This window comes from Chitinophaga sp. (genome assembly GCF_039596155.1).
In the GTDB taxonomy this organism is placed as follows: domain Bacteria; phylum Bacteroidota; class Bacteroidia; order Chitinophagales; family Chitinophagaceae; genus Chitinophaga.
The window spans coordinates 115,344-301,377 of sequence record NZ_JBCNKF010000005.1 but is presented as its reverse complement, the minus strand read 5'-3'; the positions used below and the strand labels follow the sequence as shown (position 1 = coordinate 301,377).

Annotated in this window: 141 protein-coding genes and 1 tRNA gene (1 of these 142 running past the window's edge); 70 read left to right on the top strand and 72 right to left on the bottom strand. The window is 44.5% G+C overall.

What is annotated here, in order from left to right:
* Positions 1–419 precede the first annotated feature (419 nt).
* The 8 genes from ABDW33_RS07335 to treZ form a co-directional block, all read right to left on the bottom strand.
* On the bottom strand, positions 420–2,057 hold the full coding sequence (locus ABDW33_RS07335; RefSeq protein WP_343689419.1) for an ATP-dependent helicase: 1,638 nt from the start codon (positions 2,055–2,057) through the stop codon (positions 420–422).
* Positions 2,054–3,796, bottom strand: a complete 1,743-nt coding sequence (locus tag ABDW33_RS07330) for an AAA family ATPase (protein ID WP_343689418.1) — start codon at positions 3,794–3,796, stop codon at positions 2,054–2,056. Before ABDW33_RS07330 ends, ABDW33_RS07335 begins: the two co-directional genes overlap by 4 nt.
* A 90-nt stretch (positions 3,797–3,886) precedes the next feature.
* Positions 3,887–5,824, bottom strand: a complete 1,938-nt coding sequence (locus tag ABDW33_RS07325; RefSeq protein ID WP_343689417.1) for an AAA family ATPase — start codon at positions 5,822–5,824, stop codon at positions 3,887–3,889.
* 23 nt (positions 5,825–5,847) lie between these two features.
* The gene (locus ABDW33_RS07320; RefSeq protein ID WP_343689416.1) at positions 5,848–9,579 is read right to left on the bottom strand and encodes an SbcC/MukB-like Walker B domain-containing protein; all 3,732 of its coding nucleotides are present in this window, start codon (positions 9,577–9,579) and stop codon (positions 5,848–5,850) included.
* Between the two features lie 5 nt (positions 9,580–9,584).
* A complete protein-coding gene (locus ABDW33_RS07315; RefSeq protein ID WP_343689415.1) occupies positions 9,585–10,826 on the bottom strand; it encodes an exonuclease SbcCD subunit D C-terminal domain-containing protein in 1,242 nt (413 codons plus the stop codon).
* Positions 10,827–12,621: 1,795 nt separating this feature from the next.
* Positions 12,622–12,705, bottom strand: a tRNA-Leu gene (locus ABDW33_RS07310).
* A 62-nt stretch (positions 12,706–12,767) separates the two neighbouring features.
* Positions 12,768–15,335: a malto-oligosyltrehalose synthase gene (gene treY / locus ABDW33_RS07305; RefSeq protein WP_343689414.1), complete on the bottom strand. Its 2,568-nt coding sequence runs from the start codon at positions 15,333–15,335 to the stop codon at positions 12,768–12,770.
* Positions 15,322–17,142, bottom strand: a complete 1,821-nt coding sequence (treZ, locus tag ABDW33_RS07300) for a malto-oligosyltrehalose trehalohydrolase (protein WP_343689413.1) — start codon at positions 17,140–17,142, stop codon at positions 15,322–15,324. Before treZ ends, treY begins: the two co-directional genes overlap by 14 nt.
* A 107-nt stretch (positions 17,143–17,249) precedes the next feature.
* Between treZ and ABDW33_RS07295 the strand changes: the two genes are divergently transcribed.
* On the top strand, positions 17,250–19,001 hold the full coding sequence (locus ABDW33_RS07295; RefSeq protein WP_343689412.1) for an alpha-glucosidase: 1,752 nt from the start codon (positions 17,250–17,252) through the stop codon (positions 18,999–19,001).
* Here the strand turns inward: ABDW33_RS07295 and ABDW33_RS07290 are convergent.
* Positions 18,994–19,494, bottom strand: a complete 501-nt coding sequence (locus ABDW33_RS07290; protein ID WP_343689411.1) for a GNAT family N-acetyltransferase — start codon at positions 19,492–19,494, stop codon at positions 18,994–18,996. The two genes, ABDW33_RS07295 and ABDW33_RS07290, sit on opposite strands and share 8 nt — an antisense overlap.
* Positions 19,495–19,611: 117 nt before the next feature.
* Between ABDW33_RS07290 and ABDW33_RS07285 the strand changes: the two genes are divergently transcribed.
* Together ABDW33_RS07285 and ABDW33_RS07280 are read left to right on the top strand one after the other, a co-directional pair.
* Complete coding sequence (locus tag ABDW33_RS07285) at positions 19,612–21,864, top strand: GH92 family glycosyl hydrolase (protein WP_343689410.1); 2,253 nt, start codon at positions 19,612–19,614, stop codon at positions 21,862–21,864.
* A gap of 167 nt (positions 21,865–22,031) precedes the next feature.
* Positions 22,032–22,541: a YdeI/OmpD-associated family protein gene (locus ABDW33_RS07280; RefSeq protein ID WP_343689409.1), complete on the top strand. Its 510-nt coding sequence runs from the start codon at positions 22,032–22,034 to the stop codon at positions 22,539–22,541.
* Here the strand turns inward: ABDW33_RS07280 and ABDW33_RS07275 are convergent.
* Positions 22,534–23,514, bottom strand: a complete 981-nt coding sequence (locus ABDW33_RS07275; protein ID WP_343689408.1) for an ion channel — start codon at positions 23,512–23,514, stop codon at positions 22,534–22,536. The two genes, ABDW33_RS07280 and ABDW33_RS07275, sit on opposite strands and share 8 nt — an antisense overlap.
* Positions 23,515–23,572: 58 nt before the next feature.
* Between ABDW33_RS07275 and ABDW33_RS07270 the strand changes: the two genes are divergently transcribed.
* From ABDW33_RS07270 to ABDW33_RS07255, 4 genes are all read left to right on the top strand, one after another.
* Positions 23,573–24,406 (top strand): S1-like domain-containing RNA-binding protein, encoded by an 834-nt coding sequence (locus ABDW33_RS07270; protein ID WP_343689407.1) that lies wholly within the window; start codon positions 23,573–23,575, stop codon positions 24,404–24,406.
* A gap of 151 nt (positions 24,407–24,557) precedes the next feature.
* Positions 24,558–26,969 (top strand): cellulase family glycosylhydrolase, encoded by a 2,412-nt coding sequence (locus ABDW33_RS07265; protein ID WP_343689406.1) that lies wholly within the window; start codon positions 24,558–24,560, stop codon positions 26,967–26,969.
* A gap of 20 nt (positions 26,970–26,989) precedes the next feature.
* Positions 26,990–28,597: a glycosyl hydrolase family 18 protein gene (locus ABDW33_RS07260; RefSeq protein WP_343689405.1), complete on the top strand. Its 1,608-nt coding sequence runs from the start codon at positions 26,990–26,992 to the stop codon at positions 28,595–28,597.
* Positions 28,598–28,685: 88 nt separating this feature from the next.
* Positions 28,686–30,098, top strand: a complete 1,413-nt coding sequence (locus ABDW33_RS07255) for a T9SS type A sorting domain-containing protein (RefSeq protein ID WP_343689404.1) — start codon at positions 28,686–28,688, stop codon at positions 30,096–30,098.
* A gap of 430 nt (positions 30,099–30,528) precedes the next feature.
* On the opposite strand, the gene ABDW33_RS07250 is transcribed toward ABDW33_RS07255, so the two are convergent.
* The 10 genes from ABDW33_RS07250 to ABDW33_RS07205 form a co-directional block, all read right to left on the bottom strand.
* Positions 30,529–31,662: an efflux RND transporter periplasmic adaptor subunit gene (locus ABDW33_RS07250; RefSeq protein ID WP_343689403.1), complete on the bottom strand. Its 1,134-nt coding sequence runs from the start codon at positions 31,660–31,662 to the stop codon at positions 30,529–30,531.
* 4 nt (positions 31,663–31,666) lie between these two features.
* Entirely contained in the window at positions 31,667–34,906 is a 3,240-nt protein-coding gene (locus ABDW33_RS07245; protein WP_343689402.1) for an efflux RND transporter permease subunit, read from the bottom strand.
* 4 nt (positions 34,907–34,910) lie between these two features.
* A complete protein-coding gene (locus ABDW33_RS07240; RefSeq protein ID WP_343689401.1) occupies positions 34,911–36,299 on the bottom strand; it encodes a TolC family protein in 1,389 nt (462 codons plus the stop codon).
* 27 nt (positions 36,300–36,326) lie between these two features.
* Positions 36,327–37,664, bottom strand: coding sequence for a histidine kinase dimerization/phospho-acceptor domain-containing protein (locus tag ABDW33_RS07235; RefSeq protein ID WP_343689400.1), 1,338 nt, complete (start codon positions 37,662–37,664; stop codon positions 36,327–36,329).
* A gap of 23 nt (positions 37,665–37,687) precedes the next feature.
* The gene (locus ABDW33_RS07230) at positions 37,688–38,371 is read right to left on the bottom strand and encodes a response regulator transcription factor (RefSeq protein ID WP_343689399.1); all 684 of its coding nucleotides are present in this window, start codon (positions 38,369–38,371) and stop codon (positions 37,688–37,690) included.
* A gap of 390 nt (positions 38,372–38,761) precedes the next feature.
* Entirely contained in the window at positions 38,762–39,805 is a 1,044-nt protein-coding gene (locus ABDW33_RS07225) for an NAD(P)-dependent alcohol dehydrogenase (RefSeq protein WP_343689398.1), read from the bottom strand.
* A gap of 221 nt (positions 39,806–40,026) precedes the next feature.
* Positions 40,027–41,976: a gliding motility-associated C-terminal domain-containing protein gene (locus tag ABDW33_RS07220; RefSeq protein WP_343689397.1), complete on the bottom strand. Its 1,950-nt coding sequence runs from the start codon at positions 41,974–41,976 to the stop codon at positions 40,027–40,029.
* A gap of 31 nt (positions 41,977–42,007) precedes the next feature.
* The gene (locus ABDW33_RS07215) at positions 42,008–44,455 is read right to left on the bottom strand and encodes a PKD domain-containing protein (RefSeq protein ID WP_343689396.1); all 2,448 of its coding nucleotides are present in this window, start codon (positions 44,453–44,455) and stop codon (positions 42,008–42,010) included.
* A gap of 134 nt (positions 44,456–44,589) precedes the next feature.
* Entirely contained in the window at positions 44,590–44,895 is a 306-nt protein-coding gene (locus ABDW33_RS07210) for a protease inhibitor I42 family protein (protein ID WP_343689395.1), read from the bottom strand.
* A 60-nt stretch (positions 44,896–44,955) separates the two neighbouring features.
* Positions 44,956–46,626, bottom strand: a complete 1,671-nt coding sequence (locus ABDW33_RS07205; protein ID WP_343689394.1) for a C1 family peptidase — start codon at positions 46,624–46,626, stop codon at positions 44,956–44,958.
* A 425-nt stretch (positions 46,627–47,051) separates the two neighbouring features.
* Between ABDW33_RS07205 and ABDW33_RS07200 the strand changes: the two genes are divergently transcribed.
* From ABDW33_RS07200 to ABDW33_RS07170, 7 genes are all read left to right on the top strand, one after another.
* On the top strand, positions 47,052–47,627 hold the full coding sequence (locus tag ABDW33_RS07200; RefSeq protein WP_343689393.1) for a sigma-70 family RNA polymerase sigma factor: 576 nt from the start codon (positions 47,052–47,054) through the stop codon (positions 47,625–47,627).
* 92 nt (positions 47,628–47,719) lie between these two features.
* On the top strand, positions 47,720–48,715 hold the full coding sequence (locus ABDW33_RS07195; RefSeq protein WP_343689392.1) for a FecR domain-containing protein: 996 nt from the start codon (positions 47,720–47,722) through the stop codon (positions 48,713–48,715).
* 85 nt (positions 48,716–48,800) lie between these two features.
* A complete protein-coding gene (locus ABDW33_RS07190; RefSeq protein WP_343689391.1) occupies positions 48,801–52,436 on the top strand; it encodes a SusC/RagA family TonB-linked outer membrane protein in 3,636 nt (1,211 codons plus the stop codon).
* 18 nt (positions 52,437–52,454) lie between these two features.
* Entirely contained in the window at positions 52,455–53,834 is a 1,380-nt protein-coding gene (locus ABDW33_RS07185; RefSeq protein ID WP_343689390.1) for a RagB/SusD family nutrient uptake outer membrane protein, read from the top strand.
* A gap of 6 nt (positions 53,835–53,840) precedes the next feature.
* Positions 53,841–55,802, top strand: a complete 1,962-nt coding sequence (locus ABDW33_RS07180; RefSeq protein WP_343689389.1) for a TlpA disulfide reductase family protein — start codon at positions 53,841–53,843, stop codon at positions 55,800–55,802.
* A 94-nt stretch (positions 55,803–55,896) separates the two neighbouring features.
* On the top strand, positions 55,897–56,976 hold the full coding sequence (locus tag ABDW33_RS07175) for an alpha/beta hydrolase (RefSeq protein WP_343689388.1): 1,080 nt from the start codon (positions 55,897–55,899) through the stop codon (positions 56,974–56,976).
* An 8-nt stretch (positions 56,977–56,984) separates the two neighbouring features.
* Positions 56,985–57,500 carry a hypothetical protein gene (locus ABDW33_RS07170; protein ID WP_343689387.1) on the top strand — a complete coding sequence of 172 codons (516 nt, stop codon included), beginning with the start codon at positions 56,985–56,987 and terminating at the stop codon, positions 57,498–57,500.
* Positions 57,501–58,051: 551 nt separating this feature from the next.
* Here ABDW33_RS07170 and ABDW33_RS07165 read toward each other — a convergent pair.
* On the bottom strand, positions 58,052–58,690 hold the full coding sequence (locus ABDW33_RS07165) for an RloB family protein (protein WP_343689386.1): 639 nt from the start codon (positions 58,688–58,690) through the stop codon (positions 58,052–58,054).
* A 4-nt stretch (positions 58,691–58,694) separates the two neighbouring features.
* On the bottom strand, positions 58,695–59,888 hold the full coding sequence (locus ABDW33_RS07160; RefSeq protein WP_343689385.1) for an AAA family ATPase: 1,194 nt from the start codon (positions 59,886–59,888) through the stop codon (positions 58,695–58,697).
* Between the two features lie 165 nt (positions 59,889–60,053).
* Here ABDW33_RS07160 and ABDW33_RS07155 point away from each other — a divergent pair, with 165 nt between their 5' ends.
* Positions 60,054–62,423, top strand: coding sequence for an ABC transporter permease (locus tag ABDW33_RS07155; RefSeq protein ID WP_343689384.1), 2,370 nt, complete (start codon positions 60,054–60,056; stop codon positions 62,421–62,423).
* 21 nt (positions 62,424–62,444) lie between these two features.
* Here ABDW33_RS07155 and ABDW33_RS07150 read toward each other — a convergent pair whose 3' ends face one another.
* From ABDW33_RS07150 to ABDW33_RS07110, 9 genes are all read right to left on the bottom strand, one after another.
* On the bottom strand, positions 62,445–63,392 hold the full coding sequence (locus ABDW33_RS07150; protein ID WP_343689383.1) for a zinc-binding alcohol dehydrogenase family protein: 948 nt from the start codon (positions 63,390–63,392) through the stop codon (positions 62,445–62,447).
* 71 nt (positions 63,393–63,463) lie between these two features.
* Positions 63,464–64,048, bottom strand: coding sequence for a Crp/Fnr family transcriptional regulator (locus tag ABDW33_RS07145; protein ID WP_343689382.1), 585 nt, complete (start codon positions 64,046–64,048; stop codon positions 63,464–63,466).
* Between the two features lie 711 nt (positions 64,049–64,759).
* A complete protein-coding gene (locus ABDW33_RS07140; RefSeq protein ID WP_343689381.1) occupies positions 64,760–66,709 on the bottom strand; it encodes an FAD-dependent oxidoreductase in 1,950 nt (649 codons plus the stop codon).
* Entirely contained in the window at positions 66,709–68,157 is a 1,449-nt protein-coding gene (locus ABDW33_RS07135) for a RagB/SusD family nutrient uptake outer membrane protein (protein WP_343689380.1), read from the bottom strand. The genes ABDW33_RS07140 and ABDW33_RS07135 overlap by 1 nt, the downstream gene beginning before the upstream one ends.
* 20 nt (positions 68,158–68,177) lie before the next feature.
* Positions 68,178–71,432 (bottom strand): TonB-dependent receptor, encoded by a 3,255-nt coding sequence (locus tag ABDW33_RS07130; protein ID WP_343689379.1) that lies wholly within the window; start codon positions 71,430–71,432, stop codon positions 68,178–68,180.
* A gap of 244 nt (positions 71,433–71,676) precedes the next feature.
* On the bottom strand, positions 71,677–72,801 hold the full coding sequence (locus tag ABDW33_RS07125) for a FecR domain-containing protein (protein ID WP_343689378.1): 1,125 nt from the start codon (positions 72,799–72,801) through the stop codon (positions 71,677–71,679).
* A 93-nt stretch (positions 72,802–72,894) separates the two neighbouring features.
* On the bottom strand, positions 72,895–73,491 hold the full coding sequence (locus ABDW33_RS07120; protein WP_343689377.1) for an RNA polymerase sigma-70 factor: 597 nt from the start codon (positions 73,489–73,491) through the stop codon (positions 72,895–72,897).
* Positions 73,492–73,881: 390 nt separating this feature from the next.
* Positions 73,882–74,118, bottom strand: a complete 237-nt coding sequence (locus tag ABDW33_RS07115; RefSeq protein WP_343689376.1) for a hypothetical protein — start codon at positions 74,116–74,118, stop codon at positions 73,882–73,884.
* A 239-nt stretch (positions 74,119–74,357) separates the two neighbouring features.
* Entirely contained in the window at positions 74,358–75,008 is a 651-nt protein-coding gene (locus tag ABDW33_RS07110) for a hypothetical protein (RefSeq protein WP_343689375.1), read from the bottom strand.
* Between the two features lie 290 nt (positions 75,009–75,298).
* Between ABDW33_RS07110 and ABDW33_RS07105 the strand changes: the two genes are divergently transcribed.
* Complete coding sequence (locus ABDW33_RS07105) at positions 75,299–76,306, top strand: DUF2157 domain-containing protein (protein ID WP_343689374.1); 1,008 nt, start codon at positions 75,299–75,301, stop codon at positions 76,304–76,306.
* The gene (locus ABDW33_RS07100) at positions 76,290–77,429 is read left to right on the top strand and encodes a hypothetical protein (protein ID WP_343689373.1); all 1,140 of its coding nucleotides are present in this window, start codon (positions 76,290–76,292) and stop codon (positions 77,427–77,429) included. Before ABDW33_RS07105 ends, ABDW33_RS07100 begins: the two co-directional genes overlap by 17 nt.
* Positions 77,430–77,666: 237 nt before the next feature.
* Here ABDW33_RS07100 and ABDW33_RS07095 read toward each other — a convergent pair whose 3' ends face one another.
* Entirely contained in the window at positions 77,667–78,065 is a 399-nt protein-coding gene (locus ABDW33_RS07095; RefSeq protein ID WP_343689372.1) for a GNAT family N-acetyltransferase, read from the bottom strand.
* Positions 78,066–78,145: 80 nt separating this feature from the next.
* On the opposite strand from ABDW33_RS07095, the gene ABDW33_RS07090 reads away from it, so the two are divergent.
* From ABDW33_RS07090 to ABDW33_RS07050, 9 genes are all read left to right on the top strand, one after another.
* A complete protein-coding gene (locus ABDW33_RS07090; RefSeq protein WP_343689371.1) occupies positions 78,146–79,594 on the top strand; it encodes a PLP-dependent aminotransferase family protein in 1,449 nt (482 codons plus the stop codon).
* A 61-nt stretch (positions 79,595–79,655) separates the two neighbouring features.
* Positions 79,656–80,999, top strand: a complete 1,344-nt coding sequence (locus ABDW33_RS07085; protein WP_343689370.1) for an alpha-L-fucosidase — start codon at positions 79,656–79,658, stop codon at positions 80,997–80,999.
* A 77-nt stretch (positions 81,000–81,076) separates the two neighbouring features.
* On the top strand, positions 81,077–82,039 hold the full coding sequence (locus ABDW33_RS07080) for a polyprenyl synthetase family protein (protein ID WP_343689369.1): 963 nt from the start codon (positions 81,077–81,079) through the stop codon (positions 82,037–82,039).
* A 63-nt stretch (positions 82,040–82,102) separates the two neighbouring features.
* On the top strand, positions 82,103–82,636 hold the full coding sequence (locus tag ABDW33_RS07075) for a sigma-70 family RNA polymerase sigma factor (protein WP_343689368.1): 534 nt from the start codon (positions 82,103–82,105) through the stop codon (positions 82,634–82,636).
* Between the two features lie 60 nt (positions 82,637–82,696).
* Complete coding sequence (locus tag ABDW33_RS07070; protein ID WP_343689367.1) at positions 82,697–83,644, top strand: FecR domain-containing protein; 948 nt, start codon at positions 82,697–82,699, stop codon at positions 83,642–83,644.
* 83 nt (positions 83,645–83,727) lie between these two features.
* Positions 83,728–87,081: a SusC/RagA family TonB-linked outer membrane protein gene (locus ABDW33_RS07065; protein ID WP_343689366.1), complete on the top strand. Its 3,354-nt coding sequence runs from the start codon at positions 83,728–83,730 to the stop codon at positions 87,079–87,081.
* A gap of 20 nt (positions 87,082–87,101) precedes the next feature.
* The gene (locus ABDW33_RS07060) at positions 87,102–88,655 is read left to right on the top strand and encodes a SusD/RagB family nutrient-binding outer membrane lipoprotein (RefSeq protein ID WP_343689365.1); all 1,554 of its coding nucleotides are present in this window, start codon (positions 87,102–87,104) and stop codon (positions 88,653–88,655) included.
* Between the two features lie 4 nt (positions 88,656–88,659).
* Positions 88,660–89,547 carry a glycerophosphodiester phosphodiesterase gene (locus tag ABDW33_RS07055; protein ID WP_343689364.1) on the top strand — a complete coding sequence of 296 codons (888 nt, stop codon included), beginning with the start codon at positions 88,660–88,662 and terminating at the stop codon, positions 89,545–89,547.
* Positions 89,548–89,582: 35 nt separating this feature from the next.
* The gene (locus ABDW33_RS07050; RefSeq protein ID WP_343689363.1) at positions 89,583–90,920 is read left to right on the top strand and encodes a DEAD/DEAH box helicase; all 1,338 of its coding nucleotides are present in this window, start codon (positions 89,583–89,585) and stop codon (positions 90,918–90,920) included.
* A 34-nt stretch (positions 90,921–90,954) separates the two neighbouring features.
* On the opposite strand, the gene ABDW33_RS07045 is transcribed toward ABDW33_RS07050, so the two are convergent.
* Positions 90,955–93,201: a sugar-binding domain-containing protein gene (locus tag ABDW33_RS07045; RefSeq protein WP_343689362.1), complete on the bottom strand. Its 2,247-nt coding sequence runs from the start codon at positions 93,199–93,201 to the stop codon at positions 90,955–90,957.
* 339 nt (positions 93,202–93,540) lie between these two features.
* Here ABDW33_RS07045 and ABDW33_RS07040 point away from each other — a divergent pair, with 339 nt between their 5' ends.
* Complete coding sequence (locus tag ABDW33_RS07040) at positions 93,541–93,966, top strand: 6-carboxytetrahydropterin synthase (RefSeq protein ID WP_343689361.1); 426 nt, start codon at positions 93,541–93,543, stop codon at positions 93,964–93,966.
* Positions 93,967–94,145: 179 nt separating this feature from the next.
* Here the strand turns inward: ABDW33_RS07040 and ABDW33_RS07035 are convergent, their stop codons facing one another.
* Positions 94,146–96,377, bottom strand: coding sequence for a hypothetical protein (locus ABDW33_RS07035; RefSeq protein WP_343689360.1), 2,232 nt, complete (start codon positions 96,375–96,377; stop codon positions 94,146–94,148).
* 337 nt (positions 96,378–96,714) lie between these two features.
* Here ABDW33_RS07035 and ABDW33_RS07030 point away from each other — a divergent pair, with 337 nt between their 5' ends.
* From ABDW33_RS07030 to ABDW33_RS06985, 10 genes are all read left to right on the top strand, one after another.
* A complete protein-coding gene (locus ABDW33_RS07030) occupies positions 96,715–97,587 on the top strand; it encodes a histidine kinase (protein ID WP_343689359.1) in 873 nt (290 codons plus the stop codon).
* Positions 97,563–98,327, top strand: coding sequence for a LytTR family DNA-binding domain-containing protein (locus ABDW33_RS07025; protein WP_343689358.1), 765 nt, complete (start codon positions 97,563–97,565; stop codon positions 98,325–98,327). Before ABDW33_RS07030 ends, ABDW33_RS07025 begins: the two co-directional genes overlap by 25 nt.
* Positions 98,328–98,414: 87 nt before the next feature.
* Positions 98,415–99,722 (top strand): TolC family protein, encoded by a 1,308-nt coding sequence (locus ABDW33_RS07020; RefSeq protein WP_343689357.1) that lies wholly within the window; start codon positions 98,415–98,417, stop codon positions 99,720–99,722.
* Positions 99,719–100,813 (top strand): HlyD family efflux transporter periplasmic adaptor subunit, encoded by a 1,095-nt coding sequence (locus ABDW33_RS07015; protein ID WP_343689356.1) that lies wholly within the window; start codon positions 99,719–99,721, stop codon positions 100,811–100,813. The genes ABDW33_RS07020 and ABDW33_RS07015 overlap by 4 nt, the downstream gene beginning before the upstream one ends.
* 3 nt (positions 100,814–100,816) lie before the next feature.
* Positions 100,817–102,055, top strand: a complete 1,239-nt coding sequence (locus ABDW33_RS07010; RefSeq protein WP_343689355.1) for an FtsX-like permease family protein — start codon at positions 100,817–100,819, stop codon at positions 102,053–102,055.
* 11 nt (positions 102,056–102,066) lie between these two features.
* Positions 102,067–102,768 carry an ABC transporter ATP-binding protein gene (locus tag ABDW33_RS07005; protein ID WP_343689354.1) on the top strand — a complete coding sequence of 234 codons (702 nt, stop codon included), beginning with the start codon at positions 102,067–102,069 and terminating at the stop codon, positions 102,766–102,768.
* Positions 102,769–102,848: 80 nt separating this feature from the next.
* Positions 102,849–105,170, top strand: coding sequence for a TonB-dependent receptor (locus tag ABDW33_RS07000; protein ID WP_343689353.1), 2,322 nt, complete (start codon positions 102,849–102,851; stop codon positions 105,168–105,170).
* A 5-nt stretch (positions 105,171–105,175) separates the two neighbouring features.
* Positions 105,176–105,982 carry a DUF4249 family protein gene (locus tag ABDW33_RS06995; protein WP_343689352.1) on the top strand — a complete coding sequence of 269 codons (807 nt, stop codon included), beginning with the start codon at positions 105,176–105,178 and terminating at the stop codon, positions 105,980–105,982.
* A gap of 119 nt (positions 105,983–106,101) precedes the next feature.
* Complete coding sequence (locus ABDW33_RS06990; protein WP_343689351.1) at positions 106,102–107,424, top strand: cytochrome ubiquinol oxidase subunit I; 1,323 nt, start codon at positions 106,102–106,104, stop codon at positions 107,422–107,424.
* Positions 107,421–108,437, top strand: a complete 1,017-nt coding sequence (locus tag ABDW33_RS06985) for a cytochrome d ubiquinol oxidase subunit II (RefSeq protein WP_343689350.1) — start codon at positions 107,421–107,423, stop codon at positions 108,435–108,437. Before ABDW33_RS06990 ends, ABDW33_RS06985 begins: the two co-directional genes overlap by 4 nt.
* A gap of 129 nt (positions 108,438–108,566) precedes the next feature.
* Here ABDW33_RS06985 and ABDW33_RS06980 read toward each other — a convergent pair whose 3' ends face one another.
* Positions 108,567–109,328, bottom strand: a complete 762-nt coding sequence (locus ABDW33_RS06980) for an SDR family oxidoreductase (RefSeq protein ID WP_343689349.1) — start codon at positions 109,326–109,328, stop codon at positions 108,567–108,569.
* A gap of 55 nt (positions 109,329–109,383) precedes the next feature.
* Positions 109,384–109,767 (bottom strand): helix-turn-helix domain-containing protein, encoded by a 384-nt coding sequence (locus tag ABDW33_RS06975; protein ID WP_343689348.1) that lies wholly within the window; start codon positions 109,765–109,767, stop codon positions 109,384–109,386.
* A 42-nt stretch (positions 109,768–109,809) separates the two neighbouring features.
* Between ABDW33_RS06975 and ABDW33_RS06970 the strand changes: the two genes are divergently transcribed.
* Both ABDW33_RS06970 and ABDW33_RS06965 read left to right on the top strand, forming a co-directional pair.
* Positions 109,810–110,013 (top strand): hypothetical protein, encoded by a 204-nt coding sequence (locus tag ABDW33_RS06970; RefSeq protein WP_343689347.1) that lies wholly within the window; start codon positions 109,810–109,812, stop codon positions 110,011–110,013.
* On the top strand, positions 110,010–110,537 hold the full coding sequence (locus ABDW33_RS06965; protein ID WP_343689346.1) for a TlpA disulfide reductase family protein: 528 nt from the start codon (positions 110,010–110,012) through the stop codon (positions 110,535–110,537). Before ABDW33_RS06970 ends, ABDW33_RS06965 begins: the two co-directional genes overlap by 4 nt.
* On the opposite strand, the gene ABDW33_RS06960 is transcribed toward ABDW33_RS06965, so the two are convergent.
* The 5 genes from ABDW33_RS06960 to ABDW33_RS06940 all read right to left on the bottom strand — a co-directional run bounded on the left by ABDW33_RS06960 (position 110,532) and on the right by ABDW33_RS06940 (position 123,153).
* Positions 110,532–111,692 carry a threonine synthase gene (locus tag ABDW33_RS06960; RefSeq protein WP_343689345.1) on the bottom strand — a complete coding sequence of 387 codons (1,161 nt, stop codon included), beginning with the start codon at positions 111,690–111,692 and terminating at the stop codon, positions 110,532–110,534. The two genes, ABDW33_RS06965 and ABDW33_RS06960, sit on opposite strands and share 6 nt — an antisense overlap.
* Before the next feature lie 145 nt (positions 111,693–111,837).
* The gene (locus ABDW33_RS06955; protein WP_343689344.1) at positions 111,838–116,292 is read right to left on the bottom strand and encodes a TonB-dependent receptor plug domain-containing protein; all 4,455 of its coding nucleotides are present in this window, start codon (positions 116,290–116,292) and stop codon (positions 111,838–111,840) included.
* 4 nt (positions 116,293–116,296) lie between these two features.
* Positions 116,297–118,648, bottom strand: a complete 2,352-nt coding sequence (locus ABDW33_RS06950) for a hypothetical protein (protein ID WP_343689343.1) — start codon at positions 118,646–118,648, stop codon at positions 116,297–116,299.
* Positions 118,649–118,862: 214 nt separating this feature from the next.
* The gene (locus ABDW33_RS06945) at positions 118,863–120,461 is read right to left on the bottom strand and encodes a hypothetical protein (RefSeq protein WP_343689342.1); all 1,599 of its coding nucleotides are present in this window, start codon (positions 120,459–120,461) and stop codon (positions 118,863–118,865) included.
* 124 nt (positions 120,462–120,585) lie between these two features.
* Positions 120,586–123,153, bottom strand: coding sequence for a carbohydrate binding domain-containing protein (locus ABDW33_RS06940; RefSeq protein ID WP_343689341.1), 2,568 nt, complete (start codon positions 123,151–123,153; stop codon positions 120,586–120,588).
* A 74-nt stretch (positions 123,154–123,227) separates the two neighbouring features.
* Between ABDW33_RS06940 and ABDW33_RS06935 the strand changes: the two genes are divergently transcribed.
* The 3 genes from ABDW33_RS06935 (at position 123,228) to ABDW33_RS06925 (ending at position 126,056) form a co-directional block, all read left to right on the top strand.
* Entirely contained in the window at positions 123,228–124,067 is an 840-nt protein-coding gene (locus tag ABDW33_RS06935; protein ID WP_343689340.1) for a hypothetical protein, read from the top strand.
* Positions 124,068–124,216: 149 nt separating this feature from the next.
* A complete protein-coding gene (locus tag ABDW33_RS06930; protein WP_343689339.1) occupies positions 124,217–125,575 on the top strand; it encodes a sigma 54-interacting transcriptional regulator in 1,359 nt (452 codons plus the stop codon).
* An 82-nt stretch (positions 125,576–125,657) separates the two neighbouring features.
* The gene (locus ABDW33_RS06925) at positions 125,658–126,056 is read left to right on the top strand and encodes a helix-turn-helix transcriptional regulator (protein ID WP_343689338.1); all 399 of its coding nucleotides are present in this window, start codon (positions 125,658–125,660) and stop codon (positions 126,054–126,056) included.
* On the opposite strand, the gene ABDW33_RS06920 is transcribed toward ABDW33_RS06925, so the two are convergent.
* Together ABDW33_RS06920 and glk are read right to left on the bottom strand one after the other, a co-directional pair.
* On the bottom strand, positions 126,046–127,272 hold the full coding sequence (locus ABDW33_RS06920; RefSeq protein WP_343689337.1) for a WG repeat-containing protein: 1,227 nt from the start codon (positions 127,270–127,272) through the stop codon (positions 126,046–126,048). The genes ABDW33_RS06925 and ABDW33_RS06920 overlap by 11 nt on opposite strands.
* A gap of 53 nt (positions 127,273–127,325) precedes the next feature.
* Positions 127,326–128,348 (bottom strand): glucokinase, encoded by a 1,023-nt coding sequence (gene glk, locus ABDW33_RS06915; RefSeq protein ID WP_343689336.1) that lies wholly within the window; start codon positions 128,346–128,348, stop codon positions 127,326–127,328.
* 66 nt (positions 128,349–128,414) lie between these two features.
* Between glk and ABDW33_RS06910 the strand changes: the two genes are divergently transcribed.
* Positions 128,415–129,026 carry a family 16 glycoside hydrolase gene (locus tag ABDW33_RS06910; protein WP_343689335.1) on the top strand — a complete coding sequence of 204 codons (612 nt, stop codon included), beginning with the start codon at positions 128,415–128,417 and terminating at the stop codon, positions 129,024–129,026.
* A 121-nt stretch (positions 129,027–129,147) separates the two neighbouring features.
* Here the strand turns inward: ABDW33_RS06910 and ABDW33_RS06905 are convergent, their stop codons facing one another.
* The 4 genes from ABDW33_RS06905 to ABDW33_RS06890 form a co-directional block, all read right to left on the bottom strand.
* Complete coding sequence (locus tag ABDW33_RS06905; protein ID WP_343689334.1) at positions 129,148–129,915, bottom strand: hypothetical protein; 768 nt, start codon at positions 129,913–129,915, stop codon at positions 129,148–129,150.
* 8 nt (positions 129,916–129,923) lie between these two features.
* The gene (locus tag ABDW33_RS06900; protein ID WP_343689333.1) at positions 129,924–130,655 is read right to left on the bottom strand and encodes an MIP/aquaporin family protein; all 732 of its coding nucleotides are present in this window, start codon (positions 130,653–130,655) and stop codon (positions 129,924–129,926) included.
* Between the two features lie 166 nt (positions 130,656–130,821).
* Entirely contained in the window at positions 130,822–132,324 is a 1,503-nt protein-coding gene (gene glpK, locus ABDW33_RS06895) for a glycerol kinase GlpK (protein WP_343689332.1), read from the bottom strand.
* A 113-nt stretch (positions 132,325–132,437) separates the two neighbouring features.
* Entirely contained in the window at positions 132,438–134,000 is a 1,563-nt protein-coding gene (locus tag ABDW33_RS06890; RefSeq protein ID WP_343689331.1) for a glycerol-3-phosphate dehydrogenase/oxidase, read from the bottom strand.
* 179 nt (positions 134,001–134,179) lie between these two features.
* Here ABDW33_RS06890 and ABDW33_RS06885 point away from each other — a divergent pair, with 179 nt between their 5' ends.
* On the top strand, positions 134,180–134,950 hold the full coding sequence (locus tag ABDW33_RS06885) for a DeoR/GlpR family DNA-binding transcription regulator (RefSeq protein WP_343689330.1): 771 nt from the start codon (positions 134,180–134,182) through the stop codon (positions 134,948–134,950).
* An 83-nt stretch (positions 134,951–135,033) separates the two neighbouring features.
* A complete protein-coding gene (locus ABDW33_RS06880; protein ID WP_343689329.1) occupies positions 135,034–135,426 on the top strand; it encodes a hypothetical protein in 393 nt (130 codons plus the stop codon).
* A gap of 342 nt (positions 135,427–135,768) precedes the next feature.
* On the opposite strand, the gene ABDW33_RS06875 is transcribed toward ABDW33_RS06880, so the two are convergent.
* Both ABDW33_RS06875 and ABDW33_RS06870 read right to left on the bottom strand, forming a co-directional pair.
* Positions 135,769–136,884 carry a FecR domain-containing protein gene (locus ABDW33_RS06875; protein WP_343689328.1) on the bottom strand — a complete coding sequence of 372 codons (1,116 nt, stop codon included), beginning with the start codon at positions 136,882–136,884 and terminating at the stop codon, positions 135,769–135,771.
* A 57-nt stretch (positions 136,885–136,941) separates the two neighbouring features.
* Entirely contained in the window at positions 136,942–137,475 is a 534-nt protein-coding gene (locus ABDW33_RS06870; protein ID WP_343689327.1) for a sigma-70 family RNA polymerase sigma factor, read from the bottom strand.
* Between the two features lie 256 nt (positions 137,476–137,731).
* Here ABDW33_RS06870 and ABDW33_RS06865 point away from each other — a divergent pair, with 256 nt between their 5' ends.
* Positions 137,732–141,091, top strand: coding sequence for a SusC/RagA family TonB-linked outer membrane protein (locus tag ABDW33_RS06865; protein ID WP_343689326.1), 3,360 nt, complete (start codon positions 137,732–137,734; stop codon positions 141,089–141,091).
* A gap of 13 nt (positions 141,092–141,104) precedes the next feature.
* Positions 141,105–142,493, top strand: a complete 1,389-nt coding sequence (locus ABDW33_RS06860; RefSeq protein ID WP_343689325.1) for a RagB/SusD family nutrient uptake outer membrane protein — start codon at positions 141,105–141,107, stop codon at positions 142,491–142,493.
* A 48-nt stretch (positions 142,494–142,541) separates the two neighbouring features.
* On the opposite strand, the gene ABDW33_RS06855 is transcribed toward ABDW33_RS06860, so the two are convergent.
* The 3 genes from ABDW33_RS06855 to ABDW33_RS06845 form a co-directional block, all read right to left on the bottom strand.
* A complete protein-coding gene (locus ABDW33_RS06855) occupies positions 142,542–142,778 on the bottom strand; it encodes a hypothetical protein (RefSeq protein WP_343689324.1) in 237 nt (78 codons plus the stop codon).
* A 562-nt stretch (positions 142,779–143,340) separates the two neighbouring features.
* The gene (locus ABDW33_RS06850) at positions 143,341–144,666 is read right to left on the bottom strand and encodes a protein kinase (protein WP_343689323.1); all 1,326 of its coding nucleotides are present in this window, start codon (positions 144,664–144,666) and stop codon (positions 143,341–143,343) included.
* Between the two features lie 649 nt (positions 144,667–145,315).
* Positions 145,316–145,564, bottom strand: coding sequence for a hypothetical protein (locus tag ABDW33_RS06845; RefSeq protein ID WP_343689322.1), 249 nt, complete (start codon positions 145,562–145,564; stop codon positions 145,316–145,318).
* 86 nt (positions 145,565–145,650) lie between these two features.
* On the opposite strand from ABDW33_RS06845, the gene ABDW33_RS06840 reads away from it, so the two are divergent.
* The 3 genes from ABDW33_RS06840 (at position 145,651) to ABDW33_RS06830 (ending at position 148,622) form a co-directional block, all read left to right on the top strand.
* A complete protein-coding gene (locus tag ABDW33_RS06840; RefSeq protein WP_343689321.1) occupies positions 145,651–146,184 on the top strand; it encodes a DUF4142 domain-containing protein in 534 nt (177 codons plus the stop codon).
* Positions 146,185–146,733: 549 nt separating this feature from the next.
* Positions 146,734–147,924, top strand: a complete 1,191-nt coding sequence (locus ABDW33_RS06835) for a hypothetical protein (RefSeq protein ID WP_343689320.1) — start codon at positions 146,734–146,736, stop codon at positions 147,922–147,924.
* Between the two features lie 143 nt (positions 147,925–148,067).
* The gene (locus ABDW33_RS06830) at positions 148,068–148,622 is read left to right on the top strand and encodes a hypothetical protein (RefSeq protein WP_343689319.1); all 555 of its coding nucleotides are present in this window, start codon (positions 148,068–148,070) and stop codon (positions 148,620–148,622) included.
* Between the two features lie 11 nt (positions 148,623–148,633).
* On the opposite strand, the gene ABDW33_RS06825 is transcribed toward ABDW33_RS06830, so the two are convergent.
* Genes ABDW33_RS06825 through ABDW33_RS06810 form a run of 4 tightly spaced genes read right to left on the bottom strand, consistent with a single transcriptional unit; the run spans position 148,634 to position 152,675 of the window.
* On the bottom strand, positions 148,634–149,083 hold the full coding sequence (locus ABDW33_RS06825) for a hydrogenase maturation protease (protein ID WP_343689318.1): 450 nt from the start codon (positions 149,081–149,083) through the stop codon (positions 148,634–148,636).
* On the bottom strand, positions 149,070–149,813 hold the full coding sequence (cybH, locus tag ABDW33_RS06820) for a Ni/Fe-hydrogenase, b-type cytochrome subunit (RefSeq protein WP_343689317.1): 744 nt from the start codon (positions 149,811–149,813) through the stop codon (positions 149,070–149,072). Before cybH ends, ABDW33_RS06825 begins: the two co-directional genes overlap by 14 nt.
* Before the next feature lie 10 nt (positions 149,814–149,823).
* Positions 149,824–151,548, bottom strand: coding sequence for a nickel-dependent hydrogenase large subunit (locus tag ABDW33_RS06815; protein ID WP_343689316.1), 1,725 nt, complete (start codon positions 151,546–151,548; stop codon positions 149,824–149,826).
* Between the two features lie 14 nt (positions 151,549–151,562).
* Positions 151,563–152,675, bottom strand: coding sequence for a hydrogenase small subunit (locus ABDW33_RS06810; protein WP_343689315.1), 1,113 nt, complete (start codon positions 152,673–152,675; stop codon positions 151,563–151,565).
* A 134-nt stretch (positions 152,676–152,809) separates the two neighbouring features.
* On the opposite strand from ABDW33_RS06810, the gene ABDW33_RS06805 reads away from it, so the two are divergent.
* Genes ABDW33_RS06805 through hypE form a run of 7 tightly spaced genes read left to right on the top strand, consistent with a single transcriptional unit; the run spans position 152,810 to position 158,622 of the window.
* Positions 152,810–153,001 carry a hypothetical protein gene (locus ABDW33_RS06805; RefSeq protein WP_343689314.1) on the top strand — a complete coding sequence of 64 codons (192 nt, stop codon included), beginning with the start codon at positions 152,810–152,812 and terminating at the stop codon, positions 152,999–153,001.
* Complete coding sequence (locus ABDW33_RS06800) at positions 152,994–153,326, top strand: hydrogenase maturation nickel metallochaperone HypA (RefSeq protein ID WP_343689313.1); 333 nt, start codon at positions 152,994–152,996, stop codon at positions 153,324–153,326. Before ABDW33_RS06805 ends, ABDW33_RS06800 begins: the two co-directional genes overlap by 8 nt.
* A 10-nt stretch (positions 153,327–153,336) precedes the next feature.
* Positions 153,337–154,047, top strand: coding sequence for a hydrogenase nickel incorporation protein HypB (hypB, locus tag ABDW33_RS06795; protein WP_343689312.1), 711 nt, complete (start codon positions 153,337–153,339; stop codon positions 154,045–154,047).
* Positions 154,023–156,200, top strand: coding sequence for a carbamoyltransferase HypF (gene hypF, locus ABDW33_RS06790; protein ID WP_343689311.1), 2,178 nt, complete (start codon positions 154,023–154,025; stop codon positions 156,198–156,200). The genes hypB and hypF overlap by 25 nt, the downstream gene beginning before the upstream one ends.
* Positions 156,201–156,202: 2 nt before the next feature.
* The gene (locus tag ABDW33_RS06785) at positions 156,203–156,448 is read left to right on the top strand and encodes a HypC/HybG/HupF family hydrogenase formation chaperone (protein WP_343689310.1); all 246 of its coding nucleotides are present in this window, start codon (positions 156,203–156,205) and stop codon (positions 156,446–156,448) included.
* A gap of 48 nt (positions 156,449–156,496) precedes the next feature.
* Entirely contained in the window at positions 156,497–157,585 is a 1,089-nt protein-coding gene (gene hypD / locus ABDW33_RS06780) for a hydrogenase formation protein HypD (protein WP_343689309.1), read from the top strand.
* Entirely contained in the window at positions 157,582–158,622 is a 1,041-nt protein-coding gene (gene hypE, locus ABDW33_RS06775; protein ID WP_343689308.1) for a hydrogenase expression/formation protein HypE, read from the top strand. The genes hypD and hypE overlap by 4 nt, the downstream gene beginning before the upstream one ends.
* Positions 158,623–158,627: 5 nt before the next feature.
* Here hypE and ABDW33_RS06770 read toward each other — a convergent pair whose 3' ends face one another.
* Entirely contained in the window at positions 158,628–159,557 is a 930-nt protein-coding gene (locus tag ABDW33_RS06770) for a helix-turn-helix transcriptional regulator (protein WP_343689307.1), read from the bottom strand.
* An 89-nt stretch (positions 159,558–159,646) separates the two neighbouring features.
* Between ABDW33_RS06770 and ABDW33_RS06765 the strand changes: the two genes are divergently transcribed.
* Positions 159,647–160,750, top strand: a complete 1,104-nt coding sequence (locus ABDW33_RS06765; protein ID WP_343689306.1) for an NAD(P)/FAD-dependent oxidoreductase — start codon at positions 159,647–159,649, stop codon at positions 160,748–160,750.
* A 53-nt stretch (positions 160,751–160,803) separates the two neighbouring features.
* Here ABDW33_RS06765 and ABDW33_RS06760 read toward each other — a convergent pair whose 3' ends face one another.
* From ABDW33_RS06760 to ABDW33_RS06730, 7 genes are all read right to left on the bottom strand, one after another.
* Positions 160,804–161,256: an SUKH-4 family immunity protein gene (locus tag ABDW33_RS06760; RefSeq protein ID WP_343689305.1), complete on the bottom strand. Its 453-nt coding sequence runs from the start codon at positions 161,254–161,256 to the stop codon at positions 160,804–160,806.
* A gap of 44 nt (positions 161,257–161,300) precedes the next feature.
* Entirely contained in the window at positions 161,301–161,777 is a 477-nt protein-coding gene (locus ABDW33_RS06755) for a hypothetical protein (RefSeq protein ID WP_343689304.1), read from the bottom strand.
* A 130-nt stretch (positions 161,778–161,907) separates the two neighbouring features.
* Positions 161,908–162,081, bottom strand: a complete 174-nt coding sequence (locus tag ABDW33_RS06750) for a hypothetical protein (protein ID WP_343689303.1) — start codon at positions 162,079–162,081, stop codon at positions 161,908–161,910.
* Positions 162,082–162,092: 11 nt separating this feature from the next.
* Complete coding sequence (locus ABDW33_RS06745) at positions 162,093–162,560, bottom strand: hypothetical protein (RefSeq protein WP_343689302.1); 468 nt, start codon at positions 162,558–162,560, stop codon at positions 162,093–162,095.
* A 140-nt stretch (positions 162,561–162,700) separates the two neighbouring features.
* Positions 162,701–163,618: a hypothetical protein gene (locus ABDW33_RS06740; RefSeq protein ID WP_343689301.1), complete on the bottom strand. Its 918-nt coding sequence runs from the start codon at positions 163,616–163,618 to the stop codon at positions 162,701–162,703.
* Between the two features lie 7 nt (positions 163,619–163,625).
* Positions 163,626–164,591 carry a hypothetical protein gene (locus tag ABDW33_RS06735; protein ID WP_343689300.1) on the bottom strand — a complete coding sequence of 322 codons (966 nt, stop codon included), beginning with the start codon at positions 164,589–164,591 and terminating at the stop codon, positions 163,626–163,628.
* A gap of 1 nt (position 164,592) precedes the next feature.
* Positions 164,593–166,017 carry a hypothetical protein gene (locus tag ABDW33_RS06730; RefSeq protein ID WP_343689299.1) on the bottom strand — a complete coding sequence of 475 codons (1,425 nt, stop codon included), beginning with the start codon at positions 166,015–166,017 and terminating at the stop codon, positions 164,593–164,595.
* A 157-nt stretch (positions 166,018–166,174) separates the two neighbouring features.
* Here ABDW33_RS06730 and ABDW33_RS06725 point away from each other — a divergent pair, with 157 nt between their 5' ends.
* Together ABDW33_RS06725 and ABDW33_RS06720 are read left to right on the top strand one after the other, a co-directional pair.
* Positions 166,175–168,124, top strand: a complete 1,950-nt coding sequence (locus tag ABDW33_RS06725) for a sensor histidine kinase (RefSeq protein WP_343689298.1) — start codon at positions 166,175–166,177, stop codon at positions 168,122–168,124.
* A 1-nt stretch (position 168,125) separates the two neighbouring features.
* Positions 168,126–168,743 (top strand): response regulator transcription factor, encoded by a 618-nt coding sequence (locus ABDW33_RS06720; protein WP_343689297.1) that lies wholly within the window; start codon positions 168,126–168,128, stop codon positions 168,741–168,743.
* 45 nt (positions 168,744–168,788) lie between these two features.
* Here the strand turns inward: ABDW33_RS06720 and ABDW33_RS06715 are convergent, their stop codons facing one another.
* Together ABDW33_RS06715 and ABDW33_RS06710 are read right to left on the bottom strand one after the other, a co-directional pair.
* Positions 168,789–169,967, bottom strand: coding sequence for a hypothetical protein (locus ABDW33_RS06715; protein WP_343689296.1), 1,179 nt, complete (start codon positions 169,965–169,967; stop codon positions 168,789–168,791).
* The gene (locus ABDW33_RS06710; protein ID WP_343689295.1) at positions 169,960–170,550 is read right to left on the bottom strand and encodes a Crp/Fnr family transcriptional regulator; all 591 of its coding nucleotides are present in this window, start codon (positions 170,548–170,550) and stop codon (positions 169,960–169,962) included. Before ABDW33_RS06710 ends, ABDW33_RS06715 begins: the two co-directional genes overlap by 8 nt.
* Before the next feature lie 177 nt (positions 170,551–170,727).
* Between ABDW33_RS06710 and ABDW33_RS06705 the strand changes: the two genes are divergently transcribed.
* From ABDW33_RS06705 to ABDW33_RS06665, 9 genes are all read left to right on the top strand, one after another.
* Positions 170,728–171,219 (top strand): cytochrome c, encoded by a 492-nt coding sequence (locus ABDW33_RS06705; protein ID WP_343689294.1) that lies wholly within the window; start codon positions 170,728–170,730, stop codon positions 171,217–171,219.
* Positions 171,220–171,226: 7 nt separating this feature from the next.
* Positions 171,227–173,188, top strand: coding sequence for a Sec-dependent nitrous-oxide reductase (gene nosZ, locus ABDW33_RS06700; protein ID WP_343689293.1), 1,962 nt, complete (start codon positions 171,227–171,229; stop codon positions 173,186–173,188).
* A gap of 10 nt (positions 173,189–173,198) precedes the next feature.
* Positions 173,199–174,158 (top strand): hypothetical protein, encoded by a 960-nt coding sequence (locus ABDW33_RS06695; protein WP_343689292.1) that lies wholly within the window; start codon positions 173,199–173,201, stop codon positions 174,156–174,158.
* On the top strand, positions 174,137–175,357 hold the full coding sequence (locus ABDW33_RS06690; RefSeq protein ID WP_343689291.1) for a nitrous oxide reductase family maturation protein NosD: 1,221 nt from the start codon (positions 174,137–174,139) through the stop codon (positions 175,355–175,357). The genes ABDW33_RS06695 and ABDW33_RS06690 overlap by 22 nt, the downstream gene beginning before the upstream one ends.
* Positions 175,354–176,061, top strand: coding sequence for an ABC transporter ATP-binding protein (locus ABDW33_RS06685; RefSeq protein WP_343689290.1), 708 nt, complete (start codon positions 175,354–175,356; stop codon positions 176,059–176,061). The genes ABDW33_RS06690 and ABDW33_RS06685 overlap by 4 nt, the downstream gene beginning before the upstream one ends.
* Complete coding sequence (locus tag ABDW33_RS06680) at positions 176,058–176,825, top strand: ABC transporter permease subunit (protein ID WP_343689289.1); 768 nt, start codon at positions 176,058–176,060, stop codon at positions 176,823–176,825. Before ABDW33_RS06685 ends, ABDW33_RS06680 begins: the two co-directional genes overlap by 4 nt.
* 21 nt (positions 176,826–176,846) lie before the next feature.
* Positions 176,847–177,542 carry an iron-sulfur cluster repair di-iron protein gene (ric, locus tag ABDW33_RS06675; protein WP_343689288.1) on the top strand — a complete coding sequence of 232 codons (696 nt, stop codon included), beginning with the start codon at positions 176,847–176,849 and terminating at the stop codon, positions 177,540–177,542.
* Between the two features lie 146 nt (positions 177,543–177,688).
* Complete coding sequence (locus tag ABDW33_RS06670; protein WP_343689287.1) at positions 177,689–178,258, top strand: hypothetical protein; 570 nt, start codon at positions 177,689–177,691, stop codon at positions 178,256–178,258.
* Between the two features lie 9 nt (positions 178,259–178,267).
* Positions 178,268–178,756, top strand: coding sequence for a hypothetical protein (locus ABDW33_RS06665; RefSeq protein WP_343689286.1), 489 nt, complete (start codon positions 178,268–178,270; stop codon positions 178,754–178,756).
* A 184-nt stretch (positions 178,757–178,940) separates the two neighbouring features.
* On the opposite strand, the gene ABDW33_RS06660 is transcribed toward ABDW33_RS06665, so the two are convergent.
* A complete protein-coding gene (locus ABDW33_RS06660; RefSeq protein WP_343689285.1) occupies positions 178,941–179,270 on the bottom strand; it encodes a gamma-glutamylcyclotransferase family protein in 330 nt (109 codons plus the stop codon).
* Positions 179,271–179,304: 34 nt separating this feature from the next.
* A complete protein-coding gene (locus tag ABDW33_RS06655) occupies positions 179,305–180,039 on the bottom strand; it encodes a lysophospholipid acyltransferase family protein (protein WP_343689284.1) in 735 nt (244 codons plus the stop codon).
* 132 nt (positions 180,040–180,171) lie between these two features.
* Here ABDW33_RS06655 and ABDW33_RS06650 point away from each other — a divergent pair, with 132 nt between their 5' ends.
* On the top strand, positions 180,172–180,606 hold the full coding sequence (locus ABDW33_RS06650) for a hypothetical protein (protein ID WP_343689283.1): 435 nt from the start codon (positions 180,172–180,174) through the stop codon (positions 180,604–180,606).
* Between the two features lie 166 nt (positions 180,607–180,772).
* Here ABDW33_RS06650 and ABDW33_RS06645 read toward each other — a convergent pair whose 3' ends face one another.
* The 4 genes from ABDW33_RS06645 to ABDW33_RS06630 all read right to left on the bottom strand — a co-directional run.
* On the bottom strand, positions 180,773–181,312 hold the full coding sequence (locus ABDW33_RS06645) for a YbaK/EbsC family protein (protein ID WP_343689282.1): 540 nt from the start codon (positions 181,310–181,312) through the stop codon (positions 180,773–180,775).
* A 217-nt stretch (positions 181,313–181,529) separates the two neighbouring features.
* Positions 181,530–182,123 (bottom strand): hypothetical protein, encoded by a 594-nt coding sequence (locus tag ABDW33_RS06640; RefSeq protein ID WP_343689281.1) that lies wholly within the window; start codon positions 182,121–182,123, stop codon positions 181,530–181,532.
* A 455-nt stretch (positions 182,124–182,578) separates the two neighbouring features.
* Entirely contained in the window at positions 182,579–183,430 is an 852-nt protein-coding gene (locus tag ABDW33_RS06635) for a hypothetical protein (protein ID WP_343689280.1), read from the bottom strand.
* Positions 183,431–183,654: 224 nt separating this feature from the next.
* Positions 183,655–186,034, bottom strand: the 3' portion of a protein-coding gene (locus ABDW33_RS06630; protein WP_343689279.1) for a reprolysin-like metallopeptidase. The gene runs 809 nt beyond the window's last position; 2,380 of the gene's 3,189 nt are visible here — the last part of the coding sequence; its start codon lies off the right edge, out of view; the stop codon is at positions 183,655–183,657.

Sequence of the window (186,034 nt, the reverse complement as noted above, 5' to 3'; positions counted from 1 at the left end):
TTGCAGATAGCTGTAAATCCTGAAGGTACGATGATGAGAGGATGTTCTTCAGAGAATTTCGGGTGCGGAATTGCTAGAGAAGTACCACAAATTTTGTGTGTCATTCTGTGTGTCAATTATGTGTCAATAATAGTGGTAGAATGCGTTAAAACCTGTGAATTATTGATAAGCATAAATTAAAAATGGCCCTGTAAATCAATTGATTACGGAGCTATTTTGTGCCCAGAACAGGAATACTATCTGTCTGGTTATTAATATCTTACAGTCGCGGGATGTCAAATTGGTGACGCTGTTTTTTAGACAGTGTAAAAGTGTGCCTGTTGTTCACACTTCTTAACTCTTTTTCACCTGTCTGGGCAAATATAGTAACTTATTATAGAATACACTGTATAAGACTTTTTAGTTCTTATTGATTTCAACTAAAATGGTGATGGATTTCGTTTCTTTTGCAAGTATTCTACTTTCAAAAACTCGGATGGATTGCCAGGCTTATTTTCAAATTTATGGTTCGTTCTCCTATTACTATAACATAGTACACAACACTTTTTTGCTCTAGTAATTCCTACATAATGGAGATTTATATCTTGAACTAGATCAGAAAAAAAGCCCTTGTTATCTTTCAATTCTTTTTTAGGGAGTATCCATTCATACAAATCCAAATGAAAAACTATGTCAAACTCTAATCCTTTAGATTTATGTAATGACATAATCTGTATTTCATTGTCAGCGGCAGGTTTGTATGATTCTAATAATCTTGCATCAGATAATACTTCTTTCAAAAGGATAATGGATTTTGAATTTCTACCCGATGGATGAAGATTTGTTGCAATGCGCTCTGACAAATCGGCAATAGAAAGTAGGTCAAAATTGGGGGAAGCGAATTTCTCTCCTAGCTCTTTAATTTGTTTTAATATGCTTATTACTTTGGTTCTATTTATATCAGTGCTGATGTAATTTTCAACAAAAGTTGTCCTAGATTGGGCTTTATCAAATATAATAGATAGTAAATCACGGAAAAGGCCAGACCATATTGTAAAGTCCTCATCTAATGGAGTAGCTTCAAAATACTTATGAGGTAATCCTATATTATTATGTATTATTGTTCCTGTTCTACCATTTCTTACAAGCACTCCGACTTTGCTCTCTTTGTTAACCTTATATCTATTAGTATATTGTATAATTGCTTTTGATAGCCATTGGGCAATTTGAACTTCATTACCCTGTACTTGCTTCTCAAAAACATGAATATTATCACACGGTAGCAAATCGGAATTTTTGTTCAATAATAGGAGAGAGTAATTAATAATAGACGCATCACATCTATGATTAAAATCAAGTGGAAAAAGTGTAAATCCATCTTTTTGTTTGGCTAAATCAATCAGATAATCTGAACTTTTTCCTGAAAACTTAAAGATTGATTGATTGGTGTCTCCTACTGCAATTGCAGTCAGTCCAAGTTCTTTAATTTTTAAAAATAGAAGGTGTTGTTCTTTACCAGTGTCTTGGTATTCATCAATTATTATATGCGTATACCTTGATTTAATATATTTACGGCAAGCTTTGCTTTTATTAAATACATAAATGGAGAATAAACCTACGGACTCCAATACAATTCTACCTTGTAAAAATAGTTTTTTTAAAAGATCTATATGTTTTTGAGGCAAATTATCTAGGTCAATTTTATCATCAAGCCAGTTAAGTTCCTCTTTAGTACTTTCTTCTAAGTCACTTCTTCTTACTATATCAATTTCAACTTTCGGAATACCAAAAAGTTGCTTAGCAAATGGAACTACTATTTCTGATAGATAAAATTTGTCCATAGTACCAAAAAATGATCCTTTGGGAGCTAAACCATCTTTTAAGCATCTGCTTTTCAGTTCATGAGATGCTTTGTTGGTATATGATATTGCAATTACGCCTTTGATTTCAACTGTATCCGGTAATATATTTTTTATTTTTTCCGCTAGAACAAATGTTTTTCCACTACCTGGATTAGCAACTATAATCAAATTTCCAGGTGCATCAATAATTTTTTTTTGTTGCGCTGTTGGTGTCATACATTATTTTCAATACGTTTTTTACAAGCAAAAAGTGGAATAGCTAATTTTGATTTTTGTAGAATTTTTAATAGATGTGATTTTTTTCGTAAAAAATCAAACATAAATGTTGCCTTTTTCTTCTGCATTATACTCAATGCCTCTTGCTTATCATCAGCTCCTAGGTGTTCCACGATATCTATTTCTAGACCTTGATTAAGTAAGTCGTTTTCAAGATCTATATCAGAAGTGAAAATGTCATAATCTTCTAATTTCTCCCTGAACTCATTTGAAGCATCCTTGCTTGCTTGTGGGGGCGTTTCCGTTGAGAATCCAGTTAAAAGATTGCCTTTAGCAACAATAAGAGCTTCAATGTCAATATCCTTCTTACAATTGTTCTTATAAATAGACAATGCTCGCTGCACACCAGCAAGTCTATATTCTTTTTTCTTTGGTATCTTAAAAACGTCATTATCAGTCCTAACGACCCAATCAATTTCTAGTGCATGTAATATTTTTACAAATGTTTCGAACCCTACGCCATCCGCCATTAAAATGCTAATATTAAATTTGTCTAAATCTATCCCTAATTCACGGGCTAATATTTTGTAAAAGAGCACCTCAGAAGGTCCCTCGACCAAAAGCACGGTATTGGCGAAAAAAGCTTCCGCTGCAATAATATTTAATCTGTAACCAAAGTTATAAACCGCATCTTCAATAATTTTGCTGCATCCGTTACTAGCTGCTTTTGTGCATTTACCTTTTTGTAATAACCTTACAATTGAATTAGCTGAAAACTCAGACGCAATTTGTGGTGAGTGGGAAGTAATAAAAACCTGTCCTCTCAGTTTTTTAACGAGATATTCGGCTAATTTTCTTTGCTGATGTGGATGTAGATGGGCTTCAGGTTCTTCAATACAATAAAACGTAACTTCTAGGGGGTTATCTTCTTTAATTTCGTTTCTGGCTGCCCATAATGCTAAGAAAATCTGGTTGTTTCGGCCATCTCCTCCTATTGCTAAATTGGAATTATTAACTTTTGATGCCAAGTGCAGATTTTCCACAAAGGAATTTACATCGGAACTCCCTACATCAAAAACGACTTCCTGACCTACGTGATGGAATGATAATTCCTGTAGTTCTGTATTTATAGCCTCAGTTGCCTTGTTTACATATGAGAGTTTGGAAATCTTATCATTAGTTGATAGTAGCTCCTTCTCTATATCTAATAGACTTTCGTCGTCTATCTTTACCTCAGCTTCAGATCTTTTTTCTTGAGCATCCTTTATAAGGTTTCTCTTCTCTTTTTTTATATATCCCTGTAAGTCTCTATTACTGCTTATGTATTTCAAATGGAGCACTTTTCGATAAAACCGCTCGGTAATTTCCTCTAATTGATCTTCTCTAAATCCAGCATAGAAAATGTATGCACGGGATTCTTTCCAAGCTTTGTATGATAAGTATAATACACCATCATCACTGATTTTTCCAGGAAGTTTTGCCAAAACACAATCTTCTGTTACTTCTTCTAGTTTTATAGTGATGCTAAGCTCTTTTGTATCCTCATAACAATAAAAATCTGAATCTTTTGGCTCTATATCCCATTCAGACAAAGTTCTGTCTAGTAATATACGCATTGCGTATAACATGTTGGACTTGCCAACATCATTTGTACCAATTATTAATGTCTTTTCTGACACGTTTATTGTCGCATCCTTAAAATTTCTATAACCTTTAAGCTTAAGTTCTGTTATTTTCATATGCTAGTAATTGTATAGTGCAATTGAAAAATTATCAATATTTTTTGTAGTTTTTTTCAGTTAGCGTGTTTTGATTCTGGGGTTCAATTATTAATTATGATTTAGTCTTTCGAATGCTTCAATAATTCGTGGATTAATCATATTGCGATCTGTCAAATAATTCAAGATCATCTCGCCGGAATCACTTCCTTTGTCTGATAATAAATTATATGTAACTGATTCTCTAATATGTTCACTAACTTTTTCCTTTAAGAGTCTTTGTAGCTTTGGATAGAATTTCTCTGCATTATTAGCAAAACGATCATTTGGAATAGAGTTCTTGATAGCCTCTATTTCTTCTATCGAAATGGTAATTTCCCATTCATTAAGCCTGTCGTTACAAATGTTCAACCATACATTTGAATCTATGCTATCTTCTATATCTTGTATTCCTATAAAAAACATATTTTCACTAATCGCTTCCTGGCCTATTTTATATGATGCATCGTTATCAAATAAGAAAACTAGGCTGTCGGTGTCTTTACGGAAATGACGAAAGATGTTTTCAAGAATTTGCTTTGCTTCAATCCATTTATCTTTTCCCTTGATATTTATAATTTGAATATTATCCTCTTCATGTGAGCACCTTTTCCATATTTTATATAATCGAGGAACAAGATAGGCTTCTGTATCGCCTTCAATAATCAGGAATTTATTAAAGAATAAAAAATCACTATTTCTGACCTCCAGATTTTCAAAAATGGCATTAATGTTATCTATACCATATAGTTCAGTATATCCAACATCATTTTGTATTACTCCAATTATTGAGTTTAGTTTCGTTCTGTCGATAAATATAGTTGAATGAGTACTCAGAATTGTTTGTACGTTTCCTAATGAAATACTTCTCATTATTTCAAATAACTGTCTTTGTGCTGTAGGGTATAGATGTGTTTCTGGTTCGTCGAATGCCCATATAAACTTATTATAATTATGACCTTGTTCATGTGCTGCAACTGCGGCAGCCTTAATCATAGCAAACCAAATTTGTCTTTTTATACCTTCACCCTGAGCATCTAAATGTATATCGCCATCTGCATTAGTTTTATTTATAACTATGTCTGTTATAGATTCCTTTATGTCTATGTAAACCTTTGTTTTAATAGCTGTTATACTAGGGGAATCTAAGCCAATAATTGACTGTATATCTTTAAGTTTTTCATTAATTCCTTCGGTAACAGTGTTTGCAGTTTCTTTTGCTTGTACTTTAAGTGGAGTTAAATGTTCTTCAACTAATCCATGCATTGCATCAGCAGCAAGTGATTTTATTTCGTCTAAAGAATAATTCCAATCTAAATAACGAAAAGTCGGCAATAGATTTTTATCACCTTTCTCAAATTTAAACTCGCACCATATTGGGGAAGGCCGACGTACTTGATATACAGCTCTTATTTTTTCAATAATTGAAAGAGGCCCAGCATTATTTTCGTTTTGGCGTAACTCTTGAGGAATTGCTAAATCTGTAACTAATCTATTTAATTGAGTACTTGTTAGCGAATATGCCGCTAGATTATTACCATCTTCCAGAAAATCATTAAGTATCACATAAGACTTCGACGCATTATTACTTGTGTCGAAGACTTTTGCAATCCAAATAAAATTGGAGTTATTAGATTCTAAAGCCCACCTTGCTGTAGGAGATAAAGAAGAGAGTATCTCTTGTGTTAATTCATTATCTCCGATATTTAATTTTCCGATCACATAACACTGTCTCCTATTATATATCAAATTGGGCAGTCCATTTTGCTCTATTACTTGTGTAAATTGCTCGGGTGTTAGTGTTGTATTTGACAAATCATTTTTTGCACTGTTATCTTTTATAAAATTAAACAATGGCTTATCGTTAAATAAAAGGTCCGCCGCTTTTAAGATTGAAGACTTTCCGCTATCATTAATTCCAATTAGGATATTCGGCTGCCGATCATTAAAATTAATCTGTACGTTTTGGCAACTTCTATAATTTAAGATTATTAGTTTGGTTAAGTGCATTTGTAGTATTTTATATGTTTTTCTTACATACTTGTCACCTCCACCTTACTCTTCGCACTCTGCTGCTTACTAACCCTTATCTGCACCGGTATCCGTTCTGTCATTTCCTGTACATGGGAAATAACACCAACTTTGCGCCCCTGATTTTGCAGGCGCTCTAATGCATCCATTGCTATATTTAGTGTTGCAGGGTCTAGTGATCCAAACCCCTCATCAATAAACAGGGATTCCACTTTCATACGGCTGGAAGAAAGTGATGCCAGCCCCAACGCAAGTGCCAGCGATACAAGAAAAGATTCTCCACCGGAAAGAGAATACACAGTACGTATTTCATCACCCATATCCTGATCTAACACCTGTAAACTTAGCGAATTGGGTATGCGTTGTAAGACGTAGCGCTTACTTAAAATAGCTAAATGAACATTCGCATAACTGAGCAATACATCCAGTGTATATTCCTGGGCGATCTGGCGGAATTTCTTCCCGTCCGCAGAACCAATAACCTCATTCAGCTTTGCCCAATTATCTACTACCAGTGATTGTGTTTCTATAGATTGTAAGAGCGCACTTATGCGTTGTTTATTAGTGGCATCTTCCCTTAGTCGAAAGGTTATTTCGTTACTGGTCTGATTATTTTGCTCCTGATGTAGTTTGGCCTCTGTTTGTAATGTTATCAGTTCTTCAGCCGTGCGTTCTGACATCCTCTCTTGTCGATGCTTATTTAGATTTAGTTCCCGCTCTGCTAATATTGATTTCGCCTGGGTTACGGCATCATCTATCGCACGTAGTGTCAAACGCTCTTTTTCTATCCAATCCGGCGTGAAAGACAATAAGCGATCTAATTCATTTTTTGATAGACTGGCTGAATGTTGTTGATTGTAGGAATTGAGCCAGTCTTGAATTTGCTGTTTAAAGAATGTTTCCTGTTTTGAATATACAGATAGTTCTTTTTCTGTTTCTTCACACTGAGTTGTGTTACGGGTGAGACTAGCCAGCAGAATTTCTTTTTCTGATTTTTGTTGATCTAATACCTGCCGGACTTTAATAATTGCGTCCTTAAAACCTTTTTCTATAACTGATATAGACTCACCATTAAAAATAGCTTTCCTTTTACCGGAAAGGTCGTTCCATTGTTCCCGTATTTTTAATAACGCTTGCTCTTTTTGACTTGTTTCTTCTGATAGATGAACTAGTTGTTCCTGTATACCTTTCAACGTGGCAGCTAGTACTTCCTTTTGCTTTAAGCCTTCTTCTAATTGTTGGATGTTGTGTACCCATTGTGCTGCAAACTCTTGGATCTGTAGTACAAATTTATCAGGTTCTTTTTTCCAGTGTTGGAACCATTGTTCAGAGGTAAAATAGACAGCAAGATTTTGCTGAAGATCTTCAATACCAGTCTCTGCTTTTTCTCTTTCTACTTTATGATTATCTCGTTGTTCCTCTAGAGATTTCAGTGTTCTTTCAGTATCCTTTAACGCATTTGCAATGTTGATAAGCTGCTTGTCAGATTCATCAAGCATGCCTTTTTGCTTTTCCAGCTGCTCTTTCTTATTATTATAAGACAATATTGTATCCCGTAACTCACGTTGCTGGTCTTTTTCTTGTTGTAGTTTTTGGTGTAGCCATGTTGCTCTTTCGTCAAAGGCTATTGATGAAGCCGAAGCATGTATTTTAAACCGACCCCATACTTCTTCTAACTGCTTAACAGATTTTTGCTTTAATGAAAGATCTTTCTCCTGAGTAGCTATCGTTTTATTTAATAGATCGCATATCTGTGTCAGGCGGCTATGTGTAGTAAGACTGTCTGTATAGGCCGTTTCTATTTTCTCATGGCTTATTTCCAACTCTTTAAACACATGATCCAGTTGGGTATTATGCCCGGCATAAGGATGAGAAGTACTGCCACAAACAGGACAAGGCTCATCAGCTACCAGTTTTGTACGCAAACTTTCAACGTTTTCTGCCGCGGCCAGGCGGGCTTTCTCCAGCATACTTAATGAAGTATTTCGCTGTATTACGTTAGTTTCAAGTAATGCTTTCGTATTGCCAAGTTGTTCAAGATCTGCTCTTAGTTGTTTCCTGTTTTCTTCAAGTTGTTCTGTAATCGTAGTTTGTTCTGTAATAGCGCTGCTTAGTATTTTCCAGTGTGCTTCTGCTGCAATAATGTCTTCAATTGTTTCATCAAGGGCGCTTCTTTGCTGGTCTAAACTGGCAATAGGAATTACAGAAAATTCTTCTTTCTGACTTTCATATTCTTGTCTGGCCTGCTGTAATGATGTCTGAAGGGTTGCAAATTCATTGCTCAATCTCTGCCGCTCCTGCTCTTGCACCTTGATTTCTTCCTCCGCGGCCAGCACGAGAGAAAAACGTTTTTTTTGAGTTTCAAGCAGAATACCTGCATCATTCAGCTTAGATATAATAAGACTATGTTGTTCTGCAATGGGCTGGCGGGCAGTGTTGCTTTCTTTCCATTGTTGTAATTCTTTAACCTTGCTTTCTAACTGTTCCGCATCCAGTTGTTTCTGCGTAAGTTGTTGCTGCTGCTGTTGCAACTTTTGGCTCGCAGTATTAAACGTTGTTTGGGCCTGGGATGTCTGGAGTTCTTTTTCTGCCAATTGTACATCTAGTGTCTTTGCCTCATTTAAAAGTGGCAAAGCTGCCTCTTCTTCCGCTATTCTTGCTGTGAGGTTATCCTCTGTTTGTTGTAGCGTAATATCGAGCGCATCTTTTTTTTGCTGTAATGCATTTAGCTGAACCCTAATTTGTTCCAGGCTGACTCTCTTCGCATTGATTTGACCTTGAACGGTATTTAATTGGGCAACTACCGGTCTTACTGATTGTACACTTACAATCTGCTGTAGTTGCTGTTCGCGGGGAATGGCTTCCTGCTTAACTGCAAAGGCCTGTTCACTGGCAAGTTTTGCAGCGTCTAATCTGGATTGCAGGTTATTTAATTGTTCATGCCAGGAAATCTCTTTGCTTAATTCAAGTAGTAACTTTTCCTGGGCTTGTATGTCTTTTTCAACTGTGTCCTTTTGTTCTTGCAGGGAAGTTAACTCTTCACTGGTCATTGTTTGGATCCCTTCCCGTTGTGAATTGAGATCCCGTAGTTGCTGCGCCTGCTCCCTGTGCTTTTCATAAATGCGCCTGGATATTTCAGAATAGATGTGCGTACCTGTGAGTTTTTCTAAGAGGGCTGATTTTTCGTCCTTTCCTGCCTTTAAAAAGGCTGTAAAGTCACCCTGTGCCAGCAATACAGAACGGGTAAATTGTTCAAAGCTTAATCCCACCAGGCGCTCAATTTCTGTCAGCAGCTCAGTTTTTCTTCCCGGAACAGGTGAATTTGTACTGATGTTTTTAAGCGCCACGTCAAAGGCCTGCAAGTTTCCATCCGCCCTGTTTCGGGCTCGTCTTACCATCCAGGTCGCGCGATAAGGCTGGTTATCTACTCCAACAAAATCTACTTCGGCAAATCCTTCTGCAGTACCATCCCGCAAAATACCCCGCACATCATTCTGACTGATGGAAGCACCCTGTACATCGTATATGTCAACGCCACTTTCAGCTTGCTTGTATCTCGGCGTTTTGGCATAGAGTGCCAGGCACAATGCATCTAATATAGTAGACTTACCTGCCCCGGTAGGACCAGTAATAGAAAAGATACCGGCAGAACAAAGTGGTTCCTGTGTGAAGTCAATTTCAGTAATACCTTCCAGTGAAGCAAGGTTTTTTATGCGTATGGCAAGTATTTTCATCTCGTTTAATCGGTTAGGGTTGCTTCCTGAGCGATTGCATTGAACATTTGAAGCAATTCTGGTGGTACAGTATTGTTATATTTTGACTGGTATACTTTGGAGAAAACTTCCAGCGGTTGTAAGTCATTCAAATTTTGATCTGCCACCATTTCTGGTTGAGTATCATTAGCTGTTGAACTGGCGTATCTGACATCTATTTTTGCTAAACGCACATGTTTCCCGGTCAAAGACATTTCTATTTTATGCCGGAGAGCTGGCTCAGGACCATCTAGCAGTACTCTTACTTCAAGGTAAGGTGCTGGTGCTGCCTGACTGTTGCTGTTGGGCAACTGCTCTAATGCAGTAAGTACTTCAGTAAGTTTGCTATGCACAGCCGGGGAACGTAATAATGGGATTGCTACTGGTACGTCAATGGGGGTTAGTGCAGTAATGCTTTCGTCGTTTAGCTCAAAAACAATTACCTGGTGTTTATAATTAATTTCAGAGAAGGACATGGGAAGTGGGCTACCGCAATAACGAACATGTTCTTTCCCTCCAATTCGCTGTGCTTTGTGAATATGCCCTAATGCTACATATTTAATATCCTCATGGAAGGCAGAAGCGGAAATACATTCCACGCCACCCATTATCAGTCTTTCCGTTTTATCCTGCTCCGTTATTTCCGCCTGTTGCGCATGTAAATGCCCCATCGCAATAATTGCTTGTCCGGGCTGTTTATTTTCAAGTGCGTATTCATAAGCGGCTTTATATAAGGCCGTAACACCTTCTGTATATGGATTTTCACAATCTGAAATTACCGGGTAATCTCCCATCCGCAGAAAAGGTATTGCCAGGCACCATGCCTTTATATTACCTTGCTTGTCTTTTAGAGGTATAGTCAATTTTTCGTATACAAAGTTTCCTTCTGTATCTTTCTCTATTAGTCCTATGATATGTATGTTGGAGGATTCCAGCAATGGGGTGGGAGATTCTAAACGGGATGCAGAATCATGGTTCCCGGCTGTAACTACGATTTGCAATCCTGGATTGCTCTTCACAGCGCGATTTAAAAATGTATAAAACATTTTTAGCGCATTGGCAGAAGGGTTAGAGAGATCAAATACGTCCCCACTGATAAGCAATACGTCTATTTGCTCATTGGTCAGGGTTTCTACCAGCCAATTTAAAAATTGTTGATGCTCGTAGGTTCGATCATACTCATGTAATAATTGGCCGATATGCCAATCGGCGGTATGCAGGAATTTCATAACATAAAAATCACTTGAATGTTTTAAATTAGTTTACCTGGTGTAACGGTTCTAAGTTGTTCAATGACAATATCACATTTGCCGATTAGCGTCCTATTATTTAAACTTTAAGGATAGGTTGAATTTTTTAATGTTAGTTTCTATCTTAAAATTTAACTGTAGCCACTTCGATAAATGCAGGTGTGATAATAACGTTAAGGAATGTTTATCGAATTTCTTAACTATTTTTATTTTCACTCTTTGGTAACTGTATGCAAGTTATTATAATTGACAATCAATAAAAACAGGATTTTTCCCCTTCTTTGCTTTTATCATATCATCAATTCAAAATCTAAGTTTGGGGAAAACTTCTGATTTGTAGGATCAAGTAGTGGTGTTCCAGCTTAATAAGCTGCATTTCCACTAACTACCTCATCAAACTGTGCATGCCGGTTTACAGCAGACGTTTACCCTATTAATCTTCTTCATCGGTTTATTTGATTTTCATTCCTGGTCATGCTTTCAATAAGGCACTTCAATATCTGAGTATGCAAGGTATATATACCATAGTACTTTTGTAATCCACTTATTTCAGCCATATCTTTTTCTTCCAGCACTTCGGGTCACGTGTCTGCACATCTTTTTATTACGCCGTTATTCATGTTGTTAAAAGTCTTTCCTGAGTTTTCTATTCTGAAGTAGTTCAGTAATCCTCTTAGTACTGGAATGATGAGTTTCAAAATCTTGTATAGCGTTGGGACTTAAATTATATAAAAATTGCTCTAATTTTATTGCATATGGCTTTTATTGCTTTAGGCTGTCCCCAGAGACTAGCTTTGCCATTACGTCATAGGTTCCTGAAAGTGAGGTCAGGAATTTAATGCACTCTACCTTACCCAAATAAATATAATAAGTTTTTATCCTCATTGATCTTGACATCTAACAAGGCAAATTCTCCCGTAATCTTAGATTTACTTTTTCCCCCGACGTATCTACATCAGCGTGTGAACTAAGCTGGATTATCAAATCATCAGCCCAATGTGTATATTTCAGATTTGTATACGCCGCATTTGTTTTACTGACTTCTTTTACATTTCCAATGCACTTTATCTACTTTTTAATGACCAACAATTGCAATGGATATCAAGGAAGTGTCTATACAATAGGTGAAAAAAATAATGTAGAAGGAAAAGATAATAAAGCAGAAGTAGCGGAAGATTAATAAATGAAATCACAGCATTATGCTAATACTTTATTTATTAATCTATTATTACCGGCTCCACAAATAGACAGAATTTGTCATGGTCTTCCTTGTTATATGGTCGTTTGCATGATTTACAGGCAATGCCTTTTTTAAAAAATGCAATGTAGTGGATAATAGTTCATGTTGCAATTTTTTGAGTTTAATGATTTGTAAATTTAAGTAATAGTAATATTCAAAAAAATACCTACTAGTTTGTATTTTATAAATGAAATCTATAGATATGGTTCAGTGTTTATAATCCCCAACGATCGACAAATATTATTAACTGTAAAGCAATTAATCAGTTTTAACTGCTGATGATTACAGAACGTAAATTCCATAAAATGTTACCAATTCAATTAGGTGCTATCAATATTACGGGAATCCTTAAATCGTTTAGAAATGCGATGAGAGGGGTGAGAGATGTAGAATTTTTCCTGTTTAGGTTATCCAAAATTTATGCTTAACAGTATCAATCCCCCAAGAATTCAACTTGATCCAAAAACGCGATATGAAAATGACAATCACAAAAGAAAAAAGGTTGATAATCTATTGATTATCAACCTTTCCAAGTGCCCAGAACTGGATTCGAACCAGCACACCCTTGCGAGCGCTGCGACCTGAACACAGTGCGTCTACCAATTTCGCCATCTGGGCAACTGATACCGTGTTAAGGGGATGCAAATGTACACACTTTTTCCATTCCACCAAATTTTTCCTTAAATATTTTCCGGTACCAACACCCCCACCGGAAACCTCCCCAACACCAACCCCACTTCCAATACCTCTTTCCCCGCTATCACCTCCCCCGAAAAAATATTCCTCCACCGCTCCGGCGCACCCGCCGGCAATAATATCGATGCCGTCACCGGCTCCCGATCGGGTAGGGGAACCACTACCAACACCCACTCCTGCCTGTATACCCGCGCAAACGCCAATACATTCTCCCCACTACGCTGAAAAGGCAAATAATCCCCCTCCAAAAACAAATTCCGTAACTCCCGCCGGCTATGCAACATCTTCCACACCAAATACAACTTCTCCGCTCCCTGCTTCCGATGACTCGCCAGATAATCAAATAACCCCGCTCCAGACAATCCCGACATCTCCTGCAACATCGCCCTCCGCAACTCATAATCCACCGGTCTTCTGTTATCCGGATCCACATAGCTATAATCCCACAGCTCTGTCCCCTGGTACGTATCCGGCACACCCGGTGCCGTCATCTTCAATAGCGTCTGCGCCAGCGAACTGGTATAAGCAAAACTGTCCAGCTTTTCTATAAACGGAACCAGGCTATCTAAAAATGGCTTTGACTGTAACACCCGTGATACAAAATCCGTCGCTTTTTTCTCATACTCCTCATCCGGCGATGACCAGCTCGAATTTACTTTTCCCTCCCTCAGCGCCTTTACCACATACTGCTGCAACCGCTCAATGATAGACACCCCATCCTCATACCCACTCACGATGCTCTGGTAAATAAAATACTCATCATTCAGTAAAATCTCCGACTCATTCAGCTCCCGCCACGTCTCCACCAACTGCTTCCACTCCTCCACGAACAACGATAACATATTCAATCGTATCCTCCCATCTTCCCCCCGCTTTGTATCATGCGTCGCCGTCGTATTCAACGCATGCGGCGTCTGCTGCTGTCTCACTACCATCAACTGATGAAAATTCCCAGGTTCCGCCACCGGACTATCACCCACCTCATTATGCGACAACAACGCGTTATACACATAAAACACCGTATCCTCCACACCCTTCGCCATTAATGGCCCGGTAAACTGCATCAGCCGTAAGAAGAACGGCAACTTATCCTCCTCCCACCACTGTTCCAGCAACAATATCGCCGGCTCTGCCGACCTGTTCAAAGAACGCATCCGTGCAAAGGTCCCCGCTACTTCCTCCTTCAACAACGCATCCCCCGCCACCGGGTACAGCCTATACACCGGCAGGCAAATCATGAACAACCCGATCGCCTCCTTTAACAATTCCCTGCTAACCCGTGCATCCGCCAGTTTAAGCGTATAACACAACCGAACCATATTCTCCCATTCACCGCCCATATATCGCTCCAGGATCAGCCTCTTTTTCTCTAATACAAGCTCTTCATACACCGGAGACCCTGTTAACGATGTATAATAAGCATGCAATCCCTGTACGCCCCGCTCATGACTCAGCAAGTGATTCACAAACGACAAAAATTCATACCCACTCGTTCCCTGCAGATCCCAGCTATGCGGCAAACTCTCCTGGTCCTCCAGGATCTTCTCCGCTATGATGTAACACTGATTACCGAACAACTGCCTCAACCTTTCTATATACCCACCCGGATCCTGCAATCCATCTATGTGATCAATTCTCAACCCCTGTATCAGGTTTTCCCGGTATAAACTATGCAGGAACGTATGGTACTCATTAAACACCTCCTGTGTCTCCATCTTCAAAGTGATCAACTCGTTCACCGTAAAGAACCTTCTGTAATTGATCGACCGGTCCGCATCACTCCAATATGCCAGCTGGTAATATTGCTTTGATACAACCTTTGCCAGCAATGCCAGGTTATTATTCACCTTATCTACCACGCCCTGCACTATCTCCAGGTTCATTACCCCGGCCATCAACTGCCCTTTCTGATGGGTCCAGTCTTCCAGCGATGTTCCCGCCGTTGCCCGTTGATACAATGCGGAGAGTAACTTCACCACCGGCAATGCGTCACTATCAGAAAGCTGCTCACTGATCAGGTCATACGCTGTCACCGACAGCGGAAATACCTGCTGGAAATAATTCACGGTAAACCCTCCCGGCGTTACCGCCAGCTTGATCTCACCATCTGCGATACAGGAATCCAGGGGTTTACCTAAAAACGGTGTCATCAGCTTACCTGCAAAATCAGGATGATGCCAGTCAATATCAAAATAAGCGTAGTAAGGAGACAGTGGCCCCCGCTCCATCACATCATACAACCTGGTGTTCTCCGCATGATAGGCCATATGATTCGGCACAATGTCCTGCAGCCAGGTCATATCATGGCGCTGTAGCAGCTGATGTATTTCCCGGAGCTCATCGATGGTGCCTATCGCCGGGTTGATCATGTGAGGGTCTGTTACATCATACCCATGCATACTACCCGGCGCTGCTTTAAAAATGGGCGATGCATAAATAGTCGATACACCCAGCTGATGTAAATAGGGAATGATGTCTTTCAGATGTTTAAATGTAAATCCCGCATGGAACTGTATGCGATAAGTAGCGGTCGGCGGATTATACGATCTCATATATAATAGCTGAGTATGGTTGTAAAGTAATGGAAGTACCCTCTGTCACTTCATCCGGGGCAGTTGGACCCGGCCCCTGCCAGATAGCTACTGATGAATCAAACTTTTTATGTAAAAAATGAGGACGGTTATGTGTAAACACCGCCTGGCCATCACTGCAGTTAAACAGTAATAACAAACGATCATCATGCCCTGCCCGCTCTACTGATAGTATAACATCATCCGGTTGCGGCATGTTCACCCAGATATTATCTCTTTCTGAATTCAGCAATGCTCTCCTCGTCTTCCGCAACGCTATCAGGTAACGATAATATTCCAGCAACGGCCCCGGTGCCGGCCAAGAAAGCATGGACTGCTCAAACGTCTTGTCTGACTGTGGATCAGGTACATCTCCTACCCAGGAAAAGGCCTTAAATTCATTCCGGCGACCTTCACTCACCGCTTTTGACAAGTCTTCGTCTCCATGGCTCGTGAAGTACAAAAATGGCCTGGTCTCTCCATATTCTTCGCCCATAAACAACATGGGGGTATGCGGAGATAATAACAACATCGCCGCTGCCAGCTTATTCGCCTCCAGTGGCAACTGCGCCATCAGCCGGTCGCCCAGCATTCTGTTGCCTATCTGGTCATGATTCTGTGTGAATACTATAAACCTGTCGTAAGGTACATTGTGCGGAACCACACCAAATTTCCGCTTCCTGTGCTGCGAATATTGCCCGGTATACACATAACTATCCCTCCACGCTTTCGCCAGCGATGGCAAACCGTCAAAGTCCTCATAGTATCCATCCCGTTCCTTCGTCAGCACCACATGCAGTGCATGATGGAATTCATCTACCCATTGCCCGTGCATGCCATAACCTCCCTTGTCAGGTTGCGTGATATATCTTGGATTATTAAAATCTATCTCTGCGATCAGGATCTTTTTTTTACCGGTAGCATGCGATAGCTCATTCACCACCTCAGCCAGTTCCTCCGTAAAGTGCTTCGCACTACTATCCCAAATGGCATGCACCGCATCCAACCGTAATCCATCAATATGAAACTCCTCCAGCCACATCAGGGCATTCCGGATATAATAGGCTCTCACCGCATCAGAATGTGCATCGTCAAAATTGATCGCCGATCCCCAAGGAGTTTTGTACTTATCCGTATACCAGGGGCCAAAGTCAGCAAAATATGCCCCCTCCGGTCCCAGGTGATTATATACCACATCCAGTATCACGGCAATCCCGTATTGATGTGCAGCGTTCACCAGTGCCTTCAGTTCATTGGTAGTCCCATATGTATTGTGCACGGCGAATGGATATACCCCATCATATCCCCAGTTACGGTTGCCGGGAAACTGAGCAATGGGCATGATCTCAATAGCATTTATTCCCAACGAACGCAGATAACTCAGCTTGGATAAAATACCTTTGAAATTCTGCAACGGTGTGAAAGTGCCTGTATGAATTTCATAAATGATCATCTCCTTCAGGTCAAGTCCTTTCCAGCCTTCATCTGACCATTTGAAATCATTGGCTACCAATGCAGATGGTCCATGCACCCCTTCCGGTTGATAGCGGGAGGCAGGGTCAGGGCGTTCCAGGCTATCATCGAGTAAATAGTTGTAAGTCGTACCCGGCAATGCATTCGGAACAGTCACCTGCCAGTAACCATCGTGGATTTTATGCATAGGATACGTAGCGGGCTCCGGTGTTTTTACTAACAATGCAACAGATTCTCTGAAGGGTGCCCAAACAGTAAATAATCCGGTACCATTTTCAAGAATAGTAGACCCGGTAAATGTATATGCTGTTCTCAATGAAATCAGTTTTTAATATTTAACCGATAATATTATGCCAGCGGGTTTTCAATCTTTTTCGATGTTTTATTTCTACAGTATGGCCGGCTTAAAAATTGCTTCTTATAATGGAAAAAATTATACCCATGTGGTGGAAAGAAAGTATCATTTATCAAATATATCCGCGCAGCTTCAAAGACAGCAATGGCGATGGAATCGGCGATCTGTCGGGCATCATATCGAAACTGGACTACCTGCAGAGCCTTGGTATTGATACCATATGGCTCAATCCCATCTTCGGCTCTCCCAATGACGACAATGGTTACGACATCAGCAACTATTATGATATCATGACAGAGTATGGCACCATGAAAGAGTTCGATATGCTCATAAAAGGCCTGCATGATCGTCAGATAAAACTCCTTTTGGATCTGGTCGTGAACCACACCAGTGATGAACATCCCTGGTTCAAAGAAGGCCGCCTGTCAAGGGATAATCCGTATTACAATTATTATCACTGGTGGCCTGCCGAAAAAGGGAAACCTCCATTCCGGTTTAGTCACTTCGATCCATCAGGCGAAGCCTGGACCTACAATAAAGCCACTGATAGCTACTATCTCCATTACTTCTCTTCGAAAATGCCTGACCTGAACTGGGAAAATCCACAAGTGCGAAAAGAAGTATACGATATCATGCGTTTCTGGATGAAAAAGGGGGTAGACGGATTCAGATTGGATGCCATTTGCTATATCAGTAAAGACACAACCTGGCCGGAAATTGAAACACACGACTGGGGTGCGTATTACGCACATGGACCACACCTGCACGATTACCTGCAGGAAATGAACAGGGAAGTGCTGGAAAATACAAATATCACCACCCTCGCCGAAGCAGCGGGAATCACCATCGATGAAGCTTTACACTTTGTAGCAGAAAACCGGAAGGAACTACACATGCTTTATCACTTTGAAGGCATGCATCTCGGTTATCTCAAAGATGCATACAAACGTCCCGACCCTAAAGGGATCGACCTGGTTGAACTAAAAAGGCTCTATACGGCCTGGGATCAGATCTATCAGACCGGTGGCTGGGGCACTATCTACCTCACCAATCATGATCAGCCCAGAATGGTGAGCCGCTGGGGCAGCGATATCGAAACATACCGGGAAATCTCTGCGAAGATGCTGATCACCTTTTTACTCACCATGCGGGCTACACCCATCTTCTACAACGGCGATGAGATCGGCATGACTAATATCAGGTTCGAAAAGATTGATGATTACAAAGACATCGATACGATCAACATGTACAAATACCTCGAGCGTAAAGGCGAAGACACCGCCCGTTTTCTCTTGGATCAGCAAATGGCAGCCAGGGATAACAGCCGCACGCCTTTTCAGTGGGATGATACCCCTCACGCCGGCTTTACTGAAGGTACTCCATGGATCAAGGTCAACGACAACCATGCCTTCATCAACAAAGCGGCACAGGAAAAAGATGAACGCTCCATCCTCCGGTTTTTCAGGCAGGTAGTGTTGCTCCGCAAACACCAGCCCGCATTGGTCTATGGTAAATACCAGTTGTACGATCCTGCACACCCGCAGGTCTATACGTATACACGCACACTGGATAATACCGTGTTCCTGATGGTACTTAATTTTTCAAAGGAAACCGTAGTATACCAGCTCCCATTAGCGCTGGAAGCCGACGCGGAACCTTTGGTAAATAATATGCTGACATTTGAGATGGAAGGTGGCAATATCACACTCGCTCCTTATCAGGCGCTCATATTCGGTCCTTTGCCACCAGTCATGCCAACTGCCGCCGCGGCCACAGAAGAAAAAGCCGCAGCACTACCACTGGAAGAAGAAACTATTTAAACAGACTCAGATCGTGATCGATACCTGCCAACCTGATGGTGTCAGCGAATTTTAGTCCTAACTTTTCCAGCAGCGTAAGCGAATGTTTGTTGTCAGCCCGTGCGATAGCCACGATATGTGGCAGGTGCAAAGTATTGTATCCATAATCCAGTACGGCTTTCGTAGCTTCATATGCGTACCCCTGCCCGGTATATTCCGGCAGCAGGGCAAATCCTACATCTACATGTTCCAATCCCTCCCGCTTAATCAATCCACTCATCCCGATGGGGGTATTCGATTCTTTCAGTGCCACCAGGAAAAGCCCGAAACCACGTAGCGCGTAACTTGCCAGCGGACCATTGGTCAGGTACAGCTGTGCATCTGCTTCTGTGTGGATATTCCTGTCACCAAGAAACTCAATCCAGGTGGGAGAATTAAGCAATGCTATGATAAATGGGGCATCATCAAGGGTAAACCGGCGCACAATCAGGCGCGCTGTTTCGCAGATTAACATATTTTGCTGATTATTTTGTTACTTTTGGCAATTGTCACGTTTTTGAATGCCAACTTAACTTTTATTTATATCACAGGTCTAAATTTATGTGAATTGAAGAAGAATTGCATAGTTTCAATGTTATTTTCAACTATCATGCTGACATCCAGTCTGTTGCCACAGATGGTACACGGACAGGAAAAACCACTCACACAATTTGTTCATCCATACATTGGTTCGAAGGGCCATGGACACGTATTTGTCGGCGCTAACGTACCGTATGGTGCAGTGCAGCTGGGACCCAGTCAAACCATGCAGAGCTGGGATCAGTTCAATGGATGGGATTGGTGTAGCGGCTATAATTACATAAGCGATGATATTCTCGGTTTTACACATACACACCTGAGTGGTACCGGTATCGGGGATCTGAATGACCTGATGATCGTACCAGCCACCGGCCACCTGGAATTGCAGCCCGCTCACCGCCTGGATATGAACACCGGCTACGGTTCTAATTTCAAAAAAGCGAACGAAGTCGTAAAACCCGGCTATTATGCCACTTACCTCGACAAATATAAGGTCAGGGCTGAACTGACCGCCACCACCAGGGTCGGGTTCCATCACTATCACTTCGACATCGCTGATAGCGCGCACCTGCTGGTAGACCTGGAATTCAACATGTGCTGGGATTCGCCCGTGGAGACGACCATCAAAAAGATAAATGATACCACTTTTGTAGGGTACCGTTTTTCTAAAGGATGGGCCAATGATCAACGCCTGTTTTTCGCAATCAAAACTTCCCTGCCTGTTACACAACTGCAGCTCTTCAATAGCAATGAGGCCTTAGCTGGTACCGAAGCAAAAGGTAAAGGCATCAAGGCGGCCATGTATTTTGATGCAGCCAGGCATCCGGATATCTTCCTGAAAGTGGGCATCTCCCCGGTGAGTGAAGAAAATGCACTGGGCAACATCACTGCCGAACTACCAGGATGGAATTTCGAACAGGTAAAAACCAATGCTGACCTGGCATGGAATAAAGAATTGAACAAAATCGATTTCTCCGCTGACGAGGCTACAAAGACGACTTTCTATACTGCACTTTACCATAGCCACTTCTTCCCATCTGTGTTCAATGACCACAATGGCGATTACCGTGGTACCGATAAAAAAGTGTACACCCATCAAAAGTTCACCAACTATACCGTAATGTCCCTCTGGGATACCTACCGTGGTCTGCATCCGTTGATGACCGTGATAGATCCTGCCCTTGTAAAGGACATGGTGCACTCTATGCTGATGATCTACAAACAACAGGGCCGCCTGCCTGTATGGCCGCTGGAAGGTTGTGAAACAGATTGTATGATCGGAAATCCTGCTATCCCTGTGATTGCAGATGCCTATATGAAAGGGCTGATCGATCCTGCTGATATAGCATTGGCCTACGAAGCAGTGAAAAATACGGCCATGAGAAAGGCAAATGGTTTACAGTTCGTACAGGAATTAAAATACATCCCTGCAGATAGCATGACCATCGAGTCTGTCGCCTGGGGCCTGGAATATGCCATCGCTGATTACGGTGTAGCACAAATGGCAAAGAAACTTGGGAAAACTAAAGATGCTGCTTACTTCAACAAGAGAGCAGGTCTCTATAAACAATACTGGGATGCTTCCAGGGGCCATTTTGTAGGCCGGCTGGCAGATGGTAGTTTCAGAAAAGAATTTGATCCGCTGGAAGCTAAACACCGCTCTAACGATTATTGCGAAGGGAACGGCTGGCAGTATACCTGGTTAGTACCACAGGATGCAAAAGGACTGGTAAACCTGTTCGGCGAAAAGAAATTCCAGACTTCACTGGATTCTTTCTTTAACATGTCTTCTTCTCTGGGCCAGGGTAGCTCTCCTGACATCTCCGGTATGGTGGGCCAGTATGCACAGGGCAATGAACCAAGCCATCACGTGGCATACCTGTATGCCGTGATTGGCCAGCCATGGAAAACTGCTGATATCGTGAGAGAAGTCATGGAAAAATACTACACTAACACCGCTGATGGATTGTGTGGTAACGAAGATGCAGGACAAATGAGTGCATGGTATGTATTGTCTGCTATGGGTTTCTACCCGATGAATCCAATGAACGGTACCTTCGTATTTGGTTCTCCGCTCATGAACCAGGCTGTGATCAGATTAGCGGGTAACAAGCAATTTGATATCATTGTAAAGAACAACAGCAAAGAAAATAAATACATCCAGAAAGTTGTGCTGAACGGTGCGAACTACACGAAATCTTTCTTCCTGTACAAAGACGTGATGAAAGGTGGGAAAATGGAAATCTATATGGGGAACAAACCTTCTGCTACTTTTGGCGTGAAGCAGGCTGACAGACCTATCTGATAGTTGCTGATCACTCCTTTTATCTCCTCCCGGCCGGTCGGCTGTGCATGTGAGAGAATAACATAAAATACCCTTTAAAAACGCCTTGCGTCATGGTCTGCTCCCGGAAAGTGTTTAACTTTCAGGTGCAGATCACACAGCAAAGGCGTTTTTTTTATATTTATGCCATGATAAAATTCAAAGCCACTATCAAAAAGTTTGAGAAGATGGGAGAGAAGACGGGCTGGTCGTATATCGAGATCCCTATTGAACTCTCCCAACAACTAAAGCCCGGATTCAGGCAATCCTTCCGGGTCAAAGGCAAGCTCGATCAATTTGAAATAGCAGGTGTTGCACTTACGCCAATGGGTGAAGGGCATTTTATCATGTCGTTGAATGCCGAACTCAGAAAAGGAATTGGTAAGCGCGCAGGGGCTACACTCCAGGTGCAGATACAGGTCGATGATAATCCCGATCCTGTCAGTTCCCCTGAATTGATGGAATGCCTGGCCGATGAACCGGCTGCGCTGGCCTTCTTTAATACGCTGCCCAAAGGACACCGGAATTATTTCATGAAATGGGTCGAAAGCGCCAAAACAGCGCCTACCAAGGCAAAAAGAATCGCCATGGCGGTAAGCGGATTAGCAAAGAAATGGGATTACCCCACTATGATAAGGGCGAATAAAAAGGTCAGCTAACCGCACTTACTGTCATCATGGCCGCTTCCACTTCCACGGTATCATGTATCTTCTGCATTTCCAATACAGTACCACTGGCTGTTTCCCGGTACATGGGTACAAATTTATGATTGAATGCAACTTCCTGGAAGGTATAGGAAGTTCGTTGCTGTACCACGTTTGAATAAATATCATCAAACCCTTTGATCAATACATACAATTCCAGGTCCGCCACCTGTATGTCTTCTGCCGTTAAGCCAAGCAGGGGACTTTGCTCATCGATTACATGTACCACTGTCCAGTTCATCGGCAGACTCTGGATCTTATGTCTCTCCAGCGGTAATTCATAATAACGATAGGTTTGTTTCCCCTCTTCATGTACCCGCATTGCGGCATTCACCTGCACCGTCACATCCGTAAGGGTATGACCGTGCTTATAACAGGCAAAGCGGAACATCAGGGCATTGCGTCCCTTAAATGGGGTAATAAGCGCCTGGTTGCTAAATGCCAGGTGTGCCCTGGGCCGCGCAAAACGACCATAAATAAGCCCCGTGACCACCGCGAAGGAGAGAAACCCGCTCATGGCCTCAATAGACGCCAGGAAGTTAGCCCCGTCGCCTACCGGGTTGACACGGCCATAACCTACTGTTGTAAAGGTTTCGGTGCTGAAATAATAAACTTCTTTAAAAATACCCCAGGCAGAATGGGAACTGATCCCCTGTAATTCCGCCGCCCCGATCATCAGGTAGATGCTGGTGTAAATGAGATTGACAAAAATAAAGGCGCCCACTATCGCCATCACGAAAGCCCAGACGGGCAGGTTAAGCATAATATGGAAAAGACTATACCTGTCCCAGATATGATTACCTTCTTTGCGGAGGTTGAAACTACCGTCTTTATTGATAAACCGGTCCCCGTAACTACTGATCGTAGTGCTGAACCCGGTATCTTCATTTGTTTTCGAAAAAGGGTTGATATGTTTGAGTAAGGCCATAAACCTGCGTTTGACCACAAATCTACTTACCTTTGCGATTATCCAAATATTATATTACATGTATAAGGTAGGTGAATTTAACCTTTTAAGAGTGAAGAAGGAGAGCGAGTACGGCCTGTTCCTGGACGGCGTGGAACAGGAAATACTGATGCCAAAACGTTTTGTCCCGGCAGGAGCAAAGCGGGGAGATGAGCTCAGGGTGTTTATTTATCATGACTCGGAAAATCGCCTGACCGCGACGAACCAGGAGCCTTATGGTGTAGTGGGAGATATTGTCAACCTGAAATGTACAGGAGTGACCGAACAGGGTGCTTTCCTGGATTGGGGATTGATGAAGGACCTGTTTGTGCCGGCGAGTAAGCAGATGACAAAGATGGTAAAGGGACAGGACTACCTGGTGAAGATTTATCTGGATGAAAGAACGGGCAGAGTAGCTGCTACAGAAAAACTGGACCCGTTCCTGAGCAATGAAGAACTGACGGTGAAAGAACAGGATCCGGTAGAACTGATCATCTATAGAAGAACTGATTTAGGCTTTGTGTGTATTGTAAACCAGAAACATACGGGTTTATTGCATTATGGAGATGTGTTTGGCACGGTGGATATCGGCGATAAGCTGAAGGGATTTGTAAAGGCGGTGAAAGACGAAAATAAACTGGATGTATCTGCCGGGGAAATGGGATATAAACGGGTGGAAAATGAAGGGGAAAAGATCCTGCGGTTACTGCGGGAGAACGATGGGTACTTACCTTATCATGATAAATCTGATCCGGAGGAGATCTACTCATTTTTTAGTATGAGTAAAAAGACGTTTAAGATGACCACTGGTAGTCTTTACAAAGCCAGAAAAATTGAGTTTACTCAAACAGGTATCAAACTAATCGAAGAATAAATACAGAGGGCCGGGTCGCGAAACGATCCGGCCTTTTTTTATATTAAAAAAAAATCGCTCCTGACTGGTACTATTTTACACCCCAAACGACTTCCTTTTTTTACTAAGCGCTGTACCATTTTTATTCAAAAAACCATTTAACAAACCCTCTATGATGATCCATTACACAAACCGGTTGTACGGGCTCCTTCGCCGCGTACAGCATTCCCTTCTCATGATTGGCTGTCTGTTAGCATGTCTGAAGCTAACCCCGGCCTCCGCACAGCTCTCACGGCTCCACGCCGATGGAAAACGCATCGTCAATGCCTCCGGGCAGGAAGTGATCCTCAAAGGTGTTGGTCTCGGTGCCTGGCTCCTCCAGGAAGGATATATGATGAAAGAAGGCGGTGATGGTCCCCAGTGGTCCGTCAAAAAATACCTCTACGACCAGGGCCAGACCGATGCGCAGGTAGAAGCATTTTACCAAAGCTGGCGTAACAACTTCATCACCAAAGCCGACATCGACTACATCGCCTCCCTCGGTTTTAACTGCGTACGCCTGCCCATGCACTATGAACTCTTTCTGACCACTGCCCAAAGAGCAGAAAGACTGAAAGTGATCCGTGCAAACGCCAGCGCCAGTGCTGTATCCACTTATATCAGCGCACTTACAAACTGGTATAACAGCAATACCCTGTTCACCGACACGAACACAGAAGGTTTCCGGTTGGCTGACAGTCTGCTGAAGTGGACCGCTGCCAACAGGATGTACGTGATCCTCGACCTTCACGCCGCTCCCGGTTCACAAGGTCTTGACCACAACATCAACGACGGCTTTGTGGGCAATGACCTGTACAATCAGGCGATCTATGGCAATATGACGGTGCGCTTATGGCAGGCGCTTTCCAGGAAGTATAGTAGCAATGATGGGGTTGCTTTTTATGACCTGATCAACGAACCCCACAAGGTGCCAAGTAACAGCACAATACACGATATGTTTGAAAGGCTGATCAATGCCGTCCGTGCCGAAGGAGATACCCACCTCCTCATGGTAGAAGGCAACGGTTATGGTAACAACTATGGTAGTATGCAACCATATACCTTTACCAACCCTGCTAACCTTGTGTATAACTCACACCGATACTGGAATTCTACAGACGTTACCGCAGGTAACAGTGATCCTAACCAGATCTCTGACCTGGCTAACATTGTAGCCTGGAGAAATACCTACAACGTACCGGTATGGGTAGGTGAAACCGGCGAAAACAACAACGACTGGCTGGCTGCTAATATCGCAGCTATGAACAGCATTGGTGTAGGCTGGTGTCACTGGACGTACAAAAGATTTACAGCAGGTGAAAGTGCTGCACTGTTGCGCATTACCGGCCCTTCAGTGCTGGATGGTGCCGGTAATATGAGTGCGGTGCTGAACAATATCAAATTTGCGAACAATATTAAAAATACAAACACGATTGCTGCAGTAGCACCCGGACAGGCTGCCAACGGACCTGTTGGCAAAACGATCTGGCTGAAAGGTTTTAATGGCAAATATGTCAGCTCCCGGGGTGGTAGCGGGGCTATGTGGTGTGATAGTAACTCAGTGGGTACCTACAATAAATTTTATGTAGTAGATGCCGGGAATGGCAAAATAGCGTTGAGGAACAGCGCCCTGTTTGTCTCTTCCGAAAATGGTACCCAGGCGATCACCTGCAGCCGCAATGTTTACCAGGGTTGGGAGAAGTTCGACTGGATCGTGAATGCAGATGGAACAATCTTCCTGAAAGGGAGCAATGGGGCATATGTGTCTTCTGAAAACGGTACACAGGCCATGACCTGCAACAGGACCAGCGGGAGTGGCTGGGAAGCTTTCTCCTGGGGAGAAGTGAGCAGTGCAGCACCGATCGGTCAGACCATCTGGTTACAGGGGAATAACGGCCAGTACGTCAGCTCAAAAGGGAATGTCAATCCGATGTATTGTAATGCCACCGCTGTGCAAAACTGGAATCAGTTTGTAGTCGGCGACGGAGGGAATGGTAAGATCACCCTTAGTAATGGCGGCTTCTTTGTATCGTCTGAAAACGGCACGGCGTCAATGAACTGTAACCGTACTACCGCACAGGACTGGGAGAAATTTGACTGGATCTTAAATGATAACGGTACAGTATCATTAAGAAGCAGTAATGCGTTGTTTGTTTCTTCTGAAAATGGCGCGGCAGAGATGACCTGTAGCAGAACCTATCCGCAGGGGTGGGAGCAGTTCAGGTTTGGAATTGTACCTGCTGCCGCCGCCAGAAAAATTGCAGCGGAAGAAACTGTCACAGCAGATGCCCATACAACAGCCGAATTGCAGGTATATCCCAATCCTGTTGCAAAAGGAAGCCCCCTGCATATATCTTTAAAGAGTTATGATGGGAAAGCGCCTGTACAGGTGACCCTGGTGGATGTAAACAGAAAGGTGATTTATTCCCGTAAAGAAAGTGCCGGGAAGACAACTATCCCCACGGGCAATATAGCTGCCGGATTTTACCTGGTAATGATCACCAGCGGGAACAAAACCTATACGCAAAAAGTACTGATCCAATAATCCTAAACCCTGACGAACACATGCAATCACTATACCGAAGGAGCCTTTGCCTCATGGCAATCCTCCTCACCCTTACCTTACAGGCTGTTTCACAATTCAAGGTGATCGGCTATTTCCCTACCTGGGAAGGCAGTGTAAATGCCATCCAATACAGCAAGTTAACACATATCAATTACGCTTTTCTCATTCCGAATGCTGATGGTAGTCTGCAGGCGCCGGATGATCCGCAAAGGCTCAGGAACCTTGTAACTGCAGCTCATGCCGCAGGTGTGAAGGTCATCATCTCAGTAGGCGGCGGTGGCGGAGATGTCGGCTTCCGCACCTTTTCCCTCACCGCCAGTGGCAGAACCACCTTCGTCAACAATATGGTAAGTTTCTGTAACAGCTACAATCTGGACGGTGTAGACCTTGACTGGGAATACCCCAACGCCGGTACACAGGCGACTGCGTTTGTGACATTAATGTCCCAGCTGGCCACTGCCATGCATGCCAATGGACGTGTCGCGACAGCGGCAGTAATCGGCGACTACGGCGATGACAGTTTTTTAAGTACGTTGTTCCCGGTGGCAGACTGGCTCAATATCATGGCTTATGATGATAACCCGCCGGATCATTCTACTTACAACCTGGCTGTGCAATGCCTGAATTACTGGTTAGGCCGTGGCTTACCGAAAGAAAAAGCAGTACTGGGTGTTCCCTTCTATGGCCGTCGTGACTGGAATGGCGATTACGGCTTTGCTACGCTCCTGAGCATGGGCGCCGATCCTTATGCTGACCGCTATGGAGATATTGGCTATAATGGCATTACAACTATCAGGAACAAAACTTCCTTAGCCCTCAGCCAGGCAGCAGGTGTCATGATCTGGGAAATTGCGCAGGATGCGACCGGCTCCAATTCATTACTGTCAGCTATAAAAGACGTGGTGAACAATGGCAATACTACTACTGCACCTATCGGTAAAACCATCTGGTTAAAAGGGAACAATGGCCAGTACGTGAGTTCAAAAGGAAATGTAAACCCAATGTATTGCAACGCTACAGCGGTGGCGGGCTGGAACCAGTTCCTTGTAGGCGATGGCGGCAACGGAAAGGTGACATTAAGCAATGGAGGCTATTTTGTGTCTTCTGAAAACGGTGAGCAGGCCATGAATTGTAATCGCACTACCGCACAGGACTGGGAGAAATTTGACTGGATACAAAATGCGGATGGAACCATTTCTTTAAGGGGCAACAACGGGTTATATGTATCCTCCGAAAACGGCGCGGCCGCTATGAACTGTAACCGCACCACCATACAGGGTTGGGAAAGTTTCTCATGGGCGCCGGTAGCCGGGGCACGAATGGCGGCCAGTCAGGATAGTGTGGTAAGTATAAAAACGGAAAACGGACTGGTCGTATATCCCAATCCTGTGAGTAAGGGGAGTGAACTGACGATAAATGTAGCCGGATATGACGGAAAGACACCCTTGCAGGTTTTTGTGAAAGACATCTATCAGCGAACTTTATCCTATAAGAAAGCGGGAAGTGCCCGCGTTAGTATTTCCACTGGTCACCTGGTTCCCGGGATGTATGTAGTCGTGATCACCTATGGCAATCAAACTTTTACTAAACAGGTCCTGATACTGTAAAATGTATCCTTACAGGACCGGTCATTGCGCATATGACCGGTCCTGTGTTTCCACGATTTTTTTATCACCCCCTTAATAAAGAATAACCATGAAAAGAAAAGTACTGTATGCGCTATTATTGATGGGCTGCTCCGCCTACAACCGGGTAGAAGCACAGACGCCGCCTGCTACCTGGCAGGAACACTGGTTTGAGCACAATCAATTATTGACGAGGAAATTCTATGACAACGATGTTGCTGTCTACTATGACAATGACGTGAGCACGACTGTTACCTGGCCGTACCAATACATGGGAGATGTATGGCGGTACACTAAAAAGACCTATGGCTGGTTTGGCGCCGACCCGCATCTGTTTGTTGTCATGCACACCAACAAGTACAGTGGTGGTCACCCATCCGGGTATTTCGATGCCAGTCATGACAACCGCGATGTAGCAGATGTAGGACCCGGTCCATGGACAGGAGCTACCGGTGGCGATCATGACCTGCTGACCCACGAAGTTGGGCACATTGTAGAAGGGGATTCCAAGAATGCACACAACTCTCCTGCCTTTGGCATCTGGGGAGACAGCAAGTGGGCAGAGATCTACATCTACGACGTATACCAGGGCCTTGGTATGACCAGCGACGCCGCCAGGGTGTACACCACGTTTACCAATACCACAGACAATTTTCCGGTGGCTGGTACACATTGGTTCCGCGACTGGTTCTACCCGATTTACAGCCAGTATGGTGGCAGTAAAGTATTGAACAGGTATTTTGTATTATTATCTTCTTACTTCCCGAAGAGCGGTAGCAATTATGCCCGTTCACTGAACATGGGAGAGTTTATCCACTTTTGGAGCGCGGCTGCAGGCGTTAACCTGAAATCACAGGCAACTACTGCATTCGGCTGGAATTCCACGTACGAAAGTCAATTCAACCAGGCACAGATTGATTTCCCTATTACATACGCACCAGTTACGATTGCGTCTTATATGTACCAGGATGTCAACTATGGTGGTTATGGTATCTCATTGCCAGTTGGTAGCTACAACCTCACTGCTTTAAAAGCATATGGTGCTATCAATGACGACATTACTTCTGTAAAAGTAACGCCTGGTTATAAGGTGACTTTATATGCAGATGACAATTTCTCCGGTGCCTCACTGGTACTCACTGCTGATGTATCACTGCTGGATGTAAGCACCTGGAATGACAAGGTCAGTTCGGTAAAAGTAGAAGCTGTCACTGCGGCAGCGTCTGAAAAAGAAAACACAGAGCTGACGGTATATCCCAATCCCGTATTGAAAGGCGGTATGCTGACGGTAAACGTTGGTAAATACGATGGAAAGGAACCTGTATATGTATCTGTGGTAGATGTGAACAAGAAAGTAGTTGCTACGCGAAAAGACAATGCGGCCAGGATCTCACTGGAGGTCAAAGACCTGCCTGCCGGGGTGTATATCGTGGTGGTAACGAATGGTAGAAAGAACTATACGAAGAAGATTGTGATTCAATAGTTCCAACTCATTTGTATACAAGGGCGTTCCGATGCCGGAACGCCCTTTTTGTATGATGAATATAGGTGGAGAATAGTTCGAATAGTACATTATAAGGGCACTAAAAGGGCACTTCAATATCACCTCAATATCCAACCGATATACAGGTGCCCTTTTGGTGACGTCTTAGTGCCGATTTAATGACGGGTTAGTCCTATAGTAAGGACGTCGCCGGGTTATAAGGTGGAGGAGCATACAGGGTTGGTTTTTATTGCCCCAAAACGAAAAGAGGGCATCTCACAATGAGACGCCCTCTTTTTTCGATGCTTTGTCCTGTCTGTTGTTACTTACTACCTTACTTGTGATTCCCGATGGTTTCCGTTTAGTGAATTTTTTGCCTGTTGAATAGTTATTCCTTTATAATTATCTTAACCAGTCGGATCCTTTCTAATTATTTATTATCCTTTTGTAATTCTGTTTTCCTGATATCCTGACCATCCCTGTTCTCTTCTGTTGCTGTAGCCATGATGATATCGCCCGGTTTCAGGTCTCCAAACACTTCCGTTTTACCATCCACTTCACGGCCTGTAGATACTGGTACATGTACCGCTTTATTATTCTCTACCTTTACGACAAACACGCCTGTGGTAGAATTTACCACTGCGCTCTTCGGCAGAATAAAAGAGCTATCTGCAGTATTCATCGGGATATTCACTTCTGCAATCATCCCCGGCAGCAGTTTTTTATCATTGTTAATCACATCCATTTCGATGCGCTGGGAACGCAGACGGGCATCCAATGCCCCGGCGAGACGGTTTACCCTGGCGGTGAACTGTCTGCCCTGGAAGGCTTTTACGGTGAAGTTGACTTCACTGTTACTACCCAGGTAGCTGGTATAAGACTCCGGTACAGAAATTACCAGACGCAGTTTGCGCTGTTCCTGCAGGGTCACGATAGGCAATTCGGAACCTTTGCCGGTAGGACCTACGTATGCACCCGCACTGACGTTACGCGCACTGATGATGCCACTGAATGGGGCGCGGATTTCCAGGTAATTCCGGGTGTCGGCTACCTCCCTGTAAGATGATTTCGCTGCTTCCAGGTTCGCCATATCAGAGTTCATCTTTGCCTTTGCATTATCCAGGTCGTTTTTAGCTACGGTACCCGGTGTAAGGCTGGTAGTATATAAACGATCATAGTTCGCCTTGCTCGCCAGGTAGATCGCTTCCTGTGATTTCAATCTGCTTTCTGCTGCATTCAGCTGGGCAGTCAGCTCTGGGGCTTCCATGGTCACCAGCAGGTCGCCGGTATTCACTTCTGATCCCACATCCACATTCAGCTTCTTTACAAAGCTGCTCACCTTTGCATAGATATCTACCTGCTGAAAGGCTATCAGTTCACCCGGCAGTTTCAGGGAAGAGGATAACTTCCCTTTCTGTACGGCAACGACCGGGATAGCCGGTACTTCTGTAGCTGCACTTTCTTTTTCTGATTCACCTTTTGTGTGTCCGCAACTGTTCAACAGCAGCATAGCGGGTAAGCTGCACAGTAATATTGTATTGGATATCAAGTTATTCTTTTTCATATGACTATTCATACAAGGATGGTACATAGTTTTTACTTTCTTTATCTTCCGGATCCAGCGATACGGATTTGGTGCTTGCTTTACCCTGTGCCCATGAGAACACCAGCGGCAGTAAGAAGAGGGTACTAAAAGTGGAGGCAATCAGACCACCGATCACCGCACGTCCCAGGGGAGATGTCTGGTCACCGGTTTCACCCAGGCCGCTCGCCATCGGGATCATACCGGCCACCATCGCAAGACTCGTCATCAGGATCGGACGCAGACGCAATGCAACTGCTTCTTTTGCGGAAAGGATCGCATCACCATTATGACGACGCAGCTGTTCCGCATTTGTTACCATCAACACCGCGTTCGAGATCGATACACCCACCGACATGATGATACCCATATAAGACTGCAGGTTCAGGGTTGAACCTGTCAATAAAAGTAAACTAAGGGAACCTAACAGTACCGCAGGCACCGAAGCCAGAACGACTGCCGATACCTTGAATGACTGGAAGTTCGCCGCCAGCATCAGGAAGATCACTATAATCGCTACTACCAGCCCATTCTGTAAACTGTCCAGTGTATCTGTCAGCGTTGAAGTCAGACCCACCAGTTCCACATTCAGACCGCGTGGCAGTTCTCCCAGCGATTTAATGGCTTTGTTCACTTCTGTTGTAGCAGTACCAAGGTCAATGTTATTGAGATTGGCGGTTACTGACAGGGTCGGCATCGCACCCAGGTTATCTGCTTCACCCAATGTAGTATCAGGTGTAATGGTCGCAACATCGCCCAGTACCGGGCGTGCGCTGTTTGGCAGCAATGGTAATTCCTCGATTGAATGAATATCTGTCATTTTATTCTCCGGGATCTCCACCTGTACGTTGTAGCTCAGGTTTTGCTTTTCATCGACCCACACGTTTTTCTCTGTATAGCGGGAGGATGAGGTAGAAGCGGTGATCGTACGGGAGATGGTGGCCAGATCGATACCCAGCTGCGCAGCTCTTAAACGGTCAATTTCAATTTTCAGCGAAGGATACTTTGTAGATTGTCCCAGCTGCACGTCGCGAAGGAAAGGAATTTCTTTCAGCCGCTCAATCATTTTGTTGGCATATTGTTCCGACTGTTTCCTGTTCCTGCCGGAGAATCTTATCTCGATCGGGGTAGGTGAACCCTGGCTCAGGATCTTTTCAGTCAGTTCAATGGGCTCGAAAGAGGGCCTTACATCAGGTTCTACCTGTTTCAGTTTCTCTCTGATCTTATCTTTCAGTTCATCCATATTTGCCTTGTACTCTTCCTTCAGTGCTACCTGGATAACTGCTTCCTGCGGACCCGCCATGAACAGGTAGATAGGGGAGGTAGAAAAGAGACCGGGGTGCTGACCAATATAAGCGGACGTGATAGATACATTTTCAGGGCCTACCAGGTCCTTGATCATATTGATGGCTTTCAGTGTTTTTGCTTCCGTTACCTCGGCACGTGTACCATCGGGTGCACGCAGGCGAAGCTGGAACTGCCCCCCATTGCTATGTGGCAATACATCGCGGCCAATGTGACTCAGTAATAATACTACCAGGCCCATACCACCGATGAGGTATATGGTTACAATCAGTTTACGTGCCGGCATAATGCGTCCTATAAAGCGCATGAAGCGGTTACGGAACCTGTCAAACCTGGTCAGTGGCTCATCATGACCACCATGTGGATGTTCAACGAGCATTTTCTTTTCATCCCAGGTATCTTCTTCATGACCATCCGGTTTGTAATCCTGCGGCGTACCATGACCATGTTCTTTCATGAGCCAGTTCGCCATCACAGGTACAAAGGTTTGTGCCAGGAAGTAAGAAATGATCATGGCGAAACCAATAGCAAGTGCCAGCGGCAGGAACAATGATCCTGGAATACCACCCATGGTGAATGCCGGCGCAAATACCGCGAGGATACAGAAAAGGATGAGGAGTTTCGGGAAAGCGATCTCTTTACAGGCATCCCAGATGGCAAGACCCTTGGGTTTGCCCATATCCAGGTGCTGGTGGATATTTTCAATCGTCACCGTACTCTCATCCACCAATATACCGATGGCCAGTGCAAGACCACTCAGTGTCATGATATTGATAGTCTGACCGGCCAGCTTGAGACAGAGCACGGCTGCAATGATAGAGGTCGGAATGGTGAGGATCACAATGAGGGCGCCTCTTGGGTCACCCAGGAAGAGTAACACCATCAAACCTGTCAGTACTGCACCAATGGTACCTTCACTGATCAGACTCTTCACCGCATTGATTACATAAACAGACTGGTCAAATTCAAATGACAGCTTCACGTCTTCCGGCAACTGTGCCTGGAATCGTGGAATGGCTGCCTTCAGTTTTTGTACCACATCCCAGGTAGAGGCATCACCATTCTTTGCTACGGACAGGTATATAGAACGACGGCCGTTTACCAGCGCGTAACCCGCAGTGATGTCCGCACCATCTTCTACAGTCGCTACATCGCGCAGGAAAAGTGTTTGTGCCCCGCCTCTGAAGAGCGGGATATCTTCAAAATCTTTTACCGTATGGATAGTGGTATTTACGGGGGTGATATAGTTTTTATCACCAATACGCACGTTACCGGAAGGTGATACCTGGTTGTTGAGACGAAGCGCTTCAACGACCTGGTCAGGTGTCAGGTTGTGAGATCTTAATAATGTCGGATCTACTTTGATCACCACGGTACGGATATTACCACCAAAAGGAGGGGCAGACAACAGACCGGGGATCTGTGTAAAGGACGAACGCACATATGTATTTGCAAGGTCCAGCAGTTCGTTGTTATTGCGCTTGTCGCTGCTCAATACCAGGTTGCCGACAGGCAGGGTAGAGGCGTCAAAGCGCAGGATAAAGGGCGGTTGTGACCCAGGGGGGAATATGGCCTGGGCCCGGTTACAAAAGGCTGAAAGCTCCGCCTGTGCCTGTGCCATGTTAGTACCGGGATAAAAGCTCACTTTCAGGAGTGAGAGACCTTGTATATTTTTCGTCTCTATGGTCTTGATACCATTTACATAGAGTAGGATATTTACATACTGTTTACCAAAGAAGGCCTCCATCTGGGAAGGCGTGTAACCACCGAAAGGATGGGATATATACATCACCGGCAGATCCAGCGAGGGGAAGATATCCACCTTGATGGTCCTGACCGCGCCCACACCAAAAAAGAACATGGCGGCCACGATCACCAGGATGGTAATAGGTTTGCGTAGTGCTGATCTTATCAGGTTCATCTAGTTAGAATTCATTAATGAAAAGAGAAAAATTACCACTGGCGGCTGCTTTCAGGAGCAATGCCTGCCAAACGTTCGTATACGCGATGTCACGGTCTGTTTCTGCACGGTTCAGTGTGTACAACACCTGCGTAACATCTACAATTGTATTCAAACCGTTCTTGTACAATACAGTGCGCTGGTTGTAAGCATCGGATGCTGCGCTGACCTGGATAGGCGCTTCCCTGTAATTGTCCAGTGCATTCTTCATTTTTGCATCAGACAGTTTTAGCTGTGCGGTGAGCTGTTGCCTCACGAGATCGTACTGGTCCTGTATACCTGCTGCCGTGAATTTCTGGGCAGCTACCTGTTTATTGACCCGGAGTATAGAAGTTAAGTTCCATGTTACACCAATTCCCAGCAGATAGTTGCTACGGCTGGGCTTCACACCATCCCAGTAAGCATGTGAATAATCTGACTGATCAGCGGCGTAGTTCGCACCAAATCCTGAACCTCTCGTTTGCATCGTTCCGAAGAAGGAGAAGGTGGGATAGTACTGTCTTTCCAGGTACTTCGCCTGTTCCTGGTTGACCCTGAGCTGTTGTTCGTAGTACTTCAGTGTTGGGTTATTCACAATGTCGGCAGAATCGGCAACTGCGGTCGGGATCTGCTTGATGAACACGGTATCGAGTACAAAGTCCTGTACCGGCACCCCCATTAGTATGGCGAGATTATTGGCCTGTGTCTGTTCATTATCTTTTGCATTGGTATAAGCAATACGTGCATTGGAGACTTCTGCATTCGCAAGAGATGAGTCAACACCGGCGATCAGGCCATTGTTTACGCGGGTGACAACGACAGCACGGAAGGTATCGGCCCTGTCGAGGTTGTTCTTCCAGCTACGTGTGAGGCGCTGGGCAGCGAGTAAGTTGAGGTAAGCAGCGGCTACCCTTACTTCGTGCTGGAATTTTTCCTGGGTCAGGTCAGCAGAATCTCGTTGTACGGTGGCCTGCGCAGTTTTGATCTTTTCCTTAATGCGGCCAAAGCTGAAGAAATCCCAGTTTACATTCGCGAGATACAATCCTCCAAAAGCGGAGTTCCAGTTGTTTTGTGCGAGTGTGGGACCTGCCGAAGCTACGGCAAGACCATTTAAACCATAAGAGGGGCCGAAGATACCATTGATGGTACCGTAATCCTGCTGTCCGGCTACATTCACGTTAGGCAGGTATTCCCGCTTCACTGACTGGGCTGTTGACTGGGACGCTTTTAAATAGTTGGCTTTCGCTTTGATGGTTCCGTAATTGGCCAGGGCGGTCTGCACTGCATCTTTGAGCGTCAATACCTGTGCGTGCGCCATCTTCGCTGGTCCGTACAGGAGCAGCAAAAAGAGACAGACGAGTTTTTTTCTTTGCATGATAATTGAACATTAGACCATGATACCTTAACGTAGCAACTCGCGGCGTGGTGTGAGCACGTCTTCGTTTACTGACTTTAAAGCACCTATTGATTCATCGAATATAATTTGAATGATGTGCCACCCGTCGGCATAGTCGTACTGGATGGTAAAGTGGTTGAGATCGCAGATCTGTTTTACGATGGCGAGTCCGATACCGATGGAATCACTTCTCCTGTTGCCTTTCTTAAAGCGTTGGAAAAGCTCACTGGTTGGGACCTCGGGAGGAAGCCCCGTATTACTGATCACTAATTTTTCCCTGGTGAGGTTGACCTCAATGGCGCCATTAGTGATATTATGCCGGATGGCGTTGCTCAGCAGGTTACCCAGCAGGATGTCTGCCAGGGAGGGATGTAGCTGAAGAGCGAGACCTTTATATATATAAGAGGACAATGAAATGGATTTCATTTCCAGCAATTCTGAAAAACTGTTTAATGTTTCAGTGACAAGACCGGAAAATGAGATGGTCCGTTTATCATTGTATTCATTGTTCTCCATTTTCGCCAGCAGTGTCAGCGAGCTGTTGATCCTCGATAGCTTCTCGATGGCGTTCTGCATATCACTGATCAGCGACATGACGGTGTCTACGTCTTTACCATGCAGGTATGATTCTGTGAGCAGTTCCAGCTTGCTACGGAGTATGGCAAGTGGTGTCTGCAATTCATGGGAGGCGTTTTCCGTAAATTCTTTCAATGCACGGTAGTCATCCAGCGCTTTGTCAGTCATGGTATTGAGGAAGCTGTTGAGCGCTTTTAGTTCCTTTGCGTTCGGCACAGGGAGGGAAAGTCTTTCTTTTTGTTTTAGATTAAAGCGTTGAATTCTTTTCAGCGTTCTGTTGAACGGTGCCAGGATGATACGGGATACGAATCCTGCCGACAGTGCAGTGAGCAGGAACAGGATGGAGAAGATCCAGATAAAGGAGCTTGCCAGTCCTGTCAGAATTTCGTTGGCCTTTGTAATATAATTATAGGAGCAGATACTGTAGTAAGTGCCATTTATATTATAATAAGAGGTAACTGTAAGCCGGCATTCCCTGTGTTTGAGCATGGTGTTGTAGAAGGTATGTTCGTACACTTCATACTGGTTCACAGGTATTTCGTGCTGCTTCAGTATTTTGATTTCTGCGGGTCTGCCACGGAGGTATGTATCCGGACTTACACCGTTGCGCATTGTCCGGGCCATCAGGTCATTGTAGACTTTCAGGCGGCTTATCTCAGCTTCATCTATCTCTGATTTTACTTTATAGTAGGCGATGCCTATACCTGCCAGCATGGCTGCCAGAGAGATACAGAGATACCATAAAGTAAATTTGTTGACGAGTTTCATGACCGGTTCTTTGCAAGCATTAATTAAGAAGCTGTTGTATTGAACTTATAGCCTAATCCATACACCGTATTGATATAATCACCTCCATTCGCTGCATGAATTTTCTTTCGTAAATTTTTCACGTGCTGGTATACAAAATCAAAATTGGAGAGGTTGTCGGTATAGTCGCCCCACAAGTGGGCTGCTATCGATTGCCGGGAGAGCACCCTGTTTTTATTCACGAGGAAATATAGTAACAGGTCAAACTCTTTTGGCGTAACGTCGAGCGCAGTTTCATTGACCAACGCTTCCAGTGTATCTGTATTCAATCGGATCTCATTAAAAGTAACAATGTTGCTGCCCTGTAATTTCTTTCTTCTGTATACGGCTCTAAGTCTTGCGTGTAATTCAGGCAGGTGGAACGGCTTTGTCAGGTAGTCGTCGGCACCTCCTTCCAATCCTGTAATCTTATCATCCAGTGAGTTCTTCGCGGAGATGATCACCACACAGCTTTCAATCTTTTCATGATGTATGAGCTGCAACAAGTCGAGGCCATTTCCATCCGGCAAAGTGATATCGAGCAGGATGCAATCGTATTGAAATGAGATGAGTTTATCGTGCGCGTCGTTGCTGGTATAGCTTACTTCACACAGGTATCCTTCTTTTTCAAGGTAGCTGGTAATGCTGGCGGCCAGTTCTATGTTATCTTCAATGAGCAGTACTTTCATACAGCTGCAAAATTTGTGATCAATTTTGAAGCAATCTTGAAGGCTGGGTAATAAGCAAAAAGGACCCAGTTTAGAAAACGTGGATCCTTTTTGCCTATACTTTATTGAAAATTGCAATCATAACGCAAAGGTGGTAAGAATTCCGGCGGGTTTTATTGTGCTATTCAAACAAAAAATTGTAAAATTCAAAGAATTTGGAAATAGTTAAGTCACTTTGTTAAACTCCTGTGACAATTCGGCCAATATTCATGCTTCCTTAAAAAGCGCTTAAAATTTCGGGAGGGGTTGAGTTGTAAAAATAGAATATATGGGTGGTGGAAATAGGGGATGAATGGTAGGGTGTTTTTGATCGTATTAAAAGCAGGCTTTTGGCCTGCTTTTAATATTTTATTATAGTGTTGCCATATCTATTACGAAGCGGTAACGTACATCGCCTTTCAGCATTCTGTCGTATGCATTTTGGATGTAAGGCATCTCAATCAGTTCGATATCAGACACAATGTTGTGCTCGGCGCAATAGTCCAGCATTTCCTGTGTTTCCTGGATACCACCGATCATAGAGCCTGCAATAGACTTGCGGCCTGCGATCATGGCAAAAGCATGCACGGAAGCGGGTGTTGGAGGCGCACCCACACAAATATGCACACCATTGGTCTTCAGCAAACCTAGGTACATGCCATAGTCATGTTCGGCAGAAACGGTATCGATAATGAAATCGAACTGGCCCCTTGCTGCATGTACCTGTTCCTGGTCGCTGGTGAGCAGGAAGTGATGTGCTCCGAGGCGTTCAGCATCTGCTTTCTTGGATAGAGAGGTGCTCAGCATTGTCACTTCTGCGCCAAAAGACACGGCAAATTTCACCGCCATGTGGCCGAGACCGCCCAGGCCCAGTACACCTACTTTATGCCCTTTGCCTACCTTCCAGTGGCGCAATGGAGACCAGGTAGTGATACCTGCACATAGTAATGGCGCGACAGCAGCCAGGTTCAGTTTCTCTGACACCAGGAGTACGAAGTCTTCATTTACTACGATCTTGTTGGAATAACCACCATAAGTAACCGTTTTCTTGTCCTGTTCGTAGCTGTTGTAAGTACCGGAAGAACCTTTCAGACAATATTGCTCTTCGCCCTGTTTGCAGTTTTCACACTCACGGCAGGAGTCTACCAGGCAACCTACACCTACCAGGTCACCGGCTTTGAATTTCTTTACATGTGCACCTACCGCCGTCACACGGCCTACTATTTCGTGGCCGGGCACCATTGGGTAGATAGAATTTCCCCACTCGTTTTTGATCTGGTGGAGATCGGAGTGACATACACCGCAATATAAGATGTCGAATTGTACGTCGTGAGGTCCCGGTTCCCTTCTTTCAAAATTGAAAGGTCCTAACTGCGCCTGGGCATCGAACGCAGCGTATCCTTTAGCTGGAATCATTTTGTTGTCAATTAAATAATCGTGAGGAAAATATAGTTGTTGCTTCTCTACGAACGCGAAGTTAAGGGGTGTGGCGGGGATTAAAAAACGGAGAAGGACTATTAAATAAAATAGCGAAGGGAAGGGGAAAGGGGGAATAAAAATCACCTCTGCCAAAGGCGGAAGTGATTTTTATCCGGGGCTGATGCATCGTTTTCAGGCGGCTGCCCAAAGACCGTATTTTAACGGAGGAGGTTGATAGCGCCTTTTTTTGTAATGATTGTTTTATCGTTTTGTATCACCCTGATGGTATACATATATACGCCTGTAGGTTGTTGCTTACCCTGGTAGGTGCCATCCCAGCCGGTACCCGGTGTCGTTGTATGGAAGATCAATTCCCCCCACTGATTGAATACCATCATATCCAGCGCAGCAATCGTATTACCTTCCGCCTTAAAGATGTCGTTCAGTCCATCTCCGTTCGGGGTAAATGCATTCGGCACATAGATCGGGTCTGCCTTGAGCTTTACTGTAAAGCTGGCGGCATTGTTTTCACAGTTCAATGTACCCAGCGCTACCACTGTAAGTGTCACGCTATCTATCATCTGTGCAGTAACTGTATGTGTAGTGCCGGTAGATCCTGAGCTGGGGTTCGTGTACGCCCCGCCATTTACAGATATCAGGTAGCCTGTCGCATCAGGTACCGGATCCCAGGTAAAGGTGATCGTACTGCCCGTAGCATTACCTGCCTTGATCTTAGGCGCAGCCACTTTGTCAAACGGCTTCACCGTTACCTGCGTACGTACACTCACACATGAACCATTCACGGCTTCTACAAAGTAGGAGGTAGGCGCTGTTATAGCCGGTGTGGTATAGCTATCACCGGTACCGACAGTGTTACCACCTGCGATCATTGGATACCAGTTGTACGTCAGCGTGTCTACCGGGTTTGTAACCAGCAGTGTGGCGGTACTGTCAGGACACACGGCAGGTGCCGTTGCTGCAGGGGCAGCTGGTTGGGAATTCACTGTAATTTCAACACTATCTTTTACTATACAGCCAAAAACATCTTCGGCAGTCACCGTATACCGGGTAGATGCTGCTGGTGTAATAGTGGTACTTGAATCACTCATTGCACCGGGTTCCCAGGTGTATTTTACAATCTGTCCACCGGTAGGTACTGCATAAATAGTGGTGGCGGTACCGGCACAGATAGCTGCGGGTCTTGCTTTGGCCGCAATCTGTATGGGGGAGTTTTGTGAGAGCGTGGTATCAAATTGTGTGATACAACCATTTCCATCCAGAATGTTGACCGTATAATTACCTGCAGCCAGGCCTGTAGCAGTACTGGTAAACTGGACAGGGTTGGTATTCCATGACAGTGTCAGTGGCGCAGTACCGCCGCTTACCGCTACTGTGATGCTGCCATTTGCATAACCACAGGTAGCAGGAACGGTGGTAGCCGTCGTCGTTAATGGTACAAATGGCACCGCAGAAATAGCTGCTATCACAGCACGTGAATCAGCACTACCACCTACAACATAATCAAAGGTAACTGCCGATAATAACTGAGCCTGTGCATCACAGGGAACAGGAATATCCACGGCATACATGCGGGGATCATTACTTGTCAAACCTTCTACTGTATAAGGGGGGGCCGTAGTTCTGATAATACGGCCTATGGCATTGATCATTGGATTGCTGCCACCAAACCAGTCAGCCACCGTAAATGTACCCACATTGATATCGGGTGCATTTACAAAATGCAGTGTTACATTGAAGGTACTGTTTTGCTCAGTAGACCAGGCAAGTATACTGATCTTGGAATAGGCGGCTGGTGTGAGCAATGTATAGGTACCCGTAGTTGCACTTCCCGGGGCTGTTGCATTGGCTGAAAGAAAGATGGCATTGAGACTATCATAATTTTTTAGCTGATAGGTGCGTTGCCCGTTTACGATGGTCCCATTATCCGGCAACCCGGCAGGAAGGCTATTGGTCGCCGCAAACGCTGCAGAATACAACACCTTCAATTGCAGGTCAAGACCAACAGTGGTCACTGCTGCAGAACTGGTACCTGTTTCTGCAAATGCATCAACGGCATACCCTGTAATTGGTACAGGCGTATACGTTTGCCCATAGGATTTTGACAGGCATATCAGTAAGAGAAGAGCGGCAAAGTAGATTCGTGTCATGGAAATATATTATTATAATTATGGACTAACATCAACGAAGCAGGGTGACCCAACCGGAATACGGTTTTTCTCCGGGGGCGGTCTTTATGAGATAGTAATAGGTACCGAATGGCATGAGTTGTCCTTTCCAGGTACCGTCCCATGGGGAAAATCCAATACCCTTGAATACAATCTGGCCATAACGGTTGAAGATTTCGGTTGTTGCATTGGGGCGGGCTTTGAGGCCGTCTATTTCCCAGCGGTCGTTGATTCCATCCCCGTTCGGACTGAAGGCGTTGGGGATGTCTAGCAGGAGATCTGGTATTACTTTGTAGTAGGCACGGCTGATGCTGTCTGTACAGCCGATATCATTAGTTACATAGAGGGTTACACGAAATTCACCGGTTGCTTCATACTTATGTTCAGGTGAGAAAGCGGTAGAGCTGTTACCATCGCCAAAGTCCCATTCATAACTCACCCCATTTTGTGAATTGTTCGTGAACGTGAAGTTAGCTGCTTTGAATTCCACCGCAATATTTTGACCCGGTGCAGAACTGAACAAGGCAATGGGCATTGGCAAAATACTGATCAGCGATGTTTTTGTAATGGTAGCCGCACACTGACCTTGTGCGGTGGCAGTGAGTGAAACGGTGTATACGCCGGTATTATTATACGTATGTGAAGGATCTTCTATTACACTGCTGGCGCCGTCTCCGAAGGTCCATTGATAGCTGTCTGCATTTTGCGACTTGTTGTCGAATTTAATCACAGCAGGTGCACATCCCTGTGTGAGATCAGGTGTGAATGCAGGCACTGGTAATTGTATTACCTGTACAGTAGCAGGAGTGGCTGTAGCGGTACAGGCGCCATCTGTCACAGTTAGTTGGATATTGCCGGTAGTCGCATATTTTACATCGTACGGACCAAATCCGGTACCCGTCAGCACGGTACCTCCACCCCAGTCCCAGGTAGGCACTGCATCTGCGGTAGCTGTACCTGAGAAGGAAATGGTGGTGGTTTCACCTGCGCACACAGGAGATTTGCTGATTGTAACATTTAACTGCGGTGGCGCTGATACCGTAACCGGTTGCGTGGTCATGGCTGAAGCGCAGCCATCATCAGTAACCTGCAACTGTAAGTTGAAATTACCTGCATTGGGAAACGAGATCTGATATGGACCGCTTCCGGTACCGCTTTGTACGGCAGCACCGGCAAAGTTATTCCAGTTGTAAGTAGCGGCATTTGTAGCAGTACCTTCGAACGTTACGGTTTGGGTACCTCCCAGGCAGATGATACCAGGAGTGACAGTAAATGAAGAAGTAGGTGTAGGTTTGACAGCTACATCTACAGTATCTTTTATAATGCAACCAAAGGCATCTTTGGCCGACACGATATAAGCAGTGGTATCTGTTGGATGATCTGTTACCGTTTGCCCGGCAAGGGTACCTGGTGACCAGGAATAGCCGGTAACAGTACCTGCTGAAGGAGTAGCGGTAAGGGTCACCGGATCGCCGGCACAAACAGCCGTTGCACTGGCACTCGCCGTAATTGTGGCGGAGGATATCAATGATACGGTATCATTCACGGTGAAGATACAACCGTTCGCATCGGTAAGCGTACCTACATATGGCCCGGCAGGCACGTTGGTCGCAGTGGCCGTTGTCTGTGCAGGCGTAGTATTCCACCGGTATGTGTACGGGGTGGAACCGTTTGTTGCCGTGAGTGTAAGGGTGCCGTTGGCACCACCACATATTGCATTGGTATGTGCACTGCTGTAAACGATAGGTGTGTAAGTAACACCTGCAAGCGCGAGAATGAGTGCCCGGGAGGTACCACCGGCGGCAGCCAGCTGTGTAAACGTAACGGAAGCCAGTGTTTTACCCAGTACAGCACAGGGAATGTTGAAATCAAAACCATAGAAGCGGGGATTGGAGGTCAGTCCATCCACGGTCATGGGAGTGTTGGTACGCGTAATACGGCCATAGCCGGTTACTACAGCGGGTGTGCCATTGAACCAGTCTTTGATGGTGATCGTACCGGCATTGGAGGTTGTTCCGTCTGTAAAGGTCAGTAAAACGGATACAGTAGCTGTTCCTTCGGTAGCGAATGCAAGCAGGCTTAATTTGCTGTAGATGCCTGGTGTAGTGAGTGTGAGTGTTCCTGTTCCGACAGTATTGGGTACAGCATTGGAAGGTACCGCCATATACAAGGCATTGTTTGTATTGAAGGCGGCCATCTGCCATGTTTTGGTTCCACTTACAAAGTTGCCGGTAGGTGCAATACCACCGGATAATCCGTTAGCTGTAGCGAAAGCTGTAGTATGAATGACGTGATTGCTACCATCAATGACTGTAGATGTTGCCGCCAGTGCGCTGTTTCCCGCTTCTGCTACAATGTCTGCATTAAAGCCGGAGACAGGGATGGGTGCAAAGGTCTGGGCAAACAGGGGCTGCCAACCTGTTAATACGGTTAACAGTATCAGGGTAAAGAAGTGCTTCATGAATGGTCATTATAGGTTAGCTATAAATGAAAATATGCGACGGTATAGGCCGTAGCAGGAATAGATATAGTGCGTTTAAATAAATACTGCCGGAGTGAGAAAAAGGGTGGGAAGGGGATAATATATTTTTTATTCTAATGATTAACTACAGTTATATCGAGTTGTTTGGAATTGATGGGTGGGTTGTGTTTTTCCCATATTCTTTTTTGTTCGAATAAGATACTTGTGTGGCCGGGAGCTTTGGAGTGGACCATGAAGACAACGTCGAGGCTATTGCCTGCTTCCATGAACATAGTTTCAATGCTATAGTTGTAGCGTACTACTTCTACGCAGTCGGGATTTGACACTGTAAAAAACCATTGAAAGCCGGCGGTGCCGAGGCCGGGAAGTACAACAGGGAGTGAGGTGCCGAGGGTAAGTTGTTTGATTTCTGCTTGCATGGGTTGTGATTTGGGCAAAATCGCTTCTACCCGGAGGCAGAAGCGATTTTTAAAGGTACTTTATACATACCACTTGTGATACATTTGTGAGTCGGTGCCTTCCACGAAGCAATCCAGTCTGCCGGCGGCCCAGGAGGAAACGCCCACGTCAGAAGAGAGGGCCCCACCCAGGTTTTCATCGCCACTCCAGTTGTGACCATCCCACCATTTGTGCATCATGTTATAGGTTTGGCCAGGATAGAATACGTCGATGCGGTTGGGTCCCCATGATACGGCAGCAGGACTACCGAACATATTTGATTGCAGGTCTTCCCAGTTACTCCAGCCATTGTCATACCATTTATGCCAGAGGTGGTTATTCTGACCACGGGCAAAGCAATCGAGCCGGCCGCTTGCCCATGAAGATACGGCTGGTGCGGAGGTGATCACCCCACCCAGGTCTTCCCATCCATGCCATGCGCCATCCCACCAGAGGTGCCACATAGACGAGTTCATACCACGGGCAAATACATCGATACGATTTGGTCCCCAGCTTACACAGGCCGGTTCTGAGGAGAGCATGCCGCCGAGATCTTCCCAGTTGCTCCACCCGCCCTGGTACCATTTATGGTACAGGTGATGGTTGAGGCCTACGGCAAACATATCGAGGCGGCCATTGGCCCAGGAGCAAATAGCAGGCGCTCCCTGGATCTGACCGCCCAGGTTTTCGTAACCATTCCAGGAGGTACCATTCCACCATTTATGATAGACTGCGCTGTCCATACCTCTTACTACTACATCAATACGGTTCGCCGCCCATGATACAGCGTTGGGTCTGGAAGAGAGCAGGCCACCCAGGTTTTCATAGCCATACCAGCCATGGGCGGGCGCAGGAAGTTTTACACCGGAAGCGGTCCAGAACGGAAATTCAGTATCGATACCGGCTTCGCCGTATCCGATCTTGAAGAACCCGCCTTTACCCCAGCCGGCTCCCCAGCTGTTTTTGCAGATCCAGCATTTTTCTGTTTCAGAAAACCCGATGACGGTTACGCAGTGAAGTCCATTGTCAGCTCCACTTACATGTTTGTACACCCCATCTGCATAAGCAAAGAAGTCATCATAGACATGCATGATAGCAGAGCAGGGACCATTGTTGGTTAAATAGTTTTTACGCTCTGTAACGTTTGCGATGGTGGTTGAATTGGTGATTTTAACGGCTCTTGCATCGCGGTTTGGGCCTACGGTGCAATGGGGAGGTTGTTGCCAGATATTATTATTTGGAAAAGCGGTGGCGTATGGAAAGCAGGCTTCATCCGGAATACCCCGTGTTTTGATCTGATTGAAAGCATCGGTAGGCCACCATCCGCCACAATTAGCCCCGTGGGAGGAACAGAAGTGGAGATCTGCTTCAGAAAGATCCAGGAGTTGTCCCTGCTCGATAGAAGCCATGGCTTCGACTACAGAAGTTGTGCAGAAGGAAACGCAGGATCCGCATCCGCCCTGGTCTTTGACAGGGGTAATGTGGTTGCCATTCCTGTTGCGCCAGTCTACCTGCTGTGCAAAATTCGCAACAGGGGCAGCTGCATCGCGTTTGTTCATGATGGCGGCGAGTTCTGCCTGATTTACAACAACGCCGAGGAGGGCTTTCTGCTGGGAAGCAGGCAGTTGTGAAACGGTGGTTTCTCTTGCCTGCCACTGGGTACTTGATTTTTGTAAATCAGTAACCAGGTCGGAAATTTTGATAGTAGACATTTCCTGTGGTGTTTTTTGGGAGTGAACGAAATTTTGCGTCTTACCAGATTACGTGAAATGAAATGGGACAGCAAGCTTACGCTGCAGTGATCAGAACTGCTGTCAGGAAGTAAAAGATATGGAAGTGAATAACGCCTTTGCTAGTGGTTCAATGTTTGGGGTGTAAAGTAAAGATAGTGCCATTCACTGTGACGAATTGTAATATTGCATGCATGCTATTTAAAGGTATAACTATGTTGTAAATCAACAAAATAAATTATGAACGCAATTGATTGCAAGTGGAAAAAAAGGTATTTCTACGTATAATATATTAATTTTGAAGGGGCTGGTTTAAATAGAATTTGGCCTTCGGCAGCAAGTAATAAATTTTTTATGTTTTTTGCCACCAGGTAATCAACATAGCAATCAACAAAAATCTGCTCAGTTTGTCAGGAGAACAATCATTATGGGATGGCATACGGGAAAGTCATGTAAACAGCCTTGAAGCACTATACCTTCAGTACAATGAAGAGCTTTATGGTTACGGCCGGAAATTTACCAGTGATCTACACCTGGTAGAAGATGCTGTGCAGGAAACTTTTATCTCCCTATGGAAATACCGGCAGTCCCTGCAGGTTAAAAGCGGGTATAGCTTCTATCTGCTTAAATCTTTCAGGAATCACCTGTTCCGTTTACTCAAATCCAGAGCGAATACAACTTATACAGATGAGCAGCCGGAGTTTCATTTTGAAATCGGCATGGACAGCCAGCTGATAGCTGGCGAAGAGCGGGCCATTCTTCAGAAGAAAGTGCAGGAAGCCCTGATCCGGCTCACCAGCAAGCAAAGAGAAATTATCTACCTCCGTTTTTTTGAAGGGCTTTCATTCGAGGAGATTGCGGATCTGATGAACATGCAGATCAGGGGAACTTACAAGCTTACCGCCCGTGCCCTGGCTGCCTTAAAAGAGCTGATGGGAGGGGTTGCAGGGACAGCTTTGTTGCTTACTTTCCTGAGAGGATAAAAAAAAATAAAAAAAAGTTAAAGATCGTGGGGCACAATTGCCCCTTTTTTGTCTTTATATATTCAAAGGGCCTTTAAAAACAGCACGAACGGATGAACCACTCCATACATAGTTTTCGCAATTATACCAGCCACCAACTGGCTACAACGCCTTATTTCCTGGAGTGGGTCAAGTTCCCTGACGTAGCTAATACCGCATTCTGGCAATCTTTTGTGACTGCCTATCCGGACAAAGCTGCAGAAGTGGATACTGCTGTTTCGATAGTCCGTAGTCTACACGTGGTGCATGAGCGTCCGACACCCTTGCAGCAACGTGAAATGTGGGATGAGATCTATAATAATATAGGCAATAATAAGATGTATGTGCGCAAAAGCCCGTTGGTATATATAGCCCGTGCTGCTGTTGCCGTAGGTGTTATTGCCGCCGCTTCCTGGCTGATTTTCCGCCCGGGAAACATCGAGGTGAACATAGCCTCCAACTTTGGAGAAATTAAAACAGTATTCCTGCCAGACAGTACTGAAGTGACCCTGAACGGGCACTCTGCCATCAAGTACAATAAGGAATGGGCCAACCGGGAAGTGTGGATTGAGGGAGAAGCTTTTTTCAATGTAAAGAAGAACGTAGACCAGCAGTTTGACGTACACAGCAATGGTGTAGACGTACATGTACTGGGAACTTCTTTCAACATTCGCAACCGTAGAGGGGTTACCGCTGTTGTATTAAATACAGGCAAAATAATGGTAGCTGCTTCTGCAGAAAAAAAGCTCATCCTGTCCCAGCCGGGAGACATGGCCCGCTATGACAGTCAACACAAGGATTTAGTACAAAAGAAAGTACCCGTATCTAAAGTAACGGGTTGGCAGCAGCACAAGCTGCAATTGGACCAGACTCCCGTAGCCGATTTCTTTGGTTTACTGGAAGACGACTGGGGGTACCAGATTCAGGCAACTGATTCTTCGCTGCTGGATAAGAAGATTAGCGGAGAAATCGAGATGACCGACAAAGAAGTTCTTATGAACGCGCTTGCTGTAATATTAGATGCAAAAGTTACACAGCAGGGATCAACCATCATTGTAACACCCAACTAAATTTAAGGACAAGGGACAGCTGAACTGACATTTCGAGACAGGGTACGCTACCATTTATTTTTGTAAATCAAAATTGCTTACAGGCATGATCAATCTGAAAAAGGTTGCGGCCTTCTGTTGCCTGATGCTTGCCATCAGCCTGCAGATGTTTGCTGCCGTAGCCAGCCAAAATCAACCAACACTCACACTGAAAGAAGCTTTGAACAGCGCTTCAAAGCAATTTCATGTTTCCTTTATCTATGAAGATGAGCTGGTCAGCAACAAGCGCGTGAATACGCCTGCTGACGGTAGTTTCAAAAAGGTAGAAGACTACCTGACCACTGTATTGAAGCCATACAACCTGAAGTTCAGAAAGCTGGGCGGATCACAGTATGCTATTTATGGTACTTCTGATAAGGCTAAAGAGAAGGATAAAACCAACCATGTGGCTCCTGACGAAGCTGCCTCTGATCAGGCAGCTTCCCAGCAGCCTGCTGTTCAGATGATACAGGTGCAGATTAACAGATCTGTTGATACCACCGGTACAGATGCGCGTGTGATTATAGGAGTGGTGACAGATGAATCTATGGCGCCTGTTTCTTCTGCGACCATTATGGTACCAGGCACGAAATACATGGCTGTAACAGGAAAAAATGGTGATTTTTCACTGAAGGTGCCTGCGACTGCAAAGAACATCCAGGTGTCCTGTATTGCCTACGAAAGCCAGGTGCTGCCTGTGACAAATGCGATTTACTATAAAGTGGCGCTGAAAGATAAAACAGGTTACCTGAAGCCGGTGGAAGTAGTATCTACTGGTTATGTGAACCTGCCGAAGGAACGTGCGACCGGATCTTTTGGCGTAGTGACTGCCAAGGAGCTGGAAAAGATTCCTACGGCGAATGTGATTAACCGCCTGGAGGGTATGGTACCTGGTTTGCAGATGCAGCTGACTGCGGGTGACAATACTTTTGTTTATGACAACGTAACGCCGGCTGCTGCTAGTAACACCCGTACTATTGGAATGAATAACTACAACTATAACATCCGTGGAACCACGACATTGAAGAGTGAAACGAGTCCACTGGTAGTTGTGGATGGCTTTCCAACGGAGTTCGATCTGAAAACCCTGAACCCTAACGATATTGAACAGATTACTTTCCTCCGCGATGCCGCTGCCGCTTCTATCTGGGGGGCACGTGCTGCCAATGGGGTGATTGTGATTCAAACCAAGAAAGGGCGTTTACGTCAGCCGGCTGTGAATTTTAGTGTAGGCTACAGTACACAGGCCCGCCCGGATGTTGGTTATCTCAAGCTCATGAATAGTGCACAGGTACTGGCATTCGACAAGGAACTGGTAGATAAGGGTATCATCCCCGCCGCATCCTATAATCCCTATACTTCAGGTCTTAAGTATTATGTAGACAAAGGTGTCGATCTGGCGTTTCAGCTCAAATCCGGTCTTATCACACAGAGCCAGTACGACGCACAGGTAGCAGAACTGAGCAAAAGAAATAACTATAGCCAGTTGAGCGATTACCTGATGCAGTCCGCAACCGCACAGAATTACAATTTGTCTGTAAGTGGTGGTACTGATGCGCATACCTACTATCTGTCAGGTTCTTATTCTAAAGAGAATACCAGCACTATTGGTAATTCCGGAGAACGTATTAACCTGGTTGCTAACCAGGAATTTAAGATCCTGAAGAAGATCACCCTGGGAGTGAGTTTGAAAGGCGCATTCTTTAACTATGCCAATAATGGTATTGGTCTGAGCCCTTTGTCCAACGGTGCGAATACCTTTATGCCCTACGACGATATTCACGACAACTTCTATTATACCATCGGCGAGCACTATGCTGATTCATTGCAGAATCTCGGTTACAGGAACTGGTCTACCAACTACCTGAATGAGCTGAAGATGAACAGGAAATATTCACGTGATAATAACTATTCAGGTACGATCACATTGGAAATACCACTGTACAAGGGATTAAGTTTTAACGCAGCTTATATGCAGGAGCGGGACTTCTTTACCCTTCGTAATACGATGGATAAGAACAGTGCTTATGTAAGAGACCTATATAACAAAGGAACTGTGATGTCAGGCACCACCCTTACGAAGAATTTTCCTGACGGTGGTATTCTGCAGGCCAGCAATAACAATATGAATAACTACAGTGCGCGCGGTCAGCTTACATACAACAGGTCTTTAAAAGAAGATCATCAAATCAGTGCACTGGCAGGTATGGAGACGCGGCAGACACTGAATTCTGCAAATGGGTATACCATATATGGATACAATCCCGAGACGGGAATTGGCGTAGTTGTTCCTTACGGTACCTATTATGCGACCATGGATTACTCCGGCGGATACCTGGGTGGTTATCCTACGCAGACAGATTATGTAAAGCGTTACCTTTCTTATTATGGCAATGCGGCATATACATACAGGAACAGATATACATTATCTGGTAGTGTCAGGTATGATGATTATAACAACTTCGGTCTGGAAAAGAAGTATCGTGCCAAGCCGTTCTGGTCTAGTGGTGTAAGCTGGAACGTTGCAAAGGAATCTTTTATGCAGGATGTAACCTGGGTTAACTCTCTGCGTGTACGTGCGACGTTTGGTGTAAATGGTAATATTAACCAGGATCTTCGTCCGTTTACAAATATTTCATTGGGTAGCTCCGACTCTCAGACGGGCTTACCTACTGCTTCAGTTATCTCGCCTGCTAACCCGGCCCTGAAGTGGGAGAATACCTATGTGACGAATTTAGGTATAGACTATGGTTTGTTGAATGGCCGCCTGAGTGGTACGATTGATCTCTATAGTAAGAAAGGTACCGACATTATATACTTACTGGAGGTAAATCCGACCTTACTGGGAAGCAGTAACACCATTAACAGGAATGGCGTGAATATGAGTAACAAAGGTATTGATCTGGGAGTGAATGGCGCAATTATAGATGCGAAGGATTTTGGTTGGAACATGGGCGTGAACTTCTCATACAATACCAACAAGGTAACCAGTAGTGTGTTGAAACCAACTTCTTCTTTCTACTCCAGTTTTTCGGGAATAATATCAGGATACGCGTCTGACGCAGTCTTTGCCTATAAAAATGCAGGTCTCGACAGTTTAGGTTGGACAAAGATCTATGATCAGAATGGTAATAAGGTACGCGCTAATACAGCCGTAACTGATATGGGCGCTATAAAATATGCCGGCCGCAGAACAGCCCCTGTATATGGTTCAATGCAGAATACTTTCCGCTATAAAAACTGGTCAATGTTTGTACTGGCTACCTATAGTTTTGGGTCAGTATTCCGTGCACCGGTTGCTACACAGTATCCTAACTCCCGCAGAATGAATTACAATACTTCAGGAGACATCGCTAACAGATGGCAGAATCCCGGTGATGAAACGAAGACAATTGTACCTGGTGTAGCAGGTGCTTACGCTGCTACTTCAGTATTTCGTTATGCATATTCAGACGTAAATATCCAGTCTGGTGATTACATCCGTCTGCGTGAGATTTCATTGTCTTACCAGGTGCCTTCAGCAATGGCAGGAAAAGTTTTTGCGAAGAATATCAAGGTGAGTGGTGCTGTGCGTAACCTGGGATTAATCTGGAAAAAGAACAAGTTAGGCCTGGATCCAGATTATGTACCAGTACTGTCAAGTACTGTTTTGCATCTGCCAGCTACGCCACAATATAACCTGATGTTAAATGTAGGGTTCTAACCAAAATTTAAAATTACGATGAACAATAAATATCTTTCAATGCTGCTGTTAGGTACTATGGCACTGGCCAGCAGCTGTAGTAAATACACCGATATAAAAACCCAGGGTAGCCTGATACCAAGTGCAATTGACAATTATCGCTATATACTGAATGCTACTTCTACATTCGAAACAGGGGGTAAGATGACGGATCTGGCCGCTGCTGAAGTAGCAATTGTAGATAGTATTCAGCAGGCAACCGTGGAAGGATACAGTTCCAACTTTTTTATCAGGAACGTGTATACCTGGAAAGCGCCTATTTATGAAGTCTCTACAGACCATGATGCAGACTGGGATACTTACTATGGGCGAATTTTCAATTGTAATATCATTACGAACGAAGTACCTACCAGCACCGGGGGAACTGATTCTGCAAAAGCTGAGTTAATTGCAGAAGCGCTCACACACAGAGCCGATGCTTATCTGAATCTGGTGAATGAATATGCAAAGCCTTACAACAGTACTACTGCATCTTCAGATCCGGGCGTGCCGTTGGTACTAACACAGGACCTGGCCCAGAAACTCAGCCGGGTTTCAGTGGCCACGATCTATAATAAGATTGAGGCAGACCTCAAAACAGCTTTGTTATCTTTGCCAACGGCAAGTGCGTACAGTACACTGCCTGATAAGGCGGCAGCTTACTCTCTGCTGGCCCGCTTTTATCTGTTAAAAAGTGATTATACAAATGCAGGGCTTTATGCAGATAGTGCACTGGCATTACAGAATACGTTGAATAACCTGGGTACGATTACATCTTTGCCATACCGTAAAAATGACCCTGAAATTATCTTTGGCAAGGTGGCAAACCAGAGTTTTACTTATTCTCCTTATATAATGCGCCTGAGCGATGATATTCTGAATCTGCTGGGCACCAAAGATATGCGTTACCAGCTATTTACAAGGGATGCTGCCAGCTATTTCGGCAGTGGTTATACAGGCCGCTATTTTTGCCGTGAGCAGATTAACTTTGAGAGCAGGAACATTGGTACCTCCGTACCGGAGATGATGCTGATTAAAGCAGAGGTTTTAGCCCGCGCCGGAAATACAGGTGCAGCAATGGATGAAGTGAATATGCTCAGGCAGAAACGTTTCAAAGCAGCGGATTACGTGGCGCTTACCGCGACGGACCAGAATGATGCCATTGTAAAAGTAATACAGGAACGCAAACGTGAGTTCATGTGCCGCCTGTTACCCTGGATGGATCAGCGTCGTCTGAAAGACGATCCTTTATTTGCAAAGACATATACCAGGACCTGGCAGGGCCAGACCTATACGCTGGAACCATCCAGCAACAGGTACGTGTTCCCGATCGCGACTTACGTGATTGGCCTGAACCCTGAGATTGAACAAAATCCATGATAAATAATGAGAGGAATTAAGCATAGCTGCCTTTTTATCCTTGCCCTGTGTGCCTATACCGGCACGCAGGCGCAGGAGAGAAGACTGAAAATGACACCAGAACGACCTTCCATCGGAGACACCGTTAAGTTGTTGTATCGTCCGGATACAGCCTTATTGAAAACAGGCAAGCCCATACTCGGGGCCGTGTACATTTATGATACCACTTACCACTGGACAGCACAGGACCTGCCGCTGAAAAAGACAGATAGCGGGTACACCGCCACAGTACCCCTCACACCTGACAAAGGGTTATGGGCATTTAAGTTCAGGGCGGGCGATTCGACAGACAACAACAGAGATACCGGCTATATCATCATGGGATCTGTTCCAGGCAGACAATGGAAGGCAGCCTATGCAGGGTATGGTGCACTGCGTGCCCGTGATTATGAAATGGGTATAAGGGGGTATTACAAAAATTTCAGTATTGGTGATTCTGCCATGTTCTTCTGGATGGGGCAGGAAATTGGTTACTGGAAAGCCGGCAGAACATTTATCTGGCCTTATGTAAGGGCAAGGGCAGCAATGGAACGGCAGGCCGGAATGAACCCGGAAAATTCTTCCTCTATTCAGTCAGCCGCCAGCTATATGCTGCATGCACCTAACCTTTCAGAGAAGGATCTCTTTACACTGGCTTTGATCAACGAGCAATATCTGCATAAAAAAGAAAGAGCAGATTCTTTAAGGGCAGCTATAAATGCGCAATACCCCAATGGTATTCTAAAGAAGCTGGCAGACTATAAGGAGCTGATAAAAGAGCGGGATACAGATAAAAAGCTGTCACTATCAGAGCAGTTCATTAAGACATATGCACCTGAAAAAGAACTGGATGATCTGGCAGGCATTGAGTATGACAGGGGGGTATGGAGAAATATCTTTGCTATTTCCATCGCTAAGGGAGACACCGGGGTATTGGCAAAATACATCAATACGACAACCTTAAATCAGCTGGCTTTTGCTTATTACAAAATGGTGGAAATTCCTTATGCAGATTGGAAATCCATGCCGGCGAAGGTAGCTTATCCTTTTTCAAAACGAATAATTGATAAGCTGGCGGATCTGAAAAGCCACAAACCTGAGGAGTATTATTACTATACGCCTGCTGAATTTGCAACTTATGTAGACGGAATTTTCAAAACCGATTATATTACACATATCGCGATTCTCAGTGAAACTGGCAGAGAAAAGGAAGCACTTGCGCTGGCCCTGAGAATGCAGGAAACTTTTCAGTACAGTAACGCCACGTTGAATCAACTGGAAGCATCCCTGTTGGAAAAGGCTGGCGATAAGAAGCGGCTGGACGAAGTACTGCGCAACAGCGTACGCATGAACCAGGCTTCAGCACAAATCATTGACCTGCTGAAGAAAGACTACCTGAAAACACATAAGGATACGGAAGGGTTTGATGCTTACCTGAATGGTATGAAGGATGCCCATACAATGGAGTTGCTGCGGGAACATGTAAAATCAGCCATGATCGACAGAGCGGCCGTACCATTTGAGATGAAGGACCTGGATGGAAACACAGTATCACTGGCCGCACAAAAAGGGAAAGTAGTAGTGATGGATTTCTGGGCTACCTGGTGTGCACCTTGTAAGGCAGCTATGCCGGGTATGCAGATGGCACAGGAACATTTTAAGAACGACAGCAATGTGGTGTTCTACTTTGTAGATACCCAGGAGCGCGATCCTGAGTACAAGGAGAAAGTGAAGAAATTCATTAAAGAAAAGAAGTATCCTTTTAAAGTGCTGTTTGACAATGGAGACGAATTTTATAGCAAGTATGCAAAGCTGATCCAGACGTCAGGAATTCCTTTTAAAGTCGTGATTGATGGAAACGGGAAGATCCGGTTTGCACAGACCGGGTACATGGGCAGTCCGAGCGGATTGGCAGATGAAATAGAGATGATGATCTCTCTCGCAAAGTAAGTGACTAGTTGATTGATAAAATGAACAAAGAGTGATGACCCGGGCATGAGCGCTTCTTCTTAACCGGGGAAGCGTTTTGCCTTTTAAATAACTTATGATGAGAATATTATTCGCATTGCTGTTCATCAGTATGCAGGGAATGGGGCAGTTTGTCTCCAAAGATGTGCAGTATTATAATGCCGATAGCAGTATCCGTTTCGGGGGGACACTGACCATACCTTCTGGCGTTCAGCAATTTCCGGCGGTGGTGATTGTTTCGGGAACAGGCAGGCAGGACCGGGATGGCACGATGGCAGGTCATAAGATGTTCAAAGTGATTGCGGAGTACCTGAGTAGCAATGGAATAGCGGTATTGAGGGTGGATGACAGGGGAACGGGAACAACAACCGGCGACTACGAAAAGGCTACAACGGCCGATTTTGCAGCAGATGCGGTTACCGCAGCAGCATTTTTAAAGGCATATCCGGGCGTAAAACGGGTGGGCCTTATAGGGCATAGCGAAGGTGGCGCAGCGGCCTATATGGCGGCTGTAAAAAGCAAGGACATCCGGTTTGTGATTAGCCTGGCAGGTCTGGCAACGACCGGGTTAAAGGCATTGCAGGCGCAAAACCGGGCAATCGTGACCAGTGCCGGTATTCCTGTATTGAAGCAGAAGCGCTTTAATGAGATCAATGATATCATGTTTGATACGGCTTATGCGTATGCTACCGCTCCTGATATGGAGCAGCATTTGAGGAATGCCTATGTATTATGGGATAACCAGGATATAGCAAAGGGAGAAAAGGATTCTGTGTATAAGAAGAGCCGGGACCATTTCTTTTTCCCTCTTGAGTCTTATCTCAGGCAGGCAACAGGTCCGTGGTACAGGTACAATATCCGGTTTGACCCGGTTCCGTGGTTAAAGCAGGTAAAGGTGCCGTTATTGGCGATCAATGGCGATAAGGATATAATGGTGGCAGCGGATGAAAACCTGGGGAACTACAAAGCTTATGTAAAGAACGCTACGGTTGTAAAGGTCCCTGGATTGAACCATTTATTCCAGCATTGTGTGACCTGTACAATGCAGGAGCCTTCGAAGTTGCAGGAAGATTTTGCCCCGGAAGTGCTGAAAATGATGAGTGCATGGATAAATGGAACGAAAATTGATGTAAACGGCGTTCAGTTTATAAAGTGATCACCAACATGAAAAAATTTTTAGTACTGGCTGCTATGGCGGTGTTGCCAGCTTGTTCGAATCCAACCCCCGAGAATTATTTCGACACGGCCGTGTTGAATACTAATATGATCAATGATTTTGGAAGTGACGCATTGACAAAGATGTTGATCGCCCAGAACGTAAAATACAATGGTACGTTACCAAACGGGCCGAACGCTGCGACCAAAATGATAGATGGGAAGGTGCAGTATATAGAAAAGGAGCTGGTGAAGATCAAAGATCTGAAGGAGACGGATGAGACGAGAACGATGCTGAAGACATCAGTGGCTTTGTTTGAGTATGTGTTGCCGGTATACAAGAATGAATATAAAGCGCTGGCAAAGATGAGTGATGAGGGAGGTACGCAGGAAGATGTGTTGTCGCTGGGAAAGGAAATAGATAAAAAGTATGGAGAGCGGTTTGATAGTTTGTTTGATGTGCTGACAACGGAGGGAAAAAAGTATGCAGCGGCACATGATATTAAAGTGAACTGGGGAAATTAAATTTTTCATCATATAGAGCAGGGGGCACGGTAACGTGCCCTTTTTTTATATTATCAGTTGTTTGTTTTTTGTTAAGTGATGATAAATTGCTATATTTATTATAGCCATAGCAAAACAAAAGTTTTTTACATTTGAAAACCTTTTTTCATGATGGCTATTGGCCCGCAATGGGCAATAGAACCAGTGGAGCTGAATATCATCTCCCGATTTTTAACCTCACCCCACGTGAAGCAAAAGAATGGATAGATTGCTTACACATGATCCTCAATAAAGAAAGAGGAGAAGAAGTTAACCTATACGAATTCTGTACCTATAATGGATTTAATGTCGAAGTGTTAATTCCGTTTTTTTAAGGCGCTCACAGGGTACTAAAAACAAACTCACATGCAGCAAAAATGTGAGCTGTTCACAAAGGTGAACGGCAAAGTCGTCAGTCGTTAAAGGCCAGCTGGTCTTAATGGCGAATGAAATGGTAAATGTACCATTCGCAGCCGGCTGGTAGATGTTTATCTTACCTGGTATGGCTACTTAAGGATAAGCCCGTAAAAGGCTTATCCTTTTTTAGATTGAATCAGTTTCAGGAAGTAGGATTTTCCCATGAGGTTAATCAGCCTGTTAACCAGCATATATACTTTAGTCGTATTTTCAGCAGGAAAGAAATAACCAGCATCCTTCTCTAACAAGGCGGCATTTTTTAAAGCCTTCTCTGTATAGGGTAAGATCTTTTCAGGATGATAACCACCTTGTATGATGGTAGAGAGGATGTGCTTTAGCCGCTGTGGTTTCAAACGGGTGTCCGGAAAGGATTCCTTAAAATGCATATAAGGCCAGACCTCAAAACAAGGGTTGCTTAAGACCAGTCTCCAGTTCTTCTCCTTACAGATTTCATACAATTCTCTAAATTCATTTTCTTCATGATGATCTACGTCCATTACAAGATAGACTTCATCAATTTCTGCAAGGCCCACTTTCTCTGCATGTGCTTCAGCCCGTGCAAGTACCCATTTAGGTGCTGATAACGTAGGGTTCTCCGTATCTTTTCCAGCAATAGTCACTGTCAGTCTGGGAGATGCTGCTTCAAAATGCTTGAAGTAGTTCGGCTCTGTCAGGGCACCTTCACAGGCTATTACTATACGGGACGCATCTCTGTAGGGGGGGCGTTTTGCATACGAGAGGTTTTCAATATTCATAGGATTACCATTTTAATAATTCCAGTGTAGCTGTTGAAGGAATGGCGCCAAAGCGATTGATTAAATATCCTTTACGGGTATCTAGTTGCGTGTTGACAATAAAGTCGTTGAGACTGTAAAGTTCGGTGGCACCGGTTTCTTTGGTTTTGACAGCAAACCAGATTTCATCGTTACGGAATATATCAGTGTCCAGTAAGTTGGAATTGTGGGTAGTGAAGATCAGTTGTCCCTGCGTATTTGTGTGGTGCATTATTTTCTTAATCAATGCATTGATCAGCACAGGGTGAATGCTTTGTTCAATTTCATCTATGATAATAGTAGCGGTATGGTGGATCATTGACCAGCATACCGGTATTAATTCCAGTAATCTTTTTGTGCCCATAGATTCCTCTATTAAATCAAAGGGACAGTGATGGTGGAAGGCCGTGATTTTATTCAGCATGATCCGGCCGTTTTCTTCTGTAGTAAAATACCTGCCTTCTTTGGTAACGAATATTTTTCCCGGATCACTTAGTAACTTCGGATGTTTATTTTCAGGATCGTACGCTGCAAGGAATGAAGTACGATCAGTTTTTTCAAGGGTGAGGTAGTCAATACCTGTGTCCAGTGTTTTTAGCAGTTCATTGCTGAAAGTAAAGAATGCCGGATGGGTGCACAGTTTATGCAGGCATTCAATAATACCTGAATTATGGCGCATGATAATAATCTGGGTCGTGATCCACTGATAGGCTACCTCGATAACAGGTGCATGCTTCTCATCGTACAGGCGGATGGTATTTTCATGATGCCTGAATATTAAGGCAGGTGCTTTATCTATGCCCGATTCATAGAGGTATTCTTCCAGTACATTTTTATCATCAATGGTCAGTCCATATAGATAGCAGGTACCGCCAACCAGGAATTCAAGCAGAAAAGAGGAGGGTTGTTGTTGATTCTCCGATTTTAACCGGAACTTTTGCCGGTTAACAGATGTACTGACTGATCCATTTTTAACCCATTGCCGGATATTTTCGAGTGCATCGATCAGGTTCGATTTTCCGGCGCCGTTTGCGCCGTAAATAGCCGTTGATTTAAGTGCCTTTATCTTACCGTGGTGATAAATGTGGTGGGAGTGCTTAAATGCCTGTCCGGGAAAGGTATTAAACTCGGTAGCTCCATCAAATGACAGGTAGTTGGATATAACAAATCTTAGCAACATAGCGGGATAAGGGTTATATTCAAATATATTTATTTTATATCATATTTGTTCGTTAGCGGACAATTATTGTTGTAAAACCGAACGTTATACCTGTAGAAAGCTATTGATTTTCAATTTATTCATAAAGGGCACTCTTATTGAGGACTTGCCTGCAAAAGCCATCAGATGTTTAAAAATAACCTCCGTATAGCATTCAGGACTCTTTTTTCGAACAAAGCATACGGTCTCCTTAATATCCTGGGACTTACCCTTAGTATGACTTGTGGATGCCTGATCTTTATCCTGATCAAATACCACCTCAGCTTCGATAACTTTCACAAAGATGCCGATCACATTTACCAGTTCGTCACCGAACAACACAGGGAAAGTGTTTCCTACACCAGCAGTGTTCCTCCGGGATTCGCCAGTGCATTCAGGGAAGACTTCGGTGCCAGCGGTACTGTAGCAAAGGCAGCTACTTATAGTGACGCGCTGGTGACCTACGACCAAAAGAAATTTATCGAAGATGCCGGCGTTGCATTTGTAGAACCTACTTATTTTGATATTTTCAATTTCCCTTTACTGAACGGCAAAAATATGCTGGGAGAGCCCAACACGGCCCTTATAACCACATCTATAGCGAAGAAATATTTCGGCAGTGAAAATCCCATCGATAAGGTGATTAAGATAGAAAATAAACTTGAAGCAAGGGTCACCGGTGTGCTGCAAGACCTGCCAACCAATACCGACCAGCCGGCTGGCATCTTTGTATCGTGGAAAAGTGTGAAGGACTTTGATATGTTCTTAGGAAAAGACGATAACTGGAACGGTATTACAACCGTTTTAAAGACTTACGTACGCCTGCAGCCGGGTGTTTCGGCTGCTAACCTGGAGAAACAGTTTCCCCGGTATCGTGAGAAGAGAAAAGGAAGTAAGAATATACACGTATACCATCTGTTGCCTTTGGCTGAGAGACATTTTGATGAAAGATATACCGGCGTGATGGACAAATCCAGCCTCTGGATACTGGGATGTACCGGGGCATTCCTGATCATAGCTGCCTGTCTGAATTTTATTAATCTTTCCACCGCACAGGCATTGAGACGGTCCAAAGAAGTCGGCATCAGAAAGGCCCTGGGAAGTTTCAGGCTACAATTGTTCTGGCAATTCATAATAGAGACAGGAATCATTGTGGTGCTGGCTACGATCATCGCTATTGTACTCAGTATAATACTTCTACCAAATGTAAATGCACTATTTGAAACAAAAATGAGCCTACAGCAGGCGTTTGATATTAAGCTGGTGGCTTTTACCGGGATGATGATTGTGATAGTGACTTTTTTTGCAGGTAGCTATCCAGGTTTGATCCTTTCAGGGTTCCGTCCGGTAATTGCATTAAAAGGAAAGGTGTCTATGCAGCAGGTGGGAAGTTTTAATATCCGGCGTTCGCTGATTGTAACCCAGTTTATGATCACATTCATTCTTCTTATCGGGATGCTCGTCATCACGAGACAATTACAATATACCAGGCAAAAGGATCTTGGTTTTAACAAAGACGCCGTTCTGATAGTGCCAATGGGCGCTGATTCTGTAGATGCAAATGTAACAAGTCTGAAGAACGAGATGATGCGCCAGGCAGGTGTGAAGAGTGTGTCGCTCTGTTTTGAACCACCATCCTCCTATAGCAACTGGAATACAAATTTTCGTTTGCTGGCAGATGTGGAGGACCAACCATTTACAGCAGATGTGCGTGCAGCAGATGACCAGTATCTGCCTACTTTTGGATTACAGCTGATTGCTGGCCGTAATATATTTCCTGACTCTGCCGCAAGAGAATGTATTGTGAACGAGGTAATGGTACATAAGTTGAATATCAGATCTCCTCAGGAATTAGTAGGAAAACAGGTGAGTTTTAACGGAGGAATTCAAGCGACAATTGTTGGGGTGGTAAGGAATTTCCATATGCGCTCCCTGAAAGAGGATATAGGGGCGGTGCTGATAACGCCGTATCGAAAGTTTTACCAGAACTTCGCCATTAAATTGAACCTGGGACAGATGAAAACTGCCCTGCCAGCTATTGAAAAAATGTGGTCCGCACGGTTTCCGGACAAGTTATATACTTTTCAGTTTTTCGATAAGCAGATTGCAGCGTTTTATGCGTCAGAGGAAGCGAACCTGAAGTTGATCCGTGTCTTTTCGATTATTGCCATCTTTATTGGTTGTCTGGGCCTGTATGGTTTAATTTCGTTCATGGTCATGCAGAAGACGAAGGAAATTGGCATCAGGAAAGTACTAGGTAGCAGTGTCGGGGAGATCCTGTGGATCTTTGGCCGGGAGCTTGCCGTATTGATCCTGCTGGCATTCTGCCTGGCAGCACCATTATCGTGGTGGATGATGAACAGATGGCTGGAGGATTTCAAATTTCATGTAACGTTAGGTCCATGGATGTTTGTTAGTGCGATCGTGCTTACGGTAGTGGTAGCTGGATTGACCGTGAGCTTCCAGAGTGTAAAGGCAGCTTTGATGAATCCGGTAAAGAGCCTGAAAATGGATTGATTCCAGGCTCCTTCCGAACGATTATATTGTTACAACGAGGCGTTCCCCGTTACAGACATCTTTATCCCATAGGGTAGAGATGTCTGCTAATTTTACGGCAGTGGTAGATACAATAAGTTTACCACTAGCTGCCAGCCGGAACATTTCAGGAAGGATTTCGGTGAAGAGTAATTCAACCTGTTCTTTCGGCCATGCGCCAAGACCTGAACCGGAGAGCTGCAGGTCTGCGCTGCGAAGAATAGCGGCAGATAATGTGATGGTATCGCCGGCCATACTACCTACAGATATATAGCGGGTGCTGTGTGTAAACCTGCCTTTGCCCTTAAGGGTGCTTAGTATTTTTGCTGCAGTGTGCCCCCACAGATAGTCAATCACTACGTCGAAGGGGCCTTTTAATTGTGTGTGGAAATCATCGGTGAGCGGGATGATCTCATCTGCACCAAGTGTCAGTAACTCCTGTAAGGAAGATAGATTTCTACCTGTCGCTACCACTTTTTTCGCACCATAATATTTTGCAATCTGTACAGCTACGCGGCCAGTGAAACCTGTGGCGCCGTTGATCAGTACTGTATCCCCCGGTTGCATTTTCCCTTTAAATCGAAGCGCCATGGCGGCGCCTATGACGGCATTTGGCAGGGCCGCTGCTGTCACATCGTCCAAAGTATCCGGAACGGGTACAATCATATTCTTTTCAACCGTGGCCTTTTCAGCCAGCATACCACTGGCACCTATCGCATATACCCTTTTCCCGTCAGGAAGAATGCAGATGCCGTCTCCGCCAATTACACGACCGCCTTCCCTGGTAGTATCGCTGGAGTAATGATTACCAGCGGCGATTGATTTGTCAAGATGTTTGATGGCGACTGCCCTTACAGCCACTTCAATTTCGTTTTCGTTCTGAGGGATCGGTGCCGGAAAATCTACGTATTGTGGTAATTCTCCTGCCCGATATAATACTGCTGCTTTCATGCTATGTCGTTTTTGTCAGCACAAAATTAGGCCGGTAGCAGGGCGGTAACGATAACATATGTTATCAAATATCAGAAACGGGATTTCCCCTTTGCAAGCTTTGCTTTGATACGGCTCAGGTGCACCTTGCTTACACCCAGATAAGAGGCGATGTAGTGTTGCGGAACCCGCTGTATGATGTGAGGGCGGTCGTTGACGAGGTGCTGATAGCGCTGTTCCGGTGTATCGCGGATGAAGGAAACAAATTCGTTGATATAGTGTGTCTGCCGTTGAACCGTCATCTGGAGGATCATATTTACAAAACCTGGTTCCTGGCTGAGGTCATCGAGTAACTGGTTCACATGTTCCCTGGCCAGGAGGTAGACGACAGATGGTTCGATCGTTTCGATGGTAATCGCGCTAGGGGTGTTGTTAATAAAACTGTCGAAGGACGAAAGTCCCTCGTTCTCAAAGAAGAACTGTACGGTGATATCTGCCCCGTTTTTATTGAAATAGGTACGGATAAGGCCTTTTTCGATATAAATGTAGTGGTGGGATCTTTTACCTTCTTCAAGAAGGATGGTTTTAGCCGGAATTTCGAGGCGTTGTTGATAGGGAAGGTACTTATCCCAATAGGCGTTTAGTTGAGGAAATTGATGGCGGAAATGGAAAAGCATGCAGTAGTTTGATTTGAGAGATCAAGTTAGTCATTTTAGTTTTTATGAACCGGACGTGTCTTGAAAGTAATCCGAAAGTATGGGAATTATTTATATGGATAGGGTACAGCCAGGTACCTTATTGTTGAAAATACCTTTATTAGTTTCATACTGAGTTGGTCATACAGGGTTGCGTCAGCGTTTGCAACTGTTCCGGCTTAGGTGGATTTTGTTATTTGCATTGGCATCATAACAATAACAAAATTCTCATCGAGGGTTTATGTGATAACTAATCCATGTTTGATATTCTTGTCAGACATCATTTTAGATTTCGCAGCTATCTGATGGTCCGGTATTCTTGCCGGACTACTTTTAAGATATTCATAGTGTTTCAAATTGGAATTCATAGTTGAACAGTGTCCGGTAATCCTGCCGGACTTTTTTTGGGGAGAAGCCAGCTTACATGATACTGTAATTCCAAAGGTGAACATTGCCTCGCATTCTTGCGGGATTTTCCATTCAAAGATATTTCATGAGCTGATCATTTTGAAATTTCATTGGCAAAGTGAGTCTGGCAGGAATGCCAGACTCATTTTATAATTAATTTTTGTTGATATAAAAGTGGGGCAACTGATCGCCATTTGTCAGCTTTGGAAATCGTTTTTATTAAATTTCATTCCTTCAGATAACCCGATGGAACCACGTAAGATTTGTTTTAAGACAAATCCTGCTTTATTGCGGATAGAAAAGAACGGCATCTGCTACTACTTCACCATCCTTTCCCTCATTGATGATTTCTACGTAGGCCTTTCCTCCTTTAGTCAGCCTGAGGGTGCCCAGGTCCACCCATTCGCCGGAGGTCTGTCCTTCAACCTTAACTGCTGCCGGGGTGTACGAAACCTGTCTGGCTGTCTTACCGTCGGCAGAGAGGCGTATAGATGTGCTGGCGGGCAGGTCTGTCCTTTTGGGAACGTAGGTGTAGACCTTGTAGGAACCGCTGCGGGTTACCCCGGGTGTATAGCGAATAGCGGCTTTGCTGTCGGAAATGTACATCGTTGGTCCGTATGCTCCCTTCGTTTCCTTTTGCCAGTTTCCTTTGAGCGTGACGTGTGCGGAATCGTCATTGTCTACCAGGATCTCAGCAGTTGCGTCGGTCGCCAATGGTTTTTGCCGCAGGAAGGCCTGTAGTTTTGGCACATCTACATCCTGTACAGACTGGTGATTATCTATTGCCATAGCTGCTGCTACTGCCGCTGATTGCGCCAGTACCATAAATACCGGTTCCATGCGGATGGAGCCATATGCAATGTGGGATGCCGACATGCAGACAGGTACAAGTACATTACTGCAATCTGACGACTTCGGAATGATGGACCGGTATGCAATAGGGTAAGGGCCAAAGCCACCGATCTGTACGTCGCCCTCATTTTTTACCATGCCATTTTCAACGATGCGCTGGCAATTGTGAGAGTCCATCGTATACGCCGCCATGCCTATGCCATCTTTTACTATTTCCCTGCTTTCGCAATTGGCCTGGGTCATTACATAAGCCCCTACCATTCGTCTGGCTTCGCGTACATACATTTGCGGGGACCAGTTTCCGGTGCTTGGATATTCGTCTTTCGGATAACCCCATTGCAACATTTCTTTGCGAAGATGTTCCGGCATCCGGGGATCATGTCCGATGAAATAAAGCAGTCCTTTATTATATAGTTCATGATCCTTTGTAATCTTTTCCCTGGTTGCATAATCAGCTTCAGGGTAATCGTAGTTCATGCCGATCATATCTGTGGAAAATGGACCATTGTTGTTGATATCGGTTTTATGATTAGGCATGAGGTCGATTTTCAGCATACCCTTCAGATTTTTCGGCTGTAATTTCTGCACTACGCGAAGCAGTAGTTCATACCTGGCCGGATCATAATCATCTGGTTTGGTAATAGGGATCAGATTGCCTGGTTCATTTGTGAGACAAATTCTGAAATTGTATGCCTGTATTTTTTTATTTCCGGTACCCTGTTTCTCAACCTTGTCGGGGCTGATTCCCCAAAGCAGGCCACTGGCCGGATTGCCGGGTTCTTTGTAAGGGTCTATCCCGTCAGGGAACTGGTGTTTTTCGCGCAATTGCGTACCATTGTAGGTTTCACCATATTGGCTGTTGTCTTCACGGCCTACGGTATAGGAGATACCTGCTTTCGCCATCAGATCACCTTCGTAGGAACAGTCAATGAACATCTTTGCCCGGATGATAGTAGATGCCGTTTGAATTTCAGTGACTCTCCTGCCATCTTTCTTAGCGCTGGTGATGGGTTGCTGGTAGAGCACTTCCACTCCTCCTTCTTTGATATATTGCCCGAAAGTGCGCTCTGCTACACCGGGTTCAAAGATCCAGGTTTCAAACTGGCCATAATGCTTCCCCAGGCGCCGGTAGAAATCGCGGGAGAGACCGGTGATGGCATATTTGTTACCTATATCTGTATATCCGAGACCTCCGGAGGTAAGGCCGCCAAGTCTTTTGCCCGGTTCAATTACCAATACGGACTTGTTCATTTTTTTAGAGGTATAACCAGCGATTACGCCAGCGGAAGTACCGCCATAAATGCAGATGTCTACTTCCCGTATGTTTTGTGCAAAGAGTTTTCCTGTCAGGAGCAGGAAAAGTAAGCATGTTAATTTTCTCATCAGTATCCAGGGTTTTGATCAGTAGTTGGGTTGATAGCAGTGTTGTAGTTGTATTCAACTGTGGGAATAGGCCAGAGCATATGACGTGCGGTGACAGTTTTCCCTTTTACGGCGGCAATTACCTGTTGCGCGATGCCGAGGCGTTTCAGGTCAAACCATCTTTTCCCTTCCCCACAGTTTTCATACCCTCTTTCTTTTACAACACGGTCTATGAAGGCTTGTTGGCTGTTATAGTCAGATAGTTTGAAGTCCACAGTTGCATCGGGGATAAGTGGATCTTTGCCGTAAGCTCTGCGATGTACCATGTTCAGTTTTTCCATGGCATCGGCAGACGGTGTGCCTTCGGCTTGAGCCACGGCTTCTGCATAGAATAACAGGATATCTGCATAGCGGTACATAGGATAGTCGTTTCCTCCTGCAGTGACGGCACTTTTATCACTAAATTTCTTAAGCAGGATCGTGTTCGCGCCTAAACCGAATGTCTGTGCATACCAGCAATAGGAATAGCGAAGATCGTTTTTATCCCAGTTTTTTATAAAGCTGTTTTGTTCCGTGTCGCTGTAGAAGGTATAATAACCGCCAGGGGGATAATACCCTGAGTTAGGATAGTGCGCATATTGGGGATACGAAAATCCCTGTCCTGCTGGTGTACGGGCGTATTTCAGGTAGAAAATCTCTTCCGTGGAAGTCTGGATGTCGGGACCGAATAGCTTATCGAAGTCACCGGCGGCAGCTACTTTCACGAGCGCATATTTTGCCGAGTTGATCACTTCCATTGCTTTGTCTCTGGCTTTGTCATACTGGTGGAGGGTCATGTATACATCAGTAAGTACTGATTTAGCAGACCATTTGGAAGGAGCACCCACCAGGCGTGGATTGTCGGGTAAGTTTTGCTCCGCCCATTCAAGATCCGTGATGATATAGTTATAAATGTCTGTAGCAGTAGCCCTGGCGAGGTTGATGGAGTCCATGTTATTTTCTGTACGCAGGGGGACGCCGCTCCAGTTACGCACGAGATAAAAATAGCAGAGGCCACGGAAGAAGCGCGCTTCGCCAAGATATTTTTTCAGATCATTTTCAGTCAGCGATTTACCCAGGGGAGCTTTTTCTATTACGATGTTCGCATCGCGGATAGATTCATAGAAATCCGTCCACATGCTGTTGATACGGGTGATATTCGTGTTGTCCAGACCATTATAGTCATTCAAAGGTGCATGGCTGCCGCGACCATACATGTATTCTGTATATATTTCCTGTTGACAGAGGTAAAGAGCACCAATGGTGCTCACCCGGCGGATGGGAATATACATTGCATTAAGGCCCGCTTCTACTTCGGCGGGCGTGTTATAGAAAACCTCAGCTGCAATGGATTTTGGATGTTCTTCCAGTTTCTTTGAACAGGAAGTCACCAGACATATGATGAATAGAAAGAGAATAGACTGTTTCATTGATGGATATTTTTAATGATTTAGAAGCCGCACCTGATACCGAACGTTACAGATTTGTAGGTTGGATAAACAGAGTAGTCGATGCCCTGACGGATGGAGTTGGAGCCACCGTAAGCATTTACTTCCGGATCATACCATGAATATTTAGTAATGGTGAGCAGGTTTTGGCCGCTGGCATAGATCTGAGCTGACTTCAGCCAGTTCCAGCCTAGTTGTTTTGCTGGCAGGCTATAAGCCAGCTGTATGTTTTTGAGGCGTACATAGGAGCCGTCTTCAACAAACCTGTCAGAGATATTGGCAGAGAGTGTCCGGCTGATCTTTGGATATTTGGCATCCGGTGTGGCAGCTGTCCAATGACTTTGATACACCTCTTCCGGAAGGTTGAGACCCATGCCTAAGTCGAGTGTAACCGCTTTGTTCAGGTTCATGATCTTATTACCCTGAGAACCCTGAATGAAAATGGTGAGTTCAAATCCTTTGTAGCTTAATACAGAGTTCAGTCCATAAATGAAATCAGGATTGGGATTGCCGATATAGGTTTTATCGGCAGCACTGATTGCACCATCCTTATTCGTATCTACATATTGAATATTGCCGGTGGCGGTATAACCATTTTCCTTATAACCGTAGAAGATGCCCAGGGGCTGTCCTTCCCGGAGAATATTGACATAGTCGTTCAGGGAACCGGTATAGATGGCGTCTCCGAAGATATCCTGCCCGTTGTACAGTTTCAGAACTTTGTTGCGGTTAATGGCGATGTTGGCGTTCACATTCCAGCTGAGCGCTCCTTTCAGAATGGCAGCATCTATGCCCAGTTCAAACCCTTTATTTTCTATTTCACCAACATTTTGCAGGGTGGTGGTATATCCCATCGATGCGGGAAGACGCACGGTATTCAGCAGGTTGACTGTTTTCTTTTTGTAATAGTCCAATGTGATGAAAAGGTCATTGTTCAGGAATCCTATATCTGTACCGACGTCCAGCTGGTGAGTAATTTCCCACTTCAGATCGCCGGGCAGTGTGGTACCCGGTGCATAAGCTACATAGGCAGCATCACCGAAAATGGTATTGCCTACGGACAGTTGATTGAGGGTTTGGTAAGGGTTGATAGAGGTATTACCTGAAAGACCATAGCTGGCTCTCACTTTCATATCAGAGATCACTCTCGAGTGTTTAAGGAATTCTTCATTGGCCACTTTCCATGCGATGGCAGCGGACGGGAAGTTGGCCCACTGGTTACTTTTTGAGTAGCGGGAAGAGCCATCTCGGCGGATGCTGGCAGTAAAGAGATATTTGTCGTTGTAGCTATAGTTAGCTCTGCCAAGGTAGGAGAGCAGTGCCCATTTTGAATAACTGCTGCCGGGAATGCCAGGAGTAGCAGCACCACCGATATCACCGGTGCCAGGTACATCGCTCAGAAAACCGGTGCCGGAGGCATTTAACGTGGTGTAGGTGTTGTCCTGGTAGGTGAAGCCACCCATAATGCTGAAGGAATGTTTATCGATCGCATGCTGATAGGTGATTACGTTTTCATTCAGCAGGCCTGTTTGCTGGGTGGTTTCTATATTGGCATATCCTACTGAGTTAACAGTCGGTTCGATATTATTGTATTGATCAACTCTGTCGTTCAGGTTATCGATACCACCGGAAATTTTGATAGTGAGTCCTTTCACCGGTTTGATAGTCAGGGCAGCATTTGATAATACACGATCTCCTTTGATCCGGTCTGACTCTTCGTAAATATGTACGAGTGGATTGACAATCACATTTGAGATAAAAGAATAAGCGGTGTTCAGTCTTCTGTACGAGCCGTCGGGCAGGTAGGGAGAGAGGGAGGGGGGCGCCATCAGCATGCCGGAGATGAGGTCGTTACCTCTGTTACCCAATGAAGAGTTTTTGCGTGAGCTATTCAGTCTGGTGAGGATTGTATTTAAGGATACGCTGACTACTTTGCTGATATCATGTTCAATATTTCCGCGTACATTATACCGTTTGTAATCGCTACCTCTAACTATACCATCCTGCAGGTAGGCAGAGCTGGAGAGGGAGAACCTGGTTTTGTTTGTGCCTCCGTTTACAGTGGCACTCATATTATAGAGTGGCGCTTTATGGAGTACCAGGTCCTGCCAGTCGGTACCGGCGTTCATTCCAAGGCTGTCTATTTTGGCCTGGGTGAAATAGGGGGACAGGCCATCGTTGGCTGCCTGCTCATTGTAGAGTAATGCATATTGCTGTGCATTCATGAGCTTCATTTTTTTCGACACGCTTTGAATAGTATAACCTGCTTCTACTTCGACAGACGTGATCTCTGTTTTTTTGCCGCCTTTGGTGGTGATCATGACCACACCATTGGCACCCCGTGAGCCATAGATGGCTGTGGAGGAGGCATCTTTCAGGACTTCGATGCTTGAGATGTCGGAGTTTTGCAGGAAGGTCGGGTTGCCGTTGTAGGGAAATCCGTCAATCACGTACAGCGGTTCATTGCCTCCGAGAATGGAGTTGGTACCACGAATGCGAAGGCTTACGCTGGCCCCGGGAGCGCCGTTGTTTTGCATAACGCGTACGCCGGCGGCTCTGCCGGTAAGGGCCTGCATGATATTGGTAGAGGGATAAGCAGTGATGTCTTTCGATTTCACCTGACTGAGGGAGCCGGTGAGATCACTTTTCTTTACGGTACCATAGCCGACTACAACGATTTCGTCGGTAAGGGTAGCAGCTTCCGCGAGACTGAAATTTTGTGGCTGGTCGTCGGTAATGGTAGCCTCCTGGCTTTTGTAGCCGATATAGGAAACAATGATAGTCGTGTTGCGTTTGACCTTTATTCTAAAATTCCCTTCCGGATCAGTGACGACGCCATTGGTAGTACCTTTGACAGCGACGGTGGCACCGGGCAGTGGCTGGCCTTTGTCGGATAGTACTTTGCCTTTTATGTTCAGCAGTGTATCCTGTGGTGGTGTTTCGGTGAGTTGTTGTGCAGGTACCTGGCGTTGTTTAATAACGATATTTTTATTTACGATGGACCATGATAAGGGCTGGTCTTTCAGGCAGAGATCCAGTGCTTTTTCGAGTGGCGAATTTTTAAGATCGATAGAAACCCTGGGCGCCTGGTCAAGTAGTCTGTGATCGTAAAAAAATACGAAGCCTGTTTGTTTTTCGATATTGCGGAATACTTTTTCCAGTGGTGCATTCTTTTCAGAAAGCGAAACGAACTGGGCATAGCTTTTAGCATAGAGCTGCATACAGGCTGATAATAGCAAAATGACGGATAACTTCATGACAAGGAATGTTTTGCGGTGGAGTCGCCGTTTAGGATTAAAATGCATACATTTGGTTTGTTAGGGTAAATAATGTCCCCGCCTGGCTTTTGGCCAGGAATGTGGAATAAGAGAAAGCAATTCATCTGGTTTGCCCTTTCGTTTCTGGCCGGAGCAGAGTGCAATCAGCTCCGGTTATTTTTTGGGCCGTGTTCTTATTTTTTCATAACGGTGATGGTGTTTGTTTTTTGTTTTTAGTTTTTAGTTATAACGTGATAATTATCTTCCTGTCTTTGATTTTGTAATGCACATTGCTGAGCTCAAGTATTTTCAGCACATCGTTTAAGCTGCTATTTCGTTCGATTTTCCCCCCAAACTCCCTTTCGGGTATGTCTGTCTCATAAATAACTTCCACATCATACCAGCGGCTTATCTGACGCATTACGCCGGGCAGTGATTCATGATTAAAATGGAAGTACCCGTTTTTCCATGCGACGATCTCGTCGACATCTACATTCTTTTTTACGGTCATGTTATTGCCCTGCAGGTAAGCTTGTTGTCCCGGATGCAGGCGCAGGGCAGTGGCATTGTGTTGTACCTGAACGGCGCCTTCCAGCAGTGTCGTCTGGATGTTGTTTTCGTCGGGATAGCTCATGATATTGAAATGGGTACCTAACACCTTTACTTCCATGTTACTGACTTTAACAATGAAGGGCATCCGGGCGTTGGGTGCTATTTCAAAATAGGCTTCACCGGTAAGTTGTACTTCCCTGGAATTGCCGCTGAAAGCGGTAGGATACCTGAGGGAAGTGGCTGCGTTGAGCCAGACTTTGGAACCATCTGGCAGGATGATCATGAATTGTCCCCCCCTGGGAGTCATCAGACTATTATAATGTAGTTCGTTGCCGGGTGTATTGCTGGTATGATCTGCTTTATAGGAGAGCTGGCCGTTGTTGAGTTTGATGACCTGCACATTACCCTGGTGTGCGATGGCACCGTTATCCGCACTATCGAGGGGAATCTGGCTGCCATCTGCAAGTGTGAGGATGGCTTTGTTCCCGCCGGGGGAAACGGAATGTGTTGTTGCCGTGGCAATAGGTGCGTGTGCAGGTTTATTATTGTGCGTGAAATAGAGGATGCCGGTAGCGAGCAGGGCCAGCAGGGTAGCTGCTACCGCGTAGGCTTTGATGCGGTGGTTAGGGAATGTTTGTGACCTTTCAGAGAGCTCCGGGGTATTGGATTGTGTCGCCAGCATGCCGGCAATGGCTTGTTCCCATTGTTGTCGCATAGCTTCGTCTTCCAGAGAGTCCAGCAGGCTGTTGACTTCGTCCGGGGAGATGTTACCTTTCAGGTATTTATCTAAAAGGATTGAAAAGGTTTTCTGATCCATAACAAGGTAAAGACGCACAACCTGGCAGAAGGGAGGTGGTGATTCTGAAAAAAATAATTGTTCTTAAAGTCCGTGGAATGGAGGGAGGGAAAATTAGGGGAGGAGGGAAAGTGCCCACAGGATAAAAAGAGACCGGGAAGGGTGATTGGCCAAAGCCCTGCGAAGGGTACTGATGGCCTGAACAATGTAGCTTTTGATCGTAACAGGGGAGACACCCATGTTTTGGGCGATTTCTTTATGTTGTAGCCCCTGGAAACGGCTTAGTGTGAAGGCTTTCTGCTGTTGGGGAGAGAGATTGTGAATGGTGCGGAGAATGGTTTGTTCCAGTTCCCGGTATTCGGATTGCTCGTGAGCCCCCGGATCTTGTTGTTCCTGCAGGCAATGTTGGATATATTGCCTGTAGGCTTTATCACTGGCGAGTTTGCGCATGCGGGAGTAGATAATATTCCGGGCAGAGATGAAAAGAAAGCCTTCCAGCTTCCCAATAGCGGGAAGAGTGGTTCGTTTTTCCCAGAGCATGGTGAATACATCTTGTGTGATGTCTTCAGCAAAAGCAGGTGATTTGGTAAGGAGGAGGCATGTGTTGTAAATGGAACCCCAATATTTCTCGAAGATAACCTGGTATGCATGCTGGTCACCCTGGGCGATCAGATTCAACAACTCGTTTTCACTATGTGGAACTTTATGCATAATACAGTTACGGAAAGTTTGGGCTGGTGGTTTAAAAGTAATAATAAAAATACATTTTGCAAATCAATTATTGTTATTGAGCCCGGCAGGATTGCCGGGCTTAAACTTATGCGTGAAAAACTATGGATGTCTGGCAGGAATACCTGACATGTCTGTTAATACATTAACCCCTAATTAATAGCTTGAAGGGTTAGTTAGAGAAAGGGACTTCTCGTTAACCTCTATGCAAAGGAATTGAAAAGATGAATGTGAGAATAGTTGCAGATGGGTGTGTAATCCAAGGTATTGTTTTGATAATCAATTGATTATTTTGATAAAATAAATAAGCCAGGTAAGAATACCCGGCTTGTTTGTTATGGCTGAAAATGTGGCAAAGACAAAAAGAGCTGATTAGTTCAGAGAGGATTTATCGAAAGTGGAGGCGGGATAGTTATTCAGGTGAGAGCAGTTGATGGTGATGTGGAAGTTCGAATATTTTGGAATGTGGCGGTAGTTGAGGATGAGGAGTATGATGAGGCGGATGGTGGACGGTTTGCTGCCTTTGGTAATGATTCTTATGTGCAGGGTTTTGTACCAGGTGCTCTCCTGTTGGAAGAGCGTTAGGGTGAATAGCTTTTGTTTGTTCATGATTATAGGTTTTTGTACAAAGGAAAGGCGTTGTGGGGTGTGAGAGTAGTTGCGGAGGGGTATGTAGTTGGCTGTAAGTAGCTGGGGATGACGGTAATATTTTGTTTCTTAAAATTGTAATTATATATCTATATCCTTAGCTGTAAGGGCCACAAATAAACACCGGTCTCTAACCAGAAAACAGTTGCAAGGGAGTGCACCACCCTTGCTAACTGTCTCATTCTTACACAACACCTGCATTAAAGATCCCTTAACCACTGTGTCATGCCCCTCAGTATCTCAATTGACTTTGCTATGGCGGCTCTTTCAGGCGTCCGATAGTGATTCTGAAAACTTTTGAATGCTATTTCATCCGCCTGTTTTGAGCTGAATAGCTGTATGACAAAACGCATGATCGCCGTTTCCTGTTTAATAGAAACATACTCGCCTGACCGTACAAACGCGGACATCAGCGTGGCAATAACTGATACGGCAATATTCAATTTGAGCTTTTCTCTGGTAGGGGGTGGTTTATCGGGGTCCGTTGTTCCTGAGGTATGGAAGAAGCGGGTATCGATAAAGAGTTTTAATCTTTGGACCGCTGATAATGTGTAGTTTAAAAGTAACACGGTGAAGGAGCCTTCGCCGTTATCTTCGGGAAGGGCCTCTATCAGGCAGTTTTCAAGATGAGATAATACTCTTGAATAGGACGATATGAAGTCATTGTAATGTTGAGGAGACGATAATAATACAGCCTTGTAAAAGATGGCAATCTGAATTTCTTTTTCATACTCTTTAATTTTTGTCTTCTGTTCCTCCAGCTCATCCTGTGTCATCAGCGGCATTCTTTTTATGCTGATCGTACAGACTAGCTCAGACAGAAGGTCCATCGGGCTTTCAGCGGTAGACATATTCTTTAAGGGTTATTCTGAGCGCGCATTATTTATGCTCAGCAAAATAAAATATATCTGGGGTGGTCGCTGGTTTGCGGGGGCAAAGCTACAGGATATTTATAAATGGGTGGCATCTTTCTTTTATCCAATATAGCTTTGAAAGAAGTGGTTGCATAGTAATTATTGATTTTGGGACAGTTATAAAATGAATTATTTCTATGGAAAAGAAAACTTAATACCTGTTGATGATAGTCTCCTGATATTCCCCCGCGCTTTTTTATATGAACTTAATGTTATATTTTTCCCAAATGAATATTCGCATGTTCGGGAAACTGGAGCAGGATGGTTTGATCTCCCCCGGGTCAATGTCCAACATCCATGCAGCCGCCGAGAAAAAATTGTTTAGCCTCCATTGGGAATTGAAAACCATTCTTTATTTAGGGGTACTGTTATTAAGCGGGGGATTAGGTATTCTTGTTTACAAAAATATTGATACCATCGGGCACCAGGTGATATTATTCGCAATTGCATTAGCCTGTGCCGGCTGTTATTATTATTGCTTCCGGCAAAAACTGCCTTTCTCATGGGGGAAGGTGCCGGCTCCGAACCCGTTCTTCGACTATGTTCTGCTGTTAGGATGCCTGTTGTTCATCACGTTCATCACATACCTGCAGGCGGCCTACGGGGTATTCAAATTCCATTACGGCACTGCTACGTTTATACCCCTGGTGGTATTGTTTATCAGTGCTTATTACTTTGATCATCTGGGTGTATTGAGTCTGGCGATTACCAACCTCGCAGCATGGCTGGGGGTGAACGTCTCTCCACTTACCTTCTTTGCAGGCACTATGTTCATCACCCTGCACCTGCTTATAACAGGTCTGCTACTTGGGGGCGCACTGTTGTTGATTGATTACCTGGCCCATTATCTGCGGAAAAAGCCCCACTTCGGTTTTACCTATCGCAACTTTGGCATGCACCTGATGTTGCTGGCATGCGTTACCGCTATGTTTAAATCGACTGATAGCTACACGATGGAATATGAAGCCAGTTACCTGATCTGGTTTGTGATCCAGGTGGGTGTCAGTATTTATATCTATAGAGAGGCATTGAAGCATCAGTCCTTTTATTTTATGCTGATCATGGCATTATATGGCTATGTGGGATTGTCATATGTGGTAGTCAGGCTGCTTGCACTTACCCAGAATGAAGGCGGGATATATATGGGTATCCTGTATTTTATTGCTTCTGCCATCGGGCTGATTATTTTCCTTATTAATACAAATAAAAAGATCAAACATGATAGCCTACAATAAACAACAGCTGGATAACAGGGAGATCGTCCTTGAAGTTGAAAAGGCTTTCAGGAAGAAATTGATCACACCGGAAGAACTGGGTAGTATTAAAGCTGCTCACCCCGTAGATCTCTATACACCCAATATGTATCTTCGGATAGGATTGTTTATCCTGAGTTTAATTATCGGAATATTCTCTTACGGGTTTTTGTGCTTAAGCATGTTGAGCGGTGCATCTGAGAATGCGTTTATAGGCATTAATATCTTTTTTGCCATAGGTTCTTTTATTGTTCTGGAGCTGTTGGTGAAAGAAAAGAAGCACTATAAGTCAGGCGCAGATGCGGCACTTATGTGGATGTGCGGAGGTGCTTTGATAGGTGCTGTTATACTGTTTGCTGAAGGAACGGCGCCTGTCACAACAGGTATATTTGTATTTGTTGTCAGTATGTGGTTCTTCCTGCGCTTTGCAGATCAGGTAATGGGTTGGACAGCACAACTCGCCCTCCTGTTTATTTTGATCGAAATGCTGCAATCATTACGATTAATACTGCCTTTTGTAATCATCGGCGTTTCTTTGGGTATGTACTGGTGTCTGGGGCGTCTGGCCAGGCAGGAGCTATTCAGGCATTATAAAAGTGTCATGAGAGGTATGCAGGCATTGGCTTTGCTAACACTTTATGCAGGCGGGAACTATTTTGTGGTGCGACAGGTCAATGAAGCCTGGTTTGGGTTAAGTGGATTGCCTATGGGGTGGATCTTCTGGGTATTGACGGTGGCGATTCCTTTATTGTATTTGCTCCTGGGACTTAGCAGGAAAGACCAGGTGCTGTTGCGCGTAGGATTGATTTTAGTGGCTGCTATTGTATTTACTGTGAGGTATTATCATAGTGTAGCCCCGTTGGAAGTTGCGATGACCGTTGGTGGATCCGTAATGATCTTATTTGCTTACTTCATTATCAGATATCTGAAAGTGCCGAAGCATGGATTTACTTCTGAGGAGGACGACGAAAAGGGAACATTAGAGGCATTGCAGATAGAGTCTATTGTGATTTCACAATCCTTTAAAACTGTTGCTCCCGGCAAAGACCGCTTTGATTTTGGCGGTGGTGGTGCGAGCGGTGGCGGTGCAAGCGGGCAATTTTGATTAAATAAAGAGACCGACGGTAACTAGCCGTCGGTTTTTGTTGGTGCTGTCAGCAGGTGCATCAACTTTGATGAGAACTAAACTGACGCAAAGATAAATTGGCGGAAGAAGAGAGAGTAGAGGGAAAGTACTGAAAAGGTACCGTAGTTCTACGGAAAGTACTGTTTACGTAGAATGGCTTCCGGCAACAGGAAAACTTTATTTATTAAAATCTGGCACTCGTCGTAGTCGATCGGTTTATGCTTTTCTTGGAAAGTAAAACGCATTATCCAGTTTCGTCATCCCAATCTTCGGATAATAGCTCATCGCCGTGGGCGCCGACAATAATAACAACATGGTTTGCGGACCTATTGACTCCTTTGTCAGCGATACCAGTTGCTTCCCGATCCCTGCTGTCTGATAATCCTTACTAACTGCCAGATCAGACAGGTAGCAACAGAAACAAAAATCAGTCAATGACCTTGCTACACCTACCAGCTTATCTCCATCCCAGGCAGAAATTACCAGGTTTGAGTGGCTATACATCTTTCCAATCCTTTCCGGATCTTCTGTTGGTCTTTTCAATACTGCATTGTCATATAGCTCGATAATATCCTGCGTAGCCGGAATCGTGTCAGTCTTGTAATGAATGTGCATATTTTTCTGGTTTACCTGTCAAAATTACTGTTTGGCAGGACTATCTTTGTGTCCCAGTTTTAAAATAAAAAGTAGTCCAGATGCTGCCATTCCAAACGCTTATTTCCCTGGATAAAACCTTAGCGTTGCCTGTTTACAGACAGATCGCCAACGCCATCACCCATCATATTAAAAACGGGGTACTACAGCCTTGTACGGCCCTGCCGGGTACCCGCGAAATGGCCGAAATACTCGATGTACATCGTAAAACCATCGTTGCCGCCTATAGTGAACTGGAGGTCCAGGGATGGATATGCGTGACACCCAGAAAGGGATGCTATGTGGCTGGCAATCTCCCTGAACTGAAACCCGGGGAATGGGGGCAGGAAGCTCCTGGTGGCTATGGCAAACAAATGTCTGCTCCCTTCAATGTACTTACCAAAGAGCGGCAGGGAAGCATCTATCCACCCAATACCCCTTTCCATCTTATTATCGACGATGGCTGGCCGGATACAAGGTTAGCTCCGCTCGATGTGCTGATGCGGGAATACAGAAGTTTACTGAAGTTTAAATATAAGAACCCGGTTACCGGCACGGTGACGGCCGGATCCCTGACTCTCCGGGAAGCGATGGCAGATTACCTGTCAGAAACGAGGGGTATCAAAGCCGGAGTTCCTCATCTGCTGATTACCCATGGCGCGCAGATGGCGATTTTTATTGCAGCCAGACTCACCATTACACCAGGGGCCAACGTCATTGCCGGTGCGCCCGGGTATGCTACTGCCAGCCAGGTATTCAGGCATCTGGGGGCAAATATGATGACCGTACCTGTTGATGAACAGGGGATAGATACCGATGCTGTGGCCGACATCTGTAGAAAGCATCCTGTCAGTATGCTTTATGTGATCCCTCATCATCACCACCCCACTACTGTGACATTGAGCCCGGCCAGAAGAATGCGTCTGTTGGAACTATCTGCACAATACAACTTCGCTATCATCGAAGACGACTACGACTATGGCTTTCATTACAATTCTTCTCCCTATCTGCCGCTGGCCAGCGGCCAGCATGATGGAAGAGTCATTTATATAGGGTCTTTTTCCAAGTCGCTGGCATCATCTGTACGTATCGGCTTCCTGGTAGGAGCTGAAGATTTTATTCAGCAAGGTATGTACCTCCGGAAATTACTGGATCTGAAAGGTAACCATCTCATGGAAGATGCTTTGGCCGTACTGATCAAAAATGGTGACATTTCCCGTCATCTCAAAAAAGCGAATAAGGTCTATCATACCAGATTACAGCACCTGACCACACTACTGGATACACGACTGCGTGAGGTCGTTGAATACACAGTACCTACCGGTGGCATGGCTGTATGGGCTCAATTTAAAATACCTTTAAAACAATTGTCTGCCCATGCAACAAAGCAGGGATTATACATCAGTGACGGTACAAGCTACATGGCTGAAAATTCCTGTCGTATTGGTTTTGCATCCTTAAATACACAGGAAATGGAACAGGCCATCACGATATTGGCCAGTGGTATTTAATCCCTTGCATTTCGGGGATTTTCTTTGTATTATTAGCGATTGCTTATCAACTGGATCCATTATGCAGAGAAAATTATTGCTGGCTTTAGCCTGTATTGTCATGTCCTTTAGCGTTTCAGCTCAAAAAACAAGTAACGACCCTGATAAAGAGAAATGGTTCATGGACCTTGGCCTTGGTATGTTTATCCACTGGAGCGTGGATGCTCAACTGGGTGCTGTGATCAGTCATAGTATGGCGGGTGCTTCCGATGAATACCTGGAGCGGTTTACCAAAGAACTGCCCAAAACTTTCAATCCTCATAAATTCAATCCTGACGATTGGGCTGTGCTCGCTAAACTTGCAGGAATGAAATATGTAGTATTCACTACCAAGCACCATTCGGGATTCTGTATGTGGGATACGAAAACTACGCCTTTCAATGTGATGAATACGCCCTTCAAAAAGGATGCTACCAAAGCCATCTTTGATGCCTTTCGCAAACAGGGGATCGCAATCGGAATTTATTTTTCGCCCGAAGACTTCAATTATTTATACCAGCATCATGTGCCTGTCGGGAGGATGCAACTGCCACAACACTTCCCTGAAAAGAATCCGGGCCTGATGGCTCTCGACAAAGCACAGCTGAAAGAACTCCTAAGTAATTACGGTAAGATTGACTTCATTTTCTTCGATGGTCCTGCCGAAGGACTGAAAGAATATGCCTGGGAACTGCAACCGAACATTGTAGTAACCCGCGGACAAATGAACACTCCGGAGCAGGAATTACCGGATAGTATATTACCGGGCCCCTGGGAGGCTTGTTTCACGATGGGTACGGACTGGCAATATAAACCTACCAATGACCCTCAGAAGTCCGGTACAGAGATGATCAATATGCTCATTGAAACGAGGGCTAAAGGCGGCAATCTGCTACTGAATGTAGGTCCCAAGCCGGATGGCGAAATTCAGATAGAGCAGGAAGCTTTGCTCCGTGAGCTGGCCCTCTGGCAGTTTGCCAACAACGAAGCGGTGACAGCAGTGCGTCCCTGGCATATAGCCCGGGAGGGTAATATATGGTTCACCCGTGGAGCCGATACATCCACTGTCTATGCTTTTGTACAGGGGGGGAAAGACTGGAAATACGGGGAAAGGAAGGACATGGTGTTCCATACATTGGAAGGGAGTCCCCTGACCAAAGTATCCATTTTAGGGTATGCCAGCCAACTGGTAGAGTACAAAGAAAATTTTGATGCAGGTATTTATTCCCAGAATACCCCTGTCGGACTCTTTATCAGTGCGGTAAACGGGCAGCGGTTTTACACAGATCGTAAGTGGCCCAACCCTGTGGTATTGAAGATTGAGCACGTAAAGTTCAAACCAGTGGTCACCAGTTATCACCAGCGTACTATTGACGGTGCAAAATAATATTAATAGCTGTCAGCTGGTAACCTGACAGGGATTGGCTTACCAGCTGACAGAATTTATTATCTTTGGTGCACTTTATGCAATTAGCGAAGAAGATACTAACACGGGACCTTATACGTTTTGGTCAATATTTGCGCGAATGGATGCAAGGAGATAGTGCGCTTTTTAACAAGATCACGGACTATATTCTATTGCATTCCGGCAAGCAGGTAAGACCAGTATTTGTATTGCTGAGTGCGCACCTGGCAGGGCAGATCACGGAACAGAGTTACAGGGCCGCTGTTTTGGTAGAGCTATTGCATAACGCCTCGCTTGTGCATGACGATATCGTAGACGATGCAGCAGAGCGAAGAGGCCAGGCCTCGGTCAACGCCCTCTGGAAGAGCCGGACGGCTGTATTAGTGGGCGATGTTATGTTTTCTAATGGAATGCTGCAATCCCTCTCGATAGGTGATCATAAGATTCTGAAGATTTTCTCGGACGCCATCGAAGAAACGATCATCGGAGAGCTGGAACAACTCACCCGCTCGAAGAAATTAAATTTAAACGAAGACGTATATTATACTATCATCCGTCAAAAGACGGCGGCGCTGCTAAAGGCAGCCTGCAGGGCAGGAGCAGCTTCGGCTACCAGTGATGATAGCACTATTGAAAAGATCGCATTGTTCGGAGAAAAAGTCGGGATGGCGTTTCAAATCAGGGATGACCTGTTTGACTACGGCACAGAAGATGTCGGTAAGCCGGTAGGGAATGATATACAGGAAAAGAAAGTAACCCTTCCATTGATTTATACAATTGCCAATTGTTCACCTGCACAACGAAAAGAGTTACTCTACATCATCAGGCATCAGAATACCAATAAGGAGCGGATCGCTTACCTTATTTCAGTAGTGAAAGAATGCGGAGGGCTGGATTATGCCACTGAACGCATGTATGCTTTCAGAGACGAAGCACTGGCCATCCTTGATACCTTTGGAAACACTGAAGTACGGAATGCGCTGGAAGAAATAGTGCGCTATACAACTGACAGGAAGTATTAACATTAAGTTAATCCCGCGAGTCAGTAATTATCCCCAACTTGCAACTATCCATACTGTTGCAACATGTTGATCTTACAATTGAAAGACGGCAATGAGACGGTGTTTAAACAGGTTTATGACCTGACACACAAAAAAGTCTACCGCTATTTTCTGAAAAGAAATGCTACACATGATACAGCGAAAGATCTTACCCAGCAAACATTTATCCGATTATGGCAATATCGCCAATCTTTAAGGGAAGACCGCACACTTGATACACAGTTATTTACTGTAACCAACTCCGTGCTGATTGATCACCTGCGCCGGCATGCACACCGGCAACAATTACAGGATTCTTTCAGCGATCTGCAACCTGCCAGTACACAGCAGGCATTACTGGCCTATGAGCAGCAGGATTACCTGCATGCAGCTATCGCACATCTCCCCCCCGTGCGTCAGAAAGTGATTCAATTAAGATTAATCCATGGATTTACCAATAAGGAAATTGCCCTCCATCTATCTATTGGTGTAAAAACCGTTGAAGACCACATTACCAAGGCTTTACGCCAGGTAAGATCTATACAGCTGCTCCTCCTTTTACTACTTTGTATTAAGTAAATGTTAACAGCAGGGGATGAGACTACCGGTGTGCGTAAACAATTTTGAAGTCAACTATACATGCAGATAACTAACACGCAACTAGACAGGTTCCTTAAAGGACTATGTACAGCAGAAGAAGCACAAGGCATAGCGGATTACCTGAAAGAGCACCCGGATGTGTTAGATGTATATCTTCAGTACGATTGGGAAGGGACAGATACAGATACAGCTTTAACAGCTGGTCTGAGCGATTCGATGTACCATCAGATTGAAAGGTACACCGTTCGCAGGCCCGGCGTGAAGAAGTGGATATGGACTGCTGCAGCTGCAGTAGTATCTGTATTGGCAACTTTAGGGCTCTTTCAAAAAAAGGATAGCAAACCTGCTATGATGGCGTCGTTGCAGCCACCCGTAACAAATACAGCGGAATGGAAAGTGTATAAGAATGACCGGCATAAGAAAGATACCCTCTTATTAGATGACGGCACTACCGTGTATTTATTTAAAAGTGGCAGTATCCGTTACAGGGAAAGGGAAGTATACCTGCAGGGCAAAGCTACCTTTCATGTAACAAAGGATCCACATGATCCATTTGTAGTATATGCAGGTGCCGTAACGACAACGGTTTTAGGTACCTGCTTTAATATTGATCAGCACCGGCAACAGGTAATCGTAACATTATATAGCGGTAAAATAGCCGTTCAACAGGCATCAATGAAAAAAGTGGTCATGCAGCCCGGACAACAGTTAGTATACAATGAAAAAAATGATATAACAGCACCTGTAGTTGCCACCAGCGATTCTGTATTCAATAACACACCTGTAGCAGTCGTATTGGACGCATTGTCCAGTAGATATAACACAGTGATCCGGTATGACGCGGGCACGCTCAGGCATAACTATTTTACAGGGTCAGTCATGAGGTCAGATTCCCTGCATACTATACTGCAGGTAATCAGCCAGATGAACGGACTGACAGTGACACAGGTAAATGATACAGTCGTTATCAGGAAATCACAGCACTAAATAGTACATCGCCCTTACAATAACGGGAATGCAGATACACCAATCTGCAAAGGGATTCCTTTTGCATCAAACAAACACTATGTATGAGACCATTACAAACTACTTTGAAATTTGCCACCTGGCTACTATGCCTGTTTCTATGCCAGACCGCCTGGGGACAAACCCTGACAGGTAGTGTGCTAAGCGACAAAGGCGATCTGTTGCCTGGTGTAAGCGTGCAGGCAGAAAACCAGCATACACATCAGAAATATGCCACTTTATCCGATGAACATGGGGTATTTGAATTCAAAAAATTAACCGTAGGAGAAATATATGATCTGAGCTTTACTTTCATGGGATATGCTCCCGGCAGTTACAAAAATTTTGTGCTTAAACAGGAGGGTAAAAACTCTCTCATGATCCGTCTGCACGAAGATGCAAAAGGACTGAATGAAGTAGTGGTGACCGCACTGGGGGTGAAAAAGGAACTTAAAAAAATCGGTTATGCCGTACAGGAGGTAAAAGGTGCTGACCTGGTGAAAGCCAGAGATGCAAATCCTGTGACAGGTCTGACCGGTAAAGTAGCCGGTTTGTCTGTCGCTTCCAATCCTGAATTGATGGGTACACCCTCGCTGGTAATGCGTGGTAACCAGATCACATTGTTTGTTGTCGACGGGGTGCCCATCAGTAGCGATACCTGGAATATCAGTCCTGACGATATCGAATCTTACAGTGTGCTAAAAGGACCAGCGGCTGCAGCTTTGTATGGTAGTCGTGCTCAATATGGAGCTATCCTGATCACGACTAAGAAAGCAAATCCTAAACGTGGTTTTGTCGTTGAAGTGAACTCTACCAATTCCATTGATAAAGGATTTATTGCTGTACCACATGTTCAGCATGAATATGGTGGGGGGATGTATGGACTGTATGCCTATGCTGATGGTTTTGGCGGTGGTTTGCAGGATGCACAGTACCAGCTCTGGGGGCCTCGTTTCCGTGGACAATTGATCCCCCAGTATGATGGAGAATATGATGCAAACACAACCTATACTACTACTTTCGGAAACCAGGTATATAAAGGACATATCAAGCCTGCGCCTTACCTGAACAGGGGGTACGTAAATGGCAAAGGTAACCTGGAGCGCTTTTTAAGAGCGGGTTTCCAGACGACCAATAATATCTCACTGTCTGCTTCAGGAGAGAAGTATGCCATGCGTTTCTCTTTATCACAGTCTCACCAGGAGGGAATTGTGCCCAATACAGGAGTGAATATTGTCAACTTTAATAGCACTGCTTCTTACAAGGCTTCTGACCGTTTGACCTTTAATACCAACTTTAACTTCAGCCGTACCTATACACCGAATATTCCGGATGTAACTTATGGACCTAACAGTCTTGTGTACGATCTGTCTGTTTGGACAGGTGACGAATGGAGTGTTACATCTCCTGATATCAGGGGCAAATGGCAGCCGGGTTATAAGGATGTGAAGATCGTTTTCCCGGAGCACGTACATTATAACAACCCCTGGATGATGGTGGAAGACTGGCTGCGTGGGCATTACAAAACGGATGTGAACGGGTATATCTCGGCGAATTACAAACTGGATAAACACCTGGATGTAACCGGTCGGACGCAGGTGACTACCTACAATTTACTCCGTACGGAGAAAATGCCATGGGGTGCTTATACCTATGCCAGAACACTGGGTCAGGGTGATTACCGTGAAGACAGAAGAAACATGTTTGAAAGCAATACGGACTTACAGTTGAACTATAACTACAATGTTACACCACTTGTCAACCTTTCGGGTCTGGCAGGTGCAAACTGGAGAGAGTTCACTTATAGCTCTAACTTTACGTCTACTGATTATCTCGTTATTCCGAACGTATACAACTTCTCAAATACGCTGAATGCGCTGATGACAAACAATTTCAATTCAGATATGCGCGTGCTGAGTGCATACGCCTCTATGGATGCAACGATTGGCAGGTATGCTACTTTGTCTTTTACAGGGAGGGTAGATAAGTCCTCCGCCCTTCCTAAAGGCAGCAACGTCTACTTTTACCCAAGTGTGGCCCTTGCTTCTGTGGTCTCTGATTACGTGAAACTACCTGGTTTTATTTCATTCCTCAAAGTACGTGGTTCCTATGCCACTGTACATGGTGACGCTACTGCCGCAACTATCGGTGCTACACCCTATAATACTTATACACAGTTGAGTGGCTCTACAGCAGGTACGCTGACCACCAACTTCTCTCAGTATGGTATTAACTACCTGAGCCCTTACAATGGTCCTGACTATTCCCTTCAAGCAGTGTATGCTACCTCCAAACCTTACAATAATGTGACTGCCGCGTCTTCATCCACCAATATTTTTGATCCTAATATTAAGACGTTCAATCGTGTAAACTTTGAAGAAGGATTTGATATCCGCTTCCTTGAAAACAGGTTGGGCTTCAGTGCAACAGCTTTCCAGTATATCGATGGTCCGCAGATCCTTCAGAATGCAGTTTCTCCGGCTTCAGGTTATACCGGCTATTATATCAATGCGCTAAAGACGAGGAAGACAGGTTATGAGCTGACACTGAATGGTACCGCTATCAAAAAGAAAGACTTCGCATGGGATGTACTGGTAAACTGGTCTACCTTCAAAGATGTATATGAAGAACTACCTCCGGGACAGACATATTACAATACCTTCTTTAAGAAAGGAGACAGAACAGACAAATTGTATAACACGGGCTTTGTGAAATCGCCTGATGGACAGATCGTATACGACGCCGGTGGTAAACCATTGAAGAATCCGGTCAACCAGTTCCTGGGTTATATGAACGGTGACTTCCAGTGGGCAATCAATAACTCTTTCCATTATAAACAATTATCCCTGAGCTTCCAGTTTGATGGGAACGTAGGAGGTGTGATCAGTAACAGGCTGTACTCCCTGACTATGCAGGGTGGCGCCAATATTGCCACAGTAGAAGGTGCGATTGGTAAGTCACGTCTGGATGACGATCAGCATGCAGGGGAAAGCAATTACAAAGGTACCTATGTAGGCAAAGGTGTACAGGTGTCCAACGGTGCTGCCATTAAGTATGATAATTTCGGTAAAATCACTAACTACAGTGATTTACAGTTTGCACCTAATACAGCTACCAGTACGGTACAGACCTGGGCGACCCAGTACTATGGCCAGATACAGGAAGGTATGCTGACCAGCAAGACCTATGCGAAGCTGAGAGAAGTAGTAATTGGGTATGCATTGCCAAAGACATGGCTGAAGAAAACTTACATCAGCAATGTGACTGCATCATTGGTAGGCAGAAACCTGTTATACTTCTATAAGGACAATAAGTATAAAGGAATCGATGTAGAGCAGTACAATACTGCCAGCGCAGCTTCCGGCCTGCAGACACCTACTACGAGAAGGTTTGGTTTTAATCTGAATGTAGTGTTTTAAACCTGTAAAAAAATTAAAGGATGAAAAAACTCATCATATTCGCAGCTGTTATCATTGGTATGAGCAGTTGTAAGAAAAGTTTCGACGATCTGTATTTGAACCATAACAAGCCCACTTCCGTGCAGGCTTCCCTGCTGTTCAACGGGTTGCTGGCAGGACTGGTGGATGCACCGGGAGGACAGCTGGACAGAATCAGTCAGTACCAGTTACAGAATAACTCCTACTTTGGCAATAATCAGTATAACTTTGGATCTGGTGATAACCTGTACCTGAATCTGACGAATGTAGTGAATATGGAGAAGCAGGCATTAACAGCTGGTGCTGCCCCCAGGAATCCCTATAGTGCACTGGGTAAATTCTTCAGGGCATACTACTTTGCAAAGATGAGCCTTGAAATGGGCGATATTCCAATGACGGAAGCACTGAATGGAGCGGCTAACCTGAAACCAAAGTACGATGATCAAAAGACCGTATTTAGCAATTGCCTTAACCTGCTGGATAGTGCCAATGCAGATCTGGCAGCCCTGATTGCAGCCAACGATCACACTTTGGCAGGCGATATGTATTTCTCCAATAACCTGAAGCAATGGCAGAAGGTGGTGAATACGTATAAATTAAGACTCCTGATCCACCTGAGTAAAAAGGCGAACAGTGATGAAGATCTGAATATACCAGCACGATTTGCGGCAGTTTTAAAGGATCCTGTGACTTATCCGGTCATGACCAGTATGTCAGATAACCTGCAATATGTATGGCTGAACCCAACCAATAAGTATCCGTTGAATAAGGAGACGTTTGCAAATGGGTCTTTGAATAACAGTGCTTCTACTTATGTGGGACTGCTCACCACCCTGAAAGATCCAAGGGTGTTTGTTACGACTGATCCAGCGCCCGGCATCGTATCTTCCGGTGGTAGTCCAACAGATTTTTCTTCCTTTAAAGGTGGGGATATCGGCGCTGATATGGGTGTGCTGGCTTCGCAGAATGGTGCAGGTGTGATCAGTTACATCAACAGATGGCGGTATTATTCTGGTTATACAGCAGAGAATACCTTTATCATCGGGTATATCGAAATGTGTTTCAATATTGCAGAAGGAATCAACAGAGGATGGGCGACCGGAGATGCAGAGGCTTATTACAAGGCAGGTATCAAAGCATCCTGGGCTTTCTATGGAGTGCCTGATGCAGGTGCCATGACGGTTTATTCCCTGCCATTGGGTATACCTATTACCGGACCTTATGTACAGTCAACTGTAAATGTGAGCTTTGACAACTACTATGCACAGTCCAATGTTAAATATGCAGGAAATAATGACGCAGGGTTAACAGAAATTCTGCAGCAGAAGTATATTGCTTTCTTTTGTAATAGTGGCCTGGAGCCTTATTTTAACTGGAGAAGAACGAAAGTACCTGCTTTCAGCACAGGGGTAGGAAACGGGAATAACAACATGGTTGCCATGCGCTATAAGTATCTTTCTCAGGATCAGTCTGCAAACACTGCTAACTACAATGCAGCACTTGTGCAATACGGTAACGTAGATGATATCAATGGTATAATGTGGATATTAAAATAAAACTATGAAAAGATTATTAGGTAGTTTTTTAATGCTGGTTTCCCTGGGAGCATCTGCACAGATCGATGTGCAGGCACACAGAGGGGGGCGTGCACTGATGCCGGAAAATACCATTCCTGCTATGAAGCATGCAATTGATCTGGGCGCACGTACGCTGGAGCTGGATTGTGTGATCTCGGCTGACAGGAAAGTGGTTGTGTCTCATGATCTGTATATGTCGGCTGACTTTATGCGTACGCCGGACGGAAAAGATATTGAAAAGGCCGGTGAGCAATCATATAAATTGTATACCATGCCTTATGATAGTATCCGCCAATACGATGCTGGTACCAAACCGCATAAAGACTTTCCCGGCCAGGTGAAGATGAAAACCTACAAGCCGCTCTTGTCAGAACTGATTGACAGTGTAGAAGCTTATGTAAAAGAAAATCATCTGAAACCTGTGTATTATAACATGGAAACAAAGTGCTCGCCAGACGGAGATGGTACCTTTCATCCGGCACCGGATGAATTTGTTGCGCTAATGATGAAAGTGATCAGAGACAAAGGTATCCAAAACAGGGTGACTGTTCAATCTTTCGATATCCGGACCTTACAGGTTATACATAAACTGTATCCAAAGCAAAAGCTCGCTTTGCTGGTGTATGGTAAAGATAGTTTTGAAACGAATATTGAGAGATTAGGTTTTACTCCGGATATTTACAGCCCTTATGCTGCACTGGTGACAAAAGAACTGGTTGCAACAGCCCATAGTAAAAAAGTAGAGGTGCTTCCATGGACCGTGAATAATCCGCAGGATATGCAGAAAATGATGGATCTGGGTGTGGATGGCATCATTACCGACGATCCGGCCACCCTTGTGAAATTGGCGGGCAGTTATCAGAAGAAATAGATTCAGTACCTTTGCGATTCATTTTGAATCGTATTATGACTTTTGATGAACTAAACCTCAGCAAGCCTTTACTGAATGCCCTGAGTGATCTGGGCTATACAACGCCCACTACCATTCAGGCGAAGGCCTTTTCTGTGGTCATGTCCGGTCAGGACGTATGTGGCATTGCACAGACCGGTACGGGTAAAACCTTTGCCTATCTTTTGCCGTGTCTCCGGCAGTGGAAGTTTTCCAAAGAGCGCTATGCCCAGATCCTGGTCGTGGTGCCTACCCGGGAGCTGGTAACCCAGGTAGTGGAGGCGGTGAAAAAGCTGACTCCCTACATGAGTGTAGAGGTTGCCGGATTTTTTGGCGGGGTGAATATGAATCCCCAGATGGTGACAGCAAATGGCAAACTGGATGTGGTGGTAGCTACCCCGGGCCGTTTGGTAGACCTGGTGCTGAGTGGAGCATTAAAACTGAAAGGTATCAAGCGACTGGTGATCGATGAGGTAGATGAGATGCTGAACCTGGGATTCCGTCCGCAACTGAAGCATATTCTGGATTTACTGCCGGCAAAGCGGCAAAACCTGCTGTTTTCTGCTACTATTACACCGGAGGTAGAAGACCTGATGGAGGTGTACTTCAATGCCCCGGTTACGATAGAAGCAGCACCTGCCGGTACGCCGCGGGAGAATATCAGTCAGACGGGGTATGCGGTACCAAACTTCAATACAAAGGTGAACCTGCTGGAATTATTGCTGAAAACACGGGAGGAAATGAGCAAGGTGCTGATCTTTGCTGCTACCAAGGAGCTGGCTAACCAGCTGTATGAGCAGGTGGAAACGAAGTTTCCTGAGCAGGTGGGTGTGATTCATTCCAATAAAGAACAGAATCATCGTTTTAACACGGTGAAGAAGTTTAAGTCCGGCGAATACCGATTTCTCATTGCCACAGATATCATCGCGAGAGGTATTGATATCGAGGATGTGAGCCATGTATTGAACTTTGACGTGCCTGAAGTGCCGGAAAGTTACCTGCACCGTATAGGTCGGACCGGTCGTGCGGATAAGCATGGTAAGTCGATCATCTTCTATACTGAACGTGAAAAGGAGGGATTGGAGAGGATTCAGGCATTGATGAATTATGAGATCCCGTTGGAACCATTACCGGAGGACCTGGAAATATCCGACGTACTGACAGATGATGAGAAGCCTGAAGTGAAGATGAAGAATTACCTGGTGGCTTTACCAAAGCTGGAGTCGTATGGGCCTGCTTTCCATGAAAAGAAAGCGAAGAATAAGAAAGTGAATGTAAAAATCTCCCATAAAGAGAAGATGCAGTTGAAATACGGTAAGCCTAAGACAAGAGGCGCTAAGAATAAAAAGAAGTAAAAAAAGACCCGGCTGATTCAGCCGGGTCTTTTTTCTATTGCCATGTTTTTTCACCTTTTTTCATTTTGTCGTAAATGGCCTGGTATTCAGGTATCTCTTCCTCGTGTGCCAGTTCTACGGACTTTACCATCCATTTCAGGGCATTTTCTTTATCGCCCAGTTTATACAGCAGGTTGGCATAAGTACCCATCGTAAAAGTATTCCTTTCAATTTCCACGACTCTTTCCATCCATTTTAAAGCCTGATTGAGCAGGGTAGTATCGTTGGTACCATTGAAGACCTTCAGTGCGATGCTGCTGATCTTGGTAGGAGAAAAGCTGGTACCGCCTTTACCGAGGTAGTCGGTCACACTTTCAGTCAATGTTTGCCAGTCGTGTGTTTTTTTTACATCGGCTTCCATGTCAAGGATCGCCAGGAATTGTGGACGGAATGGATCGGGAACAGAAGTCGTGTCTGCATTCTTCAATCCCAGGTCTACACGGGGTGGTGAGGGTATAAAGGCAGCATGTATTTTACGCAGGGTATCAAGCGGTACTTTTACAATTTCCCGATCGTAGGTGATAAGGCCATTCTCTTCGATTTCCACGTCGAAAGGTTCTGTATAGATGGAGCCTGACTGCCCCTGTATTTCATAATCCTTGAGTTTTTTCACCATGGATGCGTAGCGAGTGCTTAATTCAGCGGGAGTGATCCTGACGTATCCCCAACCGGCAGCAGCATCCCATTCATGGTTTTTGACAGGTACACCTATGCCTCCCCATTCACCCAGCACTCTTGCTTTGCCGGGAAGGGCAGGAGCAATACCCGGACCAGGATAATCATGAACGTCAGCAAAGTCAGCGCCTGCCCATTTCTCAGCAACCTGTTGGCCGTCCATTTCATAGTTTTCGCCGGTATGACCGTTTACAAGTCGTGTTGGGTCCGTGTTTTTCAGCCATTTGGTCAGTCGTGGCTGATCGTAGGTGAACCAGCCTTCATTGAAGAGTACCCATGAGATGATGGAGGGGTGATTATATAACTGTGCCACGTTTGCCGCACTTTCTTTTTCAAATGCCTCTTTAGCGTCAGGCTGCAGACTGGCACAGGTGACCATATCCTGCCATACCAGCATACCCAACTTATCGGCATAGTAATACCAGCGGGCAGGCTCGATTTTAATATGTTTGCGGATGGTGTTGAACCCCATACTTTTGATGGCCTCGATGTCAAAACGCAATGCATCGTCTGTAGGGGCGGTGTAGAGACCGTCGGGCCAGAAGCCCTGATCGAGAACCCCCAGGTTGTAAGTATACTTATCATTCAGGTAGAGCCTTTCCTGTCCTTTAGGGTCTTTCCTGATAGCAATCTTGCGCATGCCGAAATAAGAAGTGACGGCATCAGTGGTATCGCCATTCTGAAGTAGTTTCACAGAGAGGTCATATAGAAAAGGATCTTCAGGACTCCAGAGGTGCGCTTTCGGAACAGGTATTTTGATCGTTTCATTGGCTTTGCCTTTCGTCGTGCTGATGACTTTGCCATTATCACCTGCAAAAACGGCTACTTTAAAATTACCGGCAACCCCACCTGTTTTTACAGTAAGCGAAGCGTAACCTCCATCTACATCAGGTGTAATGACAAGAGAGGAGATATAGGTATCAGGTACGGTTTCGAGCCATACGGTTTGCCAGATACCGGTTGTGGCAGTATAGCGGATACCCTTGGGCGCCAGCACCTGCTTGCCGTGTGGGTTGATACCCTGATCAGTAGGGTCCCATACGCTTACCAGCACTTCATTTTCGCGATCTTTCAGCAGGTGAGTGATATCGAAAGTAAAATTCTGGTAGCCTCCGGTGTGTGTACCGGCTTGTTTGCCATTCACATAAACGGTGGTTTGCCAGTCGACGGCATCAAAGTGCAAAAGAATACGTTTCCCTTCCATCCGGGAAAGAGGTGGCAGGTGACGTCTGTACCAAAGACGTTGTGATGGTAATACAGCCTTTTTTACGCCTGATAAAGCGGATTCGATAGGATAAGGTACGAGTATCTGACCTGCGAAAATTTCGGGCTTCAGAGCGCTTTTATCAGTAATTGCATAGTCCCATAGTCCGTTCAGGTTTACCCAGTTATCGCGGATCATCTGGGGACGTGGATATTCCGGCAGTGCATTGGTGGGAGATACAAGTCGTGCCCAGCGGGTTTGCAGGGCGGCTGGTTGTAGTTGCCAGTTAGTCTGCGCGTGTAAAACAGTCGTTGCACAGGAACAGGAGAGGAAAACAGTGAGTTGTTTAACAAAACGTTTCATTATAAAGTATATGATGTTTTTAGTAGCTAACGAATATAGTAGCCAGGGGGGAAGTATATCCGCAGTTATAGCAGGTGAAATATGGTGGGTTGCACAGGTGGGTAAAAAGTAACATCAAATTTCCATTGATCTTTACCATCGGTACCAAAGATCAATGGCGATTAGCGCGTACTATTCAGTCACATCCACATTAGTTGCCGGCCGTGGGGGCCGATAGACTATAGTTGTGAATATAGCATCAGGTTGGGGTAATTTAAATCTACCCATTTGTTAAAATGATATAAATCATGAATGCTGATTGTTATTTGCAGTAGCTTTGCAAAAATTTGAGAACGATCAGTGTTGCAAATCACTAAAATATTCAACTTTGAAACGGCACATGCATTGCATGGATATGCCGGCAAATGCAGGAACTTACACGGACATTCCTATAAACTGCATGTAACTGTCAGCAGTAAAACACCGGAGGAAGGATATCTCGGGGGTACAGGGATTTTGATGGACTTTAAAGATCTGAAGAAACTGGTGAATGAGAAAGTGGTTGATAAGTTCGATCACCGCCTTATCCTGTCCAAAGCCTACCTGGCTGCCAATCCCAACCTGGGTGAGCTGGAAAATCTCGAAGTCTGGGAGATGGAACCTTCCGCAGAAAACATCATCCTGTATATTAAGGAAGAGCTGCAGGGTGGATTTCCTGAAGATGTAGAGTTAGTTAAGCTGGTTTTATTTGAAACCAGTGATTCGTATGCCGAATGGATCAAGTAATATATTTGAATCTAAGCCGCAATAGAGTGGATGAAGTCACAAACTGGTGGTTGTATCAAGGGAAGCATCGCATAGCTTTAAGGATCAACATTATGGTAAACTGATACACCCTTTTTCCAATAAAAGGCCTGAGCAATGCTCAGGCCTTTTTGTTGTGGCCGATATGCAGACCTGCTTTTCTATACTGTCAATTGTGACTGTGGCAACTCACACGCACCGCCTGCACAGGCAATGGCTCCCAGCGTATTCACATCCACATAATCAGGTAGTTCTTCCTTGTATTTGCTCCAGTCGATCATTTTTGCATTCTTCACGATCGTCATGTAGCGATAATAACGATGCACATCTTTTAATGCGTATGTCATCTTTTTCAGATCTTTCTTAAAGTAGTTCTTTGCAAATTTTTTCGCGCGTCTGATCCAGTCTTTCTGGTAGAATATCTTTTCACGGCTGCCTTCCAGCGGTAAATTTCTGTCCAGCACATACATACAAGCTTTCCAGAGATCCTGGTCAAACGCATGCAGACCATCCACGATCAGGCCGGATGCCATGATTACACCGTCACCATACATTTTAATCAGTTCTTCGGGTGTAAACACTTCTGAGTATGGGGCCTGGTTATATTCCAGTGAACCGGACATGCCCAGTAAAGAGATACCGGCGAAATATTTACGATTAGCATAGATATAATCGGTGACATCTTCCCAGTTATCTACTGATATGGTATTAGATACATTGTGTCTTACAGAAGGTATTACACATCTTTCGATATTAGTACCTGGATATACCCAGTTTTCCATGATGAATTTCACGATCTCCAGGTGTTTTACGCCATATACGTCGTGTTTGCTCATTGCCCTGGGCTCTGCTTCCATAGCAAATCCGATTGCGTAGTCACGGCCATTGAAGTCCCATACACTCTTTTCCACCAGTTCCGGATTCTGTGATTTGAAGTACTCTACACCATATTCATCCGGATTTACCTGTACATACCGAATCCAGCGTTTACCTTCCACAGGTTTTACCCCTGATGAGGAACCCAGAATGATTGCACCATTGCCATCGGGCTTGCTGAGGGTAGTACGTGCTGCATAGTTAATACCTAAGATTGCAGCCAGTTCCTTGTTGATGTCTTTAATAAGTTGTACGCCTTCTGAGAGTGTTTCTTTGTTCAGCAGTACGTCAGGATTATCTAACCAGCCAGATATGGCACAACCGAGTAAGGCTTCGTTTTTAAAGATTTCTTCTGTAACACTGCCTACGTAATCGAAGGTCGTATATCCAGCCTGTAATGTGCCTAAAATAGCCAGCGCTTTACACATGCGCAGGAAAGTCTTCTTATCTCTGCACATTGCGCCGTTGCCTGTTGTCAGGTTACATCCCTGCCAGCCGGATACCCAGCCATCTTCGGTCTTCAGCCTGGGCACCATACCTACTTCCACACATGGATTATATAAAATTTCAAGGTCATCGAGCCATACGAAACCCGGTTCGCCGAATTCCTTTACTGACTCCATAATCGCCTGAAACTCTTCATAGGTCGTTTCCGATTTCAGCAGGGCGACAGAGTTGTTAGAGCGTGCACGTTGTGGTTGCGTAATATACCAGTTACCAGTCTTGGCATTTAGCATTTCCTCATCATCTTTGCTGAAAATGCAGATGGTTGCACTTCTTCTCACACCGCCAGCCAGTACTGCGTTAGACGCATGCATCACAATGTCGTATGCCAGAATACTTCTGATGGTACCCCCCTGTGACTTGAGCCACTGCTCTATGATCTCTTCGATTTTCTGGATGGCTATTTTCAAAGGATCGGAGCCGGGTGCTTTGAATCCGGAAGAAATATAAGCCCCTTTCGGTCTGATCAGGGAATAATCCAACCTTACTTCATATCCCCAATAGGTCTGGAACTTTTTGTCCGCGCGCAAATACGACGCCAACAGTACGCCAATTGCATCAGCCCAGCCTTCTATGCTATCTTCAATGATGAAGGTGCGGGTACCTTTGTCACGTACCTGTAAATGAGGAAGTTTTGAAATGTGATGGTGTTGTACAGAAAAGCCAACTCCGCAACCGCTCAGCAGCCACCACATAGACTCTCTGAAAAATTCAGGTCTGTCGCAATAAGAGGTGAGGCAGTTATACATTTTGGAGTTATGACGCAGGATCGGCAAGCCGCCAAATTGCAGTGCCCGCTGTGAGCCTAATACCAGTTTATCAACATAAGCGTCTTCTGCAAAATCGATGTATTCCGACAATACCTTGTTGTCAAGCAAATGCACATATTTGTCACGGTGCATTTTCATGACCCTTTCCCGGATGGCTTCTTCCCAGGTTTCCTTCCTGCTGAGTTCAGGACGGTACTTTAAATAGCCTGTCTGTAGCTTAAATTCTGATAAAAAGTTCTGCATGCTTTAGATTGCTTGATTTTTAATGCCTAACAATGGGTACAGGCAAAGAATAAATAGCGGAAGCTGGCGACTTGAATTGATACAAAAGTATTTGATTGGGTATGAAGCAGGTCAGAAAGTTAAACACATGTGTGCATAACTAGTTTCCATTTTGTGAAAGCGCTCCCGGCTACAGGGAAAAACTTATATCTTCACACTTAAAATTCATACCATTCCTGATAAACTCACCAAAGAAGAACGCTGGGCCTTATTCAGGGCTGCTCTTACCACTTCTCCGGTCATCGCGGTGTTGCTGGTCACGCCGGTATTTCTGGTTCGGAATGTCTATCCTTCACACATGTGGATCGGGTTTCCATTTGCGACTATTGGTATATTTATTACCTGGATGTTGCATATCTTCCTTATTGGCAAAGTCGCACTTCATAAGAACCGGTTTCTTATTTCGACTTTTATCATGATCTCACTGACCACCATCACTTATTTTATTGGCAGAATGCATCATCTGATCATTCCTGGTACTGCGTTCTACTTATTCAGGATCGTTAATATCATCGCTGTTAATTCCATGATATTTATCATTTCTGTGGTGATTTTATTAAACCGGACTAAAAAGAAACTGGACATTGAAAATGAACAGTTAAAATTCGCTAACCTGCAATCCCGTTATGAAGTACTGCACAACCAGCTGAATCCACATTTTCTTTTCAATGCTATCGGCACTGCCAAGGCACTGATCAGGAAAGATCCTGCCATTGCAGACGAATACCTGGTGAAGTTATCCAGTTTCCTGCGCCTGGGACTGGAAAATAAAAAGTTCGATACCATTACGGTAAAAGAGGAGCTGGCACTCTGTGAAGATTATATCGCCCTGCAACAAATGCGTTTCCATACCGCGTTACAATTTGAATCGCACATCGATGAAAAATACCTTTCCTATTATGTACCATATTTCGCCATCCTGATCTTAGTGGAGAATGCTGTAAAGCACAATACTATGACTGAAGAAGAACCACTGAAAATCAGTGTTGCAAATAAAGAAACCAGTTTGCTGGTTAATAATAATATTCAACCCCGTTTCCTGTTGGAGAACTATTCGAAAATGGGATTGCAGAACCTGAAGGAAAGATATCGTCTGCTGTATGGAGAAACAGTGATCGTCGACAATGACGGCGAAACATTTAATGTATGTATAAAAATGATACGCAAATGAATGTAGTGATCATTGAGGATGAAAAGAACCTGGCCGAAGAATTGCAACATTATATTCTCCATGCACGCAAAGAATGGGCAATCGTAAAGATCCTCCCTTCTGTAAAACAGGCGCTGGTATGGTTTGAAACCAATACCTGCCAGTTGATTTTCAGTGATATCCAGCTGGGAGACGGCCTGAGTTTCGAGATCTTCCACCAGTTAAAACTCAGTATCCCTGTCATTTTCTGTACTGCCTTTAATGAATACGCTATCGCAGCATTTAAGAGTAATGGAATTGATTATATCCTGAAACCTTATGGGCAGGCTGCCATTAATGATGCCATCTTGCATTATGAATCATTGCGGCAGAGCATATCACCGGATTATAACACCATTATTAAATTGTTGCAAAAGCCACACCCCACTTCCAGGCTGCTGGTAAATCTGCGGGATAAGATCATCCCTGTCAGGACAGATGATATAGCCTTGTTTTATATCCAGCATGGGCAGGTATCTCTCATCGATTTTGAACAACATAAGTATTTCGTCAGTCAGCCACTGGATGAACTGGAGGCTACTGTTGGACCCGGATTTTACCGTGCAGACAGACAGCATCTGGTGAACAGGAGAGCCATTCGCGATGTATCCCAATCCCTGGGCCGGAAACTGCTACTGAACTTACTTGTTGAATATCATGAGGAGGTGACAATCAGGAAAGAAAAGGCGACAGAGTTCCTGGAATGGCTTACAAAAGACTAATCCATCCCCTGATTTGTCTAACTCGGCAAATCTAATTTTTACAGTTGCCGATAGTTTTGAATATTTGTCATTGTAAACAATTTTCTGATGCGCCGGTTTTTAATCATTTTTCTCATTGGAGGTAGTCTTACAGCAGCAGCCCAGAGCACTTTATCTTTTCGCTCACTCAATGAAGTCTTTACCTACGCTGATGCGCATAGTGTCACCTTCAGGAATGCCACCCAGCAGGTCCTGATGAATAAGTATCAAACCCTGGCGGCAAAACTTGATAAGTGGAAAATCAAGGGGGATGCAAACCTGACAAGCACAGACAACACTAAACTGGGCGTAACTTTTATCCCGGCTGAAATCTTTGGCGGGCCGGCAGGTACTTACCGACAGGTGACCTTCGGACAGCAGTATGTAACTGCCGCAACCTTTGCTCCCCAGATTGATATCCTCAATCCATTTGCCATGGCCAAGGTGAAAACTGCCCGTGCCAGTGAACAAGTGACGAATGTAACCAATCTGCTTAATAAGAAAAGCCTTTACGAAAGCGTAGCGGGCGCCTATTATAATATTCTCTCTTATCAATGGCAGATCAAAGTGACGAAGAATAGCCTTGATAACGCAGATATACTCACCAATATCATGGTGAACAAACAGCAGGAGGGTATTGCCCGTCAGCAGGATGTGAATAATGCGAAGGCCAACCAGCTAGCTATACAGGATAAGCTGCAGCAGCTGGAGGTAAACCTGGAAGAACAATACAGCAGTCTGAAACTACTTTGTGATATAGATCCCAATACCCTCGTAATTGTTGACGAAACCCGGGATATGGGAACCTTTGATGCAGGCCTGACCGCTACTGGTTACCTGACCCAGTTACAATCTGAATGGCAGCTAAAATACCAGGAAGCAGACCTGCGCGCCAATAAACGCTGGTTCATGCCTACTGTTACACTCTTTAGCAGCCTGGGATGGCAGCAAAATACAAACAACCACCCCTTTGACGGCAGTCGCTGGATCAATAGTAACTATGTAGGTGTGAAACTGGTACTTCCTATTTTCCCTGATGTCGGCAAGGTAGCGGCTGTGCGTTATGATCGTATCAATGTAGCAATCGCTAAAAATAATTTTGTCCATGCAGCCCGGCAGGATAGTGTGAATAACCGGCAATTGCAGCTGGAATATCAGAAGGCGTTTAAAAGTGCACATCTGGCAGGTGAAATAGCTGCACTGAAAGAAGATTCCTATTACAAGAACCTGAATATTTATAAAGAAGGGATACTCTCTGCTACTGACCTGTTTACGGCTTTTAATGACTGGCTTAATAACAGTCTGAATGCAGTGTCGCAACAGGCCAACAGTGACTATGCGAAATCCAGGATCATGATTAATAATATTGTCAAATGAACATACAGCAAACAATTGGGATCTTCTCTGCATGCCTGATCTTTTCTGCCTGTGGTCAGAAAACTACTCCTGTCAAACCAACACATAAAGACCTGACTGAAATGGTATTTGCCTCCGGTGTACTGGAAGCTGATGACCAGAATAACCTCACGGCACAAACAGACGGTTATCTCATCAAACTGGATTTTAAAGAAGGTGATATGGTGAGTGCCGGGCAGTTGCTGGCTGTCATTGATAATAATCAGAATATCATCAATGCGCAAAGTGCCGGCGCGCTGCATAATATTGCACGGGAGAATACTTTGCCTTCTGCGCCTGCACTACAACAGATTAGTGCAAATATCACCGCTGCCAGGGAAAAGCTACGCCTCGATCAATTACAGGCTGACAGATATAAACGACTCATGGAGAGCAACAGCGTATCGAAACTGGAGTATGAGAATGTGCAGTTGACACTCGCCACCTCACAGGCCAATCTGAAAGCACTGGAAGACCAATATAATACACAACTGGTAGCTGCCAGACAACAGGAAGTTACACAGCGTTCCATGAGTGAAGTGAACCGCGTGATCAGAGAACAAAATCAGATCAGGGCAGTGATCAGCGGGCAGATCTATGAGAAGAGAAAACAGTTGGGCGACTATGTTCGTAAGGGAGATGTAGTTGCTGTAATTGCAAACCCGCATCTTATCTACGCCCGCCTGAATGTAGATGAAACAAATATGGCGCGGGTAAAAGTCGGGGAGGAAGCCGCGATCCAGTTGAACACCAACAAAGGACATATTTACAAAGGCACCGTGCATGAGATCCTGCCGGCTTTTGAATCCACCAGCCAGTCTTTCATTGTAAAGGCTTATTTTACAGATAGTCTTGATTTCAGAATTACAGGTACACAGTTAGAAGCAAATATCATTGTCGGGGAGAAAAAAAATGCACTGGTAATACCCCGTATTTTTCTGAATTATGGTAACAAAGTATCTGTAAAAGGTAAGGGCCCAACGGTTATTCAAACGGGTATAGTATCCAACGACTGGGTGGAAGTGACTGGTGGCCTGACAGAACAAGATGAACTGGTACCTGAAAAAAAATAAGTGATGAGATACCGTCATAATATCAATTCTGAAATCTCCATAACCTACATCGTCACTAAAAAAAAGCTGACGCTGGTGGCGGCATTGGGTGTGACGATCGGTATTGCCATCTACATTTTTATGAATTCTATGATGGTGGGTTTTGATAAGAAGTCGTCAGAGCTGGTCTTCAGGAGTACAGCACATATCAGGGTTTACAAAGATGAGGTAATGAGTGTGCCGTTATTGCCGGCAAAAGGAAACAATGTTCCCGTCATCATCAATCCCAGTGTAGTGCCCGAAAGTGATAAGATAGTGGACCCGGAGAAGATTATCGCCTTGTTAAGGCAGCAGCCCGATGTAACACTGGTAACGCCACAGGTCACTGCCAGTGTATTTTACAATAACGGAAAGTCCCAGATCACCGGTAGCTCCTACGGGGTAAGGATTGCTGAGGCTGACAAGATGTTTAATATTGGAACCACAGTAGTAGAAGGTGCTATCCAGGACCTGAAAAATACCCCTAATGGTATTTTGCTGGGGGTAGGGGTGGCTGCTAAAATGAGCGTGCGGCCGGGAGATAACATTTCCATTACATCCTCCCGGAATGTCACCAAGGTGATGAAAGTGGTAGGGCTGTTTCAGTCCAACAACTCCCAGATCGATAAGACGAAGTCTTATATCAATATCAGTGCCGCCCAGCAACTCTTACAGGAAGGACCGGATTATGTAAGTGATATCAATATATCTGTTGTCAACCCGGAAAATGCCCCCAATTATTCAGCTACTTTTTCTGACCTGACAGGATACAAAGCAGAGGATTGGAAAGCGGCCAATGCCACACTTGTAGCAGCGGCAAATATGCGCCGCATCATGATCACTGTCATCGCTCTATCCATTCTGCTGGTAGCAGGGTTTGGTATTTACAATATCCTGAATATGACTATCTCTCAGAAAATCAATGATATAGCAATTCTGAAAGCCATGGGTTTCAGAGGGCGGGATGTGGTACGGATCTTTGTGCAGCAGGCTATGATCATTGGGATGATCGGGATACTGATAGGTGTTATACTGGCTGCATTACTCGTTTTTCAGTTGTCAAGAACCTATGTGGGCGGCGATATAGGCTATTTCCCCATTCGTTTTGAATGGGCAGTATTCTTCAGGGGGCTGATCTTTGGACTGATCGTAACCCTGGGTGCGGGATATATCCCTGCCAAAAAAGCGGCGAATGTAGACCCGGTATCTATTTTCAGGCGGTAAAAATTACGATTATGCAAAGAGAGCTCATGCTGGAAGCGGAAAAGATAGGGAAGTATTTTTACGACCCAATTAAATTTAAGGTGCTGAATGACATTTCTTTTAAAGTTTATAGAGGAGAATTTGTAACATTGGTGGGTAAATCAGGGAGTGGAAAGTCCACTTTACTGTATATCTTAAGTACAATGGACACTGATTATGAGGGAAAACTGAGTATTCACGGGCAGGTAACCACAGGGCAGAAGCAAAACTCCCTGGCGGCTCTCCGAAATGAGAAGATTGGATTTGTATTTCAGTTCCATTATCTTTTACCCGAATTTAGCTGTCTGAAGAATGTGATGATACCGGCATTGCGGTTAGGGAAGTATTCAAGACAGGAGATAGAGGAGCGGGCCTACCAGAAGCTGACACTGCTGGGATTGCAGGATCAGGCGTTAAAGCCGGCCTCCAAACTATCGGGAGGGCAGCAGCAAAGGGTCGCCATTGCCAGAGCGCTTATAAACGACCCCCTTATTATAATGGGTGATGAGCCTACCGGAAACCTTGATTCAAAGAATTCACAAATTGTATTTGATACATTTAAACAACTGGCGCACGAATATAACCAGACGATCATAGCAGTGACCCACGATAATGATTTTGCAGAACGCTCTGACCGTACTATAGAAATGCAGGACGGCGTAATCGTTTCTACCGCTAAGGAGTTTGGGAAATAGGAGCTGCAACAGGACGCCTTGTAAAATTAAACCCGATAGGTGGTACTGCCGGACGCGGTAGTACTGCCCAAAAGATGAATATGAGTAAGACGCTTATCATTGTCTGTTGTGTGTTATTGTCATGTTTAGGAGCGATTGCACAGGCGAAATTTACTATCAGCGGAACCATCAGATCAAGGAAAACAGGGGAGACTATCATTGGTGCTACTGTGCACGTAGCAGGTCAATCCATCGGTACTGTCAGCAACGAGTACGGTTTTTATTCCCTTACCCTGCCTTCAGGTACCTATGTCATAGAGTTCAGTACTGTAGGCTTACAACCTGTACAGGAGGAAATTGTACTCACGCAGCATACCACCCGGAATATTGCGTTGGAAGATGCCTCCCGGTCATTGAAATCAGTGACCATTACAGCAGCTGGCAAACAAAGGAACCTGAACACTCCCCAGATGGGTATGGAACAACTGACAACGAAGGAAATGAAGAACATTCCGGTGCTGCTGGGTGAGAAGGACGTACTGAAAACGATCCAGTTACTGCCGGGCATCAAATCTGCCGGCGATGGTAATAGTGGTTTCTATGTGCGGGGAGGAGCGGCAGACCAGAACCTGATCCTGCTGGATGAAGCTCCGGTGTATAATGCTTCGCATCTGTTTGGTTTCTTTTCTACATTTAATTCTGATGCCATCAAGGATGTGACGGTATACAAGGGAGGTATGCCTGCCCAATATGGTGGAAGGCTTTCGTCTGTACTGGATATTAAAATGAATGATGGGAACAATCAGGATTATAATGTCAGTGGCGGTATTGGGTTAATCTCTTCCAAAGTAAATATTGAAGGTCCTCTGCAAAAGGATAAATCTTCTTTTCTGGTTTCCGGCAGAAGAACCTATGTGGATCTTTTCCTGCGTTTGTCTAATGACTCTTCTATCAGGAATAATTCACTTTATTTCTACGACCTCAATGCAAAATTAAATTATCAGCTGGGCAAACGGGATCGTTTGTTTGCCTCCGGATACTTTGGTGCTGATAACCTTGTAGTCGGTAATAACTTTGGCCTGAAATGGGGAAATGGAACAGGAACCCTGAGATGGAACCATATTTACAGTAGTAAGATGTTTTCCAATACATCACTGATCTTTAGTAACTACAATTATAAGATCAATGTGAAGAGCGGCGCCAATGATGTAAATATCTTCTCACAAATCCGCGACTGGAATCTCAAAGAAGAATTGCAGTATTATATCAGCCAGCGCCATAACCTGCGTATTGGTTTCAATACGATCTATCATACGATGCGCCCGGGAGAAATTACGTCCAGCCAGTTATCAAACTTTAATTCATCAAGGTTACAGCAGCGTTATTCCTGGGAGAATGCGGTGTATATATCTGATGTATGGAAAGCGACAGATAAACTGGACCTGTTGTATGGTGCACGTCTCACGGCATTCAGTATATTGGGTGAGGGAGATTTCTTTAATATCGATAAAGACGGGCAGATCCTCGATACACTACATTATAAAAGTGGTGAGTTTGTGAAGACATATGTTAACCTTGAACCGCGACTGGCAATCAGTTATCAACTAACAGATATTTCCTCCGTTAAGGCGTCTTACGCCCGGAATGTGCAAAACCTGCATCTTATTTCAAATAGTACTTCGTCCAGCCCAACAGATCGCTGGGTGGCAAGTACAAATATTATCAAACCCGAGATATCGGATCAGGTATCGTTAGGATATTATAAAAACCTGTATGGAAGTAAGTATGAGCTGACTGTAGAAACCTACTACAAAACAATGTTGCATCAGATTGATTACAGGGATGGTGCTGATGTGCTGAACAATGATGCCATTGAAACCCAGTTATTATTCGGTAAAGGACGCGCCTATGGTATAGAGTGGCTGATAAAGAAAAAGACAGGGAGAGTAACCGGCTGGGTAAGCTATACTTTGTCAAAAACACAGCGAAAGATAGATGGTATCAATAATGGAAACTGGTATAATGCGCGACAGGATAGAACGCATGACGTGGCGGTAGTAGGTATGTACCAACTGAATGAGAAATGGTCACTGAGCGCAAGTTGGGTATATTACACAGGTGATGCCGTTACTTTTCCAAGTGGAAAGTACCTGATCAATAACGTGGTATATTACTATTATACAGAGCGAAACGGATATCGCATGCCAGCCTACCACAGGCTGGATCTGGGAGCTACCAAGCAGTTGCGCAAACACGGCCGGTATTCTTCAGAGCTGGCTTTCAGCCTCTACAATGCATATGGAAGGGAGAATGCATATACCATTACATTCAGGCAAAGTAAGGAAGATCCGAATAAGACAGAAGCAGTGCGAACATCACTGTTCAGGTTTGTACCCTCTATTTCATACAACTTTAAATTCTAATGAAGATGAAACAGTTGTTGTATATCGCAATAGTGCTGATTGGTTTAAGCGCCTGTCAGAAGGTGATTGATATTAATTTAAATAATGCGGCGAAGAAGTATGTAATAGAGGGGGGTGTGACAGATCAGATAAATGGAATTGGGGTCAGGATTTCACAAACCATGGATTTTTCGGAGGATAATACATTTGAAGGTGTGAGTGGGGCAACTGTTATCATTACGTCGGATAACGCAACGGAATATGTGCTGCAAGAGACGGCTTCACCTGGTGTTTATGCCACTACAGGATTTAAAGGACGCATTGGGCAGACTTATAGCATGTACGTGCAGATAGGTGCAGATACGTTCAGAGCAGTATCGACAATGCCGAATGAGGTATATTTTGATAGTCTCGGCCTGGAGAACAGGGTCGTGTTTGGTGAGACCCGAAGGGTGCCAACAGTCTACTATTCAGACCCGCAGGGAAAGGGAAATGCATATCATTTTGTTGAATGGCATAACGGGGTACAGGAGCGTACAATCTTTGTGCGTAATGATGAAAATACAGATGGGAGGAGTTTGAGTATCCAGTTGGTATCGTTTAGCAGTGACAGTGATAATGACGAGAAGAAGATAAAAACCGGAGATACTATCACAATAGAGATGCAATGTATAGACCAGACAGTATATAAATATTGGTATAGTCTGGATGCCGGAGCAACAGGAGAGGGGCAGAGTGCCACCCCTGCCAATCCTGTGACAAATATAACAGGAGGGGCATTGGGCTATTTTAGTGCACATAGTGTGCAAAGAAGAACAATAATAGCGGATTAGAAAAGCTCCGCCGCTACAGAAAAGAAATTACCCTAAAAACTACCATTTTTAACATGACTTTTATCATCCCCTCATAATGTAGATTTAGTAGCTTTGAGCCAGATTAATTCAACGCGCCAATGAACGATTTCTTAGCAGCCAGATCACAAATGGCTTTATCGTTAGGTTTCCATATCGTCTTCTCCTGTATAGGCATGGTCATGCCCTTCTTTATGGCCGTTGCTCACTTTCTCTATATTAGAACAGGTAACGATACTTATAAGAATATTACCCGTGCCTGGAGTAAAGGTGTAGCAATTTTTTTTGCCACCGGGGCTGTATCCGGTACCGTATTGTCATTCGAATTGGGACTATTATGGCCAGAATTCATGAAGCACGCCGGCCCGATTTTCGGAATGCCTTTCTCGCTGGAAGGTACCGCCTTTTTCATAGAAGCGATAGCCCTTGGGTTCTTCCTTTATGGTTGGGGACGGTTCAATCAGTGGTTCCACTGGATTACAGGTGTGGTAGTAGGTATCAGCGGGCTGGTATCCGGTATCCTGGTAGTGGCTGCCAATGCCTGGATGAATAGTCCGGCAGGGTTCGATTTCGTGAATGGACAATACCTCAATATAGATCCTATTAAAGCAATGTTCAATGATGCCTGGTTTTCACAGGCGCTGCATATGTGTATTGCAGCATTTGCTGCTACCGGTTTTGCGGTAGCCGGCATTCATGCACTTATGATCCTGAGAAGAAGGAATATTGCTTTCCATACTACTGCATTCCGGATACCCGCGTTATTTGCCTGTATAGCGGCTGTGCTCCAACCACTGAGTGGAGATATTTCTGCAAAAGATGTGGCACACAGGCAACCCGCCAAGCTGGCAGCAATGGAAGCGCATTTTAAAACTGAATCAGCCTCTCCTTTGGTAATAGGAGGGATTCCGGATCCTGTAGCCAAAGAGGTGAAATACGGGGTAGAAATACCCGGTTTATTGAGTTTCATGGTCTATAGTGATTTTCATACCCCTGTAAAAGGTTTGGATCAGATACCGGAAGATGAACAGCCACCGGTTGCAATCACCCATTATGCCTTCCAGGTCATGGTTGGATTAGGAATGATCATGCTGGCAATCGCGGCTTGTTATTTTGTGGCAATTATAAAGAAGAAAAGCTGGCTTCGGATGCCCTGGTTACTGCGTCTCTTCGTAATTGCCACACCAATGGGGTTCATAGCTGTAGAAGCGGGATGGACAGTGACGGAAGTGGGCCGGCAGCCCTGGATCATCAATGGAGTGATGCGCACTGCCGATGCTGTGACACCAATGCCGGGCATTGTTTATTCTTTCTACATGTTTACAGCGGTGTACATTTCACTATCGCTGATCGTGACATTCCTGTTGTACAGACAGATCCGGATGGTACCTGAGATTTATGATATTAAAACTCCTGCTTTATGATCTTTGTAGTAATGGCTTATTTATGGGCTGCCATCCTGTTGTATATATTGTTGGGAGGTGCCGATTTCGGTGCAGGTATCATTGAATTATTTACATCAGAGAAGAACAAAGCATATACACGTAATACCATGTATCAGGCCATCGGGCCTATCTGGGAAGCGAATCATATGTGGCTGATCATTGCCATTGTCGTGTTATTTGTCGGTTTTCCTGAGATCTATACGACGATATCTACGCATCTGCATATACCCCTGGTAATTATGTTATTTGGAATTATCGCCAGGGGTACGGCTTTCACGTTCCGGCACTATGATGCGGTGAAAGACAACATGCAAAAAGTATACAACCGCATTTTTGTATACTCCAGTTTCGTGACGCCTTTCTTTTTAGGTGTGATTGCTGGTAGTGCAGTGTCTGGCAGGATTGATCCGGCAGCAAATAATTTCCTCGACGCATATGTGTATACCTGGCTGAACTGGTTTTCGGTAACAGTAGGTTTTTTTACAGTGGCGATTTGTGGTTATCTCGCAGCGATATTTATTATTGGTGAGACGGACGATGAAAATAGCCGGGTGAGGTTTATCAGAAAGGCCAAGCAAATGAACCTGGCAGCTGCGGTATTTGGGGCGTTAGTATTCTGGGCAGCACACGCAGAGGGAATACCTTTAGACAAATGGATGTTCGATAACCCGGTTGGAATCATAGCGATCTTTGCAGCTATATTATCACTGGCTGTATTGTGGTATATGTTACTGAGGAAAGGAAAGGTGATTATTATCCGCGTGCTGGCAGGGTTTCAGGTGACCATGATCTTATTGGCAATCACTATCCGCCACTATCCGAATATTGTGATTTTGAAAGGTGGACAGTATTTGTCTTTGCTGGAACATGCAGGGCAGGAAAAAACGATTCAGTCGCTGGCAATGGCATTGTTACTGGGAAGCTTATTGATTTTGCCTGCGTTATTTTATTTGTTGTATAGTTTTAGGAAGAGTGATATAGTAGAGCACTAGAGAAGGCGTAATTTCATTGAACTCCTTTTAATTGTACTTGACATTCGGGTATTTTTAAATTTAGTGCCTTTATTCCTCGAAAAAATAAGAGGTTGTTTTCTTATGTTGAAAACAACCTCTTATCTTAATTTACAGGAACATTCCACCACTCGCCTCTACCCGCTGTGCATTTACCCATCTCGCTTCATCACTGCACAGGAATGCCACCACAGCACCTATATCCTCTGCTACCCCTGCTCTGCCTAATGCTGTATTGGAAGCCACCATCTTATTCAGATCTGCATTGTCTCTCACTGCACCTCCGCTGAAATCAGTCTGAATCGCACCTGGTGCAATAGTATTCACACGGATACCTCTGCTACCCAGTTCCTTTGCCTGGTATCTGGTCAGAACTTCTATTGCCCCTTTCATTGCTGCATATGCAGAACTACCTGGAATAGTAAAGCGAGCCAGACCGCTGGAGACGTTGATAATCACTCCGCCATCAGCCAGCAATGGCAACAATTTCTGTGTGAGAAAAAATGGTCCTTTGAGATGAATATTCATAATCTCATCAAATTGTGCTTCGGTCGTATCCGCAAAATTTGCATGCAGTCCAATGCCGGCATTATTAATCAGATAGTTGAATTGGGTAGCCTGGAAAGTATCTTTTAGTAAAGCTGTAAATGAAGTGACGAAGTTGTCAAAGGAACTGACATTGGCAGTATTTAGTTGTAATACTGCTGCACGTTGCCCAGCCTGTTTGATCTCTGCTGCTACAGCATCCGCTTCTGTTTTATTACTATTGTATGTGAGGATGATATCTACGCCCTGTTTCGCAAGGTTCAGTGCCATATCCTTCCCTAATCCCCGGCTACCGCCGGTGATGAACGCGATTTTTTTACCAGCCATGATGTGTTTGATTTTTGTAGCACAAAGGTATCAACAACCAGGCCGGTGAAAATGATCAATACTTCAGTATTTTGTTCCTGCGATGCTGAAGTGGAGTTATCCCCGTCATATTTTTAAAGAAACGGTTGAAGTTGGTCGGCTCCGGAAATCCCAGCAAATTTCCGATATCAGCCACACCTAGTGTGGTCTCGTCCAGCATTTTCTTTGCTTCCTGTACAATCCTGTCTTCCATGATTTCACAGGGAGAGGTATTTAACGTGAGCTTTATCGTATTAGTAAGATGCACCGCAGCAATGTGCATGCGGGAAGCAAAATCGCTGGGCTTATAGCGGTAGTCAGTCCGCCCCGTTAGCAGGTCGTTGACATGTTCATCCACCAATCGCATAAACTCAGCCGTGATCTCATCTTTGCGCGATAGTATTTTTCCTGGGATAGGCATACTGCAAAGTTAAGGGCATTTTTTTTCAGTATATTTGTTATTATGAAAGCAAGGATCAGTAAGCTCGGACAGGCATTCCTGCGTAATGGCAAAGCCGCCAGCGCCTTGTCCAATGCCATCTTAGATAATCCCGGCGCCATCGCCAGCGGAGAACCGGTACAATTCAGGGTTGCCTATGTAAACGGGCAGAAAAAAACTGTTGATTTTACCGTTACAGTCCGCAAAGTAACTATGAACCGACCATGAAACACGCGCTTCTTCTCTTTTTATCAGGGATTTTTTCCCTCTCTTCCTTTGCACAACAAACACCACAGACAGATCCCCCCGTTGGTGATTTCCGGACTGTTATCGGCCAGCACGTTCCTTCCTTTTCTTTCGAAATAGAAAAAGGGAAAAAGGTCAATATCAATGATTACAAAGGAAAGTATGTATTGATTAATTTTTTTGCTACCTGGTGCCCACCATGCAATCAGGAGTTGCCCATGGCACAGAAGCTAATCTGGGAAAAGCATAAGGACAACCCCAAATTTGCCTTCATCGTATTTGGAAGGGAAGAGGGCTGGGAAAAATTAGACCCGTTCAAAGCAAAGAAGGGATTTACCTTCCCCCTGCTGCCTGACGCTGACAGAAGCATTTTTTCCCTGTTCGCACCTAATGGTATTCCCAGGAATATTATAGTGGATCCGGCAGGTAAGATTATTTACCAGCAATTTGGCTATGATGACGCTGAGTTTGAAAAACTGGTGAAGCTCATCGACAGTAAGTTATGATCTGTATTTATACCATGATCCTGTATTAAACAATAGTACATTTTCTCCTTCCTGAATCCAGCCGTCGGCTACCAGGTGCTGCATGCCCATATAGGTAGCACTTCCCTCCGGTGATAATAATAAGCCTTCTGTTGTTGCAATACTGCGCATACCGATAGTGATCTCTGTCTCTGTCACGGTCAGTGCCGTACCGTTGCTCTGACGTAGTACATCCATCATGAGGTCTTTGGCAAATGGAGTAGGTACTGCCAATCCGTAAGCAATAGAGGGCGCCGCACAGAAATCAGGAGGAATAGCCCCCTGCTGAAATAATTGTACTATTGGGTCACAGTTAGCCGATTGTACGACCACCATCCGGGGCAGTTTTCCTGTAAGCCAGCCTAATTGTTTCATTTCTGCAAATGCTTTCCACATACCAATCAATCCTGTACCACCCCCGGTTGGGTAAATGATCACATCAGGCAGTTGCCAGTGGTATTGTTCTGCTATTTCATATCCCATTGTTTTTTTGCCTTCGAGCCGGTAGGGTTCTTTCAAAGTAGACATATCAAACCCACCGGTATGTGCCACGAGTTGTTGGGCACGCTTTCCGCAATCGTTGATCAGGCCATCTACAAGAATGAGTTCAGCACCATACATACGGCATTCTGTCTGCAGCGTAAGAGGTGTATGCCGTGGCATAATCACGGTGGCTTTCATCCCTGCTTTTGCGCAATAGGCACTGAGGGCTCCGCCGGCATTGCCTGCAGTAGGCATAATACAATGGTGGATGCCCAGTTCTTTAGCTTTGGAAACCGCCACGCTGATACCTCTGGCTTTAAAAGAGCCGGTTGGATTAACACTTTCATCTTTGATCCGGATATGTACCTCGTGCTGGTGACTGAGGGTAGAAAGGTCATACAATGGGGTGCCGCCTTCCCCGAGACTGACGATGTTTTGTTCTTCATAAACAGGCAGGAGCCGGTTATATCGCCATATGGTGTGGTAGTTGATGTCAAGGGTCTGGTGGAGGGGCTGATCCAGTTTGTAGCGGGTAAAGAGCGGTTGATTACAGCAGGTAGCGTAGGATTGTATATCCCCGATATTGTATAACCGGCCACAACTGGGGCACTGTAGAGCCGTGGCGAGCGAGGTGCTGTGTTGGGTTATGTGCATAGACTTGATTGGGGTGTGGGTAACAAAGGTGTATCTTCTGACTAAAGATATGCTTTAGGGCTGCAAATTGATTGCTGTTGATACAAAAAAGAGCTTATATCAATATGAATGATACAAGCTCTTTTAATGCGGTAACTTAATGCATTCAGGGAATAATACTGACAGTTTCTCCTGCCTGCCAGTATTTATCTTCCGGCTGATAATAGAAATAGCCCGCACCCGCTTTTGCCTGGTAGGTACCGGGTACATCCACTTTCAGGTCCAGTGCTATCTTTTTCGTTTCTTTTGGATGCATACCCCGCCAATAGCATACAAGGTAATTATCAAAGATTTCATAGTACGCAATCTGGTTGTTATCTACCAATTCCTTTAGTTGCCATGGTTGCATCGATAGCCCTCCGGGAATCCCCACTTTTACGACCGCCATGCCCTGTTCATCAGTGCTGGTATTGGTAATATTGATATGCATGCGAACGGTTTCCCCTATTTTAGCATGGTGGGTACTGAGCAGTGTCTCAAATTTCAGCAAAGCGTTTTCGCTGGTAGGGGGTGTGTTGGTGAAGTAATTGCAGCGGAAAGTGTAGGGAATTCCTTCTTTACTGTTATATCGTACAGCAAACCTGTTCTCATTTGACAGAACATTTGAATAAAGTTTTTCCCCTGGCCTGATCACCTTTCCATTCAGTATAAAAGTAACCGTGCTATCCTGCATAGCTGATTTCTCCAGGTTGAAGTAAGCTGCCAGTGCCGTCAATGCCTGTACATTGCCTTGGGTAGAGCCAAAGCCGGCGTAATTCTTTTTACTTAGTATGCCAGCAATAATTTGCGCGATCCGCGCCTTACGGGGTGCGGGTTCGCGCATGAGTGCCATTGCATACATGGCCATTGTTTCAACATATAGGGATATGCCTTGTGAGGCGACAACTGATGTACGGAGAGGTAATTGCCCATTTTTAAACAATTGATCCAATTTGTTTAAAAGTTCATTGAAATCTGCTGTTTTATGCAGATTGTCAGCAGCGAGTGCCATCATAGATAATTGATAACCTTCATTACTTTCTTTTGCGGCTTTCAAAGCATATTCATATTCCGGTTGAATATCCTTACCCGCATTCGTTTGTGACAGTGCATACACGATATATGCATTCAATACTTCCGGTGGTACGGCCCGGAATTGATCTGCGCCTCCGGGTGTAGGCCTGAATCCTCCCTTGCCGTCACGATGATCCAAAAGGAATTTTTCTGTTCTTTTCAGCATATTGGTATCTACAGCAATAAACTCTTTCATGGCAGTGAACTCCAGTAATCCGTAGGCCGTCAATGCTACATGGGCAGGAGCACGTCCAAACCATTCGAATCCATTCTCGGATGTTTCGAACCTGATCAGCCTGTTGTAGCCATCCTGCAGATAATCCCTGGCTTTTTGCTCCAGTTCAGTATCACGATGTATGGCACTCTTCATTAGTTGCAGGATGAGTATATTGGGAAAGGTTGAACTGGATGTTTGCTCAAAGCATCCATGCGGTTCACGAAGCATACTTTTCACAGCATCCATTATCTGATCCGGAACTGTTTGTAAGTCCAGTGTGAGTGTTGGATTGACCGCCGGAGAAATATCTGAAATCCTGAATGTCGAATCTTTTGATTGATTTCCGGAGAAAACCACATGCATTGGAAATGCTTTTTCTTCTGCTGTGAAAGGAAGGGAAATAGCCTGGTTATTTACATTGATCCTGATATTGCCAGACATGGGATAGGTTGGTATAATATCAAGAAAAAGCTGTGCATCACCGTTCTTTATTACGGTGATAGCTTTAATGGATGTATCTCCACTAAACCCATCCGGTAATACGAGGTGTACATGGGCCATCTTATCTTCGCTGGTATAATTCTTCAGTACAACCGGGATCTTAACATGATCGCCAACATTAATGTAGGGGGGGATTTTAGCATCTATACTGACTGCATCATTTGACGCATAGGTGTATTCAGCTCTGCCAATAACGCCATTGTAACCAATACCTTCTGTAACAGCTCTGAAGGTAGTATTGGCATCGGAGTTGTAAAATTCTACACTAGCCTGACCATAACGGTTTGTCTGAATAGTGGGATTCCAGTAAATAGTTTCTCTGAAATCATTTTTTATTTCCGTTTCGGTCGTGAGGTATTTGGGAGCGTAGAAGATGGGTACCTGGCTGAAGAGCTGATGCTCAGCCGGTGTGGTTAATTTCCTGATAGCGTAGGTCCTGGATTTGCCCAGTGTGAACTGTATTCTGCCTTCACGACGGTATCCGCTGGTAGTTATAACAATAGCTCCATCAGTTCCTCTTGCACCATATATGGCAGTCGCGTCTGCTTGTTTGATTACAGTAATGGAGGAAATTTCATTGGGATTAATCAAACTGAGGATATTGCCTTGTACCGGTACACCATCGAGAATATATAATGGGCCTTCCCCATTAGTTAAAGAATTTTGGCCACGTATTTGAACGGTTATACCCTGGGCCGGATTACCGGAAGCCTGTTGAATCACTATACCGGGCATTCGTCCTTGTAATGCAAGCAGTGGATTATTAGGATCAGTTGGGAAATAGGTACTTTGGTTAACCACCGTTACAGCACCAGTTGAAATCGATTTACGGGTTACTCCATATGCTACTATTACAACTTCACTTAATTTGGAAGGATTGTCTGACCATCGCGTGTCATTTGTGACCATAGATGGATACGTCGCAATCGCTTCCCTTAGCCCTGTTTTCAGCGGCTTGAACAGGCCCGCTTCCTGCCTGTTGTAACCAATGCCATTCTGCACAATATTAATCACAGCACTATCCTTGTCGGGGCTTTCTGCCATGAGACAGTATTCCGAACCAGGATCCACATCTGTAAAAAAGAACTGCCCGTTGTGAGATGTAATTTGTTCAACTCCCAGTTTCCTTTTTACATTGAATAAATAGAGTTTAGTTTTCAGCGGGTTGCCCTTTTTGCCAGCAATATTACCACTCAGTATATTTAGCTTATCTGGTGTGAACAATAGCTTATTACCAGTATTTACTACTTCTGTAAATGCAAAGTAGCGATACCCCTGTGTCAGCATCAGTATATCCAGCGCGCTATCAGCTTTCGGTTCATCTTGTTTGAAATAGAATTGTGGTTCCTCCACTTTTCCTCTCAATTCACTACTCATTAGCAACCATGATAAAATATGATCCTGTTTATCGTCCGCCATGGTCCATAATTTGTCGTCAATCACTGAGAGGGAGAGATTAGATGGAACCGGCCGGCCATCAGCATTTTTTGTTGTGATAGTCATCTTTACTTTCTCCCTCGGCTCATAACTGGCTTTGTCTGTTGATATGTTTACCTGCAAACCATTACGCTTGTTCATAAAGATTACACGTTCGGCTACCTTCAAACGGCGGCTGTTACGTAAAGTAAATACGACGATTCCGGTCGGGAAATCTGCTGTATCAATCTTAATCAGTTGTGCCCCACGGTGTAGGGTTGCTGTCGTTGTATAATATACATGCTCACGCATGGCAGCAGTTAATGTAATATCATCTGCGGCAGTTGTAGTAATTCTGGCATATAATTGTCCATGACTACGTACAAGGTTTAATATCATACCGTCTGCCATGGCGGGTGGTATAGGGTATGTCTGGTTGTTCACCAGGGCCGTATATTTTCTGTCTTTAGCTGGCGTAAAGGGGAGTACACCCATGCCGCCATGATAACTGGTGAAATCAACAATTTTCTGTCCCTTATCATCAAAAATTGCACCCTTTACATCCACGGGTTTACCTTTTTCATTAATCGCTTTAAACGCCAGTATGGTGGGTAAGCCTGCTACCAGGGTGCCTCCCTCCGGCATGAACTGTAGATCGATGTTATTCAATTCAATGGGAACCGCTCTGGAAATCGATTCGGTAAAACCATCGGCCATCACCGTAACGTTGAGCAATCCGTCGCTGGTATTGAGATGACCGGGTAAAATACCCGTAATGACCGCTTTGCCAGCAGTATCTGTTTTGAAATTTCCCGTTTTATATTGTTTACCGTCAATGTTGATCGTAAACTGCCCGGTATAATTTACCAATGGCTTGTTGTCAGGTGTGCGAACAGCATACTGTGCACTAATTGTGTCACCGGGGCCATACCCTTTTTTCGGAAAATCAAGCGTGATCAGCAACTTCGGGGCGATCATCCTTTGTAAGGTGAGGGACTTGCTAAACCAGGTGCTGTCTTTTTCATTCTGCATCCAGGTTGTGTAGGCTTTTATTTTATAAATGCCTCCAGGCAAACTGTCTTTAAATTTAAATCCTCCTTCAGCATAACCAATATTGATAGGATGTTTCAATTGTGATAACATGCTTCCTGAAGGGCTTATGATATCTACATTCAGTATTGTACTGGTCAACGTTGGCGTATTGGTTTGTGCGTCCACTACATAAGCTTTGTAGTAGAGTGTATCGCCCGGCTCAAAATACACATGGTTGGTATGTAGATAGACCTTTTCTTTGGTAGTACCATAATCTGGTACCTGTGCTTGTGCCGATAATAACAGGAAAAGATATATGATGGTGAGTATCTTTTTTTTCATAATGTCAGAATGAAATGGTGGCATCAATACCTGCAGTCAATGTACCTGGCAGGTTATACAAATCAAGCGCTGTGTTATTACCCTGATCAAGAAGTGATTGTCCCGGATCAACTCCTTTGTATGGCGTCCATAGCAGGATGTTTCGGAGAAAGCCTGTTAACCTGAATTTGTTTACATATCCTTTGAAATGACGCTCCAGTGTCAGCGATATATTATTGATCCGAATATAATCTGAACGCTGTATATAACTTTCAGCTATCGGTACCTGTGGAGAATGGTCCTCTTTTCTTTGCAAGGCAGAACTGGCCGAGCGACCATAATAATCGAGCATCGCAGCTGTTCCGTTCCACTTTCTTCCACCTTTTTTCCATTGCCAGTTCACACTTAGTGCTACTGATTTGTATGAAAGAAAATTACTTAATGACAACCAAAAGTCCGGATTAGGATTGCCGATTATTTTAAGTTGAGGATCCGCTAATGGATGGCCATCAGGATCAGTCACTATCTGGTGATTGGCATCGCGCAGATAGGCACTGCCCACAATAACGTTAGCGGGTGCGCCTTCCACAAGGGCTGTATGTACTTCACTAAGGCCTGCGGTTGGGGTATAATTATATCCTTTTTCAACGGCCGTAATAATTTGCTTGTTGGTAGAAAAGGAAAGTCCGCTGTTAAATTTCCCCTTTCTGTTAAACATGCTGATATCCTCATGAGTAAAAAATATCTCCCACCCCTTGTTCACATGGTTGGCAACATTTTTTAACTGAATGGTATTACCACTGATGATGGGAACTACATCATGACTGGTTTGACGCTGGTAGTAAGAGAAAGAGACGTTGAACAAAGCATAGTTTACCGCCAGATCATAATCCCATTCCTTATGGTGAGTAGACTGTAGCTGTTTATATTGGTTTACTTCGGTTATAGGAAGAAAAGAAGGGAGAGTCGCTGCGGTATATCTCACCAGGTTGATGGCCGACTGGGATTGTTGAATAGGCAATTCGTTATCGAAATGATTGAAATGTGATCGGAAACGGATCCATAACATATGCCGGTCAATGTATCGCTCTTTTACTACTGCTATTGTAGCACCAGGTAACCAGTAGTTCGACCTGGCAGTCGTATTGGAGAGATATAATTTATTACCTACATCGGCAAGAAAAGTCCAGCCTGCTGATAATTGATATGCTGCATGATAGCTGAGATTAGGCTCATGGATGATACGCCTGTAGCTATAATCCTGTATGATGCCTTTATACCTGATGTCTGTGTGTAGATTGGAATAGTTATAATTTAGTTCAACGGATGAACTTAATTCATCAAAAAGTTGCTGGGCGAATTTATACTTTGCATTGCCTTTCGTCAGAAAGCGGTAGTCGTTTTGCTCCCTGCGAATCACACTGCCATCGGGAAATCCCGTGGTGCCTGGTGCATATGCTTCTATACTGGTGGTTGATTCATTTTGAAAATTAGGAACGATATTGTAACTAAACGCACCTGATTTTTTTTCGATTACAATACTGGCATTTCGGGAGTGCCTGTGATAAGCGTTGTCATGATCCTGCAGTAGAAAAAGCGGATTGTCTGCACTACTACTATAGCTTCGCTGATCAGTCCCGATCATAGTACCCTGGGAATTCTGAAAACTCACCGGCGTAAGTAATGAATATTGATATACCCTGTTTAGAAAACCATTTCTATTGCTATAAGTAAAGTGATCAGCTACATCTGCGTAAATAAAATTAAGTTTCAGTTCCCGGGCATTGTGTTCCAGGTTTACTTCCCATTTTTGTCGCTCATTATCGTTCTGCCGGATAATGCTTCTTTCATTTCCCTTTCCTGCCTTTAGTTCCAGTGACCAGCTATTCCCTGCCAGATTCCGGTAGGTTGTTTTAAGCAGCAGATCATTACCGAGCTTCATTCCCGTTCTCAGGATTCCATTATCATATACTTTCGCAGCCTGACCATTGCCAGTACCTTTTGCTACCAGCCGGCCGTTCTGATCATACATGTAGTTACTACCATCAAATTCAAGTGTGGAGATAGCAGGTCCATAGCTGAAGAGGGTACCTGTTTCCGGTCCAAGATACTGACTATTTATACCCTGCGCATACTCGTGTTGTAGTGCTGGCTGCAGGTTGGCGTGGCTGAGTGCGGCCGACGTACTATAAGTTCCGTTAATTGTCAATGTCCGCACTTTGTCATGGAGGATGTACTGGTTGCCGGAAACAGTAATATTTCGCGTGGAATTGGGATATTGCAGGTTGCCTTTCACTTGTTTCACCTCCCGGTTCACACTACCTTGTGGCAAATTAAATACCGCTCTCGGTGTATCCACCCTCCTCACTAACCTCATATAATCCTCATTTGTCTGTGCCCTCGACAAAACAGGCAATAATAACAAGAGTAAAAAATATCTCAAGGCATTCAGTTTGGAGTTATGATGCGCAAAAAATCAGAATTGCATAAATGTAGCCAAAAATTTTTCTACTCATTTTCATATAACCGCAAAAAAAAACTGCCCATCGATAAGACGGGCAGTTTGAACACTTGTTGGGCATTGGTCATGATCAGGGCTGTAACCACACGACTCTCACTCCTCTATGGTCTGTATTACTATCCATTTTCAGGGTAATGAACCTGCCTTTGTCATTATCATAGTCAGAAACACCCATCACCAATGGATGACCATCATCATCCTTATTCACATTCAGGCCAAAAAGTGGCTTGTATTCCGGCTGCTCATTACTGGCATCACATATATAATAATATCCATCGGTATCTCTCACGGAGTGAAAAGACACGCCTTTCCCCTTCGCCGCTTTCTTCATGTTCTCATCCGTATTGTTCATGGTCACATAAACCCTGTCTTTATACTGAAAGCAGGCATACCCCCTGTATTGCTCTCCTTTAATAAGCGGTTGTGCACTACGGGCTACTCTTTCTGTATTGAAAGCAGCGATCTCCCAGTTTCGCAGTTCAGCATGCCTTGGTATCACACAGCTATATTCCGGTTGTCCGTTCACATCATAGGAAACCACTGCCAGCCAATCTTTGATGCAATATACATATGAAGCAGAATTAAGCGGTTTGACCTGCTTGCGGGTCAGTTCCTCATATATAATGGAAAATCCGCCATCGCTGCGTACAAATATGTTTTGAGGCATACCTGTGAAGTCCCTCCCGGCAATTGCCTGTGTTTTCTCATTGGCCTTGGCCGGGAAGATGTTGATCTCCTGTTCTGGTGTCCGCCCTGTAGGATCTACAAAACCCATAATACCTGCGTACTTTTCGCTATCGCCGGCTTCTGCGTGTGCATAACCGATGAATAATAGTTTCTTCGTAATGGGGTTAAACTTTACCAGGCCACTATCGATTACCTTTCTTACACCAATATTCAGTTTGCTGATTTCAAGGGTGTCGGAAGTTTTATTGAGGGACGCCATAATGAGCTGTCCTTTTTTGTCTCCGACTTCCGTTTGGTTGTAAATATGTGCAAAGAGGCATACCTTCTCATCGCCCAATACTGCCATATCCAGGTAATTGATATTTTTATAGCGGGTATCGCGGTTATTGTAATAAGCTCTTGAAATTTCTTTGTGATTGCCTGCGTACCATACTACTTCCAGGTTGCCGTTCACACTTCTGTCGTTATTGTGCAGGACTACCAGTGCGTAGTTTTCACTTTGGGGATCCTTCCTTACAAAGAAAGATGTCACAGGTTCATACTGCGTAATGAATGGCTGTGCAAAATAGGCATAGCGGTTAGTCATGACCAGTTTCTCATCTCTCTTAATGTAACCGGTCGTGCCATCTATTATCAGGCGGTACAATACAGGCTGTCTGGATTCGACTTCTGAGATAAACACAACTATGTCGTTGTTCGATTCAAATATGGCATTGATACAACTACCCAGCAGGTTACCAAAGTTGGCACTCTTATGCGACTGTGCTTTAGGCCTGTTTTCTTCATCATAGATGTCCACGTAAATGCCGTCCTTTGAAGTAATCTGCAAAAAAACGGTATTCCCGTTTTTCATATGCAGGATACGGCCATAACCAGATACCGGCTCTTTGAAAAGAGGGCTTTGAGATACAGTGGTGAGCTGTGCATAGGTTACCACCACCTGCATCATTACGAACATGATAATCAGGGATAATTTCTTCATTGTTTCCATAGGTATATGATGAAGCAAAGATAGATAGTTTTATTAATATGTACTAAAATAAATAGCAACGCCCACATACTTTTAAGAAGTATATGGGCGTTGCAAAAGTCAACAGACTGTCCTGCTATTGCACTAAAATTTCGTCTGTAAATAACCAGGAGGTTGATCCCACAAAAAGATATCCTTCCGGAATTGCCCCGAAGGCCTTGCCTGTTACTTTTATGTACCGCGCATTTCCCTTTACAGGTATGCTGAACTGTTGCAGATAAGGCTCTCCCCGTACATTCTTACTATTGGTTACCCTCCCGGCCAGCTTGAAGTTCTTTCCATCCCTGGAAGTGTACACCGCCACCTCTTTAGGTAGGAAAATTCCGCTATTCGGATCACATAAAAAACTGGCAGTCACCCTTTTCATAGGAGTTGCGCTACCCATATCAATCGTCGCATCCAGATCTTTTCCATTGAATCCTAACCATTTACCACACTTGAATGCAGTAGTACCCATTGTGCCATCTGTGAGAGTGCTGTCGCCGAGAGCTGCATATTGGGTAGCATATGGTTGGGCAATAGTTACCTTTTTTCCCAAAGCGAGGTTCACCGGAACAAAGGTACTGGAGCCTGCTATGGACCTGCCGTGGTCAAAAATACCAGCAGAGATAGTACTGGCTGCGTGAACCGTAATGGGCGTTGTATACAAAGGAGACTGTGCATCGGGTAACTGATTGATCCCATAACGGATCTCCCTGTTGGAGCTGGTATTAATATTCACGGTTGCAGTACGGTCTTCATTAATTCTGTACGTGATGACCGGATCAGGACTGGCCGTCAGCACATCAAACCATGCTGTTCCCTGCTGGATTAATTCCAGCGAAAGAATAGCCGTTGTAGAAGAAGCGGGTGCCTGGAACGTGAAATTATATTCTTTCCAATCAGGTGTCAGTGTGTAAGTATGATCCTGCTCCATAGCATCAATTGCGATGCGGAAGGCCGGCATACGTTCCTGAACTTTGGCTTTTGCTCTGATAGACACTGTATAACTATTCCCCTTTGTCATCACCATCGGAACTAGTCTGATCTTATTACCACCACTATCTACAGGTGTGATTAACCGCAGGCTAAACATTCCCTCTACATGCTGACGGGGATCTGCAAAGAAGGATGCACCGATATCCGCTTTTCGCTGACTGGTACTCGTTACATTACTGCCAATTGGTAATCCCGGACTCACGATCTTTTCAAAACCAGGATTCGGGGTCATGTTGTCTCCAGAGATTACTGAGCTATCAATGCTCCTGACTAAATAGACCCGCGTACCATACGCATCAATAATGTCATGAATAATACCATTCTCTAAAGCCACTTCTCTGTTCTCAAACCAACACGCTGCCGACCCATTTTTATGCAGGTCTGTTGTCAACGTATATACTTTCGGCTTATTCTCATTGTTCACGGCAATTAGCAATGTATTCCCCCGATAACTGAATGACTTCGTTAGTATTTTGGGATCATCTGCATGGAGGTCAGGCGCGATATCCGCGGAGAGCAGGAAGGAGGTCATCTGCGCTGTTTCTACGGCGACATCGCTGGCAGCAGACCATGCAGATACTGATTGCGGGTTTAGATTCCCCGGTGCATGTACGTAGTACTGAATACCCTTGGCTCCGCCGATCAGGCCCATGTAAGTCATCAGCCGGATCTCAGCACCGGTTGGCTCCCTGTTCCACATTTCCTGCCCACCAAATGCCTGTGGCACCAGCCAGACAGATTTTGCATACTGATAAGTGGAAACATACTGTGTCAAATCGTCTATTACTTTGTCCGCAGGACCCGGAATAGGGTAGGGGTCAGTCATTGCTATATCCATGGTGTTGCTGAAATCTTTTGCCTTCTGTGGCATCATGAAGACAATAGATACCGGGTGATAAGGGTCCAGCTCATGAATCATTTTATACGCTGCTTCGAGTACAGATGGTGGTCGGCCCTGCCCATCCGGTTCATCATTGATATAATAAGATAATAACGCAGGATGATCTTTAAAGGCCAATACTTCACTCTTTAGCAGCGCTAGTTTTTCTTCTTCAGTTTTGTCCAGGCCTTTGTCACCATTATGCCCGCTGCCAACGAGAGAGTTTAACCCATATTGTACCTTAACACCTACCTGTGCACAGCGGTCCATATACTGTTTACGCTCCGCTAGCCCATCAGGAAGATTTTCCTGATATACGCCGATCATATTGAAGCCATGTGTAACTTCTCTTTCCGGCAGGTCACCTACCGGAACACAATAAAACCCAAACGGGAAGAAAGGCAGTCCATCTGCGATTAATCCTCCTGTCAGCTGGTCTATCTGTACAGCGTTTGCTTTTGGTGCCAGTTTGGTGATATTGATATCTCCTTTCTGAACCGTACTATTTTCTTTCTCCAATACATAGTGCAAGGCAGTTGTACCAATAGGTAATACATCCAGATTAAATTGAGCAGACAGCCTTAACCCTTCTGTTTTAGCAGTCGTTGGCAGTTTTTCGGAACGAATCGATAAACTCAGTTTGTAATTGCCCTGATCTGGCAGGATGCAGATGATAGTGCCTTCTTTCTCAGTTTGATAATAATTGTACCTGTTAAAGATTTTGACCTGCGCATGTAATACCACCCCCCATATGCATAGGAGTGCACTCAGCATGACTTTCTTCATTGAGACCTGTTTTAATAATGTACGGGTAAAGTATAAAAAAGATGATGATAAAAAAACATATTTTTGCTCTTCATATGAAACGAATCCTCCTTGCCTCATTACTACTGGCTGTCATGACTCCTGTCATTGCCCAGACAGCTGATAGATTAGAATATCCTCTCTGGACATTGGAAAAAGGTACTTTGCTGTCAGTTTATGCTGACAAGGCCTACATCCGCAGCACACCATCGGTAAACGGAACGATCGTAGACTCCTTATTGGCCGGTAGCCCGTTGGTAGCAGATGAGGTGATCACTACTGCTCCATTAACCATGAAGGGCCTGACAACTGCTTGGTTAAAAACGCATTATAGTGCCGGTGGAAAGGAAATAAAAGGATATATATGGGTTGGCCTGCTTGCCCTGAACACGGTTATAAAAGACGATGTCACTTTCGTATATGGGTTAGAGAAAAGGACGGTATTATCAGCAACTGAAGAAATGCTAACCGTTCGTATCAAAGCATTGGACCAGGCACATAGGATACTGGACATGAAAGAATGGACCGTAAATGGCGGTGAAAATGCCAGAAGTACGCAAAGCAAACTATTGGGGGAAATGGGACTGGAAAACGTTAAAGAGATCTTCCGTATCAACTTCAGCGGAGATGCCTGTGGCTTGCCAACCGATTACTATTACTTTGGCTGGAATGGTAGTAAATTGCTGCCATTGCCCGGCAAATCCAATACATTCGATGCGGGTGCATTTGCCTATACTGAAACGTTGATCTTCCCAAAGGAAGTAGGCGGCCAGCCAGGAAAAATTATGAAACTGATGGTTACCGAACAATATGGTGAAGATGGGGAAACCATCGAAAGCAAGAAAGTAGAAAAGGAAACCTACACCTGGGACGGTACAAAAGCTACCAAACAATAATCATTATTTTTACGACTATTCGTTAATCTGTAAAAATATACGAAATATCGTAAATCGGTTTTGCTGCAATAGATGTTAACTGGTTTATTTTCAGGTTTTTATATACTGGAATGACCTTTGTCTGCCTTTTCATGATCAATTCAATTCTCATGAAGCAAGGCAACATGATGGTAGAATTTCTTTTATCGCTTAGCAATGACATTGCCCTGATTCGTGACAAAGACGATTTTCTCAGGGTGTTGCGGGAGCGGTTAAGAGAGGTCATCCATTTCAATGATATCGTCATCAATGTCTTTGGTGACGATGGTAAGTCCCTGGTACCATATCTTTATTATTCAGAAGGCAGGCGTAAAAACCATCCTGCATTTCAGCGCAGTGGGCACTGCAAGTTAGGGGAAGATCAGATTTTCGAAGCCGTTATGACTGCCGAACAGCCAATAGTATTTAATGTAAGAAAGTGCCTGCAGGCTAAATCGCCCCCATCGTATATTCCCTTATTTCGGGAAACCGGTATCGTGGAGTTTGCTGGTATCCGCCTCCGCACCGCAGCGCAGGACGTTGGGTGCCTTTTCCTGTTTTCTGAACAGACACGCACCTTTCCGGAACCTGTTTTACAACTCATAAAAGGCATTGCTCACCTCCTCTCCATGGTAGTGGCAAATATTCTCGCCAATGAACGCATAGCTACCCAGCTAAAAGAGATCGAAAGCTATCGGCGACAACTGGAGCAGCACCCACCCGTGCGCAGCGAAAACACCTATACAGACATTGTAGGCAACGGCCGGGAAATGCAGCAGGTCTTTCATCTTATTTCGCAGGTAGCCCCTATGGACAGCACTGTATTGATTCTTGGTGAAACCGGTACAGGCAAGGAGCTCGTTTCAAAAGCCATTCATAATCGCTCGTCCCGGCGAAACAAATTGCTCGTAAAAGTAAATTGTGCCGCCCTTCCCGCCAACCTCATAGAAAGTGAATTGTTTGGACATGAGAAAGGCGCTTTTACCGGAGCAACTGAACGACGCATCGGTAAATTCGAAATGGCACACAATGGTACCCTCCTTTTAGATGAAGTAGGAGAGCTTCCATTGGAATTGCAGGCTAAGTTACTCCGTGTACTACAGGAGAAGGAAATAGAACGGATAGGTGGAAAAAGCCCCGTTCGGATTGATGTGCGAATTATAGCTGCCACTAACCGTGATCTGAGAAAAGAAGTGGATGCCGGTCGATTCAGAAAAGATCTTTATTACCGGCTGGATGTATTCCCTATCATTCTACCGCCATTGAGAGAGCGAAAAGAGGAAATTCCCGAACTGGCGGATTATTTCATTCAGCATTATGCCCGCCAGGCAGGTAAATCCAACATGCGTCTTGCAGACGACGTGAAGGCAGAAATGATGGCCTGGCACTGGCCCGGCAATGTAAGGGAACTGCAGCACCTGATAGAACGTAGCGTGTTGCTGACCCGTGGACCTGTGATCGAGCAGTCCTTTATCAGAAAAAGCCATTAAACAGCCAACAAAAGCAAGTGTTTTTACAAACAACCATTTCCTGATTCAACCGACCTTTGTTTGGTCAGCAATCCACATGACTATGCTACACATCACAGACCAGTTCAACCATGTAAACCAGTTCTTTGCATTGCTGGATGCAACGATCGCAGATATCAGATTTGCCGCTCCCGTAAAAATGAGAACCGTAAAGGAATTTGCTGCCATTTTAGAACTGCATCCCAATTATCTGAATACTTTACTCAAGCGATATACAGGTGAAAATGTGAGCTCTCATATCCGCAAACGATTACTGGATGTATCTAAAAATTTACTGCTGGAAACAGACTGGTATGTGCAGGATATAAGTTATTGTCTGGGATTTTCCGACCAGCCTAATTTTAATATGTTTTTCAAGAAGAACGTGGGATATACACCTTCAGAATTTAGAAGACTCGCTGTTGCCATAGACAACAGCGAGTCTTTATCAGCTAGTCTCTGACACCGGGTATAAATATTTCTCCTGTATTTTTGTCCATATAGCCTTTTTGTCCGTTCGGCATTTCTATCAGCAGCGCATTTCTTTCATGGTCTTCATCCAGGATTGCTTTCAGCACCGGCTTTTTTAGCTCCTGCATGGTAGCTGCCACTACTACCCCTTTCTTACCTTCCAGATAAGTTTCGATAAATGCATAACGACCTACCATGTCTTCCCTGAAGTGCACGTCGTCATAGATAAATGGTAACAGCACCTTACCAGACATATCGATTACCCCCGTTTTCCCATCTTTTACAGCTTTTATTTTAGTTGGAAAGCGCTTATCATTCGGATAATAAGACAGGTATTCCAGTGAAGTATAACCATTCAGATCCGTACTATCCAGCCCTTTGTATTGACTGGTTTCACGGTTTTCCAGTACCACGCGCCATTTACCATTCCCCATTTTATAAATATACATGTCCTTCGCTTTCTTGTTCAGTACTTCACCTTCTGCCGGCGTGGCAGAAGCAGGTTTGTCCTGTACATTGCCCGGAGATGCATTCCGGAAGCTGGCATCGTAATAAAATACCTTATCATCACCTTTCTTAGCTGCTATATACACAGTATTGCCTACGTACACTTCCTCAATATCATCGTATTCAGGTTTCAGGATCTCTCTGCCGCTCGTTACATCTACCACACCATAGGTATCACCGACTGTAATGAGGGCATATTGGTCCAGTGCCGGGTCATTAAAGCCAGTAATCTGGTTGTAAGGAGCCTTCCCATTCTGCATTTTACCTACCTGTGCGTCAAAGATGCCCATTTTACCATCTTTGTTCACAAAGTAATAACTACCCTTTGCGTAGCTGGAACGTTCAGGTAAAACGTCTGTAAATAAGCCACCGATTGGTTTGTCACTGCGGATGTCTATAATCTGATACCCCTTGATATTTCTGGCGATTGCAGTAAAGTCCTGGAAGGCGTTGGTAATGTTTGTGTAAGAAGGGGGCACTAAAACAGCACCATTGGTATTGATTAGTCCTACCTTTTTGTTACTCTCCACACGGGCATAGCCATTTCTGAATACATCAATAGTATCAAACTCTGGCTTCAGCAACATGCTTTTGTTTTTATCAGTCAGGCCCCATTTGCCTTTTTCCGTATAGGGATAAGGTCCCTGTGCCTTACACCAGACGCTTAATAAGAGCACCGGTAAGAAATATGCGGTTTTCATAGGTATGTGATTGATTGTGTTGGAGTAAAAATAGGAAAAAATTATAATATAAATCAGCACTTATTGATAGCATACCACGCAGCCCCTGTCAGGGCGGTCTTTTCATTCAGGATAATATGGATGGGAATATCTTCCAGCAAAGGTTTCATACGGCCTTTTTCCCGGAAGGCCTTCATGAAAGCACCGTAATCAATTTTCTTTACATTTTTAGGCACAATGCCGCCTCCTATATAGATACCGCCGGTGGCTTTCAACTTCAGGGCAAGGTTACCGGCTTCTGTAGCCAGGTATCGAAAAAAGATGCGCATGGTTTCTACACAAATAGCCACAGTTTCACCATTTTCACTGATCTCTGCAGCCATGTCATGTACGGCCATTCGATCCAGTAACCACCCAGGGGCGTCCATGTCTCTTTCCTCCCGTAGAAAGTTGAAGATGTTCACAATACCCGGGCCGCTGAGTATCCTCTCCCAGCTCACATGACCAAATTTCCCGCGGAGATATACCAATAGTTCATCATCCAGTTCTGTAATGGGGGAAAAATCGCTGTGCCCGCCCTCTGTGGCGAAAGGGAAGTAATGTGTACCATCCCGGAATAATCCGGCTTCACCTAAACCGGTACCTGGAGAAATTAATGCAATATTTCCTGTTTGTATTTTTCCTGTGTGTAAGGGATGAATGTCAGTTTGTTCCAATGTTGCCAGGCCATAGGCATTTGCTTCCAGATCGTTTATAATGAAAACAGGATGTTTGTCAAATTGTGCAGACAGTCTTTCAGCATCCATCTCCCAGGGTACATTTGTAATCTTTGCTTTCCCTTCCTGCACCGGGCCAGCTACGCCAAGACAAATACGGTCAGGGATAGATTCCTGCCCGATAAATTTATAGACGAGCGCATCGGGGCCTTTAAAATCTTTAGTGGGGTATTTCTCTTCTTTTGTAAGTACCAGTTTACTGCCATCGTATTTGTAAAGAGCCAGGTTTGATTTGGTGCCGCCTATATCAGCAGCGAGCAGCGTATGCGGTGGGTGAGTGGAGGGGCAGGACTGGCCCGAAGAAATGCCAATGGGTATCATTCGTTTTTCATTTTTTTACGTAATTAAGTTAGTTTATTTTCATGGGATAGCAAACCATCATCAGTTATGATCAAATTCAGTTGTAGCATTGTATTGTTGCTCATTATCATTAACCCTTCTATTGCACAACAAAAGAGTAACCTGATTCCGGAAAACAGAACTATTTCTACCTTGAAAGAAAAGCCCGGTGTGCATCTGTCTGCTGCCGAGGGGTCGGGTATTGCCTGGGTAAAAGGCGTTAATTTTACGAACGGTACGATTGAAGTGGATATGAAAGGAAAGAATATAAAGCAGGGCAGTTTTATTGGTGTAGCTTTTCACGGTGTATCCAGAGAAGATTGCGAAGCTGTGTACTTCCGGCCTTTTAATTTTGTCGCGACAGATAGCCTTGCAGCTATGCATATGGTGCAGTATGTGCAGGATACATTATATGGATGGGAACGATTGAGAGAAGAACATCCGGGCGTGTATGAGAATAAAGTGACGTCTCCTCCTGATCCAAATGGGTGGTTTCATGTAAAGGTGATAGTAGAAGGAGATGCAATCAAGGCATATGTAAATAATAGCTTGTGTCTTTCTGTTACATCATTAAATAAAAAGCATACAGGAAAAGTTGGCTTGTGGGTGGGGAATAATTCAGACGGTGACTTCGCCAATTTAGTAATTACCCGGAAGTAAATTTACAATATTAGACGGGCTGTATATAGTCCTGCAAATAAAAGAGTCGCTCCTGCCAAAGGCGAAGCGACTCTTTTATTAATTTAAATGTACGATTTAGAACTTGTTGTAACTCCTCAGCCTAGAAGATATTTGCAATCAGCTGCAACGCACCATACTTCTTTTCCGGGTTGAACATCGCCGTCGCTGAAATAGGAACATGGTATTTAAATATTGTCAAATCTCTGTTCACTGTAATCCCGGCATTCACCACATTCGGATGATTTCCGTAAAAATTCTTGTCGCCACTAAAAGAAAATCCACCGCCGACAAACGCATGCACATTGTACACGTCATCCGCAAATAACACCTGGTCCGCCTGCACATAATGGGAATACGCATTCGCCAGGCTGCTATCTGCCTTATAATAAGTATCCCTACCCAATATAATCGTATTCCAGCTCAACGTCAGCGGTAACTTCATTTTTTGGAAAGTATAGGCAATCCCTACATCCACAAAATGTGAAGTCGTTGCTTTCTTATAATCAAACAGGTCGGCATTTGGATAATTACTGAAGTTGTTAATATCCCAGATCGCTGCACTAAACCCTTTGTTCATATATTTCACATAGTAATCAAACTCTTTATAATCACCGGTGAAACTCGCACCTCCCCAGAATCCTGCCTGCCAATGCCCGTTCTTTGATTTGTAGTGCATGTCCACATCAGAAATCGGCGCGTTAGACACCTTAAACCCGCGCCACAGGTAAAGATTCCTCACTTGTAAATTCAATCCAAACGGCTCATACTTCTTTTCGGTTGCTGTTGTATCCTTATCCTGCGCACTTACTTTCTGGACAAAGAATATCCCGCATGCAACCGTGAGGGTTGCAATCAATAACTTCTTCATAACAATTCTTATTTTAAATACGTGAACAATAAAGCCGCCAGTGTAGCACCTACAGCTGGTCCCAGCACGGGTATCCAGGCATATCCCCAGTCAGCGCCGGCTTTTGATTGCTTAAACGGCAGTAAGGCGTGTACAATCCTTGGACCCAGATCTCTTGCCGGATTAATGGCATAACCGGTAGTACCACCCAGTGATAACCCGATAACCCACACCAGAAATGCTACAGGCAGTGCTCCCATGGAACCCATGCCGATAGTTTGTGTAGTCTCTCCTATCTTTGGATCGGTGAAGTAAAGGATAGTGATCAACAGAACAAACGTGCCAATCACTTCACTGATGAAATTGCGGCCCAGGTTTCTCACAGCAGGTGCTGTACAAAATGCAGCCTGTTTTGTAGGCCCGTCTTCTGTCCGGTCGAAATGGTCTTTATAAAATACCCACACCAGGAAGGCGCCAAACATGGCTCCCAACATCTGTGCACCCCAGTATACAAGGGCTGTGGCCAGAGATATTTTTCCAAGTATAGTCATAGTCAGTGTTACAGCTGGATTCAAATGCGCGCCGGTATAGGGTCCTGCTACACACACACCAACAAATACGGCCAATCCCCATGCTGTCGTAATCACAATCCATCCGCCTCCATTTCCCTTTGTATCCTTTAACACGACATTTGCAACCACACCATTGCCCAGGAGAATGAGCAAAGCTGTACCTATAAATTCTGCAATAAACGGTGTCATAATTTGATGATTAATTTAGTGGTGCTATTTCCTCTGAAACTAGTGTGCTGGTTCTTTCATAAACTGGTTATTATACACATTTTTTTCAAAGTGGAATAGGTGAAATTTAGTTAGTTTCAGTATAGCCTGCTCCGTAAGGCAATTACGGAGCCAGGCGCTCTCTTTATTATTCGTTCGCCCAGCCTCTGGTGCGTTCTACTGCTTTTTTCCAGTCAGCCAGCAGTTTTTCAGTGTTCTGTCCATCCAGCTCCGGCTTAAATGTTCTGTCTATAGACCATTGCTTCTTCACTTCATCAATACTGTCCCAATATCCCACTGCCAGACCTGCCAGATACGCTGCACCCAGTGCCGTTGTTTCCAGTACTTTCGGACGTACTACGTTACTGCCAAAGATGTCTGCCTGGAACTGCATCAGTGCATTATTTGCCACTGCCCCACCATCTACTCTCAGCTCGGTAGATTGCTTGCCGGAATCTGATTCCATGCTCTTCAGCAGGTCGTAAACCTGGAATGCAATACCTTCGAGTGCAGCACGGGCAATATGGCCGGCAGTTGTACCACGGGTGATACCAAATATAGCACCACGTGCATACTGATCCCAGTAAGGAGCACCTAAACCTGTCAGGGCAGGCACAAAGTATACGCCACCGTTATCCTTTACAGAAGCAGAAAGTGTTTCACTCTCAGCAGAATTGTGAATGATGCCAAGGCCGTCGCGTAACCATTGAATAGCTGCACCACCAACAAATACGCTGCCTTCCATCGCATAAGTTACTTCCCCGTTGATCTTCCAGGCAACTGTAGTGAGCAGGTTGTTTTGAGAATACACAGGCTTTTTACCGGTGTTCATGAGTAAAAAACAGCCTGTCCCGTAAGTGTTTTTGGCCATTCCTTCCTCTACGCACATCTGTCCGAAGAGGGCAGCCTGCTGGTCACCGGCAATACCTGCAATAGGTATTTTAGATGCGAATAGGGTAGTGGCTGTTTCACCGTAAACTTCACTGCTTTGTTTTACTTCAGGCAACATGCTGGCAGGAATAGTGAGGAGGTCGAGCAGTTCCTGGTCCCATTGCATAGTGTGGATGTTGAATAGAAGCGTACGGCAGGCATTGGTCACGTCCGTGATGTGCATGTGACCGCGGGTAAATTTCCAAACCAGCCAACTGTCAATTGTACCGAAGCACAGCTCACCCTTCTCTGCTTTTTCTCTCGCACCCGGTACATTATCCAGTATCCATTTCACTTTAGTACCGGAGAAGTATGCATCTATTACCAGGCCGGTCTTTTCACGGATCATGTCGGTATAGCCTTTCTCCTTCAGCTCATCACAGTATTTTGCTGTACGACGATCCTGCCATACGATGGCGTGATAAATAGGTGTACCCGTCTCCCGGTCCCATACCACTGCAGTTTCACGTTGGTTGGTAATACCAATGGCGGCGATGTTGGTACCATTCAGATCTGCTTTGGCTATCGCTTCGGCAGCCACAGAAGATTGAGTTGACCATATTTCGTTAGCATCATGTTCCACCCATCCTGGTTGTGGAAATATCTGTTCAAAAGGTTTTTGGGCAATCGCCTTGATTTCCCCGTTGTGATCGAAAATGATAGCGCGTGAAGACGTGGTACCCTGGTCGAGGGCCAGGATGAATTTTTCGTTCTTGTTCATACCTCAGTTTTTTAATTTGTTCCAAAGAGCGGTTGGCAAATCCTACCGCTTTACTCCCCGTAAGGGGATACTCTAAAGTTGTATAAGTATAACGTGGTAGGGCATATGCCGGATTAATTCAGCGTATATCCCTTCGCAAGAATTTCAAAATCTTTTAGTTCTGCCTGTATCCAGGCGGCATCTTTGTTTAATTCTTTAGCCATGATCTGTGCTACGACTGGTGCAGCTGCAACAGCGGCATGTACATCCAGGAAAAGTAAACGAAGACGTCGTCCCAGCACATCTTCCACACGACGGGCATATTCGTTGCGGATTGCCCAGATCACCATTGCTTTGTTGTATGGAAAGTTAGGCACCAGTAGTTCGCCCAGTGAATGATCTTCAGCAACCAGCCTGTTGATTGCAGTCATATCTGCTCCATAAAAACGCAGCGGATCATTTTCGTCACTCACCTGAACATAGCCGTGAATAGGCAGGTGCTCTGTTTTGCATTCCCTGGCAGTTAATACACCAGTTTCGATGGCTTTGTCAATCGTATCCTGTGCCATCCTGCGGAAAGTAGTCCACTTACCACCAGTGATGGTAATCAGGCCGGAATCAGATACAATGATCTTATGGCTACGTGATATTTCTTTTGTTTTAGCACCATCCTTACTAGGCGCAGCCAGTGGCCGTAAACCTGCAAATACGGCTAACACATCTTTACGGGTTGGTTTTTTCACCAGGTACCTGGATGCAGTATGGAGGATAAACTCAATTTCCTGCTCCAGTGCATGAGGTTCCAGTTCCGGATGATCGCGCAGGGTGTCGGTTGTACCTACTATCAGCTTACCATGCCAGGGCACAGCAAATAATACGCGGCCGTCGTCTGTTTCAGGTATCATGAGTGCGTTATCACCTGGAAGGAAAGAATGATCCAGGGTGATATGTACACCCTGGCTGGGGCGAACCATATGTGGAGCGTCAGGGCGATCCATATGCAGAATATTATCTACATACACACCGGTAGCATTAATGACTACCCTGCCATTCGCTTCGTAAGTTTCGCCGGTTTCGATGTCTTTCGCAATAATCCCGCTTACTTTCTTATTGTTATCTTTCAGTAAACCAGTGACTTTTACGTAGTTCAGCACGGTCGCACCGTTCTCAATGGCTGTCTGGGCAATGTTCAGCGCCAGGCGGCTATCGTCGAACTGCCCGTCATGGTAGACTACGCCACCTTTCAGCCCCTCCTGTCTGATAGTTGGAAGTGCCTCAATGGTTTTCTTTTTACTGATATATTTAGAAGCACCCAGGCTCAGTTTTCCCGCTAATAAGTCGTAAAATTTCAGACCAATTGTATACTTAATGTTATTAAACAAGGAGTAATTCGGAATAACGAAAGTTTCGTTCTTTGTGAGGTGAGGTGCATTTTTTAGTAACAATCCTCGCTCGTGGCAGGCCTCTTTTACCAACCCAAGATCCCCCTGCGCCATATACCGTACCCCACCGTGTACAAGTTTGGTAGCTTTGCTGGATGTGCCCTTGGAAAAGTCTGCCTGCTCTACCAGCAAGGTTTTATAACCTCTGGTAGCAGCATCCATCGCGATGCCAAGACCGGTTGCGCCGCCGCCAATAACAATAACATCCCATGATTTGGTAGAGGATAGGTCCTGTATTAACTGCAATCTGTTCATAAAAGTAAGGAGTTTAAACTAAAAGAAACTTTCTTATGGTTTCCTTTTGTTGTATAAAGTTGTTTCGTTTTGTTATTATTTCCAAATTTTTTTCCCGAATTATGTTTTTTTTAGGAAAAAAGTCAACCTTGTATTACTTTTCAGTTACTATTTTACCAATTTAATACCACGCCAGAGTTATGAAATTCGAATCAATGGCACAGCGGCATGCCTACATCCTCGAACGCCTGCAGGCTGAAGGAAATGTAAGGGTAGCTGATCTGTTTGAGGCATTGGATGTTTCGGCAGTAACCATCCGTAAGGATCTGAAAATGCTGGAGGACAAGAAGTTATTATTTCGTACACACGGGAACATAAGCAGCGCAAATCCCTATACAAAAGATAGGAACGTAAACGAAAAAGAAAACATTCTTGCCGACCAGAAGACCCGTATCGGCAAACGGGCCGCTGAAATGATTGAACCGGATGATGCTATTATTATAGCATCGGGCACAACGGTTCTGCAGGTTGCGAAAGCCATTCCGGAAGATCTGCGGGTCACTGTGCTCACCTCCGCCATGAATATTTCCATGGCCCTGCTGGACAAACCCAATATTGAGATCGTGCAGCTGGGAGGGATCGTTCGTAAAACATCCACTTCTGTAACAGGTACGTATGCGGAAGGTATCCTTGATCACTTTACCTGCAGTAAGTTATTCCTTGGCGTAGATGGTATTGATATGGAGCAGGGGTGTACCACATCAAATATGATGGAGGCACTACTCAATAAGGCAATGATCCGTACTGCCCAGAAGACTATTATTGTGACCGACTCCTCGAAGTTTGGCAAACGGGGATTCGGGAAAATTTGCCCGCTGGGAGATATAGATCAAATCATTACAGATGAAGGAATTAGTCCTGCAATGATGCGGGACCTGGAGAATATGGGGGTAGAAGTCATTATAGTTTAATAAGTATTCCGGTATGATGTTTGTAATATCTGCGCGACAATATATATTTAGAAAAACCTATTCGAACTATTTAGCTAGTAATCATGAAAAAGCTTCTGTTTGTAGCCAGCTTCGCGGCAGTATCAGCATTTTTGTTTTCCGGATGTAAAAAAGATGATGACGGTGTTAAGTCCACTACCCACAAGGTGCAGTACAAAGTGGAAGGATCTTCCAATGTAAGTATTTCAGGTGTAACTTACACCAATGCAGCAGGGGATTATGACTCAAAGTCAAACCTGACTGGTCAGACCTGGACAAGTGAAACGCTTACAATCGATTCCAAAGTAGTACCAGCGATTGCAATTGCGTGCACAGAATCAACGACCGACAACAAAGATGGTTCTTTGACTGTAAAGATCATTGTAGATGGTAAAACTGTAAAGGAGAATACCGGAACAGGTAATATCCTGCAGGCAAGTACAGTCTATGCATGGTAATAATATACGCTTAATTTTCAGAAAAGGCTTCCGGCAACGGAGGCCTTTTTTATTGGTATAATTTGCAGGTGTTTTTTATCACGGCAGTTGAAATTGATATCACCAGCAACGCGTCTACATATGCAGAAACATTGCTGGTGAAAAAGATGAAGGCCAACCCGGGAAGGTGGCCTTCTATTGCGTTGCTTCCCGCTCTGATTCGGGTTGCTGCTTTGTCGTAAAAAGGAGGGTTAACAAACGACGAAAGCTATATAACTGCCCAATAGTCCAGGGCAAGCGTGGTTATTATGAGGAACTATCTTGTTATCGGTGAATGCTGAGGGTTTGCATAGGAGAAGGAGTTTACATGATATGTATGACTCCATCTTTTGAAATATTATAAGTCACTTCTTTCGTGTCTGTTAATTGTTGTAATAGATGGATAATTGGTTTGCTCTTATCCAGTATAACACCAATGAATTTCTTTCCTGCTGCAGACTTTTCTATCAGGATCTTAACTTTCATGTTTCTGGCTACTACCTCTGCAATCCTTTCGATAGTGACATTGTCAGGGAATACGATGATACCATCTCTCCAGCTTAATACTTCCTCTACATCAAATGCATTGATAGCGATCTGCTGATCGTCAATGGTTGCAGCTTTACCAGGCGTAAGGAGTGCATGGCTTTGCCCTTCTGCTACCTGCACGCTACCCTGTACAAGCGAAATTTTCGCGCTGCCACTGTCGTACGTGTTGACATTAAATTCAGTTCCTAATACTTCAATTTCCCTGTTTTTAGGGAGGTGAACGATGAAGGGCTGACCTGCCTTGGGGGAAACTTTTACATAAGCTTCTCCGTCGATACTGATCTCCCTCTTAGCCCCGTCAAATTTCAGCGGGAAGGAAATGCGGGTAGTATTATTTAATAACACTTCTGATCCGTCATCCAGTATGACTTTATAATTGTTTTTTCCCTTTGGCACGGTCAATACGCCCAAATCGCGAGTTGTACTGTTCAAAGAACTAAAGGTGAGCGAGCCGGCTGCCGGATGCAATGCAACGCCATTCACATTTGTGGTTGCATTGCTTTCCAGATTTATTTCCTGCTGGCCTATTTTCAATAAAATGGTTTGACCATCTTCCCATGACGCCAGGGCTGTCGGCTGTTGCGGTGCCAATAAATAATAAGACAATCCGCCAACAAGTCCAATCGAGCAGGCAGCGGCAGCAAATACGCGGATGTAGCGATTGCGAACACGCCTCCCGGCTTTCGTGATCAACTCTGCTGCTGTAATGCTACCCCCTGCATGAGCGGCTATATTTTCATTTTCCATCTCTCCAAGAATCTCATCATACAGCACCTGCAGCTCTGGCCGGTCGATCATCAACTTGTCCAGTTGAGTTTTTTCGTCCGGTGTGATCGTTCCTAGTATGTCTGCCACGATCAATGTCTGTATGTCAATAGCTTCCAGATCCATAGTTGATATAATTATAGACAAACCTAAAATCCAAAAAGTATGAGTGGGAGAAAAAAATTATTTCAACTGTAACTTACTGCGGATAATCTTCAGTGAGGAATACAATTGAGTTTTAACGGTATTTATAGAAATACCTTCAATTTTGGCCACTTCTTTGTGCGGACGGCCTTCGATGTAAACCATTTCCACTGTTCTGCGACTTTTGTCAGGGAGTTCCTGCATCAGCCGGGTGATGTCATCGAGTTGCTCATTCCCGGGCTTTTCACCGGACTGTACTTCTGTGTTCATGACAGAATACTGCTGATTACGCTTTGAAAGGTTAGTGTCATGCTTTATTTTGTTCAAACAGCTATTTGCAGCCATACGGGTGAGGTATGCCCGGACTGCGGTGTTCACTTCTATATCTTTTCTTTTATTCCATAGGGATATAAACACTTCCTGGGTGATGTCTTCCGCATCATGAATATTGCGCAGAACACGGAAAGCAGCTACGAAGACATCCCTGCGATATTTGTTGTATATCTCAGCGTATGCCGGTTCGTTTCCCTCTTTAATAAGCTGAAACAGCTTTACGTCCTGCTCTTGAATCATTATGTTCGGATTTAGGTACTCTATCTATTGCTTTATCCTGACGGCGTTTTTTAATATTTATGATTATTTGGGGTTCGTTTTAGTAGAATTATTATCACCAAAAATACTTAATTTTTTAGAATGTCGGAATGACTGTAAAAATGATTAAATTTCCGTGCAGTTTATCATACTTTTTGACAGTCAGAATTGTCTATAATGCCCCTGTGATGTTGTCCATTTTATCAACTGATACTTGTCGAGAAGGTCCCTTAAGTATATGAAGAGAATTTTTGAGGTCAATTGTACTGGTTATATAGTGCTTTGCCTGTTATTCTTACTGAGAGCAAGCATGCCTGCTTTTGCACAAAACCCAGGCCCGTCCGATCTTAACGAGATGTTGAATAAGAGGATGGACCTGTCGGTATCCGGTAAATCATTAAAAGCCATTTTTAAGCTGATCAGTTCCAGGACCGGCTTACACTTCATTGCCTCCGGGGATCAGCTGGATGTAACAGATCACTATTCTATTAACGTCAAGGACTTTTCAGTAACACAAATATTGAATGAATTGTTGGGCCGGCAGGGTTTTACCTGGACCGTCAGAGGAAATATGGTAGTATTTAGCAGATCTGGTCCATTGATACCATTGCCACCGAATTCGATTGCAAGGTTTATACCGGACAAATTGAATGTCGTAACGGGTATTGTAACTGATGATGAAGGAATACCGTTGCCTGGAGCTACAGTCAGGATTAGCGGGACTAATTCAGGCGGGACCACAGATGAAACAGGACGGTTTTCATTTCCAACAGATAAAGAGGAAGTGATATTGTATACGACTTATACGGGTTATAAACCTTTCGGGATAAAGGTCAATGTGGATGATTCAATCAGGATAAAGTTAATGTTGGCTGATAATGTGTTGGATGAGACCGTGATCATGGCTTATGGTATCACCACCAGGCGGACAAATACAGGAAGTATTGGTAAATTATCTTCCGGGGAGATTGCGCGACAGCCGGTGAATAATTTGCTCGGTACACTTGAAGGGAGGATACCGGGATTAGCAGTGACCCCATCAAGTGGAGTGAATGGAACTAGTTTTTCTGTGCAGATCAGGGGACGTAATTCTTTTGCAAATGGTTCTGATCCTTTGTATATCATAGATGGCGTGCCTTATATATCAAGTAAGAAGATTAATCTGTTGGGATCAATTGCGGTGCAGAATTTTGATGCGGGCGGGATTAGTCCTTTTAATAACTTGAATAAAGACGACATTGAGAGTATAGAAATTTTGAAGGATGCCGATGCAACGGCCATTTATGGAAGTAGAGGCGCGAATGGAGTGATTCTGATTACGACCAGGCGAGGAAAGGAAGGTCATGCATCGCTGCAGACAAAGGTGAGTATAGGAGCAGGGAGGGTGCCCGGATTGGGCAATTTGTTATCTATGGACCAATATATAACGATGAGAAAGGAGGCATTTACCAATGATAACGTTACGGCTGAAAGTCAGGTAGGAAGCGCCGGGTATGCCCCTGACCTGAAGGTATGGGATCAGCATAGCAATCAGGATTGGCAAAGGAAGATTATTGGCGGAACAGCCAGAAATATGAATGTGAATATGGCGCTAAGTGGTGGAAATAAAGTATTTCAATATAGGTTAAGTGCAAGTTTGTTGGAGGTCTCATCTGTATTTCCTCTGAAGATGCCTTATCGGAGAGGTACCGGTGATGTATCGTTGACTTATCTATCGAAAAATAAGAGGTTGAGTGCAGATTTTAACGGAATGTACGGAAAGGATAGAAATCAGATTTTTAGTGGAGTACTGTTAGGAACCCTCTCTCCACCAAATCAGCCCGGCCCGAAAGATGATAACGGAAAGCTGGTATGGAGCAATAATGGTAAAGAGTATGTTAATCCTTTGTCAGAGCTGTACAAGAAGTATCTGATTAAAACGGGGAATCTGTTCGGCAACATGAAATTAGGATACCGTATCGTAGATAGTTTGAGCTTCTTATTGTCTGCAGGGCTAAACAGGTATCGGGACAATGAAAATTCACAATTCCCAATTATCGCAAGAAGCCCGGATAGTGATTCGGCTTCTATTGGGGCTGCTACATTTGGTGTACAGAACATTGAGAGTTATATCATCGAACCACAATTAGATTATACCAACACATTCAAATTTGGAAAGATCAATGCGTTGATAGGTGCTACCTGGCAGTATAGTTCAAATACCAGTACCACGACAGATGGTAGAGGCTACTTAGATGATAGTAAACTGGATGATCTTTCCGCAGCAGCATCGATATCTGTTACCGGGCGATATGCCTCGAAATATAAATACGCGGCCCTGTTTGGCCGCTTGATTTACAATTACAGGGACCGTTATATTATAAATTTTTCGGCAAGAAGGGATGGATCAAGCCGTTTTGGCCCCGGAAAACGGTGGTCGAATTTTGGATCTGTAGGTGGCGCCTGGTTATTTAGTAATGAGGGCTTTATAAAGAATAATCTGCAGTTCCTGGATTATGGAAAACTGCGTGGTAGTTATGGCATTTCTGGAAATGACCAGATTGGAGATTACGGATATTTAGATACATGGTCTTCAAATTTAAATCCCGGTATTTATCAGGGTATCACTCCATTAACGCCCGATGCTTTGTTAAATACCAACTTCTCATGGGAGAGAAGTAAAAAAACAGAAACTGCACTTGAATTGGGATTTTGGGATAACAAGCTGATTACAACCGTTGCCTATTTTAATAGTATCAATGATAAACAGATTATTGCCTATAAACTTCCGTCTCAGACTGGCTTCATGAACGTTATCAAAAATGAAGGCGTTGTAATTAAAAATTCAGGATGGGAATTTGATATGACTGCGGAGATAATGAAGAGAAATCATTTTAGCTGGAGAATGAATGCAAACATTACGCTCCCGAAAAATCGGTTAGTGGCATTCCCTGATTTAAATAGCTATACATATTCTCTTTATTATTCAGTAGGATATCCACTGAATTTATTGAAACGTTATCATAGTATCGGCGTAGATAAAGCAGATGGCGTTTTTAAGTTCGAAGATGTTAATAAAGATGGCGCTCTAACTACCGACGATTTTAAAAACGAAGGACACCTTGATCCTACATTTTATGGCGGCCTGGGAAATACTTTCCAATGGAAAGACCTCAGATTGGATCTTTTTCTGACATTTAGAAAACAGACAGTACCTAACTATTTTTACGCTGCATTCGTTAATGGGGTGTCTCCGGGAATGCTGGCCAATCAGCCTGAATGGGTGTTAGATAGATGGCAAAAACCAGGAGATGAAACGAAAGTGCAGCGCTATGTAACCACCAATGAAATAAATGGGCAGCACCAAAGTTTTATTATATGGCAATCTGATGCTGTATATGAAAATAATTTCTTTGTAAAAGTTAAAAATGTTTCACTATCCTATTCCATAAATGAGAAGCTGCTTAAGAAAATGAAATTGTCTGGGTTGAAATGTTATTTGCAGGGACAGAATTTGTTTACATTAACGAAGTATAAGGGATTAGATCCCGAAACTCCCTATTATTTATCACTACCTACATTAAGGATTTTAACTGTAGGAATGGAGGTTGTTTTATAATAAATTCCCGATAATGAAAACTTGTATTGTAGTATTACTACTAATCTGCTCACTGGCATGTAATAAGCTCATAGACGTGGGAGACCCTGGTAATAGTGTAATTGGAAAGAATGTATTTTCCCACGATACCTCAGCACTCTCTGCCGTGGGGGGTATTTATTCTAAAATAATGGTTTCCCTTCCCAATATATTAAATACTGGCGTAACTATTTGCGCTGGCCTGTCAGCTGATGAACTATTACCGAATAGCACTGGTAATAGTTTGCAGGATTTTTATACTAATACTATCTCCACTACCAGTTCTTTTAACAGGGTATATTTATGGTACTATGGATATACCCTGATCTATCAGACGAATGCGTGCATTGAAGGGATTTTAAATAGTAATAAACTTTCTGAAGATGTAAGTAACCAACTATTGGGAGAAGTATACTTCATCAGATCATTGGTTTATTTTCAGCTAATTCAGCTGTATGGTGATGTCCCGTTAGTGGTTTCTACCGATTACGAAAAAAATGCCGGATTGAAAAGAACCAGTGCTGCTGATATATACGTACAAATCAAAGAAGACCTGTTAAAAGCTACAGGTTTACTGAATGAGAACTATCCCAGTGCTAACAGGGTCAGGGTCAATAAATGGGCTGCAAAAGCACTATTGGCAAAATTATACCTGTACAAAAATGATTGGACAAATGCAGAAAGTGCATCAGGCCAGGTGATTAATGCTGGATTCTATCACCTGGAAAAAGATTTTAACCGGGTGTTCCTGTTTAATAGCAAGGAAGCGATCCTGCAATTTATGCCCACTGAAACTGGTTATAATACTACGGATGGCGCTCAGTTTGTACCTTCCATGTCAGGAACTTCACTTCCCCAATATTCACTTACTGAATTTTTGCTGAATGCATTCGAAGCAGGGGATAAGCGTGCAGTTAACTGGATTGGTAAGAAAACTGTTAATGGAGTTACCTACACTTTCCCTTATAAATATAAATTGAGGGTAGATTTCAGCCCGACATACGTCGTTACTGAATACAATATGGTGCTTCGGCTTGCGGAACAATATTTAATACGTGCTGAAGCGAGAGCACACCTCGGCGATCTGAACGGCGCTATGCGAGATATTGATAGCGTAAGGAACAGAGCGGGGCTACCGTTAATATCTATCACGAACCCCTATATTAATTTAGACGATTTATTGAAAGCCATACAGAAAGAAAGGCAGGTGGAATTATTTACGGAATGGGGAAGCCGTTGGTTTGATCTGAAACGCACTAAGACGGCAACAGATATTTTGAGAAACAGGAAGCCATCCTGGAAAGACACAGATACTTTATATCCAATCCCTGATGCAGAAATAAATCTGAATCCTAACCTGACTCAAAACCCCGGATATAACTAAGAAAGCACCTGTGAATATTTTCACAGGTGCTTTTAAATTATTACCTGATTAATTAGATCTGCTTGCTATCAGATTAGGGTTATCTTTTGCTCTTAAACAAAATACCCCTATTCCCGGACAGTTGTTTTCTGCGTTAGCGGTTGTCCCATATAAAACAGTAGTCCCCCCGGCGGTTAGCCAGTAATGGTTCTCTGCTCTTACATCAGGTTTCTCCTTCATTGCATAAGCTGCTCCCACACCAACTAAAGCAGCCAGCGCTGCGAATACTAATTTCAGTTTGTTCATAAGATTAAATGTTTAAAGTGACAGAAAAAAACGCTTAAGCTGTAATTAGCATCAGACATATTTACCCTTTCCGTAATTACCTACGAACTATGATAGCCATTCCAACCTAATACACTTTTATTGGTTACCGGGAGAATGTTTTCATTCTTCTTATCAGCAACAAGGCTGTAACGCCTGCTGCTACAAAAAATAAATTAAAATAAAGATGCTGTATCCATGTGAACTGAACAATGGCACCGCCACATGAACATGGAATCTTACCAAAATATCTTAATTGTATCAAAATAATATACCCGGTAAACAATATCATCATTCCTGTTGCAATCTTTAAACCCAGAAACCGGGTCTGATCGAGACTCAATAACAATGATACAAGAATCTCAGTAAAAGGGATACCCCATACCAACAGGGGCAGAAACTGAGGGGGAAACGGCTGCTTATGCATTTGTGATACAAATACGTTAAACTCCATCCACTTGCTGACAGCCGCATACATAAACATAGCAATAAACAGTAGGCATACTGCATGAAAAAACAGCATTCTAGTTTTCATAGTATTTTTTTATACCAGTTTTACATTCTCCGGTATGTCGCCTGCCTTTAATAAAGTTATTATTGAGGAAAGAGATGGTCTGTTGGCTGCATCTGGGTCCAGACAAGTTGTAACGACATCTAATAAAGATATTGCTAATCCTGCATTCACCAGCGCATTATATATATTACCTGAAAAACTCTCCGGGTCACCAGGGTTCAGGATCATAAATGCTAATACCACGCCTATGGAATAAATATCATCTTCAGGTGCCGGCTGCTCACCGCGTTTCTGCTGCGGCGACATGAACATAATCGTTCCATACCCGAACGGAGGATCCGGTGTACCAGCCGGCATATAGTATGCTAACTCGAAATCAAGCAGGTATACAATGTCTTCCCGGATAATAAAATTATTGATCTGGATATCCCGATGTAAATATCCCAGTTCGTGCAGTCGTTTAATGATTTCCGTTATCTGAAGAAAGTAACCAAGAATCTTCATTTTGTCAGCAATTGCCAGCTCCCGCCATATGCGATCCTTGTAAATCTCCTGTAATTGCTCGGGCAGCAACTTACCATTAATGTAGCTTGTGATCAGATAGTGATCCTCTCCCTTACTACAAAAATCAATTACCTGTGGAACCGGTAATTCATGTTGTATGGCTTCCAGTACTGATTTTTGCCAGAATAACTTATGCGCTGTCTCCCTTCCATATTTGTCAATAAATGAGGCAGCTCTTGCCTGTTTGATTATACAATGTGTAAATGAAAAATTCTTAATATTCACCCCCAGGTAGATATCTCCCTTCGGGTTAAACCTTAATAACTTAATGGGTATATAATACTTACCTATAATCCCCTTTCTCCGCCGGTTACGATAAACCGCTGGTATGGAATAAGAAGTACCACTATCTAATGACGTATATAACACCTTGCCTATACGAAGACAGTCATAAGGCGTAATACCCTGAAAATCCATCGTTACCAGCTCCAGCTCCCGCGCCAGCTGTACTGCTTGCTTTGCATGATCCGGATAGATCAGGATTACCTTACCCGCTTCTTTAACACCTAAAGTCAGGCCATTACTCTGATCTACCAGCATGCTGTTCTTCAATAACCGATAGGACACTGCATACGCCTTTAATACAGGTATTACCTGATGCAATAATAATTGGGTCTGCTGTGAAAGCACTGAGATATACAAAGTGAAATTATTCCGCATTTCACAATCGCCTACCTCCAGCCAATGCCCACACTCCTGGTAATGTATACCATATAACGACAAATCCCCTGCGAAGTCTTTTACTTCATGTGTACTCAAAGGATACCCTTTGTTCAGTTGAAAAACTGACATACGACCTTAATATCTAAACTTGTTATATAATTGTAGCCTAAAATTAGTTCATCCTGGTCCCTGCGAGCGCTTACAGGCATATATAAAGTTGTTTTAAATCACGGATATAAGAATAAAATACACGTTATCCTCTGAGTTTAGTAAAGTAATTTTTGAGTAGCTAATTTCCCCATCCCCAAATATAAATATTAGTCGAAAAACTAATCGTACGGAATGATAACATATCCCAATTAAAAAGGTTTAGATTTTATGGAAAAAAATTTCATGAATTATTTTCCATAATAATATATATGTTTATATAGTTTTCCTCAGCTGTAGGCGATCTTGATATGTTTTTGCTAACTGACAGGTATACACCCTTTTACGTAATGTTATCTTGTTATAATGCGAGGTAGCCGCAGTCTTGCTAATACGATTTATTTAATACCGTTGTAATGAAATATTAACGGAGAAGTAATAGTAAATGCACATTAAAATGGCATTTTAAATATTGGTAGAATATTAAAATGCCATTTTAACATCCCTTGAATGCCTCCTGATTATGACACCTGCCGTATAGCCCGGCTATAGACTTAAATAAGAGTATCCTCCGGGAAACACTTCTGTAGACATTATTCCCATGATTTTCAAGGATAAGTCCGTAGAAAGATCAATTATCGCCTCTGTCGTGACCGGCCACCTTTACAATTTTATTGTAAATCCCCAGTAACAAAAACGGGGCTGCCCACTGCCCGATAAACAAACTTGTGTGCTTTTTTCTAACACATTGAAACGCAAGTGAAACCCCCATGGCTGCGACAGCAGCTATCAGGAAGGTAGTCGAAGGCACTTTTGAAGTCTGCTTTTCTATCTTTTCTGTTGTCTTGCCTTCTTCAAAGGCTGTGTTCAGATTTTCCATATGAATGAGTTTTGCTTATGCTGTCGTAAATCTGTGCCAGTACCATGGCATGGTTTTAACACCCTTGTTTCAATAATCAATAAATTATGAAGACACTTCATTTCTTACTCTTGTGCTGTGCGTACGGGACCGTTACACTTACTTCATGTGATAATAATGATGACGATACCAATGTAAATCTCTCCGCCAGAGACAGGACATTTATTACAAAAGCAGGCTTCAATAACAAAGCTGAAATTGTAGCCGGTGCAGTCGCGGATTCGATGGGTACAGATTCCACCGTGCGCATGTATGGAAAAATGATGGTCGATGACCATACCACCGCTTACCAGGAACTGGCAGACTATGCGAATAGCTGGAGTGTTAGCATCCCCCAGCAACCAGATTCTATACATATAGCCAAAACGGCCTACCTGCGCACCTTATCCGGGCACATGTTTGATACAGCTTATATCAATGCCCAGGTGAAAGATCACATCGAAACAATCGCTTTATTTCAGACTGAAGCAGATAGTTCTCAAATGACGCAGTTGAAGTCATACGCGGCCAAATATCTGCCTAAGCTGAAAATGCATTTACAGATGGCTGATAGTATTGCTGCTGTGCTCCATGCAAAGTAATTAAAGTATAACCATATGGAAGACTTACATCAAATAATAAATAAAAAACGTACGCTCTGGACTATCCTTGGTATTACCAGTTTACTCCTGATTACTATGCTGATTTCTTTTGCGGTAGTCGTGATTTTTTATCACTGATAGCATATTATTCGCCTGTTGCTGACTGGAAGTGGCTTGCATGTACAAGTGCCGGATCGGGGCAGCTACTGTAGAATGTCGGGAATATACTTTGATCATTATTCTTACCTTCCATAGATGGCGTCCGGTTCGGACGATTTTTCCGGAGGTTTATTGTAGGATATCGAGTAGCAGCCTTTCTTTACGAGTTGCTTTTTGCTTTGAAAACAGTCTGATAGGTACGCCGTAATGGAGTTTGAAAACCATTAAATATTGAATTTCCGGATTCGTATTTTATTGGTAATTTTACGCCGATTACTTTAGTGAGTAGTAATGCCGGATACCTATGGTATGTATATATATCCCTTATTGTTCTATTAGTGTAATACCCAATTTCCATATTTAATAATTTAACTAATTAATTATCCATCTATGAAATCAATTTTTTTGGTTTTAGGCCTTCTGTTTTCTTTCGAATGTGCCGTTAACGCCCAGTATTATGATGACGTTCTTTCCGTGAGTTTGAATACGCAATTAACCAACGGCGTAAAAATTAAAACAAATATCCCTTTTCAGAACAGTGTTGCTATGCCTACTATCATGATAGAGGGGTTCGACTATAATAAGGGTGCTGGTGGTCCTGTCGATCTGAAATTGACCTGGTATGTAATTTCTGACAAGTTTTACAGCGCATTTGTCTCCGCCGGTGGTGCATTGAATCCCCCCGTTACACTTGCAAACGAGAACGGAAAGATCTCAATCTTCCTGGATTACAAGGCCTATTATTTGCGCTTCCATATCCGTGCTTATGCAAAGTCCTTATTGAAAGATTCAGCTGTTAACTATTCTAACTGGTCAGTCGTTGACTCGGCATTGATACCTGAAGCTACTGTTGTGACCAGCGTTCCATATAAGAATGCATTTGCCGGAACCGTATACATGATGGATAGCATTGCCGCCAGCGGGCCAAGATTGGGCATAAATACGACCACCCCCAGGGCTTCTCTTGATGTGGCCACGACCACCACTGATACCATTACATCAGTATTGGGCAGACTTCCCGATGGTAATGCTGCAGGAGATGGGACCTTCCTTGGCGTGAAAGCATATAAGGCGAATGCTTATAATATACCAATGTTTGGTCTCATCAGTAAGTATGGCGGGGCCACGAACTGTGGGGTAATCTTTAACAGGGGACAGATCACCGGTGGTTACCTGACATTTCTGACTAATAATGGTACTGAGAAAATGCGGTTGGATTCAGGCGGAAATCTGTTGATTGGCGTAAAAACAGCCGGTGCTTATAAACTTGCCGTTGCAGGCAACATCGGAGCTAAAAAACTCACTATTACTCAATCCAATTGGGCTGACTACGTATTTAACGCCGATTACAAACTCCCGTCCCTGGCAGAAGTAGAAGCTCACATCAAGGCTAATCACAAACTTCCGGAAATTCCCTCTGAAAAAGAGATCCTGGAAAAAGGCCTGGACGTAGCCGAGATGCAGCGACTACAGATGCAGAAAATAGAAGAACTCACGCTCTACCTTATCGAAGAGCACAACGCCAATGTGCGGCTTCAGCAGGAAGTGGCAACATTAAAAAAGCAATTGGAAAATAAGTAAAACAGCTGACCGGATTTTACTATACAACCGCCGCGATTAAGGGTAGAGAACTTTGTTTAAAAGACTTTTTTTGAAAGGGTAGGTAGCCAGCCTGGTTGAATAAGAAATAAGCAGAATTGCTTATCTTAATGTAAACAATCCAGATGAAGGAGTTCTTTATATTCTTTATAGAAGCCTTTCTCTTCTCTACCCTGACCGTTACCCTGGCAGACCTCCTATGGGATTGGTTTGTAAAAACACCCTTTAGCGACAAAGTCAGGAAATTTACCAAAAGAAGCGGCTATGCCATTTGGTGTATATTCGTAATCCTGAAGTATACAGTGTTCTGGTTCAATGAAGGAACCCCACATCATAGACAGATTCCCGCGGTATACCCCTACGTCGTGGAAAATGGAAGGACCGGTACTTATCTCCGCGATAAATCTGAGAAAGATGTATTGAATTGTAACATCAGCCAGTTTGCTATTAAAGACGGTAAATTCTATTACACCTGTATGGAAAAAGAAAATGAAGTCAGCGTGTTCGATTTTGATAGCAAAGCAATTCGCATGGCCAACAGCGGCCCCGTATTGCGCAACTTCAGTCATCAATATTACTGGTACCATTTTTTCCGTATCGATGTAACTGGTATCATCATATTTGCAGGTCTTCAACTATGGGTAATGATTACATTGCAAAAAAGCCGGTCAGGAGACTGACCGGCTTTCTACTAAACAACACCCCTTATCGATGCTAGTAACAAGGGGATACATTCCTCTATCTCGTTCGTCAATTCCATTCCCTGCTGTTGTATACTTTCAATACTCACAACAAATAAATATAACTCCGGCATCCTGCCCAGCAACTGCAACGCACTCACCAGGTCTTTCAACCCAATATCATGCGCACTGATCTCAGGCGGAAAATCACTGGCATACTTCGGTTGAATGCACCTGATCGTACCCGGTTTCAGTCCATCCAGTGTGGCATCTACCAATATGACCTTTTCATATTGTTCGAAGAACTCCAATAAATGAAATCCTCCCGTACCCCCATCTACCACATCAATCCCCGGTATTTCCTGGGAAATTGCCAGCCGCTGCGCTACATGTACACCAATACCTTCATCTCCCATCAGGTAATTCCCGACTCCTAATAGTAATGTTTTACTTCTTTTCATCTGTGATCACCCTTCTGTCAGGAGCGGTTTTTTTATCTTTCTGAAATGCTTCTTCTTCAATAAATTTCCATCCACCTACCATACTACTGGTCTCACCACGACCTTCCACATAGTCATGATAGAATACCAGGTAAACATGTACCACGACAAACAATATAAAGAACCACATTGTCCAGTGATGTACCTGCCTTACCATAATATCCCCACCCATGATGGCCGGTACCCATGCAAATAATTTGGGTAACCACCAGTTACTCATAGATGCATATAACCCAAACCCTGTGAGTGACTGAATCCCGAAGGCAATGAAGGTGAAGAAATAAATAAGCCCCGCCAGTGCATTATGTCCCACACTCAGGTGCTCTTTCCCTTTGAGTTGTAAGATGTCGATCTTCAACACCTGCCAGATCTCTTTGAAGAAGAACTTTCCCGTTGGAATAAATTGCTTCCAGTTGGCATACTTATTACCTACAAAGCCCCAGTATAAACGGAAAATAAAATTGAAGAAGAAAATATAAGCCGATATAAAATGAATGGCTCTCATCCATCCCATTACAAACCTGTTCGATGCCTCCTGGTGACTACTGATTACCAACGGATTGGAAATGTAAAAACCGGTAATAATAAGTGCCACCATTACCAGTGCATTGAGCCAGTGGTACAGGCGTACCGGCAACTCCCATGTATACACACGTCTGAGCCGGTGTATATGGACATATTTCTTAGCCATAAGTTTGCATTTATGCTTCTAATACACTCACCCTGTTGATATGATTACCATGTTCATCATACAGGTGCACGGCACATGCCAGACATGGATCAAATGAATGCACCGTACGCAGTATTTCCAGTGGCTGCTTTTCATCTGCTACCGGTGTACCCAGCAGCGCCGATTCATAGGCAGATAACTGACCTTTACTATCACGTGGAGATGCATTCCAGGTAGTAGGTACGACAAGCTGGTAGTTGGATATCTTTTTATCCTCTATATTGATCCAGTGTGCAAGTGCACCACGGGGAGCTTCAGCATGTCCTACACCAATGGCTTTTTTAGGCCAGGTATCCGGGTTGAAAAGGTCCATATTTGCCATACGGGTATCCCCTTTTTTTATATTATCTACCAGTTGATAATAGAAGTCCAATGCCCACTGTGATACCAGTGAAGCCTCAAAACCCCTGGCAGCGGTACGACCTAATGTAGAGATCAGCGCAGATGCAGGAATATCCAGTGTCTTTAATGCCCTGTCTACAACCTCTTTAAACTCTTCACGACCACGGGCGTAACCAACCAGCACACGTGCCAGCGGCCCTACTTCCATCGCATGTCCCTGCCAGCGGGGCGTTTTCAGATAGCTATAAGCCTGTGACATATCCAGGTGTTCGAAGGGCGGTTTAGGACCCGTGTAGTTGATCTTGCTTTCTCCTTTCCAGGGGTGCAAGCCAATATCTTTCCCGCCTTTGTATTCGTACCAGCTATGTGTAATAAATTCCTGCACATCACCATCTTTCCGTAAGTCTACCTCGTAGAGTTTACTCAGGTCTTTGTTTAATATCACGCCAGGAGGGAACTTGTAGGAAGATGTATCGCGATAGCCATTCCATGGCAGATCCCCGTATACCATAAAGTTACCCAGCCCTCCGCCGATGCTGCCCCATTCTTTATAATAAGACGCAATCGTCATCAGGTCGGGAATGTACACTTGTTCGATGAAGGTCTTCGCCTCGTCAAGAATATTTTTTACCAATGACAACCTTTCCGCGTTGATACCGCTTACATCGTCTATTCCGATGGCACACGCCATTCCTCCCACCAGGTAATTAGGGTGGGGATTCTTACCCCCGAAAACGGCTTGTACTTTCACAACTTCTTTCTGCCATTCCAGCGCTTCGAGATAATGTGCAAGACCGATCAGGTTTACTTCAGGAGGTAACTTATAAGCCGGGTGTCCCCAGTATCCGTTAGAAAAAATACCCAACTGGCCGCTGTCTACAAGCTTCCTGATTCTTGCCTGCAAGTCGCTGAAGTAACCAGGAGAGCTTTTCGGCCATTTGGATATTTTCTGTGCCAGCGTGGATGTCTTTTGTGGGTCTGCTTTTAAAGCATTCACAACATCTATCCAGTCCATGGCATGGAGATGATAGAAATGGACAACGTGGTCATGCATAAAAGACGTGCAATACATAATATTGCGTACCAGTTCAGCGTTGGGCGGGATGGTGATATTCAAAGCGTCTTCTACGGATCTTACAGAAGTAAGTGAATGTACCGAAGTACATACCCCGCACACACGGCCTACGATAGCCCATGCATCCCGGGGATCACGGTTCCGGAGTATCTCTTCCAGCAGACGGACCATAGTACCGCTACTGTAAGCATCTTTTATTTTTCCATTTTCTATTTCAGCTTCAATACGAAGGTGTCCCTCTATCCTGGTAACAGGATCTACGACAATTCTTTTATTCATAATGGTGGAATTTCTCAGTGATCCAATTCTTTTTCTTCTTTTCTGCCTTCATCTTCCAGCATATGGATGTTTTCCTTCTTCCGGATATTAGTCATGATAGCATGGCCCAGTACACCGGCGCCGGTAGCAGCAAGGGCAATACCACCTACTACATCAGCAGTGGCTTCGATCCCAAATCCTGCAAATGCAGACGCCCGCTCATACAAGCGTCCGTTGTCCCAGTAATTTTCTTCACTACATCCTATACATCCATGGCCAGACTGGATAGGGAAGCTGGTGCCCCCATTCCATTTCGTGACGCCACAGGCATTGTAAGTAACCGGGCCTTTGCAGCCTACCTTATATAAACAATATCCTTTTTTTGCATTTTCGTCATCAAAGCTCTCCACATACAATCCTGCATCAAAGAACGGTCTGCGATAGCAGGTGTCATGAATACGTTTGCTATAGAAAGCCTTTGGTCTTCCTAAAGCATCCAGTTGGGGAATACGGTCAAAGGTGACGAGATGCACGATCACACCTGCCATTACTTCGCCGATTGGCGGACAGCCTGGTACTTTAATAATGGGTTTTCCTTTCACAAGTTTGTGAATAGGTGTCGCAGCTGTTGGATTTGGCCTGGCAGCCTGTACACAACCATTGCAGGCACAGCTACCCCAGGCAATGACTGCTTTGGCACCGGCGGCGGCTTCTTCCAGGATCTGCATGGACGTTTTACCACCAATCATGCAGTATACACCATCTGCTTCTACAGGCACACTACCCTCCACACAAAGGATGTATTCTCCTTTATATTTGTTCATAGTGTTTTGCATAGCTGCTTCTGCCTGGAAACCAGATGCTGCCATCAGGGTTTCTGTGTAGTCCAGCGATATCTGGTCTAGCAGAATATCTGCTACAATAGGATGGGAAGACCGGATAAAGCTTTCGCTGCAACAGGTACATTCCTGGAAATGTAGCCAGATCACCGGGATCCTGGGCTTGCTGGCCATCGACTTTGCAATCTGGCCGACTGCAGACCGTTCTAACCCCATGAAAGCTGCCATCATAGTGGCAAATTTCATAAAGTCGCGCCGGCTGTAGCCCTTATTTTTCATTTCGTCGTAATACGTTAAAGGCTGGCTCATGAGCATATGTTTAGCGTCATTGAAGTTATTGCAAATGGCCGGGTCTGGAGATGACAACCATCAGAATCACGGCTGATCCTTGTTACAATTTTTACGGCAATTCAATCTTTACTTTGAGGGTACAAACGAGCCCAATGAAAAGATCACTATTACTCTCAATCATTTTACTGCCATTAATAGCGTCGGCACATCCCGGTCATGGAACCACTGAAGGCTTTACAATCATCCACTACTTTACAGAATGGAACCATGCTGTGTTTACATGGCCGGTGATACTGCTGACAATTGGATTAATAAGAAGAGCAACGAGAACCAGGAATGCATGAGTTGTCCATTGTAATGGGCATCATTGATGTGGTCACGGAATATGCAAAAGGGGCACCCGTCAAAGAGGTAACACTGGATATTGGTTGCCTCACGACAATAGAGATGTTTGCCTTTGATATGGCCTGGAAACAGGCCGTGAAAGGTACGCTCCTGGAGAAAGCTACTTTGGATATAAACCGGATAGAAGGAAGGGCTGTTTGCCTTGAATGCGGGAAGGAATTTACCATTGCGGAAGTCTATGATGCCTGTACCGGCTGCGGCAGTCACCTCATACATATTGTGAATGGGAAAGAGTTGAAGGTACGTTCATTGATCATTTTTTAAATTTTAAGTTATGTGCGCCACTTGTGGATGCGATACACATACTCATAATCATAGTCATTCTCATACGCACGATGAGAAACATATAGCTGTAGAGAAAGACGTTTTGTATGAGAATAATTTATTGGCGGCAAGGAATCGTGGGTTTTTCGATGCAAAGAACATTCTCGCGATCAATCTGGTCAGCTCACCGGGGTCAGGAAAGACGACATTATTAGAACGGACATTAACAGACCTGAAGGAAGCGGTGACTTTTAGCGTAATCGAGGGGGATCAGCAAACCACCCGTGATGCTGACCGGATACATGCCACTGGTACAAAAGTCGTTCAGATCAATACCGGAAAAGGTTGCCATCTGGATGCACACATGGTCATGCACGCTTTGCAGGGGATGCATCCACATGAGAATGGTATATTGTTCATTGAGAATGTTGGCAACCTCGTTTGCCCTGCTATGTTCGATCTGGGAGAGAAAGAAAGAGTTGTCGTAATGAGTGTAACAGAAGGAGATGACAAACCGTTGAAATATCCGGATATGTTCCACACATCTCAGCTGTGCATTATTAATAAAATAGATTTATTGCCCTACGTCCCCTTTTCTCTTGATAAGGCAATTTCAAATGCAAAACGGATCAATCCGAAACTGGAAGTGATCACCTTAAGTTGCACTTCAGGAGAGGGACTGGATAAATGGTATCAATGGCTGGAATCAAAAAAATCGTGAATTCGTATCATATCCATATCAGCGGTCGTGTACAGGGAGTAGGCTTCCGACCATTCGTGGCCCGGGTAGCAAAAGACCTGCATATACTGGGAGCGGTAAGCAATAGTCCGGATGGAGTACATATTGCGTTCAACGCGTCGGCAGGGGAAGCTGCTCATTTTTATAACACTATTATTTCGCACCCTCCCGTACACGCCCTGATCACTCATCACCATATGCGACCAGCGCCATTGTTTCCCTTTACCTCTTTCACGATTTTACCTGGTACAGCTGCTTCAGCTACCAGTCTTTTACTGACGCCGGATATTGCGCTTTGCGATACCTGTAGAAAGGAGTTGGACAATAGTTCCAACCGGCGTTATCAATATGCTTTTACTACCTGTACAAATTGTGGTCCACGGTATTCCATCATGCGGGCATTGCCCTATGAACGTGAGCATACCAGTATGTCGCACTTACAGCAGTGCACAGATTGCAATGACGAATATCTGAATAGTGCCGACAGGCGTTTTCATAGCGAAACGAATTCCTGTCCTGAGTGCGGTGTGCCTATGTATGGTCCATCATTGCGGGAGGTTGACGACTGCCTGCGGCGTGGTGGGATTGTGGCGGTCAAAGGCATCGGGGGATATTTATTGCTGTGCGATGTGTCGCAGGCTTCGGCCATGCGTGCAAAGAAAAACAGGCCACAAAAGCCTTTTGCCGTGTTATATCCTACACTGGATCGGGCTGCTGAAGATGTGTATCTCACTGCGCAGGAATCATTGGAACTATTAGGACCTGTAGCGCCCGTAGTGTTATGTAAACTTAGAAAGCCTGCTGAAGATATAGCGCCGGGACTGGACAGACTGGGCGTATTATTGCCCTACTCACCACTATTACACCTTATTTCTTCAAAATATGATGCACCGTTGATCTGCACGAGTGCAAACGGAAGTGGCGTACCTATTATTTATAAGGATGAAGATGCAGCAGGTATCGCAGACCTGGTGTTGAGTTTTGACAGGGAGATCGTTTTTCCACAGGATGATAGTGTCATTTGCTTTACATCGAAAGGACGCCGCATTATTCTCAGGGGCGGACGCGGATTAGCACCTGTCTATCTGCATAAACACAGCCGAGATGGTGTACTCGCTATGGGGGCGGAATTAAAGAGCACATTTGCGCTCACCGGCGAAGATTACTGGCTGGTCAGCCAGTACCTGGGTAGCCACGGTACGCTGGAAACCGAAGAACGCTTCGAAGGAACATTACAAAATTTATTACAACTATTACATAAACGACCAGTACAGATCCTTACGGACATGCATCCCGGTTATTTCGTTTCCAGACTTGGAAAACAAATGGCTGAGCTATCCGGCGCTACACTGACGACCATACAACATCATAAAGCGCATTTTGGAGCGGTACTGGCAGAAAATAACCTGTTACAGCAACGGCATCCTGTGTTGGGCATTATATGGGATGGTGCCGGTTATGGTGAAGATGAACAGATATGGGGTGGGGAAGTTTTTGTATATAAAGAAGGTCAGATGAAGCGGGTGGGACACCTTGATTATTTTCCTCAGTTAATGGGAGATAAAATGAACAAAGAACCACGGTTGTCGGCATTGGCTTTATTGCAAAACTTCCCCGGGCGGCACGGCATTATCAGGCATTATTTTAATGACCAGGAGTGGCGTTATTACCATCAGTTGTTACAAGGACATATTGCATTAAAGACCAGTAGTATGGGTCGTCTGCTGGATGGCATTGCCGCGATACTGGGCGTTACAGGCATCAACACCTACGAAGGAGAAGCCGCTATGAAGATGGAAGCCGGTATCGGAGAGGTGGTCACTCATACTTATTATGATATGCCGATTCATGGCGATGTTATACAATGGAGGCCGCTGATCCTGGGTGTGATTGCTGATGTGGAAAGAGGGATGGATAAAAGAGAAATTGCTTACAAAGTCTATTATTCGCTGGCACACCTGGTAACGAAGTTGAAGCTGCATTTTAAGACAGAGAAAGTAGCTTTTAGTGGTGGTGTGTTTCAGAGCCCTTTGCTGGCAGGAATGCTGCAGGGACATTTTCATAGAAAACTGAGTCCAAACGATGAATGTATTGCAGCCGGACAACTGGCTTGCTTTAGTCTACAAAACGATTAATTATGTGTCTGGCTATACCGGGAAAAGTCATTGCCATTCATGAAGGGGAAGATGCGTTGTTCAGAAAGGGCAAAGTCTCTTTCAGTGGCATTACAAGAGAGGTAAGTCTCTGTATGGTGCCGGAAGCGGCTTTGGGTGACTATGTGCTGGTACATGTAGGGGTAGCAATTGGTATCGTGAATGAAGAAGAGGCAAAGCAAATCTTCTCCTATCTTGAAAAAATGGGTGATCTAGAGGAGTTATTGTGAATATGTTATGCATTGAAGAATTATGCTTCAGTAAATAGAGGATCTATTATGAAATACATCAGTGAATATCGCGATCCGGAGCTGGTAAAAAAGTATCTGCAGGAATTGCACCGTGTCACAACACGGCCATGGACGCTGATGGAAATCTGCGGAGGACAGACACATAGTTTAGTGAAGAATGGACTGCTGGATATGTTGCCCTCCTATATTAACATGGTGCATGGCCCGGGCTGTCCGGTGTGTGTGACAAGTGTGAGTGTGCTGGACGAAGCTTTATGGCTGGCGCAGCAACCGGATGTGATCTTTTGTTCATTTGGAGATATGCTGCGGGTACCGGGGTCCTCACAAAGTTTGTTGCATGCAAAGGCTGCCGGAGCGGATGTACGTATCCTGTATTCTCCGCTTGAAGCCGTACAACTGGCGGTTGAAAACCCCGCTAAAGAAGTGGTGTTCTTTGCGGTGGGATTTGAAACAACAGCACCGGCGAATGCACTTTCAGTGGTGCAGGCGGCAGCAAGAGGCGTGACAAACTATAGTATCCTGGCTTCACATGTTTTGGTACCACCTGCAATGGAAGCTATTCTCGCAGATCCTGATAATGTAATTGATGGTTTTCTGGCAGCAGGTCATGTATGTACCATCATGGGTACAACTGAATATGATCCGATTGCAGCAAAATATAAAGTGCCTATTGTAGTCACAGGTTTTGAACCGGCTGACTTGCTGCAGGGAATCCTGATGACGGTGACGCAATTAGAGAAGGGGACATATAAAGTTGAAAATCAATATGCACGCATGGTGGCGAGAGAAGGAAATGCGATGGCGATGAAGGCGATCCATGAAGTGTTTGAAGTAAGTGACAGGATATGGCGGGGAATTGGTCCTATTCCCGACAGTGGATATGAGGTGAAGGATGCCTATAGCAATTATAATGCAAGATTAAAGTTTCATATGCAGTTACCTGCCAGAGAGGAAGACCCCGATTGTATTAGTGGTGATATAATGCGGGGATATAAAAAACCAGTGCAATGCCCGGCCTTCGGAAGCAGGTGCAAGCCAGCGCATCCTTTGGGGGCACCGATGGTGAGCAGCGAAGGGGCATGTGCCGCTTATTACCAATATAAAAGTTCAGTATGAATGTAAATTGTCCTTTACCTGTTAATGGCGTTTCCGGGATCATCACTTTAGGACATGGTAGTGGTGGATTGATGACGCATCAGTTGCTGCAAACGGAGATATTTGATCTGTTGCATAATGATTGGCTGGATCAGCAGCATGATGGGGCGACTTTTTCATTGAATGGAAAGGTGGCTTTCAGTACGGATAGTTATGTGGTATCCCCATTGTTTTTCCCGGGAGGGAATATAGGAGACCTGGCTATCAATGGCACAGTGAATGACCTGGCAATGTGCGGGGCGATGGCACGCTACCTTTCATTGTCATTTATCATAGAAGAAGGTTTGGAGCTCTCCCTGTTCAGGGAAGTACTGCAGCATATAAAGGCGGCGGCACAGGCGGCAGGCGTGGCTATTGTGACGGGCGATACAAAGGTGGTGGAAAGAGGAAAGGGCGATCAGTTATTTATAAATACATCAGGGATCGGACATATACATCCGCGGGCACAGATCCATCATAACAGGATTGTGCCTGGAGATGTGGTGATTGTGAGCGGGGAGATAGCGACCCATGGTATGGCAATCATGAGTGTGCGGAAGGGACTGGAATTTGAGACGGCAGTGTGTAGTGATACAAGGCCTTTGCATGAGATGGTGGGAAAATTGCTGGATTGTTTTGGAGAACAGGTGAAGTTTTTGCGGGATCCGACAAGGGGTGGATTGGCGTCTGTACTGAACGAGATGACGGAGGCGACCAGGCAGGGTGTGATGATGGAGGAGAGCAGGCTACCTTTGAATGAGCAGGTGGCAGCGGCGTGTGAAATGTTAGGACTGGATCCTTTGTATGTAGCGAATGAAGGCATCATGGTCGCGATTGTAAGTGCAGAAGTGGCGCCGGCAGTGTTAGCTGCCTTGAAGGGGATGAAGGGCGGAGAGCAGGCTGCGATCATTGGCAGGGTGACAAAGGAACATGCAGGGAAGGTGGTACTGGAGAGCAGGATTGGTGGACACAGAGTGGTAAATTTCTTACCGGGTGAACAATTGCCGAGGATTTGCTAGATGATTTAATTTGCATAGGAATATTTCTTGGGTTTCATCCCAATATGTTTTTCGAATAATCTTGTAAAATGGCTAAGATTATTAAAGCCTAGTTTATATCCCGCTTCTGACACAGATAATTGTTGTTCTTTGATCAGATACGCAGCTTCCTTCATACGCAGCGTCTGGTAATAATTATAAATGCTATCCCCAAAGATCTGTTTAAATAATCGTTGTATTTTACTTTCACTCATACCTGATTCCAGGGCAAGTAATCTGACATTGGGCGTTACACTCAGGTCTTTAATCACTTCATTTCTTACACCGTAAATGATTTTTACGTCGTCACCATTCAGTGCGTAATGAGTAGTATGTTGTCTTTTTTGTAATTCTACAAAGAAAAGGTAAATCAGTGCTTCTGCTTTGAGCCGGAGATAGAAATTTAGTAGCGCTTCCGGTGCCTGCGGGGTGATGATATCTGCTGCCACGTTTTGAATTTCAGGTGAGATGATTTCTTCGTAGAGGTAGGTGTGCTGTTGTAACAGGGAATGATAATTGAGCAATTCTTTCAACAGGTTGCCTTCTATCGAGATCATGATGGTGCTGATGAGGGTATTGGCAGGGAAAATGACTTCCATAGGAAGGTCGGGAGAAGGGAGCTGAACGGCAGGCAGGAGGCGGATGTCTCCTTTGCGGGGTTGGGTATTATGGAAGGCCAGGGTAAGGGTATCGGGCGATTCTCCCCCGCGGCTTCTTCTGAAGACCAGTTCTTCCTTTAATTCATAATGGTGCAGCATCATGCGGAGGTTGGGCCCAAAGTCAAATCCTTTCATATAGCCTGTACCCAGCGATGATGGAAGTGAGATGTGCCCTTTGGCTATGATGGTGCTACCGGTGGCTTCCACGAAGGCCCGCATGGCACCGATGCGTTCGTGTGAATTAAATTCAAACACCATTTCTGACTGATTGGGACTATTTTTTGCACGAATCTACCTATTTTATTCGAATGGCGTTAGGGAACTTTGTGTCATTAAAATGAAATGCTATGAAAAAAATAGCCATTATAGGCGGGGGGCCTGGCGGCCTGACCTTAGCCCGCCTGCTACAGGTAAAGGGTTTTACATCGGTAACAGTCTACGAAAGGGATGTAAATAAAGAAGCACGGGTACAGGGAGCCACGCTGGATCTGCATGAAGAGTCTGGTCTGGCTGCGTTGCAGGAAGGCTTATTGATGGAACCGTTTATAGCGAATTACCGGCCGGGGGCAGATAAAATGAGGATACTGGATAAAGACGCGAATATCATCGCAGACGAGCATGCAGGTAAGAAGGATGAAACGAGGCCGGAAATAGACCGGGGACCTTTGCGTAAGATCCTGTTGGAGTCGCTGACGGAAGATACAGTGGTATGGGATAGCCAGTTTGCCGATATGGAGAAAAGTGGCGACGGTTGGTTGCTGCATTTTAAGAATGGTACCACGTCGTACGCGGATCTGGTGGTAGGTGCCGATGGCGCAAATTCAAAGATAAGGCCGTTTATAACCCCAATAAGACCATTTTTTGTAGGAATGACAGCGCTGGAAGGAAGTGTGTATGATGCGGAGAATATCGTGCCTGAAATGTTTGAATTGGTAAAAGGAGGTAAGTTGTTCATATTGGGAGATAGTAAGACGCTTATTGTGAGCGCGAAGGGAGACGGTACGCTGTCATTTTATGCAGGATTTAAATCGTCAGCGGATTGGACATTGAATGGGAACTTGTTGGATTGGTACAGGCGTGAGTTTAAAGGGTGGGCGCCTGTATATGAGACATTGTTTGCGAATGTGTCCGGCGGGTTTATTCCGAGGCCACAGTATTGTATGCCGTTAGATCAGGACTGGGAGGCATTGCCGAATGTAACGATATTGGGAGATGCTGCTCACCTCATGCCACCTTATGCTGGAGAAGGGGTGAATATGGCCATGTTGGATGCATTGGAGCTGAGTAGATGTCTGGTGAAGCATAAGAATATGCAGGAAGCGATTGAAGTATACGAAAGGGAGATGAGAAAGCGGGCGTCAGCAACGGCGGCAATGACGTTGACGCAGACGGAGTTATTGCATAGCCCGGAGGCGATACGGAATATGATGGAGATAGTGGGACATGTATGATTGGGCCATCGGTGGCCTGCATGTCATCTTTATAAAGACAATTGAAAGGCAAACTATTGTAAGGCTATTTGTTTCAGAATAAGACTCCAGAAGCTATCAGGATTTTCGATGGCGCTGGGGTCTTCCTGTTTGATATAGTTTGCCAGGTTTTCTTTATCGTGTTCGTAATGGTAGAGTAGGGTAAGAAACGCCTGTAGGTTTTTATTGACATATACAGGTGTATCATTGTCGATGTTGCAGACAGCACCTGTATTTTCTTCTAACGCGATGGGGTGAATGATTTCCCACCTGTAAGCGATGGGTAGGTAGGTGTTGTTGTGTATGGTAACAGGGGACGCTTCGCCGAGAAAGTGAATGTCGAGCGGCAGATGGTGGCTATCGGGAAGTCCGGTATCGGTGAGCCAGGTTTTTGTTTCGGGCGGGAGTGTGATATGGGAGAGGTGGCTTTCCGTGAATACATGTGCACCGGTGAAATAGAGTTCCTGAAGTTGTTCAATGGTAAGCATGGGTAATTAAATTTAAAGATAGGGGAGCAATAGTTGCGCCGGATTTATTTTCGGGTGGCTGGTGTTGCTGTGGTTTCCCAGTCTTTTTGAATGAGGGCCTGGGCGATCCAGATGGGGAGTAGCAATAATATTGGTAATGTGCTGCTGATTTCGGAATTGTTTCGGAAGAGGGGGACAAGAACAATTGGCAGCGTAAACAATGCGCTTACAATCCAGTTGAATCGGATAGCCCATTTTTTCCCCATCCATAATAAAAATGGGACAATGAAGATAACCAGGCCTAGCAGGAAGACATAAAAATATTCTATGAAGAATGCTATTTTCTGGTTAGGGTTGAGGTCGAGGGAAACGCTGTAATTTTCGAGGATGTAGTTGATGTAGAAGAGGATGCTGATAGCAATTGTTACGCCTGATATCATGGCAATCCAGCAGTAGATCCTGGCCCATAACGGGAGGAGCAGGCGGCGGTGCCGGATGGTTTTGAGTCCAAAGTTGTCTTCGAAAATTGTGGGTTGTTCCATGGGGATAAATGTAGGGATAAATATGGAACATGGCTTTAAAAGATATGATTCATTGATTGCTGTTGAATGCTTTTTAATTTGAAGGAGTATATTCAAAAATAATCTCGGAATTATTTAAATGATTCTGAGATTATTTTGAGCGTGACAGTCTTGTAGGGAAAGGATTTTCTTTCAATGTACGCATTGCCTGTTCAGTTTTTTTGATAATAAAAGGACTTTTGCGGATGGCTTCTTCTGTAATGCTCAGCTTCCCTACCACAGGTCTTACTTTATTACCTGAAAATTTAGAATGTTTTAATGACATATTTCCTGAATTTAATTCAAATATAAATTTTTCTTAGTAACCATGAATGCCTCATAATTTGTTCCGGGCTCAAATTCCCGCCAGTTAAAATTTTTAAGACCATATATGTCGAAATATTCCTTAATCTCCTCATGGTTAGCATTTATTCCCATTTGATATAATCTTGTTCTGGAGGCAGTACTCCCTTCCGCATGAATAGCAATTTCTCCATAATAATCAATTACATCTTTTACAGTAATTGCAACTGTTGCCAGAATTTTATCTCTATCAAAATTATTTGATATTGATAAGTCGTTAATGATTTGATTAGATTCATCTAAATCACCAAATGCAAGATTATAGACAGGGATGTCATCTTTCCATTTCCCAATTTCGACATAATCGACAATTTTTTTAATTGTACCATTTGGTCCTTTACTCTGAAATTCGAAGCTGGTAAAGGTTTTATTTGCCTTATAAGGATACCGCTCTTTTTGCATAGTTCACGAATATACCCCCTCCCCACCATTTTCCCACCGTTCACTTTCGTTCATTTTCCCTCCTCATCCACATCCACTCAAAATAAGAACGCCCTGCTAAAAAGCAGAGCGCCCAACATCAAAATGCAACAGCATAGGTCCTACTTCCCCACCCAACTAAACGGGTTCCCATCTATAAATAACACTCTCCCTCCCTTCACCGCTCCAAACCAAACCTGGTAATCTACCGCCTTTCCCTCTATATCCGTATAATGCATATGCCAGTTATCCGTCAATGTATAACTTCCCTTCGAACTCGCCTTCGCAAAACTCGTACTCCCTCCACCACTATTCGCCACATATAACACCCATGAATAACCCTTTCCACCGGTAAACGTAAACTCCTCCGTTGCACTGTAACTACTCATCCCCACTCCCAAACCAGTATACATACTATAATAAAAAGTATTCGACCCGAAATTATTCGTCCACTTCCCCGTACTCTCCACATCCGTAGTCGCCACTGCAAACCGGTTATAATTTGCCATCACCCTCACAGGCCCCCACCACGCTGTCGTGGTTGACCAGATGATTGTAGCCGGATCAAATCCATACTGTGCAATGAATGTATTTTTATCAGGCGTTACCACCTCTATCCAACCGGAATTCCCTTTCTTAAACAACGCCACAAACACGCGCTTCCCGGAACTGTTTTCCGTCACCGTCGCATATCCCAGGTACGACCGTTCATAATCCAAAGAAGGCGACACCACCTTATATCCCTCCAGGTTACTATACCGCGGCGCCACCAGGATATTCCAGGCATTATTTACTAATGGCTCCGGATCTGCAGCGATATTTGTACTTGCCTGCGCATAATGCAGGTATACTTTCACATCCCCTTTCGTTACCTCCACCCAGTCATCCTTCAATGTACTCGTCCAGCCATCATTCCAATTCGTTATTGTATATTGATACGTAGGTGTTTTTATTTCTGTAGCAACTGTATTCGTATCATCCTTTTTGCTACACGACGCAAGCACCATTGTCGATGCCAGCAGTAAGAATATGTTATTCATAAATTTATTATTTAGGTGTGTATCCAATTCCTTTTACCTTTTCAGGCGCAAAGAAGTAATTATAGATATATGTAAAGTTGATATGCTCCGTCATCGCTTTATAAATAGCATATCCTTTTTCCGGGTCCTGGGCTGTATGATATTGAAAACAAACCGACACCCACAAAGGCTGTGCTTTGCATCGCGCTATCGTGGCTGCTGTCAGTTTATACACAGGATAATTTTGTTTGTAAGTCTCCTGGAATGCCCATGTATGTGGATCGAAAATATCCGGATCTGTTTCAAAACTGGTTTCCCTGCACTGCAGCGCATTAATAACAGCCGGCTCATTCAAAGAAGTCCGATGTCTGATTTGTAGTTGTTTTATTTTATTCTTCCAGTATTCATCTGTTGCTGCCGCCAGTGCTTTTTCTAACAATTCCCCTTTTGTAACCGGCGTAAATGGCAACTGGTTGCCCGGTGCCAGAAAAACAGTCAGCCAGTCGTTCACCCGTGTAATGTAAGGATAGGCATTCGGCGTAATGCGGGGATTGCTTCCCTTCCGCTGGTCGTAAAACCATTTTGTTGCTGCATATCCATCCGGCGGCCAGGTGAAATACATGTCCTGCCCCGGTTTATTGATAAAATCTATTACATAACTTCCCGGTACCGCATTTACATCGATATAAAAAGTTTCGTTGGTTTCTCCCTCCGGCTTAGGTTGCCCATTTGCATCCGGCTTTGCACTTATTTGCCAGGTGTCAAAAGCAACGCCATACCGCCAGTCTAAATTATATCGCTGGTAAGACCCCAGGTATTTCACCCCGGGAGTATAACTTTTCTTCGCCCAGTCCACAAACAGATTTAAAATCGCTGTCTTCCCGGGATCTCCCCCCGGCTTCAGCTTATCATAGCGGTTTGCCGGCCACCACCCCTGTGCTGACAAGGTAACAGGCATGGCCAGGAACAGTACCGGTAACAAGAACTTTTTCATGTTATTGAATGACCTTTAATTTAAATTCACCACTTATTGTATGCACCTCTGAATGCTGACAACCACTCTTATTCGCCGGCGTATCTGCCAGTAAGGTACCACTGATTGTTCCCGTTACTTCCTCTCCATATTGTGAAATACTCACCGTAATGGCCGGACAGATATTGGTGACCCTGCATCCTCCCACAACTGCTTCCCGCGCATATCCGACTGTTTTGTATAAGGCCGTATTAATATCTTTTGTATACGCAATTTCATCCTGGCTATTCCCATCGTCCCAGTCACATACGAATTGCCTTGTACCTGTCCCGGGGTGCCAGATTTTCAGCTGAATGTAATTGTCTGCTATCGCCTCTCCCTGCTGATACCTGCCGCCAACGATGGACAGGTAATTGTGTTCTTTGTTGATCGTACAGCCTACATAATAGTAGTTTTTATTATCGGCAGGCTGTTGATCGGCATTGATGTACTCTCCATAATTCATGGTGACACCATCTATTACCAGTTTCAGGTAATGTTCCGCATCGATGATCGTAATATTGGATACCAGCGAGAACTTCGTTCGATCACCGTTTTTGCTGTACACGTCCAGGTCTGCCGACACCGCCACCGGGTTGTCGGAGGGGATAGCTGCTGGTGCTGTATATTTCCCATCCTGTGTCAATGCTCCCGCCGATACAGTGGATACTGGTGCTTCTGTGCCATTCAGTTTCCATTTACCTACTTTAATATCTTTGTAGGTATTCGATTTATCCAGTATAATCCCTGCTTCGTTCAGTGGTGCCAGCTCACTTCCAAAAGGTTTCAGCGGCCGTACATCTTCACTATCCCCTACCTGATCTGCCAGGAAGCCTGTTACGTGGAGTTGCAGTGTCTTACCCACCTTCAGGGTGGTGGCTGCCGGCTCGAGTGTCAGATCCAGGAATCGTCCCAATGCCCAGTCACTGAAGTGCGTAGTGGTGATGGTAACCGTTTTATTGGCAGTATTCACCTCACTGCTGTGAATTGCACTCCAGGTGCCATCCGTATGCTGCGTGGTGATCCACAGAAACTCCGGGAGTGCATTATTGAGGGGGATGTTGGCATAATTTATTTTGAGTGTCACTGGTTTGGAAAAGGTGGTGCCTTCCGGTGTGAGACGATAACCGTCGCCCACTCCCAGGGGAACATTATTTGTGATCGGTTGAATACCTACCGTTGTTGTGGCAGAGACTGCGCCCGCGGGAAAAATAAGGGTGATTTTACCGTCTGCAGAAGTAATCATACCGCCATCAGGGCCGATGGTATAATTATGTATCTCTCCGGTGGGGGTACCTTTTTCTGTGATCACGGGTGCTCCTTTCACCTGTTTGCTGTGCTGGTCTTTCCTGCAGCACGAAAAGACCATCACACAGATTATGGCAGTTAAAAACAATTGCTGTTTCATGATGATTAAAATTTTATGTGGCTAAGGTAGCCGGAGAGGGGGGCGAAGGAAATCCTATAAAATGAGGATATTTCCCCTTCACAGGTGCCAATATATTTGTGGTATGTCATTCCTACGTAAAACAGATTACTTTTGGGGTAACCTCAATCAGCGAGCTATGTGGAATAAGTTTACCTCGATGCTGTTACTATGTGTATTATTGACAGCTTCTCTGTGTGCACAGGAAATCATGAACAGGGATAGCCTGTTACGACTGTTGCCCCGTGCTGCCAATGATACCGGTAAAGTGTTCCTGTTGATACATATCGGCGAACAATATGAAGGTGAAGCCCCTGCTATTGCAAAGGATTATTACAGAAAATCAATCGCGCTGAGTGAACAGCTACATTTCCCTAAAGGCATTGTCAGGTCCATTGCCGGGTTTAGCTACCTGCTGAACGTAGAGGGAGATTTTGATTCTTCCCTGCTCCTGAACCAATGGGCAGTAGCACTGTCCAGAGAAATGAAAGATACCCTGAGCATCGCCAAGACGCTGTTTAATACGGGTAATTCTTATCGTTTTTCAGGTGACTATGAAGCCGCTGTACGCAGTTATGAAGAAGGGAAGACACTGTTTGAACGAAGGGGCAACGACAGCCTTTCTGCAATAGGTGATGATATCCTGCAGGGCCTGTATACTGACATGAAGCAATACGAAAAGAGCCGGCTGCATGGTGAAAGAGCGGTGGCTGCCATGCGAAAGTGGAAAAGTCCCTGGCAGCTGGGCGTTGGTCTCAATAACCTGGGGAATAATTATGCGGGTATGCGACAGTTTGCACCCGCAAAGAAGGCGTATGAAGAAGCATTGGCCATTGCGGTTAAGTTGAACGATAAGAACATGGAGTTGAGTCAATACCTGAACCTGGGAGACCTGGAATTGCAACAGGAACAGTATGACCGTTTAAATGTATGGTTCAATAAAGCACTGGTTATTGCTGATGAACTGGAACTGGAAGAAAGTAAAGCCATTGCCCTGAGTGGCATGGCTCACTACTATCATCACCAGCACCAGTTTGCAAAAGCCAGACAACTGGCAGAACAGGCTTTGCAACTGACTTTTCAGAATGACCTGAGAAAGGTACGGGCAGGTGTGTATGTACAGCTGTCACATCTCGCATACGCCATGCAGGACCCTGTGGGAGGGCATCATTATCATATATTAGGCGGCATGCTGGAAGATAGTTTGCTGGATGAGACGCTGTTAAAGACAACAAATGAACTGGAAGTAAAATATGAAACGGCCCGAAAGGAAACGGCGATCAACAGGCTGGAAGCTGCACATCGTATACAGGAGCTGAGTATTAAAAATAAAAACATGTTGATTATCTTTTTGTCTATACTCGCCATTGGTATTGGCGTAGTGGTATTCCTGCTATACCGCAGTTACAGGCACCGGCAACAGTTACAGCAATTAAGAATCAATGAGCTGGAGACAGAAAAACAGTTGATGGCAACGGCCGCCGTGTTGAAAGGAGAGGAGCAGGAGCGGGCGAGGATGGCAAAGGACCTGCATGATGGATTGGGTGGAATGTTGTCGGGCGTGAAGTATTCTTTGAATACGGTGAGAGGAAACATGATGATGACAGCAGATAATGCGGCAGCGTTTGAGCGGAGCCTGGATATGCTGGATAGTTCGATAGGCGAGATGCGAAGGATTGCGCATAATATGTTGCCGGAGGCATTGATCACTTTTGGGCTGGAGAATGCATTGGAAGGTTTTTGTCAGGATATTAACGGCAGTGGCGTTTTGCAGGTGCGTTACCAGGCGCTGGGGCTGGAAGGACTGGAACTGGAGCAAAGTAAGGCGATTATCATTTATAGAATCGTACAGGAATTGCTGACGAATACCTTAAAGCATGCAGGCGCAAAGCGGGCGATTGTGCAATTGACAAGGAACGGGGATGAGTTAAATATAACTGTGGAGGATGATGGAAAAGGGTTCGATTATAAAGAACAGTTAGAAGGAATGGGGTGGAAGAATATCAGGAACAGGGTAAGTTTTTTGAACGGTACATTGGATGTGGATGCGGGGAAAGGTACATCAGTTTTCATTGTAATTCCTTTGTAATATGGCGATCAGGATATTTATCGTAGATGATCATTACATGGTGATTGAGGGACTCAAAACCATGCTGGAAGATGAACCCGGCGTAGTATGGATGGGCCAGGCGATGAATGGATCTTCCTGTATGGCATTTCTGGCCACACATCAGCCGGATATTATTCTGATGGATATACACCTGCCTGATATAAGCGGAATAGACCTGTGCAGGGAGGTGAAAATAAAATATCCCGGGGTGTTTGTGATCGGGTTGAGTACGTTTAATCAATATAGCTTTATACAGAAGATGATAGAACACGGGGCATCAGGGTATGTATTGAAGAATGCAACAAAGGTGGAATTGATGGAGGCGTTTGAAGTGGTGATGAAAGGAAAACAGTACCTGAGCGATGATGCAGGCCGGTTGATGCAGAAACCGGAGGAGGATGGCGGACCGGTTTTAACCAGGAGGGAGGTAGAGGTGTTAGGATTAATTGCAGACGGAATGACGAATCAGGAAATAGCCGGGAAACTGTTCGTAAGCAATACGACGGTGATTACGCACAGGAAGAACCTGATGGCCAAGTTTGGAGCAAAGAATACGGCAATCCTGATAAAGATGGCAGCGCAGAAGAAACTGATTTAATGTTCTGTGCCCCGCAACCACCGGGTGCAATGTCCTTTTACAATCTCAGAGATGCTTTTTAGACTGGTAAACATCGCTCCGTTGCATTATCAATAACCTGCCGATCCCACTCATCATGACTACACCCGCTCCCAACAACCAATATGCCGCTGTTGGCGTTCCACTACCCCAGCAATAAGCCATCACACATTGTACCATCAGAATTACCTCGTTTGCGATCACTCCTGTTATAAAAATCCCCAGGCCAATTTTATCTCCTTTCACCAACTTATTCATTATCAAAAAGCCTAAAATTAAGAAACTCACAAACCCCAATACCACCAAATGCAGATACCCGATCACTACTGGTCTGAACCCATAGGCAAATCGTCCCAACGCTGTTACTAATGTCAATACCTGCAATACAATTTTAATAATAAAAGCCACTGATGCTAATACCCATAACAGGTGCAGATTCTTCTTCACCGGCACTGCCAATATTAAAAATGCCAAAGCTGCCAGCTGAATCAGGCCTGCCGCACCACCTGTCGTATATATCCATCCGGGAGGATGCGCCCATAACATAGACAAACAGTACGCCGGCACGCAGGCAATGCCCATCAGGATCACAAACACCTTGCTGAAATTCGGGGCCAGGTAAATATGAAACCGCGGTGCTGCCCAAAAGAACAATGCCATTGCCCCGAAGGTGAACCAGCCATTATATTGAAAATGTAAATAGAAGTAAATAGCATTGTTGTACAATACCATATCTCCCTTCCCAAAAGCCAGCATAAACGGCCCCGCACTGGAAATCACTAAAAAGATCAGCGCTAATTGTAAACAAACTTTGACCAGGGGAGGGAATGTTAAAGTCCGGATATCTCTCCAGTAAGCAAATGCAAACCAATAACTAAATACGACTGACAATGCTGAAAATGCGATCGACACTGCACCATAACCCTGTATTGTAAAACTGACCAGCATCCCAAAACTTGCCACCTGGTTCAGCCAGAACTGGTACTCATAGGTCTTCCTGAATGGGATTAAATACACAAAACAGGTAAACAGGATAGTTGTTACCCAACCAGAAAATGCAAAATGAGAATGCGCATGCAAAAGGTTTTTATAATCCGGTACAGGCAGGTAAAAAGCACCTTTATACCTGAGTATTACACCAAGAATAGAGACTATCAGTAAATTGACAAGTGACAAATATGCCCACTTCTTAATGGTATCAAACATATACTTTCCCTTTATTAACCAGCAGATCACCTTTTTTATACATCGTGCGGATGGTGCGGATCACCGTTTCTACTCTCAGCCCGGTCATATCAGCAATCTGCTGCCTGGTCAGTGTTACCCGCAACCTTCCATGCAACAGCTCCGGTACGGTATACCTCTTCAATACACCTCTTATCAGCACCGCCGGCTCACTACAGGTCATCTCCCGGGACAGGATAGATTTCTGCCTCAGCCTTTTGGCCAACAGGGATGTAAACGCAAAATGAATATCCGGATGCTCTTTTAGTAAGCGAATAAAGGCAGGCTTCGGCAATCGAAGAATGGTACTGTCACTATCAGCTACAGCTGCGGCCGGATATTCACCACCTGTGAAAAGTGGGGGCTCTCCAAATGACTCTCCCGATACAAAGATCCCTTGTATAAACTCTTTTCCATTAGCCCCTGTATTCACCATTCGTATTTCTCCGGATTCTATCTGGTAGTAAAAGTGCGCTTGTTCCCCTTCGGTAAAGATAACCCGGCCTTTTTCCGCTGTTAGACGGATGGCGCCCCATTCCTGCAGCAGGTCGGTGTGGATAATCATTGTGAACGATTTATTGAATATATCAAAGCTACCCCGACCCGTCATGCCGATAAATGACCTTCAGCAGGTTTCCGGGTGATTAGTATCAAGACCGTTTTTATGATTTGGATCATATCTATCCGGTTTTTACTGGCGTAATGTTGTACCCGGGAATTGTCAGAACACAATCTTTAATAAATGAAAAAGTATGTTTACACAGCAGTGCTACTGGGACTTACCTGGGCCTGCGCTAGCAACAGCCAGCCTCCGAAGGAGGAATCCCCGGCGCCTGTAGTTGAAGACAACAGTCTCCAGCCTTCCACGTCTGCATCTTCTGCCGCATACGATTCCGTCAAAGGGGCAGGAAAGTATACGAATATCGAGCTAAGTGCCGCATTAGATCAGAAGATGATCGCCGGAGGCAAAACTGTGTATGAAGTAAAATGCGCAGCCTGCCATAAGCTAACCGATGAAAAGCTGGTGGGGCCCGGCTGGAAAGGGATTACGAAGAAAAAATCCCCTGAATGGATTATGAACTTCGTAAGCAACACAGATGAGATGATCGACAAGGATCCGCACGCACAGGCAATGCTGGCCGTTTGTATGGTTCGTATGCCTAATCAGCACCTGAGCGATGAGGAAACAAGAGACGTATTTGAATTTATGCGTAACAATGATTCATCTAAATAACAATCCTATGCGTTTATGTTCAATAGCGGTGCTCCTCGTAGCATTCGCATCCTGTAAGCCCCGCAATGAAGCCGGCGCTATTACTGCTGGTGCCGCTGAAAAGGTGTATGTAGCACCCGGTAAATACGACGAGTTCTACAACTTCGTATCCGGCGGTTTCAATGGTCAGGTGTCTGTTTATGGGCTGCCTTCAGGCCGTCTGCTCAAGATTATCCCTGTATTCTCTGTAATGCCTGAAAATGGTTATGGTTACAGCGAAGAAACAAAACCTATGCTGGAAACCTCACATGGCTCCCTGCCGTGGGATGATCAACACCACCTGGAACTGTCTCAGAAAGATGGCTCTCCCGATGGCCGCTGGCTCTTTGCTAATGCCAACAACACGCCGAGGGTAGCACGTATCAACCTCGCTACTTTCAGAACCGAAGAGATCATTGAGCTGCCTAACAGCGCCGGTAACCACTCTTCTCCTTTCTGTACCGAAAATACAGAATATGTAGTAGCTGGTACACGTTTCAGCGTACCTGTTGGTGACAAACAGGACGTACCCATCTCTGATTATAAAAAATCATTCAACGGCACTGTCAGCTTTATCAAAATTGATAGTAGTAATGGCCGCATGTCACTGGCTTTCCAGCTGTTGACGCCTGCCATCAACTTTGATCTGAGTCATGCCGGTAAAGGTCCAAGCCATGACTGGTTTTTCTTTTCCTGCTATAATGTAGAACAGGCACATACCCTGCTCGAAGTAAACGCTTCCCAGCGTGATAAAGACTTCATCATGGCGGTAAACTGGAAGAAAGCAGAAGAATTCATCAGGAATAACAAAGGCACGCTGAAAAGTTCCCGTTATGCACACAACGTGTATGATGAGAAAACACACAGTGCGACTTCTACTATCGAAAATAAGGTGCTGACCCTGGACCCTTCCCAACTGAAAGATTTCGTGTACTTCATTCCTTGTCCTAAATCTCCACACGGTGTCGATATTGATCCAAGTGGTGAATATATCGTAGGTAGTGGTAAACTGGCGGCACTGATCCCAGTATTCTCCTTCACTAAGATGATGGCGGCTATTGAGAAAAAAGATTTCGATGGTGATTACCAGGGTATTCCTGTTATCAGGTATGAATCCGCACTGTACGGTGAAGTACAGAAACCAGGCCTGGGCCCATTGCACACGGAGTTCGACGGAAAAGGAAATGCTTATACCTCCTTCTTCGTTTCTTCCGAAGTAGTGAAATGGAATATCAAAGACCTGAAAGTACTCGACAGGAAGCCTACTTACTATTCCGTAGGTCACCTGTGTATTCCCGGCGGAGATACGAAAAAACCGTTTGGTAAATACCTGATCGCATATAACAAGATCACAAAAGACCGCTACCTGCCTACAGGTCCTGAGCTGGCGCAAAGTGCACAGTTGTACGACATTTCCGGCGATAAGATGGAGCTGCTCCTCGACTTCCCGACCGTCGGTGAACCGCACTATGCACAGGCTATTCCCGCTGACCTTATTAAGAATAACTCATTAAAGTATTTCAGGATCGAGGACAACAAACATCCTTATGTAACCAAAGGGGAGAAGGAAGCCAAGGTAGTACGTGAAGGCAACAAAGTACATGTATATATTACTTCTATCCGTTCTCACTTTACACCTGACAACATCGAAGGCATACGTGTCGGCGACGAAGTATACTTCCATGTCACCAACCTGGAACAGGATTGGGATATTCCTCATGGCTTTGCAGTGAAAGGTGCTGCGAATGCAGAAATCCTGATCATGCCAGGGGAAACCTGTACACTGAAGTGGGTACCGGAAGCGGAAGGTGTATACCCTATTTACTGTACTGACTTCTGTAGCGCACTGCACCAGGAAATGCAGGGTTATGTAAGAGTATCCAGGGCGGATGCAAACACCCCGCTGAAGTATGGAACTAACCTGCCTGACAGCGCAGTGGCGAAAAATTAAACTGATCAACATGCAAAGAAAATTGTCAACCCGCTTTCGGGCAGTCATTTTCATGCTTTCATTGGCGATGGTGGCAGTGCTCTATTTTCCTATATGGAAAATAGAGCTGGCCGCCCCCCAATACCCGGAAGGGCTTACGTTGAAAATTGCTGCTAACGGATTACGTGGGGATGTGGATATAGTGAATGGATTGAACCATTACATAGGTATGCAGACATTACATACCGGGGATTTTATCGAATTTACAGTTTTACCTTTTATTATTGGTGGGTTGGCATTACTGGGGTTTGTTGTAGCGGCGTTGAACAATAGAAGAGTATATTATGGCTGGGTGACATTGTTCCTGCTGGTAGCAGTTGTCTCTATGGTAGATTTCTATCGGTGGGAGTATAACTACGGACACAACCTGAATCCGGAAGCCCCTATCAGGGTACCAGGCATGGCTTATCAGCCGCCGTTGCTGGGATACAAGCAGTTATTAAACTTCGGGGCGTATTCTATTCCTGATGTAGGTGGTTGGATCTTTATTGGTGTAGGTGCTGTGCTGGTATTACTGTCGTTTAAATTTAAGAAAGGGTTCTTTTTAATAGGTGGACTTATGCTGGGGTTGCAAAGTTGTAGTGAAGGGCCTGCGCCTATCAGGTACGGACAGGATGCCTGTGATTTTTGTAAAATGGGTTTTACAGACAAAAGATTTGGTGCAGAGATCGTAACAAAGAAGGGAAAGGTATTGAAGTATGATGATGTGCATTGTTTGCTGGCGGCACTCAGGGCAGGCGGCCAGGAGGTTGGCGGGATCTGGCTGCTGGATTTTACAGATGGACAGTGGATCAAAGCAGCAGATAGCCGGTTGTTGCACAGCGAAGCATTCCATTCTCCTATGGGGAGTGACATCGCTGCTTTTGCAGACAGTGTACATATGAAAGCGTTTAACGGAGCATCACTCACATGGAAAGAGCTATATCAATAATATTATTGTGGCTGTTACCTTTACCGGTATGGGCCGGTGTATGGACGGTCAAAGGTGCTATAAAGGAAACTTTACAGCAGGCCAGGGGCGGCGATACCGTCATTGTACCGGCAGGTGTCTATTATGAGAAAGGGTTGGTCATTGACAAAGCCATTTACCTCAAGGGTGTAGGAAAGCCGGTACTAGATGGAGAAGGAAAATATGAGGTGATCATGATACTCGCCAGTCATGTCACGGTGGAAGGATTTGTAATCAGGCGTTCCGGCTTTTCTGACTGGAAAGATCTGGCTGGTATCAAACTGGGTAATGTAAGGCATGTCACTGTCCGGAACAATGTACTGGAAGATACGTTTTTTGGGATTTATTGTCAGCAGTCAGATAGTTGTGTGATAGCCGGAAACACCCTGCGCTCTAACGCGGCTCAGCGCATCCAGTCCGGCAACGGCATTCACTGCTGGCACTGCGATGGCATGCAGCTGACAGGCAATACCGTAACGCAGCACCGGGATGGGATCTACTTTGAGTTTGTAACAAATTCATTGATCAAAGGAAATCATAGTTTTAAGAATGTGCGGTATGGGTTGCACTTTATGTTTTCGCACAATGACCGTTATGAAGACAATTGTTTTGAGCATAACGAAGCCGGTGTATCTGTGATGTTTTCACATGGAGTTGATATGAAGCGGAACAAATTTGCCGGCAACCAGGGGGGCGGGGCGTACGGTATTTTGCTGAAGGAGATCACGGATAGCAAAATGGAACAGAGCCATTTTGAAGACAATACAGTGGGCATTTATATGGAGGGCACTACACGGGTGCAGGTCATAGGAAATGTGTTTAAGGCAAATGGCTGGGCTATGAAAGTACAGGCCAGCTGCTCAGAAAGTAAGATCACGCACAATAATTTCTACGGCAATACATTCGACGTAGCCACCAATGGCTCACTGGTACTGAATAACTTTGATAACAACTACTGGGATAAATATGAAGGGTATGACCTGAACAGAGATGGAAGGGGAGATGTGCCTTACCACCCGGTGAGTTTGTATGCGATGGTGGCAGATAAGAACCCTGCTGTGATGATGTTGTTTCATAGCTTTATGGTCAGCCTGCTGGATCGCACGGAAAAAGTAATGCCGGGCATCACACCCGTGAACCTGGTAGATCGTGCACCTTTTATGAAACCCCTTACACCATGATTCAATTTACAAATATATATAAACGATTTGGCCGGCTGCAGGCGCTGGACAATATCAACCTGTCGTTTTCAGCGAGCAAAAGCGTGGCTTTGATCGGACCTAACGGCAGCGGAAAGACAACTTTGATCAAAACCCTGTTGGGTATGGTGGTGCCGGACAAAGGGGATATTCTTTTCAGGGATACATCTGTTCTCGGCAACTGTGCGTATCGGGCAAATATTGGATATATGCCACAGATCAGCAGTTATCCGGAAAACATGACCATTGCCCAGGTGATGGAGATGATGAAGGATATCAGGCAATATACGAAGCTGGATGAAGACCTGGTACAGGCATTCAAATTACCGCAGCTGGCCAATAAGCCAATGCGGACATTGTCTGGTGGTACAAGGCAGAAAGTAAGTGCCTGCCTGGCGTTTCTGTTCAATCCTGAAGTACTGGTGCTGGATGAGCCTACTGCGGGCCTGGATCCTGTCGCATCGGGGATACTGCAGGACAAGATATTGCAGGAGACAAGGAACGGAAAGCTGGTACTGATCACATCACACATCCTGTCAGAACTGGATGACCTGGTAGATGAAGTCGCCTATCTGCAGGACGGGGAAGTAAAGTTTCATAAGCAGGTGGCGGCATTACAGGCAGCGACAGGAGAGCAAAAGTTAGTACGCGCAATGGCTCGTGTCATGGAAAATAGTGGACTATGAAAAAAATTATTAAATACGTAGTGCTGGACATCCTGCGCAACAGGATATTGGTAAGTTATGCTGTATTACTGCTGGTCGTGTCTATGCTCTTGCTATGCCTCACAGATAATGGTACGAAAGCGTTATTAAGTTTATTAAATATCGTGTTGATCGTACTGCCGCTGGTGAGTATAATATTTTCAACGATTTATTACTACAACGCAGCTGCGTTTATAGAGTTGCTGGTATGCCAGCCCTTACGAAGAAAAAAGATCCTCCTGAGTGTGTATATCGGGTTGGCATTGTCCCTGTTGATTGCATTTATAGTGGGGGTGGGCGTGCCGTTAATGATCTTTGACGGGGGGATGACAGCGCTGCTGCTGATATTCGTGGGTATGGCGCTGACGGTGATCTTCTCCGCACTGGCCATCCTGGGATCTGTGATGATGAGAGATAAAGCAAGGGGTATCGGTGTAGCCATATTAGCCTGGTTTTATTTTTCACTGTTGTACGACGGGTTGGTGTTGTTCCTGTTGTTCCAGTTCAGTGACTATCCATTGGAGAAGCCTGCAGTGTTGATGGGGGCCCTGAACCCGATAGACCTGGGCAGGATCATTGTTTTATTGAGATTGGACAGCGCCGCGATGATGGGATATACAGGAGCGGTGTTTGCCTCCTTTTTCGGAAGTGCTGGCGGTATGCTTACGGGATTTGTGCTATTGTTAGTATGGATGGGATGGCCTTTATGGTGGGCGCTGCGGCGATTTAACAGAAAAGACTTGTAATCAGATTTAAATAATTTCATCATGGTAAGAAATAATGTAATCACAGTCGGAGAAATGGCTGGAAAGGACTATCGCATGGCCGATGTGTTCCGGGGTTTTGGTATTGATTTTTGTTGTGGCGGCGGGCAGACGATTGCGCAGGCGGCGGCGCAGGGAGGTATCACAGAAGAAGCGTTATGGAAAGCACTGGAAGCAGCCGAACAAAAGGCAAAGCAACCGGGTAGTGATCTGGGAGTACTGGCACCCGCGTTATTGATTGAGCACATCCTGCATACCCACCATAAATATGTAAAGGAAGCGCTGCCCGTGATCTGGCAGTTTGGCCAGAAAGTAGCCGGGCATCATGGGGATACCCATCCGGAACTGATAGACCTCAGGGCCGCAATTCTGCATGAAGCTGAGGAGCTGCTGGATCATCTGGAAAAGGAAGAACAGATCCTGTTCCCGGCTATCAGACAACTGTCTGCCGGCGAAAAAGGGCTGCCTTATATCAAAGGTACCATAGAAGCGATGATGAAGGAGCATAGTTCATCAGGTGAGTCCCTGGAAGAGTGGCGCAGGCTCACAAATGATTATCAGGTACCACAGGGTGCATGTAATTCATATCGGTTCTTATTTGAAAAATTGAGGGAGTTCGACACCGACTTAAGACAACACATTCATTTAGAGAATAATATTTTATTCCCGAAAGCATTAGCCTTAGCGCAGGAAGCCTAAAAATGAGTGATTTTTAATTGTTAAAGAGGCTTATGAGTACCCCGGGGGTTATCGTGCTCCCGGTTTTTTATATGCAAGATCTCTTACCTGGAAAAAATGAGGCGATTACTTTTTTTGCTATCTTGGGTTGACTAACAACCCTGTACATGACCCGGTTCCACAACGTTTCACCAATTATTCCAACACTGTTTAGCATCCTCCTGTTTAGTTGCAGTACTAAGCACTTTAGTGCCGGCTTATACCAAAGTCATATAAACTCCCATAGGTCGGATAGTTTTAAAAGCGAAACTATCACGAGTACCTTTTTAAACGGCCATACTATAGGCACGAATGGTTGTGTAGACGGTACATCTCTGAAAGATGTATCACTGATGGTTCGTTATCAACAGGATTCGACTGGTAATGCGGGTGGAAACGATTGCCACGCTGTAATAGTTTCCATCGATAGTATTCAACATGGTAGGATGCGGGGGCCCATATTTAAGCATCTTACTTTCCAATCCAATGTCCCTGTCAGGTTTCAGCGTATCCTTTTCAGGCCTGCAGGCGATAGCATACAGGTGGTTCGGTATCTTATCAACGGACAGGTAAACGTGACCGGCAAAATGAAGATTAATGGTCTTTGCTCATACCGTGAAGCACATCGCCTGATGGTCAGATCCGTACTGGACAATGTCTATACCGCGGTAAGGAAAGAAATGGATGAAAAAAATTAATAATTACTTATGACCGATAACAGGAAGATCATCCGCATTTTTTTGATCATTTTTATTGTTGTCACTATATGCCGCGAAAATGACTGGTTAAGCCTCAGCTACTATAAAAGCCAGGCGAATTCTGCCCAGAGCCAAAGCTTCAATGATTTCTCCATGGGGAATGCCGAATCATTGAAAGATGTACCACTGACCGTGCAATGTATGGGATATGAATATGGCGGGAAGGGTAACGTTAATCATTCAGCAGTGAGGGTGGATGTATTGGATATTAGTTATGGAGCTTTATGGGTTCCCTTGTTTAAGCACACCAGGTTTGACGTAAGCGTGCCTGTCAGCATACAGCGAAATGGGCATAATATAACAGGTACTGTTATTATCAATGGCACCTTGTCAATAAATGGCTTTTGTTCCAGGCGGGATGCAAAACACATATTGGCAAACCTTATCATGCAGCGTGCATATAATACAATCAGAACTTATATGGACAACATACAATAATTTTTACAGGTTGTGCCGGTCCCGCTATATCAAATAGGCATAGCCTTGTTCCCCGCTTATTAGAATTGCCTATGTATGTATGAATGTTTGCGTCATTTTGCATGATTAGCAGCACTTCTTATGATCAAAGAACAAAGGTTTGCCTTTCTTTAATTTGTCTATGATAGCTGTCCCGGCTATCGTTTCAGGTAGGTGTATTTGTTGTATAGATGTACGCCGTTTCTTCCGTGCCATCTTCCAGCATCACATTGACTGTAACTCTATAATAACCTTCGCCTTCAAATTCGTCCAGGGATGGCCAGGACGTGGCGAGATTGTCAGAATAGAAGATATAGCCGGGGACTTTATTACTACCGCTCAATATGACACCCGGGTACTGCTTGTCCGGTCCGAACCCGGATGTGTAGTGCGTGCCGTAAATAAATCCTTTCTTAAATATACCACCAATCGCTTCGAGAATATGAGCATTTTCCTCATTTGGGCGTAATGTGCCGTATACAAACAGACGATCCATACCTCAAATGTAAGGCATAAAGCAAGCCGTGTTATTAAATTTCAATGCTTTTCCTCACAGCGTCCTCTGCTTCCTGCAAAACTTCTTCCGCGGTGCGTCCCTTTGGCTCGATAGCAGGGAGTACAGTCCAGCTCATTTTTTCGAAGGTGCTGAGCGGGAATTTTCCATACCTGAAAAATTTCCAGCTACCATTAATCGCAACAGGAACGATCAGTGCATGAGGGACTTTTTTGAGCAGGATGCTAACACCTCCTGTCATGAACGGTTTCATTTCTCCTTTCCGGCTACGGGTGCCTTCAGGGAAGATCACGGCAGACCAGTTTTTTTCCTGCATGCGGGCACCAAGTTTGAGTAGCTCACCCATGGATTGCTTTTTATCCTTACGGTCAATGTTGGCCGCACCACCATATTTAAGGTTGAAACTAATGCTGGGAATACCACTGGCCAATTCTATTTTAGACACAAATTTGGCGTGATACTTCCTTAAGCCCCAGATCAGTGGAGGAATATCATACATACTCTGGTGGTTCGCCACGAATATTATAGGCCGGTCAGCCGGCAGCGGCTGGTTGTTGACAAAGCGGGCGCGGCTGCCGAGTAACATATAGGTACAGGAGAGCAGGCCATTGAGAATGTCAACGGAAGTCTTATGTGCTTTGTAGCCACCCACTTTTAGACAGAGCCACTGGATAGGATGGAAAATTAATAAGAGGCCACCAAAGAATATATAGTGGATAGGGGATAGAAAGTACCCAATCAGTTTCTTCATTTATCGATGCTTTTTCCTAAAATCCGGTGCAAGATAGCTCAGTTTAGGTTAATAGTGTATGATGATAATCAGAGATGAATTGTAAATATTTTATATATTTGAGTATTCATTAACCCTAACCTATACTTACCTATGCTGACACAGCAAGAATTGGAGGACAATGTACAATATGTGCTTGGAATGACAGAGCACTATGGTAGTGACCAGGAAATTCATAACATGCTTCGGCTCAAGGGGCTTGAGGAAGCAGATGTTCAAAGGATCTTAAGAGCAGTCGCACATTCATTTGCAGAAAAGCGAATGCGGCAACACAAGCGTTCATTGGGGCTTGCCGGTATACTGGCTATTTTCCTGTATGTGATACCTGGTATTTACTTTTTACTGTTAACCATGAATATCAGTATCGCTGTGCTGGAGTTTTACGTACTATTTATAGTCGCTTTCAGGTTTACAATAGGCCTGATGATACTGATTCCATTCTGGGCTATTTTCAGTACCTATCAATACTTCAGGTACAGGAAGCAAATGAAGCAGGAAGGGAATATCAGTGCTATTGGCATGATATAATCCGAAAGAGGTGCTCAAAAGTAACCGGGAAGTTTCGAAAATCGTTTATACGACATGCATTCCATCAGCAGCCTGGCTAAAACCGGGATAGATTTACTTTTGAGTACCTCTTCTTTTCATTCAGGTGGATCAGCTGATAGAACTTTTAGTTTTGACACGTCTAATTTTACACCTCAATAAATGCAGGGGTGTGTCCGGTATATTTGAGAAAATCATGTGTGATCCAGTCCCTGCTGATTTTCATATAGCCCTTGGGGGTACCATCGCTGCAACCGTACCATTTTTCATTCAGCACATCCTTGTCAATCAATACCTGTACTTTATTTTCTTTGTCCAGCAGTATACCAAAGATGGTGGCCCCACCTACTGGTGTACCTAAGAGATTGTTTAATAATGCTACCGGGGCAAAGGATACCCTGGGGATCCCTACTGCACTGCTAAAATCTTTGGTCACAAATGGCTTATCTGCTGTGGTGACAAAGAGGTAGAAGTTCGTCTGCTGTCGATTACAGAGAAAGAGTGTTTTCACGATCTCCACATTGAGCTTAGCATTGATCAGTTTGCAATCTTCCATGGTAATGGCTTCATCTGTATCTACACGTTCAAAAGGCACGTGCAGGTCCCGGAGTGTGGTATACACAAGTTCCTGCAAAGGTGTTATAAACTCCGCGGGTGCTGTTGTTTGTATTTCGCTGATGTAGAACATGGACTACTTGTTGACTGATTTAAAACGATTCAGGGCTGAAATTACCGGAATTTGAACTGAAAAAACAACTATTGACAGGTAAGATCATCGTCGTGGCTGCCTGTATGGGATCAGGGCGTATTTCCATCATGCAGGGGGTACAACTGGCGGATATGAATATTATGGAGAGCGAAAAATGTGTATGCAAAAAAAAGACCGGGAATAACCCCGGCCCCTTTTAATTTGTTATTGCCGTCACCTGGCTGGAATGGTCCATTTTTACAATATCTTCTGCTAACTGGAACATCACCTTGCAGCTATCATAGTTAAAAGGATGCACCCCATAGATGAGGCATTTATTATCTTTTACTTCTACATTCAGGTCCTGCACGGTCATAATTTTATTGAAAAAATCGATTCCGATTATCTGTTCAATCGTGCCAGGATCTGTCGATTCCAGAATATATTTATGGTTGAAGGCCGGAACGGTCTTCACCTTGACAGAATTAGGTAAATATAAGTTGAGAAATTTATCGTTTTCGGTATTTGCTGTAATCTTGAATTCAGGCAGCGGATGCGCGAGGTGAATGCAGATGCCTGCATATCTGTTAGGATCCGCTTTGATGGACTTACCCGCGTTGCGGTATTTTACAAAACTTACTTGTTGCGAACAATTTGCGAGTCTCCAGGCATATGTAATTTTGAAATTACCACCTTCACGAAAAGAAGAAAAATGGCTCAAATTGACTTCTTTCAAGGATTCTTTCATCAATGGGAAATCCTTTTTTAATTCGGCGAGTATTTCTTTTTCCAGCTTTGCGTCTTCAGCCATGTTGCGTTTTTAGTTGTTAAAACCAGGTCAAATGCGTCGGTAGATGAAACTTTCTAATCTTTCCATCTATCCAGATGCTGAAGAATTGAAATATGGTTTCCAAGTAACGTTGTGGTCTGCACCTGCATTTTCATAGTATAGTTTCAGTTACAAATATAATAACTCTTCCACATTAGTGCAATCGGTGGAGTTATTTTATTGGTAATCAAAGTGTTGTACTTGTATGAGTGCAGTTTGAAAGGAGAATTGAGCACTATTACTTACTTATACTAATAGTCCCGGCCGGATCGAGGGATGTAATTTTTACAATGTACCGGTTTCAGCCATAAAAAAGACCGGCCGGCTGGTTGCAGCATCTTGAATAAAAAGATAGTGAGAGGAATTGAATACAGTGAAGATAGGTGTGATAAGCAACCTGTTTTTCAGGTTGCTTTGATTTTACCCGGGACGCTTTATTATTCGACCGAATATGTCATACTTTGTTTCGCCTTACATTTCGCACTCACCGTCATACCAGACGTGTTCATATTTAACAGATAATGGATGTCAGATTCTGTGCGGTCCAGCATCTTGTTCTTCATATCGAAGATCATTATTCCTGTTCCATTTCCGTTCCCATTCACGTTACCGTTACTATCCATCATACTCATATCCAGGGAGATGTCCTGTTTCATGTCAAAGATGGCCTTGTTGTCTTTGATATCTTTCAATGTGCTTTTTACATGAATTTTCATTTTAATCTGCATTTGAGCTACGGGAACAACCAGTGGCACATCCTGGTCAAAAGAATCTCCGATAGCCAGTTCTTTTTCAGGGAATTTGATATTCCCCTGAATATTGTTCACCATCGTTCTGAGAGATGCTTTCACTGCATCGTTGATATTACCGGTAATGGTATCAATACTGATCTTTCCATCACCCGTTGTAGTGCCCCGGATCTCTACGTCAGCGAAGGGGTTGGGCTGGTTCATCTCATTGCCGGCGATAGTGGTTGTAATATCCATTTTATCGTAGGTCACCGTCAGCGGTATTTTTTTGTCAGGCCTTTGTTGACCGGTTTTGGTGGTGGTAAGCATGTCCTGTTTCAGCAACATGGTAATGGGAGATTTCATGCCATTGGTTTCCATTTCAGCCATCATAGCCGAATCGCCCTTTATAGCCATTTCCATTTCCATCTCGTTGATCAGCTGCGCCTTGTAGACTTTGTTGGGCACCATCACATTTTTTAATAAGACTTTTTTCTGACCAGAAGTATATTGGATGAAAATAGTCAGGAAGAAGAACAATAACAATCGGGAATGTTTCATTTTTTTCTAATTACAGGGGATTTTATAATGGTGTCACCTGATCAGGTATGTTCAAAAGTAGGAATATAAAGGCAACTATACAAATACGGGAAGTCCCTATAACAAGTAAACTACGGCAGAAGAATTTTATGCAACGAGGCTTGTTGCCGGCAGTTGCCCGAAATAAAAAGGGCTGTCCCGAAAACTTCGGGACAGCCCTTTTTTTGTCTGATAGGCTGGTTAGTTTATCGTTTGATGATCTTCGTTGTATTCACTTCCTTCGTTCCGTTCTTAATTTTGATAATGTAAACACCTGTTGGTAATGAAGAAATGTCGAGTTGTGTATTTGCGGCATTTACTTCACGACGTAACACCTGTCGTCCGTTTATGTCGAACAGGCTCACTTCTGATTTCCCTTTGATACCGGAGAGGTTTACATTTAACAGATCAGATGCAGGGTTTGGATATACCAGTACATTTTTCTGGCCTTCAGTAAATGGCTCGGTAGAACGTGTGGCAGTACCTAATTGTACACGTAACGTGTAACAGGAGGTAGCACTGTTAGCGCCATTATATCCATATACCTGTGCGTAATAAGTACCCGGACTGATCGTGCCGCTAATGCTTTCACTGGTGGTACCGGCCGCCTGGGAGATGGCGAGTTGTGTACCTGCACTGTTCAGCAGTTTCAGATCATAGTCACCCGGCAAGGTGCCCAGCGTAATAGTGATAGTACCACTGGTGGTGATGACGAACTTATAATAATCCACATCTCCACTTGGGCTGATTAACCCTGTCACATCTGTATTAAACGGAATAGTGGCTGCACCTGCAAGTGTTCCGTTGCTGGAATTGTCCAGTGTATTCGCACAGCCTGATGCCGTGAGCGTAGTAAATTGTGCTGCAACATACGAACCGCTGCCACTTGCACAATTCGTTCTTACTCTCCAGTCATACAGGGATGCAGCAGTTAAGCCGCTTAAAGTGACAGAAGTGGCGGTAGTGGCAGTAGCAGCTGTCGTCCAGGTAGATGATGTATTCAGTTTGTAAGCCACATCGTAACTCAGTGCACCACTTGCCGCTGTCCAGCTTACGGTAGCACCGGTGGATGTGACAGCAGCACTGGTCAGCGCAGTAGGCACATTACAGCTATCTGTAGAGATAGTGGTAAACTGTGCTGTAGTATACAAACTGGTATCGCTGGTACAGGTTGTTCTTACCCGGTAGTCATAAGTCGTACCCTGTGTAAGACCTGTCAGGTTCAGAGAAGTAGCTGTTGTAGCAGTGGCTGCACTGATCCAGGTACCGGAGGAGGCAGCTTTATACGCTACGCTGTAAGAGGCGGCGCCACTCACCGCTGTCCAGCCAATAGTAGCTGTGGTCGTCGTTACAGATGAGGCAGTTAAACCCCCTGGTGCAGCGCATCCGGAGCCTGCAGTGATTGTGAAGTTGGTATTGGAAATATCAAAGAAGATATTGCCTGCTGCTTCCACTTTTATTCGGGCAGTAGTAGTAGGGGTGTTGGGAATAGTCACTATTTCACTACCATCATTCGGAGTACTGGCTACCAGTGTACTGAAGGTATTACCTCCGTCGGTAGAGAGGGAGATTTTTACATTGGCGCAACTCACAGGCGATGCCGTTGTACCGGCTACATTCCAGGTGATCGTCTGCGCTGAATTGCCTGCCCATGATACAGCGGTATTGGGTGCCGTGACTGTAAAAGGGCCAGATGTATTGCTGACAGTTACCGTCATGTCAGCAAAGTTTGTCTGCCCGACACTTACCGGCGAGGTAGAGCTATAAGGCGCATTATCTCTCACGGTAAGACGGAAATGCAGCGTCCTTGCTACAGCACTCAGTGCTTCTGTATTGGCACCGGCATCGCCACCGGTCAATGGACCGGAGATCAAAGCACCCGAAAGAATAGTGGCCAGTTTGGGAAAGTACCTAGTCGGGGAGGAGCTGGGAGCAAACGAAATCCAGTTTGGACCGGAAGCTTTGTTTGCACTGGCCACGCTGCTGCTGCCCGTCTGGGAGGTGGATGCATTGTCATTCTGTTCCCAGCAATAAGTAAGTACATCGCCGGCGTTGGCATCGGTTGCAGTACCGGTAAGTGCGAACGGTGTACTGATAGGAATCGTATAATTACTGCCGGCACTTACGGAAGGAGTGGCGTTGTTAGCAGCGATACTGGTAGTGACCGGGCATGTTTTACTGGCGAGATTCGTTTGAATCTGTGCAATAGAGGCAGCGTGGTAGATGTCGATAGAATGCGGGGCAAGGTCATAGCTGGTGATACCTGCATACCCCATGATCGTGATACCCGAACCAGGTTCCACATTCACGCCTGTACCTTCATTGCCATAGGAGAAGGTATGGTTGGCGCCCAGCTGGTGGCCTACCTCATGCACAACATAATCGATATCGAAGTTATCTCCCTGTGGGATACCGTCAGCAGGGGAGGTGAAACCACTTCCTTTTGAGGCATCGGTACAGATACAACCAATACAACCTGCATTGCCACCACCACCGGAGGCGCCAAACAGGTGACCAATATCGTAGTTGGCGGCCCCGATCACGGAATTCAGGGTACTTTGTAACTCACCGTTCCAGGAGCCGGAA

Excerpts from the sequence above, each read along its gene's own strand:
- ABDW33_RS06680 (WP_343689289.1), top strand. The coding sequence starts at position 176,058 with ATGAAAAAAATTATTAAATACGTAGTGCTGGACATCCTGCGCAACAGG.
- ABDW33_RS07235 (WP_343689400.1), bottom strand. The coding sequence starts at position 37,664 with ATGAAACTCGTCAACAAATTTACTTTATGGTATCTCTGTATCTCTCTG.
- ABDW33_RS07250 (WP_343689403.1), bottom strand. The coding sequence starts at position 31,662 with ATGAAAAAGAATAACTTGATATCCAATACAATATTACTGTGCAGCTTA.
- ABDW33_RS07095 (WP_343689372.1), bottom strand. The coding sequence starts at position 78,065 with ATGCACATTCATTACAAGACTGACACGATTCCGGCTACGCAGGATATT.
- ABDW33_RS06690 (WP_343689291.1), top strand. The coding sequence starts at position 174,137 with ATGGAAAGAGCTATATCAATAATATTATTGTGGCTGTTACCTTTACCG.
- ABDW33_RS07335 (WP_343689419.1), bottom strand. The coding sequence starts at position 2,057 with ATGACACCAACAGCGCAACAAAAAAAAATTATTGATGCACCTGGAAAT.
- ABDW33_RS06860 (WP_343689325.1), top strand. The coding sequence starts at position 141,105 with ATGAAAACTTGTATTGTAGTATTACTACTAATCTGCTCACTGGCATGT.
- ABDW33_RS06755 (WP_343689304.1), bottom strand. The coding sequence starts at position 161,777 with ATGGAACAACCCACAATTTTCGAAGACAACTTTGGACTCAAAACCATC.
- ABDW33_RS06720 (WP_343689297.1), top strand. The coding sequence starts at position 168,126 with ATGGCGATCAGGATATTTATCGTAGATGATCATTACATGGTGATTGAG.
- ABDW33_RS06650 (WP_343689283.1), top strand. The coding sequence starts at position 180,172 with ATGCTGACACAGCAAGAATTGGAGGACAATGTACAATATGTGCTTGGA.
- ABDW33_RS06710 (WP_343689295.1), bottom strand. The coding sequence starts at position 170,550 with ATGATTATCCACACCGACCTGCTGCAGGAATGGGGCGCCATCCGTCTA.
- ABDW33_RS06740 (WP_343689301.1), bottom strand. The coding sequence starts at position 163,618 with ATGAATAACATATTCTTACTGCTGGCATCGACAATGGTGCTTGCGTCG.
- ABDW33_RS07230 (WP_343689399.1), bottom strand. The coding sequence starts at position 38,371 with ATGAAAGTACTGCTCATTGAAGATAACATAGAACTGGCCGCCAGCATT.
- ABDW33_RS07135 (WP_343689380.1), bottom strand. The coding sequence starts at position 68,157 with ATGAAACAGTCTATTCTCTTTCTATTCATCATATGTCTGGTGACTTCC.
- treY (WP_343689414.1), bottom strand. The coding sequence starts at position 15,335 with ATGAGATCGTATAATCCGCCGACCGCTACTTATCGCATACAGTTCCAT.
- ric (WP_343689288.1), top strand. The coding sequence starts at position 176,847 with ATGGTAAGAAATAATGTAATCACAGTCGGAGAAATGGCTGGAAAGGAC.
- ABDW33_RS06765 (WP_343689306.1), top strand. The coding sequence starts at position 159,647 with ATGAAAAAAATAGCCATTATAGGCGGGGGGCCTGGCGGCCTGACCTTA.
- ABDW33_RS06695 (WP_343689292.1), top strand. The coding sequence starts at position 173,199 with ATGCAAAGAAAATTGTCAACCCGCTTTCGGGCAGTCATTTTCATGCTT.
- ABDW33_RS06870 (WP_343689327.1), bottom strand. The coding sequence starts at position 137,475 with ATGATTCAAGAGCAGGACGTAAAGCTGTTTCAGCTTATTAAAGAGGGA.
- glpK (WP_343689332.1), bottom strand. The coding sequence starts at position 132,324 with ATGAACAAGAACGAAAAATTCATCCTGGCCCTCGACCAGGGTACCACG.
- ABDW33_RS07020 (WP_343689357.1), top strand. The coding sequence starts at position 98,415 with ATGCGCCGGTTTTTAATCATTTTTCTCATTGGAGGTAGTCTTACAGCA.
- ABDW33_RS07285 (WP_343689410.1), top strand. The coding sequence starts at position 19,612 with ATGTTATTTTCAACTATCATGCTGACATCCAGTCTGTTGCCACAGATG.
- ABDW33_RS06810 (WP_343689315.1), bottom strand. The coding sequence starts at position 152,675 with ATGAGCCAGCCTTTAACGTATTACGACGAAATGAAAAATAAGGGCTAC.
- ABDW33_RS06835 (WP_343689320.1), top strand. The coding sequence starts at position 146,734 with ATGAAATCAATTTTTTTGGTTTTAGGCCTTCTGTTTTCTTTCGAATGT.
- ABDW33_RS06955 (WP_343689344.1), bottom strand. The coding sequence starts at position 116,292 with ATGAAAAAAAAGATACTCACCATCATATATCTTTTCCTGTTATTATCG.
- ABDW33_RS07060 (WP_343689365.1), top strand. The coding sequence starts at position 87,102 with ATGAAAAAACTCATCATATTCGCAGCTGTTATCATTGGTATGAGCAGT.
- ABDW33_RS07270 (WP_343689407.1), top strand. The coding sequence starts at position 23,573 with ATGTATAAGGTAGGTGAATTTAACCTTTTAAGAGTGAAGAAGGAGAGC.
- ABDW33_RS06965 (WP_343689346.1), top strand. The coding sequence starts at position 110,010 with ATGAAACACGCGCTTCTTCTCTTTTTATCAGGGATTTTTTCCCTCTCT.
- ABDW33_RS07325 (WP_343689417.1), bottom strand. The coding sequence starts at position 5,824 with ATGCACTTAACCAAACTAATAATCTTAAATTATAGAAGTTGCCAAAAC.
- ABDW33_RS07330 (WP_343689418.1), bottom strand. The coding sequence starts at position 3,796 with ATGAAAATAACAGAACTTAAGCTTAAAGGTTATAGAAATTTTAAGGAT.
- ABDW33_RS07115 (WP_343689376.1), bottom strand. The coding sequence starts at position 74,118 with ATGAACAAACAAAAGCTATTCACCCTAACGCTCTTCCAACAGGAGAGC.
- ABDW33_RS07240 (WP_343689401.1), bottom strand. The coding sequence starts at position 36,299 with ATGCAAAGAAAAAAACTCGTCTGTCTCTTTTTGCTGCTCCTGTACGGA.
- ABDW33_RS06865 (WP_343689326.1), top strand. The coding sequence starts at position 137,732 with ATGAAGAGAATTTTTGAGGTCAATTGTACTGGTTATATAGTGCTTTGC.
- ABDW33_RS07130 (WP_343689379.1), bottom strand. The coding sequence starts at position 71,432 with ATGAAGTTATCCGTCATTTTGCTATTATCAGCCTGTATGCAGCTCTAT.
- ABDW33_RS07255 (WP_343689404.1), top strand. The coding sequence starts at position 28,686 with ATGAAAAGAAAAGTACTGTATGCGCTATTATTGATGGGCTGCTCCGCC.
- ABDW33_RS07275 (WP_343689408.1), bottom strand. The coding sequence starts at position 23,514 with ATGGCCTTACTCAAACATATCAACCCTTTTTCGAAAACAAATGAAGAT.
- ABDW33_RS06730 (WP_343689299.1), bottom strand. The coding sequence starts at position 166,017 with ATGAAACAGCAATTGTTTTTAACTGCCATAATCTGTGTGATGGTCTTT.
- ABDW33_RS07035 (WP_343689360.1), bottom strand. The coding sequence starts at position 96,377 with ATGCAGAACTTTTTATCAGAATTTAAGCTACAGACAGGCTATTTAAAG.
- ABDW33_RS06725 (WP_343689298.1), top strand. The coding sequence starts at position 166,175 with ATGTGGAATAAGTTTACCTCGATGCTGTTACTATGTGTATTATTGACA.
- glk (WP_343689336.1), bottom strand. The coding sequence starts at position 128,348 with ATGATACCCATTGGCATTTCTTCGGGCCAGTCCTGCCCCTCCACTCAC.
- ABDW33_RS06975 (WP_343689348.1), bottom strand. The coding sequence starts at position 109,767 with ATGCCTATCCCAGGAAAAATACTATCGCGCAAAGATGAGATCACGGCT.
- ABDW33_RS06805 (WP_343689314.1), top strand. The coding sequence starts at position 152,810 with ATGAAAAGATCACTATTACTCTCAATCATTTTACTGCCATTAATAGCG.
- ABDW33_RS06950 (WP_343689343.1), bottom strand. The coding sequence starts at position 118,648 with ATGAGGTTAGTGAGGAGGGTGGATACACCGAGAGCGGTATTTAATTTG.
- ABDW33_RS07070 (WP_343689367.1), top strand. The coding sequence starts at position 82,697 with ATGCAGATAACTAACACGCAACTAGACAGGTTCCTTAAAGGACTATGT.
- ABDW33_RS07010 (WP_343689355.1), top strand. The coding sequence starts at position 100,817 with ATGAGATACCGTCATAATATCAATTCTGAAATCTCCATAACCTACATC.
- ABDW33_RS06925 (WP_343689338.1), top strand. The coding sequence starts at position 125,658 with ATGCTACACATCACAGACCAGTTCAACCATGTAAACCAGTTCTTTGCA.
- ABDW33_RS07110 (WP_343689375.1), bottom strand. The coding sequence starts at position 75,008 with ATGTCTACCGCTGAAAGCCCGATGGACCTTCTGTCTGAGCTAGTCTGT.
- ABDW33_RS06660 (WP_343689285.1), bottom strand. The coding sequence starts at position 179,270 with ATGGATCGTCTGTTTGTATACGGCACATTACGCCCAAATGAGGAAAAT.
- ABDW33_RS07315 (WP_343689415.1), bottom strand. The coding sequence starts at position 10,826 with ATGAAATTCCTGCATACCGCCGATTGGCATATCGGCCAATTATTACAT.
- ABDW33_RS07055 (WP_343689364.1), top strand. The coding sequence starts at position 88,660 with ATGAAAAGATTATTAGGTAGTTTTTTAATGCTGGTTTCCCTGGGAGCA.
- ABDW33_RS06910 (WP_343689335.1), top strand. The coding sequence starts at position 128,415 with ATGATCAAATTCAGTTGTAGCATTGTATTGTTGCTCATTATCATTAAC.
- ABDW33_RS07005 (WP_343689354.1), top strand. The coding sequence starts at position 102,067 with ATGCAAAGAGAGCTCATGCTGGAAGCGGAAAAGATAGGGAAGTATTTT.
- ABDW33_RS07280 (WP_343689409.1), top strand. The coding sequence starts at position 22,032 with ATGATAAAATTCAAAGCCACTATCAAAAAGTTTGAGAAGATGGGAGAG.
- ABDW33_RS07105 (WP_343689374.1), top strand. The coding sequence starts at position 75,299 with ATGAATATTCGCATGTTCGGGAAACTGGAGCAGGATGGTTTGATCTCC.
- ABDW33_RS06800 (WP_343689313.1), top strand. The coding sequence starts at position 152,994 with ATGCATGAGTTGTCCATTGTAATGGGCATCATTGATGTGGTCACGGAA.
- ABDW33_RS07170 (WP_343689387.1), top strand. The coding sequence starts at position 56,985 with ATGAAAAAATTTTTAGTACTGGCTGCTATGGCGGTGTTGCCAGCTTGT.
- ABDW33_RS07225 (WP_343689398.1), bottom strand. The coding sequence starts at position 39,805 with ATGATTCCAGCTAAAGGATACGCTGCGTTCGATGCCCAGGCGCAGTTA.
- ABDW33_RS07075 (WP_343689368.1), top strand. The coding sequence starts at position 82,103 with ATGTTGATCTTACAATTGAAAGACGGCAATGAGACGGTGTTTAAACAG.
- ABDW33_RS07180 (WP_343689389.1), top strand. The coding sequence starts at position 53,841 with ATGAGAGGAATTAAGCATAGCTGCCTTTTTATCCTTGCCCTGTGTGCC.
- ABDW33_RS06635 (WP_343689280.1), bottom strand. The coding sequence starts at position 183,430 with ATGAAACATTCCCGATTGTTATTGTTCTTCTTCCTGACTATTTTCATC.
- ABDW33_RS07210 (WP_343689395.1), bottom strand. The coding sequence starts at position 44,895 with ATGCAAGCAGAAATCAAACAACTTACCCTCGGCACCTCACTCCCTGTT.
- ABDW33_RS06770 (WP_343689307.1), bottom strand. The coding sequence starts at position 159,557 with ATGGTGTTTGAATTTAATTCACACGAACGCATCGGTGCCATGCGGGCC.
- ABDW33_RS06850 (WP_343689323.1), bottom strand. The coding sequence starts at position 144,666 with ATGTCAGTTTTTCAACTGAACAAAGGGTATCCTTTGAGTACACATGAA.
- ABDW33_RS07175 (WP_343689388.1), top strand. The coding sequence starts at position 55,897 with ATGATGAGAATATTATTCGCATTGCTGTTCATCAGTATGCAGGGAATG.
- ABDW33_RS07260 (WP_343689405.1), top strand. The coding sequence starts at position 26,990 with ATGCAATCACTATACCGAAGGAGCCTTTGCCTCATGGCAATCCTCCTC.
- ABDW33_RS07215 (WP_343689396.1), bottom strand. The coding sequence starts at position 44,455 with ATGAAGCACTTCTTTACCCTGATACTGTTAACCGTATTAACAGGTTGG.
- ABDW33_RS07150 (WP_343689383.1), bottom strand. The coding sequence starts at position 63,392 with ATGAAAGCAGCAGTATTATATCGGGCAGGAGAATTACCACAATACGTA.
- ABDW33_RS06945 (WP_343689342.1), bottom strand. The coding sequence starts at position 120,461 with ATGAAGAAATTATCCCTGATTATCATGTTCGTAATGATGCAGGTGGTG.
- ABDW33_RS07205 (WP_343689394.1), bottom strand. The coding sequence starts at position 46,626 with ATGTCTACTATCAAAATTTCCGACCTGGTTACTGATTTACAAAAATCA.
- hypE (WP_343689308.1), top strand. The coding sequence starts at position 157,582 with ATGAATGTAAATTGTCCTTTACCTGTTAATGGCGTTTCCGGGATCATC.
- ABDW33_RS06995 (WP_343689352.1), top strand. The coding sequence starts at position 105,176 with ATGAAACAGTTGTTGTATATCGCAATAGTGCTGATTGGTTTAAGCGCC.
- ABDW33_RS06845 (WP_343689322.1), bottom strand. The coding sequence starts at position 145,564 with ATGGAAAATCTGAACACAGCCTTTGAAGAAGGCAAGACAACAGAAAAG.
- ABDW33_RS07265 (WP_343689406.1), top strand. The coding sequence starts at position 24,558 with ATGATGATCCATTACACAAACCGGTTGTACGGGCTCCTTCGCCGCGTA.
- ABDW33_RS06705 (WP_343689294.1), top strand. The coding sequence starts at position 170,728 with ATGAAAAAGTATGTTTACACAGCAGTGCTACTGGGACTTACCTGGGCC.
- ABDW33_RS06880 (WP_343689329.1), top strand. The coding sequence starts at position 135,034 with ATGAAAAAGCTTCTGTTTGTAGCCAGCTTCGCGGCAGTATCAGCATTT.
- ABDW33_RS06655 (WP_343689284.1), bottom strand. The coding sequence starts at position 180,039 with ATGAAGAAACTGATTGGGTACTTTCTATCCCCTATCCACTATATATTC.
- nosZ (WP_343689293.1), top strand. The coding sequence starts at position 171,227 with ATGCGTTTATGTTCAATAGCGGTGCTCCTCGTAGCATTCGCATCCTGT.
- ABDW33_RS06930 (WP_343689339.1), top strand. The coding sequence starts at position 124,217 with ATGAAGCAAGGCAACATGATGGTAGAATTTCTTTTATCGCTTAGCAAT.
- ABDW33_RS07320 (WP_343689416.1), bottom strand. The coding sequence starts at position 9,579 with ATGAAAATACTTGCCATACGCATAAAAAACCTTGCTTCACTGGAAGGT.
- ABDW33_RS07050 (WP_343689363.1), top strand. The coding sequence starts at position 89,583 with ATGACTTTTGATGAACTAAACCTCAGCAAGCCTTTACTGAATGCCCTG.
- ABDW33_RS06785 (WP_343689310.1), top strand. The coding sequence starts at position 156,203 with ATGTGTCTGGCTATACCGGGAAAAGTCATTGCCATTCATGAAGGGGAA.
- ABDW33_RS07025 (WP_343689358.1), top strand. The coding sequence starts at position 97,563 with ATGTATAAAAATGATACGCAAATGAATGTAGTGATCATTGAGGATGAA.
- ABDW33_RS07160 (WP_343689385.1), bottom strand. The coding sequence starts at position 59,888 with ATGTTGCTAAGATTTGTTATATCCAACTACCTGTCATTTGATGGAGCT.
- ABDW33_RS06935 (WP_343689340.1), top strand. The coding sequence starts at position 123,228 with ATGAAACGAATCCTCCTTGCCTCATTACTACTGGCTGTCATGACTCCT.
- ABDW33_RS06960 (WP_343689345.1), bottom strand. The coding sequence starts at position 111,692 with ATGCACATAACCCAACACAGCACCTCGCTCGCCACGGCTCTACAGTGC.
- ABDW33_RS07290 (WP_343689411.1), bottom strand. The coding sequence starts at position 19,494 with ATGTTAATCTGCGAAACAGCGCGCCTGATTGTGCGCCGGTTTACCCTT.
- ABDW33_RS06885 (WP_343689330.1), top strand. The coding sequence starts at position 134,180 with ATGAAATTCGAATCAATGGCACAGCGGCATGCCTACATCCTCGAACGC.
- ABDW33_RS06815 (WP_343689316.1), bottom strand. The coding sequence starts at position 151,548 with ATGAATAAAAGAATTGTCGTAGATCCTGTTACCAGGATAGAGGGACAC.
- ABDW33_RS06970 (WP_343689347.1), top strand. The coding sequence starts at position 109,810 with ATGAAAGCAAGGATCAGTAAGCTCGGACAGGCATTCCTGCGTAATGGC.
- ABDW33_RS07295 (WP_343689412.1), top strand. The coding sequence starts at position 17,250 with ATGGAAAAAATTATACCCATGTGGTGGAAAGAAAGTATCATTTATCAA.
- ABDW33_RS07120 (WP_343689377.1), bottom strand. The coding sequence starts at position 73,491 with ATGCATAAAGTTCCACATAGTGAAAACGAGTTGTTGAATCTGATCGCC.
- ABDW33_RS06920 (WP_343689337.1), bottom strand. The coding sequence starts at position 127,272 with ATGAAAACCGCATATTTCTTACCGGTGCTCTTATTAAGCGTCTGGTGT.
- ABDW33_RS06980 (WP_343689349.1), bottom strand. The coding sequence starts at position 109,328 with ATGGCTGGTAAAAAAATCGCGTTCATCACCGGCGGTAGCCGGGGATTA.
- ABDW33_RS06685 (WP_343689290.1), top strand. The coding sequence starts at position 175,354 with ATGATTCAATTTACAAATATATATAAACGATTTGGCCGGCTGCAGGCG.
- ABDW33_RS06735 (WP_343689300.1), bottom strand. The coding sequence starts at position 164,591 with ATGAAAAAGTTCTTGTTACCGGTACTGTTCCTGGCCATGCCTGTTACC.
- ABDW33_RS06840 (WP_343689321.1), top strand. The coding sequence starts at position 145,651 with ATGAAGACACTTCATTTCTTACTCTTGTGCTGTGCGTACGGGACCGTT.
- ABDW33_RS07030 (WP_343689359.1), top strand. The coding sequence starts at position 96,715 with ATGTGGATCGGGTTTCCATTTGCGACTATTGGTATATTTATTACCTGG.
- ABDW33_RS06715 (WP_343689296.1), bottom strand. The coding sequence starts at position 169,967 with ATGTTTGATACCATTAAGAAGTGGGCATATTTGTCACTTGTCAATTTA.
- ABDW33_RS06760 (WP_343689305.1), bottom strand. The coding sequence starts at position 161,256 with ATGCTTACCATTGAACAACTTCAGGAACTCTATTTCACCGGTGCACAT.
- ABDW33_RS06905 (WP_343689334.1), bottom strand. The coding sequence starts at position 129,915 with ATGAAGAAGTTATTGATTGCAACCCTCACGGTTGCATGCGGGATATTC.
- hypD (WP_343689309.1), top strand. The coding sequence starts at position 156,497 with ATGAAATACATCAGTGAATATCGCGATCCGGAGCTGGTAAAAAAGTAT.
- ABDW33_RS07015 (WP_343689356.1), top strand. The coding sequence starts at position 99,719 with ATGAACATACAGCAAACAATTGGGATCTTCTCTGCATGCCTGATCTTT.
- ABDW33_RS07190 (WP_343689391.1), top strand. The coding sequence starts at position 48,801 with ATGATCAATCTGAAAAAGGTTGCGGCCTTCTGTTGCCTGATGCTTGCC.
- hypB (WP_343689312.1), top strand. The coding sequence starts at position 153,337 with ATGTGCGCCACTTGTGGATGCGATACACATACTCATAATCATAGTCAT.
- ABDW33_RS06990 (WP_343689351.1), top strand. The coding sequence starts at position 106,102 with ATGAACGATTTCTTAGCAGCCAGATCACAAATGGCTTTATCGTTAGGT.
- ABDW33_RS06665 (WP_343689286.1), top strand. The coding sequence starts at position 178,268 with ATGACCGATAACAGGAAGATCATCCGCATTTTTTTGATCATTTTTATT.
- ABDW33_RS07085 (WP_343689370.1), top strand. The coding sequence starts at position 79,656 with ATGCAGAGAAAATTATTGCTGGCTTTAGCCTGTATTGTCATGTCCTTT.
- ABDW33_RS06900 (WP_343689333.1), bottom strand. The coding sequence starts at position 130,655 with ATGACACCGTTTATTGCAGAATTTATAGGTACAGCTTTGCTCATTCTC.
- ABDW33_RS07045 (WP_343689362.1), bottom strand. The coding sequence starts at position 93,201 with ATGAAACGTTTTGTTAAACAACTCACTGTTTTCCTCTCCTGTTCCTGT.
- ABDW33_RS06640 (WP_343689281.1), bottom strand. The coding sequence starts at position 182,123 with ATGGCTGAAGACGCAAAGCTGGAAAAAGAAATACTCGCCGAATTAAAA.
- ABDW33_RS06830 (WP_343689319.1), top strand. The coding sequence starts at position 148,068 with ATGAAGGAGTTCTTTATATTCTTTATAGAAGCCTTTCTCTTCTCTACC.
- ABDW33_RS07155 (WP_343689384.1), top strand. The coding sequence starts at position 60,054 with ATGTTTAAAAATAACCTCCGTATAGCATTCAGGACTCTTTTTTCGAAC.
- ABDW33_RS07000 (WP_343689353.1), top strand. The coding sequence starts at position 102,849 with ATGAGTAAGACGCTTATCATTGTCTGTTGTGTGTTATTGTCATGTTTA.
- hypF (WP_343689311.1), top strand. The coding sequence starts at position 154,023 with ATGGCTGGAATCAAAAAAATCGTGAATTCGTATCATATCCATATCAGC.
- ABDW33_RS07220 (WP_343689397.1), bottom strand. The coding sequence starts at position 41,976 with ATGACACGAATCTACTTTGCCGCTCTTCTCTTACTGATATGCCTGTCA.
- ABDW33_RS07090 (WP_343689371.1), top strand. The coding sequence starts at position 78,146 with ATGCTGCCATTCCAAACGCTTATTTCCCTGGATAAAACCTTAGCGTTG.
- ABDW33_RS06940 (WP_343689341.1), bottom strand. The coding sequence starts at position 123,153 with ATGAAGAAAGTCATGCTGAGTGCACTCCTATGCATATGGGGGGTGGTA.
- ABDW33_RS06645 (WP_343689282.1), bottom strand. The coding sequence starts at position 181,312 with ATGTTCTACATCAGCGAAATACAAACAACAGCACCCGCGGAGTTTATA.
- ABDW33_RS07100 (WP_343689373.1), top strand. The coding sequence starts at position 76,290 with ATGATAGCCTACAATAAACAACAGCTGGATAACAGGGAGATCGTCCTT.
- ABDW33_RS07245 (WP_343689402.1), bottom strand. The coding sequence starts at position 34,906 with ATGAACCTGATAAGATCAGCACTACGCAAACCTATTACCATCCTGGTG.
- ABDW33_RS06890 (WP_343689331.1), bottom strand. The coding sequence starts at position 134,000 with ATGAACAGATTGCAGTTAATACAGGACCTATCCTCTACCAAATCATGG.
- ABDW33_RS06875 (WP_343689328.1), bottom strand. The coding sequence starts at position 136,884 with ATGGATCTGGAAGCTATTGACATACAGACATTGATCGTGGCAGACATA.
- cybH (WP_343689317.1), bottom strand. The coding sequence starts at position 149,813 with ATGGCTAAGAAATATGTCCATATACACCGGCTCAGACGTGTGTATACA.
- ABDW33_RS07145 (WP_343689382.1), bottom strand. The coding sequence starts at position 64,048 with ATGCTTTTCCATTTCCGCCATCAATTTCCTCAACTAAACGCCTATTGG.
- ABDW33_RS06750 (WP_343689303.1), bottom strand. The coding sequence starts at position 162,081 with ATGTCATTAAAACATTCTAAATTTTCAGGTAATAAAGTAAGACCTGTG.
- ABDW33_RS07080 (WP_343689369.1), top strand. The coding sequence starts at position 81,077 with ATGCAATTAGCGAAGAAGATACTAACACGGGACCTTATACGTTTTGGT.
- ABDW33_RS07165 (WP_343689386.1), bottom strand. The coding sequence starts at position 58,690 with ATGAATATTGAAAACCTCTCGTATGCAAAACGCCCCCCCTACAGAGAT.
- ABDW33_RS07195 (WP_343689392.1), top strand. The coding sequence starts at position 47,720 with ATGAACCACTCCATACATAGTTTTCGCAATTATACCAGCCACCAACTG.
- ABDW33_RS07185 (WP_343689390.1), top strand. The coding sequence starts at position 52,455 with ATGAACAATAAATATCTTTCAATGCTGCTGTTAGGTACTATGGCACTG.
- ABDW33_RS06985 (WP_343689350.1), top strand. The coding sequence starts at position 107,421 with ATGATCTTTGTAGTAATGGCTTATTTATGGGCTGCCATCCTGTTGTAT.
- ABDW33_RS06855 (WP_343689324.1), bottom strand. The coding sequence starts at position 142,778 with ATGAACAAACTGAAATTAGTATTCGCAGCGCTGGCTGCTTTAGTTGGT.
- ABDW33_RS07125 (WP_343689378.1), bottom strand. The coding sequence starts at position 72,801 with ATGGATCAGAAAACCTTTTCAATCCTTTTAGATAAATACCTGAAAGGT.
- ABDW33_RS07065 (WP_343689366.1), top strand. The coding sequence starts at position 83,728 with ATGAGACCATTACAAACTACTTTGAAATTTGCCACCTGGCTACTATGC.
- ABDW33_RS06745 (WP_343689302.1), bottom strand. The coding sequence starts at position 162,560 with ATGCAAAAAGAGCGGTATCCTTATAAGGCAAATAAAACCTTTACCAGC.
- ABDW33_RS06825 (WP_343689318.1), bottom strand. The coding sequence starts at position 149,083 with ATGAAAAGAAGTAAAACATTACTATTAGGAGTCGGGAATTACCTGATG.
- ABDW33_RS06670 (WP_343689287.1), top strand. The coding sequence starts at position 177,689 with ATGACCCGGTTCCACAACGTTTCACCAATTATTCCAACACTGTTTAGC.
- ABDW33_RS07140 (WP_343689381.1), bottom strand. The coding sequence starts at position 66,709 with ATGAGAAAATTAACATGCTTACTTTTCCTGCTCCTGACAGGAAAACTC.